Origin of the sequence: Paraburkholderia sp. DHOC27 (assembly GCF_003429005.1) — a bacterium.
Taxonomy (GTDB): Bacteria; Pseudomonadota; Gammaproteobacteria; order Burkholderiales; family Burkholderiaceae; genus Paraburkholderia.
The window spans coordinates 229708-460393 of the sequence record NZ_QVQV01000004.1; the positions used below are offsets into that span (position 1 = coordinate 229708).

Genomic DNA, 230686 nt, shown 5'->3' on the forward strand with positions numbered 1-230686 from the left:
CGCACGAGACTGGGATAGCGCCGATCGAGCGCCTGCACCTTGCCCGACGCTCCCCAGCGCAGATACGCAAGCCGGGCGTTGCCCAGGTACACAAACGCGATCGTCGTGAATTCACGTGCCAGATAAAAGCGCCCGGCCACTTCATGCGCCAGCGCTTCGACCAGCGGCAACTCGTGTTCGCGGGCGAGAGCGATGGCGTTTTCGTACTGACGCATCGCTTCGAATTCCTGGCCGTTGATGCGCGCGATCTCGCCTGCCACGAGCGCACCGCGGCAGGCGAAATTACTCGGGCAATGCTCGGCCCACACGACGAGCTTCGCATGATGTTCAGTCAGCGCCTGCAACACCGCCGGCTGCTGGTCGACCGTGGCATCGTCGTACTGACGGGCGCGGGCCAGTGCGGCGTAGAAGTAGTACTCCGCGTATTCAAAATGGCCCGACGAGGTCCACAACAGCGGTGCTGCCTTCTCGGCTGCGGCGATGGCTTCGGCGATATGTCCCGCCAGATAGCGCCCTTGCAGTTTGCGAATCCAGTACCAGCAGTTGGCAATGGCGAGACAGGGATCGGCTTCGAGATGCTGCTCGAAGCGCGTCTCGTCGAAGGCTTCGTCGTTGAAGGACGCGAATGTTGACGTCAGGCCGCGCAGGGCTCGAATGAGCTGCAACTGCGCGCCGATGATATCGACGATGAGGCCGAATTTCGCGGCCTGCACCACACCGAGGCGTTGCTGCGCGACGCGCTCGACATCGATGAGCGGATCGCCAGCGGCCAGCAGACTCGTCACGAGGCAACAACTACTGAAGCCGGTATAGGTGAGGTCGCCGCTTTCGCTCGCAGCATCGAACGCACGCCGCAGCAGCGGCAAGCCCGTGCGAATGTGCTTGGTCCACGGCACCACGTGATACGCGAAGCACATGTAGACGCGTGGCCGGAAGCGTTCCAGCCGGCGTTCGTCGACCAGCGCGAGACCAAGCTGGCCGAATTGATAGCCGGCTTCGTAATCGCCGAATACCGGACCCGCCACCATGCCGAGATACGTATAGCCAATGGACGACGCGTCGCTGTTGCCGTGTTCGAGGCTCAGGTTCGCCATCCGGCAAAGGATCAGGCAGACGAGGCTTTCGTCGCTGAAAAACGCGGGTGGCAGCACGGCGGTGAGCACGTCCAGCGTCGCCCGCCGGTCGCGGTCCGTGAGCAAGGGCAGATCGAGCAGCGACGCGATCGGTGCGTCGCCGATGCGCGCAAGCAAACGCTCGTACTCGGCACGGGCTGCGTCGCGCGTGGGATGCGGCACCCAGTCGATGCCCACGCCGCGTAGATAGTCGAGGCAGATCTGCACCGCCAGGTCGCTTTGATCCAGGGCGGTGAACAGCGTGACACGCAGCCAGGCAATCGCGGCCCGGTCGGGCAGCGTCCTTGCGCGCTGTGCCAGTCCTTCGAGGCGCGTCTTTGCTGAATCCGTTTTGCCGGTCAAGAACTCGCATTCGGCGAGGCTGCTTTCCAGCGCGAACTTGAGCCCGTAGTGTTCATCCCAGCTTGCGTCGTCGAGCAAGCCGCTGCCAAGCGCGAGATAAGTGGCGGCGGACGCATAGGCCGACGACGCTTTCGCGCGTCGCCCGGCCAGCAGATTCCATTGCGCCACGCGCATCTGCTCGGCCGGGGTGTCGATCAGTTCGACGGCCCGGTTGTACTGATTGACGACCTCGAAGATGTTCTGCTCGATGTCCTCCGCCGCCGCGTTGGTGGTGAACATCCTGCCAATCCGCAGATGCGCGGCGGCCCGCTCGCCTGCTGGAATCAGCGCATACGCGGCTTCCTGCACGCGGTCGTGCAGAAACGCGTAGCCGCGTTCGCGCCGGAACACGAGACCCGCATTCACGGCGTCGGCGAGCGCCGCCGGCATCTGGGCTTCGCTCATGCCGCTGGCGCGCGCCAGCATCGCGGTGCTCGCGCTGTTTCCGAAGCAGGCGAACTGCTTGAGCGCGCTTTGCGTCGCTTCCGGTACGCGTTCGATCTTGCCGACCATCAGATCGACCACGCTGTCCGTAAACTGCGCCTCGCGCAGGGCCGTCATGTTCCATTGCCAGGCACGGCGCGTGGCGTCGAACGTGAGGTGTCCCTGCTCGGCCAGCATCTTTAGAAACTGCACTGTGAAGAACGGGTTGCCGCCCGTCTTCTCGAAGATGAAATGCGCCAGATGCATGACGTTGGCTGGTTCGATACGCAGCGCGCCGCCAACCAGCCGCGCGACTTCGCTGAACTGCAGCGGCCGCAGGACGATTTCGTGGACCGGCACACCCGCCTCGCGAATGGCCACCAGCGCGCGGGTGAGTGGATGCGTCGCGCTAACCTCGTTGTCGCGATACGCGCCCACCACCAGCAAATCAGGCAGCTTCGACGTGGCGAGCAGACTTTGCACGAGATCGAGCGTGCCGCCGTCGAGCCATTGCAGGTCGTCCAGAAACAGCACGAGCGGATGGCCTGCATCCGCGAACGCACCGATGAAGCGGGACAGCACGCCCTGGAAGCGAGCCTGCGCCTCTTGCGCGGGCAGTTCGGGCACCGCCGGTTGCGGTCCAATGATCGCTTCGAGTTGTGGAATCAGCGCCACGACGAGTTGCCCGTTTGCGCCCACGGCTTCAGCGAAGCGCGCCCGCCAATCGGCAATCTGTGCCTCGCCTTGCGCGAGGATGTCCTGCGTCAGGCTCTGAAATGCCTGGCCCAGCGTCGCGTACGGAATGTCGCGCTTGTATTGCTCGAATTTGCCCTCGGCGAAGCGGCCGCCGGTGGCGCGCAATTTCTTGCGCAGCTCGTTGACGAGCGACGACTTGCCAATGCCCGAATAGCCGGAGACCAGCACGAGTTCCGACTTGCCATCGCGCATCACGCGCTCGAATGCGCTATCCAGTTCGACGGTCTCCACTTCGCGGCCATAGAGGCGTTCTGGCACGAGCAGGCGCTCCGGCGTGTCATGCGCGCCAAGCGGAAATGCGTCGATCCGGCCGCTGCGGTCCCATGCCGCGAGACAGCGACGCAGGTCGTCTTCCAGGCCTTGCGCCGTCTGATAGCGATCCTCGGCGGCCTTGGCCAGTAGCCGCATCACGATTGCGCTCACTTGCTGCGGCACGTCGCGGGCGAGTTCGTTCAACGGGATCGGCGTTCTGGCGATATGACAATGCAGCCATTCGAGCGCCGTGTTGGCCCGGTACGGCGAGCGGCCCGTCAATATTTCGTAGAGCGTAATACCTAGCGAATACAGATCGGCGCGTGCGTCGACGGCCCGGTTCATGCGGCCGGTCTGTTCCGGTGCGAGGTAAGCGAGTGCCCCCGCCGTGAAGTCAGGCATCGTACCCATCGACGCTTCAATGGCATTGCAGGAGGCAATGCCGAATCCCGTCAATGCCACGCTGCCGGTTTCCGTATTCACCAGAATATTGGCGGGCCGGATGTCCTTATGGACCAGACCCCTTGCGTGCAGCGCGCCAAGCGCCGCGGCAAGATTCGCGGCAATGAGCAGCACCCGGCCGAGCGGCAGCGTCCCCGCGGGCAGAGCCGCGAGCGACGTGCCACCGGGATCGTCGAGCAGCAGCGCCGTGCTGCCGGCGTGCTCGACGAGCGCGCGCGGCAAGGTGGCGAACTTGCCGTCCAGATGACTGCGCAATTCGTAAGCGTGCTCGAGACGCGCCTGACCATCAGCGGCGGGCTGCGGCGACGGCAGCGTGACGGTCAGCCACGTCCTCGCGTCCTCGCCACGCCGGATGCGCGACAGCAACACCTCGCCGTCGTCACAAAGCGTTTCGAACCTGAAGTCGGATAACTCGATCATGCCGCCCCCGCATGCCAGAGCCGGTTATTCGTTCGCCGTCAGCATGTAACCGGAGTTGCGAACCGTCCTCAGCACGGACCGTTCGAAGCCGGCGTCGATCTTGTGGCGCAGCTTGCTCACATGAACGTCGATCACGTTGGTTTGCGGATCGAAGTGGTAGTCCCAGATATTTTCGAGCAGCATGGTGCGCGTGACCACCTGATCCGCGTGACGCATCAGATACTCGAGCAATTTGAACTCGCGTGGCTTGAGCGCGATGGGCTTGCCCGCACGGGCGACCTTGCGCGACAGCAGGTCGATGGACAGATCGCCCACCTTGAGGACTTTTTCCGCGTAGTTTTCGCGCGCACGGCGCGTGAGCGCGTCGAGCCGCGCCAGTACCTCGCCAAATGCGAACGGCTTGACCACGTAGTCGTCGCCGCCTGCCTTCAGGCCGCGGATGCGCTCGTCGACTTCGTCCAGCGCACTCACGATCAGGATAGGGACACGATTGCCGGTGGCGCGCAACGCCGCGATGATGCCGAGGCCGTCGATGCCGCCTGGCAGCATGCGGTCCATGATGATGGCGTCGTAGGTTTCGCTGGCGCCGAGAAACATGCCGTCACGGCCGTTGTCCGCGGAATCGATGACATGGCCTGCCTCGACAAGCCCCTTCTTCAGAAAGCCGGCAACCTGTTCGTTGTCTTCGACGAGCAAGATTTTCATATCACGCGCGCCTCCTTCGTCGTTCGACACCCTCCCGGGGCAACAACGCCTATGCGGCGAACTCTCGATTCGATTATCCCCGAAATCTGTCAAACCCGATTCAACGGGATTATTAATTTTTTTTAATTTTCCCGCCAAGAGACCGCGTGAAAACGGACCACTGGCGTCGAACCCAACGTGCCGCGAAGGTCCGCAGACCTCTCACGCTGGCGATTAACTAAGGTTAATGATTCCATCATCGTGGGGAAATCGAGCCGCCCATATGATCTCTCCTACCGATCCGCGCGCTGGCGCGAATTCGTAGCGAAGCCAATTCGAAGTCCTGATTAATGTGAGGAATGGCGTTCTGAGAGGGGACACCATTCTGCGCCGAGGGAAGATTCATGACCCAACTCAATCACACTTCAACACCGCCAACGCAATTCGAGGGCTTTAAGGTCTGTATCAACGCGCAGCAGGCGCGGGCCGACATCATTCTGGACCGTCCGCCCTTCAATCTCGTCTCCATCCGGCAGGCCGAGCAATTGCGCACAGTGTTCGAAGCGCTGGACATCGATTCGACGATCCGCGTCATCGTCCTGCGCGCATTGGGTGAACATTTTTCGCGCGGGTGCGAGTTTGAAGGCTCGGGTCATGCAGCTGGAGAGGATCTGGCGTGGCGAACGTGGACGATGGACTTCCCTTCGCGCTGCGGCAAGCCAGTGATTGCGGCCAATCGCGGCTACTGCTTCGGCGCGGGCTTCGAACTCTCGCTCGCATGCGACTTCCGGATTGCCACGGAGACCACGCTTTACGCACTTCCCGCGCAAAGCGTGGGCCTCGGATGCGGGTCAGGCGGCGCAGGCCGCCTGCAACAGATGGTGGGAATCGGCCGCACGCGGGACGTGGTCATGCGTTCGCGCTATATCCGCGGGGCGCAGGCCTACGACTGGGGCGTCGCAACCGACTTCGTCGCCGATGCCGAACTGGAAAATCTCACCGACACGCTGGTCCGCGAGCTGCTGGCGTCTTCGCCGCTCGTGCAACGCGCGGCGAAACGGCTTTTGAATGCGATGGAAAACGCCGCGCTGGCGGCACAGACTGAACTCGAGGGATGAGGCATTGGCGTCGGTGCGTCTCAATCCACGCCCGCCATTGCGAAGCATCGCGCCCAAAACGAAGCGGCCCGCTGCGGCGATGATGCGCCGTAGCGGGCCGTTTCAGCCAGTCAAACACTCGCGCCAGATCAGTGCGAGTTTGCAGCGGCGCTCGCTACTGGATAAGCGGCGAGCGCTTTACTCGCACTGATTAGTGACCAGCATAGATCGAACGTTGGTTCGTCAGCACCGGAATCGCGGCAGCACCCGATTGCGACGAGCCGCTCGCCACACCACCTTCACCGCTCGTTGCGGCATTCTGTGCCGCGACACGTGCTTCGGCGGCCTGGATATCAGCCGGGTACGTCGTGTTGTCGTTGCTCGGGTTGTAGCCGGCCTTTTCGAGTTGCACCAGTTGGGCACGGACTTCAGCGCGCGTCAGGGGCTGGTTCGATTGGGCGAACGAAGCAACCGGAGCGGCGAGAACAACAGCGATAGCAACAGCCTTGATAAGGGATTTCATGATCACTACCTCCAGAGATTGTTTTTCCAGCGCTGCAAACAGGTTTGTGTGCAGCCAGTGATCACAGTGTAGGAGTGCGTAGACCTAGGGTAAATACCTAAGATTCGAAATGACTTTTCCTGATCTGCTTACAATGGGTTCGTCACCGGCGATCGAGTCGGTTGGCTCTGCGCAAGCCGAGTCCACCCATGATCGCTCCGGCAATGCCTGCGATCGCGCCCACCACGCCGCAGATGATGGCCACGTAGTTCGTCCAGCCTGCCTCGGTGGTCCTGGCGTCGGTGGTCGTTGATCTGGTGGCGCTCGCGTCAGCAGGCGGCGCCAACGGCGCCGAAGCAGCGGCCAGCGAAGGCGTGCTCGCGGCGACGCTTGCAGGCGGAGTGGTTGGCGGCAATGGTGTAGCCGAAACGAGTGGAGTCGCCACCGTCGAAACCGCTGCCGAGGAAGGCGGCGCTGCATACAGGTTGGCGGCGAGCGCCATTGAAGCGGCGGGCGTGTCTCGCGCAATATCGCCCGCGCACGAGGGCATGCAATGCGATGCCAGTAGCAGCGACGCAGCGTAGATGAGTGGGAATTTCATGGCGCGTCGTGCGCAATCGCGAGGCACGCGAACGACGACGCGGGAGGAGTTGCAGGCAACGTTAGATTGGCTCGCCATCCGATCGTCCAGTTGAAATTTGATCGGACGATTGTACGGCTGCCCGTTGCGATACGGGATGGTGACCGAGGCTCGCGCCAGACGTGCGGCCTAGGAGGGCGACCTACGCGGGCAACCCACGCACCGGCCGCACAGCCCCCACCGCAATCAATGCCGGTTCGGCCCGCTGAGATCGTAGAAGCGGCGCTGTTGCAGGTCGCCAATCACGCGTTTGCGCAGACGTTCGCGCCGGTAGTGCCCCACCGCAAAGACAGCGGCGATGATCAGAACGGTAAATCCGAATGCCGTGCCCAACACTGTCGCGTCCATTGCGGCCTCACATCAGTAACGCACTATAAAGCTGTACTGGGACAGCAATGGCGCCGTGGCTGGCAGCCATGTTTGGTGCCAGTACCTGGGTTATTACTTGCCGGCCTGGGACGAACCGTTGCTGCCCGAACCGTAGGCGGCGGCCTGCTTGTCAGCCGCAACACGGGCTTCGGCAGCCTGGATGTTTTCCGGGTAATGCATCCAGTCTGACGGGTTGTAGCCGGCCTTCTCGACCTGCACGAGGTCAGCGCGCACCTGTGCGCGGGTCAGCGGTTGTTGGGACGACTGTGCGAACGCGGCCAGCGGCACGGTGATCAGTGCGGCGATGGCAGCAGCTTCAAGCAGCGACTTCATAATGACGGAACTCCGACGGTGGTTTTCTGCGGGGCGGCAAACACGCGGGTTTGCGACCAATGACCGCGATTCTAAGGGTTGACCATACTAGGGTAAATACTTAGTCGGTGAAAACACTGTTTTGAAAACAAGCACAATCGCTATCCTCCTCCGGCGGAGCCCCGCCCCGCCGGGCTGCGCGCGCATACCGCAGCCTCCGACGCAACCCGGACGCTCTCAAAAAGCGGCGCGTTTCTTGCGGATCGAGGGCAACACATGGAGACACGCATGAACCTGATTCTCTGGCGACACGCCGAAGCCGAAGACATCGCGCCCACCGATCTTGCGCGCCAGCTCACCACCCGCGGCCGCAAACAGGCGCAGGGTGTGGCGAAGTGGCTGCGCAGCCGGCTCGATCACGACACGGTGATCCTCGCCAGCCCCGCGGCCCGCACGATCCAGACGGTCGAGAGCCTGACGGACCAATATCGCGTCGTGCGCGAACTTGCGCCGGGCGCGAGCGCCATGGACGTCCTGCGCGCGGCGGGCTGGCCGGAGGGCATCGCCGGCACCGTGTTGATCGTCGGACATCAGCCCACGCTCGGTCACGTGGTGGGGCGACTGCTTGCCAACAGCGATTCGAGCTGGCCGTTGAAAAAAGCGGGCGTCGTGTGGATGGCGAGCCGCAGTCGCGAAGGCGAAGAGCAAGCGGTGTTGCGCGCGGCCATCGGTCCTGATCTGTTGTAAATCGCTCACGCTCGACGATGCCGCTGCGCGGCATGTCGAACGCGCACGCGCATCGTTCAATACGCACGGCGCGTAGCGCATCCCAATCTGGCTCGGGCAGACGGCGCGATTAACTTGCGTTCGCATTGCGCATCGCTTACGGACCGTCATTTAATGGTCATCGCTTTGCCATGCGAGCGTCACCAGGCGTTACTACATTGGCGGAAAAAAAGAACCTTACCTTCTCCGACCAGGAACGCCACGATGCAAGATCTGCCGACGTCCTCCTCACTCCTCGCTACCGGTAACGAGACGCGCCGCCATCTGCCGCGCGCCGCCGAGACCGTCACTGAACAGCACCGTTTGCAAGTGGCCTGGGCGCGCACCGACGAAGAACTGCGCGAAGCGCAACGTCTGCGCTACCGCGTCTTCGCCGATGAAATGGGCGCACGCCTGACGGGCCCGGCGGGCCTGGACGTCGATGCCTTTGATATGTACTGCGATCATTTGCTGGTGCGCGACCTCGATACGCTCAAAGTGGTCGGCACGTATCGCGCACTGCCGCCGCATCAGGCGGCGCGCATCGGCCGTCTTTATGCAGAAAGCGAGTTCGACGTTTCGCGCCTCACGCACCTGCGCGCAAAGATGGTCGAAGTGGGCCGCTCGTGCGTGCATCCAGACTACCGCAGCGGCGCCGTGATCATGTCGCTGTGGGGTGGTCTCGCGTCGTACATGCAACACAACGGCTACGAGACCATGCTCGGCTGCGCGAGCGTGGCGATGGCCGATGGCGGTCACTACGCCGCGAACCTGTACAGCAGCATGCGTGAAAGCGCGATGACGGCGCAGGAATACCGTGCGTTTCCGCATACGCCGCTGCCGGTGGAAGAACTGCAAACCGGTGCAGCCGTCACGCCGCCGCCGCTCATCAAGGGCTATCTGCGGCTTGGCGCGAAAATCTGCGGCGCGCCTGCATGGGATCCTGATTTCAACACGGCGGACTTCTTGACGCTGCTGCGTTTGTCGGAAATCAACGCTCGCTATGCGCGGCACTTTTTGGGTGACGCGTCGCCGGTTTGACACCGGGATGCGGTTTGGCCCGCGGGTCACACCAGAAGCATTTGAGCCACAAAAAAAACAGCCCGGCAGATCGACTCTACCGGGCTGTTTTATTCAAGCGTGGGGTGAGGGTTTTGCGTGCTACACCCGCTTCGATATTTCTTCAGTCGTCCGTATAAACCACCCGATACGGAATGCCGACCTTCTCCCACTCCGCCGCCTCCTGAATCAGGCTGTAATCGGTGAGCGGATTGTTCGCCACCCATTCGTTCGGCAAGCGCACTTCGTAGCCGTTGTTCACGCGCGCGACGAAAATGCCCGGTAGACCGACATCCGCACGGCGCCGGCAGAGCAGCGCGGCGAGCCGCAGACAGAACAGCAGCGGCCACTCCACCTCACGGGTTTGCGACAGCTTGCCGAGTTTGCCCCCGTGACCCAGCACGAGCGCCGCCAGCCGGGCCTGATCGGTGCGCGAGAAACCGGGCATGTCGGCGTTGCTGGCAATGTAGGCCGAATGCTTGTGATACGCGCTGTGCGAGATGGAGAGACCAATTTCATGCAGCGACGCCGCCCAGCTCAGGAACATGCGGTTTTCCGCGCGCCGCTCGGGATCGGCTTCGTCGAACTGGTCGTAGAAGCTGACCGCGAGGTCGCCAATGCGCGCCGCCTGCGCCCGGTCCACGCCATAGCGGCGCATGAAGCCTTCCACCGTGACCGTACGCATGTCCTCGTGCTGCGAGCGCCCCAGCAGGTCGTACAGCACGCCCAGACGCAAGGCGCCGTCCGTGGTGTCGACGTAATCCACGCCGAGTTCGTCGAACACCGCCAGCATGATCGAGAGACCGCCCGCCAGCACCGGAATGCGGTCGGGCTTCAGCGCAATCAGCTTCAAGCGGTTGACGTTCTCCGCCTTGATCAGCGCGCGCTTGAGCCGTTCGAGGCCGCCGCGCGAAATGCCGTGCGTGATGCCCGGATCGTTGAAGCCGTTGGCTTCGACCAGCTCGGCGAGCGCGCGCGCCGTACCCGACGAGCCTATGGCCTGCTCCCAGCCGGTTTGCTTGTACTCGTGAGAAATGATCTGGATTTCGCGTCTCGCCGCCAGTTCAGCCTGACGCATGGTGTATTCGTCGACGTTGCCCGCCGGAAAGAACGCGCGGCTATGGCTCACGCAGCCGATATACAGGCTCTCCATCTTGATCGGCGTGTAATGCGAGCCAATGATGAATTCCGTCGAGCCGCCGCCGATATCCACCACCAGCCGCTTGCCCGGACTCGCGGGCACCGAATGCGCGGCGCCGGCATAAATGAGGCGCGCTTCTTCGCGCCCGGCGATCACTTCAATCGGAAAACCGAGCGCGGCTTGAGCTTCACCAAGAAATTCACCGGCGTTTTTGGCAATCCGCAGCGTATTGGTGGCCACCGCGCGCACGTGGTCCGGATGGAAATCGCGCAGACGTTCGCCGAAGCGCTTGAGCGCGTCCCAGCCGCGCACCTGCGAAGCGTGGTCGAGCATCTTGTCGCTCGACAGTCCGGCGGCGAGCCGCACGGCCTCGCGCAGCGCGTCGACCTGATAGATCTGGGTGCCCGCTTCAGTTTCCTCGACACGCCCCACGATCAGCCGGAAGCTGTTGGAGCCGAGATCGACGGCAGCGATTAGGTGGGGCGTGTTTGACATCGAGTGAGCGGACTCCATCCGTGCGAGCGTGGCCGCGCTGCTGCGGGCCCCGCTGTTTAAAGTCGCCATTTTAAGCGTCCCGGACCTCACGATGTCACCTTTGCGGTATTGACGTTCGTAATGGTCCCACATGCACTGCGTCATTTGTACGACACGGCGGCAATACAGCGTAGAATTTATGACAATTTGAATGTCATACGAACGTAATCATACTGTGAGAATTTCCGAGCGTCTTTCCGCCTCTCTTCCTGACCTTCCCTTCTCACCGCCGATGTCCATCCGCTACCCCCTCCTGAACCGCGAACTGGGCATCCTGGGTTTCAACGAGCGCGTGCTGGCGCAAGCCGCCGACCCCGCCGTGCCCCTGCTCGAACGCCTGCGCTTCATCTGCATCACCAGCAGCAATCTGGACGAATTCTTCGAGGTCCGCATGGCCGGACTTCAGGAGCAGATGCGCGACAACCCCGGCGCGCTCTCGCCCGACGGCATGTCGTTGCAGCATGTGTACGACCTCGTGGTCGAACGCGCGCAAAAGCTCGTGCATCGTCAGTACGCCATGCTGCACGACACGGTGCTGTCCGCGCTGGAACACGAAGGCATCTATTTTCACGGCACCGAAGCGTGGAGCGAAGCGCAGACCGAATGGGCGCGCAATTACTTCTTCGACGAACTGCTGCCGGTGCTCACGCCCATCGGGCTTGATCCGGCGCACCCGTTCCCGCGCGTGCTCAACAAAAGTCTGAACTTTGTCGTCGAACTGGAAGGCAAGGACGCTTTCGGCCGTCAGGCGCTGATGGGCATCGTGCAGGCGCCGCGCGCGCTGCCACGGCTCGTGCGCATGCCGCAGGAACTCTCGGGCTATCCGCACGGTTTCGTGCTGCTCAGCTCGCTGCTGCAGCATTTCGTGGGCGAACTGTTCCCGAGCCTCGTGGTGCGCAGTTGCAACCAGTTCCGCATCACGCGTAACAGCGAACTGTTCGTCGACGAAGACGAAATCACCAATCTGCGTGTCGCGTTGCAGGGCGAACTGCCGGCGCGGCACCTGGGCAACGCGGTGCGCCTGGAAGTCTCCGCGGATACGCCGGCGCATCTGGTGCGGCGTCTGCTCGATGAAAGCAGTCTGTCGGAGAAGGACTGCTACTTCGTCAACGGCCCGGTCAATCTCGTGCGTTTGATGCAATTGCCGGAAATGGTGGATCGGCCCGATCTGAAGTTCGTGCCGCATATTCCGTCCATTCCCGCGCAGATCGCCAACAGCGCGAGCCTGTTCGACGTGATCGACCACGGCGACGTGCTGCTGCATCACCCGTACGAAAGCTTCCAGCCGGTGCTCGAACTGCTGTTGCAGGCGGCCAAGGATCCGAACGTGATGGCCATCAAGCAGACCATCTATCGCACCGGCACCGATTCGCCGCTGATGGACGCGCTGATGCAGGCCGCGCGCAACGGCAAGGAAGTGACGGTGGTGGTGGAACTGCTGGCGCGCTTCGACGAAGAAACCAACATTAACTGGGCCGCGCAACTGGAAGCGGTGGGCGCACACGTCGTGTACGGCGTGGTGGGCCACAAGTGTCACGCGAAGATGATGCTGATCGTGCGGCGCGTGTCGCACAACGGCAAGATGACGCTCAAGCGCTACGCCCACCTCGGCACCGGCAACTATCACCCACGTACGGCGCGTCTGTATACGGACTTTGGCTTGATGACCTCCGACCAGAAAATCTGCGAGGACGTGCATCATGTGTTTCAGCAGCTCACCGGCATTGGCGGTGAGCTGAAGCTGCACGAACTGTGGCAGTCGCCGTTCACGCTGCATCCAAAGCTGGTGGACGCGATCCGCGCCGAAGCGGAACACGCCAAGGCCGGCAAGAAAGCGCGCATCGTGGCGAAGATGAATGCGCTGCTGGAGCCCACGGTGATTGCGGAGCTGTACGAAGCCTCGCAGGCGGGCGTGAAGATCGATCTGATCGTGCGCGGCGTGTGCGCACTGCAACCGGGTGTGCCGGGGCTGTCGGAGAACATCACGGTACGTTCGATCGTCGGGCGCTTTCTCGAGCACCATCGCATCTACTACTTCTACGACGACGGCAAGGAGCAGGTGTATCTGTCGAGCGCCGACTGGATGGACCGCAACTTCTTCCGGCGTGTCGAAGTCGCATTCCCGGTGAATAACCGGCGTCTGAAGCGCAGGGTGATAGCCGAGGGTCTCTCCGCGTTCCTTGGCGACAACACGGCAGCGTGGCTCATGCAAAGCGACGGCCACTATCGGCGCCGCAGGCCTGGCAAGTCCTCGCGCAATGCGCAGATGAGTCTGCTGACGAAGTTCTGTCCTTAACTAATACGCCGCTCGCAAGATGCAAAAAAGCCCGCCGGAATTCTCCTGGCGGGCTTTTTCTTTTGGGTGCCGCGCTTCAGGCGCTCACACCGAAGCCGGCTGGCACCGCGCGCTACGGTACGCGGGAAAGCGCACCGTGAACGTGCTGCCGCGCCCTTCTTCGCTCTTCACATCGAGTTGGGCATCGTGCCGTTGCAGCACGTGCTTGACGATCGCAAGGCCAAGGCCGGTGCCGCCCGTATCGCGTGAACGGCTACGGTCGACGCGGTAGAAACGCTCCGTCAGGCGCGGAATTTCCGCAGCGGGAATGCCGAGGCCGCTGTCCGTCACGGAAAACAGCGCGAGGCCGCCCTTCATGTGCCACGTCACGTGAATCTTGCCGCCGTCCGGTGTATAGCGAATCGCGTTGGTCACGAGATTGCCCAGCGCACTGAGAATTTCGGTTTCGGCGCCCGTGATGGTGAGGTCTTCGTCGGCGTCGAAGCTGATGTGATGGTGATGGCTCGACAGGTTGTCCGCATCGTCACGCAGGTGCCGAAGCACCGCGCGCATGTCGATCATCTGGTCGCTCGGCGGCTTGTTGTTGCCTTCGAGCGTGGCGAGCACCAGCAGGTCGTTCACGATATGCCGCATCCGCGAAGCCTGCTGCTCCATCAGGTCCAGGTAACGCGCGCGCTCGGCTTCGGCAAGCGGCAACTCGCGCATGGTCTCCAGAAAGCCCGACAGTACCGTGAGTGGCGTCTTCAACTCATGCGACACGTTGGCGACGAAGTCACGCCGCATCGCGTCGGTGCGCTCGAGTTCGGTGATGTCCTGCGACAGCACCAGCTTGCGATTCTCGCCGTACGGGAACACCTGCACGGACAGCACGTTCTGGCGCTTCTCGCCCATGCCGCGCATGATCAGCATTTCTTCGTAGTGGTGCGAGTTCAGGTAGCGCACGAAGTCGGGCTGACGCACGAGATGCGTGATGTGCTGGCGCAGATCGCGCTTCGCATCGAGACCGAAGTGCTTCTCGGAGATCGCATTGCACCACTCGATCTGATCGTGATCGTCGAGCATGGCCACGCCGTTCGGCGACGCCTGGATGGCCTGAATAAAGCGGGAATGTTGTTGCTCGACCTGGCGCACCTGGGCGTGCCAGCGCTTGGCGAGCTTATGCAGACGGTAATAGATTTCGCCCCAGATGCCGGGGGCACTAGGAACTTCGCCGTAGACCGGCGCGTCGAGTAGACGCCACAGACGCTGCTTGTGAAACGTACCGAAGATGCTCTGCGCAAGCAGCACGCAGACCGCCACGATCAATGCGGTCTTGACGCTGACGAACACGCCCAGCACCGTGCAAAGAACAGCAAGCAGCACGATCGATACAATGGAACGCGCCCAAATGATGTTCATGTCCTGGCGATCGAAGAGAAAACAATGCGCGGCACATAGGTGCCGCGCGCTTTATCTGGTCGGTCGAATGCTGCGCGACGCGTTCGAGTGCCTTGGCCTCAGGCGCTCTTGGCGAGCCGGTAGCCGCTGCCCCGGACCGTCTCAATCATAGCATCGCACCCTGCCGGCTTGAGGGCCGCACGCAGACGCTTGATATGCACATCCACCGTACGCTCTTCGACGAACACGTGATCGCCCCACACCTGATCGAGCAACTGCGTGCGGCTGTGCACGCGCTCCGGGTGCGTCATGAAGAAGTGCAGCAGACGGAATTCGGTCGGCCCGAGATCGAGCTTGATCTCGCTGCCTTCCGCGTGCGCCGCGACCCGGTGCGTGGCCGGATCGAGCTTCAAGCCGTTGATCGCCACCACGTCTTCGGTCAACTGCGGCGCGCGGCGGCGCAACACCGCCTTGATACGCGCCATCAGTTCCTTCGGCGAAAACGGCTTGGTGACGTAATCGTCCGCGCCGATTTCGAGGCCGAGCACCTTGTCCTGTTCATCGCCACGTGCGGTCAGCATGATGATCGGGATGTGCTTGGTGCGTTCGTTATTGCGCAGATCCCGCGCGAACGCGATACCTGATTTGCCGGGCAGCATCCAGTCGAGCAGGACGAGGTCGGGCAGCACATCGCTGATCAGGTTCTGCGCCTGCTCCGCGTTGTAGGCGCGAATCGGGCAGTGGCCCGCGTGTTGAAGATTGACCGAAATCAGTTCGGAAATGGCGGGCTCATCTTCGATGACGAGAATGCTGCTTGGCATCGGCACCTCTTGACCTTTATTCAGTGGGTTAGCTGAGTGCTTCACGTTCGAGCGCGTCGCGCGACTTGTGTCGCACGTCGGTGCCCTTGACGATGTAGATGATGAATTCAGCAATGTTCTTGGCGTGATCGCCAATCCGCTCGATCGCCTTGGCGATGAACAGGAAATCCAGACCCACCGAGATCGAGCGCGGATCTTCCGTCATGTACGAAATGAGCTTGCGCACGAAGGCGCGGAATTCCTCGTCGATCGCCTTGTCGTCGCGCACGATCTGCGCAGCGGCCACCGTATCGAGACGCGCGAACGCATCCAGCGCGCGGCGCAGGATCGACACCGCCATCTCGCCGGACAGCTTGATCTCGGCAATGTTGATGGTGCGCGAGGCACCGTCTTCCATCAGACGCTTGGTGCGCTTGGCAATCTTCTCGGCTTCGTCGCCGGCGCGCTCGAGATTCGTGATGGTCTTCGAAATCGCGATCAAAAGACGCAGGTCACGCGCGGCCGGCTGACGGCGCGCGATGATGTTGCTGCATTCTTCGTCGATGTCGACTTCCATCTTGTTCAGGCGCTCTTCGGCGGCGATCACCTGTTCGCACATATCCAGGTCGAAATTGTTGAGCGCGTTCATCGCGTTGACGATCTGCGATTCAACGAGGCCGCCCATTTCCAGAACCTTCGAGGAAACGAGATTCAGATCGGCATCGAACTGGCTGGAGAGGTGTTTATCGGACATATCGTGCTCCCTGTCTGGTGCGCGTGGCGGAAGGCGCCGGCTTAGCCGAAGCGGCCGGTGATGTAGTCCTCGGTTTCCTTGCGGACCGGCTTGATGAAGATCTTTTCGGTATCCCCGAATTCGATCAGCTCACCGAGGTACATATAGGCAGTGTAGTCCGAACAACGCGCAGCCTGCTGCATGTTGTGGGTGACGATCACCACGGTGTAATCGCTCTTCAGTTCGGCGATCAGTTCTTCGATACGGCCCGTCGAAATCGGGTCGAGCGCGGAACACGGTTCGTCGAGCAACAGCACTTCCGGACGGATCGCAATGCCGCGCGCAATGCACAGACGCTGCTGTTGACCACCCGAGAGACCGTAGCCGCTCTGCCCCAGCTTGTCCTTCACTTCGTTCCACAGCGCGGCCTTGGTCAGTGCCCATTCCACGCGGTCGTCCATCTCCGAACGCGACAGCGTCTCGAACATCTTCACGCCAAAGGCGATGTTGTCGTAGATCGACATCGGGAACGGCGTCGGCTTCTGGAACACCATGCCGATACGCGCGCGCAGGAGCGAGATATCCATCTTGGAGGTGAGCAGGTTCTCACCGTCCATCATGATCTCGCCTTCCGCGCGCTGCTCCGGATAGAGCGCGTACATCTTGTTGAAGGTGCGCAGCAACGTGGACTTGCCGCAACCCGACGGGCCGATGAACGCGGTCACCTTGCCTTCGGGAATGCGCAGGTTGATGTTCTTCAGCGCGTGGTATTTGCCGTAGAAGAAGTTCAGGTCGTTGACTTCGATCTTCGGCCGCGCTGCTGCCTGTGCATGCTCGCTCTGGGCGGGGTCGAAACCAGCGGGCGCCGTAGGGCGCGCAGTCGGGTTAAGTTGAGTTTCTGCCATGTTCATCGGATTACTCCGCCCTTACTTTTTCGAAAAGATCGCGCGAGCGAGGATGTTCAAACCCAGCACCCCAAGCGTGATCAGGAAGACGCCGGCCCACGCAAGCGATTGCCACTGCGGGAAGGCGCTCATCGCAAACTGGTAGATCGTGACCGGCAGATTCGCCACCGGCTGATTCATGTTCAACGAGAAGAACTGGTTCGACATCGCGGTGAAAAGCAGCGGCGCCGTTTCACCGGCAATCCGCGCGACCGCCAGCAGCACGCCCGTGATGATGCCCGCCACCGACGCCTTCAGCGTGATGGACAGTACCATCTTCCACTTCGGCGTGCCGAGTGCGAAGGCTGCTTCACGCAGTGCGTTCGGCACCAGCTTCAGCATGTTCTCGGTGGTGCGGATCACGATCGGAATCTGCAGCAGGCCGAGCGCGAACACACCGGACCAGCCGCTGAAGTGGCCCATCTTCGCCACCACGAGCGCGTAGACGAACAGGCCCACGACGATGGACGGCGCCGACAGCAGAATGTCGTTGATGAAACGCGTGACGCTCGCGAGCCAACCCTTCTGGCCGTATTCGGCGAGATAGACGCCGGCCAGAATGCCGATCGGCGTGCCAACCAGCGTCGCCAGCGAAATCAGCATCAAGCTGCCGACGATCGCGTTGGCGAGACCACCGCCATCGGTGTTCGGCGGCGGCGTGTTCTGCGTGAAGAGTTCGATCGACAGACCACCGATGCCAAGACGCAAGGTGGTGAATAGAATCCAGACGAGCCAGATGAGACCGAAGGCCATCGCGGCGAGCGCGAGTGCCAGCGCAATCGCGTTGGTCATGCGGCGTCGGCTTTGCAGCCGCTGGCGCATCGCTTCGAGCGCGGCGACGTCGTCAGTACCCGGCATGTTCAAGGTGGACTGGCTCATTTCGCGCCCTCCCCTTTTTCGAGGCGAAGCAGCATGATCTTCGAGATCGCCAGCACGATGAAGGTAATCACAAAGAGGATCAGGCCGAGTTCCATCAGCGCCGAGGTATGCAGGCCCGGATCCGCTTCCGCGAATTCGTTGGCGAGCGCCGACGTGATGCTGTTGCCCGGCGAAAACAGCGAGACATTGCTGAGCAGATTGGTGTTGCCGATCACGAAGGTCACGGCCATCGTCTCGCCGAGCGCGCGTCCGAGACCCAGCATGACGCCGCCGATCACGCCGCTCTTGGTGAACGGCAGCACGACCTTCCACATGACTTCCCACGTGGTGCAGCCAATGCCGTACGCCGATTCCTTCAGCAGCACCGGCGTGACTTCGAACACGTCGCGCATCACCGAAGCGATGTACGGAATGATCATGATGGCGAGGATCACGCCCGCGCACAGAATGCCGATGCCGATGGGCGGCCCCTGAAACAGCGCGCCGACGAAGGGCACGCTGCCGAGCACGGTGCCGAGCGGCTTTTCGAACCAGGTGGCGAAGATCGGTGCGAACACTAGCAAGCCCCACATACCGTAGACGATCGAAGGGATCGCAGCCAGCAGCTCGATCGCGATGCCGAGCGGCCGGCGCAGCCACGCGGGCGCCAGTTCAGTGAGGAACAGCGCGATGCCGAAGCTGACCGGCACCGCAATGATGAGAGCAATGATGGAAGTGGCGACCGTGCCGTAGATCGGCACCAGCGCGCCAAACTGCTTGCTGGGTGGATCCCAGTCGGAAGTCCACAGGAAAGCGAGGCCGAATTGCTTGATCGACGGCATGGAGGCGACGATCAGCGAGACGATGATGCCGCCGAGCAGCAGCAGCGTGACGATCGCGGCGAGACGTGCGAGGCCGCCGAAGATAACGTCGCCGGCGCGGCTGGGCGCTTTTTGCTGCCCAGCACTGGCGGGAGCTCTCGACACGATTGGGATGTCGGACATGGGAACCTGTGTGCCTGTTACCAGAAGCCGCATGACACAACGTCATGCAACCAGTACTACGGCCGCCGCGCCTCACATGAGACGGGGCGGCCTGTTACCAACTACGCGACGCTTACTCGGCAACCGACTTGCCCGATGCGTCCTTGACCTTTTCCTTCCACTGCGACTTGATTTCCGTCACGACCGATTCCGGCAGCGAGATGTAATCGAGGCTGTCAGCGGCCGACGAACCGTTCTTGAACGCCCAGTCGAAGAACTTCAGCGTTTCGGCGCCTTGCGGTGCCTTGTCCTGCGTCGTGTGCAGCAGCACGAACGTTGCGCCGACGATCGGCCATGCGTCCTTGCCCGGCTCGTTCGTCAGGATCTGATAGAACGACTTCGACCAGTCAGCGCCAGCAGCCGCTGCCTTGAACGTTTCCGTCTTCGGCTCGACGATCGTGCCTGCCGAGTTCTTCATGTCGACGAACACCATCTTGTTCTGCTTCGCGTACGCCCATTCCACGTAGCCGATTGCGCCCGGCAGACGTTGCACGAAGGCTGCGACGCCGTCGTTGCCCTTGCCGCCCGTACCCGTCGGCCAGCTAACCGTTGCGCCTTCACCGACCTTCGACTTCCAGTCAGCGTTGACCTTCGACAGGTAGTTCGTCCAGATGAAGCTGGTGCCCGAACCGTCAGCGCGGCGCACCACGGCGATGTCCGTATCCGGCAGCTTTGCCTTCGGGTTCAATGCGGCGATTGCCGGATCGTTCCACTTCTTGATCTTGCCCAGGTAGATGTCGCCGAGCACTTCACCCGACAGCACCAGCGAACCCGGGGTCACGCCCGGCAGGTTCACCACCGGCACCACGCCACCGACAACCGTCGGGAACTGGAACAGGCCGTCTTTGGCCAGCTCGTCGTCCTTCAGCGGCGCGTCCGAACCTGCGAAATCGACCGTCTTGGCGATAATCTGCTTGATACCGCCCGACGAACCGATACCTTGATAGTTCACCTTGCCGCCGCCCGACTTCTGATAGGCGTCTGCCCATTTCGTGTAGATGGGTGCTGCGAAGGTGCTGCCCGCGCCGGTGATATCAGCTGCTTGTGCGGTGAGCGCGAAGAGCGCGCCAGCCAAGCCAGCGAACGCGGTTTGCATCAATTTCATGAGACCTCCAGTGGTGTGAGCGGATTACACGACACCGCGAAGAATAGGGTCTCTTTATGACAGTAACGTGACTAACCGTGAAAATCGCGTGACACTTATATTACTGCGATGAAAGGCGAATTCGCGGCTATTAAAGGAGGGAGACGGTGGGCCTGATGCGGATTGGGAGAAGGTGTGGAAAATCAGGGACGGGAACGTTTGCGCGATCGCTTTAGCGCTGAAATTTGCGCGTTGGAAAGCTGGTTTGGCGGGCCGGTGAATTGACGAAGGACGCGCGCGCTGCGTGGAGTGATGCTACACGCGCGTCGGGTTCGTTGTTTGGGCTGGCTGCTCCTGGCTACGTCTCAGGTGGTCGCCTGTTTGACGACATTCGCGATGGCTTCGGCGTGCCGCACCGCCTCGTCCACGCGCTGCGCTTCGACCATCACGCGCAGCACCGGCTCCGTACCCGAGGCGCGAATCAGCACGCGCCCATGCCCTTCCAGCGCCGTTTCGGCCGCCTTGATGGCACGCTGGATGGCGTCGCTGCCCTTCCAGTCCGCGCCCGGCTGCATGCGCACGTTGATCAGCTTCTGCGGGAACAGCGTGACCCCTTCGAGCAGTTGCGCGAGCGACTTGCCGCCGCGCTTCATGGCCGCCAGTACCAGCAGCGAAGAGACGATGCCGTCACCGGTGGAATGGCGGTCGAGCGACAGAATATGGCCCGAGCCTTCCGCGCCCAGCTGCCAGCCGTGCTCACGGAGTTGCTCGAGCACGTAGCGGTCGCCCACTGCCGCCCGCACGAAATTCACGCCTTCGCGCTGCAGGGCGACTTCGACGGCCATGTTGGTCATCAGGGTGCCCACGGCCCCTTCGACTTTGCCTTCGGTGGCAATGCGGTCCTTGACCAGCACGTAGAGCAGTTCGTCGCCGTTGTAGAGCCGTCCGGATGAATCGACGATCTGCACGCGGTCGGCATCACCATCCAGCGCAATGCCAAGATCCGCGTGATTGGCGCGCACCGCCCGCACCAGCGCGTCCGGCGCCGTCGCGCCCACGCCGTCGTTGATGTTGAAGCCGTTCGGTGCGACGCCGATCGGGATCACGTCCGCACCCAGTTCGTGGAACACGTGCGGCGCGATGTCATACGCGGCACCGTGCGCGCAATCCACCACCAGCTTCATGCCGCGCAGATCGAAGGCCGCCGGGAAGGTGCTCTTGCAGAACTCGATATAACGCCCCGCCGCATCATCCAGCCGACGCGCCTTGCCCAGTTGCTCGGAAGCCGCGCAGTCCAGCGGCAGGTCGAGTTGCTCCTCGATCTTCAGTTCGACTTCATCCGGCAGCTTGTCGCCATACGCCGAGAAGAACTTGATGCCGTTGTCGTAGTACGGGTTGTGCGACGCGCTGATCACGACGCCGGCCGCCAACCGCAGCGCCCGCGTGAGGTACGCGATACCCGGCGTGGGCATCGGACCGGCCAGCATCACATCCACACCCGCCGCGGAAAAGCCGGCTTCGAGCGCGGCTTCGAGCATGTAGCCCGAGACACGCGTGTCCTTGCCGATCAACACCGTGGGACGTTGCCCCGAGTGGGCCCAACGGTCACCGCCAGCCAGCACCTTGCCGGCGGCGTAACCCAGACGCAGGACGAAATCCGGCGTGATCGGCGCATCGCCGACCTTGCCGCGAATACCATCAGTACCAAAAAAGCGACGTGCCATCTTGTAGTTTTCCTCTTCTTTCAGGGGTCAGCGGCGTGCGGCGTCGCGCGTGGCTGCCCAGACTTTCAATGCGTCGACGGTTGGCGCGACGTCATGCACGCGCAAAATCGCCGCTCCCCGCTCGGCGGCCAGCACGGCCGCCGCGACACTGGCTGCCACGCGCTCCGGCGCGGCACGGCCGGTCACCGCGCCCAGCATGGACTTGCGCGACATACCGGCCAGAATGGGAAACGGTCGCCCGGCATGCGGCGCTGTTTCGGCCAGATGAGCCAGCAATGCGTAATTGTGTTCGACCACGGCCTTGCCAAAACCAAAGCCCGGATCGACGCTGATGCGCGCTTTGGCAATGCCGGCTTGCGTCAGGGCCGCTATGCGCTGCGTCAGAAACTCACGCACTTCACTCACCACGTCCTGATACGCCGGCTCGCCAAGCTGCATGGTTTGGGGTTCGCCCAGCATATGCATGACGCACAGGCCACACGCGCTGTCACGCACCGCCTCGATCGCACCAGGCATCCGGAAACCCCAGATATCGTTGATCAGGTCCGCGCCCGCCGCCAGTGCATGACGCATGACCTCGGGCTTGTAGGTGTCAACCGATAGCGGGATTTGCGCGTCGCGCAACTGTTCGACCAGCGGGATCACCCGCTCCAGTTCCTCGTCGAGCGGCACCGGCGGTGCACCGGGCCGCGTGGATTCGCCACCAATGTCGATGATGTCCACACCGTCGAGCATCATGCGTTCCGCCTGGCGCAGTGCGTCGCCGCGCAGGGCGAACTGTCCGCCATCGGAGAAGGAATCCGGCGTGACGTTCAGAATGCCCATGACCAGCGGGCGCTCGAAGGTCAGCGTGAAACGCCCGCATTGCAACGGTTCGGGCTCGAGGGGAAACGGTAAAGCAGTGATCGACACAGAACAGGCATCCAGACGACAGGGTGAAAACGGCAACGAGACTCTTGGCGAATTGGCGTGGATTTCGTTTGCCAACCTGGGTTGGCAAACTCCAGTGAGCCAACCGCGCGAATACAAAACGGGCCGGTGTGAATCACACCGGCCCGCAGTTTGAACGTGGCTTCGATCAGGCCGGCGCGGTCGCGCTGCCCGGCTTCACCTCGGTACCCGTGCTGCCGCCCGACGAAGCGTCGCTGGCCGGCGGCGAGCTCTTCGGTGCGCGCGGCGGACGTCCCGCCATGATGTCGTTGATCTGATCAGCGTCGATCGTTTCCCACTCCATCAGCGCTGCGGTCATGGCTTCGACCTTGTCGCGATTCTCATCCAGCAGACGCTTGGCCAACGTGTACTGCTCGTCCAGCACCCGGCGGATTTCCGCGTCGACCTTCTGCTGCGTCGCTTCCGAAATGGTCCGCGTGAAGCCGCGGCCAAACGGTGTGGCGTCGTTTTCGTCGTCGACGTAGACCATCGGCCCGAGGGCGTCCGTCATGCCGAAGCGTGCAACCATTGCACGTGCGGTCTGGGTGGCCTTGTTGAAGTCGTCCGAAGCACCCGTGCTGATCAGGTTCAGGAACAGCTCTTCCGCCACCCGGCCGCCGAACAGAATGGCCAGACGATCCAGCAAGTAGTCTTTCGAGTACGTTTCGTTGTCGTGCTCCGGCAACTGCCACGTCACACCCAGCGCGCGACCGCGCGGAATGATGGTGACCTTGTGCACCGGATCAGCCTTCGGCAACAGCTTCGCGATCACCGCGTGGCCCGACTCGTGATACGCCGTAGCACGCTTCGATTCTTCGCGGATCACCGCCGACTTGCGCTCCGGACCCATGAAGATCTTGTCCTTCGCGTCTTCGAAATCGATCATCTCGACGATGCGCTTGCCACGACGCGCTGCGAACAACGCCGCTTCGTTCACCAGGTTGGCCAGGTCCGCACCCGAGAAGCCCGGCGTGCCGCGTGCGATAACCGCAGCGTCGACGTCGTTCGAGATCGGCACCTTGCGCAGATGCACCTTCATGATGTGTTCGCGACCGCGGATATCCGGCAGACCCACATAAACCTGACGGTCGAAACGGCCCGGACGCAGCAGCGCCTTGTCCAGCACGTCCGAACGGTTCGTTGCAGCGATCACGATCACACCGGAATTCGCTTCGAAGCCGTCCATTTCTACCAGCATCTGGTTCAGCGTCTGCTCACGTTCGTCGTTGCCGCCGCCCATACCGGCGCCGCGATGGCGACCGACCGCGTCGATTTCGTCGATGAACACGATGCAAGGCGCGTGCTTCTTGGCCTGCTCGAACATGTCGCGCACACGGGCCGCGCCGACACCCACGAACATTTCCACGAAGTCAGAACCCGAAATGCTGAAGAACGGGACTTTTGCTTCGCCGGCGATGGCGCGTGCGAGCAGCGTCTTACCGGTGCCCGGAGGGCCGACCAGCAGCACACCGCGCGGAATTCGCCCGCCCAGCTTCTGGAACTTCTGAGGATCGCGCAGGAAGTCGACCAGCTCGGAGACTTCTTCCTTGGCTTCGTCGCAACCGGCGACGTCCGTGAAATTGATGGCGTTGTTATTCTCGTCGATCAGACGTGCGCGGGATTTACCGAACGAGAACGCCCCGCCTTTCCCGCCTCCCTGCATCTGCCTCATCATGTAGAACCAGAACCCGATGATCAGGATTGTGGGCCCGAGGTAATACAGCGCGGAAACCAGCGCGTTCGGTTCGTCATCGGCCTTGCCGCTCACCTGAACGCCATACTTCATCAGGTCGCCGACCATCCAGATGTCGCCGGGCGACACGATCTGGTATTTCTGGCCGTCTGCTGGAGTGACCGTGAGGTTGCGCCCCTGAACGATAACGTTCTTGACCTTGCCGTTCTTCGCGTCGTCCATGAACTGCGAATACGAAACGCCTTCCTGGACACGGGGCTTATCGAACTGCTTGAACACCGTAAACAGCACCAGTGCGATAACCAGCCACACTGCTGCCTTCGAAAACATATTGTTGTTCAAAGCACCACTCCTTCACTCATAGACGGGCGCCTACATTTGCCTTGCGGCACCACTAAAGCATTCTAATCCAGTCCGCAGACCCCTGCCATAACGAATCGCTACCGCACAAATAGCGTCTGGCGGGCCTCCAGTGCCGCATTTCCGGCCAATCTGGGGGTGCAAATTGGTTATTTGATACCGGCTTGACCGGGCCGTTTAAGATGCTTACCCAAAATAAAAGTTTCGGACGATTTATCCCGTGAGGCTTTCGGCTTGCGGGCTGCCACCGTCTTAAACTGCTGCTTGAACTTTTCTACTATCTGGCTATAACCGCTGCCGTGGAAGCATTTGACTAAAAGGGCTCCATCCGGCTTCAGGTGATTCTGCGAAAACTCCAACGCGAGATCGCATACGTGCTCGATCCGCGCCGCATCGGCCAGTGCCACGCCCGACAGGTTGGGCGCCATATCCGAAATTACAAGATCAACCTGGCGTTCTCCGACGATTTCTTCCAGTTGCCCGAGCACGGTGTCCTCGCGGAAGTCGCCCTGAATGAAGGTCACGTCGGCGATCGGCTCCATTGGCAGCAGGTCGAGCGCGATGATCGTGCCGTCGATGCCGCCTTCGCGCGCCGCGTCACGCTTCGCGCCCTGCGCCAGCTTGTTGCGCGCGTACTGGCTCCAGCTGCCGGGTGCCGAGCCGAGGTCGACGATGACCTGCCCCGGGCGGATCAGCTTGTCCTGCTCGTCGATTTCCTTCAGTTTGTAGGCTGCGCGGGCGCGATAGCCCTCCCGCTGCGCCATTTTCACGTACGGATCGTTGATGTGATCGTGCAGCCACGAGGTGTTGAACTTGTTTTTTGCCATTAAACGTTGAACTCTTGCTGCGTGATGTCATGCTTTTAGCGGATAATACGCGCTTAATTCGCGCGGCTGCCGCTCAATGGTCATCAACTTTGGGCCGACAACCGCGTATCTCTGTAGTTCTGACGCGCCGCCCTGCCCGATTGCCGAAACTCTCGCAACCGCAGGCGTCGCCATTTTAGTCGAGTCTTCCACTTTCCATGCCAGCCCTCAAAGTCTCTTCCGATCAACGCGCCGAACTGCGCTCCCAGGCTCACGCGCTCAAACCGGTCGTGCTCATCGGCGCCGAGGGCCTGACTGACGCCGTGCTGGCCGAAATCAAAGTCCACCTGGGCGCCCACCAGCTGATCAAGATCCGCGTGTTCGGCGACGAACGCGAGGAGCGCCTCGCCATTTACGAGGCCATCTGCGACAAGCTCAATGCCGCGCCCATCCAGCATATCGGCAAACTGCTCGTCATCTGGAAGCCGGAAGCCGCGGCTCAACCGGCAACGCGCGCAAAACGCGGCGCGTTGCCGAGCGCGCGTGAAGCAGCGGAAGAAGCCAAACCGGGCAAGGGCCGCGCGCCGCGCGTGGTGACGGTGATCAAGCCTTCCGAAGTGCCCATGCGCAAGCCGAAGCCCAAAAAAGTCGTCGTGCGCGGTAACGAACGCGTGACGGCGGGCGGCAATATCAAGCGCGCCAAGAAGCGCCAGGCAAGCGCCAAGCGCTCGCATCAATCGGTGAAGTAAGGTTGGGCTGGAACGCGGGCACCTCCGCCCGCGTCAACGTGGAGGCCGCATACAGTGCCCATGCGACCACGCGCAACCATAGACGAGCGCACTCAGCCGCACATGGCGGCTGACTTGAACTAGCCCGTCAGACCGCCCTTGCCCGCTGAAGTCGTGGAGGCGCGCTCTCCCTGCCCCACCACCAGCACGCCGGATTCCGCCGGCAGCTTCCAGACCAGCACAATAGCCAGCAGACTTTCGATCAGATAGAAGAGACTCGACACGCCGTGCAGCACACCAAAGCGTGTTGCATAGGCCGAGTGTCCAACATCGGTGCCGGCCTCGAGCGCGGCCATGCGCAGCGCGTTCATGAAAGGCTGCAGTGCAAAGTAACCCACCAGCACGCACACCAGCATGCCGGCAATCAGCCAGCGCAAGCGGCGATACGCGTCACCGCCGCGCCGGATCAGCACATTGGCAAGCCCAAGCAACAGCACGCCGCAGACAACCCCAAGCACCCCTTCGATGTGAAACAGTTGCGCGGCCACCGCGCCGGCTGCCATGCGATCCAGCGACGTGAAAAGCACCGGCGCAACCGCGTAGCCGATGGTGAGCAAGCTGCCGACCCAGACAACGGTCAGCAGCCGGAACAACCGGTGCGGTACTGCGGACACATGCGCAGGCACACGCGCGGACACAGGATTAGCCACTGGATTCACCACAGAAGCGGGCGCGTCAGACGTAAGTAACGGCGATGATTTCGTACTCGCGCACGCCGCCCGGTGCCTGCACCGACGCCACGTCGCCTTCCGACTTGCCGATCAATGCACGCGCAATCGGCGAGCTGATCGAGATCAGACCGTGGTCGATATCCGCTTCGTCGTCGCCGACGATCTGGTATTTGACCGAAGCGCCCGAATCGAGGTCTTCCAGTTCGACGGTCGCGCCGAACACCACGCGGCCATCTGCCTCGACCGCCGACGGGTCGATGATCTGGGCACCGGCGAGCTTCGACTCGATCTCGGCAATGCGGCCTTCAATAAAGCCCTGCTTCTCTTTTGCAGCGTCGTACTCGGCGTTTTCCGACAGATCGCCCTGGGCACGCGCTTCAGCGATCGAATTGACAACCGCCGGACGTTCAACCGACTTCAGGTGCTGCAGTTCATCGCGCAGCTTCTTCGCGCCACGCGTCGTCAAAGGAATAGTGCTCATAAACAGCTCTAGTGGCAAAAAAACGGCCGTAAAAAAAATCACCGCGGTTAAGTGCATCCCCGCTGGGACCGGAACGTGGCGCAAAGCCCGTGCCGGAACCGTGGGGACGCCGCTTAACCGCGGCACTTACATCTTGGACAGGTATTCGAAGCCTTAGTTTAGGCGAGCGTGGAGTCCTTGTAAATCATAGACTTCCAGATCCTTCAAATAACGCAAGCCTTCAACGGCAGCCCGTGCGCCCGACATCGTGGTGTAGTACGTGACCTTGTTCGCCTGCGCGCTCATGCGAATCGAACGCGAATCGGCAATCGCCGCGCGGGTCTCGTCGACAGTCGTGAAGACCAGCGCAATCTCGCCGTTCTTGATCATGTCGACGATGTGCGGACGACCGTCCTTCACCTTGTTGACCACACGCACCGGCACGCCGGCCGCTTCGATGGCGGCAGCCGTACCCTTAGTTGCGACAATCGGATAACCCAGTTCGTGCAGCATGCGGGCGACTTCGACAGCCTTCGGCTTGTCGGCGTCCATCACTGTGAGCAACACCGTGCCCGACTCCGGCAAACGCGAACCCGCTGCCAGTTGCGACTTGAAGAGCGCTTCGCCGAAAGTCTGGCCCACGCCCATCACCTCACCCGTCGAACGCATCTCAGGTCCGAGCACCGGATCCACAGTGGGGAACTTGACGAACGGGAACACCGCTTCCTTGACGCTGAAGTACGGCGGCACGATTTCCTTCGTGACGCCCTGCTGCGCCAACGTCTGGCCGACCATCGCACGCGCCGCGATCTTCGCGAGCGGCAGACTGGTTGCCTTCGACACATACGGCACCGTCCGCGAAGCACGCGGGTTTACTTCGAGCACGTAGATCACGTCCTCTTTCGAACCGTCGGCGCCATTCGCGTTGCCCGGTACTTGCTGGATCGCGAACTGCACGTTCATCAGGCCGACCACGTTCAGCGCCTTCGCCATCGCGGCGGTCTGACGCTTCAGTTCGGCAATCGTGGCCTGCGACAGCGAGTACGGCGGCAACGAGCAAGCCGAGTCGCCCGAGTGCACGCCGGCCTGTTCGATGTGCTCCATCACGCCGCCAATGAACACCGCTTCGCCATCGGAGATGCAATCCACATCGCATTCGATCGCGTCGTTCAGGAAGCGGTCGAGCAGCACCGGCGAGTCGTTCGACACCTTCACGGCCTCGCGCATGTAGCGTTCGAGATCGCGCGGCTCGTGGACGATTTCCATGGCGCGGCCACCCAGCACGTAAGACGGACGCACCACCAGCGGATAGCCAATTTCATCGGCCAGCTTCAGCGCTTCGTCTTCAGCACGCGCCGTACGATTGGGCGGTTGACGCAGACCGAGGTCCTGCAACAGCTTCTGGAAACGCTCGCGGTCTTCCGCGGCGTCGATCATGTCCGGCGACGTGCCGATGATCGGCACGCCATTCGCTTCGAGATCGAGTGCGAGCTTGAGTGGCGTCTGGCCACCGTACTGCACGATCACGCCAACCGGCTTTTCCTTGTCGACGATCTCCAGCACGTCTTCGAGCGTCAGCGATTCGAAGTACAGACGATCGGACGTGTCGTAGTCGGTCGAAACGGTTTCCGGGTTGCAGTTGACCATGATCGTTTCGTAGCCGTCTTCGCGCATGGCGAGCGCGGCGTGCACGCAGCAGTAGTCGAACTCGATGCCCTGGCCGATCCGGTTCGGGCCGCCGCCCAGCACCATGATCTTCTTGTTGTTCGTCGGGTTCGCTTCGCACTCTTCCTCGTAGGTCGAGTACATGTACGCCGTCTTGGTGGCGAACTCCGCCGCGCACGTGTCCACGCGCTTGTAGACCGGACGCACGTTCAGCTCGATACGACGTGCCCGCACTTCCGCAGGCTTCGCGCCCAGCAGTTTGGCCAAACGGCGATCCGAGAAGCCGCTTTGCTTCAGATACTTCAGTTCTTCCTTCGACAGGCTCGCCAGCGTGCGGGCTTCCAGCGCCTTTTCCTTCAAGACGATCTGTTCGATCTGCGCGAGGAACCACGGGTCGATGGAGGTCTCTTCGAAGATTTCCTGCGGCGTCATGCCAATGCGGAACGCGTCGCCCACGTACCAGATGCGGTCCGGACCGGCTTCGCCGATCTCGCGGATGATCTCGTCGCGGCTGGTGGTCTTTTCGTCCAGACCATCCACGCCCACTTCGAGGCCGCGCAATGCTTTCTGGAACGACTCCTGGAAGGTACGGCCAATGGCCATCACTTCACCAACGGACTTCATCTGCGTGGTCAAACGCGGATCGGCTTCGCGGAATTTCTCGAACGCGAAACGCGGAATCTTGGTGACGACGTAGTCGATGGTCGGTTCGAACGAAGCCGGGGTCTGTCCACCCGTGATTTCGTTCTTGAGTTCATCGAGCGTATAGCCGCAAGCGAGCTTGGCGGCGACCTTGGCGATCGGGAAGCCGGTTGCCTTCGAAGCCAGCGCCGACGAACGCGACACGCGCGGGTTCATTTCAATCACGATCATCCGGCCATCTTTCGGATTGATCGAGAACTGCACGTTCGAGCCGCCCGTGTCCACGCCGATCTCGCGCAGCACTGCGAGCGACGCGTTACGCAGGATCTGATACTCCTTGTCGGTGAGCGTTTGAGCCGGCGCGACGGTGATCGAGTCGCCGGTGTGGATGCCCATCGGATCCAGGTTTTCAATCGAGCACACGATGATGCAGTTGTCCTGCTTGTCGCGGACCACTTCCATCTCGTACTCTTTCCAACCCAGCAGCGATTCTTCGATCAGCAGTTCGCGCGTCGGCGACAGGTCGAGGCCGCGCTTGCAGATCTCTTCGAATTCATCGCGGTTGTACGCAATGCCGCCGCCCGAGCCGCCCAGCGTGAACGACGGACGGATCACCACCGGATAACCGCCGCTGCCGGTTTCCGTTGCGATCTGCGCCTGCACTGCCAGGGCTTCTTCCATGGAATGCGCTGTGCCCGACTTGGCCGAACCGAGACCGATCCTGGTCATCGCGTCCTTGAACTTCTGGCGGTCTTCCGCCTTGTCGATGGCTTCCGGCGATGCACCGATCAACTCGACCTTGTACTTTTCCAGCACGCCGTGCGCGTGCAGATCGAGCGCGCAGTTCAGCGCGGTCTGGCCGCCCATAGTAGGCAGGATCGCGTCCGGGCGCTCCTTGGCGATGATGCGCTCCACCACTTCCCACGTGATCGGCTCGATATAGGTGACGTCGGCCGTGTTCGGGTCGGTCATGATCGTCGCCGGGTTGCTGTTGACGAGAATGACCTTGTAGCCTTCCTCACGCAACGCCTTGCAAGCCTGTGCGCCCGAGTAATCGAATTCGCACGCCTGGCCGATGATGATCGGACCGGCGCCGATGATGAGGATGCTCTTGATGTCTGTCCGCTTCGGCATAACGCTCTCGCTAATGTATTCCTGTGTTCTTTCCGTGACGCGCGTGGTGGCAGCGTGTGGGTCGCATGACTTCTGCGGGTTCGCCGCGCTCGCGCGCTTTGTTCTGTCCGCTGGCGCGGCGCCGGGCTGCCCCGCGCGCGGCGCTTTTCACCTGGTCTTTACGCGACCGCTGCGGCTGCCGTGGTACCGGCCTTTTTCTGATCCATCAACCCGGTGAAGCGGTCGAACAGATACGCAATGTCGTGCGGACCGGGCGATGCTTCCGGGTGACCCTGGAAGCAGAAGGCCGGCTTGTCGGTAAGCGCGAAGCCTTGCAGCGTGCCGTCGAACAACGACACGTGCGTGGCGCGTGCGTTGGCCGGCAAGGTAGCGGCATCCACCGCAAAGCCGTGGTTCTGCGACGTGATGACCACGCGGCCGTCGTCCAGATCCTTCACCGGATGATTCGCGCCGTGGTGACCCGTCTTCATCTTCATGGTCTTCGCACCGACCGCGAGGCCCATGATCTGGTGACCGAGGCAAATGCCGAAGGTGGGAATGCCACGCTCGATCAGCTCTTTGGTGGCCGTGATGGCGTAGTCGCAAGGCTCCGGATCGCCGGGGCCGTTGGAGAGGAACACGCCATCCGGATTGAGCGCGAGCGCGTCAGCGGCGGTAGCCTGCGCGGGCAGCACGGTGACGTGGCAACCGCGCTCGGCCAGCATGCGCAGGATGTTGAACTTGACGCCATAGTCGAACGCGACCACGCGGTACTTCGGCGTGTTCTGCGTGCCGTAGCCCTCGCCCAGACGCCATTCCGTCTGCTTCCATTCGAACGGCTGTTTCGTCGACACGACCTTGGCCAGATCCATCCCGGCCAGCCCTGGAAACGAGCGCGCCAGTTCGATGGCCCTGGCTTCGTCATCCGAGCCTGCCAGGATCGCGCCGTTCTGCGCACCCTTGTCGCGCAGCACGCGCGTGAGCATGCGGGTGTCGAGGCCGGCGATGGCGACCACGCCTTCGTCCTGCAGGTATTGCGTGAGCGTGCGTTCCATGCGGAAATTCGACGCGAGGACCGGCAGGTCGCGAATGATCAGGCCGGCGGCATGGACTTTGGTGGCTTCGACATCTTCGGCATTCACGCCGACGTTGCCGATGTGCGGGTACGTGAGGGTCACGATCTGACGCGCATAGCTCGGGTCAGTCAGGATTTCCTGATAGCCGGTGATTGCGGTGTTGAAAACGACTTCGCCAATCGTATGGCCGGGAGCGCCGATCGAGTAGCCACGAAAGACCGTGCCGTCGGCGAGCGCGAGCAGAGCGGGAGAAAAAGACGGCAACACGGGAGACTCCTTGGGGGAACACCCTGTGCCGACCTGTCTATCCGAGCCGTGCGAGCCGCAGCGAGGCGCATCTGTGGATGCGCGCGCAGGCTCGCTCGCGTGTCACAGCAGACGTCGCAAGGGCGCGATGGATCCATTGTGTGGACTGATCGGCTGGGTGCGGTGCGTCAGCCGCGCGCGGCGGATGAACGGTGAGGGAGAGGTAGGCGCTAGGGTGCGGGTTGATAAGCTCAAACCTTGGAATTATAGCCCGAAACTACCCTTCCCTCCAAATCCGAGATGGCTGCGGGACGGTGGGCAAGGCGCCTTTTAAGCGCCTGGAGGCAGTGTTTGCCTGCGTTTCCGGGCGTTCCGAGTGTTTCGATCAGGCCTGAATCGGGATAGCGAACTCAGGCCCTCCGCACAAGGCGTGAGCGGCTCGACTACGACTGATGCTCGGCCTGCAATTGCCCGGATTTCGCCAACGCCCGCCCCGGCAGTACGTACCAGATGGCGCTCGCTACCTGCAAGGCGACGAGAACGCCCCATGCCGTCAGATGCGCGGCGGCCGGATAGCGGCCCGCGCTCGCCGGCCAGCGCGACAGCACAGCGCCGACGCCAATCTGGAAGCCGAAGATCAGCAAAAAGATGATCAGCGTGAGCGTGGTATTGGCGCGGCCAATCAGGTGCGCCGGGAAATGCCGCGCCATCACCGCATAGCTGAGGATGCCGGTGCCGCCGAAGATGCCGTACGCCGCCCACAGCAGCCCCGCCGGCAGCGGCACGCCCGCCATGATCAGCATCTGGGTGAGCACGAACAACGCCATGCCGACGCCACAGAACGCATACAGGGACACCCCGCGCCGCTCCAGTCCACGCGCCGCCGCGCCGAAACCGACGCAGCCCGCCATCATCGCGAAGCCGAGAATCGAAACCTGCGCGGCCGCCTCACGGGGCGCGAGACCCATGACGTCGCGCATCCACGCCCCAACCCACAAGGACTGCATGGCGTAGAACACACCCTGCGTGACCACGGAAAACGAAGCGATCTTCCAGAACGCAGGGCTTTTAAGGATGTGCCACGTGCCCTTGAACTGCGAAATCAGGCTGGCGTGGCCCCGCTCCTCGCGCGTCTCCGGCGCGCCGAACCACAGGGCCAGCGCGACGAGAATGGTCAGCACGCCAAGGCCGACGCACACGGCGCGCCACCCGGCGAAGGTCAGCACCCACGTCAGCGGCGTGCCCACCATCACGCCGCCCAGACCGCCGACCGCCATCACCAGCCCGTTCATCAGCGGCAGGCGGGCCGCCTCGAAATGCTGGGCCAGCGCCTTGAAGGCCGCGCCCAGGCAGACGGACACGCCGACGCCGATCAGCAGACGCCCGAGCATCATGGTGCCGATACTGTGCGCGGCGCCGAAGACGCCGATGCCCGCCGCCGCGAACAGCAGCGTGCCGGCGGTGACGCGGCGCGAGCCGAAGTGATCGAGCAGCACGCCCGCCGGAATCTGCGCGCCGGCGAAGCCAAGGAAATAGAGACTTGTCAGCAGCCCGAGATCGGCCGCGGACAGGCCCAGGTCATGCGTAATCAGCGGCGCGAAGCCGAGATTGACACCCCGAAATACGTACGAGACGAAGTAGCCGGCGGAGAACAGCAGAAAGACGCGAAGCTGGGTTGACGACATAGGTGAAAAGTTATTCGGTACGTTCGAGGCAGGGCGCCGCCCTAGAAGATAAGCGAATTGGCGCGCGGCCGCTTCGTGCGAGACCCTGAAATGAAAACGCCGTCACCACTGGGTGACGGCGTCGAAAACGAAAAGTGATCGGAGCGCAATTCATGCGCTGCCCCCGCAACGCATGTGGTCACTTCCGTAAGAGCCGCTTTGGTCTATTTACCCTTCTTCGCCTTGGCTGCAGTCTTTGGGCGGCTTGTTGCCGCAGCCTTTGACGACTTGCTGGACGTGTCCGCCGCAGTCGCTTTCGAAGTCTTGCCCTTGCTGGCGCCCGACGCAGAAGAGCTGCCGCTCTTGCCCTTGCCCGCCGAATCCGACACCTTGACGACCTCGGCGTGGCCACGACCCGATTTCTTATCGTAACGCGAATCGCCCTTGGTGTCTGTGACGCGGGTGCCGATGCGCTCGACGCCACCTCCCTGCACGCTGGCAGCGATCCGTTCAGGACCCGGCTCGCTCGGCAACGCCTTGCCCACCGGGACGTGCAGCACGATCACCTGACCCGGTGCGACGCGGTCACGATGCGTGCGGTTCCATGCCTTCAACTGCCCGACCGAGACGCCGTAACGCACCGCCAGCGCGGCCATAGTCTGATTGCGGCGCACGCGGATCAGCATCTTGCGGGTATCGGGGACGTCCGGCTCCATGGCCAGTACCGCGCTCTCCGCGACGTCGGCGCTGATGTCTTCGTCGTCGTTGTCGTCGCTACGCGGCACGACGATCGTCGAACCCGGCTTCAGGCGCATGCCGGCGGGAATCTTGTTGACTTCCATCAGCGTGTCCGGATCGACGCCGATCTTCTGCGCAATCGTGGCTGGTGCCGCGCGCTCGGTGACCGTATACGTGGTCCACGACGACAGATTGCCGGTGTACGCCTTCAGGTTGTGCTCGAAGGCACTGGCGTTATCGAACGGCAGCAGGATCTGCGGCTGCGTTGCGCCCAGAATGACCGGCTTCTTGAACGACGGGTTCAGCGAACGGAATTCGTCCGGTGTCATGTTGGCGAGCCGGGCCGCCACGTCGACGTCCATGTCGTGCGCCGTGGTCACGGTCACGAAATACGGGTGATTCGGAATGGACGGCAGCGTCAGCCCATACGCCTGCGGGTTCATGACGATATTCTTCACCGCCTGCAGCTTCGGCACGTAGTTGCGTGTCTCGTTCGGCATGCGCAGATCTTGATAGTCTGTCGGCAAGCCGGCCGCCTCGTTACGCGCGATCGCGCGCTGCACGTTGCCTTCACCCCAGTTGTAGGCGGCGAGTGCGAGCTGCCAGTCGCCGAACATGTCGTGCAGACGCGATAGGTAGTCGAGCGCGGCACTCGTGGACGCGAGCACGTCACGGCGCTCGTCCTGCCACATGTTCTGCTTGAGGTTGTAGGTACGGCCCGTGTCCGGCACGAACTGCCACATGCCGGCCGCCTTGGCGACGGACAGCGCCTGCGGGTTATAGGCGGATTCGATGAACGGCAGCAGCGCGAGCTCGGTCGGCATATGCCGCTGCTCGAGTTCCTCGACGATGTGATAAAGGTATTTTTGCGACCGCTCGGTCATGCGCTGCACGTAGTCCGGGCGCTGCGCGTACCAGTTCACCTGCATGTCGACGAGGTCGCTTTGCAGGTCAGGCATCTGGAAACCACGACGAATACGGCCCCACAGATCAGGGTCGGGGGTCGTCAACTGATCGACCGAACCTTGATCGACATCGATCGTTTCTTTGGCGGCGGATGTCTTGCGAAGGGCGTCGGCTACGGCTTGCTGGCTGGCAGGATTGGAAGCGGTGGTATTGCTATTCGTCGTTGGTCCCTGGCTCGCGCACGCGGCGAGCATGAGGACCAATAACGCACTAAAGATAAATCTCATGAACGTCTCGGCTTCCAACTGGAATTTGCAGCCGATAGTACGAAAGCCAGACGTTTACGTCAATCGGAAATAGGCTGAAAACCTTGGCAAATCTTGGGGTTGGCAGATTTTTCCGAAAATCAAGGTGAGCTTGCCCCTAACGGAAGCCGGTTAGCGGAAGCGGTTCTTCCACTCCCGCATCAACGTAAAGGCCGCCAGACGATCGGGCACCGTTTCATGTAACTGCTCGGCCAGCGTGCTCTGGACCGCCGGATTGTCGGCGCGCAGAAACGGATTGACGGCGCGTTCGTGCTCGATCGTGGTGGGCAGCGTCGGCACCCCGCGCTCGCGCAGCGCCGTGGCTTTGTCGCGCCACGCCAGCAGTTGCGCGTTGTCCGGCTCGCAGGCAAGCGCGAAGCGGATATTCGACAGCGTGTACTCGTGGGCGCAGTGCACCTGCGTGGCGCCGGGCAACGCCGCCAGCGAATCCAGCGAATCGAGCATCTGGGCCGGCGTGCCTTCGAACAGGCGCCCGCAGCCGCAGGCGAACAGCGTGTCGCCGCAGAACACGTGCGGCGTGCCGGCGGGATCCGCCGCCTGGAAGTAGGCAATGTGGCCGCTGGTGTGGCCGGGCACGTCGAGCACCGTAAATTCCAGCGCGGGCTCCGCAATGCTGACGCGATCGCCGCTGCGCAGCCGGTGCGTGAGATGGGCGATCGACTCGCCGGCAGGGCCGTACACGGGCACCCCCTGGCCATTCAGCAGATCGGCCACTCCGCCGACGTGATCCTGATGATGATGCGTGAGTAAAATAGCGCTCAACCGCCAGCCTCGCTTCGCCAGATAAGCGCGAACCGGAGCGGCCTCACCCGGATCGACCACCACCGCGTGGTGCCCATCCGAAACGAGCCAGATGTAATTGTCTTCAAACGCCGGGGCCGGTACGTACTCGAGCGCATTCATAGGCGACGCAATCTTCAATATGTCTGACCGATCGATTATAGACTGGCCCGCCTGGACCGACTCGCCGCCCGGACGCTACGTCCTCGAATGGGAGCAGGCGCAGCTCGACCGCGTGGTGTCGGACGTGTTCGGCTATCACGCGCTGCAGCTCGGCCTGCCGCAACTCGACGCGCTGCGCGAGAACCGCATGCCGTGCCGCGGGCTCGTGCTCGACGCCGCCAGCGGCGCGAGCGCGCCCTACGAATTCCCGCGCGCCGCGGGTAACGGCCGGGGCGCGGGCAATGTCATCAGCACGCCGGACCGCCATGCGCCGGCGGGCCGTAGCGCCGTGTGGTGCGACCTGCTGGACCTGCCGTTCGAAGCACAAAGTGTCGACCTGATCGTGATGCCGCATACGCTGGAGTTCACCGCCGACCCGCACCGCCTGCTGCGTGAGGCCGAGCGTGTGCTGATGCCCGAAGGCCAGTTGATCATTCTTGGCTTCAATTCGCTGTCGCTGTGGGGCGCGCGGCAATCGGTCGGCAAGGTGACGGGCAAGCCGTTCGTGCCGGCCGCGCACGACCTGATTGCGTTCACCCGTCTCAAGGACTGGATTAAACTGCTCGGCTTCGACCTTGAACGCGGACGCTTCGGCTGCTATCGTCCGCCCCTCGTCAGCGACCAGTGGCTCGCGCGCTATAGCTTCATGGAAGCGGCAGGCGACCGCTGGTGGCCGATCTTCGGCGCCACGTACATGATCAAGGCCATCAAGCGCGTGCCGGGCATGCGTCTGATCGGACCGCTGAAAGTGAAAAAGCCCGTCCTTGCCGCCGGTCTCACCCCCGCCGCCACACCGAACACCCGCAACCAGAGAAAATGACTTCCGAACTCATTGATATTTATACGGACGGCGCCTGCAAGGGCAATCCTGGCCCAGGTGGCTGGGGCGCCCTGCTGCGTTACGGCGCGCAGGAAAAAGAAATGTTCGGCGGCGAAGCGAACACCACCAACAACCGTATGGAACTGATGGCGGTGATCGCCGCGCTCGAAGCCTTGAAGCGACCCTGCAAGGCCGTCGTGCATACCGACTCGCAATACGTCCAGAAAGGCATCAGCGAGTGGATTCACGGCTGGAAGAAAAAGAACTGGATGACGGCGGCCAGGACGCCCGTCAAGAACGCGGACCTCTGGAAGCGGCTCGATGCAGCCGTCCAGCAGCACGAGATCGAGTGGCGCTGGGTGAAGGGTCACGCGGGGCATCCGGAGAATGAGCGGGCCGATGCGCTCGCCAATCGCGGCGTCGCGACGCTCGCGGAAATCTGACGCGCGGCTGTGCCTTTAGTCTTTGCGACTAGCCTGTGCCATCAGCTACCCTGTGCCGTTACGCCGTGCCAATGATTTGAGCCCTTGCGTACACCACGTTTTTTTCGAAGCCAATTTTTAGAGCGGGCTAAACCGACATGCGTCAACTCATCCTCGATACTGAAACCACCGGCCTGAACGCACGCACCGGCGACCGCATTATCGAAATCGGCTGCGTCGAGCTGGTGAACCGCCGGCTCACGGGCAACAACCTGCACTTCTATATCAACCCCGAACGCGACAGCGATCCGGGCGCATTGGCCGTCCACGGCCTGACCACCGAGTTCCTGAGCGACAAGCCCAAGTTCGCGGAGATCGCCGCCGAGCTGCAGGACTTCGTGCAAGGCGCGGATCTGATCATCCACAACGCGCCGTTCGACATCGGCTTTCTCGATGCCGAGTTCGCGCTGCTGGGCCTGCCGCTTTTCAGCACGCAATGCGGCGAAGTGATCGACACGCTGGTGCGCGCAAAGGCCATGTTCCCGGGCAAGCGTAACTCGCTCGATGCACTGTGCGACCGCTTTGGTATCAGCAACGCGCACCGTACCCTGCACGGCGCACTGCTCGACTCGGAACTGCTCGCCGAGGTTTACCTCGCGATGACGCGTGGTCAGGAAAGCCTCGTCATCGACATGCTCGGCGAAACGTCGTCGGGCGGCACGGAGCGTGCCCCGCGCGTGGCTTTGAGTTCACTCGAACTGCCGGTGATCGTTGCGAGCGAGGAAGAAATCGCGGCGCATCTTGCCGTGCTCGATGGTCTCGACAAGGCCGTCAAGGGGACGAGCGTGTGGCGTCTGCAACCCGTCGCGACCGCAGATGAGCAAACTGCTTAAAAAACTCTTTACGAACCAAAAAAGCTCTGACATAATGCACAGCTCTTCGGGTGGTTAGCTCAGCGGTAGAGCACTGCCTTCACACGGCAGGGGTCACAGGTTCAATCCCTGTACCACCCACCAGATTCGCGTGACCCGCAAGACGAAAGGCCCTCAGACAACAGTCGAGGGCCTTTTTGTTTGGGCCTCTGTCTTGCCTCTTCTCCTCGCCTGTTTCGTTCGCTTGCATCGTCTGCCCATCTCGTCTTCCGTGTTGCGTTTCTGCTCGTTTGTGCACGTCAGCTTCTAGCCCACTGCGCTTTGCCAGGTCAATCATTCTCGCCATTCGCCGCTCGGCTTAGCTCAGACAAAACCCATCTCTGATCCGCTTCTACGAGCCACGTCATGCAATCGCATCGGCGCGCTGCTCGCAGCTGATGACGCAAACCCGCCAGACATGACGCGCGTCTGTATCGAGTGCTCAGGTGTGCTAGAGTGATTCGGCTCGCAACGAGCGGCGCCACATCTGGCGAATCGCGCAAGCAAACCCGAACACTCATCCCCTTGGTGCCAGTCAGCGGCTTGGTCGCGGAGTCGGCAGATGAACCCATCATCCTGGCATACCGGCAATGGAGAATCCCGCTCCGAGGTGCTATGGGAAGACAGTGAGCGCGTGGTATCCCGGCGCTGGCGCAAGGCCAGTGATGGACATCGGCTCACCGTCCTCGAAGTGGTCCCGGTCGCGGAGCACGCATCGCTCGCCACGCTCAACCGTCTCACCCACGAATACGAACTGAAGGACGCACTCAGCGAATCCTGGTCGGCACAGCCATTTGAACTCGTCCGCGAGCGCGGCGGCTTCATGCTCGTGCTGAACGATCCCGGCGGCGAGCCGCTCGACTGGCTGATCGGCCAGACCCTGCCCATCGACACCTTCATCCGCGTGGCCGCCGCCATCGCGTCCGCGCTGGCGCATCTGCACGAGTGCGGCCTGATTCATAAGGACATCAAACCGACCCACATACTGGTGGATTGCGAAAGGCCCCAGGCGTGGCTCAGCGGGTTCGGCATTACTTCGCGGCGCGCCCGTGAGCAGCAATCGCCCGAACCGCCCGAGTCGATCGCAGGAACGTTGGCCTACATGGCGCCCGAGCAGACCGGCCGCATGAACCGGTCAATTGATTCCCGCAGCGATCTCTATTCGCTGGGCGTCACGCTGTATCAACTGCTCACGGGTCATCTGCCCTTTTCCGCTGCGGATCCGATGGAGTGGGTGCATTGCCATATCGCCAGAATGCCGGTGCCGCCACACCAGATCTCCGGGCATGTGCCGCCGTCCGTCTCCGCGATCGTGATGAAGCTACTGGCCAAGACGGCAGAGGACAGATATCAGACGGCGCTCGGCGTCGAAAGCGATCTACGCCGTTGTCTGACGGAGTGGGAAACCCGGCGGCGTTTCAAAGACTTTCTGCTGGGCGAAGCCGATACGCCGGACCGCTTGCTGATACCGGAAAAGCTCTACGGCCGGACCGCCGAGACCGCGACCCTGCTCGCCTCGTTCAACCGCGTGATCACGAACGGTACGCCTGAACTGGTACTGGTGTCCGGTTATTCGGGGGTAGGCAAATCGTCCGTGGTGAGCGAGTTGCACAAGGCGCTGGTGCCACTCAACGGTTTGTTCGCCTCGGGCAAATTCGATCAGTACAAGCGCGACATTCCTTACACGACGCTCGCGCAGGCATTGCAAAGCCTCGTGCATCCGCTGCTCAGCAAGAGTGAAGACGAATTCAGTGATTGGCGCGCGGCCATCCAGGAAGCGGTCGGCCCCAATGCGCGGCTCATTTTCGATCTGGTGCCGGAGTTGAAGCTGATTCTCGGCGAGCAGCCGCCGGTTCCTGTGCTTCCCGCGCAAGATGCACAGCGTCGCTTTCAACGGGTGTTCCGTCGCTTCATCGGCGTGTTCGCGCGGCCCGAGCATCCCCTCGCCCTGTTCCTCGACGACCTTCAATGGCTCGACGCGGCCACGCTCGATCTGCTCGAAAATCTTCTGACGCAGCCGGACCTCCGACACCTGTTGCTGATCGGCGCCTACCGTAACAACGAGGTGGACGCCGCTCACCCGCTCATGCGCAAGCTCGACGCAATCCGCGAGGCCGGCGCGCAAGTGCAGGAAATCGTGCTGGGGCCGCTGTCGCGCCAAGACCTCGAACAACTGACCGGCGACGCCCTTCGCTGCGAACCCGAGCGAGCGGCATCGCTCGCACAACTGTTGCACGAGAAGACCGAAGGCAACCCATTCTTCGTGATCCAGTTCCTGTCTTCGCTTGCGGACGAGGCGCTGGTCGACTTCGATCATCGCAAGGCACGCTGGACGTGGGACCTCAAGCGCATCCACGCGAAAGGCTACACGGACAACGTCGTGGATCTGATGGTGGCCAAGCTGAGCCGTTTGCCAGCAGAGACTCAGGCTGTGCTTCAGCAGCTGGCATGTCTTGGCAGCAGCGCCAGCGTTGCTGTGCTTGCTCTCGTGTGTCAACTGACCGAGGACCACACTCACGCGCATCTTCGTGAAGCGGTGCGCTCGGGGCTCGTGCTGCAGTCCGACAGCGCCTATCGGTTCCTGCACGATCGCGTGCAGGAAGGCGCGTATTCGTTTATCCCGGCGGCCTTGCGAGCGGCGACGCATCTGCGGATCGGCAGGTTGCTCGCAGCGCATACACCGGCGGCGAGCGTGGAAGAAGCGATCTTCGAGATCGTGAGCCAGCTCAATCGCGGCGCCGCGCTCGTCACGTCCAATGAAGAGCGTGAACGGATTGCGGCACTCAACCTGATTGCGGGCCAGCGCGCCCAACATTCCACCGCGTACGACGCGGCGCTCACTTATCTGAGTGCCGGCCGCGCCATCCTGCCGGAGGATTGCTGGCAACGCTGCAGCGCGTTGACCTTCGCGCTCGAACTGCACCGCGCCGAATGCGAGTTTCTGACGGGCGCGTTGGCGCAAGCCGAGGAGAGGCTGTCGATCCTCTCGACACACGCGAGACGGCTGGTCGATTTGGCCGCGGTCGCACAGTTGCGCGAAGAGCTGTACACGACGCTCGGCCGCAGCGACCGCGCCATCGAAGTCTGCCTCGACTATCTACAGCGTGTGGGTGTGCACTGGTCGGCCAACCCCACGACCGAGGAAGTCAACCAGGAATACGCGCAGCTCTGGCAACAACTTTCGCACCGCGCGATCCAGGACCTCATCGACCTGCCGCTGATGACCGACCCCGAGTGGCGTGCAACGATGGACGTCCTCACCGCGGTCGTCTCTCCCGCCCTGTTCACCAACGCCAATCTGCTGTGCCTCGTGGTCTGCCGGATGGCCAATCTCAGTCTGCAATACGGCAACTGCGACGGCTCGTGTTTTGCCTACGCGTGGCTCGGGATGATTCTGGGCGCGTACTTTCGCGATTATCAGAACGCCTTTCGCTTCGGCAAACTCGGACTCGACCTGGTGGAACAACGCGGACTGCGGCGCTTCGAGGCGCGCGTCTATCTGATCTTCGGACACCGCGTCTTGCCGTGGACGCAGCCCATTCACACGGGACGCCCCCTGGTGCTGCGCGCCTTCGCGGCCGCCAATCAGTTAGGCGATCTGACTTTTGCCGCCTACAGCCGCGATAACCTGATCACCAACCTGCTCGCAAGCGGCGAACCGCTTGCCGACGTGCAGCGTGAAGCCGAAGCCGGTCTGGAGTTCGCCCGCCAGGCGCATTTTGGGCTCGTCACTGATCGCCTGACATCGCAGATCAGGCTCATCAAAACCCTGCGCGGGCTCACCCCTGATTTCGCCTCGTTCAACGACGCCGAATTCGACGAAGCACGTTTCGAGCGCCATCTGCAAAGCGAGCCGCAACTGGCAATGGCGAGCTGCTGGTACTGGATCCGCAAGCTGCAGGCGCGCTTTCTCGCCGGGGACCCGGCGTGCGCGATTGCAGCCGCCGCCTGCGCCGAGCGTTTGCTGTGGACCGCGCCTTCGTTCTTCGAAATGGCCGAATACCATTTCTACGCCGCATTGGCACACGCCGCGATGTACGACGCCGCATCGCCCGAAGCGCGTGGCCGGCATCTCGACGCGCTGGTGGTACATCATCTGCAACTGCGCGAATGGGCCGACGCGTGTCCGGAAAACTTCGCCAATCGGGCGACGCTGGTAGAAGGCGAAATGGCGCGCGTGGAAGGCCGCCAGTTCGATGCGATGCAACGCTATGAACAGGCCATTTGCTCGGCGCGCGCCAATGGCTTCGTCCACAACGAAGCGCTCGCCAACGAAGTCGCCGCGCGCTTTTACGCGGCGCATGGGCTGGAGAAGATTGCCCGCAACTATCTGCAGGACGCACATCACGGTTACCTGCGCTGGGGCGCCGACGCCAAGGCGAGGCAACTCGAGCAGACGTTTCCGCGCCTCAAGGACGAGTTGCGCGTCTCGGCACCTACAGTCACGATCGGTTCGTCGGTAGAGAACCTCGAACTGGCAACCTTGATCAAGGTCTCGCAAGCCGTGTCGAGCGAAATCGTGCTCGACAATCTGCTCGATGCGCTCATGCGCACCGCCGTCGAGCAGGCGGGCGCCGAGCGCGGGGTGCTGATCGTACCCGGCGACGGCGAATTGCTGCTCGCCGCGCAAGCCACCGTCAGCGGCGCGGCGGTCCACGTGCAGGTGTGCGAGCGGCCGCTGATCAGCGACCGCTTGCCCGAATCGGTGCTGCACTACGTGATGCGTACTCACGAGAGCGTCATGCTGGACGACGCCGCGCAATCGTCCTTCGCCGCTGATCCGTATATCCAGCAGCACCAGTCGCGCTCGCTGCTCCTTCTCCCGCTGCTTGCGCAGGCCAAGCTGATCGGCGCGCTGTACCTCGAAAACAGTCTGGCAACTGGCGTGTTCGGGCCGGCGCGCGTCGCCGTGCTGAAGCTGCTTGCCTCACAGGCCGCGATCGCGCTGGAAAACGCGCGCCTCTATCGCGACCTGGCCGAACGCGAGGCCAAGATCCGGCGCCTCGTGGATGCGAACATCGTCGGCATTTGCATCTACGATCTCGAAGGCCGGATTCTTGAAGCCAATGACGCGTTTCTACAGATCGTGCGCTACGACCGCGACGATCTTGCCGCGGGCCGTATCCACTGGACCCATCTCACGCCGGGTGAGAGAACGGAGCATGACCGGCACCAATGGCTGCCGGAACTGCTCGCGATGGGTACCTTGCAGCCTTTCGAGAAAGAATGCATGCGCAAGGATGGCAGCCGCGTGCCGGTTTTGATCGGGGCGGCCAGCTTCGAAGAAAAGACGCATCAGGGCGTCGCGTTCCTGTTCGATCTGAGCGACCACAAGCATGCCGAAGCGGCGGCGCGCGAGAGCGAGCAGCGGTATCGCGAAGTGAAGATGGAACTCGCGCATGCGAACCGGGCGTCGACGATGGGACAACTGGCGGCCTCGATTGCACATGAAGTCAAGCAGCCCATCACGGCAGTGGCGTGGAATGCTTCGGGCGCGTTGCGCTGGCTCGGTGCACAGCGGCCTAATGTGCCGGAGGCGCTGCAGGCACTCGAGCGCATCCGCAGCGACGCGAAGCGCGCCAGCGAGATCGTCGACCGGATCCGCGACTTCATCAAAAAAGCGCCGCCGCACAACGACAGCGTCGACATCGCGCAGGCGGTGGGTGAAGTCATCGAACTCACGCGCGGCGAGGCCGTCAAGCACGGCATCAGCGTGCAGGCGATCTTCGCGAAGGATCTGCCGCTGATTCGCGGCGATCGCGTACAGCTACAGCAGGTGGTGCTCAACCTGATCATGAACGCGATCGAAGCAATGAGCACGACGAGTGAAGGGCCACGCGAACTGCGCATCGAGACCGGTGCGGACCCGTTGCAGGGCATCGTGATCGCGGTCGCGGATTCGGGTCCCGGTTTGCCCGCGGACGGCACTGATCGCCTCTTCGATCCGTTCTATTCGACTAAAGCCAGCGGTCTGGGCATGGGGCTGTCGATATGCCGATCTATCGTCGAGGCACACGGAGGCATTTTGTCTGCCAAAGCCAACGCACCTCGCGGCGCTGTTTTCTATTTCAACGTGGCAGATCGCGCAGGGGCCGCGACGTGAATCTTGCCGTGTTGTCATGAAAATGCCGCATGCATTTGTGTCGCGCATCGTTCGATGCCAAAACGCCAAACCTCGTATCAGATCAACCACATGCATGCATCGGGTACTTGCGTGCGACCGTTTGCCGCTATATATTTGAGGCTCGGGCATCAGTCCCGTTAAGTAGTTCTCCACTCTTCACTTCACTCGACACTTTAGGGAGGCATCACATGCGGTACATGCACATTGCCACTCTAAACGTGGCCGCGCGACCTTAACGGGTTGCTTCAACAGGTCTGCCAATCCGGCAAGCCTGTGCAATTCCCAGACGCTGTATAGCTTGTTATCCAGTTCATTCTGGCTTGCTTCGGCTGTCTATTCCTCTTGCTCCTGACTGGAATCCCGGGGTCTTTGCGCCCCAGGGCCGTGACCAATGACTACAAGAAAACTCGACTTTCGCGGACAAGCCTTCAAGGACGTCCTAAGCTTCACCGTTCGCCACTGGCGCGAACAACCCTGGCGCATCTTCGCCGTGACCAGCCTTGTGCTGCTGTCCGCGTTGGCGGATGTGCTTACACCGATGTTCGCGGGACATCTCGTCGACGCCATCGCGTCGGGTTCGGCCGGCAACCCGGCCGCCTGGCACGCAGCCATGACGGCGTTCGGCACGCTCGCCGGCCTCGGTCTCGGGGCCACGCTGCTGCGGCAAGGCGTGTTCATGAACATCATCGCGCTCACGCTGCGCATGATGAGCCAGATCGCCGCGAACGCGTTTCATCGTGTGCAGCGTTTCTCGACGGACTGGCATGCAAATAACTTTGCCGGCTCGACCGTGCGCAAGATCACGCGCGGCATGTGGGCGCTCGACATCCTCAACGACACGCTGTTGATCGCGCTGTTTCCGTCGCTGGTGATGCTGGTCGGTTCCACCGTGCTGCTCGGCGCGCGCTGGCCGTTGATGGGTCTCGTGGTAGGGCTCGGCTCGGTGCTGTATATCGCGGTGACAGCAATGCTGTCGCTTGGCTTCGTCGCGCCTGCCGCGCGTCTCGCCAATGCGTGGGACACGCGCATGGGCGGCGCGCTGGCCGACGCGGTGAGCTGCAATGCGGTCGTCAAGGCATTCGGCGCCGAGTTGCGTGAAGAAGCCCTGCTCGCGCGCATCATCGGCAAGTGGCGGCATCGCACTCGCCGCACATGGGTGCGCGGTACGCTCAATGGCGGTGTGCAGGGCGGCATGCTGGTGTTGATCCAGGCGTCGATTCTCGGCGCGGCGTTGTTGATGTGGGCACGCGGCCGGGCGAGCGTAGGCGACATCACCTTCGCCCTGACGATGTTCTTCATGTTGCAGGGCTATCTGCGCGAAGTGGGCATGCATATCCGCAACCTGCAACGCTCGGTCAACGACATGGAAGAACTGGTGTCGCTCGAGAAGCAGCCGCTTGGTATCGACGATGCACCGGGCGCCCGGCCAATCACGATCGGTAAGGGCGAGATCCGCTTCGAGCACGTCACGTTTCACTACGGCGCGCTCGCGACGGCGCTTTACGACGACTTTTCGGTGCGCATTGCGCCGGGTGAGCGGGTCGGTCTGGTGGGGCACTCGGGTTCGGGCAAGACGACCTTCATCAAGCTGATCCAGCGGCTCTATGACGTAACGGGTGGCCGCATCACGATTGATGGGCAGGACATCGCGCATGTCACGCAGGCGTCGTTGCGCAGTCAGATCGCGATCGTTCAGCAGGAGCCCGTGCTGTTCCACCGCTCACTCGCGGAGAACATCGCCTACGCGCGTCCCGGTGCGAGCCGCGCGGAAATCGAGCGGGCCGCAAAGCTCGCCAGCGCGCACGACTTCATCGTGACGCTGCCGAACGGCTACGACACGCTGGTGGGCGAGCGCGGTGTGAAGCTGTCGGGTGGCGAGCGGCAGCGCGTGGCCATTGCGCGGGCATTTCTTGCGGACGCGCCGGTGCTGATTCTGGACGAGGCCACGTCGAGCCTCGACAGCGAAAGCGAAGTGCTGATCCAGCAAGCGATGGAGCGGTTGATGGTCGGACGCACGACGCTCGTCGTCGCGCACCGGCTCTCGACGGTGCGTGCGCTGGACAGGCTGCTGGTGCTCGACAAGGGCAGGATCGTCGAGGAAGGCAGTCACGACGCGCTGATCCAGCTCGACAACGGTTTGTACCGGCGGCTGTTCGAACGCCAGGCGCTGGAGTTGATCAAGGGGCTGGGCGAGCAGGACATGGCGCGCCCGGCGTCGCCGGTGAAAGCCGGGCGAACCGATAACGAGGAAATGCTGATCGACGAGTAATCGTCTGGCTGCGGTGGATCGCATCGAGCGTTTGATTCGGTGCGATCCGTGCGGTGCTGTACTTTTTGAGCCAGCGTATCTTCACCGATACGCTGGCTTTTTTCTTGTGCAGTCTAAGTGCTCGCAAAAAAGTCTCGATACATCGCTTGACAATCTACCTACTAGTAGATAAAGTTCGACTCATGGACACGACATCAACAGTCAGGGAACAGATCCTCGACCACGCCATCACGCTCATCATGCTGCGCGGTTACAACGGTTTTAGTTACCGTGATCTGTCCAATTTGGTTGGTGTCAAAACCTCGAGCATCCACTACTACTTTCCGTCGAAAGACGATCTGGTACTGGAGGCGGTCAACGCTTACAGCAGTGAAGTATTCAGCGCCCTTCAGGGTGTCGACGCTTCGCTGCCGGCGGACGCCAAGCTCAGCAAGTATGCAAAGCTGTTTGGCAGAACCCTCGGTGACGGCAATCAGATCTGCCTGTGTGGCATGCTCGCTGCTGATATCGAATCGCTGCCCGAGAACATCCGGCAAGCCGTGCAGGCGTTTTTCAAGGGCAACGAGAGTTGGCTCGCCAAAGTCCTGGCGCAAGGCGCGCAAGAACACACGCTGGCCGTGAACGGCAAACCGGAAAACGCGGCGCGCGCTTTATTCGCGGCGTTTCAGGGTAGCGTGCTGGCAAGCCGCCTGTTTCATACCAAGGCGCGGCTGGAAGATGTCGAAGCGACGGTGCGGATTGCGCGGTAAGTTCAGCGTTGCAGCGCTCAGGTATGAGGCGGCGTGTAGTCTCATTCATGACCTGGAGTTGGCGTATATAGGTCTGGGTAGTTGGCACAACTCACCCGGCCTGTTTTTTGGCCCGTTTATCTACCGTTGAGTAGATAGATAAACGGGAGATGCGAAGTAGGCAGAAAAGGCATGGATTGTTGGCTTTGATTTACCGGCAAATCCACCTATTAGTTATAGACAGCACGAAAGTACGACCCTCACTCATCTGAAAAGGAGCTTCATCATGTCAGTCGAAAAAGTTCTGTACCGCGCTCAAGCTCAAGCCACCGGTGGCCGCGACGGCCGCGCCGTAGTGCCCGCCAGCCACCTCGATTTCAAGCTGACCACGCCGAAGGAACTGGGCGGCGGCGGCGGCGAAGGTGCCAACCCGGAGCAACTGTTCGCGGCAGGCTATAGCGCCTGTTTCATCGGCGCGATGAAGTTCGTCGGTGCGCGTGACAAGATTGCCGTCCCGGCAGACGTTTCGGTTGAAGGCAATGTCGGCATCGGCCCGATTCCCAACGGCTTCGGCATCGAAGTGGAATTGAAGATCTCGCTGCCCGGCATGGCACGCGAAGAAGCGCAAGCGCTGGTCGAGAAAGCTCACGTGGTGTGCCCGTACTCGAACGCAACGCGCGGCAACATCGACGTCACGCTGACGATCGTTTAAGCCGCAGGCACTACGGGCGCTGCGAACGTCGAAGGCAATGAAGGCGCTGACGGACAGGCCGTAGGATCAGGCCTGCCGCAGCGACGAATCGAGCGCTTTCGCGGCGACCCGGTCACCTTCGGTGGCAAGGGCCGCGCGAAATACAGTCTGGTGATTGTGGCCAGCGGCGGCCGGCGAGTCCCACAGCAATTCGACCTTCGGCCGCCGGTGCAGCAGGCCGACACGGTCGATGGTCGCCGGACCCGAAGAAGCGCTCATCGCTGAACCGGAGAGCGCCTGCATATCGCCCGCTACCGCGGGCGTTGGCGTTGGCACACGCGGCACCGCCGAAGCGCCCGCCTCGCCGTCCGGCCAGCGCACCGACAGTTCGCGCGCATCGTACTGCCCGACCTTGCGGCTTTCCACCCAGACGATAGCCGTACGCGTCACGCTATCGAGCGAAATCGCGTAGCGGCCAATCGCAAAGCGCCGCGCCGCGATATTCGTGCGCCACAACGCGCGCGGCCGGCAGATCCACAGCACGGCTGCGTACAAAGCGGGGGCGGCGACCAGCCAGCCGTTGGTTTCAGCAACCGTGTGAACCGCGCGGCGCAGGCCGGCAGTCCAGACAAACGCGCCTACCGACCAGACCGCAAACAGGAACCCCAGGAACGCGAACAGGCGCAGCGCCTGCCGCAGCCATTGCGGCAGCGGGTGAAACGGACGCTCGGCCTGTGCACGCGCGCCCGGCAGAAAGATCAGCAGGAACAGAAAGACCAGATTGATGCAGGCCCACGGTGACGAGGCCATTGCCGTCAGCGTGTCGAGCCCGATCGAGGTCATCGAAAAGATCCACCGCGCCAGGATCACGAGACCGATGGCGCGCAACGCGAAGATCATTCCGGCGCCGGGCGCCGCGTTCGCACGCGTCTCTTTGGTTCTCGCCAAGGCATCCTCCTGTCAGCGACGGCGCCGCCAAATTCGCGGCACGGCCATTATAGGGATATTGCCGTGACGACTCACGGCTGCCGCCCGGAAATGGTCTGTTTCACCCCATTCAAACCACGAATGCGCGGCGCGCATACAACAACGCCCCGCATGCTCGACACATGCGGGGCGTTGCAGAGATGGGTTGACTGCTTTTTCAGCAATCTGCCGGACGGCACGCAGAGGTAACGCAGGCGTCACACCGGGATGCCCCTGCGCGCGCCCTGGCTGCTCCTGGCCTTTAGCTCGCGTTGACTTCGCGCAGCACCGTGCGATGCTTCTGACGCAGCAGTTCTTCGTAGACGGTGACGTAGTTACGCGCCATCACCTTCGACGAGAAGCGGTCTTCGAACGCCTTGCGCACACCGGCGCGCGACAGCGACGACAGACGCTTGAGCGCCGCGACGGCGCTGATTTCGTCTTCGACGACGAAACCCGACACGCCGTTTTCGATGACTTCCGGCACCGAGCCGCGCTTGAACGCGATTACCGGCGTGCCGCAGGCCATTGCTTCGATCATCACCAGACCGAAGGGCTCCGGCCAGTCGATCGGGAACACCAGCGCGTGCGCGTTACCGAGGAACTCGCGCTTTTCGGCTTCGCCGATTTCGCCGATGTATTCGACGTGCGGGAGCGCCATCAACGGCTTGATGACTTCTTCGTAGTAGGCGCGGTCGGCCTTGTCGATCTTGGCGGCAACCTTGAGCTTCATGCCTGCCTGGCCGGCGATCCGGATTGCGCGGTCAAGACCCTTCTCCGGCGAGACACGGCCGAGGAATGCGAGGTAGCCCGGTTCGACGTTCGGGATCGGCGTGAGCACGTCTTCCGGCAGACCGTGATAAACGGTGGACAGCCAGTTGGCCTGTTGCAGCGGCACGCGCTGGTTGTCCGAAATGGACACCACGGGCACGTCGCTAAACGTATTGAAGATGGGTTGCAGTTCGGGCAGATCCAGACGACCGTGCATGGTGGTCAGGAACGGCACCGGCTGACGCGCGAACAGCGAGAACGGGTAGTAGTCGATGTGGAAATGCAGCACATCGAACTCGTCCGCACGGCGGCGCACTTCTTCCAGCAGCAGCATGTGCGGGGCCATCACGTCGCGAATGGTCGGGTCGAGGCGCAGCGCCTGCGGCCAGAAAGCTTCGAGTTTCGCCGAGGTCTGCGAATCGCCGCTCGCGAAGAGCGTCACATCGTGTCCCTGTTCGACCAGTGCTTCGGTCAGGTAGGACACTACCCGTTCCGTTCCGCCGTACAGCTTGGGAGGAACCGCCTCGTGCAACGGAGCGATTTGAGCGATTCGCATAGAAAGAACTCCTCGTAAAAAATCAGGCAAAAGTACAGCAGTTGTGAAAAGCGACTTCGCTTCGCTCGCCTGGCCAGCCGGGCCGGACTAGTCTGGCTCGAGCCTGTTTCGTTCGAGAAATCCTGCGATGGATCGCTTGGTAAGGATGCCCAGACTGATCATCGTCACCAGGCTGTTCATGTGCCATAAAACGCACATGCGTCAGACTCGTTGACAAACTGTCAGATAATTTCGCGGCACTTCCGAGCAAGCATTATGAGTGCCCGCAGCGCGCATGTAGGCGAACATTTCAAAGACTTTACGTTGTTACAAAGCGGAAACACTTTGCAAACCCTTGTTTTATAAGACAGTTCTACAGTAGGAACTGGCCCGGGCGCAGGCCTTGCGACCGCTTGTCTGCAAAATTTTCGCTCGTGCTTCAAACGCGCTGTCCAGCACTTCGCCGCACGTAGAAGTACCCCTCGGCGGCGCTGAATGGCTTTTGTAATTATATCTCGAAATATGCCGCAATCTGCATGGCGCGCTGACTCATGGCGAGCGCGAGCGTAGCGACATTGCGCATACTCATCACGAAATCAGTCGGGTCCTGATGCTCCCGGAGGCGGGCGGAATGGCTTTTGCGTGTTTACAATGCGAACATGCGCCTTTTTGCGACGATGCTCCCCGTGGCCCATGCCGTTGCATGACATAACCTGAACCACACCGACCACACGATCAATTGGAACATCTCACCATCGCTCAGCGTAATGCCCACAACGCACGGCTTTCGAGCTATGCGCACCGGCCGCTTGCGTTCCTGTTTCGCTTTATCCGCCGCCACCCGTTCGCGCATGCGATCGTCCTGTGCAGCGTGTTTGCGGCCGTCGGCTGTGCGCTCGCTTCTCAATATGCGATCAAGCATCTGATCGACGTGCTGGGTGAAGGGCGTCACCATCCGGGCCCGCTGTGGGGCGCGTTCGCCATCCTCGTTGGCTTGATCGCCGCAGATAACCTGCTGTGGCGGGTTGGCGGCTGGGTGGCCGCGCACACCTTCGTCGCCGTCACGGGCGACCTGCGCCGCGATCTCTTTCAATATTTGAGCGGCCACTCCCCCACTTACTACGCCGAGAAGCAGCCTGGCATGCTGGCGAGCCGCATCACCGCGACCTCGAACGCCGTCTACACCGCCGAGAACACGACCGCGTGGAACGTGCTGCCGCCATGTATCGCCGTGCTTGGCGCCATCATCATGATCATCGCCGTCAATCCGTTGATGGCGGCCGGCCTGATGCTCTGCTCGGCGATTCTTTCCGTGGTGCTGTACAAGCTGGCTGGGCGCGGTTCGGCGCGCCACCACCACTTCGCCACCAAGGCCGCGTCCGTGGACGGCGAGCTGGTGGACGTGATCAGCAACATGGGACTCGTGCGCGCCTTTGGCATGACCTTCCGCGAGCAGGCGCGCTTTGGCGCCACCGTCAAAGCGGAGATGGACGCGCGCCAGCAAAGCCTGCTCTACCTCGAGAAGCTGCGCCTGCTGCACGCGGTCATCACCGCCATGTTGTCTGCCGGGTTGCTCGGCTGGGCACTGTGGCTGTGGAATAACGGCCGCGCCACCTCGGGCGACATCGTGCTGGTGAGCTCGCTCGGCTTCACCATTCTGCACGGCACGCGCGACCTCGCCGTCGCCCTCGTCGACGTCACCCAGCATATTGCACGGCTCGCCGAGGCGGTGCGCACCCTGCTCGAACCGCATGGCATGCCCGATCGCTCGGACGCTGTCGAACTGGTGCCGCAGGGCGGCCGTATCGACTTCGAAGGCGTCACCTTCGCCTATCCGCGCCGCCGTCCGATCCTCGATCACTTCGATCTGCACATCCAGCCGGGTCAACGGGTGGGGCTGATCGGCAAGTCGGGCGCCGGCAAGTCCACCGTGCTCGCGCTGCTGCAACGGTTCTACGAGACTCAGGGCGGTCAGATCAAGATCGACGGTCAGGACATTGCGACCATCACGCAAGACAGCCTGCGGCACGCCATTGCGGTTGTCCCGCAGGACATCGCCCTGTTCCACCGCACCGTCTACGAGAACATCGCCTACGGCCGGCCCGAGGCGAGCCGCGAGGAAGTGCTGGCGGCGGCGCGGGAAGCGCGCTGTACGGACTTCATCGAAGCCATGCCGGAAGGTTACGACACCATTGTGGGCGACCGCGGCGTCAAGCTCTCGGGCGGTCAGCGGCAGCGTATCGCCATTGCACGCGCCATCCTGAAGAACGCGCCCATTCTGCTGCTCGACGAGGCCACCTCGGCGCTGGATAGCGCCTCCGAGGAAGCCATCCAGAAGGCACTGGACCGTCTGATGGTGGGCCGTACCGTGGTGGCGATCGCGCACCGGCTGTCCACGCTGAACAGCTTTGACCGCATCATCGTGATGAGCGCCGGCAAAGTGGTGGACGACGGCAGCCCGGAAGTGCTGCGCGACCGTCCGGGCCTGTATCGCGATCTGCTGTCCAAGCAGTACGGCAAGGCCACCACCCTGCATGCGGGCGGCAAGAAAGTGGACGAGCAGCACGTGGTTTGATGAGCGAGCAAGGTTGCGTCTGACGAGCAACCGTGCAAATCATGCCGCTGGATTGTAAAAAAGCCGCTTCGGTTTATGCCGAAGCGGCTTTTTCATGTGCTGGGTTTTGACCACGGCCGGGTGTTGAGTTGCTCAGGCGGGCAGCCATTCTCGGCAATTCGATTCAATGGCCAGTACGGACGCGCTGCGAATATTCCGCCAGTGCGCAAGTTCCTCCGCCGCGCGGCCCTTCAACCCGCCAGTCCCTCGCCCGCGGCGACGGCTGCGTCCTCGCCCCCCGTCTCCCCGCTGGTGGTCTGCAAATCGCGCATGAAGTTGTCCCGCCACACCGAGACATTGTTCTCGCGCAACTGCACCATCATGTCGCGATAGCGCGCCTGACGCTCGGCGAGCGGCATGGAGAGCGCCGTGGCAAGCGCCTCGGCCATGCCGTCGATATCCACCGGATTCACGATCAGCGCCCCGTCCAGTTCCTGGGCGGCGCCCGCGAAGCGCGACAACACCAGCACGCCGGGATTCTCCGGATCCTGCGCCGACACATATTCCTTGGCGACGAGGTTCATGCCGTCGCGCAGCGGCGTCACGTATCCCACATGCGCCGTGCGGAACAGGGCGGCCAGCACCGGCCGCTCGTACTGCCGGTGAATGTAGAGGATCGGCGCCCAGTCGAGTTCGGCAAAACGGCCGTTGATGCGGCCGGACTCGCCCTCCAGTTGCAGGCGGATATCCTGGTAGGCGTTCAGATCGGCGCGAGTGGGCGGCGCGATCTGCAAAAACGACACCTTGTTCCGCTGCGACGGCGTATGTTCGAGCAGCCGTTCGAACGCACGGAAGCGCTCCACCAGCCCTTTCGAATAATCCAGCCGGTCGACGCTCATGATCAGCTTGCGTGCATGCAGCGTGGCCTTCATGGTCCGCACCGGCTTGCCGCGCTCGCCGGACTTGGCCAGTTCGGCAATCTCATCCGGGTAGACGCCGATCGGATACGCCGCCGCACGCAACGTCCGGCCAAAGGCCTTGATCGTGCTCGGCGCGGGCCGAGTTCCCGCAGTCAACGCCTGCGGTGACGCTTCCACTGTGCCGTTGGCCTCGTTGACGATGTAGTCGCAAAACGCGCGCAGATCGGGCGCGGTCTGGAAACCGAGCAAATCGAACGAACAGAGTGCCTCGACCAGTTCGCGATGCGGCGGCACCGCCAGCAGCACCTGCGAGGCGGGAAACGGGATGTGCAGGAAAAAGCCGATGCGGTTTTTCACGCCCGCCGCGCGCAGCGCCTGGGCGAACGGAATCAGATGATAGTCGTGCACCCAGATCACGTCGTCGGCACGCAGCAGCGGCACGAGTTGCTGCGCAAGCCACGCATTCACGCGACAGTAGCCTTCGAAATCGTGCCGGTCGTACTGCAGCAGATCCGCCCGGTAGTGGAAGGCCGGCCACAGCGTGGCGTTCGAAAAGCCGCGGTAGTACTGGTCGTAGTCGCGCCGCATCAGGCCGATGGTGGCGAAGGTCACGGGCCCCCGCTCTTCCACGCTGATCTGCGGCGGTCCGGAAGTGAGCACTTCGCCGCTCCAGCCGAACCACATGCCGCCGGTTTCCTTCAGCGCATCGTAGACACCCACCGCGAGGCCACCGGCCGCCGGGCCGCCTTCCGAGATCGGTGCGACCCGGTTCGATACGATAATCAGTCGGCTCATGAAGCGCGCTTTCCGTGCAGTTGGAACGTCGACAACAGGCGTAACGCAAGCATCGTCATGTTCCGCGCGCCGCCTTGACGATGGTATCGAGCCATTCGAGCAACGCGCTGACGGACTCGAGCCGCGTACGCGCAATCGTGTCACCCGGGCCCACCTTGATCGAGATACCGCCGCGCTCGTTGGCGACCACGAAGCCTTTCTCGTCGGTCAGATCGTCGCCCGCGAACACGGGCGTGCGGCCCGTGAACGGCGGCTCGTCCAGGAACGCGCGCACCGCGCGGCCCTTGTCGACGTCTTTCGGCTTGATCTCGTAGACCATCTTGCCCGGCTGCAGCACGTACGCGCCGGGATAGTCGGCCACCAGCCGCTCGGTGGCCGCGCGCGCCGCCGGCTCGCGATCCGGCGCGTTGCGGTAGTGCAGTGCGAGCGCCGCGCCCTTGATTTCGAGCAGCATCCCCGGATTGTTGTTGACGACTTCCGCCAGCACCTGCTCCATGCGCAGCAGCCGGTCGTCGTTGAAGCCGATGCGCTGGGTGTCGCCATTGGCGTCGCGCCGCTCCGCGCCGTGCAGACCGGCAATCGGCAGATCGGGCATGCCGAGGTAACCATCAATGCTTTCAATGCCACGCCCGGAGACGACCGCTACCGCGCCATTGGTCAGGCGGCGCAGTTCGGTCAGCAGGCCGATCACCTCGGGCTGCACCCGCACGCCATCGGGCGTTGACGCCAGTTCGACGAGGGTGCCATCGAAATCGAAAAAGAATGCCGTCTCGCTAAGAGACAGAACAGCCGGAAGTGCTTGCATGGGTTTATCTTGCCTTTCAGCCGCTCTAAGCTGCAAAAGTGTGCGCATCTTACCGCGCGTACCGCTATTTTTCGGGAAAGTCAGGCCGAGCGCAACGCCGGTCGGGCTTGCGGCCCCGTGAGTTCATGGTTTAAGCGCGGCGAGCAGGGGTGAGCGGTGGTTACTGCCGGCTTGTCGCGAGATTCGGACGCGGTTTACTTTCGAAGCCGGCCCGCGCCGCACCTCGCCGCACCTCCGCCGCCCCCGCGCTACAGACAGCTTTCAGGCCCCTGCGTCACATTGACTCGCCATATCTGCCGTACGGGGTTGCGTATGACGTCATTCAATAAATTGCGATACAGTCCCAGCCACGCGTGAGTCGCACGGACGCCATACAGCACATACAGCACGCCGACGTTGCATTTGCCCCGTCATAGATCGAGTACCCGATGCCTGCTTTGTTCCCCAGAATGTCAGATCGAGATGCGAAACGCGCCGCCCTGCCCGCGTGGCTTGCGCGGATTCCGCTGCTTGCGCTGATCCCGCTGCTCGTGGCACTCACGGGGTGCAGCCACAAGGAAGAGCCCTGGCGTCTGACCAATGTCACGGGCCACCTGCCCGATCTCGACTTTTCACTGACCGCGGATAACGGCAAACAGGTCACCGGCGAGAATTTCAAGGGCGACGCGGCGCTCGTTTATTTTGGTTACACGCACTGCCCGGACGTTTGTCCCGAGACGATGGCGCGCCTGATGCAGGTGATGAGCAAGCTGGGACCCGACGCGCAGAAGGTGCGTATCCTGTTCATTACGGTGGATCCGGCGCGCGATACACCGCAGTCATTGCATGATTACGTCGACGCATTCGACGCCCAGCACACCGTTGGCCTGACCGGCAGCGACGCCCAGATCGAGACGCTGGCGCGTCACTACCGTGTGGCGTATCAAATGGAAAAGCGCGACCCGCATGGCGAGTATGAAGTCACGCACAGCTCCGCCGTGTACGTGTTCGATGCAGAGGGTCACGCGCGCCTGCTTGCCACCAGCAACGATTCGCCCGACGTGATCGCCGCCGATCTGCGTCGTATCATTGACGCCCCTGTTTAACGACTTGTATGAGCCGTCCCGGCGACGCGCAGCACCTGCATGTGATGTCGTCTTTCCTGTACTTCCGAGTTTGCTTATGACTATCAAGATCAAAACATCGTTGGCACTGAGTCTCGCCGCTGTGCTCTCCCTGAGTTTGGCCGTCGGTGCACACGCGGCAGGCACGCAAGCCATCAGCGCGCAAAACGCGTGGGTGCGCTGGCTGCCGAACAATCTGCCGGCCGCCGGCTACGTGACGCTCGTCAACGCCAGCGACAAACCCATCGACCTCACCGACATTTCCAGCGACGACTACGAAGGCGCGATGCTGCATCAGACGGTGTCGAACGGCTCGACCCAGCAGATGGTGATGGTCGACAAGCTGACGGTGCCCGCACACGGCCAGGTCGCGATTGCGCCGGGCGGCTATCACGTGATGCTGGAACACGCGCAGCATAAGGTTGCGCCCGGCGACACGGTGCACCTGAAGCTGCAGTTCTCCGACGGCGAAACGCTGAACACGCCGTTCGTGGTCAAGTCGCCGGCCCAGGCGAACTAACCACTCGTGCAAACCAACACCGCCCGATGAACCTGCTCTACTGGCTCGAACCGTGGGAGCCGTCGCCGACCGTCGTGATCGCGATAGGCGTGGCGGCCATCCTGTTCCTGCGTGGCGCGCGAAAGGCGAAGGTGTCGATGCCGCGGCGCGTGTCGTTCTGGTTCGGACTCGTGGCGCTGTATATCGCGCTTCACACGCGGCTCGATTATTTCTTCGAGCACGAGTTCTTTATGCATCGCGCGCAGCATCTGGTGCTGCATCACCTCGGGCCGTTCTTCATTGCGTTGTCGTATCCGGGCGCTGCGCTGCGTGCGGGCATTCCGTTCAGCTGGCGGCAACGCTTCGTCAGGCCCGCATTGCAGAGCGCGCCGGTTCGCCGCGTGCTCGACTTCGTGATGCATCCGGTCGTGGCATGTGGCCTGTTTGTCGGCCTGATCTATTTCTGGCTGCTCTCGCCCATTCATTTCGTGGCGATGCTCGACTGGCGGCTGTATCGGGTGATGAACTGGAGCATGGTGATCGACGGTCTGATGTTCTGGTGGCTGGTGCTCGATCCACGCCCGGCGCCGCCTGCGCGACTCGCGCCAGGCCGCCGCATTCTGGTGGTGATCGCCGCCATTCCGCCGCAGATTCTACTCGGCGCATTCATCTTCTTCACACCTAACGAGCTGTACCCGATCTATTCGATCTGCGGGCGCGCGTTCACGTGGTTGAGCCCAATGCGCGATCAGCAAATCGGCGGGCTGCTGTTGTGGATTCCAGGCTCGATGATGAGCGTGATCGGCGCGCTGATCGCGATGCGTCACTGGATGCGGCTATCGGCCCGCGGCCGGCTGCGTGACAAACGCCCTCAGGCGCGGGGCCGCACACCCGCGCCCACTGCCTCGATCACGAAGCCGCACGCGCGCACGGACTGAACTCAGGCGGCACGCATCCAGACGTGCGGAATGCCGTCTTCTTCGTGAACGTCGGAGATCGGTGCAAAACCGAAGGCGCCGTAAAACCCTTGCAGATGGGCCTGCGCATGCAGACGTATCGGCGTGTCCGGCCACTGCCTCGCAATATGTTCGAGCGCGCGTTCGAGCATCTTGTTGCCGAGACCCATGCCGCGAAAATCCGCCGTGGTCAGCACGCGGCCGATGCGGATGTCGGTGTCGCCCTCATCCGGCAGCAATACCCGCAGATACCCCGCCAGTTTTGCTTTTCCCGCCGCGCTGCCGAAGGCGAACAGATGCCAGGCGTCGGTGTCGAGTCCGTCGATATCGCCGTACACGCAATTCTGCTCGACCACGAACACTTCGCTGCGCGCGGCCAGCATGGCGTAGACCTCGGCGGACGTGAGGTCGTCGAAGGCCTTCCAGCGCCATTCAAAGGTCGTAGACGAAGTGGTGTCGGATTGCAGCGGCTTGTTCATGGCGAGGCACATCAGATGAGATTCGCCCAGGCGGGCGGCGTTGGCAGAATTATGCCGCGAATGCCGCGTGAGGATGCTGTCGAACCTGCCCGCGTCTGCTTACGCCCGCTAATCGTAACCAATGGCCACGAATGAGCCAACTGCGCGAGCCTACTTCTTCGACGCGCGCTTGTTGACGTACATGGCGGCATCCGCCTCCGCCAGCAGATCCGCAATCGACGTATGGCGCGTCGCGTCGTACTCGATCTCGCCCACGCTATAGCGAATCTGATAGCCGAGGTGAGCCTGCTCGTTGCGTAAAGCGAGACTCTGCTGCAAACGACGCGTGACGGTTTGCGTCTCGGCGCGATTGGTGTTGGTCAGCAAGGCGACGAATTCATCGCCGCCCAGCCGCGCGATCACATCGCTCTCCCGCAGCGCTTCGCGCAGCACCTCGGCAAAGGTCACGAGCGCACGGTCGCCTTCCGCGTGACCATACGTATCGTTGATCGCCTTGAACTCGTTGAGATCGAAAAACAACAGCGACGCCGGTCGGCCGAGGCGCTTGCAGACATTGAGCGCGTGCTGCGAGAGCGCCTCGAAGCCACGACGGTTGGAGAGTTGTGTCAGTGGGTCGAGCGTCGCGAGTTGTGCCGCAGCCAGCTCCTCGCCCGCCATCCGGCTGAGATCATGCAGCAGCGCACGGTCTTCGTCGTCGAGCGCGCGAGGCCTCACGTCGATCAGACACAGCGTGCCCAGTTTGCTGCCGTTGGGCACCGTCAACGGACAGCCGGCGTAGAACCGGATGCCCGGCGCGCCAGTGACCAGCGGGTTATCGTGAAACCGCACGTCCATCAAGGTGTCGGGCACCATGAGAATGCCGTCATCGAGGATGGCATGCGCGCAGAACGAGACGTCGCGGGGCGTCTCGCTCACCGGCAATCCCACGCACGATTTGAACCACTGACGGTTCTCGTCAACCAGGCTCACCAGCGCAATGGGCACCCCGAAGATCCGCTTCGCGAGCCGGGTGAGCCGGTCGAAACGCTCTTCAGGCGGCGTATCGAGAATACTCAACGCACGCAACGTATCGAGACGGGCGCTTTCATTCGCGGGAACGGTTGGGGCCAGCATGTCGATTTCCGTTAAGGGTAGTCCGTGCAGAAGATCACATAGTGTATAGCGGCTAAATTCGAATCACGCTTTAGGGTCCGCGCCCTGCGGGTTCACCCCAACCCACCGCATTGACTCCGCCGGCATTGCGGGCGGAGCGAATGCATTTGCGCTCAGAAAGTAATCGCTGCCTTGATGGAACTGACCGCTGTCGAGTTCAGCAAGACTTTGAAATTCACCGGCGTCGAACTGCCCGACGAGAAATATTGCTGCGTGGTCCCGTCTTTCAGAAGCGCGCCTTCATAAATGCCACCGCTGCCCTGATAGAACACGGCGTAGGCGGTCGTCGCCGCTGACGCTACCGGCGTGTTGGCCACCCATGCCCTCACTCCGGCGACCGTGCTGATCTGGCCGTCGGCAAGCGTGTATGTTTTGCCATCCACGGGACTGACGGCGGGGAAAAAGTTTTCCAGCGTCGTGATGCTGCTCGAACACGGCGTCAGAATCGCACCGGTCGTCGCTGGTGCCGCGCAGTCGTCGACCAGCAGCGTATCGCCGACAACCTGACGAACCACCTTGATATACGCCGAGCCCGCCTGCCACGTTGCGGCCGGGTTATACAGCGTGAGTCCGTTGACGCTCTGCGTCAGGGTTGCGAGGTCGCTGGTCGTAAGAAGCTCTTCAGGCGAGTTCGAGATCAGGCCGCTCAGCAGCGTGACCGTATAGCTGGTTTGCAGCGTCGTGAATACCGGCTGGATGCTGCCCGAGGCGAAGTAAGTGGTCTGGACAGCGTTGCTGCCGACGGGATACGTCACCTGTCCCGTGGCGGGCGACGCCATCGCGAATACGCTGCCCGCGACCATGTAGCGCGTGCCGGGCAAGTCGGTCGGTGCGGTCAGCGTCGAGGCCACGCTGGCGATCGTATCCGTCAGCGGTTGTGCGCCCGTGCTCGGACTCTTCGGAATGCTTATCTGTTCGGTATAGAAGCTACTCGCTGGACTCAACGCCGAGGTTCCCGAAGGCGTCGTATAGATATCGAGGCCGCCTTCGAGATCGAACAGCCCACCGTTCGATGCCAGCGCGAAGCTTTCATAAGTGAGTTGCGTCTCGCTCAAGGCGGGCGCCGCCGGCGCACTGGGTGAGCCGCCCGAGCCGCCCCCGCAGGCGGACAACAGGAGCGTGCCGAGCAGCACCGCGGCCAACGCCGGCTTCACTGAGTATTTCTCTTGCTGTTTCATTTTTATGGTCGGTCTCACGGCGTTCGCTTTTGATGCAGCCGGGTCGTTGGAGCGCAATGACGCGTGAATCGACGCGTCTGTGCAGGGCGAATCTGGGACGAATCTCAAATATGGGACGCGCCATCTTAATATGACGTACCGGGCGTCACGACACAATCGTCGCAATCCCGGCTAGAAAACAACAGCGGTCACAGACGGGCCGTGTTTAGCCGTTTAGCGGGATCGGCTCGACCGCGTGCCCCACGGCTTCGATCAGACTGCCCGGCCCCGCCAGATGAAGCGCGCCGACCACCACCAAGGTACGCTGCGGACTATCGAGCAAGCCACGGACATGCGACGCCCACGCCCGATTGCGCGACTCGAGGAGCGCGCTGCGCACGCCTGGGAGGCGGAACATCGGTGATTCGGTAGCAATTGAGTAGAGCGCTTCGGCGTCGCCTTGTAGCCATGCGTCCTGCATGCGCTCCAACGTGCGCTGAGGTTCGGTGAGATCAGCCAGTAGCAATTCGAGCCCGGTGCAGACCGTTTGCAAAGGAATCGTTTCGAGGGATGCGGCGATTTCGGCAGCCGTCTCCAGATAGCGATGCGGCTTCGCCTGCGCTGCCGCCACGCGAAGCATGCGCGGTTCGACGCCCTCCACCACCCGTTGACAGAGCGTCGGCGCCACGACAAGCGCGGCCCACGCGTGCAATTCGCTGAGCGGCGCCAACGGCCCCGCGGTGGGCCAGGAAGGGTCGAGGCGGCGCCAGACATCGGCAGGCAGCTCATGTTCGAGCGAAGTGCCCGCGTCTCGTTTCAGGTAAGGCAGGATAGCCAGCGCGTCTGATTCGAAGACCAGCGTTTCGGCCCACTCGAAGGCGTTCGGCACCCAGGCAGGCAAGCGTGGATTGCTGGCCGGGAACAGATGCATCGAGCCGAGCAATCGGACGTGGGTTCCGGTGAGCTGAAAGTACATGGCGAGGATTAGCTGTCGGATGAAGTTGCACGAATGTGCCGACAGTATTTCATATGCAACGTCACATGCGCCGCGATGAATGCCGCTTGCTCGCCCGGTACGTTCGATGTCGTTGCAGCTTGGCAGCCTGATGCGCCACGCGACGCAGAAAAAAGAAAAGCCCCGACGTGTCGGGGCTTTTCTTTGACTGCTGGAGGCGCGAGCCGGAGTCGAACCGGCCTAAACGGCTTTGCAGGCCGCTGCATAACCGCTTTGCTATCGCGCCGTAAGCGGACTGCTTAGCCGTCGTATCTCTGTTGCATGCTGCAAGTACAGCAACTTGACGGGTTCACAGATTGTTCGATGGCCGGTTGGTCCACCAAACAAAAAGGGAAGCGTTGCTTCCCCGAATGTCTGGAGCGGGAGACGAGTCTCGAACTCGCGACCTCAACCTTGGCAAGGTTGCGCTCTACCAACTGAGCTACTCCCGCATGGTGCTGCATTGTCCTGCATCACAACGTTTTGCTACGCGCTGCTTCTTACGCTGCTCATTACTTCGCCACGCAACGACAGGGCACGAAACGCTGCTTTAAATCTGGAGCGGGAGACGAGTCTCGAACTCGCGACCTCAACCTTGGCAAGGTTGCGCTCTACCAACTGAGCTACTCCCGCGTTTTGCTGCATTTTGTTGCAGATACTGCCTGATTACTGCTGTATTACGCTCCGTTGCGAGAACTACGTGCACCGGAGAAACGAGATTATGTAGAAACCGCCGAAACGTGTCAACCCCTTTCATGCACGTCTTGATGGGGACAACGTGCGCTCACACGATCCCGCCCCGCTCACGAATCTGCGGCCATGCGAGCTTCATGTAATAGAGCATCGACCAGATGGTCAGGAAGGCTGCCAGCAGGATGAGCCAGAGGCCCCAGACACGCGTGTCGATGGTGAAGCCAGGCGCGAGCGGCACCGGACCGTACAGCAGCAACATCGGAATCGCGACCATCTGGCACACGGTTTTGAATTTACCGAGCGAATTCACCGCGACGCTCTTCGATGCGCCAATCTGCGCCATCCACTCACGCAGCGCGGAAATCGCAATCTCACGACCGACAATGACGAGCGCGATCGCCGAATCGAGTCGCGCCAGTTGCACGAGGACGAGCAGCGCGGCCGTCACCATCAGCTTGTCCGCGACCGGGTCGAGAAACGCGCCGAACGCGGAGGTCTGATTCCATTTACGGGCCAAAAAGCCGTCGAACCAGTCCGTCAACGCAGCAAGGATGAACACCGTCGCGGCCGCCAGATTGCGGTGCATGGGGCTCATCATCATGTCGGGCAAGTAGAACACGCCGACCACGAGCGGAATCAGGACGATCCGCAGCCACGTCAGGAAAATCGGGAAATTAAACGGCATGGGCAGGCGCAGCGTCTGACAAGGGAGATGCAATTGTGCCGTGACATAAGGCCTGCCACAAGCAAACGGGCGGCGAACCGGCGCCAAACCGGCCGTGGGCGGGCCGCAAGGCAGGCGGGGCGGCGGCTGCCCGCCCTCTGCGGACCACGGTCACGGCACGGGGCAATAACGAGACGCGAGCCTCACGCGTCGTGCGAATGCTCTCGTTCATCCAGACGCGATCTGACGCGATCAATGTAGTTGCCGGTAGATCTGTTCGGCCAGCGCACGCGAAATGCCTTCGACGCTCGCCAGATCGTCGATGCTCGCCGCTACCACGCCGCGCAGTCCGCCGAAGCGCGCCAGCAGTCGTTGACGGCGCTTCGCGCCCACGCCCTCGAGTTCTTCCAGGCGCGAGGTCTGACGGGTCTTGCCGCGTTTTGCACGCATGCCGGTGATGGCAAAGCGGTGGGCTTCGTCGCGGATCTGCGCGACCAGCATCAGCGCAGCGCTTTCCTTGCCGAGCTCGAGCGGCGGCCGGCCGTCCGCGAAGATCAGCGTTTCGAGCCCGACCTTGCGCCCCTCGCCTTTTGCGACCCCGACCAGCATGCCGACATCGAGACCCACTTCGGTGAAGACCTGGCGCGCAATCTCCACCTGCCCCTTGCCGCCGTCGATCAATACGATGTTCGGCAATATGCTGCCGGCACCGGCTGGTGGCGCTTCCGCTGCGTCGGCCGGTGCGTCCGCCGGTGCGTCGGCCTGTACGTCGGCCTGTGGATCGGCCAGCTCGGGATCCGCGGGCTGTTCGGTGGCTGACTCCGCGACCCGCTCAGCCGCTTCGTCAACCGCATTCGCCGCCGCCTGCGCGACCATCTTTTCGTAGCGGCGCGTGAGCACCTGGCGCATGGCGGCGTAGTCGTCCCCCGGCGTAATACCGGTGATGTTGTAGCGCCGGTACTCGGAGGACTGCATCTTGTGATGATGATAGACCACGCACGATGCCTGGGTCGCCTCGCCCATCGTATGGCTGATGTCGAAGCATTCGATGCGCAGATGCGCGAGGTCATCGCATTCGAGTCCCAGTGTGTCCGCGAGGACACGCGTGCGCGACTGCTGCGAGCCCTGCTCGGACAGCAGCCGTGCCAGCGCGAGCCGCGCATTCTGCTCGGCCATGGCGAGCCACGCGCGTTTCTGTCCTTGCGGCTGACGCAGCACACTGACCTTGTGGCCGGCCTGTTCGATCAGCAGATCCACCAGTTCGCGATTCGCCGGCGCATGGCTCACGACCAGTACCGGCGGGACGCGATTGCCGAGATAGTGCTGCGCGATGAAGGCTTCGAGCACTTCGGATTCGATGCCGTTCGCGCGCCGGCGTGACGGTTTGCCCGTGCCTGTCGCGTTTACGCTCGCGGTGGAGGGTTCGTCTGCCGAGGCGTCGACATCGGCGGCGCCTGCGGTGACATCACGCGCGTCATCGTCTTCGCTAGCGTCATCCTGATCGTCGCCGCCGTCATCGAAATCTTCGGCTGTCTCGACGATCTCATCGGCTTCGTCATCCACCTCATCATGCACCTCAGACAGCAGCGCCTCTGCGATGACCAACGCATCCAGCCCGGCGTCATCCGCGCTCGCATCCGCAGCCGGCATCACCGACGCTTCGTCACGCGACGCACGCAAGCTCTGCTCGACCGCGGCGTTCAGCGCACCGGCCGCGTCCGCTTCGTCGTCATCGAGGCCGCCCTCCTCGATCGTCAACGCGCTCTCGACATGCGCCGGGAAATACGCCTTGTCGCCCAGGTGGCGTCCACCGCGCACCATCGCCAGATTCACACACACGCGTCCGCCCAGCGCGACCACGGCGAGAATATCCACATCGCTGTCGCTGCCCACTTCGATGGCCTGCTGATGCAACACCGTCGACAGCGAGCTCATCTGGTTGCGCACCGCCGCGGCCTGCTCGAACTTCAGCTCCGACGCGAACGCATGCATCTTCTCTTCGAGTTCCTTCATCACCTCGCTTTGCCGGCCGAGCAGGAAGCGTGAAGCGTTCGCGACATCGCGCGCGTAATCTTCCTCGCTGATCGCGCCGACACAAGGCGCCGTGCAACGTCCGATCTGATGTAGCAGACACGGCCGCGTGCGGTTGTTGAACACGGAATCCTCGCAGGTCCGCAGCTGGAACACGCGTTGCAGGATCTGGATGCTTTCGCGCACGGCCCAGGCACTCGGGAACGGACCGAAGTACTGATTCTTGCGGTCCACCGAGCCGCGGTAATACGCCATGCGCGGAAACGCGTGCCCCGTGAGCTTGAGATACGGGTACGACTTGTCATCGCGAAACAGGATGTTGTAACGCGGCGCGAGCGCCTTGATCAGGTTGTTTTCGAGCAGCAGCGCTTCGGCTTCGGAACGCGTGACGGTTGTCTCGATGCGTGCGATGCGTGTCACCATCATCGCGATGCGCGGCGACAGCAGCGTCTTCGTGAAGTAGCTGGACACGCGTTTCTTCAGATCGCGCGCCTTGCCCACGTACAGCACGGCGCCATGCGCGTCGTAATACCGGTAGACGCCCGGCAGATGCGGCAACTGGGCGAGCACTTTTTTGGGCTCGAACGTATCGGGAGCGTCGGAATCGGTCATGCAGGATCGGGCTGAACACCGCGGCGGGATTCACGCGGAGAGTCGTGTGAGTGCTTTAGAATCGCCAGTTTAGAACATTCCGCACGCGTCCGAGGCCCGGGCGCCGTTCAACATGCGATCCGTGCGTCCTGCTTCTGCCTCTGCTTCTGCCTCTGTGTCTCCGGCTTCTGTGTCTCCGGCTTCTGTGTCTCCGGCTTCTGTGTCTCCGGCTTCTGTGTCTCCGGCTTCTGTGTCTCCGGCTTCTGTGTCTGCGGCCTTCGCGGCGTCCTCCGCTTCCGCGTCGCCCGCCGCAACCGCCGCGGCTGCGCCACCCGCCTCTGCCGAGGCCGCGGACGCTAACGCGCCGGCACCCTCGGGCACCAGCCATGCGGCCATCGCCGCCGACCTGTTCTGCGCGGTGATCGACAACTACGGCGATATCGGCGTGTGCTGGCGACTCGCGCGGCAACTGGCGAGCGAACACGGCTGGCAGGTGCGCATTTTCGTCGACGATCTGCACGCCTTCCAGAAGCTCTGTCCAAGCCTCGCCCTCGATCGCAGCCGCCAGGCGGTCAGCGGCATCATCATCGAACACTGGCGCGAGCCGTCGCGCGCCGGCGCCACGCTGGAGGTGGCCGACGTCGTCATCGAAGCGTTCGGCTGTGAGGTGCCGCATGTCTATGTCGCGGCGATGGCGCGCCGCGAACGCGAGCCCGTCTGGCTGAACCTGGAATATCTGAGCGCGGAAGACTGGGTCGCGGATTTTCATCTGCGCCGCTCGCCGCATCCGCGTTACGCACTGACCAAGACCTTCTTTTTTCCGGGTCTCGGTCCTGGCACCGGCGGAGTGATCAAGGAACGCCATCTGGACGCCGCTCGCGCGGCCTTCGAAACGTCCTCGCCTACGCGGGACGCGTGGTGGCAGAAGACGGTCGGCACGCCCGCGCCCCACGCCGACGCGACCGTGGTGTCGCTGTTCGCCTATGAGAACCCCGCCGTCGACAGCCTGCTCGTGCAATGGCGTGACGCGCCGACTCCGGTGGTGCTGCTGGTCCCAGAAGGCCGCATCTCCGGCGCGCTCGCGCGATTTTTCGGTTTGTCCGCGTTCGAGGCCGGAAGACACGCGGAGCGCGGCAACCTGCGCGCCCACGCCCTGGCGTTCACGGATCAGCCCGGCTACGACGCCTTGCTGTGGGCGAGCGACATCAATTTCGTGCGCGGCGAGGATTCCTTCGTGCGCGCACAATGGGCCGCGCGACCGTTCGTGTGGCACATCTACCCGCAAGCCGACGACGCTCACCTGCCGAAACTCGACGCCGCGCTCGAGCACTATGGCCGCGGCCTGGCCGCCGCGGCGCGCGCGGCGCTGGGGCGCTTCTGGCATGCCTGGAACGGCGTGGGCCCGCCGGACTGGGCGGATTTCCAGCGTCATCGCGAAGTTTTCCAGCAGCGCGCGGTGGATTGGACGCGGGAACTGGCGACGCTCGGTGACCTCGCCGGAAATCTGGCCGATTTCGCAAAAAGTCAGTTAAAATAAGCGGTTATCCAACGGCCGACGACGCAAGCGCGGCACGATGGCGGCGACCGGTCCCGCAAGACACGTGACAACAAACGCAGCAGCAAGCGTGGCAACAAACGTAGCAACAACGCGGGAACAAATCCGGCAGCCGGTCTCTCGTGAAAGCGGCACATGCGGTTGCAAAATCAGGTTGCGGCCACCATGCCACCACGTGGCAGCGCTCAAAAACCGGGTGAGTCACACGCATTGGGTGCCCCCGTGGGTACGCCCGAGCAAGGGCCGAACAAGGGCTTGAGCCGGGCATAGGCCAGGGCGCAAGCCTGGGTAAAAAGCGGTAAAACGCAGTGACCGGAAGGTAAATGGGCCGCGAGACATGAAAGGCCGCGGGCAACCGCACGCTTGCGCCGTATGCCGTTGAGCACAGTTAAAGCTATTTATTTCGTACAGGACAGTTTTATGAAGACCGCACAGGAACTCCGCACCGGCAACGTCGTGATGATCGGCGCAGACGCAATGGTCGTGCAAAAGGCCGAATACAACAAATCGGGCCGTAACTCCGCCGTCGTCAAGATGAAGTTCAAGAACCTGCTGACCGGCGCAGGCATGGAAACGGTGTACAAGGCCGACGACAAGTTCGACGTCGTTCTGCTCGACCGCAAGGAAGTCACGTACTCGTACTTCGCTGACCCGATGTACGTGTTCATGGACGCCGACTACAACCAGTTCGAAGTCGAAGCCGAAATGATGGGCGACGCGCTGAACTACCTCGAAGACGGCATGGCTTGCGAAGTCGTGTTCTACAACGAGAAGGCCATCTCGGTGGAACTGCCCACCACGCTGGTGCGCGAGATCATCTACACGGAACCGGCTGTGAAGGGCGATACGTCGTCGGGCAAGGTGCTGAAGAACGCCAAGCTGAACACGGGCTTCGAACTGCAGGTGCCGCTCTTCTGCAACATCGGCGACAAGATCGAAATCGACACCCGCACGCACGAGTACCGCAGCCGCGCCTAAGCGTCGCTTGGCGCTGTTTGTCGCCGTTTGGCGCCGTTTGGCGCTGGGTTATCGGCACCGGCCCTGGGTCGGTTTCTGGGTCGACCTCTGGTCGATTCTGCGCCCGTAGTCAGCCAACACCGGCAAGCTTTCCTGCTTCGCCTGCCCTGCATTCTGCCCCCGTGCGGAGTGCGGCGGCCACATCAAAAAGCGCCCACTTTTGGGCGCTTTTTCTTTTTTTCGCGACCGTGTATGGTTGAGGCAATCTTTACCGGCAGCGTTCTCAATTTTGCCTGCCGGCGCCAGCAATCTCCTCTCACCACAGCCTCCAAACCCTTGATAAATTTAAGTAATCGCTGATGGCACAGTCTCTGCTTGAGTCAGGAACAAACCGAACAGGTTTTGCTTCTTTTCATCCTTGGGAGATGCGCCATGAATAACGATATCGCAGAAGGCAAATGGAAGCAGATGGTTGGCCGGGCCAAGACGGCTTGGGGAGAGTTGACCGACGACGAATTGACCAAAGCGGAAGGCCGGGTCGACAAACTCGCAGGTCTGATTCAGGAGCGTTACGGCAAGACTCGTGAAGAAGCCGAGCGCGAAGTCCGCCAGTTTTTCGACCGGTACTAATGAATCCGACTGTCGCGTCCCTCGCGGCTACAGCCTCCTTGTGCCTGCGCGCCACCGCTGATGCGGAACCGGCAGCAGCACTGGCAAGGCGCGGTGCGATTTTCTCCCGGTGGTTCGCTAGCCGGAACGTCGCCGCCAGGCACGTTGCCGCGTGGAACGAGTCTGTAACGACGCCGCCCAGGACGCCAGTCAATCGTCGCACCCTCGCTAGCGCGCCCGAGTACCGGCGCGCGGCGTGGGGCCCGTCCACTCAATAACCTGCGCCCTTCACTATGCCACACGCCCTGATTGTCGAAGATGATCCTAATAGCCTGTCCGGACTATCCGCGATCCTCGCCGCTGACGGATTCTCCGTCGACACCGCGACAACCCTCGCCGAAGCGCGGGCTGCGCTCACGCGCTTCATCCCGGACGTCGTGCTGGTCGACCTGAACCTGCCCGATGGCAGCGGTCTCGACCTGCTCCAGCATTTGCCCACGCAGCCGCCCGGCGGCGCATTGCCTGTCATCGTGATGACCGGTAATGCCACCGTCGAAAGCGCCATCGAAGGCTTGCGACACGGAATTTGGGATTATCTGTTGAAGCCCGTCAACATTCCGCGTTTGCGCAGCCTGCTGGCGCGCATTCCGCGTCCGTACGAGTTGACCGAGGAAGTGCAGACCTTGCGTGCCACGTTGCGCCAACTTGGCCGTTTTGGGCCGATGCTTGGCCGCAGCGGCGCGATCCAGCACCTGTACGACATGATCGAGCACACCGCCCCGACCGAAGCCGCGGTTTTGATTTCCGGCGAAGCGGGAACCGGCAAGGAAGTCACCGCGCGCACGATTCACGAGATGAGCCGTCGTCGCAAGGGACCGTTCGTCACGTTCGATTGCCGCACGGCGGCGACGCTCGCCGCGAACGGCACGCTTGACAGCGTGCTGTTCGGACACGAGCGCGCTGCGTTCAATGGGTCCGATCAGCGCGAGCACGGGCTGTTCGAGCAGGCCAGCGGCGGCACGCTGTTTATCGACGAGATCGCCGAATTGCCGCGTCCCCAGCAGGAAGCACTGTTGCGCGCGCTCGATACGCAGACCTTCATGCGGGTGGGCGGCACGCATCCGGTCGTGACGGATTTCCGTCTGATCGCCTCGACGCGCAAGGCGCCGCGCGCCGCGGTGGCCGATGGCAGCCTGCACGCGGATCTCGCCTTGCGCCTCGAAGCAGCCGCGATTGCGCTACCGCCGCTGCGCGAACGCGGCGAGGATGCCGCGCTGTTTGCGCAAGCCCTGATCGACGAGCTCAATCGTGAAGCCAGCGCCATCGGCGGCGCCGATGCCACCAAGCAGATCGGCCCGAACTTCCTGCGCGAGTGTCTCGCCTATGAATGGCCCGGCAACGTGCGTGAATTGCAGGAGCGTGTAAAGCGTGCGTACCAGGCGTCGGGTGACGTGATCGAATCGCTGCGCGCCGACGAGCATGGTTCGGCCGGCGGCCGCGATCTGAACGGCAGCCGTGTGCAGGTCACGGTTGGCACCCCGCTCGCAGACGTCGAAGAAATGCTGATCCGCGCTACGCTCGATGCAGTGGGCGGTACGCGGCATCGGGCAGCGTCGTTGCTGGGGATCAGTCCGAAGACGCTGTATAACAAGCTGCAGCGCATGCGTTTGAATTAAGGCGCGCGGCGTAGTCCGATGCACGACTAAAGGTCGTAGGAGCAGGTCGTAAAAAAACGGCGGTGTTAGAAAACACCGCCGTTTTTACATTCAAGCTGCCATCGCGCTCAAGCCACTGCGCTTCGCAACAGAGACTGCGCCTGCAGATATTCCGGCTCGGCGATCAGCTTGCTCCACTTCAGCGCCTTGCCGCGCGGACGCATCCGTTCGATGCGCTGGCGCGATTCCTTCGATGGCGTGAAGCGCAACGCATCCAGCACCTTTTCCGCTTCCGCCGGCTGATTGCAGATCAGCACCATGTCGCAGCCCGCCTGCAGCGCGGCCGTCGCGGCCTCGGTCAAGGTGCCGCCTTGACGCGCGGCTTCCATCGACAGGTCGTCGCTGAAAATCGCGCCCGTGAAACGCAGCTTGCCGCGCAACACGTCTTGCAGCCAGATACGCGAGAAGCCCGCCGGTTTGCTGTCCACTTTCGGATAGATCACGTGGGCCGGAATCACCGACGCCAGCGACAGACCGAGCCAGTCGTACGGCGCGACGTCGTCACGCAGGATTTCGTCGAGCGGCCGTTCGTCCACCGGCATGGCCACGTGCGAGTCGGCAGCAGCAAAGCCGTGCCCCGGAAAATGCTTGCCGCAGTTCGCCATGCCCGCCAGCGCGAGGCCATGAGCGAGGCTCTTCGCGAGCATCGTCACGACGCGCGGATCGCGATGAAACGCGCGGTCGCCAATCACCTGCGATTGTCCGTAGTTCAGATCGAGCACCGGCGTAAAGCTCATGTCGACCCCGCACGCGCGCAGTTCAGCGGCAAGGATGTAGCCGACCGCCGTGGTGACCTTGGTCGCATGCAGGACATCCGCGTCCCACAGCGTGCCGAGCTTGCCCATTGCGGGCAGGGTCGTGAAGCCATCAGTGCGGAAACGTTGCACGCGGCCGCCCTCATGATCCACTGCGATCAGCAGCTCGGGGCGCACCTCGCGTATTGCGTCGGTCAGCGCAACCAGTTGTGCGCGGTTCTCGTAGTGGCGCGCGAACAGGATCACGCCGCCAGTCATGGGATGTTCGAGACGGCGAATGTCGTCGGCGGTCAGGGTTTTGCCGACCACGTCGAGCATCACCGGTCCGGGATTGATTTTCATTGAATGTCGCAAGGAGAAAAGGATGCGGCGCAGACGCGCCACATCGGGGAAAGTCAGGGGCTGAGGGGATCGGCAGGCTCGGCGGGTGAATCGACGGCAACGCTGTTGCTCACGTCCGCCACTTCCGCGATCACGAAGGACACGGCGTAGTCGTGCTCGTCGCTGATGGTCACGCGTGCCGTAATGCCACGGGCGTCGAGCCATTCAGCCAGTTCGCCGGAGGCGACCACGATCGGCTTGCCGCTCGGCTCATTGAGCGTCTGCAAGGCTCGCCAGGTCATCGGCCAGCGCATGCCGAGGCCGATTGCCTTGGAGAACGCCTCTTTGGCCGAAAAGCGCGTGGCCAGAAACGCGAGGCCGCGCACCGCAGAGCGTGCATGCCGCGCGTGATAAATGCGCAGTTCGTCCGCGCCGAGCACTTTCTCGGCAAAGCGGCCGTTGGTGCGCGTCATCACTGCCGCGACGCGACTGACCTGAACGATGTCCGTGCCAATGCCGTAGATTGCCATGCGTGTGCCGTGTCCTCTTGCAGTCGTTGCGCTTGTGCGGGGAACCGGGAAACCGTAGGACGGCACCCGGTGGCGAGCGTGACGTCAGGCGCGCGCGGCGAGGCGTGCGGCGACCATGATCGCTTTCATCTCGCGCACCGCGTTGTCCCAGCCGGCGAAGATCGCATGCGCGACGATCGCATGACCGATGTTCAGTTCAACGATGCCATCAATCGCCGCGATCTGTTGCACATTGGTGTAATGCAGACCGTGGCCCGCATTGACCTTGATGCCGAGCGACACGCCGAGTTCCACGCCGCGCACCACGCGTTCGTATTCGCGCTGCTGTTCAGCGGGATCATGCGCTTCGGCATAGCGTCCCGTGTGCAACTCGATGACCGGCGCGCCTGCGTCATGCGCCGCGCGAATCTGCGTCTCGTCGGGGTCGATGAAAAGCGACACGCGAGAACCCGCGTCCGCCAGTTGCCTGCAGGCAGCGCGCACGGCTTCGAACTGGCCGGCCACATCCAGACCGCCTTCCGTCGTCAATTCCGCGCGCTTTTCCGGCACGAGACAAACGTCGTGCGGCTGCACCTCGCAGGCAATATCGAGCATCTCCTGCGTCACCGCGCATTCGAGATTCATGCGCGTTTTCAGGAGCGGCCGAAGTTTGCGCACGTCTGCGTCGACGATATGCCGACGGTCTTCGCGCAGATGCAACGTGATCGCGTCCGCGCCGGCTTCTTCGGCGTCGAGTGCCGCGCGGATCGGATCAGGGTACGAGGTGCCGCGCGCATTGCGCAGCGTGGCGACGTGATCGATGTTCACGCCCAGGTCGATAACGGTCGGCGAGGTAAGAAAGAAGCTCATAGGTTCTGCAGGTCGATCAGGATCTGGCGCGTCGCGAGCGGCGTGCCGCCAAGGTAAGTGTTGAGCAGAAAGCGCATCAGCGTCTTGCTCTGCGCCACGGTCTGGGGACGCTGATAATCGTCCGCCTCCATGTCGAGCAAAGTTTGCCCCGCGATCACGGGCCATTGCGCGGGGAGATCGTCGGATGCTTCGCGCACGCCGCGCTCCGGGTCGAACACATAACGGCCGTCCGGCTGCACGGTTTTACGCGTGACCGTCCGGCTCAACGCCATTGCGTAACCGGTCTCACGCAGCAGGACGCGTTCGAACGAGCGCAACACCTGCACCGCCGGCTCGTCATGCGCGAGACGTGCAAGTGTGACCACGTAGTGCTGGAACAGTTGCGGATGTGGATCTTCGCGCCCGCAGAATTTGACCAGCAGTTCGTTGACGTAGAAGCCGCACAGCAGCGCGTCGCCCGCGAGCGGCAGCATGCCGCCCACCCATTCGGCGCCAGTCAGCGTACGGACTTCCGACTTGCCGGACCACGACAGCGCGAGCGGCTGGAACGTCTGCAACACACCGCGCAGCGCGGAATGCGGGCGCTTGGCGCCCTTCGCGACCAGCGCGAGACGGCCATGATCGCGCGTCAGCACGTCGATGATCAGACTGGTCTCGCGATGCGGATAGCTATGCAGCACGAAGGCCGGCTGCTCGGTGATCTTGTATTCGGAAGTGGAGCTACGCGGCGCACGGCGAGGCGGTGGCTTGCGGCCCTCGCCCGCTTTGCCCGCATCGCCCCCAGCGCTAGCCGAAGACGCAGCGGAAGATTTTCTCGACGCACGCCCCCTGGCAGGCTCGCGAGCAGGCGCGGCCGGCTCCGGGTTGTCCGGGTCCGCGTCAGAATGCAGCGTCATCCACGCGTCATTCGTACCCATAGGCGCGGAGTCCGGCTTCATTGTCGGCCCAGCCACTCTTCACCTTGATGAAGGTTTCCAGATACACGGGACCGTCGAACAGCTTTTCCATGTCGAGGCGCGCTTCGGTGCTGATCTGCTTCAGCTTGGCGCCCTTCTGGCCAATGATCATGGCCTTGTGCATGTCGCGATCCACCATGATGGTCGCGAAGATACGCCGCAACCGGCCTTCCGTCTCGAACTTGTCGATCAGCACGGTGCTGGTGTACGGCAGTTCGTCGCCGGTCCAGCGGAACACCTTCTCGCGCAGGATTTCAGCGGCGAGAAAGCGCTCGCTGCGGTCGGTCAAATCGTCCTCACCGTAGATCGGCGCGCCTTCCGGCAGGAACGGCTTGATCGTCGCCATCAACCGCTTGATGTCATCGGGGTTCTTGGCGGACAGCGGCACGATCTCGTTGAACTGACGCAGCGCACTTACCTGCTGCATGAACGGGAACAGCGAGTCCTTATCCGACACGCGGTCGAGTTTGTTCGCGATCAGCAGCGTGGGCACCGAAGGCGGAATCAGGTCCAGCACCTTCTGATCGTCCGGGCCGAAGCGACCGGCTTCGATCACGAACAGGATCGCGTCGACCGAGGTCAGCGTCGAAGTGACCGCGCGATTGAGCGAGCGGTTCAGCGCGCCGCTGTGCTTGGTCTGAAAACCGGGAGTATCCACGAAAATGTATTGCGCGTCTTCCAGCGTGTGGATGCCAGTGATGCGATGGCGCGTGGTCTGCGCCTTGCGCGACGTGATGCTGACTTTCTGGCCGACCAGCGCGTTCATCAGCGTGGATTTGCCGACATTTGGGCGGCCGACGATCGCGACCATGCCGCAGCGGAAACCAGTGGGGGTGGAAGCGTTCATATTCAGGCTACGGCAGGTTCAAATGGACGCGCCGCGAATCGCGCGCGCCCATAAATGGCATCAATGGCCGGCATCGGCGACGCGCGTTTGCACCGCGTCGGCAACACCGGGTTCGAGTTCGGCGGGCGCCGGCGTATCGGGCGCGAGTTCCCTGGTACGGGATGCAGCGGGCTTGTCCACGCTGCGGGCGGCGGCATCGGGCTTGTCGGCCGATTTGTCCGCGGCTTTGTCCACGGTCTTTTCCGCGGTCTTATCGAGGCTGCGAGGCAGCAGTTCGCTCTTTTCCCCAGCACGCTCCGGGCGCTCGTTCTTTTCCAGCCTGTCCAGCTTGTCCGATCTGTCGGCACGCTCGGGTCGGTCCGCTTTTTCTGCTTTGTCTTTTTCCGCGACCGCCACGTTGCTGTACTCGACATGCGCGGCGCGAATCACCGCGAGCGGCGCGGCAGGCACTGCGAACGACGCCGGGCGCTCGGCGAGTGCCTCGGTAACGGTGGCCTTTTCGCCGCGTGCGTACCGTTCGGTCTTTCGATCCGGCGCGCGCAGATCAAGCGCAGCCTGCACGCCGGTCACGCCGGGAACGATCTCCGGATCGGGTTTGGCCGCGCGAGCGCCTTTCGAACGCTTCGGCTTGGCGACCACGGCAGGGGCCGCGGCCATTACCTCGTCGAGCGCCTTTTTGGCGGCGGCCTGTTCAGCCGCACGCCGGCTTGCTCCCGAGCCCGATACTTTCACGTCGAGCTTGGGCACCGTGCATTCGACTTCGAACTGCTGATTGTGCGCCGCACCATGCGTGGCAACCACGGTGTAGGTGGGCAACGCGATCTTGTGACCTTGCAGATACTCCTGCAGCAGCGTCTTCGAATCCTTGCCGAGCGTACGGGGGTCGATATGGTCGAGAATCGGCACGTACAGGCGCTTGATGACCGTCTGGGCGGCGTCGAAGCCACCGTCGAGGAAGATCGCGCCAAGGATGGCTTCGAGCGTGTCAGCAAGGATGGACGGCCGCCGGAAGCCGCCGCTGCGCAGTTCGCCTTCGCCTAGCCGCAAGCCTTCTGAAATATTCAGGGCCTGAGCGATTTCATAAAGGGACTGCTGCTTGACCAGATTGGCACGAACGCGCGACAGGTCGCCTTCGTCCAGTTTCCCAAAACGTTGGAACAATAGCGCGGCCACCGCGCAGTTCAGAACGGAATCGCCGAGAAACTCGAGCCGTTCATTATGCGTGGCGCTGTGACTGCGGTGAGTTAAAGCCTGACGCAACAATTCCGCATTGCGAAATTCGTAGCGCAAACGGCTTTCCAACGGAGATAGGGGCATGTGCAGAGTATAACGCGGGCGCCTGCCCCAGCGAAAACACGGGGCAGCCGACGAAAAAGCGTAGTGAAGCGGGCTTACCGCACGTTCTTAAAGTAGCGTGATAACACGTCGCGCCCGTTGCGAACTCGCGGGGCGACGTGTTGTGCGGTCTGTGATGCGCGCTAGTGCGATCGCGATCAGTGGAATGATCCGATGCGCTTCAGATTGCTGAAGTTCATCCAGATGAAGAACGCGCGGCCAACGATATTCTGGTCCGGTGCAAAACCCCAGTAACGGCTGTCTGCACTGTTGTCGCGGTTGTCGCCCATCATGAAATAGTTGCCGGGCGGCACCTTGCAGATCACACCGCGTGCGTCATACGTGCAGTTGTCGCGATACGGATAATCTTCCGCACCGACGATGAACGGCGGCACTGCCGGATTGTTCAGGATCGCGTTCTTGCGGCCATCCAGATCTTCTTCGAACTGCTTCGCGTAACCAATGCGCTCTTCGTCGAAGTAATCGGGCAGCGGCGTCTCCGGCACCGGCTTGCCGTTGATGGTGAGTTGCTTGTCCTGATACGCCACGACGTCACCGGGCAGACCGATCACGCGCTTGATGTAGTCGACCGACTCGTCTTTCGGATAGCGGAACACCACCACGTCACCACGCTGCAGCGGACGGCCCGCAGTGATCTTGGTGTTGGTGATAGGCAGGCGAATGCCGTAGTCGTACTTGTTGACGAGGATGAAGTCGCCCACCAGCAGCGTCGGCACCATCGAACCCGAGGGGATCTTGAACGGCTCGACCACGAACGAACGCACCACGAACACCACCAGAATGACCGGGAAGAAGCTCGCCGAATACTCGAGCCACCAGGGTTGACGCAGGTTCTCCTCACGCAGGCGTGCCCGCGTTTGCGGCGCGTTTTCGTCAGCGAAACGCTCGCCGACGCGCGCCTGCTGGCGGTCGAATTCGGCGACCGCGGCATCTGCCGCGCGGCGCCGTTGCGGCAGGAACACCAGCTTGTCTGCTACCCACGCGAGGCCCGTAATGATGACGAGCACAAAAAGAATCAGCGCAAAATTCATAGAGTTCCGTTCTTCGTCTTATTTATCTTCGACACGCAGAATGGCGAGGAAAGCCTCTTGCGGAATCTCAACGGACCCGACCTGCTTCATTCGCTTCTTGCCTGCCTTTTGCTTTTCCAGCAGCTTCTTCTTACGGCTAATGTCGCCGCCGTAGCATTTTGCCAGCACATTCTTACGCAAAGCCTTGATGTTCTCGCGGGCAATAATGTTCGCGCCGATCGTGGCCTGAATGGCCACGTCGTACATCTGACGCGGAATCAGTTCGCGCATCTTCGAAGCCACTTCGCGACCGCGGAACTGGCTCTGCGAACGGTGCACGATGACCGACAACGCATCCACCTTGTCGCCGTTGATCAGCATGTCGACCTTCACGACATCCGCCGCACGGTATTCCTTGAACTCGTAGTCCATTGACGCATAGCCACGCGAGATGGACTTCAGGCGATCAAAGAAATCGAGCACCACTTCGCCCATCGGAATTTCGTACGTGAGCTGAACCTGACGACCGTGGTACTGCATGTTGATCTGGTTGCCACGCTTTTGCGTACACAGCGTGATCACCGAGCCCACATAGTCTTGCGGCATGTACAGGTTGACGGTGACGATCGGCTCGCGCACTTCTTCGATCTTCGACGGCTCCGGCATCTTGGCCGGATTCTCGACCATCACGGTCGTGCCGTCGCGCTGCAGGACTTCGTACACCACGGTCGGCGCCGTGGTGATCAGGTCCATGTCGAACTCGCGCTCGAGACGTTCCTGCACGATCTCCATGTGCAACAGGCCGAGGAAGCCGCAACGGAAACCAAAGCCGAGCGCCTGCGACACTTCCGGTTCGTACTGCAACGAAGCGTCGTTCAGCTTGAGCTTTTCCAGCGAGTCACGCAGCGCGTCGTACTGGTTCGCTTCCACCGGGTAGAGACCCGCGAACACCTGCGGCTTCACTTCCTTGAAGCCCGGCAGTGGCTCGGCGGCCGGCCGGTTCACCAAGGTCACCGTATCGCCCACTTTCGCGGCGGCCAGTTCCTTGATGCCGGCGATGATGAAGCCCACCTGCCCGGCGGACAACGATTCGAGATTCTTCGATTTCGGCGTGAACACGCCCACGTGCTCGACCGGATACTGCGCTTCGGTCGCCATCATGCGGATTTTGTCTTTCGGACGCAGCGTGCCGTTGACGATACGCACGAGCATCACGACGCCCACGTAGTTGTCGAACCACGAGTCGATGATCAGCGCCTGCAGCGGCGCGTCCGGGTCGCCCTTGGGCGGCGGCACCTTGGCGATCAGCGCTTCGAGCACGTCTTCGACGCCGAGGCCGGTCTTGGCGCTGCAATGCGTGGCGTCGGTTGCGTCGATGCCGATCACGTCCTCGATTTCGGCAATGGCGTTCTCGGGATTCGCGGCCGGCAGGTCGATCTTGTTGAGCACCGGAATGACGTCCACACCGAGTTCGATGGCCGTGTAGCAGTTCGCCACGGTCTGCGCCTCGACGCCCTGGCTCGCGTCCACGACGAGCAGCGCGCCTTCACACGCGGACAGCGAACGGCTGACCTCGTACGAAAAGTCGACGTGGCCCGGCGTGTCGATCATGTTGAGGTTGTAGATGCGCCCATCGCGTGCGCGATAGGTCAATGCAGCGGTCTGTGCCTTGATGGTGATGCCGCGCTCGCGCTCGAGATCCATCGAGTCGAGCACCTGGGCTTCCATTTCGCGGTCGGACAGTCCGCCGCAAATCTGGATGATGCGATCGGCGAGCGTCGACTTGCCATGGTCGATGTGCGCAATGATCGAGAAATTACGAATATGATCCATTCAGTACCGATCAAGCGAAAAAGGCGCGCTCGGACGATTGCGGAGCACGCCTTGTAAGTAGGTGAAAAACCTGTCTATTTTAGCCGATATTGGCTCTCGCCCGGCATATCTTGCAGGAGGGGATGGAAAGGCGGCTCACCAGAGCGCCTCGCCAGAGGGTATTCCGCACGCATGCGTCGCTCGTTCGGCAACGCTTCGGCATTAATTCGGCATTGATTCGGCGCGAGCCGATCTGCTGCTAGCCCTGCCGGACTGCGCGCGCACTGAGCGCGGCACGGACCCGCGCTTCGTCCAGATGATAGTGGCACAACTCGACACCATCGCAGACCAGCACAGGCACGAGTTCGTTATAACGCGCTTCCAGTAGCGGGTCCGCGTCGATATCCACCACGTTTAGTTGCGTGTCGAACTCGGCCAGCAACGGCTCGAGCGCGACGCGCATGTCGTCGCACAGATGGCACCACGCGCGCCCATACAGCGTGAGCGGTGCCGCCGGCGTCATTTCTGCGAGGAGTTGCTGCCACGCGGACGCAGCGGGACGAACTGCGTGTTGTCGCCACGGCGCACGAGCAGCGCCACCATCTTCTGCGAGTCGAGATGGGCAGTCACTTCGTCGAACTGCTTCGCGCTCGAGATGTCCGTGTCGCCCACACGCAGAATCAGATCGCCCTTCGCGAGGCCCGCACGCGCTGCGGGACCATCCACCTGATCGACCTGCACGCCACCATGCACCTTCAGCGTCTTTTGCTGATCGCTTGGGATGTCGCTAACGGCAATACCGAGCGAATTGGTGGCGCGCTGCTTCGGCGGCGGAGTTTGCTTCTCGTCGGCCTTCGCGGTCTTGTCCGGCTGCATTTCCGTGATCGTGATCGGCAGATCGCGCGTCTGGCCTTTACGCCACACGGTAATGGTGGCCTTCGTGCCCGGCTTCGTATCGCCGACCATACGCGGCAAGTCCGTCGCGGTATCGACCGAATGGCCGTTGAACTTCAGGATGATGTCGCCCGCCTGCACGCCCGCCTTGTCCGCCGGACCACCCGGCTCGACGCTGCTCACGAGCGCACCCTCGGCCGTTGGCAGGCCGAGCGATTCGGCGACATCCTTGGTCACTTCGCCGATAGCCACGGCGATGCGGCCACGCGTGACCTTGCCGGTGCTCTTCAACTGATCGGCCACGCGCATCGCTTCGTCGATCGGAATGGCGAACGAAATGCCCATGAAGCCGCCCGTGCGGCTATAGATCTGCGAGTTGATGCCGATCACCTCGCCCTGCATGTTGATGAGCGGGCCACCTGAGTTGCCGGGGTTCACCGGCACATCGGTCTGGATGAACGGCAGATAATCGCCCGTATCACGGCCCTTCGCGCTGACGATACCCGCGGTCACCGTGTTCTCCAGCCCGAACGGCGAGCCGATCGCCACCACCCACTCGCCCACGCGCACTTTGGTCGAATCGCCGATCGTCACCGCCGGCAGATTGGCCGCATTGATCTTGACGACCGCGACGTCCGTGCGGTCATCGACACCGATCAGCTTCGCCTTGAATTCGCGCTTGTCCGTTAGCGTGACGTAAATATTGTCAGCGTCGTCCACCACGTGCGCATTGGTCATCACGTAGCCATCCTGGGACAGGATGAAGCCCGACCCTACGCCACTGCTCTGCTCGGAGTCCGAGTTATCGGGCGTGTCCTGACTGCTGCTGCCGCCGCTGCCACTGCCGCCGCTGCCCCCATTGTCACTGCCGCCATTGCCGTTGTTGTCGCTGGGAGGCGTGCCAGGCTGCTGCGGCATGGGAATGCCGAAGAAGCGGCGAAAGAACTCCGACATGTCGCCGTCATCCATGCCCGGCGGCATTCCGTGGCTGCTACTGCCTGACACACGGGTGGTAGTGCGAATGTTGACGACTGCTGGGCCGACCTTGTCGACGAGATCCGTGAAATCGGGAAGATTGGCTGCGGGAACCGCCGACGCCGTATGCGGTACCAGTGGCAGACAAACTGCCACCACCGCGGCCGCGAGGAATTTGCGCACCGTGAAAGTCGTCATATCGTAGCGAGCCAAGGGATTCGAAGGATGACAGGGACTACTTGGGAGCCTTATATTCTATGGCAGACGCAAATTGCTGCAATGTGGCCTGGGGCACTTCTCCAAGTAGGGTAATCCAGAAATCACCTTGACGCTTAACGAGCACGTGCGTCGCCCCATTGCTACCCGCGCCTTCTTTGCGCGTATTGTTTTCGACCGGCTCGACAAAAATGGAAATCGCGGCCAGCCCGTCGGAGAACACCGCTTGATCGACCGGGATGGGCGGCGCGCTCGCATCCTGCGCTGCCATAGGCCGGCGCAGCTCACGAATCTCGTGGAAGCCGGGCACGTTGGGCGTGATCTGCCAGCCCTGCGCTTCCATGTCCACCGGTTCGACCGGCGGATGCACGACAGTCCAGCCGCTGATGTTGTGAATGCCGTTGACGATTGCGGTCTTGTCGACCGGTACGCCAATACTGATTTGCGAAAACGATAACTGCTCCAGCACCTGGCCGCTCGGGTCCAGCGTCTGTGCGCGCAGCAGAAGGCCCGTTTTCTTGTCCGCCCACAGTTTGTAAGCGAAACGGAACGCGTCTTTCGGGTCGAGTTCGACCACGTCGCTGTCGATTCCCGCTACCCGGTCGGTGCCGAGCAGCTTCGGTTCGTACACCGTCAGCACCTGGTCGCCGCTCGCCGATAGCAGCGCCGGAAACGAATCCTTGTTCTGACGTTTTTCGACGACGCACAAATGCCGTTCGGGGATGAACGTGTACATGTCGTCGTTATGACGCAACATCTTGCGCGGCTTGCCATCCAGACTTTCGAGCTGCTCGAACTCGCCGTCGTTGCGGGTGGCGTAATGGACAATGCGCGAGGTCTGCACGAAGTTGCCGCGCTGATAGACGAACGCGCCTTCGTAGTTCTGTTGCTGCGCGGCCTGGTGGATCCGGTTGAGCAAATCCGCCGCGGTGCGGCGGGCGACGAGCGGGTCGTCAGATTGCGCAAAGACACGCGGTGCGGTGGACAACAATACGGCTGCACAGAAAAGAAATGCCGGCAGCCGCCCCCATATAGTCGTTTTATTCAACCGCAGTGTCTGCATCAGACTATTGGCCTTGCGTGGTCATGGCGGTAGTGCGAAGCAGCGGCATGGAACCCGGCATGACCGGCTGTTGCGCGAACTGCTGATGAGCTTCCAGATATTGGTCGAGGCTGGCGTCACGGATGATATTGCCGTCCTGCACAGGCTGGGCCGCCACGGTGGCCACCGGCGCCATTGCAACGCGCTGCACCGCATCCCCATGCGACTGCACCGACGCCACCTGGCTGATGCCCGGCGTGCCCGACACGCCTTGCAGCTGCGGCACGACGATCCACGTGAGGGTGGCAGCCGCCGCAGCCACGGCAAACGCCGGCACGACGCGGCGACGCAGCGCCAGCAGACGTTTTGCAACCGGCATGGCGGCAGGCGCCAGCACGTGCGGCTCCTGCTCGAAACGCGCGGCGAAGCCGGCGAGGAACGCATTGCTGGCCGCAGGGCTTACCGCCAGATCGTCGGAACGCAGCGCGTCGCCGATCAGGTGGTACTGCGACCAGGAGGCGCGATCCTCGTGATCCAGCCCGGAAATAAACTTGTTCAGATGCTCTTCGCCGAACAACTCACCGTCGACAAAAGCGGACAGACGCTCGCCGCGCGAGCTTGCTTGCGATTGCATCGAGACCGACCCCATGATGCTCCCCATCTAACACACACCCCTAGTGACACCACCTAACCTGGATATTGCCCCATTGCCCCGCCCGGCCAGCCGGTAATTACCAGCGTTTGCCTTCGGGTGTGTCAAGCAATGGTCGCAATTTTGCCGCAATGGCTTCGCGAGCGCGAAAAATTCGTGATCTGACCGTGCCGATCGGGCACCCCATCATCTCAGCGATTTCCTCGTAGCTCAAACCTTCAATTTCACGAAGAGTAATGGCGGTGCGCAACTCTTCCGGTAAAACCGCCATCGCAGCATTGACCGTCTCAGCGATCTGCTTGCTCATCAACATCGACTCAGGCGTGTTGATATCCCTTAGTTGGTCGGCGTCCGAGAAAGTTTCAGCTTCTTCAGCATCTGCTTCGGTCGAGGTAGGTGCACGCCGCCCCTGGGTCGCAAGGTAGTTCTTTGCCGTGTTGACCGCAATCCGGTACAACCACGTATAAAACGCCGACTCACCGCGGAATTGCGGCAGCGCGCGGTACGCCTTGATAAAGGCGTCCTGCGCCACGTCCTCCACCTCAGCGGGGTCGCGCACGAGCCGCGAAATCAACCGGAGGATCTTTCGGTGGTATTTGGAGACCAGAAGCTCGAACGCCGCCTTGTCGCCATTCTGGACGCGTTCAACCAGCAACTGATCAATTTCTTTTTCGCTCACCTGATGAATCCGTTAACTATTGGGTGCATGGCGGGGCACCATTGTAGCGTCCCCATCAAAGCGTCACGTTACCAAGGTAACAGCGGTTACAGTCGTTACAGTCACACGCGGCTGGCGTGTCGCCCGAGCACCGCCAGTTCGCGGAATGCGCCGGCGCCGAGTGCGTCAGCGGCGATCAGTAGATGGCGGGAGCGACCAGACCCGTCCGCGAGCACCAGGATGAGCAGCCGGCCGCTCCACTGCGAAAAGCCGGCAATGCGGCCCTGCGCGATGACACGGCCTGCGCGGGTCCAGAGTGTGAGGCCATCGGGCCCGATTTTGAGGGAAGCCGGTTCGGCACGCCAATGACGGCGTGCCGCCAGCATCAGCAAGGCAAACGTCGCGAGTGCCGCCGGCGTTGCCTGCCACATGCCGAGCCGGGCGCCGAGCGTCGTTTGAACTGCCGCGACTGCGATCAGTATGCACGCCACGGCGACACCGCGCAGCCACACGGACGGCCGCAGGGCGATCAGCGGCGCGCCGGTGGATGATGCCGGCCCGCACTGGGGTGCGGCGCCGGCCTGCAACGGTTGTGACGTCAAATGGTGAGGCCCGGACTCAGGCGCGCTTGAAGACGAGCGTGCCGTTCGTGCCGCCGAACCCGAACGAGTTCTTCAGCGCGACGTCGATCTTCATCTCCCGTGCCGTGTTGGCACAGTAGTCCAGGTCGCACTCGGGATCCTGATTGAAGATGTTGATGGTCGGCGGGGACACCTGATGATGCACGGCGAGCACCGTGAACACGGACTCGAGCCCGCCCGCGCCGCCCAACAGGTGGCCGGTCATTGACTTGGTGGAGTTCACCACCATGCTCTTCGCGTGGTCACCGAAGGCGCGTTTGATCCCGGTGGTTTCCGCGAGGTCCCCGAGCGGCGTCGACGTGCCGTGCGCGTTCAGGTAGTTCACTTCTTCCAGGTTCACGCGTGCGTTCTTGAGCGCCGCCAGCATGCAGCGGCGCGCGCCGTCGCCATCTTCGACCGGAGCGGTCATGTGATAGGCGTCGCCGCTCATCCCATAGCCGCTGACTTCGGCGTAAATTTTCGCGCCGCGAGCCTTGGCGTGTTCGTACTCTTCGAGCACCATGACGCCCGCGCCCTCGCCCAGCACGAAACCGTCGCGGTCTTTATCCCACGGACGGCTTGCCGTTGCCGGGTCGTCGTTGCGCTGCGACAGCGCACGGGCGGCGGCAAAACCACCAATGCCCAGCGGCGACACGGTGGATTCAGCCCCGCCCGCGATCATCACGTCCGCGTCGCCGTATTCGATCAGGCGCGAGGCCTCACCGATGCAATGCAAGCCGGTGGTACACGCGGTGACGATGGCGAGGTTCGGACCTTTAATGCCGAACTTGATGGAGAGATGCCCGGAGATCATGTTGATGATCGAGGCCGGCACGAAGAACGGCGAAATACGGCGCGGGCCGCGATTGAGCAGTTCCGTCTGGGTGACTTCGATCATCGGCAAACCGCCGATGCCCGAACCGACCACCACGCCAACGCGCTCCGCGTTTTCCTCGGTGATCTCCAGACCGCTGTCCTGCATCGCCTGGATGCCGGCAGCCACGCCATAGTGGATGAACGTGTCCATGTGGCGCGCCTCTTTACCGGGGATGTAGTCCTCGATATTGAAGCCCTTCACCTCGCCGGCAAAACGGGTCGTGAAATTCGACGCATCGAACTTCGTGATATTGGCAATGCCCGACTTGCCGGCGACCAGATTGGCCCAGCCGTCGGCAACATTATTGCCAACAGGCGAAATCAGCCCCAGGCCTGTAACAACAACACGACGACGGCTCACGGTAACCTCTTCTTCATAGGTGACAAAAGCAAAAGCCACAGTGATCACAGGAATCGGACCTGTGAGCCCTGTGGCTGTTAACCTGACAAATGCGCTGACAAACGCGCTGACGAACGCGCGGAAACTTGCGCGGGCCGCAGCACGGTGTGCTTAGGCATGGTTTGCTGCGCGAGCAAACGCGCGGTCAGATGCGCCGCTGACCCCGGCTGCGGCATCATCGACAACGCAACCGGCGACACTAACGCCAGTTCCATTGGCAATAACGCCAGCCCCGCAGGTGCCGGAGGCCGGCGCGACAGGGCGTCACACGCAGCCAGCCCAGCGATGCGGGCGCGAATAGCCTTACGCCTTGACGTTGGCGCGGGCGTAGTCGATCGCTTGCTGAACGGTCGTGATCTTCTCAGCTTCTTCATCCGGAATTTCCATGCCGAATTCGTCTTCGAGGGCCATCACGAGTTCGACGGTGTCAAGCGAGTCTGCGCCGAGGTCGTTCACGAACGAAGCTTCGTTCTTGATCTCCGCTTCTGCAACGCCCAGTTGTTCTGCGACGATCTTCTTAACGCGCTGTTCGATATTGTCCATTAACCCCTCCAAGGGAAAAGAAGTTCAAAAATACAGGTGCGCGCATTTTATCAGGTTTGCCCCTGCAAAAAAGCGGCGCGCACGGTTCCAGTCAAGGCATCCCCGCACCCATCTCAATTAACGAGTCGCGGCGCGGATGATAACCGAATGCCGTTACGACATGTACATGCCGCCGTTGACGTGCAGCGTCGTGCCGGTGATATATCCCGCTTGCGGCGAGGCGAGAAACGTGACGGCATGCGCGATGTCTTCCGGATTGCCCAAACGGCCGAGCGGAATCTGAGCCTTGAGCGCAGTTTGCTGTTCCTCGGGCAAGGTTTTGGTCATGTCGGTGTCGATAAAGCCAGGGGCGACGCAATTCACGGTGATATTGCGGCTGCCGATCTCTCGCGCCAGCGCACGCGTCATGCCCGCCACGCCAGCCTTGGCGGCTGCGTAGTTGGCTTGCCCGGGATTGCCAGCCGAGCCCACCACCGAAGTGATATTGATGATGCGGCCGCCACGCGCCTTCATCATCGGGCGCAGCACTGCGCGCGACAAACGGAACACGGACTTGAGATTGGTGTCGATCACCGCGTCCCAGTCGTCGTCCTTCATGCGCATTGCTAACTGATCCTGGGTGATGCCCGCGTTGTTCACCAGCACATGCAGCGCACCGAATTCCTTCACCGTGCCGTCAATCAATGCTTCTGCGGCAGCCGCATCGTTCACGTTCAGCACGGCACCGCGGCCATTCACGCCTTCGGCCTTGAATGCTTCCGTGATCGCATTGGCGCCGCTTTCGCTCGTCGCCGTACCGATTACCGTCGCGCCCTGACGCGCCAGTTCCAGCGCAATGGCGCGCCCGATGCCACGCGACGCGCCGGTCACGATTGCAATCTGCTTCTCGAGAGTCTTTTCCATCTGTCAGTCCGCATTGCCCCGAAGGGCTGAATATTCTTTTGGTTTGTCAGTTTGTCTCGCCGCTCGTCTACGCGCATTCAAGCAGCGTAGGACCGATGCTCAAGCGGCATTCAAGCCGTCACGAGCTTGAGCGTCTCTTCGAGCGAAGCAGGATCGAACACGGAAGCGCCGACCAGATTGCCGTCAATGCGCTTGGTCAGTCCTGCCAGCACCTTGCCCGGGCCGCATTCGATCACATGCGAAACGCCCTGTTGAGCCATCGCCTGCACGCACTCGACCCAACGCACCGGGCCCGCTGCCTGACGCACCAAGGCATCCTTGATGGCGGCCGGTTCGTTCACCACGGCGACATCCACGTTGTTGATGACCGGGATCTGCGGCACCTGCAATTCGACGCTGGCGAGATACTCGCGCAACTGGTCGGATGCGGGCTTGAGAAGCGAGGAATGGAAAGGCGCCGACACCGGCAACGGCAACGCACGCTTGGCACCCTTGGCCTTGGCAATTTCGCACGCCTTTTCAACGGCGGCCTTGTGACCGGCGATGACGACCTGTGCAGGTGCGTTGAAATTCACCGCTTCCACCGTGCCCGCCGAGGCTGCTTCCGCGCACACCGCGCGCACCGTATCGTCATCGAGGCCGAGAATGGCGGCCATGCCGCCGACACCGACCGGCACCGCCGATTGCATGGCCTGAGCCCGAAAACGCACGAGCGGCACCGCGTCGCGAAAGCGCAGCGCACCAGCGGCGACCAGCGCCGTGTATTCGCCGAGGCTGTGTCCAGCAACGATGGCCGGCGCCGGACCACCCGCCGCCTGCCATGCGCGATAGACCGCGTAAGCGGCCGTCAGCATGACGGGTTGGGTGTTGGTGGTCAGATTCAGATCTTCTGCCGGACCTTCGGCGATCAGCTTGCCGAGATCCTGGCCCAGCGCGTCGGAGGCTTCCTGAAGCGTTTCGCGCACGACTGCGTGGTCGGCAAACGCGTTGAGCATGCCGACCGACTGCGAACCCTGCCCAGGAAAAACGAACGCAAATTTCATATCAACCTCAAATTCGATAATTCAGATGCCGACGCTGAACGGCCCGTGCGAAAGCCGATCTCCGTCACCTCACCGCGGACAGCGCACACGCGCCATCACACACAGCGGGTCAATAACGGATGACCGACGCGCCCCACGTGAAGCCGCCGCCCACACCTTCGATCAGCACGTTCTGGCCGCGCTGGATGCGGCCGTCGCGCACAGCGACGTCAAACGCAAGGGGAATGGACGCCGCCGACGTATTGCCGTGCTCGCCCACCGTCACGACCATGCGTTCCTGCGGCAGACCCAGCTTGCGGCACGTGCTCTGCATGATACGGATATTGGCCTGATGCGGAATCAGCCAATCGACCTGTTCCGGAGCGAGTCCGGCTTTGTTAAGCGCCTCGACCGCCACCTTCTCCAGCACGTTGACGGCGAGCTTGAAGACCGCCTGGCCGTCCATATGCAGGAACGCGCTGCCGGCAATCACACCGCCGTTGACGTTGCCCGGGGTACAGAGAATGTTCGAGTGGCTGCCGTCCGCGTGCAGCGCGTTGGCGAGCACACCCGGCTGATCGGACGCACCGAGGATGACCGCGCCGGCGCCGTCGCCAAACAGCACGCAGGTCGTGCGATCGTTGAAATCGAGCAGACGCGAAAACGTCTCGGCGCCAATCACGAGAGCGGTGCGATGCTGACCGCTGCGGATGAAGCTGTCAGCAGTAGCGACGGCATAGGCAAAGCCCGAACACACAGCCTGCACGTCGAAAGCCGCGCCGTTGTTCTTGATGCCGAGTTTGTTCTGGAGCAGACACGCCGTGCTTGGGAACACGAAGTCAGGCGTGGAAGTGGCAACAATGATCAGATCGATCGTTTGCGGATCGACGTCCGCGGCTTCGATGGCGCGACGGGCGGCAATCAGCGCGAGGTCGCTGGTGGCGACGTCAGGTTCCGCAAAGTGGCGGGCGTGGATGCCGGTGCGGGCCACGATCCACTCGTCACTCGTCTCGACACCCTGCTTCGCGAGACGGTCAGCCAGTTCCTGATTGGTGATGCGGCCAGGCGGCAGATAACTGCCGGTACCCAGCACGCGGGAATAAATTGTGGATTCAGCCATTATGCCTTCGAGGAGTGCGCAGCGTAGGGCTCGGCTGGCTGGCCGGCAATCGGGCTTGCGTAGCCCGCGCCGCTTGACTCGCGCGACGCCTGTTCCAGAGAACCTGCATTCTCTTCCATTGCCCGCGCAAGGCGTTCCAGCACGCCGTTTTTGACGGCATCATACCCGCGTTTGATCGCCCACTCAAACGCGTAGGCGTCCGCCGAGCCGTGGCTCTTGATGACGAGGCTGCGCAAGCCCAGCAGCGCCGCGCCATTGTATTGCCGGTGATCGACACGCTTTTTGAAACGCAGCAACACGGGCAACGCCAAAACCGCCATCACCTTGGTCAGCCACGAACGGCCGAATTCTTCCTTGATGATGTTGTTGAGCATCTGCGCGAGACCTTCCGAGGTCTTCAGCGCAACGTTGCCTACGAAACCGTCGCACACGATGACGTCGGTCGTGCCCTTATAGATGTCATCGCCTTCCACGTTGCCGCGAAAGTTCAGTGTACTCGCCCGTAGGAGTTCACCGGCGCGCTTGATGGTCTCGTTGCCCTTGATGACCTCTTCGCCGATGTTGAGCAAGCCGATCGTGGGGCGCTCCTTGCCTTCCAGCGCCGCGACGAGCGCGTGGCCCATCTCCGCGAACTGCAGCAGATGCGACGGCTCGCAGTCGACGTTGGCGCCGAGATCGAGCATCATCGTATAACCGGTGGGATTGGGGAGCGCGAACGCGATCGCCGGGCGTTCGATGCCCGGGAGCGTTTTCAGAACATAACGGGACACTGCCATCAGCGCGCCGGTGTTGCCGGCGGAGATGCAGGCCTGCGCCTCACCTTCCTTGACACGATTGAGCGCTACGCGCATCGAGGAATCTTTCTTCTTGCGCAGCGCGACTTCAACCGGATCGTCCATTGCGACGATCTCGGAAGCAGGCATGACGACCAGTGCGGCCTCGTTCTCTGCCTTTAACTTCTTCAGTTGGGCGCGGATGGCACTTTCGATGCCGACGAGCATCAACTGCGCATCGGGATGCGAACGAACGAAGCTGACCGCCGCGGGAACGGTCACGGACGGGCCGTGGTCGCCTCCCATGCAATCTATCGTGAGCTTTACTGTCATGGAATGCGACGAGTGTCAGGAGCTCTGCATGGGATCGCAGCAAGCGCAAAAACGCTGACTGCGATCGACACAAAAAAGCGGCAGTAAAATGCCGCCTTTCTGTTGAGCCAGGAAAATGTCAAGCGAGCCGATCGCCACGCGAAACGCCGAAGGGCGCAACGCAATGAAACGATTAGTCGTTCTTCGTCTTGACGACTTTCTTGCCGCGATAGTAGCCGTTCGGGCTAACGTGGTGACGCAGATGCACTTCACCCGTGCTCGGCTCAACAGCCAGCGGCGCTGCGTTGAGGAAATCGTGCGAGCGGTGCATGCCGCGCTTCGACGGCGACTTCTTGTTTTGTTGGACTGCCATGATAACTCCTAAAAATTTTCCGAATTCTAACACAGCCCGATACTGCAATCGCCACTGGCCGGATGGCCAACGCGCCGCATCGTGCTCCTATGCAACTGTCTAGTGCTTCTTGCCGCCAGCATCACCCTTTTTGAGCGATTCGAGCGCCGCAAACGGATTGGGCCGTTCAGGCTCGCCGCCTTCTTCAGCTTCATCCGAGCCGGCTTCGTCGCCCTCGCCCTCATCACCCGCCACACCCGACACGAGAGACTCGTGCACGGCAGGGCAAACTTCGTGTTTGGGCACCAACGGCAAACTCAGCAGCAACTCTTCTTCGATCAAGTCGATAAGATCGAAATGGCCTGAACCCACGATCACATCGACTTCATCCTCGTCGAGCGGAAACTCTTCGGCTTCCGCCTCGGTGTTGACGATCCGGTAAGTCGCATCGACGTTGAACGCCTGCAAATACGGCGTAAGACACCGCTGGCATTCGAGCCACGCCGACCCGTGAATCGCCAGCCTCAAATAAGGCTGTGGACCCTCGGTGCCGTCGTCCTGCAACTCCGGTTGCGTTGCCCCTTCGGCCTGCCAGGTGAACGCGGTATCGCGATCTGGCGCTTCCGCCGGGACTTCGTTTAACATGCGCGGCAGTTGCGAGACGCGCACGACACCTGCCGCCTGGCGCCCACTACGCGCGAATTCGAAGAGATCGAGATCATGCGGGTTGGCGAGACCTGCAGGTTTGCCAGGATGTTGAGTCATGTGCGCTCCTGCGTCGGCATGGATTTAGCCGGAGTATATCGGCATGCGGACCGCTTTCGTATGCTTCGTGCGCGCCTGGTAACCGCGGCAACCTTGGTAACCGTACCCAGCAGCAGCATGTAGCAACCGCACATACCGATGAAAAGCCCAAAACTATATCCGTTTTGTCTTTTCGAGTCAAACACTTAAGCCCACATTCGCGAAGCACCGTGCGGCTTGCCTTCTTTCGCTTTTTATTCAGCCTGAATTCACTATGCCGGATACCCCTTCCCGCCCGCCGCGCCTCATTCTGGCGTCCAGTTCGCGCTACCGCCGCGAACTGCTCGAGCGCCTGCGCGTGCCTTTCGAGGTCGCCGTTCCCGCGCTCGATGAAACGCCCCACGCCGGCGAAACGCCCGAAGCCACCGCGCTGCGGCTCGCCGAAGCCAAGGCGCGAACCGTGGCCGCGGGGCTCCCGCCGGGCGAAGTGGCGCTGGTAATCGGCTCCGACCAGGTCGCCACGTACGATGGCCTGCAGATCGGCAAACCCGGCTCGCACGAGAAAGCGCTCGCGCAACTGCAGGCCATGCGAGGCCGCGAGGTGCTGTTTCACAGTGCGCTGTGCCTGTTCGACAGCCGCAACGGCCTGGCGCAAACCCTGGACGTGGTCACGACAGTGCGCTTTCGCAGCCTGTCCGACGCCGAACTGGACGCCTATCTGCGTGCGGAAACCCCGTACGATGTGGCGGGCAGCGCCAAAGCCGAAGGGCTTGGCATCGCGCTGCTGGACGCGATCGAATCCGACGATCCCACCGCGCTGATCGGCCTGCCGCTGATCGCGCTCACACGCATGCTGCTGGCAGCCGGTTTTCCACTTCTGGGGGCGCAATGAGCGGCACTCTGTATCTGATCCCGAACACGCTTGGGGAAGGCGACGCGGAAGCGCTCGATCTGGTGCTGCCAGCGCCGGTGCGGGCCCGCGCCGCCACGCTGCAGTACTACATTGGCGAAAACGCGAAAACCACGCGCGCCTTTCTGAAAAAGGTCGGTACGGAGCGGCCCATCCAGGAAATCGAGATTCGCGAACTCAACGTCAACACGCCGGCCGGCGAGATCGACCAGTTGCTCGCGCCGCTGCTGGCGGGTACAGACGCTGGACTGGTCTCGGAGGCGGGATGTCCGGCCGTCGCCGACCCGGGCGCGCTCCTCGTGCGACGGGCGCACGCGCGTGGCGTCAAGGTCGTGCCGCTGGTGGGGCCCAGTTCGATTCTGCTGGCACTAATGGCGTCTGGCCTGAACGGCCAGAGCTTTGCGTTTCACGGTTATTTGCCGGTGGACGCCGCCGAGCGGGCCAAGCGTCTGCGCGATCTGGAACAGCAATCGCGCAAGGCGAAGCAAACCCAGATCTTTATCGAGACGCCGTATCGCAACAAGGCGTTGCTCGACACGCTGCTCACGACCTGCGCGCCTTCGACGCTTGTCTGTGTTGCGGTGGATTTGACACTGGAAAGCGAGACCATCGCGAGCCGGTCGGTGGCGGACTGGAAAAAGGCGCCCGCCGTGGATCTGCACAAACGTCCGGCGATTTTTCTGCTGCTGGCAGTTTGATGAGTCACGCGCGGCCGCTCGCCGTTTGCAGGGCCGCGCGAAGGACCCCATCAAGGGTCACCCAAAATACCGCGTAAAAGGCCGCGCGCCAGTGCCCCAAAGCACCAGCCCGCGGCCCTGCGCTCAACTCACCGCAAACTCATCTTCCCGCCCAGCAGCATGGCGTGCATTGCCGCGCCACCCACCGCCGCGCCGAACTTGCGGGCCACGCGGTCCGTGATGCTTTCCTTCACCGTGTAGTCCACGATATCCGGAGCCTTGATGATTTCACGCGCCACGTAGTCGGCGTCGCCGAAGCCATCTGCAAGACCCAGGTCGACGCTTTGCTGACCGGTCCAGAAGAGCCCCGAGAAAATGTCCGGCGTTTCGTGCAGGCGCTTGCCGCGGCCTTCACGCACGGCGTCGATGAACTGCTGGTGGATCTGATCCAGCATTTCCTGCGCATGCTGATCCATCTTCGGCGTTTCCGGCGAGAACGGATCGAAAAAGCCCTTGTTCTCACCGGAAGTATGCAGACGCCGCTCCACCCCGAGTTTGTCCATCAAGCCGGTAAAGCCGAAGCCGTCCATCAGCACGCCGATCGAGCCGACGATGCTGGCCTTGTCCACATAGATCTTGTCCGCGGCAGCGGCCGCGTAGTAACCGCCGGACGCGCACATGTCGCCCACCACCACGTACAGCGGGATGGACGGGTACTTGGTGCGCAGACGGCGGATATCCCGGTTGATGATGCCCGCCTGCACCGGACTGCCGCCCGGACTATTGCAGCTCAGGATTACGCCCGCGGTACCCGCGTCGTCAAAGGCGCTTTCCAGCGCGGAGTCGACATCGTCGGCGTTCGCGTTGGTATCTGCGGCGATTTCACCGTCAAGCGTGATCAACGCGGTGTGGCGCCCCGTGGTGGCGACTTTTTCGCCGGAAAAATCGAACACGCCCCACACTACCAGCAACACCAGAATGACAAAGACGAAGCGGAAGAAAATCTTCCAGCGGCGCGCGGCGCGCTGCTCGTTGATCGCCGCGAGCGCGATCCGTTCGAGCGCGGCGCGTTCCCAGCCCGGCTCATTGGAGGGGTTGGGCGTACGCGGTTGATGCGGATCAGGAGTGAGATTGTCGGACATGCGTCGCAGATCAAAGTGTCAGGGAGTGACCGGACGCAGGTCGTCGTCCGGCAGCCAGAATACCGCGCGGCCATCCGGTGTATCCCGTTCGTCGACCTGAACGGGACGCAGCCTGCCGCCACGGCACGGACCGCCGACACACTTACCGGTGTCCGGCGCGTAAATTGCGCCGTGCGTGGCGCACATCAAGTATAAACCCGATGATTCGAAGAACTGACCCTCAGCCCAGTCGAGCTCCATCGGCACGTGCGCGCAGCGGTTCAGGTAGCCATACGCCGCGCCGTCGTAGCGGATGAAGAACACCACGGCGTCACCGCCGGCGTGCTTTGCCGCGACCCGCACGCCGGCGCCGCCGTCGACGAGTTCATTCGAGGCGCAGACCCGTACCGGCTCCATGACGGTGTCGCTCATGCGTTTTCACGCAGCCAGGCGGACAGCGCGCTCACGCTCGACGCCACGAACTTCGGCTCGAGCGCCGTCAGCGATGCGGCCGGATGCGCCCCATACGTGACGCCAATGCCCGCCGCACCAGCGTTGATCGCCATCTGCAGATCGTGCGTGGTATCCCCCACCATCACCGTACGCGCGAGGTCTTGTCCCAGTTCACGGGTCAATTCATGCAGCATGGCCGGGTGGGGCTTGGAAAAGGTTTCGTCGGCGCAGCGCGTGCCGTCGAAAAGGCTCGTGAGACGCGCCTGATCGAGCGCGCGGTTCAGGCCCACGCGGCTTTTGCCGGTCGCGACGCCCAGCAGATAGCCCTGCTCGCGCAGTTCCTGCAGCATTTCGCGGACGCCCGCGAACAGCTCGGTGGTCTGATCCTTCACCAGGTAATGGAAGCGATAACGCTCCGCGAGACGCGGATAGTCGGACGGATCGAGCGTGGGCGCCGCGATTTGCAACGCGTCGCGCAAACCAAGGCCGATCACGAAGCTGGCCGCCTCGTCCGCCGGCACCGGCAATCCCAGGTCGCGGCAGGCCGACTGGATACTGCGCGTGATGTGCGCGGTGGAATCCATCAAGGTGCCGTCCCAATCGAAGACGATCAGATCAAATTGCTCTCTAGCCATGCGTGTCCGTCTCCGGGGTTTCCCCTTGATTCAAATCATTTAATTGATCGATAAAGCGCCGGCATTCGGCTGGCAACGGCGCTTCGAACTGCAGCACTGCGCCGGTCGCAGGATGCGCGAGCTTGAGCCGATAAGCGTGCAAAAACATGCGTTTCAGGCCCGGGCGTGCATTCGTGCGGGCCAGATCCTTGTTCAGCGCGAAGTCGCCGTATTTGGCGTCCCCCACGATGGGCAGGTTCAGATGCGCAAGGTGAACCCGGATCTGATGTGTGCGCCCGGTCTTCAGTTCCGCTTCGAGCAGCGCATAGTCCGGCCAGCGTTTGACCAGATTGAAGACTGTATGCGAGGCCAAACCGTCTGCCTGGACGCGCACGCGGCGCTCGCCGTCCGCCGTCAAATATTTGTGCAGCGGTTCCTTGACGGCCCGGCGGCGCCCCCAGTCGCTCGCCCACTCACCGTGGACGCCCGCATAGTACCGTTTGTCCATGCGGTTCTCGCGAATCTGCTCGTGCAGATTGACGAGCGCCGCGCGCTTTTTGGCCAGCATCAGTACGCCCGAGGTTTCGCGGTCGAGCCGGTGCACCAGTTCCAGAAACTTCGCTTGCGGCCGCGCTTCCCGCAACTGCTCGATCACGCCGAACGCCACCCCGCTGCCACCGTGGACCGCGACGCCCGCCGGCTTGTCGATGACCAGCATGTGATCATCTTCAAAAAGAATATCGAAATGGGCGGCGGGTACGGGCGCCGCCTGCGCGGCCTCGCTGGCCTGGGCGATGCGAATGGGCGGCACGCGCACCAGATCGCCGTGTTCGAGACGGTATTGCGCGTCGACCCTGCCCTTATTTACCCGCACTTCCCCGCTACGCAGGATGCGGTAGATATGGCTTTTCGGCACGCCCTTACAGACGCGCAACAGGAAGTTGTCGATGCGCTGTCCGGCCGCACCGTCGTCGATCTCGATCATCGAGACCTGGTCACTTGCGACCGATTTCTGGGATATTTTGCCTAACTCTTTCATTCTGAATATAATTTGCCCAGCAGTCTGCGGCGGCCGGCGCAGTGTCCGGAATTCCGGCGGATTGCGCAGGTGCAAGCGATAAACAGTTATTTTACTTGCGCCCGGGTCTGGTTGCTCACCCGCATAACGAGATGCAACACGTCGTACGCACGGAGTCAGTACCCGGCAGGGACGGCGCCCACAGGCGCGTTCGGTCAAGGTCAGCTCCGACGGTAACGGAATTTTGGTAAAAAAGAATCTAACTGCGAGCCTCGGTATCGGGCGGTTTGACGCCCGGCAGGACGAGGCTTCCGGTTGCGAAAATACGGCGTGCGCCCAAGGCGTCTTGTAGAAAGTACAAGACATGGCGACGTCAAAATGAGGCGAGACACCCCCGGCGAGAAAAGACGCGCCCTCTGCGCGAACTTCCCGCTGCGGCTTGACCGCAACCTTCGACCCTCCGGTCACGCGCCCAGTTGGCGCACCGGCGCGAGTGGACGAAGGCGCATTCAGGTCAGCCGGCAAACACCCGCGGCGTGTCTGGCCGTTATTTGAAGCCGTGTTCGCATGTGCCCTGCGGCACCGTGTCCAGCTTTGATGGACCGGGCCCTCTCAGGCAATTCTCCCCGCCATTTTTCCCGCTCCAGCGTGCTTGTGAAAACACAATAAGGCGCGGCATGCCGCTGCCCTAAGCGTCTTTTGCGTCCAACAAACGCAAAGACGTGGGCAGGCCAGGCCGCTCTGGAGCCGTTCAATGAAACGCATGTTGTTCAATGCGACGCAGCAGGAAGAACTGCGCGTTGCCATCGTCGATGGGCAAAAACTCATCGATATCGACATCGAAACTGCCGGGCGCGAACAGCGCAAAGGCAATATTTACAAGGGCATCATCACCCGCATCGAGCCGTCGCTCGAAGCCTGCTTCGTCAACTACGGCGAAGACCGCCACGGCTTCTTGCCGTTCAAGGAAGTCGCCCGTCAGTATTTCCGTGACGGCGTCGACATGCGCTCCGCGCGTATCCAGGACGCCCTGAAAGAAGGTCAGGAACTGATCGTTCAGGTCGAAAAGGAAGAACGCGGCAACAAGGGCGCGGCGCTCACCACCTTCATCTCGCTCGCCGGCCGGTATCTCGTTCTGATGCCGAACAACCCGCGCGGCGGTGGCGTTTCGCGCCGGATCGAAGGCGACGACCGCCAGGAACTGCGCGAAACCATGGCGCAACTGCAATTGCCGGAAGGCATGAGCATCATCGCGCGCACGGCCGGCATCGGCCGCTCCGCCGAAGAGCTGCAGTGGGACCTGAACTACCTGATGCAACTGTGGCGCGCCATCGAAGCCGCGTCGCAAAGCGGCTCGGCCGGCCAGCCGATGCTGATTTATCTCGAATCGAGCCTGGTGATCCGCGCGATTCGCGACTATTTCCAGCCGGATATTGGCGAAATCCTCATCGACACCACCGAAATCCATGATCAGGCCCGCGCCTTCATGGATATCGTGATGCCGGATAATGTCAGCAAGGTGAAGCGGTATCACGACGATGTGCCGCTGTTCTCGCGCTTCCAGATCGAACATCAGATCGAAACCGCGTACTCGCGCACCGTGCCGCTGCCCTCGGGCGGCGCCATCGTGATCGACCACACGGAAGCGCTGGTCGCGATCGACGTGAACTCGGCGCGCGCCACCAAGGGCGCCGACATCGAGGAAACCGCCGCGCGCACCAACCTCGAAGCCGCCGACGAAGTAGCCCGCCAGTTGCGCCTGCGCGACCTGGGCGGCCTGATCGTGATCGACTTCATCGACATGGAATCGGCCAAGAGCCAACGTGAAGTCGAGCAACGTCTGAAAGACGCGCTCAAGCACGACCGTGCCCGCGTCCAGATGGGCAAGATCTCGCGCTTCGGCCTGATGGAACTGTCGCGTCAGCGTCTGCGTCCGGCCCTGTCGGAAGGCAGCCACGTGACCTGCCCGCGCTGTAACGGCACGGGCCACATCCGCGATACCGAATCGTCCGCACTGCAAGTGCTGCGGATCATTCAGGAAGAAGCGATGAAGGAAAACACCGCGGCGATCCATTGCCAGGTGCCGGTCGAAGTGACCGCCTTCCTGCTGAACGAGAAGCGTGCAGAAATCAACAAGATCGAGTCACGTTTCAAGGTCAATGTCGTCCTGATCCCGAACAAGCACCTCGACACGCCGCACTACAAGCTCGAGCGTCTGCGTCACGACGATGCGCGTCTCGACGATCCACGCGCTTCGTGGAAGATGGCCGAAGAAGCGGCCCGCGAGCTGGAATCGGAAACCGGTTACAGCAAGCGCACCGAGGAAGTGAAGCCGAAGCAGGAAGCCGCCGTGAAGGGCATCACGCCCGAGAAGCCGGCGCCGAGCGCGCCGGTTCGTCCGGCTGCCCCGGCTACGCCTGCGCCTGTCGCAGTCACGCCGGCTGGCGGTGGCTTCATTGGCTGGCTGAAGAACCTGTTTGGCATGGCGCCGGCTGCTCCGGCACCGGCGGCCCCGGCTGTCGTCGAAAAGCCGGCGCGTCCGGCTCGCGGCGATCGTCCGGAGCGCGGTGAGCGCACCGGCGAGCGTGGTGGCGACCGCAACCGCAACCGTCGTGGCGGCGCAAGCGGGCGCGATGGCGCACCGCGTGGCGAAGGCGCAGCGGTGGGCGGCCGTCAGGGTCAGCCGTCGCAGCGTCGCGAGGAACGCGAAGGGCGGGATAACCGCGAGCCGCGTGAAGGCCGCGAACCGCGCGAGGCCCGTGAGCCGCGTGAAGCACGCGAGAACCGCGAAGCGCGTGAACCGCGTGGCGGCCGTGAGGCGCGTGAGGGTCGCGAGCCGCGCGAAGGGCGTGAAGGCCGTGGTGAACGTGGCCAAGAGCGCGCTGAACGCGTCGATGCACTGGAAAGCGCGCCGCGTGGCGAGCGTCAGGAACGCGGCGAGCGCCGTGAACGTGGCGACCGCAGCGAGCGTGGTGAACCGCGTCGCAAGCAGCAACCGGAAAACGCCGAAGCGCTGGGCCTGGACGAAAACCAGACCGAGCTGCTGAATCAGGCGCAAGGTCAACCGGGCGTCGAAGGTGGCGCACCGGGCGATCAGGAAGCCGTGGCACGTGAGGGCGAAGAGCGTCGTCGTCGCCGTCGCGGTCGTCGTGGTGGCCGTCGTGAGCGTGAAGAAGAAGGCGTGACGGGCGCTGGCGGTGCAGAAAACGCCGGTGGGGAAAGTGCGAGCGTCGAAAACGAAACGGTCGGTGTGGTATCCGAGGCTCCGGCACAACAGCCGCGCCCTGCGGCACCGGTTGAAGTCGTCGTCGCAGCCGTTGCTACGGAAACCGCCGTCGTGACCGAACTGCATGCTGCAACCGAAACGCCGGTTCTGGCTGCGGAGAAGGCTGCGACCACGGAAACGCTGGTGCCGGTCGAAACGGCGCCGGTGGCTGAAGCACCAACTGAAGCACGGACTGAAGCACCGACCGAAGCACCGGCGTTCGCACAAGCTGAGCCGACGTTTGCTCCGGCTGAGCCTTTCGCACCCGCTCATCAGCCAGTAGCCCCGGCGGAACCTGCTATCAGCGAAGCTGCTGCGGCACCGGTTGCACCTGCCTTTGCCACGCCTGCGGTCGAAGCACCGGTTCATGCGCCGGCAGCGGTAGAACCGGCAGTCGCTGCGCCCGTCGTCGCCGAACGGGCGGCAGCCGAGCACGCCGCGGCTCACGCGCCTGTCAGCGAAGTCGCACCGGCAGTACAGGTTGCCGCGCCGGTCGAGACAGCGCCTGTTGTCGAACCCGTCGCTGCGCCAGCGGCCCCGCAAGCCGAAGCGCCGGCAGCGCAACCGGCCGTGACGCCGGCGCCGGTTGAAACCGCTCCGGCTCCGGTCCGCCCGGCCGCCGGCAGCGGTCTGTCGGCGGAAGCTCTCAAGCCGGTGCTGGAAAGCGCCGGCCTGATCTGGGTGAACACCGATGCCGACAAGCTGCGCGCCGCGCAGGAAGCCGCTGGACAGGCCGTCAAACCGGCCCGCGTGCCGCGCGAGCGTAAGGCGCTCCCGCCCACGGACACCGCCCCGATGCAACAGGTCGAGACGGCGAAGCACCAGCAGTAAGCCACACGCCGGCCGCGTCTAGCGGCCCGGTCGTACGAAAAGCCCGCCGTCAGGTCACTGAAGGCGGGCTTTTTGTTATACCCGTGAGGGTATTCGCCCCACTACGAGGCTCGGGGCGTTCCGTTAGAATGAATGTCTGAGCCCTCAAGAAGCAATCCATGTCCCGACGCGTCATTCCTGTTGCCGATGTCAGCGCCGTGCCGGTTTTCTCCGGCCCGTTGCAGACGCCAAGTGGCGTGCTGAGCGACGCGTTTGCGCGTCCGCTGCGCGACTTGCGCATCTCGGTGACGGATCGCTGCAATTTCCGCTGCGTGTACTGCATGCCGCGCGCGGTATTCGATAAGGATTACGCGTTCCTGCCGCACAGCGCGCTGCTGAGCTTCGAGGAAATCACCCGGCTCGCGAGCCTGTTCGTGGCGCACGGCGTCGAGAAAATCCGTCTGACCGGCGGCGAGCCGCTGCTGCGCAAAAACATCGAATTCCTGATCGATCACCTCGCGCGCCTCAAAACGCCCGAAGGTCGCCCGCTCGATCTGACGCTCACCACTAACGGCTCGCTGCTCGCCCGCAAGGCGCGCAGTTTGAAGGACGCTGGTTTGACGCGCGTCACCGTGAGCCTCGACGCGCTCGACGACACGCTGTTCCGCCGCATGAACGACGCCGATTTCGCGGTCGATGACGTCCTCGAAGGCATCGCCGCCGCCCACGCGGTCGGCCTCGCGCCGGTGAAGGTCAACATGGTGGTCAAGCGCGGCACCAACGACATGGAAATCGTGCCGATGGCGCGCCACTTCAAAGGCACCGGCACGGTGTTGCGCTTCATCGAATACATGGACGTGGGCACCTCGAACGGCTGGAACATGGCCGAAGTCCTGCCGTCCGCAGAAGTGATTGCACGCATCGACGAGCACTTTCCGCTCGTGCCGCTCGAAGCCCATAGCGCGTCGGAAACGGCGCAACGTTGGGGCTACGCGGACGGCAGCGGCGAGATCGGCGTGATTTCCAGCGTCACGCGCGCGTTCTGCACAAGCTGCACACGCGCCCGGCTTTCCACGGAAGGCAAGCTGTACCTGTGCCTGTTCGCTTCCGCCGGGCACGATCTGCGTACGCTGCTGCGCAACGGTGCGGACGACGCGGCGATTGCCTCCGCGCTCGCCCACATCTGGCAGGCCCGCACCGACCGCTACTCGCAGCTGCGCGGTAGCGGCGCTGACGCGTCACAGGCAGCGCATGAACCGCGCGTCGAGATGTCGTACATCGGCGGTTGATGCCGTCTCTCCATCCCCGGCTACCTTGCCCATGAGCCCGACGCCTGCGCAGATCACCGGCCTCGTCCTCGCCGGCGGGCGCGGCACCCGCATGGGCGGAGTCGACAAGGGTCTGCAACGGCTGCATGGCGAGCCACTCGCCGCCCACGTGATAAAACGGCTCGCCCCGCAAACCGGCGCGCTCCTCATCAGCGCCAATCGCAACACCGCGGCGTACGCCGAGTTGGCCGCACCCTATGGCGCGAGGGTCGTGGCCGACACGCTGCCGGGATTCCCCGGACCCCTCGCCGGCCTGCTGGCCGGCTTGCGCGCCGCCGGCACCGAGTTCGTGCTGAGCGCACCATGCGACTCGCCGGGTCTGCCGGACGATCTCGCCGCCCGTCTCTCAGAGGCATTGGCCACGCATGGCGCCGACATCGCGACCGTCACCACTCGCGACAGCCACGGCACGCCCTCGATTCACCCCGTTTTCGCCCTGCTGCGCACCTCTCTCGCGGACGACCTCGCGGCCTTTCTGGACGCGGGCGAACGCAAGGTGCGCGCGTGGTACGCACGCCACAAGACGGTGGAAGTCGCCTTTCCGGACGAGCGCACGTTTTACAATATCAATTCTTTGCAAGAACTTGCCGGGCTAGAGCGACCGTAAATAGAATGATCGGCGCCCCGGCCCTGGCCGAAGTCCTGCTCCCGTCGCACAGCGGCAACCGCGTCCTCATGCGACCGCCGTCTGCGGCCCACCGGATCAGGCCGACCGCCTCGACCGACGCATCCTGTCGCGACGCTCCTCCATTCATGACCACGCTCAACGAATTCTCCAGCTGCGTCACCCAATACGATCCACAGGCGCTGCCGGTCACGGCGGCTCAGGCTATCGTGCGCGAGTGGGCCACGCCCGTCACGGCCATTGAACACGTGCCGCTGCACGAGGCACTGGATCGGGTGCTGGCGCAAGACATCGTCTCGCCGTGTAACGTGCCCGCGCACGACAACTCCGCCATGGACGGCTACGCGTTTCAAGGCGCGGCGCTCGGAGCACAGGGCGGCACGGTCGAACTCAGCGTGGCGGGCAAGGCACTGGCGGGCCATCCGTTCAACGGTCCGGTAGGCCTATCGGCCTGCGTGCGGGTCATGACCGGTGCGAGCCTGCCGCAGGGTTGCGATACAGTGGTGCCGCAGGAACTCGTCACACGCGTCGGCGAAACCATTCGCTTCGGCACAAACGAGGTCCGCGCCGGCGCCAACCGCCGCCTTGCCGGTGAGGATCTCGCCCGTGGCAGCGCGGCGTTGCGCGCCGGGCGTATTTTGCGCCCCTCGGACCTCGGGCTGATCGCGTCGCTCGGCATCGCCGAAGTGCCGGTACGGCGCCGTCTGCGCGTCGCATTCTTCTCGACCGGCGACGAATTGCGCTCGCTCGGCGAATCGCTGGATCCCGGCTGCGTCTATGACAGCAACCGCCACACGCTGTTTGCGATGCTGCGCCGTCTGAATATCGACCCGCTCGATCTGGGCGTGGTGCGCGACCATCCCGAAGCGCTCGAAAAAGCCCTGCGCAATGCGGCCGCGAGTGCCGACGTGGTGCTGACCTCGGGCGGCGTTTCGGTCGGTGAAGCCGATCTGACCAAGCAGCTTCTGCAAACCTTCGGCGATGTCGCGTTCTGGAGCCTCGCCATGCGCCCTGGCCGTCCGCTCGCGTTTGGACGGGTGTGGTCGGGCGAGCGACCGGGCGTCGGCTTGCCCGCGCTGTTTTTTGGTCTGCCGGGCAACCCGGTTGCGGTGATGGTGACCTTCTATCAGATCGTGCGCGAAGCGCTGCTGGTCATGTCCGGCGCAACCGCGCAGCCGGTGCCGCTGATACAGGCAACGAGCAGCGAGCCAATTCGCAAACGCGCGGGGCGCACCGAATATCAGCGCGGCGTTGCCCGCCGCAACGCACGCGGCCAATGGCAGGTCACGCCAACCGGCTCGCAAAGTTCCGGTGTGCTAAGTTCCATGAGCGAAGCCAATTGCTTTATCGTGCTGGCGCATGAACGCTCCGACGTGAGCGTCGGCGAAAGCGTGGACATCATGCTGTTCGACGGCCTGATCTGATCGCAGCGGCTAAAATAAGCCGGCTTGAACGAGCCGGCCGCCGCTCTCTTTCCGACTCTCTATCAACATTACGACCAACGGTTTGCACTACATGAAAAAACAGATCTCGTTCATTGCACCCGGACAGACTGCCAAGGCGCTCATTCTCGTGTACCTGACCTTCAGCGTGCCTATCGTGCTGCTCGGCGTGCTGGTGGCGTTTATCCGCTACGGGTCGGTTGAGTTGACCACGGTGTTCAGCGCGCTGCTGCTGAATGCCATTCTCGGCTTCATCCTGCTGTGGATCGCCTGCCACGCCTACAACTGGGTGGCTTCGCGTTTCGGCGGCATCGAGATCCAGTTGACCGACGCGCCCGAGGAAGCCTGATGGCCGCTACCATTCGCAGCGCCACGCCGGCCGATGTCGGTGCCATCTTTTCGTTGATGCTCGAACTGGCCGAGTTCGAGAAGCTCACGCACCTGTTCGTTGCGACGCACGAAGGTGTGCACGACGCGCTGTTTGGCGCGCGGCCCTCGTCGGAAGCAATGGTGGCAGAAGGAGAAGATGGGCGCATCGTCGCCTATGCCCTCTTCTTCCATAATTTCTCCACCTTCCTTGGCCGGCGCGGGTTGTACCTCGAAGATCTGTATGTGCAGCCGTCGCAACGCGGCAGCGGCCTCGGCACCCGCATGTTGCGGCAACTGGCCGCGTTGGCCGTGGAGCGGCAATGCGGGCGCTTCGAGTGGACCGTGCTGGACTGGAATCAGCCCGCTATCGACTTCTACGAAAAGATGGGTGCCACCGTGTTGCCGGACTGGCGGGTGGTGCGCATGACCGGTGACGCGCTGGATGCATTGGCTGCGAGTGGTTCGGTCCAGGGCGGCTGACGCTCAGCCAGCCGCGTTCTCATTCATCTGCATCCGAGCCCAGCAGCGCGTCTCCGAGAAGGCCACTCGCCTCGTCACCGGGCAACGCTTCCACGTCGCGCAGTTTGCGATTCATCATCCGGGTGCGCGTTTCTGCGGCTTCGATGGAACGCGTGACCGTCTCCAGCTGCGTTTTGGTTCTCGCCAGCACGTCGCCGAATTTGCCGAACTCGGTCTTCACCGCACCCAACACCTGCCATACCTCGCTCGAGCGCTTTTCGATGGCAAGGGTGCGGAATCCCATCTGCAAACTGTTGAGCAGCGCGGTCAGCGTGGTCGGGCCGGCAATCGTCACGCGGTAGTCGCGTTGCAGCAGATCGGTGAGTCCCGGACGACGCAAGATCTCGGCGTAAAGTCCTTCGGTGGGCAGGAACAGCAAGGCGAAGTCCGTCGTGTGGGGCGGCGAAACGTATTTCTGCGAGATGGTGCGCGCTTCAGCGCGAATGCGCGCTTCGAGCGCCCGCGACGCCTCTTCCACCGCAGCCGGATCAGCCCGCTCCTGCGCCTCGATCAGGCGTTCGTAGTCTTCGCGCGGGAACTTGGCGTCGATCGGCAACCAGACCGGAACCGCCGTGCCGTCCTGTTCCCGGCGCCCCGGCAGCTTGATCGCGAATTCCACCCGCTCATTGCTTTGCGGCACCGTCGCGATGTTCTTCGCGTACTGATCCGCCGTGAGCAGTTGCTCCAGCAGCGCTTCGAGCTGCACTTCGCCCCACGTGCCGCGTGTCTTGACGTTGGTTAGCACCTTCTTCAGATCACCGACGCCGGCAGCCAGGCTCTGCATCTCACCCAGGCCGCGATGCACCTGCTCCAGTCGCTCGGAGACCTGCTTGAACGATTCACCCAGGCGCTGCTCCAGGGTGGCGTGCAGTTTCTCGTCCACGGTGCGGCGCATTTCTTCGAGCTTGACCGAATTGTTCGCCTCGATGTCCTTCAGACGCTGCTCGATCGTGGCCCGTACCTCGGCGAAGCGCCGGTCGTTTGCTTCGGTGAGCTGCCCTAACTGGGTGGTGAGCGTTTCGCCGAAACGCGTGAGCGCCGCCGCCTGTTCTTCGCGCGCCTGCTGAGCCTGTTGTTGCACGCTGTGCCGCACGGCCTCGAGCTGCTGCGCGTTCGTGTCCGTGAGCTTGACGAGTTGTTGCGCGAACCCGTCTATCTTGCCGCCCTGCAGCGTCGCCATGCTGGTGAACTGCGTCGTGAGCGTTTGCTGGAAGGTCGACAGCCCACCGTTCAACTCAGCGCGCGAGACACGCGCGGTTTCCGTGATCTCACTGCGCAGTTCGCGTTCCAGGCGCTCAAACGCGCGGGTTTGTACCGCGCCCGTGGCGCCGATGTGATCGCCCAGTTCGTCGAGCCGCGTATCGAGATCGCCCTGCTGGTTGTCGCGTCGCAACGCCCACACCAACGCCAGCAACGCGATCAGCAGTGCAATGGCCAGCCCCGCGACCGCCGCGGGCAACATCATCGTCATACGCGCGCCTTGCCCAGCACTTCCGGGTTGATCGGGTTAGCGGGACGGCCCGCATTGGGCCCTTCGCCGAGCGCGGCGATCAGGTTGTCGGCGGCGAGATTGGCCATCGCGCGACGCGTGGCCTCCGTGGCGCTGGCAATGTGCGGTGCCAGCACGACATTCGGCACCGTCAGCAGCGCCGGGTTCAGATTCGGCTCACCCTCGTACACATCGAGACCGGCCGCTGCAATGCGCTTCGCGCGCAATGCTTCAGCCAGCGCCGCGTCGTCGACAATGCCGCCGCGGGCAATGTTGGTGAGCGTGGCGGTCGGTTTCATCAAGGCCAGTTCGGCCGCGCCGATCGTGTGATGATTTTCCTTCGTATAGGGCAGCACGAGCACGACGTGATCGGCACGCCGCAGCAGTTCCTCTTTCGACACGTACTGCGCGTTCAACTCGGCCTCGATCTGCGGCGCCACCTGTGAACGGTTGTGATAAAGCACCTGCATGTTGAAACCACGCGCGCGGCGCGCGAGCGCCTGGCCGATGCGGCCCATGCCGATCACACCCAACGTGGAACCGTGAATATCCGAGCCGAGAAAACCGTCATACGCCCACTTCTGCCAGTGCCCCGCGCGCAGCCAGTGCTCCGATTCGGCAATGCGGCGCGCCGCTGCCATCATCAGTGCCCAGCCAAAGTCGGCGGTGGATTCGTTCAGCACATCCGGCGTATTGGTGCCGAGCACGTTCGACGCGTTGAAGGCGGCCATGTCGAAGTTGTTGTAGCCCACCGCCATGTTTGCCACGACGCGCAGACGCGGCGCCGCGGACAACACAGCCGGGCCGACCGGGTCGCCGGCGGTCAGCGCGCCGTCCTTGTCGGCGAGGCGGCGCGCGAATTCGTCGGCGGACAGTACGTCACCGTTGTTCCAGTCGACCTCGAAATACTGTTCGAGACGTTCGATCACGTCCGGAAAGATGGGACGTGCGACGAGGATCTTCTGCATTGCAATTCTCCGAAAAGCGCACTGGGATAGCCGATCCGCCAGTGCCATCAAACGCTAAAAGAACAGCCAGCCCGTCACGAAAAACAACGGTATGAGGACGACCGCCGACCACCCGAGATAACCGAAAAAACTGGGCATGCGAATGCCGCGCGACTCGGCAATCGCCTTCACCATGAAGTTGGGGGCGTTGCCGATATAGCTGTTTGCGCCCATGAACACCGCGCCCGCCGAGATCGCGGCCAGCGTCGTGGCGCCCGTGGTCATCAAGGTCTGCGCGTCGCCCCCCGCCAGGTTGAAGAACACCAGATAGGTTGGCGCATTGTCGAGAAACGAGGACAGCAGCCCGGTGGCCCAGAAAAACATGGCGTCGTGCGGCTCACCGGATGGATGGTGAACCACATGAAGCAGCCCGGCAAACGCGCCGGCTTCACCCGCCCGCAAGATGGTGATGACCGGCGCGATGGTCACGAAGATGCCGGCGAACAGCTTGGCGACTTCTTCGATGGGCGCCCAGTTGAAGTCATTGCCCTCGCGTGCCGTGCGCGGCGTCACGGCTAGCGACAGCAGCGTCACCGCGATCAGCGCCACGTCGCGCACCAGGTTTTGCAGCGCGACCGACGTGCCGAACACGTCGAACTCGACACCGGGTTTCCATAAGCCGCTCATCAGCACGAGGACGATGATCGCTGCCAGCAGCCAGAAATTGATCTTGCCGTCGACACTCAGCGCGAGCGAACCCGGCGTGACTTCAGACGAGGCTGGACGCGTGTCCTCGCGCCGATGATAGAAGTACGAGTCCAGCACGTAGAACGTCAGCAGCAACACGACGCAGACAAACAGCATGGGCAAAGCCAGGTGCGTGGTGGTCCAGAAAAAACTGACGCCATTCAGAAAGCCGAGAAACAGCGGCGGGTCGCCCAGCGGCGACAGCGAACCACCAGCATTGGCGACCAGGAAGATGAAGAACACCACGATATGCACGACATGCTGACGGCTTTGATTGGCGCGCAGCAAAGGACGGATCAGCAGCATCGCCGCGCCGGTCGTGCCCATGATGCTGGCGAACAGCGTGCCCAGCGCGAGAATGATCGTATTCAGCCGCGGCGAACCGCGCAGGTCGCCGCGTAGACAAATGCCCCCGGCAACGGTGTAGAGCGCGGTGAGCAGCACGATGAACGGCACGTACTCCTCGAGCATGGCATGGACGAACGTGCCGAACGCGAGGCCTACGCCGAACGAGATGGCGAACGGCACGAGAAACACGACGGCCCACGCCGCTGCGATCTTGCCGAAATGGTGGTGCCAGAAAGCCGGCGCGATGAGGGGAAACAGTGCGATGGACAGCAGCACGCCGGCGAACGGCACACCCCACCACGCGGATAGCGTGGCGCCGTCGAGCGTGGCGGCCGCAGCGACGCGTGGCAGGAACGCAAACAAGGTGGCGATCAGCAGGATCATCGCACCGGCGTGCCGCTTCGCGAAGCCGTGCTCAGGCTGCCTCGCTCGCGCGCAAGCCTGCGCGCAGACACGCTCGGGTGAGGTGCTCTGCGTCGAGCCACTGCAAATATGCGGCGATATGAAGCTCACGCGCCGCGCACCACGATGACGTGAACGCGATATGGGCCATGCGCGCCGAGCACAATGGTCTGCTCGATATCGCCGGTGCGCGACGGACCCGAGATGAAGTTGACCGCGCGCGGCGGTTCGCCCCGTTCGGCGCGGATCAGACTGAACGCGTCTTCATGACCGGCGACGATGCGCGACGCCGGCACGATCGCGATATGCGTTTCCGGCAACAACCCGGCCGACGCATAAGTCTCAGGCCCGGACAACAGGACGAGCGAGCCGGTCTCAGCCGTCGCGCAAAAACAGCCGGTGATACCGACCCGATCGCTATCTTCAGGCTTGCGAAATTCCACCGTGAGGCCTGCGGCGGACCAGTCGAGATCCTGCAGTGTTTGCCATGCGATTGCCTGCAACGGCAAGCCACACTCGGTCAGATAACGGTGCGCCGCAGCGGGTGCGTCGTGCAGCGCGTCGACGCTCTCTACCGTGGTCGACATCCTTAGCGCCTGCTCGATGAAGTGCGTGACGAGGTCGTCCGGCAAGGGCGGACGCGGACCTTGGGGATGACGCGCGAGATAGTCCGCGGCGGCTTCGCGCTCGGAAGCGGACGGCTCGTCTTCGCGTCCCTGCGCGGCGCGGATGCGCGCCAGAATCTGGCGGCGAGCGATCGATGTATCCATGACGTAGGTCCTTGCGAAGTGGCCGGCCTGGTAGCCGTACCGTACCGCGAGGATTATACCGGCGGCCCCGCGCGCAAACAGTCGGCCAGATGGCCAGGCCAAGGGTCCGGACAAGCGTGCGTGGAGCACGCCGCCGAACACATGCCAAGTACCACTCGCCAGCGTTACGGCGTGGTTTCCTCGTCCGGCTGCTTGATGCCGAACACCTGGCGCAGATACGCCAGATAGGCCTTGTCGTCGCACATGTTCTTGCCCGGCGAGTCGGACAGTTTGGCCACCGGCTGACCATTGCAGCGAACCATCTTGATGACGATCTGCAGCGGGTTGTAGCCGAGGTCGTTGGTCAGATTGGTGCCGACCCCGAAGGCAAGCTTGCAGCGGCCCCGGAAGCGTTCGTACAGTTGCAGGACCTTGGGAATGTCGAGCGCGTCGGAGAACACCAGGATCTTCGTGCGCGGATCGCAGCGGTTCGCTTCGTAGTGCTTCAGCAGGCGCTCGCCCCATTCGAACGGGTCGCCGGAGTCATGCCGCGCGCCGTCAAACAGCTTGCAGAAGTACATGTCGAAATCGCGCAGGAACGCTTCCATGCCGTACACGTCAGAAAGCGCGATGCCCAGATCGCCGCGATATTCCTTCGCCCACATCTCGAAGCCGAAGATCTGCGAATCGCGCAGCCGCGGACCCAGCGCCTGGCAGGCCTGCAGGTATTCATGCGCCATCGTGCCGAGTGGCGTGAGGCCATGCTTCATCGCGTAGAAGACGTTGCTCGTGCCGGTGAACTGTTCGCCGAGGTCGTCTTTCAGCGTGAGGATCACTTCCTCGTGCCAGCGCTTCGAAAAACGACGCCGCGTGCCGTAGTCGGCAATCTTGCAGTCCGCGAATTCGGGCCGTGCACCCAGCAGCTTGATCTTCTCGCCAAGGCGCTCGCGGCCCTCGCCATAGGCCGGCTGTTGCTGCGTGTTGCGGAAATAGACTTCGTTGACGATCGCGAGCACCGGAATCTCGAACAGGATCGTATGCAGCCACGGACCCTTGATCTCGATGTCGATTTCGCCGTTGCCCTTGGGCGAAGGCGTGATCGAAATGTACTTTTCGCTCAGATGGAAGAGCGCCAGGAACTCGATGAAGTCGCCCTTGATGAAGCGCATGCGGCGCAGGTAATCCAGCTCGCTGTCGGTGAAGCGCAGGTCGCAGAGCTTGCGCACTTCATCGCGAATCTCGTCCACGTAGGGCACGAGATCGACGCCAGGGGTCCGGCAACGAAAGCGGTATTCGACGCTCGCGGCAGGGAAATGATGCAGAACCACCTGCATCATCGTGAACTTGTACAGATCAGTGTCGAGCAGCGAAGTAATAATCATGATGGTGCGAACCGGGACTGCGGGAAACGGAGGACCGGACATGGCTCACGCGCGGCCAGTGCCTGGTCCTTGTGAGACCAGGCGGGGCACCATGTGGGTCCATGCGCCTGTGGCACGCCCCTGCGCGCCAGCTTGACGCATGTTACCCGAATGCGCCGCGGGATATGACTGAAGGGTCATCCGGGCGCGCCATAAACTAATCACGAAATCGTATAAACCGGCTGAAGCGTCAGTACATACGCCTCTTGACGTTACGTTACAATAGCGCTTTTGGCGTTTCGCCTCCCCCGATACCGCATGCAGGAGCTGCCTGAATGACTCACGTTGTGACCGAAAGCTGCATCAAGTGCCGCTATACCGACTGCGTCGATGTGTGCCCGGTGGACTGCTTTCGCGAAGGTCCCAACTTCCTCGCGATCGATCCCGATGAGTGCATCGACTGTGCCGTGTGCGTCGCCGAATGTCCGGTGAACGCCATCTACGCCGAGGAAGACGTACCGGGCGACCAGCAGAACTTCATTGCGCTGAACGCCGACCTCGCGAAGAACTGGCCCAGCATCACGAAGACCAAGGCTCCGTTGCCCGAAGCGGACGAGTTCAAGGACGTGAAGGAAAAGCTGGACCTGCTGGCTCGCTAATCGAGCGTGGATGAGCGTGGACGGTGCCTCGTGCGGTCATGCCAGGCGGTTGCACTTCTCTCGTTTCATTGAAATAGAGATGCGGCCGGGGTATTGACAGCCCTTGTAGTACCTCCTACAATTTCGCTTCTCTGCTGTTGTTGTTCCCCGATAGCTCAGTCGGTAGAGCGCCGGACTGTTAATCCGTAGGTCCCTGGTTCGAGCCCAGGTCGGGGAGCCAAGAATTGCAAAGGCCCGTTAACCATGACGGGCTTTTTTATGTAAAGGTTGTATTGCTGTTCCCCGATAGCTCAGTCGGTAGAGCGCCGGACTGTTAATCCGTAGGTCCCTGGTTCGAGCCCAGGTCGGGGAGCCAAAAAATTTCGAAGGCCCGCATTCGTGCGGGCCTTTTTGTTTTGGGCGATTGATCCAAGGTGGTCAATGCCGTGATCTTTGGCAAGCCACGCGTCCCGTCTCCTCATACGCCAATGCGCCACGCGTCCCACCTCATCTCACAGTACGACTAATCCGACGGCTTTAGGAATTCTCTGATCGCACGGGTGCGCTCAGGCCTCGACAATCTCAATATCGAAATAGCAGTGATCGCGCAGCGTTGCATCAGCGCGCGAGAACGCCGAATTGTGAGGTTCGAAAAATGTCCCGTGCGCTGTCCCGCTTGCTTAAGGCAACCTTGCTCATTGCGGCAGCGTGCGTTTCGACCCATGCGCTCTCTGCTCCCTATAGTGACTGCAGCGCTGCGTTGCCCTTGTCGGTCAATCTCCCGTCTGTCAGCGTGCCGGCCAACCTCGCCGTCGGGCAAACCATTCCTGGCGCCACGGCCTCTTTCGCCATTCCGGTGAACTGCACGGTCAATCCGGGTGCCGACTGGTACATGACCACATCGCCGACCGCCGCCATCACTCTGGTTGCTGGCTTTTCGGACGTCTACACCACCAGCGGCATGGGCGCTGGGGTGGGTTTCAGAATGCGTAATGCCGCCGGCGTAGTCATGGCACCCATAAGCTACGCCGGCGCCACGGGCACATACGACATGGGCGCCTCGAAGCTCGGTGCGAACGTAATCCAGGGCACCTTCGAACTCGTCAAGACCGGCACCGTGGCCACAGGCTCGTTCGGATTTTCGGACTACGCGCACGTCCCCAGCAAGGAGTACGCGAACGGTGGTGCGGCATCAAAGAGCATGCTCAGTTTCAACTACACGGTACTGAACAATTCGGTCGCCAGTTGTTCGGTCACCACCACGAATGTCGCCGTCTCCATGCCGTACACGAACACTTCCGCATTCAAGGGCATCGGCACGACCGCCAGCGCCACGCATTTCGATCTCGGCCTCCAATGCGACCCAAATGCGAAGCCGGCGGTCAGCTTCACGGATTCAGCCTCGATATCCAATCAGACGAACACGCTCACGCTGGCGCCCGGCTCGACTGCGGCGGGTGTCGGTGTGCAGCTCCTCTATCAAAACGTCCCGGTGACGTTCGGCTCGGCCAGCTATTCCTATACGACCAGCAGTACACCCACGACGACTGGCGTCGCGCTTGGGACCCTGTCCGGTGTCCAGAACATCCCCTTCCAGGCGCGCTACATCCAGACCGCTGCCTCCGTCACCCCCGGTCTGGTCAAGGCCATCGCTACCTTCACGATGAACTACAACTGACCCTGCGCGACACCACGAGGACCGCAGCCAGGACGTGGCGGTTTCGATGCCGCTCACGCGGAACAGCGTCCCGAAGCCAAAATCAGTCGTGATCCACGCTACGACGCAAAACTAATCGGTTTGCGCGTTGGATCAATCCGGAAACAGGACGTCGGCCGTTATACGATGGCACTTCCCCGCAATCATTCCGGCATCCCGATGAAAACCCTCCTGTCGAATCTCGCGCTCGCTGCTGCCTCTACCCTGCTGCTCGCTTCGCTCGCTCACGCCGAAGAAGTCGCGAGCGTCAACACCAACTTCCGCGTGACCGGTTCCGACCGCGTCGTGGTCGAAGCCTACGACGATCCGCTGGTACAAGGCGTCACGTGCTACGTGTCGCGTGCTCGCACCGGCGGTATCAAGGGCACGCTGGGGATCGCGGAAGATCCCACCGAGGCGTCGATTGCCTGCCGGCAGGTTGGCGAGATCAAATTCACAGGCCCGCTCAAGCAGCAATCCGATGTGTTCTCGGTGAGCATGTCGCTGATCTTCAAGACGCTGCACGTGGTACGGGTGGTCGATCCGAAGCGCAACACACTGGTCTACCTGACCTACAGCGACCGCGTCGCAAGCGGCAGCGCGAAAAACAGCGTGACCGCCGTGGCCATGCCGGCGGGCACGACGATTCCGCTGAAGTAACGGGCTCGCGGAAGGTATCCCGGCGCTGGGCTGCGCGCGCTAAACTGGCAGACCAAGCCGGAGTATCACCATGTCTGACACGCGTTTCCGCGATTCCGCCCGCTACTGGCGCACGCCGCTGCTGCCCGGCGCGGACCTGCTCACCGCCGAATATCACGATCACGAATTCACGCCGCATTGGCACGACGCCTACACGATCCCCGTGATCGAGGCCGGCGCCGAAGGTTATCGCTATCTGGGCAGCGACTACGTGGCCGAAGCGGGCAGCGTGCCCATCATCAATCCGGGTGAATTGCATACGGGCGCCAAGGCCATCGAGGCCGGCTGGCGCTATCGGGTGCTGTATGCGCCGGTGGATTTCCTGCACGCGCTGGCGGGCGACGTGGCCGGCGGCTCGCAGCCGTTACCGTGGTTCGAACCGGGTGTGATCCGCGATCCGGATCTGGCCCGGCGTCTGGCCCACGCGCACCGTCTGCTGGAGGCCGACACCGATCCGCTCGCCGCCGAAACCGCGATGCTCGACGCGCTCTCCACGCTGCTGGTCCGCTACTCTCGCAGTCAGTCGAAACCGTGGCAAGCCAGCGCTGACGACGCGCGCGTCACCATCATGAAGGAGCGTTTGCTGGGCGATCTGACCGAGCCCCTGCCGCTCGCCGAACTGGCGCACACGGTCGGACTGTCGCCGTTTCACACCGCACGGCTATTCACGCAGACAACGGGCCTCGCGCCCCACGCCTGGCGCAATCAGGTGCGTTTGCAGCGGGCGCTGGCGCCATTGCGCGCCGGCGTGTCCGTGACTGAAGTCGCGGCCGCCAGCGGCTTCACCGATCAAAGCCATTTCACGCGCCACTTCCGCCGCATGTTCGGCGTGCCGCCGGGGCGCTGGCAGTCAGCGTAAGCCGCCACCGGCCCCGCTCACCGCAGCGACGCTCGATCCAGGGTCTCGCCATCTACAGGCATCTACAGGCATCTACAGGCGCCGACCGCAGTCAACAGCCGCCCACCGCAAGAACGTACAAGCCCCGCCTCCCTGAACCGCCTATGCTCGGCGGACCAAGGAGGCAAGCTTGACCCAACCCATCCAACCAGACCAATCCACCCGCTGGACTGAAGTCACCGCCGGTGCGCGCGACATCATCCCGATGATGGTCGGCGCTGCGCCGTTCGGCGTGATCTTCGGCACCCTGGTCACGTCCGGCCCGCTGCACGCATGGCACGGACAGTTGATGTCGCTCGTGGTGTTCGCCGGCTCGGCGCAGTTCATCGCGCTCGGGCTGATTGCCGGGCACGCGAGTTTTGCGGTCATCTGGGCCACCACGCTGGTCGTGAATGTCCGGCACGTGCTGTACAGCGCGACCCTTGCCCCCTACGTCTCGCATCTGCCGCTGCGCTGGCGCCTCGCACTCGGCGGCGTGCTCACGGACGAGGTGTTCGCGGTCGCGTGGTCGCACTACCGGCATCACCCACCCGGCTCAGTGAGTCCGTACTACTTCCTCGGCGCCGGGCTCGCCATGTACATCAACTGGCAGATCTGGACGCTCGCCGGCCTGCTGTTCGGCGCGGCCTTTCCGGGCCTGCAGTCGCTCGGACTGGACTTCGCGATGGTCGCCACCTTCATCGCGATCGTCGTGCCGCAACTGGTCGCCCTGCGCTATCTGGCGGCGGCCGTCACCGCCGGCGCGCTGGCGTTTTTCTGGCAAGCGTGGCCGTACAAGCTGGGGCTGCTTGGCGCAGTGCTGGCGGGCGTCATAGTGGGCGTACTCCTGTCGCACCCAGGACTGCGTTCGCGCAGCACCGAGGCAGCGCAATGAACTACGCCCTGCTGATTCTTGGGATGGCGCTGATCACGTGGTTGATCCGCGCCGCCGTGTTCGTGATCGGCGAGCGGCTGGTCTTCCCGCCGCTCGTGCGTACCGCGCTGGGGTTCGTGCCTGTCACCGTGCTGACGGCGATCATCGTGCCGATGGCCGTCTCTCCGCACGGCGGCGACGCCGAACTCACCTGGCGCAATCCGCAACTGGTGGGCGCGCTGGCCGCCGTCGTCGTCAGCGCTTTGACCCGGCGGCCGCTTTTGACCATTGCCGTTGGGCTCGCCGTGTTTTTCATCTGGCAAGGCGTCGTGCTAAGGTAGCGCGCCTTCGCGGCTAGCCGGTGTTACGCGGCGCATTCAGCCCACGCGACCCGTGCAGCCCACTAGAGCGCCGCACCTGGACGGCGCCGCCCGCCGCGCCGCACGGCCCTCTGCCGCCGCGCGGCCCATGCTTCCGTCCCCTCAAGTTTTGCCCCATCAGGCCGTTAAGCAGTCGAGGTCCGCTCGTCGGGAGATAACCCGGCTGATTACGCGGCAACAAGCAGGATCAACCGCGTCGCGCATCGACGTCGCTCTCCTACGAGGGCCATCTGCAGACAGCGACATGTTTGCGATGCAACGCGGGAGGGCCAAACGGGATAAGACATGGGTCAGATCACCCTTTCACTGAAAGACGAAACCGTCGTCACGCTGCGCAAGGATTTCGATGCGTTCCTGCGGGTTTCGCTGAAGCTCGACCCGCAATTCGCGACGCCGTCGTTCGAGGACTTTCTGCGCGCCAAGTTGCTCGACAACATGCTGCCGCTCACCGAGCATGCCGTGAAGCGGATGCTGCAGGGCGGCCAGTACGCATGGGCCAAGCGTACGCTGGACAAGGAATTCCCGGACGTCGTGGCGATCCTGATGCAGCAGGCCACCGAATTCGGCTTCGGCTTTGCGGCGCGCTCGGAATGGACCCCGGAGGAGCTCGCCAAGCAGTGCCGCGACTGGGCGGCGGCGATCGTGAAGGAATCGGAGGGTGATGCGTCGCTGGTGGATCCGCTCGCCGCGCAGATCAAGGGCGCGGCACGCGACATTCAGGCGCTGGAAGAAGAGATGCAGACGCCCGCATGGCGACTCGTGGAATCGCTGCGTCAACGGGTGTACGAAGCGAAGGTGGCCTGCGAAACCAGCGTGGGCAGCACCGCGCGTGAGAAGCTCGGCGAACTGCGCGGCCTGCTGCGCCTGGGGATTTCGCACGGCTCGTTCCAGAAGCAGGAAGCGCAGCAGATCATGGAGTATCTGCGTCTGCTGAAGCCCGAGATTTTTGTCGAAGAGCCTTACGACGTCTTCACGCGCCTCGCCACCTGGCTGCGCAACTTCTTTACGCCCCCGCCGCGTCAACAGACGCCGCAAACCCGGCAGACGCGCTAGGCCGCCGCCGCGGGTCGATCATTTAGTCCAGCGGTCACTCCGTGGGTCAGTCCCACATCTTCCGCAGTTTCGCGGCAATCTCGATCTTCGCCTGAGCGGCCGCGGCCAGTCCCGCGGCGCTCGGCGCAACCGGCGCCGGGATGCGCGGCCACGCGTAGGCGTCGAACAGCGGCAGCAGGTGCGCCGGAATGAAGCGGCTACGCGACGCCCAGACATGACGGTCACCCAACTGGGTCTGGTTGTGCACGTAGAAGCGCTGCGGCACGACGATATGCAGGTCCTCTTTCGCGCGCGTCATCGCCACATAAAGCAGGCGCCGCTCTTCCTCGATCTCCTCTTCGCTGCCCGTGCCCATATCGGACGGTATGCAGCCATCGACGCCATTCAGTACGAATACGTTGCGCCACTCCTGTCCCTTCGCCGAGTGAATCGTGGACAGGATCAGGTAGTCCTCGTCAAGCAGCGGCACGCCGGATTCGTCGCTGGTGGCGTCAGGCGGATCGAGCGTGAGTTCGGTCAGGAAGCGCTCGCGCGACGCGTATGTGCCCGCGATGCTCTCCATCTGCAGCAAATCGGCATGACGGATGGCAGCATCCTCGTGATTGCGCTCGAGATGCGGTTCATACCATCGGCGGATCAGTTCGAACTCGGCTGGCCACGCTGACCCAGGCGCGCTGACGCTCGCCATCAACGCGGCAAACGCCTGCCAGTCTTCGAGCGCGCGCAGCGGCGGCACGAAGGCGGCCAAGGCTGCGGACAATGCACTGGTTGACACAGCGGCCGTGGCGAGGCCCGGAGCGTCAGCGGCGCCGGTCGCATCCGGTTGCGCGACGCTGTCCAGTACCCGTGCGGCCGTGGCCGGTCCGACGCCAGGCAAAAGCTGCGTGACGCGAAAACCCGCCACGCGATCGCGCGGATTTTCCGCCCAGCGCAGCACGGCGAGCACGTCTTTCACGTGCACCGAATCCAGAAACTTCAGACCGCCGAACTTCACAAACGGAATATTGCGCCGGGTCAATTCGATTTCGAGCGCGGCGCTATGGTGGGCGGCGCGAAACAGTACTGCCTGCGCTTTCAGCTTCATGCCCGCCTCGCGCGCTTCCAGCACCTGCTCGACGACATAGCGCGCCTGATCGGCCTCGTCCGCGACCGTGACGAGGCGTGGCCGCTGCGCGCCAGCCTGATCGGTCCAGAGGTTCTTGGTGAAGCGCTCGGCGGCGAGTTCGATCACCGCGTTCGACGCCGCCAAAATGGGCTGCGTGGACCGGTAGTTGCGCTCGAGGGTCACCTGCTTTGCGGGCGGATTGAAGTGCTGCGGAAAATCGAGGATGTTGCGCACCGTCGCGCCGCGAAACGAATAGATAGACTGCGCGTCGTCACCGACCACGGTCAGCCCGCGCCCGTCCGGTTTCAGCGCGAGCAGGATCGCCGCCTGCAGGCGGTTGGTGTCCTGATACTCGTCCACCAGCACATGGTCGAAGCGGCCCGACAGATCAGCGGCAATCGCGGGCTCCGCGGCCATCATGGACCAGTAGAGCAGCAAGTCGTCATAGTCCAGCACGCTTTGCTTCTGTTTCGCCTCCACGTATTGCGCGAACAGCACGCGCAGATCCGCCTCCCATTCGCGGCACCACGGGAATGCTGCGTTCAGCACGTCAGCGAGCGAAGCGCCCGTATTGACGACGCGCGAATAGATGGCGAAGCAGGTGCCTTTGGACGGGAAGCGCCGCTCCTTGGCGGAGAATCCCAACTCGTGCCGCACGAGATTCATCAGATCCGCGGAGTCCTCGCGGTCGTTGATGGTGAAGGTAGGCGCGAGGCCGATCAGATCCGCGTATTCGCGCAGCAGCCGCGCGCCGACGCCGTGGAACGTGCCCGACCACGTCAGGCCCTGCGCGAGCGCGGCCCGCGTGCCGAGCGCGTGGGTGGCGATGCGCGTCACCCGGCGCGTCATTTCAAGCGCGGCGCGGCGCGAAAACGTGAGCAGCAGAATGCGGCGCGGATCGGCGCCCTTGACCACCAGGTTTGCTACCCGATGCGCCAGCGTGTTGGTCTTGCCCGAACCCGCCCCGGCAATGACCAGCAGGGCTCCGGCGGGCTGCCCCTTGAGATCGGCGCCATATTCGACGGCTTCGCGCTGCGCGTCGTTGAGTTTGGCGAGCCAGGCGGCGTCTTCCGATGGGTTGGCCGGCGTATACGGCGAGGAAGGCACTGAAGGCGCGGAGTCGGCAACAGGGAGCACGGGCGGTCGGGGTCGGTTATTCAAGCCTGCGGCAAAGGGAGATCAGCGCCGCATACTGTATATCCATACAATCCCAGACGACAAGCGCCCTTTTTTTGCCGGGCGCGCAGCGGTCCTTTTTGGCCCTCTTCTTCAGTCCGGCTCGTTATTCCTTCTTGGCGTCTTTTTCTTTCGCATCGGCGGCCGCCTTATCGGCGTCGGCCTGGGCGTCCGTCTTCGACTTATTGGCCTTGGCCTGCGCGACATCCGCCTTCTTGTCGGCCTTGGATTGTTCCTTGGCCGCCTTCTTGTCGGCGTGGGTCGGCGTCGCCGACGAGTCGTCAGCTTGCGCGACAGACACCATCGACAGCGACAGACAGCCGGCAATCAGCGCCACATAGATTTGCTTGTTCATGCGAGCCTCCTTTGATGGACATACAGTGAGCCGTGTCAGGCATTCAGCGGGCGGCATCAGGCCGGTCGCAAGGTGGCGTGTGATAGACGGCGTACGGCCTAGTGCGCCCACCGAACCCGCCACGCCACCTTGAACCGGCCTGGGTGCCCGCTCAGCCCGCTTAGTGCTTCACGTCCGACGGATCATCCTGCGCGGCCGCCGGCTGGCCCTGCATGTTCATCTTCATTTCGTTGTTGGCCGCCTGCTTGTCGGCCTTCTTGTTGATCTTGGCGTCGCGCACCTGCTGCTTGTACTGAGCCTTCGCAGCTTGCTGCTGCTCCTTCAACTGTTCCTTGGACGCCTTCTTCGAAGCGCTGTACTCTGCATTAGCCTTCGCGTTCGCGTCACGCTTCTGCACCAGCGGATCGGTCGAGCCCGAGGCGGTCAGACGCTGCTCGGGCGGCGTGACCGGCTGCATGCCTTGTGCGGCCGGCGCTGCGACGTCTGCACCGGGCGTGCCTCCGTTATCCGGCTGCGCGCTGGTCTGCGCGAAAGCGCCAGTGGCGGCGAAAGCAGTCAGGGCGGTACCGATCAGGAGCGAACGAATCTGGGTCATAGCTATCCTCTCTAGGTTGTTGTCAGGACATGGGTAGGGGCATAGAAAACGCCGGCCACCCGGTCTGTCATTGCACTGCAAAAACGCAGCAGGCTTTTCTACAGACCCGTCCTTTCCGAGTGAGGTTCGCGAGAAACGCCTTCTGTTACGCAACGTTTCATTTTCTGACAATCGCATAACATCCACTTGCAATTGCTCAAACAGCCAAGCCGAAAACGCGGATGAACCCGTGGAAACAATCCGACCGCGCGTCCCGCACGTCTTCTGGCTATGATGCGAACCCCGTTACCCTGGCTGCAATCGTCATGCCCAATCTGGACTTCACCCTGACCGGCGACTACGTCGAACTGCACAATCTCCTGAAGATTACGGGCCTCGCCGACAGCGGCGGCTCCGCAAAAATGATGGTCGCCGACGGCGCCGTGACGGTGGATGGCCGCGTCGAACTGCGTAAAACCTGCAAAATCCGCGCGGGTCAGGTGGTGCTGCTAGGCAATACGCGCATTGCCGTCCACGAGGCGTAACGCAGCCATTCAATTCGCCCACCGGTGCGACGGGGCCGCGCCCGCGGCTGCGTCATTCGCCGCGCGCGAAAAAAGCGCACCAAAATCGTGCTTTCAGATCGACAACACGTCGCCCGCCCCCTAAGCTTTCCGTTTTGACAGAAGACAGCGCGGCGCTGGCCGCGCTGTCCCCTCTATGACGCAATCTGGCTTTTCCCGCGTGACCATCCGGCCGCCCACGCTGTCCGGTCACGCCGCCGACACCGCCCGCCTCGCCGCCCCGCTCGCCATCGCCCAACTGTCGCAGATGGCGATGGGCGTGACCGACACCATCCTGCTCGGCTCCCTCGGCCCGGACGCGCTGGCTGCCGGTGGCCTCGGCGCGAACCTGTTTTTCGTGGTCGTCACGCTCTTGCAGGGTGTGCTGACCTCGGTCAGCGTCAGCGTCTCGCATGCGCGAGGCGCCCAGGCCGAGGACCGTGTGCCGCCCATCTACTGGACCGGCCTCGTGATGTCCGTGTTGCTGGTGCTGCCGGCCTTCGTGCTGCTGTCGCTCGCTACGCCAGTCTTGCTGGCGTTCGGCGAACCGGCGCTGCTCGCGCACAACGTCGGCGAGTACACGGCCATCCTGCGCTGGGGCGCGCTCGGCAGCCTGATCGGTATTGGCCTGATGCGCTCGTTTCTGCCGGCTATCGGCGCCGCCAAACGGCTGCTGTGGGTGTCGGTGATCGGCGTGTTCGTCAACGGCTTTCTGAACTACGGCCTGATCCACGGGGCCTATGGGTTGCCACGTCTCGGCTTTCTCGGCTCGGCGGTCGCGACGACCTTCACGGTGTGGATGACCGCGCTGGTGTTGATGGGCTGGCTGCATCTGCGGCCGCGCTTTCGTCACTTCGTCGTGGCCACCCGGCCCAAATGGCCCTTGATGGGCGAACTCTTCGGCATTGGCTGGCCGGTGGCGATCACCTATGGAGTCGAATCGACGCTCTTCCTCGCGACCGGCCTGATGGTCGGCCTGCTCGGCGAAGCACAACTGGCGGCGCACCAGATCGCGCTCAACGTCGCCTCGGTCGCCTTCATGGTGCCGCTCGCCATCGGCCAGGCGGCCAATGTGCGGGTCGGCTTCTGGTCCGGCGCCGGACATCCGCTCGCCGCGCGCCATGCCGGCTTCGTCGCGCTTGCGCTCGGCGTCGGCTTCATGTCAATGTCGGGGCTCGTGTTGATTCTTGCGCCGCACTGGATCGTCGGGCTATACCTGCATCTCGACGATCCCGCCAATGCCGCGACCGTCGCCCTCGCCAGTTCGCTGCTCGGCGTCGCGGCCATCTTCCAGATCGTCGACGGTATGCAGACGGTCGCCTCCGGCTGCCTGCGCGGTCTGAAGGACACGCGGGTGCCGATGCTGGCCGCCGCCTTCGGTTATTGGGCCATTGGTTTTCCGACCGGCTATACGCTGGCGTTCCATTTCGGGCTCGGGGCGCGGGGGCTGTGGTGGGGACTGGCAGCGGGCCTCGCGAGCGTCGCCATGCTGATGACGTTACGCTTCCATCGTCTGAGTCTGCGGCGCACGCAGCCGCAGCCGGCGTCGCGCTGATGCACGCGGCTGCCTGCGCGCTGATGGCCTCGCTTTTTGCCCGGCTGATCGAAAGGCACATCCAGCCACACTGATCAAACCGTCACTATCAAACTAGAACCAAGGACCTTTTGCCATGCTTGCCCGGGTTACCCGTCTCTTTCCGCTGTGGGCCGTGCTGGTTTCGCTCGCCGCCTATTTCTCGCCCGCTTCGGTTAGCCCGATCGCACCGCACGTCACCACCCTGCTCACCATCATCATGCTGGCAATGGGCGTGACGCTTTCGCTAGCCGACTTCAGGCGTGTCTTTACGCGCCCGGCGCCGGTGATTGCCGGCATCGTGCTGCACTACCTGGTGATGCCGCTTGCTGCCTGGGCCATCGCCAAGGCGCTGCGCATGCCGCCGGATCTGACCGCGGGCATGGTGCTGGTGGGCAGCGTCGCGAGCGGCACCGCATCGAACGTGATGATCTATCTGGCGCGCGGTGACGTGGCGCTCTCGGTGACGATCAGCGCGCTGTCGACGCTGGTGGGTGTGTTCGCCACGCCGCTGCTCACGCGCCTTTATGTGGACGCGTCGATCGTGGTCGACGTGCACGGCATGTTGATGAGCATTCTGCAGATCGTCGCGCTGCCCATCGTCGTGGGTCTCGTGATCAACCATCTGTTCGGCAAACTGGTGCGCAAAATCGAGCCGATCTTGCCGCTGGTCTCGATGGTCGCCATTTTGCTGATCATCGCCGCCGTGGTGGGTGGGACGCAAAAGAGCATCGCGTCCGTGGGGCTCGTCGTGATGCTGGGTGTGGTGCTGCATAACGGCATCGGCCTGCTCGGCGGCTATTGGGGTGGCCGACTGCTCGGTTTCGACGAAGCGGTCTGCCGCACGCTCGCCATTGAAGTGGGCATGCAGAACTCCGGTCTCGCGGCTACTCTCGGCAAGCTGTACTTCTCGCCGCTGGCTGCGCTGCCGGGCGCGTTGTTTTCGGTGTGGCACAACCTCTCGGGTTCGCTGCTCGCCGGCTACTGGGCGGGGCGACCCGCGAAAGGCTCGACCCACAGTCAGGCAACGCCGGTTCTGGATGCCGAGCGTAACTAGCGGGACGATTGTTCGTGGGTGCGCTCGCCCATGAGCACGGCCTGGGCGGCAGGTTGACTAGACGGCGAGGCGCGCGGGCCAACCATGCGCGCCGCGCGTTTCCCTGTGCTTCACGGCGCCGTGCCATTCGTTCTTTTGTCCGCCGTGAATGCCAAGCTTCATAAGACAGCAATCTTCGTGGACACAGCACGCCGCGAAATGATTCGGACTACGCAGGTTTCATTACAGGGTGCATTGGCTTTTACATAATCGTGCCTCACACACCGCGCTCCCTTCGTCCGCAAACGCACCTCACCCATCCCAGGCAAACCGCTCGTTGCCCGCATCCCCCACCCACTCGCGCGATTCCCCTTAGAATGCTTTCCTCAACAGAATCACAAACGCGTCGACCGCGCGGCGGCAGGGGCATTCCGTAGCGCGTCGAATCAAGCGGAGGACAACGCGTGCGGGCGTCTCACAGCAATTACAACATCACGTCGCAGCTTCGGGGATCCGGATTCACTGACCGGATCGAATCCTTCATCACCGGCATCGGCAAGTACTGCTTGCTGTTCGGTCTTTCGACGGCACTTTTGACCGGCTGCGCCACGCGCCCACCGGCTACTGCTTTCGACCGGCCCATCACGCACGCCATTACGCCATCGACGGAAACCGCGCTCGGCGCTGCGCTTGCGCCACTCGAAGTGGCGCATCCGGATCAATCGGGCTTTCGCATTCTGTCGAGCGGGACCGAGGCGCTGCAAATGCGCATCGCACTCGCGCGCGCCGCGACGAAGACGCTCGACATGCAGTACTACATCGCCACCGAGGACACCACCGGCAAACTGCTGCTCGGCGCCGCGCTGTATGCCGCCGATCACGGCGTGCGCGTGCGCATGCTGGTCGACGACCTGAACTTCAAGGACATCGACGATGTGATGGCCGGCCTGAACTCGCATCCGAACATCGAAATCCGCGTGTTCAATCCGTATGGCAGCACGCATCGCAGCGTATTCGAACGCACCACCGACCTGTTCACGAAGATCGATCAATACACTCGCCGCATGCACAACAAGGCGATGATCGCGGACAACCAGCTGGCGATCGTCGGCGGCCGCAACGTGGGCGATGAGTATTTCAGCGCGAGTCCAACGCTGCAGTTCCGCGATCTCGATGTGCTGGCCGCCGGTCCGATCACGGCCGATGTCTCGGCAAGTTTCGACGAGTACTGGAACAGCAGTGGCGCGTATCCGCTGCGTGCGCTGAATCACCAGCGCTTCTCGCAACAGGAACTGGACACCACCCGCGACGCGCTGCGCGCGCACTGGCGCAGCGACGCCGAGCCGTACAACGCCAAGCCGATCAACGCGACGCCGCTCGCCACGCAAATCAGCAAAGAAGAACTGAATCTCACCTGGGCACCCGCCGAATTCAAGGCGGATTCCCCCGGCAAGATCGATCAGCCCTCGCCTGATTACGTGAGCCCGCCGCTGCAACGGCTGATCGAACTGACACACGCTGCACAGCGGGAATTCCTCGTCGTCTCACCGTATTTCGTGCCTCACGATGCCGGCGTGAAGGCATTGGCCGAGCTGACGCATCGCGGCGTCCGCGTGGCGGTGCTCACCAACTCGCTCGCCGCCACGGATGCAGTCGCCGTGCAGGCCGGCTACGGCCCGTACCGCGTGCCGCTGCTGCAAAACGGCGTGGAGCTGTACGAATTCAAACCGGACCAGCGCACGCCGCCCACCGTGGCGGGTTCACGTTCCCGCGCGAGCCTGCACGCCAAAACTTACGTAATCGACCGGCAAATCCTCGTGGTGGGCTCGATGAATCTCGATCCCCGTTCGGCGAATCTGAACACGGAGCTGGCGCTAATCATCCACAGCCCGGTGCTTGCCGGTCAGGTGGCCGGCCTGATCGACCGGGCGATCTCGCCGCAGGTGAGCTACCGCGTCACGCTCGCCACGCCTGCGCAACTGGCGCAACTCGGATATGTCGGCGCGCCGCCGTCGAAGCTCGTCTGGACCGACGAAGAAAACGGCGCGCCGCGCACCTACAACTTCGATCCACAGGCGGGTTTGTACCGGAATTTCCTGACAGGGATATTCTTGCTATTGCCCGTCCAGGGAGAACTTTGATGTGCGGCGCTGCCGTCATGCCGAGACACGCCGCACAAGCTGTCCGACCCATGCCCTTTTTCAGCCATAGCGGAGTGGAACCATGACCGAAGACGTACGAATGGAGCGCGACACGTTCGGCGAGATTGCCGTGCCGAACGCCCGTCTCTGGGGCGCGCAAACCCAGCGCTCACTGCAGAACTTCCGTATTTCCACGGAAAAGCAGTCGCCTGAACTGATCACCGCGCTCGCCGTGATCAAGCGCGCGGCCGCCGAAGTCAATCAGGGCCTTGGCGTGCTCGACGAGAGCAAGGCGAAGGCCATCATGCAGGCGGCGGACGAGATCATCGAAGGCAAGCATGCCGGCGAGTTTCCGCTGGCGGTCTGGCAGACCGGCTCCGGTACGCAGACCAACATGAACCTCAACGAGGTGATCGCGAACCGTGCGAGCGAATTGCTCGGCGGCGAACGCGGCGAGGCGCGCAAGATTCACCCCAATGACGACGTGAACCGCGGGCAGTCGTCCAACGACGTGTTTCCGACGGCCATGCACGTGGCCGTGGCGGTGGGCATCGTCAAGCACCTGCTGCCGGCCCTGAAGACCCTGCGCGACACGCTCGACGGCAAGGCCAAGGCATTCGCCGGCATCGTCAAGATTGGCCGCACCCACTTGCAGGATGCGACGCCGCTCACGCTCGGCCAGGAGTTTTCTGGCTACGTGGCGCAGCTCGATCACGGCATTCGTCACGTGGAATCGAGCCTGCCGCATCTGTACGAACTGGCGCAGGGCGGCACAGCGGTCGGCACCGGGCTGAACGCGCATCCGCAGTTCGCCGGCAAGGTTGCGGCGGCGATCGCCAAACTGACCGGCGTGCCCTTCGTTACGGCGCCCAACAAGTTCGAGGTGATGGCAGCGGCCGACGCGCTGGTGTTCGCGCATGGCGCACTCAAGACGGTGGCGGCGAGCCTGATGAAGATTGCCAACGACGTGCGCTGGCTGGCAAGCGGCCCGCGCTGCGGCCTCGGTGAACTGTCCATTCCGGAGAACGAGCCGGGCAGTTCGATCATGCCGGGTAAGGTCAATCCGACGCAGTCCGAAGCGATGACCATGCTGTGCTGTCAGGTGTTCGGCAATGACGTCGCGGTGAACATGGGCGGCGCGAGCGGCAACTTCGAACTGAACGTGTTCCGCCCGATGATCGCGCACAACGTTCTGCAATCCATACGTCTGATCGCGGACGGCGCGCACAGCTTCAACGACAACTGCGCGGTGGGCATCGAGCCGAATCGTGCGCGCATCGACACGCTGCTCAATGAGTCGCTGATGCTGGTGACGGCGCTCAATCCGCACATTGGCTACGACAAGGCCGCCAAGATCGCGAAGCAGGCGCACAAGGAAGGCACCACGCTGAAGGCTGCGGCGCTCGCACTCGGCTTCGTCACCGAACAGCAGTTCGACGAATGGGTCAAGCCGCACGACATGGTGGGCAATACGGAGAAGTGAATAAGGCCTGGAGACATGCCGTTAAGACAGGCCGTTGAGTCAAGCCGCGTTCCCGCAAGGGGCGCGGCTTGCTGCTTTACATGAGCGCGCCGGACGTGCGCCTTGGGGCAGGAGGCAACGGCGAGCGCCGGGATCAGACCTTCCCTTGCGCGACCTCTTCCGGCTTGAGTTCGACGATCGCGTCGAGCGCTTCCTTGACGTCCAGCGCGTACTTGGCGAGGCGGCTCTGCTCTTCGGTCTGCGGCACGAACGACGGCACCGGCACCGGATGGCCGTTCTCGTTGACCGCCACCATCACTACCAGACAATCGGTGGTCTGCAGCAGCTCGCCGCCCTTCGGATCGCCCGCCTGCACCGACACGTGGATATGCATGCTGGTGCGTCCCGTATGGACCACGCGTGCGCGCAGTTCCACGAGGTTGCCTACCAGGATGGGCCGGCGAAAACGGATGTTGCCCACACTGACCGTCACGCAGTAGCGCCCTGACCAGACTGCGGCGCAGGCGTACGCGGTTTCGTCGATCCACTTCATCAGCGCGCCCCCATGCACCTTGCCGCCAAAATTGACCGAGGTCGGCTCGGCAAGAAAGCGGAAGGTGGTTTCCGAACGGTCCAGCGGCGCTGCGGTGGGGGTGCTCATCTTGACTCCAGTCAAACAATGTGTCGAAAGCTGGCGATTATACGAGCCCAAATTTGACTACGGTGCGCGGGGCGGCGAGTTAGCGTTGCCTCTTGGCCCTCAGGTCCGCGCATGCGTTGCGCGCGTCGGCACCCGTTACTTGTGATACGAGATGCCCTCGTCGATCGTGCCGTACATGGTGATGCCGCTCTGACCGGCGCTCGGTGGGGCCGAGCCGCCTTGAGCACAGGCGCTGCAAATCAGCAGCGCAGCAATGGCGAACAGGAGTTTCATGACCGCGTGTTCCTCTTGGACAGGCTTTGATTCTAGCCTGGCGGGTCGGCTCTCGCAGAACGCCTACGGCCTTGCCGCGCGACATGCGCGCCGCGCCACGCTCTCCGTCGCATTCGACGCTTCACACGAGGCTGAAGCATCGAATGCGTGCGACCGATACACTGAAGTGACTGCCCGGGTTCCGCAAAATCCGTCTTCGAATCGCTGCAAAGGTGCAAAGGAGTCTCTCATGTCGGTCTCTGGATTCGCCGCCCACCCCACTTCTGTCTTTGCACCGCTCGCCGACGAGCAGCATCACTTTCCCGGCTTGAGCCGGATTGGCGCGCTGCTCGCCGACCCCGGTCGTGCCGCTATGCTGTGGGCGCTAATGGACGGCAGCGCGCGGCCGGCCGGTGAGCTGACGCTCATCGCCGGGCTCTCGCCCTCGGCGGCCAGCGCGCACCTCGCCCGGCTGACGGACGGCGGTCTGCTCGCGCTGGAAGTGCGCGGACGGCATCGCTATTTCCGGATCGCCTCGCCGGATATCGCGGCATCCATCGAAGCGCTCGCCAACGTCGCGCAGGCGAGCATGCCGGCTCGACCGACGCCGCGTGCCGCGCGCACGGTGCCGGTGGACATGCGTTACGCGCGCACCTGCTACGACCACATGGCGGGCGAACTCTCGGTGCAACTCTTCGAACGGATGTTGAGCCATGCGCTGCTGACCGAACAAGGCGACACACTCGTGGCGACACCGGCGGGCGCGGCGCAATTCGCGCGCTGGGACATCGACGTCCATGGCCAGCAAACGCGGCGACGCCGCTTTGCCTGCACCTGTCCAGACTGGAGTGTGCGCCGGCCGCATCTGGGCGGCGCGCTCGGCGCTGCCCTGCTCGACTCATGGACGAAGCACGGCTGGGTGGAGCACACCGGACGTCCGCGCATCCTGCGTGTGACGCCGGCGGGGCATCGTCAGTTCGACGCCTTCCTCGCCAGCTGATGGACCATTGGGCAGCAGGATCGGAAAATAACGGCAAATAACGGCAAAACAAGGACAGTCCGCCCTTCATCCGCATTACGAATCGGTCACAACTGACTTTTTGTTACACGGTAGGGCCAAGGCCTTACAAATCCCGACGCCTTGAAACATGCCACACCGGTAGAGTCCTTTCACGGATGCACACCCCGTGTCCGTGAGAGAGACAACATGAAAACGACCACCACACAAAATCACGCACTGCGCCGCGCTACCGGTTTGACTCTGATCGCCGCGGCTGCCCTCACGCTCGCTGCCCAATCCGCCTTTGCCCAGGAAGCGCCGCCCGATGCCGCGCCGGCCACGGCTGCCGCACCGCAAGGCACCCCCAATGATCCGCCGGGCCGCGTGGCCCGTCTCGACTACACGGCAGGCGCGGTGACCACTGAACCCGCCGGCGCCAATGACTGGGCGTATGCGCAGATCAACCGCCCGCTCACCACAGGCGACCAGTTGTGGAACGATCAGAACGCGCGCTCGGAGCTGCACATCGGTTCGACGGCGGTGCGCCTGAGTGCCTCCACGAGTCTCGACATTCTCAATCTCGACGACACCAGCGCCCAATTGAAGGTCGCGCAAGGAACGCTCTCGACGCGGGTACGTGAACTCGCGCAGGGCTCGTCGTATGAGATCGACACGCCCAATCTCGCGCTCGGCATCAATGGCCCGGGCGACTACCGCGTCGACGTTGCGCCCGACGGCAGCAGCACCACGGTCACGGTGCGCAGCGGCAGCGTCACCGTATATGGCGACAACGGCCAGGTGCCGGTTGCCGCCGGCCAGCAGATGCGCTTCGCCGGCACGGCCTTGCAGCAGGTCGCCAACAACGGCGCGCCGGGACTCGACGCGTTCGATCAATGGGCCGCCGCGCGCGACGCCGCCGAAGACCGTTCGGTCTCGGCGCGCTACGTGTCGCGTGAGGTGCCGGGGTACGAAGACCTCGACGCCAACGGTCGCTGGCGCAGCAGCCCGCAATACGGCGAGGTATGGGTGCCGAACGCCGTGCCAACCGGCTGGGCGCCGTATCACGACGGTCACTGGGTATGGCAGGCGCCGTGGGGCTGGACGTGGGTCGACGACGCGCCGTGGGGCTTCGCGCCGTATCACTACGGACGCTGGGCGTATGTCGACGATTCATGGGCGTGGGTGCCGGGCCCGGTGGTGGTCAGTCAGCCGCCGGTGTATGCACCGGCGCTGGTCGCGTTCGTTGGGAACGGCGGGGGCGGCGGCGGTGGGCTCGACTGGGGCGTGAGCCTGGCAATCGGCGGCGCGGCGGCAGCGGGCATCGCGTGGTTCCCGCTGGGTCCCGGCGAGGCATGGCATCCGCAAGGCGGCGGCTGGAGCCCGCGCTACTACAACCGCGTCAACGATACGGTGGTCGTCAACAACTACAACCGTCAGGTGAACGTGACGAACATCAACGTTCACAACACGTACATCAACTACCGCGCGCCGGGTGCCGTCACGGCGGTGGCGGCAACCGCGTTCGTGCATGGCCAGCCGGTTGGCCGCTTTGCACAGAAGGTGGATCCGCAGCAATGGCGCAACCCGCAGTTCAATCCGGGGGCACCGCGTATCGCGCCGGTCAGCCAGAGCTTTGCCTCGGGGATGCGTAACGCCAACTACCGGCCGCCGGCCGCCGTGATGTCGCGCTCCGTCGTTGCGACCCGCACGCCGGCCGTGCCGCCCGCGTATCACGACACGCTCGCCCAACACTATGCACAAGGTGGCGCACGGGTGCCGGGCGCCGGTGAACCCGTGATCCGCACTTCCGTACCCGCCCATTTCGTCGGCACGCAGACGCATGGCGCACCGGGTGCAGGCATAGCCAATGTGCGGGTCGTACAGTCGCATGCGCCGGGGATGATGCCGGGTGAGCAACGCGTTGCTCAGGGCGCGCCGGGAGCACCTGGAGCGCAGCACATTCCTGCTGGCGCGCCGGGTGCACCGGGTGCCCCCGGTCAGCGGCCGGGTGAAGTCGCGCCCAACGGCGCACAGGCGGCGCGTGGCATGCCGGAGATGGGCCGTCCGGGTGCGCCAGGCGCGCCGGGCCAGGCCGCGCAGATGGCCAACCAGCGGCCCGAGCCCAACAACGGCGTACCGCGTCCGCCGCAGGCAGGTGGGGTCGCTCCGAACGCCGTCGCCGCGCAGCGTGGCGCGCCCGCTCCCGCAGGTCAGCAAGCGGCTGAAGCGCGTCACGAACCCGCTGCCAACGTGCCGCACCCGCCCATGACGCAAGAAGCGGCACAGCATGCACCGCAAGGCGCTCAGCAAGGCATGCCGCAGACCGAAGCGCGCGGTGGCGAACCGATGCGTCCGCAGCCCGGTGCGATGGCCCAGCGGGCCCCGGAGCCGGCACAGCAGCCGCGGGAAGAAAACCGCCCGCAGCAGATGAGCCATCAGCCGGAACCGGCACCGCGCTCACCTGAACCGCAGCAGACCGCACGCGCGCCGGAACATCAGCCGCAAGCGCAGGCGCAGCCGCGTCAGGAGTTCCATCCGCAGCAGGCCCAGCAACCGCGTCAGGAGCCACGTCCAGAACCGCGTCCCCAGCAGGCTCAACAGCCGCGCCAGGAGCCGCGCCCGCAGGAACCGCGTCCGCAGCAGGCGCATGAGCAGCCGCATCCGGAACAGCATCAGCCGCAACAGGCGCAGCATCAGCAGCCGCATCAGGATCAGCATTCGAACAACGGCCACGACGAGCATCATCGAGGCTGAGTGTCTTGCTCCCGGGCGCGCCTGCAATGTCAGTCGCGCCTTGATAAAACAAAACCCCACGCTTTAAAGAGCGTGGGGTTTTGTTTTATCGGCGACGGCATTTAAAGCCTGCGGCGCGGATTATTGCTTTTCACCAAAACAAACCGCTGCACATTCACGTCATTAGCGGCAATGGCTCAAACTGCCATTGGCGCCGTCAACGGCTCGTGATGGCGATAGCCGACCAGCGAGAAATCCGCGGGCTCGATTTTTTCTAGCCACTCGGGCTCATACACGCCGGTTTGCGCGTATTCCGGCACGCGCGCGGCAATCTCCAGACGCGGGCTCTCGTACGGCGTGCGCGTGAGTTGCGTTTGCAGCATCTCGAGCTGGTTTTCGTAGATGTGCGCGTCGCCGATAAAGTATGTGAACCAGCGCGGCGTATAACCCGTCAGGCGTCCAACCAGGTGCAGCAGCGCCGCGCCTTCGGTCAGATTGAACGGCGTGCCGAGACCGACATCGTTACTGCGGATATACAGGCACAGCGAGATCTCTTTGCGCGTCGCATTCGGCAGAAACTGATACAGCAGATGGCAAGCCGGCAGCGCGATTTCTTCCAGCACCGCTGGATTCCACGCGTGAAACAGAATGCGCCGGTCAGCGGGGTTCTGCATGATCGTGTCGAGGCATTGACGCAACTGGTCGATCGCCTTGTACAGCAGCACCCTGGATGTGCCGTTTTCGTCGAATGAAGTGATCAGTTGATAGCCGCGGCCCGTCGCATCCTCGATCTGGGCGCTCGCCGAAGCGTCCAGCACCTTGTAGGCGGGCCACTGGCGCCACTGCACGCCGTACACGCCGCCAAGGTCATCCGGACCTTCACGGTACGGATTGGCGAGCCACTGCGGGTTCTGGTTGGCGTTGGCGTCCCACACCTTGCAGCCGAGGTCACGAAAATCCGCCGCGCTGCGCGAGGCGCGCAAAAAGCCGATCAGCTCGCCGATTGCCGATTTGAACGCCAGCTTCTTGGTGGTGACAGCGGGGAAACCCTGCTGCAGATCGAAACGGAGCATCGCGCCCGGCATGCTGATGGTGCGGATGCCTGTGCGGTTCTCCTGCCACGTGCCGGTGTCGAGAATCAAGCGGACGAGGTCGAGGTATTGGTTCATTCGGGTTCCTTCGGCGCGGGGTCAGATGAGTAGCTGACCTGCGGGTGTTTTCGCGGAAAAACCCGATTTTAGCAAGTGCGGCCGGACCGCGCCGGACCGCCATTTTTCTGCGTTGTTTTCAGCGTTAATCGTTGCGCTGACGTCGCGCTGAAAATGCGCTGACGGTTACGTTAAGGCTTGCGTTAAGAATTGCTGTTTTGTTGCATATTAGGCTTTAAAGCGGCTTTAAAAGGTGTCTCAGATATGAGGCACTGAAGCCGGCTCGCCATGCGGCACGATATGCTCGCCTTCCATGTGACGCATGCCATGCGAACACAACAGGCGGTATAACGTGACACGCGAAATACCGAGTTCCTGCGCAGCGTCGCCAAGCCGTCCGCGATGACGCAGCAGCGCCAGTTCGATGGCCTGACGCTCCGCAGCTTCGCGCGCCTGCGCGAGCGACACCGGCACGATCTCGACGTACTCCGCCAGTTCCAGATCGCGTGCGGTAATGGCGCGGCCTTCCGACATCACGATGGCGCGCCGCACACGATTGATCAGTTCGCGCACGTTGCCAGGCCAGCTGTAATTGTGCAGTGCCGCGATTGCATCCGGCGCGAAACCTCGCAGACGGCGGCTCGCATCTTTCCTGAAACGCTCCAGCATGTGGCGCGCCAATAGTTCGATATCCTTACCACGCGCACGCAACGGCGGCTCGTCGATCTGCAACACGCACAGACGGTGATACAGGTCCGAACGGAAGCGCCCTTCGATCATCGCGGCGTTCATGTCCACGTGGGTAGCCGAGATGATGCGCACGTCCACGTCCACCGCGCCATGGCCGCCGAGGCGCTCGACCTTGCGCTCCTGCAGAAAGCGCAGCAGGCTCGCCTGGCTTTCGAGCGGCAGATCGCCGATTTCGTCGAGGAACAGCGTGCCGCCGTTGGCCGCTTCGACGCGGCCGATCTTGCGCTGATTGGCGCCGGTGAACGCGCCGCGCTCATAGCCAAACAATTCCGATTGCAGGAGATGCGGAGGAATCGCACCGCAGTTGATCGGCACGAATGGTGCGTTGCGGCGTGACGAGCGTTCGTGAATGGCGACGGCGGTGAGTTCCTTGCCGGTGCCGGATTCGCCGGAGATGAACACCGGCGCGTCGGTCATGGCAACCTTGCGGATGGAGCGGAACAGCGCCAGCATGGCGTCGCACGAACCGACCATTTCGCCTTCGGTGCCGCCGGGGCTGCCGTCGTTCGACGCGGGTTCACCCAGAGAAATCATGCCGTAGGCGTGGCCCACCGAATCCACGATGCGGTCGCCCGAATAAGGCACGGTCACGTAATCGAAACAGTAGTCGCGCACGAGGCGGCGCAATGCGGCGTCCTGCAACTGACCCGGCATGGTCGCGGCGACCCAGCCGACGTTCGGCATCGTCAGGCACGATTCGAACGCAGCAATTTCATGAGGCTGGAAGTGGCTCGACAGATCGAGCAAGCCGCCCGCTGCCATTCCGGCGCGAACGGCGCGGCGTACATCACGCGCTGATCCCACGACTTCGACATGCCAGCCGCGCTGGTGGAACCGGGTGTTCAGTTCCACACTAGGGTCACGCGAAACATAAATCAGTTGCCGCGTTGCGGATTCCATTATTCAGATCCTCTCGTCAACGAACGTTAAGGATGACGGCACGCACCTGAACACGTTTCAGACACGCTGACTCAGCCCGGTTTTCACTTTGGTGAAAAACCGAACGGCCATTCCATTCCGTGCGGACAGCTGATCCCCGAAAAGCGGCGTGTGTGATTCAGACGGCCCAGCGTCGGGCTTTTTTAAATGTGACTCTGTTTTCGAGAGCTTACTATACGCGCGTCGCTTCGAAAACAAATATGCAAATTTAAATCCGTCCCTTCACCGCTGAATAAGGCCAGACGGGCGATCGACATGTCTACGCATTCTGAATAAAACGTATTCGGGCATGTTTGCCAGGGACCAACCCTTAGCTTTCATGTACCGGCGCTAATTACCGATTTCCGGTATTTCCTGCCGCCCGTTTCAGGGCTGAAACGTTTTTGCCTGCTTTTCAGTAAAAACCATCTTACTCCTACTATCTGCTCCAGTCGCATCAACGGATTGAGCCGGATGGCACACGTTTCGCTAAATGCTGTGCACCAAGGAGACACACCATGCGACTCGCTTTCCGCACCAACCTGCACCAACTGCCGCTGTGCGCCGCGCTGTGTGCCATTGCCGGTTTGTTGAGCGTCCCGCAGGTCGCCGCTGCGCAAGATTCTGTCCCCGTAACACCCGCTGCAAACGCAGCGTTTGTCACCGTAACAGACACGTCGTCCGCAGTGAATGTGCCCGCTCCAGCGAGTGCCGACACGACGACTCAGGCAACCGCTTCCGGGGACCCCGCAAAAGCCAACCTGACGCCCGATGCCTCGTCGTTCAGCGATGTCTCGCTCGACGACCAGGTGCTGTCGCGTCAACGCGGTGGCTTCAGCGGCATGTTGATGGTCGCGGCGACCCCGCAACTGATGCGCGGCGCGAACAGCGGCGGCAATGGCGTGACGTTGTGGGACGAGATCGCCCCGCCCTCGCCGATGCCGATTCCGCTCGATGCCGCGGCCAACGCGCAGGGCAACGTTGCAGCTTATCAGCGCAAGTGACCGCCCATCCACAGATCACTGCTCGCTCACATGCTTACTAAAACAGGCGCTCGCCAGCAAGGACATGAAATGAACACCTCAACCCGGATGCCGCGTCCCCGCCTCCGCCTCGCTCCTTCGGTGCGTGTGCTGCTCGGCGTGTTGGTCAGCGTGGTGGCGGCCGGCATTGCAGTGAGCGCCTTCGCCCAGCAGTCGATCAACCCCGGCGACATCATCGTCGAACGTCAGGTCACGCCGCGTGATGCCTTCGACGCCGTGCCGAAGAGCCAGGACCCGGTGGCCGTGCGGGCCACGACCTTCCCGGCCAACTCGTTCGATCCGGCCATGGCCGCGCTCGTGAGCGACACCGATCTGGTCAACGCACACGGATCGAGCGGCGTCGGCGGCGACGCCGCATTGAGCGGCACGGGCCTGCAAGCCGTCACGCAGATTCTGAGCGGCAAGGCGACCGGCAACAACGTCGCGCTGAACGCCGGCAGCATCGGTCAACCGGCAGCAGGTGTGGGCGGCACGATCACCTCGTCGGTGGTGGGCGCGCTGGCGCCGCTGTCCTCGGCTCTGGGCGGCGCACTCGGAGGCATGAAATGAGCACCGTCCGTCATCTGCGCAAGGCCTGCCTCGGCGTGGGCGTGAGCGCGAGCCTCGTAGCAGGCAGCGCGTATGCGCAGGCGCTGCCGGGCGTCGGCGCCACGGCGACGATCGCCACGGGCGCCGCAGCCGGCTCGACCGGTGCGATCACGGTGAACGAAACGGCCGGGCTGAACAACGCCCAGGCCAATCAGGTGACGATTACCACAGCAGGCGCGATCGGCAACGACAACGCCAGCCTGCAAAGCGCGACTGGCGCGGCGCGCGTGACCAACGCCCGCGCGTCGATACAGGGCAGTGCATTTTCCAATACGTCCGGAGCGGTGCTGGTGAATCAGTCTGCGGGCGCAGGGAATCTTCAACGCAACAGTACGCAGATCGGTACTGCGGCGGTTGGAGTCGAGACCGTCTCGGATGGGGAGCTATCCGCGACGGCCGCGAAAAACGGCGGTCTGGGTCAATCGATCGGGGTTAATAGCGTACGCGAGGCCAACATATCAAACGAAGCCTTCAAGAACGTCAGCGGGATCGTTCAGATCAACCAGGCAGCTGGTGCCGGTAACGCCACGGCAAACAGTTTTGTGCTCCGTCCCCCGGCGGGCACTTCTTTTAACTGACAACACAAGTATCGGAGCGAAAAATCATGAAGCGCACTCTCATTGCAGCAGCCGTTCTCATCACCGCTACGGGCAGCGCATTCGCTGGGCCGAAAGACCCGTACATCTTCAACGCCACGCTGGTCGGCGAAGAAGTGGGCATCGAAGGATGGGTTGGCCTGTACGGCTGCGTCCACGTGTCCAGCAGCGCTGGCGCGGTGATCAACAACAACCAGAGCGTCAACGTTCACGCCTCGCTGGATCCGCAAGCGCAAAGCTTCACGGTGGGCCGGGTCACGACGTCGTACGACAACAGCATGCACAGCGTGTCGGGCACCGGTGCCAACAGCACGTATAACTACAGCGGCTTCAGCACCGCGCAGCAAGGCATGTCGACCCACACGTCGAGCAACACGGATGTCGCCGGTTCGACCACGACGCGCAGCTCGTCGAGCGCCTATGCATACGGCAACCAGGCTTCGGTCGGCGAAAGCAGCGCCTACCATGCCACGAGCGACAACGGCAGCGCCCACGACAGCACCATCGCCGCCGGCCTGACCACGACGGACAACAGCGCCTACAGCAACACCAACAACCGTGGCCGCTCGACCACCGTGTCCGGTTCGCAGGCCGCAGCAGGCACGGTCACGCTGTCGGGCAGCGTCAAGTCGAAGGGCAACCTCGCCAACGGCTCCGCCAGCGTCACGCTGTCGGGCTCGGAAGGCACGGCTGCTACGGCGACCCGCTCGGGCGAAACCAGCACGGCTTCGAACGGCACACATTCGTACGGTTCGGTCAGCACGCTGAACGGCTCGCTCGCAACGACCAACGCCAACGCTTCGTACGCTGACGGCACGCAAAGCTTCGGTGCTTCGGCACAAGACAGCGGCTCGGGCTCGAAGGCACGTACTTCGACCGACACGTATGCCCACAACTCGTCGTCGACCCGCACGAACACCGAATCGGGTTCGTCGTCCTACGCAACCGCAACGGGTTCGACGCATGCCTGGGGCTACAGCGTGAACGATTCGCTGAACACCACCAACGAAATGGTGACGGGCAGCGTGACGCAGGTCTACAACACGCAAGTGGCCGGCACGCTGAACGCCACCACCGGCACGGGTGCAGCGTCGGGCGTCTCGGGCAACCTGGGTATCAACATCGGCGAAGGTATCGACAACGCCCAGAGCAACGATACGTCGCTCGCTTCGGTGGATGTCGGCAACGTGTTCGGCAATGCGCAGGTGTTCAGCACGCAGTCGTCGGCAGGCAACGCGAAGATCAACAACTTCAACCTGAATGCGTCGATCGGCGACAGCTCGCTGCAAAACGTGTCGGGCAACGTTGGTGTGAACGTGGCCTCGGGTATCGGCAACGTGCAGAACAACAGCCTTGCTGGTGCAGTGACGACGACCAATGCAGGTCAGGCACTGACCACGGCAATGGTTGCCACGGATGACAACTCGCAAGCGGCTTCGATGCAGGTGAGCGGGCAATTCCAGGGCACCGCGATGCTGGGCGCCAATGCACTGTCGGGTTCGCAAGGCAACATCGGCGTGAACATCGCCGGCGGCGCAGGCAACCTGCAGCACAACGGCCTCGCCATCGCAGCACTGAACAGCGGCAAGTAAAACAAACGTTGGGGGACGCGCCGGCGGGCGGTATCGCCGGCGCGCATAAAAGCAGGAGACCAGCATGACCGGGTTCGTACGTGTCCCGGCGCTACGGCTAGCCGTTGCGCTGGCGTGTGGTTCTGTGTGGGGCGTCTCGCACGCACAGTCGACCATCGATACCAACACCTTCGTGGGCGTGCCGTTAGTCAAGACGGTCCGCTCCATGAAAGATATCCGCTACAGCCACATCGTCAGCCAGCAATACGACTATAGCTGCGGTGCGGCCGCCCTCGCGACGCTACTCAAATTCGGCTACGGAATAGATATTCCGGAGACCGAACTGATTCGCCGGATGATGGTGTTCTCGACGCCGCAAGTGGTCGTCAAGAACGGCTTTTCGATGCTCGACATGAAGAAGTTCGTCGAAACCATCGGACTGCGCGGGCGCGGTTTTCGGGTCAATACGGACGCGCTGTATCACCTGCAGATCCCCGTGATGGTCCTGATGAACATCAATGGCTACGAACACTTCGTGATCGTCAAGCACGCCGCCGACGGCCGCATTTTCATTGCGGACCCGGCTCTCGGCAACCGCATCGTGCGCGAAGACGATTTCACGAAGAGCTGGAACGGCCTGGTGTTCGCGGTGCTTGGCAAACCCTTCAGGGAGGATTCCCCGCTGTTGCAGGACAACGAGTCGCTGGCCCTCAAGCTGCGCGCGAATGCGCTGGCAACCGGGACGGCGGCGACACCTTTTGTGGAGTACGGCTTGATCAAGGCAGAACTGTTCTGACGCAACCATGAAACGCCACCTCTCACAATTGGGCCTCGCGTTATGCACCACGATGTGCGGCCTGAATCACGGCGCTTTTGCCGCCGACATCGCCGGCTTGCCACCGGTGCCCGAATTTCTTTCGTCCCATGAAGCCGCGCCGCAAACGCTAAAAGTCGTGGCCGTGGACGACGACGTACTCGAACAACAGACCGGCAAATCCGCCGGCGGCGGCACGATGATTTCCGGGTTCGTTCTGAACCTGCTGTCTCAATGGAATTTGCCGAACGGCGTGAGTGCCCTTGCGCAAGGCACGCTCACCGCGACGCAGACCGCGGCCGGCCAGATCGCCACCACGGTGAGCACGCTCGCTCAGGTCACCAGTAACGCGCTGGGCAATAACGGCAGCACGGGTGCGGGGAACACCGGTGCGAATGCGAATGCCAGCGTGAGCGGTGGACAGAACGTCTCCGTGAACGGTGTCTCGCAGGTCACCCAGGTGGCAGGCAACAACAACCTGGGCACCAACGCAGCGCAGATCGACTTCACCAATACGCCTGTCACGCCGGCAAGCGGTAACGGTGCGCTCTCCGCAGCAGCCTCCAATTCGACCGGCACCGTCAAGGCCGGCATTGCGTTTGGCAGCAACGGTGTAACGGTGGCCCTGCAAACACCAGCGGGACTGGCCAGACAAACCATCGCGCCGAGTAATGCGCAGATCGCGCAGTTGCTGCAGATAGCCGGCAGCAACCAGCAGGTCGCCAATCAGTTGCAGCTCAGCTTGCAGACGACGCAGATGTCCGCCGCGATGGTTCGTCAGCTTGGCGTTCTGCAAGCCTTGCAAAACAGCGCCAGCTCGAGGAGATAACCCAGGGGAGAAAAAAAGTGGGCCGCCACCCGCGAAAAAACAAGAAGCAACAACTACGCACGCAGTACAGATAGCACGGCGCGCAGCCTGGAGAACCGGGCAGCGTGCCGTCAGAAATACCGGGGGAATAAAAATGAATAACGCACCAGGAACCGGAGTGCCCCGCACGGCACTGGCGGCGATTCCAATCGCCGTCATGCTGTTCGCACTCTCTCAGACAGCGGGCGCGCAGGCGCTCGCCAATCAATCCGTCGACGATCGGCTCAATATGCTGATGCGTGTGGTCGACGAGCAGCAGAAGCAGATCAATTCGCTGGAACAGCAGGTCGTCAATCTGGAGATGTCACAACGCGGCCGCGGCCTGTCCGGGCCCGCTACGGGTCCCGACGGCACGACGGTGGCCGAGCAGCCGGGCGCCGATGGCCTGCCCGTGCCGCTGCCGCCGCTTGCCCAGGTCAGTCCTGGCGCGCCTGCGCCCGGCAGCGCAACCGGCACGGCGACGGGCGTCCCCGTCACGCCGCCCACGCCGGACGAAAGCAGTAACAGCTCGGGCGCGACCGCAGGCGGTCTACCCGCTGCTTCCGATGGCTCCGGTGCGGGCGCCGTGGGGCAAACCCAGAAAGCCGCGCAGCCGGTGCGCACGCAATCCGAAGAAGCCGTCGCGCAGCAACAGAACGCGGCCCTCTTCGCGCACAGCCTGACGTTCGACTGGGGCATCAGCGACACCTACTACGATCGCCGCCAGCTCCAGCTCTCCGGCTTCCTCGCGCTCGATGCGATTTTCCTCGGCAACATCAATCTGGGCGAGACCAAGTCGCACCAGGTGATGGCCGATCTGGACACCCGCTACGGGCTCACCGACCGCATCAGCGTCGACGTGGACGTGCCGTACATCTACCGGCACAGCAACTTCATCGTCGGCGGCGCCGGCGGTGCGGCCAACACGCTCTCGGATGCGTCGGCCAATTCGAGCGATATCGGCGACGTCAACTTCGGGATCTACTACCAGTTCCTGAAAGAGACCAACAATCTGCCCGACCTCGTGGGCAGTCTGCGCATCAAGGCGCCGACTGGCTCCTCACCCTTCGGCATCAAGCTGCAACAGGTCGATGCCGACAACACCAACCTCGTCGCCCCGAGCAAGCTGCCCACCGGCACCGGCTTCTGGAACATCACGGCGGGTATGTCGGTGTTGAAGACCTACGACCCGGTCGTGCTGTTCGGCAGCCTCTCCTACACCTACAACGTGGCCCGCTCGTTCGCGGACATCTCGTCGGTGGAAGGCCAGACCGAACCGGCCACGGTCAAGCTCGGCGACATCGTGCAGTTCGGCGGCGGCGTTGCCCTGGCGTTCTCGGACAAGGATTCGGCAAGCATCTCGTACACGATGGCGCTCGAACCGGAGTCCGAAACCAAAGCGCCGGGCAGCAGCTATTCGAAGGTGCCCGGCAGCGAAACCGCTGCTGCCGCGCTCAACTTCGGGCTGAACCACGTGGTGAACAAGCACTTGACGATCAACGGCTCGGTGTCCGTCGGCCTCACGCCCGACGCACCGAACTTCGTGGTCGGCGTGCGGTTCCCCTACACATTTTGATGTGCCAACAAGACGAGGTTGATCGTGCGCGAATCATCCCATTTGACTAGTGTTCCGCCGCCCTCCGGTACGCATCTTTCGCTCGCCAGACCGCTGGACGTCAGCCTGATGCGTCCACAGGAAAGCGCGCTGCCCGCCGAGCGGCGCGAACCGCCTGCGACCGAAGAGAAAAACGTCGCGGCGCCCCCGCTCGCGCATACCGAACGCATCGTGATGTACGTCTCGCGCAGCGTCGATGAGGCGCTCGTCGCGCATCTGAAAAGCCGCGACTGGACGGTGGTGGTGGCGCGCTCGGCGCACGAGGTGTTGCGTCTGCTCAAGCCCGATACGGTGTGCGCCGGGATCGTGGATCTGGCCAGTTTTCCGCCGCGCGACATTGGCGGCCTCGAAGCGAGCCTGCGCCAGCAGCAGGTGGGCTGGATCGCGCTCGCGACGCCGCAACGGCTGGCCGACCCAGACGCACGCCGCCTGATCCGCCACTACTGCTTCGACTACATCAAGACGCCGGTCGCGCACGCGACGATCGACTATCTGGTCAGCCACGCATTCGGCATGGTGACGCTGTGCGATCCGGAAGAGACGCCGCCGGTCTCGACGGGCGGCGACGACGAGATGGTCGGCACCTGCGAGGCGATGCAGCAGCTCTTTCGCACTATCCGCAAGGTCGCCAATACGGATGCCAGTGTGTTCATCTCCGGCGAATCGGGTACCGGCAAGGAACTCACCGCGCTCGCAATCCACGAGCGTTCGCCGCGCCGCAAGGCGCCGTTCGTCGCCATCAACTGCGGGGCAATTCCGCATCATCTGTTGCAGTCCGAATTATTCGGCTACGAACGGGGCGCGTTCACCGGCGCGAACCAGCGCAAGATTGGCCGGGTGGAAGCGGCAGACGGCGGCACGCTGCTGCTGGATGAAATCGGCGACTTGCCGCTGGAAAGCCAGGCAAGCCTGCTGCGTTTTTTACAGGAAGGCAAGATCGAACGGCTGGGCGGGCGCGAGTCCATTCCGGTGGATGTGCGGATCATTTCGGCCACCCACGTGGACCTCGAAAGCGCCATGCGCGACGGACATTTTCGCGCGGACCTGTTTCACCGCCTGTGCGTGCTGCGCGTCGACGAGCCGCCGCTGCGCGCCCGTGGCAAGGACATCGAAATTCTTGCCCATCACATCCTGCACAAGTTCAAGACCGACAGCACGCGCAAGATTCGTGGCTTCATGCCGTCGGCGATCGAGGCCATGCATAACTACAACTGGCCCGGCAACGTGCGCGAGATGATCAACCGCGTGCGCCGCGCCATCGTCATGGCGGAAAACAAGCTGATTTCCGCCGACGATCTCGATCTTGCGCACTTCACCGCTCAGCAAAGCGTGAGCCTCTCGCAAGCCCGCGAAGCCGCCGAGAAGCGTGCCATCGAAGCAGCCTTGCTGCGTCATCGGCATCGTCTGACCGAGGCGGCGGCGGATCTCGGCATATCGCGCGTCACGCTGCACCGGTTGATGGGTGTGCATGACCTGCGCGAGATGACCGAGGTGGACGAAAAGTCGCTGTTCGGTGACGGCGCAGCGGCGCGCGAATGAAGCAAAGTGGCGGGTAACGGGGGCTCGCCGGGCCTCAGGTAGAATCGTAACGATTCCGTTACCCTGTTCACTCCATGACGACGCTCACCCTGATCGTCGCTCGCGCCCGCAATGGCGTGATCGGCCGCGACAACCAGCTTCCCTGGCGTTTGCCGGAAGATCTGGCCTTCTTCAAGCGCACGACGATGGGCGCACCCATCATCATGGGCCGCAAGACCCATGAGTCGATTGGCCGGCCATTGCCGGGGCGCCGCAATATCGTGGTGACGCGCAACGCGCAGCGCCGCTTCACAGGCTGTGATACCGCCACCAATCTCGACGAGGCGCTCAGCCTCGCGGGTCAGGACCAGGCGCCGGAGGCCTTTTTGATTGGCGGTGCGGAACTGTATGGCGAGGGGCTGGCGCACGCCGACAAGCTGATCATCACCGAGATTTCGGTTGATTTCGACGGTGACGCCCATTTCGCGGCGCTCGATCCGCAGGAATGGGAAGAAGTGGCACATGAGACGCATCGCGCCCATGCGCCAAACGAATTCGATTACGCGTTCGTCACGTATCGGCGCAAAGGCGCGGTCGCCGAGGCGCGGCAGGCGTCGGCGGCCTGAGGTGGCGTAGCGCTGCAGGTAAGCGCTGGTGTTCGAAAGACATGAAACAGAAAGGCCACGGAAACATCGTTTCCGTGGCCTTTCTGTTTGTTTGTGGCTCGGGCAAAGCCGGTTTGAAACCTGGGCTTCGCGCCGCGCGATCAGCGGCCACGATGCCCCGGCTTTTTCCGGACGTTACTGGCCAGCAATCGTCATGCGTTCGATCAGCACCGAGCCGGTCTGCTTGGTACCGCGCACGATGGTATCCGCGCCGACCGCGACGATATGGCGGAACATCTCCTGCAGCGTGCTCGCCACCGTGATTTCTTCCACCGGATACTGGATCTTGCCGTTCTCCACCCAGAAACCCGACGCGCCGCGCGAATAGTCGCCCGTCACGTAGTTGACGCCCTGCCCCATCAGTTCGGTCAGCAGCAAACCGGTGCCGAGCTTTTTCAGCATGGCTTCGAAATCGTCCTCGGGACGCGTGTTCGAGCTGAGCAGCGACAGGTTATGCGAGCCGCCGGCGTTACCCGTGGTTTGCATGCCGAGCTTGCGTGCCGAATAGGTGGACAGGAAATAGCCTTCCACGACGCCGTCTTTCACCACCGAACGCTGTTTGGTACGCACGCCTTCTTCGTCGAAAGGAGCGCTGCCCATCGCACGCGCCACGTGCGGATCTTCGACCACCTGGATGTGCGGCGCGAACACCGGCTTGCCCAGGCTGTCGACCAGGAACGAGGTCTTGCGATACAGCGCGCCGCCGCTCACCGCCTGCACGAACGCGCCGAGGATGCCCGCTGCAAGCGGCGCCTCGAACAGCACCGGCACCTTGCGCGTATCGAGGCCGCGTGCGCCGATCCGGGCCAGCGCCCGCTCCGCCGCATAGCGTCCGATGGCTTCCGGCTCGGCCAGTTCGCCGGCGCTGCGCTTCGAGGTGTACCAGTCGTCGCGCTGCATGTTGCGCCCGCTGCCGGCGATCGGCGCGCATGCCACGTAATGACGCGAATACGGATAGCCCGCGAGGAAACCGCGCGAGGTGGCCAACACAAACTGCGAATGCTGTGCCGACACGCTCGCACCTTCCGAATTGCGAATCTGCGGACTAGTGGCGAACGCAGCGTCTTCGGCGCGGCGGGCAATCTCGACCGCTTCATCCGCGCTCAGATTCCACGGGTGATACAGGTCGAGGTCGCGCGGCGACGTTTCGAGCAACTCCGCCTCGGCGAGGCCCGCGCAGTCGTCTTCCGCCGTGAAGCGCGCAATGTTGTAGGCGGCCGCGACCGTGTCCTTCAAGGCCTGCGACGAGAAGTCCGAAGTGCTCGCGTTGCCGCGCTTGTTGCCGATGAACACCGTCACGCCGACCATCTTGTCGCGATTGTGTTCGATCGTCTCGACCTCGCCACGCCGCACGGAGACGGACAGGCCGTCGCCTTCGGAGATTTCGGTCGCCGCGTCGGTGCCGCCGAGCGACTTCGCGTGACGCAGGATGTCCGAGGCGATTTCCTTCAGCTCATCCTGGGTATGCGGGAAAAAACGCTGTCTGACGTCCATGTCTGCTGCCATATTCGTTGCCGTCCTGTTCGGGGCCGAAGCGGCCCGCGGGTATGTTCTCAAGTACGTCGCTACGTATCCCGCGATCATAGCAAGGTCCGCGCTGGCGTACCTGGCATTCGCCTGCAGCCATTGTGGTCGCTCATGCGTCGACGGTCTGCCGTCACGCCACGGCCGCCATACGCTGCTCGGCCTCACGCGCCGCAAGCCCTGCGCGCCGCTCCGCTACAATATCGGTATGACACGCAAAACCCGCATTCAACCGATGGAAGCCGCCGCCGAGAACGTCGTCGACGAGAACGGCTACGACCGTCCCAGCAAGTCCCAGCTCAAGCGCGAAATGCACGCGCTGCAGGAACTGGGCGAGGCGCTGATCGCCCTGCCCAAAGACGCGCTCAAGCGCATGCCGATGCCCGAAAAGCTCGACGACGCAGTTCGCGAAGCACGCCGCATCACCGATCACGAAGGCAAACGCCGTCAGGTGCAGTACGTGGGGCGCGTGATGCGCTCGCTGCACGACGACGAAACCGCCGCGCTGCGCACCGCGCTGGATTCATACAACGGCATCAACAAGGCCGAGACGGCACGGCTGCACTGGATCGAGCGCACCCGCGAGAAACTGCTCGCCGACGACGCCGCGCTCACCGAATTCATTCGCCAGCACCCCGCCGCCGACCCGCAGGAAGGCCGCACGCTGATCCGCAACGCCCGCAAGGAGGCGCAGCAGAGCAAGCCGCCGCGCTATTTCCGCGAGCTGTTCCAGTGGATCAAGAACGCCGATGGTCCCGAGGCGTCGGATGACGCCGATGAATCCGACGCGCCGGAAGACGACCATGACGAAGATCGCGCGTAATCATCCGGATGAACTCGTGATCGGCCTCGTGTCGATCAGCGACCGGGCCAGCACGGGTGTCTACGAGGACAAAGGCATTCCATCTTTGCAGGAATGGCTGGGCACGGCGTTGAGTTCGCCCTGGCAGGTTGTCACGCGGCTGATTCAGGACGACGCGCCGACCATCTCGGCGACGCTCGTTGAACTGGTGGACACGCTAGGGTGCGATCTGGTGCTGACCACGGGCGGCACCGGGCCTTCCCGGCGCGATGTGACGCCGGAAGCGACGCTTGCGGTGGGAACGAAAGAAATGCCCGGTTTCGGCGAGCAGATGCGGCAGATCAGCCTGAATTTCGTGCCGACCGCCATTCTGTCGCGCCAGGTGGCGGTGATCCGCGAAACTGCCGACCATGCGGCGCTGATCGTCAATCTGCCGGGGCAGCCGAAGTCGATTCGGGAAACGCTGGAAGGCCTGCGCGATGACGCAGGCGTGGCAAAGGTGCCGGGGATTTTCGCCGCCGTGCCGTACTGTATCGACCTGATCGGCGGTCCGTATGTGGAAACCAGTCCGGCGGTCGTGAAGGCGTTCCGGCCGAAGAACGCGGTGCGGGCGCCGCGTCAGGGGTGAAGCTGGGCGCGAGAAGCGCTGCGTGGCACGGCGAGGCACACGGTCCTCGCCTGCCAGCAACAGCCACCCAGGCTTCTTATACCTACGCTCAAGCTTCCGCTACCGGCGCACTGGCTGCCGGAATCAGGAAGTGCTCGCGGTAGTACTTGAGTTCGTCGATCGACTCATGGATATCGGCCAGCGCGGTATGCATGGCGCGCTTCTGGAAACCCTTATAGATGGCGGGCTGCCAGCGGCGGCACAATTCCTTGAGCGTGCTCACGTCGAGATTGCGGTAATGGAAGAAGCGCTCCAGATCCGGCATCCAGCGCGCCATGAAGCGGCGGTCCTGGCAGATGGAATTACCGCACATGGGCGACTTGCCCGGCGGCACGAACTGGCCGAGGAACGTGCGAATCTGCTCGGTGGCTTGCGCTTCGTCAATGGTCGATGCGCGCACCCGGTCGATCAGCCCCGAACGGCCATGGGTGTTCTGATTCCACTCGTCCATCTTGTTGAGCGTTTCATCGCTCTGATGAATGGCCAGCACCGGACCTTCGACAAGCCGGTCGAGCGTGGAATTGGTCACCACCACGGCGATCTCGATGATGCGGTCGGTGTCCGGTTCGAGCCCGGTCATTTCCATGTCCAGCCAGATCAGATTCATGTCGCTGCGGACGAGCGCGGGCGACTCAGCGGATTCGAGGATGTCAGTCATGAAGGCAACCTTAATGAACGGCACCGCGCGCCTTCGCAAGACGCGCCCGTGCACCGTTTGCAAGTTCGTTTGAGCGAGCCCCGCCAGCCGGCGGGAACAAACATATAATTGTCGCATAGATACCACGGATTTCCCGGATGCCTACTTTGTACTTCACCGTTCTGTTTGCGATCGCCGTGGTGGCGATGGTCGGCACCAAGCTCTGGCTCGCGTCGCGGCAAATCCGCTTCGTGGCGGCGCACCGCGAACAGGTGCCCGGCCAGTTCGCCGGCACGATTGCATTGACCGCGCACCAGCGCGCCGCCGACTACACCGTCGAACGCACCCGTCTCACCATGATCGAGATCGTCGTAAGCGCGGCTGTGCTGATCGGCTTGACGTTGCTGGGCGGCGTACAGGCGCTCGATCTCGCCATTTCGGACTGGCTCGGCCGCGGCTACCTCGGCCAGATCGGGCTGATCGCCGCCGTGATCGTCGTTACCAGCGTGATCGACCTGCCGTTCGATTACTACCGCCAGTTCGTGATCGAGCAACGCTTCGGCTTCAACCGCATGAGCAAGGGCATTTTCTTCGCCGACCGCATCAAGGGCGCGCTGATCGGCGCCGCGTTTGGCCTGCCGCTGCTGTTCGTGGTGCTGTGGCTGATGAATCAGGCCGGCAGCCTCTGGTGGCTGTGGGCGTGGGTGGTCTGGGTGGTGTTCCAGATGCTCGTGCTGGTGCTGTATCCGTCGTTCATCGCACCGCTTTTCAACAAGTTCGAGCCGCTCAAGGACGAGGCGCTGGTGAACCGCATCGAAGCGCTGATGAAGCGCTGCGGCTTCGCGGCGAAGGGCCTCTTCGTGATGGACGGCAGCCGCCGCTCCGCGCACGGCAACGCGTATTTCACGGGCTTCGGCGCGGCCAAGCGCATCGTGTTCTTCGACACCCTGCTCTCGCGCCTGTCGGGCAACGAGATCGAAGCGGTGCTCGCGCACGAGCTGGGTCACTTCAAACGTCGCCATGTCATCAAGCGAATGATCGTGATTTTTGCCGTCAGCCTCGTGATGCTCGCGCTGCTGGGCTGGCTGATGCAGTGCGTGTGGTTCTACGAAGGGCTCGGTGTGCGGCCGTCGCTGATGGGCGGCAACAGCGGGCTTGCGCTCGTGCTGTTCTTCCTCGCGCTGCCGGTGTTCCTGTTCTTCGTGACGCCGCTCGGCAGTCTCAGCTCGCGCAAGCACGAGTTCGAAGCGGACGCGTTCGCTGCCACCCAGACCGATGCGCAGGACCTCGTCAACGCGCTGGTCAAGCTGTACGAGGACAACGCGTCCACGCTCACGCCCGATCCGCTCTACACCGCGTTCTACTATTCGCATCCGCCGGCCTCACAGCGGATCGACCGTCTGCTGCGCCACGCATGAGCGGCCGTTCGCCGAAGGCGGCACGCGCGGTGTCCAGCACCCGCGTGCACGGCCTCGTGATCGCGGCGCATGGCCGCCACTACCTCGTGGCGCCGGAAGACGGCAGCGCGCCGTTACAGTGTTTCCCGCGCGGCAAGCGCAGCGAAGTCGCGGTGGGCGACAAGGTGATCTACGAGCCCACTTCCGCCGATCAGGGCGTGATCGTTGAAATCGGCGAGCGGCGCAATCTGCTCTACCGCTCGGATCAGTACAAATCCAAGCTATTTGCGGCGAACCTCGATCAGTTGCTGATCGTGCTCGCCACTGAGCCGCATTTCAGCGAAGACCTGCTCGGCCGCGCGCTGGTCGCGGCTGAAGCCAATGAACTCAAGCCGCTGATCGTGTTGAACAAGACCGACGTGGTGGCCGCCTTGCCCGGCGCGCGCGAGCGTCTGGCACGCTACACGGCGCTGGGTTATACGGTCGTCGAACTGTCGATCAAGACCCAGCCGGAGGCGGCGCGCGCCGCACTGGACGACCATCTGCGCGGACATTCGACGTTGCTGCTCGGCCAGTCGGGCATGGGCAAATCGACGCTGGTCAACCTGGTGGTGCCGAACGCCGAGGTGGCAACGCGCGAAATCTCGACTGCGCTCAATAGCGGCCGGCATACGACGACGTTCACCCGGCTTTATCCGTTGCCGGATGGTGGATCGCTGATCGACTCACCTGGCTTCCAGGAATTCGGGCTGCACCATCTCACCGAAGGACGGCTCGAACGGGCGTTCCCTGAGTTCAGACCGTTGCTGCCGAATTGCCGCTTCTATAACTGCCATCACCTGCAGGAACCGGGTTGTGCGATTCTCGAGGCCGTCGCGGACGGCCGCATCGCGCCGGCGCGGCACGCGCTCTACGCACAGCTGGTGCACGAAGCGAGTCAGATCGTCCGTTAATGCGGCGCGCTGCGTTGAGCCGTGCCTCGCGTGATCTGCTCGTGTCTTGCGGAATGGTGCTGCTGGGCCAGCTGTCGCGTCTGTCCCGTCTGTTTTTTCCCGTCCTCTTTATGTGCAACCGGCTTCCCTCATGATGAAACTGATGCGCGCACCGAATCTGCTGATCGGACAGCATTGGGTCAATGTGCTGGCGACGGCCGGCATTGCCTGCGAGTTGCACAACCGCTATCTGAACGGCGCGCTTGGCGAGATTCCGGCGGATCAATGCGCGCCGGAGCTTTGGCTCGTGGATGAGCGCGATGAGGTGATCGCACGCAGACTCATCAACGCGGCGGCGCATGGCCCGGCGGCAGGCACGCCGTCATGGCGCTGTGGTCAATGCGGTGAGACGCTCGAAGCGCAGTTCACCGTGTGCTGGCAATGCGGGACGGCGCGGAATCCGCTGGATGGGTGAGCATGGATGCGGCGCGTTTGGCGATTTCCGATCCGGGCTCAAAAAGAGTAAGGCCGGGATGACCCGGCCTTACTTAGGCAACCTGCTCGACAAGATAGCGTCTAGACGCGCTTCGTGCGCTTTACGCCAGCCACACCGCGATGGTCAGCATCAGCAGCAGGATCATCCACAGGATCACCGCGCGCCACACCAACCCCACCGCTGATTGCAGCGTGCGCGGCGTGCAATCGTCGCCCACCTGCATCGGACCGCCGTCGCCGGTCGCCAATGCATCGAGGCTGGAGGGCTCGGCGAGCGGTCCGCTCAGACGTGCACCCAAGGCGCCGCTGCCCGCCGCGAGCAGCACGCCGTCATTCGTATCGGGCCATTGCCGGGCGTGATTGCGCCACGCGTAGATGGCGTCCTCGAAGTTGCCGACAATCGCAAAACCCAGCGACGTCAACCGCGCCGGCACCCAGTCGATCACGAAGAACGCCCGTTGCGCAAAGCTCGAGAACGCCGGCGTGCGTTCGTCCGTGGGACGCGACCATGCACGCGCCAGATATTCCGCGATGCGGTACAGCACGGCGCCAGCGGGACCGATCGGCACGAGGAACCAGAAGAACACGCCGAACACATGGCGATGCGACGCCACGACCGCGTGGATCAAGGTGTGCCGTACGATTTCGCTGACAGGCATGTCGACCGTATCCAGCCCGGTCCATTCATTGAGGATTTCCCGCGCGCGTGGCACGTCGTCGCTGTTGAGCGCGAGATGGATGTCGGTGAAATAGTGGCTGAACTGGCGAAAACCGAGCGTGAAATAGACCACCACTACGTTCCACAGGAACGCCAGCACGAAGTTGATGTGATAGAGGACGTAGTAGACGAGCGCGACGACGAGGGTCCACGGCAGCACGACCACCAGCCACGCGAGCACGCCGTGCTTGGGCTTGCCGGCGTCGAATCCCAGTGCCGCCGACTCCGCGTGATATTGAAGCAACGCGGACACCGGATTGTTCGGCGATAGTGCGCGCACCTGTTCAATGATCAGAGCCAGCAATACGGAGAAAAAAGTCATGCGATGCGCCGTGCCATTCGAGTTTTACGATTGTTCTATAACGATATCACAGGGTCGGATGCCCGAAGCCTCGCGATGGTTGCAAAGCCGCGACAGCCAATGCCAATGCACGGCGTCTTGACCCTGCGCAGTACATAAGCGGCGGTCGATCCGGCACGCACTCATGCTGCAAGGAAACGATAGAAGTTGCGCAGCATCCCAGCCGTCGCGCCCCAGATGAAGTAATCGCCCTCCTCCGCATCACCGCGTGGGTACGGCATGGCGAAAAAGCGCCGCTCGCCGCCCTCCCAACGGAACACGCGTATCTGATGATGCGCGGGGTCCATCAGAAAGCTCAGGGGCACTTCAAAGATTTCGGCCACCTCGAACGAGTCGGCCTTCACGGTAAAGGGCGGATGCACCAGCGCCACTACCGGCGTCACGCGAAAGCCAGTACCCGTGAGGTAGTCAGGCAACGCGCCGAGCACCTCGACGCGCGCCGGATCGAGGCCCACCTCTTCCTGTGCTTCGCGCAGGGCCGTGGCAGTAGCGTTGGCATCGAAAGGTTCGTGGCGTCCGCCGGGAAAGCTGACCTGGCCGGCGTGATCGTTGAGATGGTCGGCCCGCTGGGTCAACAGGACCGTGATGCCGTCTTCACGCACCGCGAGCGGCACCAGCACGGCGGCCACGCGTGGGTCGGAAAATTCTTTCCAGCGCGGATCTTCGGCTTCCGTCGTCCAGGACAGACGCTGCTCGAAGCGTGCCCGCAAGCCATCTGGCGTCAGACGTGCCGGGGCAACCAATGGCAAATCATCACCCGTCGATTCGACAGGCAGGGTTTCGGGCTGGAAGACGGGTCGGGTCAACGGGACTCTCGTAATTCTCGGAACGAGCTTGCGTGGGACATGTTGCTATTCTGACCCAACAAACAAAAAAGCACCCACAGGGGGTGCTTTTTCTTACAGCTTTTACGCTTGGGAAGCGCGGTCTTTCGAGACCAGCTTTTCCTTGATCCGGGCCGACTTGCCCGAACGGTCGCGCAGGTAGTACAGTTTCGCACGACGCACATCACCGCGACGCTTCACGACGATGCTTGCCAGCAGCGGCGAGTACGTCTGGAACGTACGCTCGACGCCTTCGCCCGACGAAATCTTGCGGACGATGAACGACGAATTCAGACCACGGTTACGCTTGGCGATCACGACGCCTTCGTAAGCCTGAACACGCTTACGCGTACCTTCAACCACGTTCACGCTGACGATCACCGTATCGCCGGGGGCGAATTCGGGGATGGTCTTCTCGCCGAGGGCGCGCGCGATTTCTTCCTGCTCGAGTTTTGCAATCAGATTCATCACTGACTCCTAAGTCCATCATGTCGGCGTTCGTACCTGCCTTGCGCGGCTTTAGTCTGCGCTTCGGCTACGGCCCCGATAGAGGATGGGTTCACATCAGGCACCGTACACGCATGTGCGGCGCCGCCTATTCGCTAGTAACACCGGGGCTTTACGCCTTCGATGCTTCCTTCGCGAGACTTGCAAGCCATGCCTCGTCGGCACGGCTCAACATCTTGTTCTTTCGGGCCTTTTCGATCAGATCGGGCCGCTTGTTCAACGTGTTGCGCAACGCTTCGCGCCGGCGCCACGCCTCGATTTCCGCATGATGGCCACCGAGCAGCACATCGGGCACCCGCACGCCTTCGTATTCTTCCGGGCGGGTGTAATGCGGACAATCCAGCAGCACGTCGACAAAACTGTCCTGCACCGCCGACTGCGAGTCGTTCAGCACGCCAGGCAACTGTCGCACCACGGCGTCCATCAGGGCCATAGCCGGCAATTCACCACCGGACAGCACGAAGTCGCCGAGGCTCACTTCTTCATCCACACAGCGCTCGATGAGACGCTGGTCGATCGCTTCATAGCGGCCGCACAACAAGATCAGGCCGGGCTGCGCGGCGTACTGCATGACCCGTTCGTGATTGAGCGTCGCGCCTTGCGGGGACATCATCACGACACGAGAAGCGGTAATGCCCTGCTGCGCCTGCGCTTCTTTCGCAGCACCGATCGCATCTTCTAGAGGCTTGCCCAGCATGACCATGCCTGGACCGCCGCCATACGGGCGATCGTCGATGGTGCGGTAGTTGTCGGTCGTGAAATCACGCGGATTCCACGTGCGCAAACCGTACCGCGCCTGCTTCGCCGCGCGGCTGGTAATGCCCCAGTCGGTCAGCGCACGAAACATGTCAGGAAAGAGCGTGACGATATCGAACTGCATCGCTCTCTCCCGTTATCGAGCTTGCTTAATAGTCGGCTTCCCAGTCGACGACGATCTGCTTCGCCGCCTGATCTACCGTTTTGACATAGACACCGACGAACGGGATCAAGCGCTCGCCCGTGACCGGCTTACCGTCTTTGCCGGTAGCCGGGTATTCGATGCGCAACACCGAGTGCGCACCGTTGTCGATCATGTCAGCGACCTTGCCGAGTGCGACCCCGGCAACGTTCACGACATCCAGGCCGAGCAAATCGACCCAGTAGAATTCGTCAGCTTCAAGTGCCGGAAAATCACTGCGGCAGATGAACACCCGCGTACCACGCAGCGCGAGCGCCGCGTCGCGGTCAGCCGTGCCGCCCAGATGGGCGACGATGCTGTCGCTGTGTATTTTTGCCTGCAACGCCGGCGCCGAACTACGCTCGTGGCCTTTCATGAGCCACCAGCGCTTCGCGCTCAGCAAGGCGTCGCCACCTCGCCCGGCGTCCGCATGTGCGGCTACCTTGACCCAGCCTTTGAGGCCGTAAGCGTCGACGACTGCGCCCACTTCAACCGCGTCGTCCGGCCAGCTTTCGACCGTTTCGACACGCATTGCGGCGTCACTGGCAGCGGCCTCCAGAGCGTGGCCCGTTGTTTTGGCACGCTCGACCGGCTTGCGGACGAATGCACCAAACGCTGCCTGACTGCGGGGAGCTGCCTTAGCACGCCCTGAACCGCCAGAATCGCGTTCAGACATGAGAAAACCTCAAGGCGAGCTTCGCTGCCAACTTGAACTGATTACTACCGTGCACCGCGCCACTCGAATCCTGCGCAATGCCGCGCCAAACCTGCGCACCAGCTCGGACATGTTGCCCACGCAAAGCGCGCAAGCCGCCCGGGATGCACATGTTCGCGACCATTAAGCGGCCGGTTGCGCCTTTTGCGCTTCCTTCACGAGACGCTCGACCGTCGGCGACAGTTGCGCGCCAACGCCTTGCCAGTACGTCAGGCGGTCTTGAGCGATACGCAGTGCTTCACCCTTCGTTGCTACCGGGTTGTAGAAGCCAACGCGTTCGATGAAGCGGCCGTCACGACGGTTACGCGAATCGGTTGCGACGATGTTGTAGAACGGGCGCTTCTTGGAGCCGCCACGAGCCAAGCGGATGATGACCATTACTAGAATCCTTGAAAACCGGGGTTCGGAACGACTGAAACACGCGATTATAGCGGGAAACTGAAGCCATAACAAACACTTACGGGGATAAACTGACAGCTACGGTTGTGCCGGCCATACAGGCTGGGCGGCCGGGGCCCGTCAAATCGCAGGAATAACCCGATAAAACGCCCATGAAATCTGCCCTGATCGCGTTGTTTCTGCGCTCGCTTAACAGCCTGCCGCGACGCCTGCACCGTGGGTTGCATGACGAGCCATCCCACAAGCGCGACCCTCTCGAACGCCGGCGCAGCGGCCTCGGCGGGTTCCGCCCCCCTATTCTGGCCGTGCTCATGCTGGCGATTGCCCTCCCCGCGTCAGCCGCCCTGCCTGTTGAACGAATCAGGTTACCGCCCGGTTTCCACATCGAGGTGCTCTCGGACGAGGTACCCAGCGTCCGTGAAATGGCGCTCTCCCCCAATGGCATTTTGTACGCAGGCAGCCTCGACGGCCACGTTTACGCGCTGGAGCTGCGCGACGGACGGGTCACGGCGCGCCACGTGATCGCCTCGGGTCTCGACGATCCAGCGGGGGTGGCGTGGCACGACGGCGCGCTCTACGTCTCCGCTGTGTCGCGGATTCTGCGTTACGACGCGATCGACTCGCATCTGAACGACCCGCCCAAGCCCGTCATCATCAACGACAAACTGCCACCAGAACATCACCACGGCTGGAAGTTCATCGCCTTTGGACCGGACGGCAAGCTCTATGTGCCGCAAGGGGCGCCCTGCAACATCTGCAAGCCGGACCCGGACCGCTACGCCATGCTGGGCCGGATGGATCCGGACGGCAGCCATTACGAGACCATCGAGCGCGGCATCCGCAACACGGTGGGCTTTGCCTGGCAGCCGGGCAACCATGAACTCTGGTTCACGGACAATGGCCGCGACCTGCTCGGCGACGACGTCCCGGACGACAAGCTGAACCATGCGCCGCGGGCCGGCATGAATTTCGGCTACCCGTATTGCCACGGCGGCGACACGTCCGATCCTGAGTTCGGCAAGGAACATCCCTGCAGCGACTTCACGCCGCCGGCGGTCAAACTGGGCGCCCACGTCGCTTCGCTCGGCATGCGCTTCTACACGGGTTCCATGTTTCCGTCAGACTACCGCGACAACATTTTCATTGCGGAGCACGGCTCCTGGAACCGCAGTAAAAAGTCCGGCTACCGTGTGGTGCGCATCATCACTAACCCGGACGGCAGCAGCGCGCATCAGGAGGTCTTCGCTCAAGGCTGGTTGATGCCTGACGAAAGCACCTGGGGTCGCCCCGACGACGTGCTGCCTCTGTCAGACGGCTCGCTGCTGATCAGCGACGACTATGCGGGCGCGATTTACCGGGTGACGTACGCGGCGCCTTAATTAGAATCCGGTTCGAGCCTCGCGGAGGAGTTCGGCGAGTGGACGTCTAGGCATCCACGCCGCTTCCGTCATCCAGACCAAATGCCGCCAATCAGCATGCGACGTGGCCGCGCGCCTGCACGCGGCGTAGAATGCGCGTCGTTCCGTGCACACCATGCGCGCCGCTACTTTCGACTGCCTGTCAATCCACTCACGCCCACATGTCCAGCCGCGTTTCGTCGTCCCCACGCTTCAGGTCCAAGACACTCACCGCCGCGCTGGCGTTCTTTTTCGGCAGTCTCGGCGCGCACCGCTTCTATCTGTATGGCCCGCGCGACATCTACGGCTGGGCGCACGTATTTTTCACGCTGCTCGGCATCCCCGGCGTTCTGCTGCTGGTTGCAAGCGAACGCGCGTCGACGCTCGGCTGGGCGTTGGCCGTGCCCGGCGCCATTTCGCTCTTCGCGGCCTTTCTCGCCGCCATCGTCTACGGCCTGCGCCCCGACGAGAAGTGGGACGCGCAATTCAACGCACAAAGCGGGAAGCGCAGCCAGTCGGGCTGGGCGGTCATCTTCGTGGTGATCTTCTCGCTGTTCATTGGCGCGATGCTGCTGATGACCGGCCTCGCCTTGTCGTTCCAGACTTACTTCGAATCACAGGTCGAGGCGGCAAAGGCTCTGTCTCAGTAACAGGCACCCGGCAACGCAAAGACAACGCAGCGACAGCACAGCCACAACCGCGGCCAAAACTAGAACAGATCCAGTTGTGGATTGTCGCGCTCGGCCCGCTTCGGCTCGACGTGCTTAAAGTGCGACATGTCCAGAATGCCGCGGTTACGCTCGTTCAGACCGAGACGCCGCGCTGCCTTATGGAAGCGCTGTTTGAGCAGATCGGCCCACGCGCCTTCGCCCTTCATCCGGGTCGCAAAATTGGCGTCGTAATCCTTGCCGCCGCGCATGTCCCGCACCCTGCTCATCACGCGCTCAGCGCGATCCGGAAAATGGGCTGCCAGCCAGCCTTTGAATAGCGGCGCCACCTCCCACGGCAAACGCAGCACGATATAGCTCGCGCTCTTCGCACCTGCCTCGGCACACGCCTCCAATACCCGTTCCATATCCGGCTCGGTCACGAAGGGAATCACCGGCGCAATGCTCACCCCAACCGGAATGCCTGCTTCGGCGAGCGTGCGGATCGTACGCAGCCGGCGCGTCGGCGTCGCGGCACGCGGCTCGAGCGTGCGTGCAATCTCGGTGTCGAGCGTGGTAATGGTGATCGCCGCCATGAACTGGCCGCGCGCCGCCATCGGCGCGAGGAGATCGAGATCACGTTCGATCAGCGACGATTTGGTAATGGCCGCAAACGGATGATTGCGTTCGCTCAACACCTCGATGACCCGCCGCGTCAGTCGCAAGTCGCGCTCGGCCGGCTGCCACGCGTCCGTATTGACGCCCAGTGCGATGGGCTCAGGCACGTAGGATCGCTTCGATAACTCCTGCGCGAGCAACTCAGGCGCGTTGACCTTGGCGTAAATGCGGCTCTCGAAATCAAGCCCCGGGGACAGGCCCAGATAGCTATGCGTCGGACGCGCAAAACAGTAGATACAGCCGTGCTCGCAACCCCGATAAGGGTTGAGCGACACATTGAATGGAATGTCCGGCGAAGCGTTGCGATTCAGGATGCTTTTGGCCCGCTCTTCAAACACCTGGGTGCGCAGCGCGGGCGGCCCGCCCTCTTCCTCTTCGTGGAGCATCCAGCCGTCGTCGACCACTTCGCGTTGATCGACTTCATAGCGGCCCTGCAGGTTCGTCACCGCGCCGCGCCCTTTGCGGGGCGCGGGCGGGGCGATCGGATATTCGGCGTCGGGATCCATCACGGGAGAAAGGCAAAAGCCACGAGAGACAAGCTCAAACTGAATACTGTATAAATATACAGTATTCGAGCCGTTTGTCGAGACCCGCTTTCAACGCATGACGCAGCGCCTATTCGCCCACGGCGATGGTCAAGGTCTCCTTGATTTCTTCCATCACCACATAACTCTTCGACTGCACCGCGCCCGGCAACTGCAAGAGAATGTCGCCCAGCAGTTTGCGGTAGTCGGCCATCTCACCAATGCGTGCCTTGATCAGGTAGTCGAAATCGCCCGAGACCAGATGGCACTCCAGCACCTCGGGAATCTTCTGCACCTCGCGGCGGAACTGGTCGAACATGTTGCCGCTCTTGTGATCGAGCGTGATCTCGACGAACACCAGCAGCGCCGCACCCAGTTCCGCCGGGTTGACCCGCGCGTGGTAGCCAGTAATGACGCCATCGCGCTCCATGCGCTTCACCCGTTCGATGCAAGGCGTGACCGAGAGCCCCACACGCTCCGCGACGTCTTTCATCGCCATGCGGCCGTCGTCCTGCAACAGCTTGAGAATCTTGTGATCGAGCTTGTCGAGCGCGCGCACCGGTTGACGTTGAGTTCGCATCGTGTTTTTACTGAAAACCTGAGAAATACAATAACAAAACCTACCTGACACTTAATAGTATAGCGGTTAACACTGGGCCAGCCACGCATCGCCTCGTGAATCGAACAAATTCAAATGACGAATTCGATCACGTGAGAAAAGATCCCATGCGCCGCGCCCAAAACCCTTCTGGAGCAGCTATGCGAGTCGTCATTTTGGGCAGTGGTGTCGTCGGGGTGACGAGCGCCTGGTATCTTGCGCGTGCGGGTCACGACGTGACCGTCATTGATCGCGAGCCCGGCCCGGCGCTCGAAACCAGCTTTGCCAACGCCGGCCAGATTTCGCCCGGCTACGCGTCGCCCTGGGCCGCGCCGGGTGTGCCGCTGAAGGCTGTCAAATGGATGTTTCAGAAGCACGCGCCGCTGGCTATCCGGCTAGACGGGACGCAATTCCAGTTGCAGTGGATGTGGCAAATGCTGCAGAACTGCACCTCCGCGCGCTATGCCGTCAACAAAGGCCGCATGGTGCGTCTGGCCGAATACAGCCGTGACTGCATGCAGGCGCTGCGCGCCGACACCGGTATCCAGTACGAGGGCCGTACGGGCGGCACGTTGCAGGTATTCCGTACGCAGCAGCAGTTCGACGGTGCTGCGAAAGACATCGCCGTGCTGAAGGAAGCCAACGTTCCGTTCGAGCTGCTCTCCGCCAGCGAACTGGCGCGTGCCGAGCCGGCGCTCGCTGCTACGTCGCACAAGCTGACGGGCGGTTTGCGCCTGCCGGGCGATGAAACCGGCGACTGCCAGATCTTCACTACCCGTCTTGCGGCAATGGCCGAAGAAATCGGTGTGAAATTCCGCTATAACACGCCCATCGATTCGCTCCAGATGGCGGGCGGCCGGATCGCCGGCGTGCAGTGCGGCAACGAGACGGTGCGCGCGGACGCATTCGTCGTGGCACTGGGCTCGTATTCGACGAAGTTCCTCGATGGAATCGTCAAGATTCCGGTCTATCCGTTGAAGGGCTATTCGATTACCGCGCCGATCGTCAATGCAGCCGCCGCGCCGGTGTCGACGGTGCTCGACGAAACGTACAAGATCGCGATCACGCGCTTCGACGATCGCATCCGTGTGGGCGGCATGGCCGAGATCGTGGGCTTCGACAAGTCGCTGCGTCAGGCGCGTCGCGAAACGCTCGAAATGTGCGTGAACGATCTGTTCCCCGGTGGCGGCGACACCTCGAAGGCTAGCTTCTGGACCGGTCTGCGGCCCATGACGCCGGACGGCACGCCCATCGTTGGTCGCACGCCTGTGTCGAATCTGTTCCTGAACACGGGGCACGGCACGCTTGGCTGGACCATGTCGTGCGGCTCGGGGCAACTGCTCGCGGATCTGATCTCGGGCAAGCAAACCGCGATTCGCTCGGACGATCTGTCGGTGCATCGTTATCTCGGCGACGCGCAAGGCTCGGGGCGTCCGGCCTACGCTTAAGAGAGCGCCTGAGGTGATCTAGCGAGGCGGCCTTTCGTTAGTGCTTTAGACAAGCAGCCACGTAAAACAAAAAGGGCACTGGATCCACGATCCAGTGCCCTTTTCCTTTACCGCATGGCGCCGTTCTACAGCGCCAGCCAGATCAACCCAGTTCGCCCACCAGTTCTGGCACGACCGTAAACAGATCGCCCACCAGACCGTAATCGGCCACGCTGAAAATCGGCGCTTCCGGATCCTTGTTGATGGCCACGATCACCTTCGAATCCTTCATGCCGGCCAGATGCTGGATCGCGCCCGAGATGCCTACAGCAACGTACAGTTGCGGCGCGACGATCTTGCCCGTCTGCCCCACCTGATAGTCGTTCGGCACGAAACCGGCGTCCACTGCGGCGCGCGACGCGCCGAGTGCTGCGTTCAGCTTGTCGGCGAGCGGCTCGAGCACCTTCGTGTAGTTCTCGCCGCTGCCCAGACCACGACCGCCCGAGACGATGATCGACGCCGAGGTCAGTTCCGGACGGTCCAGCTTCGTCACTTCACGGCTGACGAACTGCGACAGACCGCTGTCCGCCGCTGCTGCGATCTTTTCGACCGCCGCGCTGCCGCCTTCTGCTGCAACCGGATCGAAGCCCGTCGAACGCACCGTGATGACCTTGATCGGATCAGCCGATTGCACGGTCGCGATGGCGTTGCCCGCGTAGATGGGACGCTCGAACGTATCCGCCGAATCCACTGCCGTAATGTCGCTGATCTGCGCGACGTCGAGCTTCGCGGCAATACGCGGCGCGATGTTCTTGCCGTAGGCCGTTGCCGGCGCGAGGATGTGCGAATAGTCCTTCGCCATGTTCAGCACGGTGGCTTCGACGTTTTCCGCGAGGCCCGCTTCGAGTTGCGGCGCATCGGCCAGCAGCACCTTCGTCACGCCTGCAATCTTCGCCGCTGCATCCGCTGCGGCCTGGGCGTTGTGACCGGCCACCAGCACGTGGATATCACCGCCAATCTTCTGCGCCGCTGCAACCGTGTTCAGCGTGGCTGCCTTGATCGACGCGTTGTCGTGTTCTGCAATTACCAGATTCGTCATTTGCTCTGTCTCCCTCTCACAGCACCTTGGCTTCGGTCTTCAGCTTCTCGACCAGCGTCTTCACGTCCGGCACCTTCACACCGGCGGAGCGCTTGGGCGGCTCGACGACCTTGAGCGTCTTCAGGCGCGGCGTGACATCCACGCCGAGGTCTGCCGGCTTGATCGTTTCCAGCGGCTTCTTTTTCGCCTTCATGATGTTCGGCAGCGTCACATAACGCGGCTCGTTCAGGCGCAGGTCGGTGGTGACCACGGCCGGAAGGGTCAGCGAGAGCGTTTCCGCGCCACCGTCCACTTCGCGGGACACGGTTGCCTTGCCGTCAGCCACGACGACCTTAGATGCAAACGTGGCTTGCGGCAGATTCGCCAGCGCAGCCAGCATCTGACCGGTCTGGTTCGAATCGTCGTCAATGGCCTGCTTGCCGAGGATGACCAGCGACGGCTGTTCCTTGTCCACCAGCGCCTTCAGCAGCTTGGCGACGGCCAGCGGCTGCAGGTCTTCCGAGGATTCGATGAGGATGGCGCGGTCCGCGCCGATGGCCAGCGCCGTGCGCAGCGTTTCCTGCGACTGCGTGACACCCGCCGACACGGCGATCACTTCGGTCGCTACGCCCGCTTCCTTCAGACGCACCGCTTCTTCCACGGCGATTTCGTCGAACGGGTTCATCGACATCTTGACGTTGGCAATGTCGACACCCGTGTTGTCCGATTTCACACGGACCTTGACGTTGTAATCGACCACTCTCTTGACTGGCACCAGGATTTTCATGCACACGCTCCAAAGTTACGAATACGTCAACCCAACGGACATTATAACGACAGCCTCTCCGTGGTCGGCCCGTGGGTTGGATGACTGCGAGGATAGCGCTCCTCAGCGGCGTGACAGCAATTACGAACGGTCGTTCTATTTTAATCCCGAAAAAACTTCGGCGGCAAGCCTGATGGCTGACCGGCAACTCTAATTCTTGCTGCACGTCCCACGCGCACGGGCTACCCGCACCATAACGGGCATCCCGGCGCGTTCCAACCTGCCGTGGTGAGCGCCTTGTGGGCGCCCCGCCTACTTATGGCTCAAGCGTCGCACAAGCCAGTCGCCAAATGACTGCACGAGTTGGACAAAGACGATCAGGATCAACACCACGGTCCACATGACGGTGGGCTCGTAACGCTGATAGCCATAGCGAATGCCCAGATCACCGAGGCCGCCGCCGCCAATCGCACCCGCCATCGCCGAGTAGCCCACCAGCGAGACGAAGGTGATCGTCAGACCGGCCACGACACCCGGCCACGATTCAGGCAGCAACACCTTGAAGACGATCTGGCTGGTCGTGGCGCCCATTGCCTGAGCCGCTTCGATCAGCCCGCGATCCACCTCGCGTAGCGCCGTCTCGACGAGCCGCGCAATGAACGGCGCGGCGGAAATGGTCAGCGGCACGACTGCGGCTGCCGTACCAATGGACGAACCCACTACCAGCCGCGTAAAGGGAATGACCGCGACCAGCAGGATGATGAACGGCGTCGAACGGACCGCGTTGATCACGACGCCCATCGTACGATTGAAGCCGACGTTCTGCAGCACGCCCTGACGGTCCGTCAGATACAGCAGCACCCCGAGCGGCAGACCCACCAGCGCGCCAACCACACCGGAGATGCCCACCATGACGAGGGTCTCCCAGAACGACTGCACGAACATATCGAGCATGTCACTCAACATAAGCCATCTCCTCCACCACCACACCCTGTTCGCGCAGGAACGCCAGCGCGTTTGCCACATTTGCAGGTTCGCCGGCCGCCAGCACCGCGAGCGAGCCGAACGCCTGCCCCTGAATCTCGTCGATCTGGCCGTGCAGGATGTTGAAGTCCAGTTCGTAGCGGCGAATTGTCTCCGAGAGGATCGGTTGATCGACGCCCGAGCCCGTAAAGGCAAGACGCAGCAGATGTCCGCTGCCCGTCTTCAGCCGCTCGGCGACGCGCGCTTTCATGGCGGGCGGCAGTTCCTGCGCGATCACGTCGCCAATCAACGCACGTGTGACTTCGTGATGCGGTTGCAGGAACACGTCGATGACCTTGCCGTGTTCGACGACACGGCCCGCATCCAGAACCGCAACGCGATCGCAGACCTGCTTGATCACATCCATCTGGTGCGTGATCAGGACGATGGTGAGACCGAGTTCGCGATTGATGCGCTTGAGCAGATCGAGAATGGCGCGGGTGGTTTCGGGATCGAGCGCGGAGGTGGCCTCGTCGGAGAGCAGCACCTTGGGTTTGCTGGCGAGCGCGCGGGCAATCCCGACGCGCTGCTTCTGACCACCGCTGATCTGCGCTGGATAGCGGTCTTTCTGCGCGGACAGGCCGACCAGATCGAGCAGCGGCAGCACATTGGCCTCGATCTCATCGCGCTTCATGCCGGCCAGTTCGAGCGGCAGCGCAACGTTCTCATACACCGTGCGCGACGACAGCAGATTGAAGTGCTGAAAGATCATGCCGATCTCGCGCCGTGCTTCGCGCAGTTGCGCGGCAGAGAGCGTGGTCAGATCGCGCCCGTTCACGACGATGTTGCCTTCCGTGGGACGCGTGAGCAGGTTGATGGTGCGCACCAGCGTGCTTTTGCCCGCGCCGCTGCGTCCGATGATGCCGAACACTTCGCCGGCGGGAATCGACAGGTTGACGTTGTGCAACGCCTCGACCCAGCCTCGTGGCCCGGCAAAGCGCTGGGAGATGTTACGAATTTCGATCATGGAAAAGCGAAACGGCGGGGCTGCCAATGAGCGCCATGCGCTCCGGACCAGCGGCCGCCGCAATTTTGAAATGGGATTTGAGCCGCGATTCTACCGCAGCGTTATCATTCTCTTTAATAATCAATTCCGATTTTTTCATAACCACAGGGAATTAGAGGACCGCTCGCATGAGCGTCGCTCGCGTCTTCAATGTCAGCGCGACTATGATCGGGCGGACACAACTACGACAATGGTGCGATGGAGACAACGGACCACAACAACCTGCGTTCGGCGGCTGCCGCAAGCGCCCGCGGCAGCGCGCCGAACTATGACGTAACAAGTGCGTCGCCCGCGTCGCGGCTCGATCCGCAACCTGCGACGATGACGAGTACCCGCACGCGCGATGGCCTCGAATTACCGCTGTATCGCTGGCCAGCTTCGGGCACGTTGCGGGCACGCGTTGCACTGTTACACGGCCTCGCGGAGCACGCCGGCCGCTACTCAGCCCTCGCGCAGCGCTTGAACGCAGTGGGTATCGAATTGCTCGCCATTGATCTGCGCGGTCACGGGCGCGCACCCGGCAAACGCGTGTGGATCGATCGATTCGACGACCATCTGCTCGATGCAGAGGCCCTGCTCGGCGCCACCATCCACGGTAACGCCGACGAAGCTGCGCGCAAGGTGCCGTTGTTCCTGATGGGCCACAGCATGGGTGGGGCGATTGCCGCGCTGTTCGCGGTCGAACGGCTCGCCAGCAGCGACCATGCACTCGCGGGGCTGATCCTGTCGAGTCCAGCGCTCGCACCCGGTCGTGACGTGCCGCGCTGGATGCTGACCATGAGTCAGGTCATCAGCCGCGTGTGGCCCGGCTTTCCCGCCATGAAAATCGACGCGGCGCTGCTCTCGCGCGATCCCGCCATCGTCGAAGCGAATCGCAACGATCCGCTGGTGCATCACGGCGCGATTCCGGCGCGTACCGGCGCGGAAATCCTGCTGGCCATGACGCGCATCGAACGCGGGCGGACCGCGTTGCGCGTGCCCCTGCTGGTGTATCACGGCACCGCGGACAAACTCACGGAACCCGAGGGTAGCCGCGAGTTCGGCGCGCACGCCGGTTCACCCGACAAGACGCTCACCCTGCACGACGGGAGTTATCACGAGACGATGAACGACCTCGAACGCGAGCAGGTTATTGGAGAGTTGATTGCGTGGATTCAGGCGCGGAGTGGGTAAGCGCGTGCGCCCTGTTCACTCACGCCAGTCCGGCGGCCGCTTGTCGATGAACGCCTGCACGCCTTCGAGCGCCGTTGCGTCCATCATGTTGCAGGCCATCGTCTGTCCGGCCAGTTGGTACGCCGCTTCGACGCCCATCTCCAGTTGCCGGTAGAACAGCCCCTTGCCGGCACGCACCGCTTCGACCGGCTTCGCGCAGATGCTCGCCGCCAGCGAAGCCACCGCGGCGTCGAGTTCTTCAGGCGGCGCCACGCGGTTGATGAGCCCCTGCTGTCGCGCCTCGTGCGCGTCGATGAACTCGCCCGTCAACAGCATCTCCATCGCCGCCTTACGCGACAGATTGCGCGACAGCGGCACGGCCGGCGTCGCGCAAAACAATCCCAGGTTGATGCCGGATACCGCGAAGCGTGCCGAATCAGCGGCCACAGCCAGATCGCACATGGCGACGAGCTGGCAACCCGCGGCGGCGGCGACACCGTGCACGCGCGCGATCACCGGCTGGGGCAGGCGCTGGATCGTCATCATCAGCTTCGAGCAGCGTGCGAACAGCGCGCGGTAATACTCGAGCGAGGGTGACGCGCGCATTTCCTTCAGGTCGTGACCGGCGCAAAAGGCACGCCCCGCTCCAGCAATCACCACGACCCTGGCATCCGTGTCAGCCAGCGCGGCCAGCTGCGTCTGCAAGGCGTCGAGCAATGCTTCGGACAACGCGTTAAACGCCTCCGGCCGGTTCATGGTCAGACACCCGACGCCGCGCACGCCATACGCATCATGCGTGAGCTCGATCAAGGGAACGTTGCTTGGCGCATTCGCTGAAGCAGGAGCTGGCTGGTTCGCGTTCATTAAACTCACCTGACGTCAAATCCCGGCTAGCGCCCGCACATGCGCAACTGCGCTACGACCGAGCGCCGAGAGGTTATAACCGCCTTCCAGGCAACTGACGATGCGTCCTTGCGCGTAGCGATCGGCGATCTCGCGAATCTGTCCGGTCAGCCACGTGTAATCGTCTTCGACCAGACCCATGTTGCCGAGATCGTCCTCACGATGCGCATCGAAACCCGCCGAGACGAAGATCATCTCCGGCTTGAACGCGTGCAGGCGTGGCAGCCAGATCATGTCGACGGCCTCGCGCACTTCCATGCCTTTCGTGCGCGCCGGCATCGGCAAGTTGACCATGTTCGCAGCCTGATGCTCCGCGCCGCTAAACGGATAAAACGGATGCTGGAAGAAGCTGCACATCAGCACACGCGAATCGCCGGAAAAGGCGGCCTCGGTGCCGTTGCCATGATGGACATCGAAGTCGACGATCGCGACCCGTTGCAGACCATGCGCCTCGAGCGCGTGACGCGCGGCGATGGCGACGTTGTTGAAGAAACAGAAGCCCATCGCCCGCGCCGGTTCGGCATGGTGGCCGGGTGGGCGCACGCTGCAGAAGGCATTGTCGTAACGCCCCTCGATCACCGCGTCCGTTGCGGCCACGGCCGCACCTACGGCGCGCAGCGCGGCCTGCCAGGTGTGCGGGTTCATCGACGTGTCGGGGTCGATCTCCGCGTAGCCCTCCTCGGGCGAACGGCTGCGGATATAGTCGACGTGCGCCTGGGTATGCACGCGCAGCAGCGCGCTTTCGTCGGCAAGCGGCGGCGATTCGCGTTCGATCAGCGCGTCGATGCGGCTGGCAATCAGTTGATCTTCGATGGCCTGCAGGCGCGCCGGGCATTCGGGATGCCACTGCCCCATCTCGTGAAGCAGACAATCTGCGTGGGAATAAAAAGCCGTTGCCATGATTCTCTTCTGCGGCACACCGTGCGAGCAGCGCGCGGCGTGTCTGAGTCTCCGTCCAAAGGGCACGCCCATGCGGCGCACCCAACACCATCAAGTTACCACACGATGCGCCCGTGACGCGCTGCGTGCAAGGTTCTGCACCGTTTGCGCAGATAGGCTCGGGTATACTGCCCCGTAACTTTTCTCCCCCTGCACTCTTTGCACTGCGCTCCCAGCACTATGACCGTCAAGCTTGCTCTGCCCGCACGAACCCGGCTCCGCACCCAGACCGTAGCGGGCGTTCTGTCCGTTGCGTGGTGCGTGTTTGCGGCGGCCACGCCGGCCGAGGCACAAACCGGCGCGCCCAAGGCCCCGCTGCTGCTGGCACAGGCTCAGCCGCAACAACCGGTTCCTGCGGGACAGACGTTCGAAGAAGAGATCATTCCGCAGCGCTACGCGAACAATCCGGACGTGGACGGGTTCATCAACGACATGGTCGCGCGCTACGATTTCGATCCCGCTGCGCTGCATGCGCTGTTCGCACGGGTGAGCTATTCGCAGACCGCCGTGAAGCTCGTCACGCCGTCGCCCACGCCGTCCATCAAGAACTGGCGCGTGTATCAGGCGCGCTTCCTCGACCCGGTGCGCATCAATGCGGGCGTGCGCTTCTGGCGTAACAACGCGGCGACGCTGCAGCGTGCGTACGAGCAGTTCGGTGTGCCGCCGGAAGTGGTAGTAGGCATCATCGGCGTGGAGACCATCTATGGCCGGTTCATGGGTAATTTCCGTGTGCTCGATGCGCTCACCACGCTCGCCTTCGATTACCCGAACACGCCTAACCGGGCCGAGCGCGAGCAGACCTTCCGCAAGAATCTCGAAGACTATCTGGTGTGGACGCGCGACTCGCAGATCGACCCGTCAACGGTGCTCGGTTCGTACACGGGCGCCATTGGCATTCCGCAGTTTTTGCCCAGCAGCATCGTGCAATACGCGATCTCTTACGATGGCAACAAGCAGATCGATCTGCGCACCAACCAGGCCGATGCCATTGGCAGCGTGGCCAATTATCTGAAGCAGAACGGTTGGGAAAATGGCCGGCCGGTGGTGTGGAATATCGGTTCGGACGCGGGCAGCATCGGCATTGCCCAGGCTGCTGCAGATGGCCAACCCGAGCCGCATTGGGCGCTCGAACAACTGTTGCGCGCCGGCATGCTGCTGAACGCACCGGGCGTGGATACGACGGCGGAAGCGGGGACACCCGTGACGATCGTCGATTTGCCCTCGCCCGGACTGCCCACCGAATACAAGCTGGGTTTGAAGAACTTCTATGTGCTGACGCGCTATAACCGCAGCTTCTTCTATGCGCTCGCGGTGTATCAACTCGGTCAGCAGGTGAAGGCGCAGATGATCGCGCAAGGCAATCTGGACAGCAACGGTGTGCCGCTCGGCGTCCAGACTGATTCGGCGCCGGCGCTCATGCCGACGCCGCCGCAGATGGGTGCGCCGGGATCAGCGCAGATGCAGGCGCCAGCGGCCGCGCCTGCTCAAGCACCGATGCGCATGCAAGCGCCCGCTCAAACTCAACCGCCTATGCAGATGCAAGCACCTGCGCCTATGCAGGCGCCAGCAGCACCGGACGACTCGCAGTAAGCGTCTTGCACACCTGGCGGCGCCGGCTCTAGCGGGCTGCCAGGTTCATCACTGGCTCACCGCCGTCTCTCCGCCGTTTCTACTCTGTCGTTACGCTGGAAACACGCCCGTAGACAGATAGCGGTCACCGCGATCACAGACCACGAACACGATGGTCGCATTCTCCACCTGACGCGCAATCCGCAGCGCCACTTCGCATGCGCCCGCAGCGGAGATACCGCAGAAAATCCCTTCGACTGCGGCCATGCGGCGCGCCATTGCTTCCGACGCCGCCTGGCTCACGCTTTCCACGCGATCGACACGGCTGCGATCGAAAATCTTCGGCAGATAAGCTTCGGGCCACTTACGGATGCCCGGAATGCGCGAGCCCTCTTCAGGCTGCGCACCGATGATTTCGATGGCCTGGTTCTGTTCCTTCAGATACTGCGAAACCCCCATGATAGTGCCGGTAGTGCCCATTGCCGAGACGAAGTGCGTGATGCGCCCTTCCGTGTCGCGCCAGATCTCCGGGCCAGTGGTTTCGTAGTGCGCGAGCGGATTGTCAGGATTGGCGAACTGATCGAGGATGATGCCCTTGCCTTCGCGCTGCATCTGCTCGGCAAGATCGCGCGCGTATTCCATGCCGCCCGTCAGCGGTGTGAGCACGATTTGCGCGCCATACGCGGCCATGCTCTGACGGCGCTCGACAGACAGATCCTCAGGCATCAGCAGCACCATCTTGTAGCCACGCACGGCCGCTGCCATAGCCAGCGCAATGCCCGTGTTGCCGCTGGTCGCTTCGATGAGCGTGTCGCCCGGCTTGATGCGGCCACGCGCTTCGGCTTTTGCGATCATCGACAGTGCCGGCCGATCCTTCACCGAGCCCGCCGGATTGTTGCCCTCGAGCTTGCCAAGAATCACGTTGTTGCGGCTGCGGATCTCGTCATCAGGCAAGCGGACGAGTTGAACGAGCGGCGTATTGCCGATCGTGTCTTCAATAGTTTTGTAAGCCATAGGGTGTGCGGTACTGTCGATGTGCAGAGACTGCAATCCAACGATTCTAAACCACCGTGCCTAAGCGTGCCCAACGGTGGCCATAGCGCGGTAGGCAAGTGCTCATGGGAATGCATCGCCCAACACAAAAAGCCCGCGGCTGAGTACCGCGGGAGCCAGTCATCTGCATGACGGCTGAAGGAGCGTTGGGTGCCGACTCCAACCTGAAGGGTGTTCGGGTTGCGGCGGTTCGGCCGGGACGCGCGCGTATCAGATAGACACGCTGCTGGCGCCCGAACGCGCACCGCCGCCGTATGCTATTTCTTCACCACCACCGTGGCATTGCCTTTCTGCGCATTGGCCGCCGCGGTCGTAGTGGGCGTGGCTTTGGTCTGCGCAGAAGCCGCAGCCTGCGCCCCAGCAGCAGAGCCAGCCGGACCGACAGCAAGACCTTCCGCCTGCAGCCGCTCGACCGTATGGCCGCCCATGCCCTTGACGCGTTTGCTGAGGTCGGTGGTGTCCTTGAACGGTCCGTGCGCGTCGCGCTCGTCCAGAATCGCTTTGGCTTTGGCCGGACCAATGCCTTTGATGCCGCGCAGCGCTGCTTCATTCGCCGTGTTGACGTCGACAGCCGCGTAGGCGTGACCGAACGCGGCGAGCATTGCCGCGGTAACCATGATTTTTCGCAACATGATGGAATCTCCCTCTTACTACCTGCCGGTGACGACCACCGGCCAGGAGATGCCAGTTTAGAGAGGTCTGCGAATGATTTATAGCTGGCCGAATAGCCAACGTACGTAGCGATCGACGCCTTCCTGCACACTCAAAAACGGCGCGTCGTAGCCGGCCGATCGCAGTTTGGTGAGATCCGCCTGCGTGAAGCACTGATACTTGCCGCGCAACGGATCGGGAAACGGGATGTACTCGATCAGCCCGCGCTGCACCTGCTCGGCGAGCGACAGCGGCGCCTCATTGTTCAAGGCACGCAGCGTGTTGACCACCGTGGTGGCGATGTCGTTGAACGGCTGCGCACGACCGCTGCCCAGATTGAAAATGCCCGAGCGTTCCGGGTGATCGAAGAAATGCAGGTTCACCTTCACCACGTCTTCAACGGAAACAAAGTCGCGCGTCTGCTCACCCGCCGCGTAGCCGTTGTACTCGCCGAACAGCTTGACCTTGCCCTCGGCGCGGAACTGGTTGAAGTTGTGGAACGCCACGGACGCCATGCGCGCCTTGTGCGTCTCGCGCGGACCGTACACGTTGAAATAGCGGAAGCCGGCAATCTGGCTCTTCGCGTCCGGCAACACGCGGCGAATCACCTGGTCGAACAGGAACTTCGAATAGCCGTAGACGTTCAGCGGCTGTTCCACTTCGCGCTCTTCGACGAAGCGGCTCGAACCGCCATACGTGGCCGCTGACGACGCATACAGAAACTGCGCACCCTGCGCGAGACATGCGTCGAGCACGGCGCGGCTGTAGCGGAAGTTGTTGTCCATCATGTAGCGGCCGTCGGTTTCCATCGTGTCCGAACAGGCGCCTTCGTGGAACACTGCGCGCACCTTGCCGAAATCGCCACGCGCGAAACGCTCGACGAATTCGGTCTTGTCGAGATAGTCGTCGATCTCGCAATCCACCAGATTTTTAAACTTGTCGGCGCGCGTGAGGTTGTCGACAGCGATGATGCGTTGCTCACCACGCTCGTTGAGCGCCTTCACGAGATTGCTGCCGATAAAGCCGGCCGCGCCGGTGACGATGAGAGTCATGGTCGTCCTGCGGAAATGAGGTTCACGGGGGCGTGCCGCGCGCGCTGAAAGAAGCACGCGACGGGGCATGCCGCGTTAGAGAAAGAGTTCGTCGTAATCGACGGTGGCCGTGCCGAGCTTGCCGACCACGATGCCCGCGGCGCGATTGGCCAGTGCAACGGCGTCGACGAGCGACAGACCCGCGCCGAGCATCACGGCGAGCGTGGCGATGACGGTGTCGCCCGCACCCGAGACATCATACACTTCGCGCGCCACGGCCGAAGCGTGCAGGATGCCGTCGTCCGAGAAGAGCGTCATGCCCTCTTCGGAGCGCGTCAGCAAGAGCGCCTTGAATTCGAGTTCGGCGCGCAGTTTGGCCACGCGCGCTTTCAGATCGTCTTCCGACTTCCACTGCCCCACCACCTCGCGCAACTCGGCGCGGTTCGGTGTGATGAGCGTGGCGCCACGATAGCGTTCCCAGTCGTCGCCCTTCGGGTCGACCAGCACGGGCTTGCCTGCCGCGTGAGCCTTGGCGATCATCTTCGTGACGTGCGTCAGGCCGCCTTTGGCGTAGTCCGACATCAGGATCACGTCGTGCGCCGGCAACAGTTCATCGAAGCGCGCAAGACCGGCGAGCAGCACTTCGTGCGTAGGCGTGTTTTCGAAATCGACGCGCAGCAACTGCTGCTGACGCGACAGCACGCGCAGCTTGATGGTAGTCAGCAGCGAAGGATCGCGTTCGAGATGCGGTGCCACGTTGCTTTCGCCGAGCAACTGCACGATGCGCTCGCCCGGCTCGTCCTTGCCGACCACACACAACAGTCCCGCCTGCGCACCCAGGGCCACGGCGTTGCGTGCGACGTTGGCGGCGCCGCCCAGACGGTCTTCCTGTTTCTGCACGTGCACGACGGGCACCGGTGCTTCGGGCGAGATACGGTTGACGTCACCGAACCAGTAGCGATCGAGCATCACATCGCCGACCACCAGCACGCGTGAGCCCGCGAGCCGCTCGCGCGGAACCGTACCCACTTCGGGTACGGAGACGGTTTCGGTCAAGGAATCAGACATCGGCTGGGAATTCGGAAGGTTGGGCATAGGGACGTCCAATCGAGTGGTAATCAATGCCCAGTTCGGACATCGTTTCCGGCTCGTACAGATTGCGGCCATCAAAGATCAGCGGCGACTTCAACACGGATTTGAGGTGCTCGAAATCCGGGCTCTTGAATTCCTTCCACTCAGTGACGACCACCAGCGCATCGGCCCCCGTGAGCGTCTCGTCCTGGGTGCCGGTGAAATGCAGGCGTGCCAGCCGCTCTGGCGTGTCGTGCAGGTCGAGTGCGAATACACGGCGCGCCTCGGTGATCGCGACCGGATCGTAAGCCTGCACTTGAGCGCCGCGCGCCAGCAACTCGGCAATGATGCGGCGGCTCGGCGCTTCGCGCATGTCGTCGGTATTCGGCTTGAAAGCGAGGCCCCACACAGCGAATGTGCGGCCGCTCAGATCGTCGCCGAGCGCGCTCGTGATCTTGCCGACCAGCACTTCTTTCTGCTCGTTGTTCACCGCTTCCACAGCTTCGAGAATGCGCAGATTGTGGCCGCTCTCGCTGGCCGTGCGCACCAGCGCCTGCACGTCCTTCGGGAAGCACGAGCCGCCATAGCCGCAACCCGCGTACAAAAAGTGATAGCCGATGCGCGGGTCCGAACCAATGCCGCGGCGCACCGCTTCGATGTCCGCGCCGACGCGGTCTGCCAGATTCGCCATTTCGTTCATGAAGGAAATGCGCGTGGCCAGCATGGCGTTCGCCGCGTACTTGGTGAACTCCGCCGAGCGCACGTCCATGTAAAGCGTGCGCTCGTGATTGCGGTTGAACGGCGCATACAGACGCTTCATCAGTTCGCGTGCGCGCAGACCCGCTTCGTCTTCGTCGCTGCCGAGCACGATGCGATCCGGGCGCATGAAATCGTCGACTGCCGCCCCTTCCTTGAGGAATTCTGGATTCGATACTACCGAGAAGCCGTGCTGGTCACTGTTGGCGAGACCGCGTTTGCCGAGCTCTTCCTCGATCACCGCGCGCACACGCTGCGCCGTGCCAACCGGGACCGTCGACTTGTCGACGATCACCTTGAAGCTGTTCATGGTGCGGCCAATGTTGCGCGCCGCTTCCAGCACGTATTGCAGGTCCGCCGAACCGTCTTCATCGGGCGGCGTGCCGACCGCGATGAACTGCACTTCGCCGTGCGCGACGCTCGCCTCGACATCCGTCGAAAACGTAATGCGGCGTGCATGACGGGTACGCGCGATGATCTCCTGGAGGCCCGGCTCGTGAATCGGCACGCCGCCGTTGTTCAGGATTTCGATCTTGCGCGGATCAACGTCCAGACAGAAGACGTCATGACCGATTTCTGCGAGACACGCGCCAGTGACGAGGCCGACATAGCCCGTGCCGATAATGGTGATTTTCATACGCGTTCCGGTTATGGGTTCCGGTGAGAGTTTCCGGTGATGTATCCAGCGCTGACTGCCGGCCCGACTCGCGCTTTCCTGTGCACTGACAGGCTGGCGTCTCGCCAGATGGGCCGCGTGGCTTGCGCTGCGCGCTCAGCTCGACGCCGTGATGGGCTCGACCCGGCGCGGCGCATAGGTTTCCCAACCACTGCAACCCGGACACTGCCAGTAGAAAAGACGTGCCCGGAAACCACAATTCTGGCACGTATATCGTGGCAAATTTTTGGTGCGTTGGCGGATCAGCGTACGCATCAATTCCAGTTCACTGCGCCGTGGTTCCTCGGCAGTGGCCTGCTGTGCCTCCAGTAACCGTGTCATGCCCGCCAGATTGGGCGACTTCTGCATCTGCGAGCGCGCCAGGCTGTGCGCAGCCTCCAGCCCACGCAATGCGGCGACGTGCTGATAGGCCACGTCCAGCAGATCATTAGAAGGATAGCTGTCAACCCAGCCGGTGAGCAAATCTGCCCCCTCCTGCGGACGGCCAAGCTTCTCGTAGGCTTTGATCAGCTTCTCGGCGACCAGCGGCAGATACGCGGGGTTCTGCTCTTCCACCTCGCGCCAATGGGCGATGGCGGCCTCTTCGGCGCCACCCGCTGCGTCGACATCACCAAACAGGATGGTGGCGCGCACGTTATGGGGATTCGCCTTGAGCGCCAGATTCAACTGACGGCGTGCCTCATCCGGCTTCTTTTGCTGAAGCGCTTCCTGCGCAAGTTCACAGTGGAACTGGGCGATTTCCTTGTCGAGCGATCCTGCGCCCATCGTTTCGAGATGGCGCGCGATGTCGATCGACTTGTTCCAGTCTTTCTCGATTTCGTAAATAGTTAGCAGCGCACGCTGCGCGCCCAGCGCATAGTCACCGCTTTGCAGCGAGCGGAAGGTCTCTTCGGCGCGATCCAGCAGGCCCGCCTTCAGGAAATCCTGGCCCAGTTCGAACAACGCGTGATCACGCTCGTTCACCGGCAGATCGGCACGGCTCAGCAGATTCTGATGGACGCGAATCGCACGGTCAGTCTCGCCACGGCGCCGGAACAGATTGCCGAGCGCGAAGTGCAATTCGATGGTTTCGGGGTCGAGCTTGACGACTTCGATGAAGGCGTCGATGGCCTGATCCGGTTGCTCGTTGAGCAGGAAGTTCAGGCCACGAAAATACGAGCGCGGCAGGTTGGCGCTTTCAGACAGCAGTGTCTTGAGGTCGTAACGTGCGGCCATCCAGCCGAACGCGAAAGCGACGGGTACGACAAGCAGCCACCAGAAGTCTAGATCCATGCGATTGATTGGGAGTGCAAAAACGTGAGCCGGTTGCCACAGGCGCGCGGCATGGAAAACCTTAGATCAACGGCGGCAGCGGCGGTTGCTCAACCACGACCGGTGCTTCGCGCGCCACCCGCAACTCGCGCTTCAGACGGCCGTTCTCGAGCCGCAACCGGAACACTGCCGGCACCGCCGACACCAGACCGGCAAGCAAGCCGACCACGAAGAACGCCAGCCCGATCAGGATGAGCGGCGCGGACCATGTATAGCCGGCCAGGAAATTCAGCGTAGCAGTTTGCGTGTTGGACAGTGCGAGCACGAGCAGCAGCACGAACACCAGGACGCGGATCAGCCAGACAATAAATTTCATGTGCGAGTCTCTTCACGGCAGTTGCGGGGTGACGCCGGCTTGATGACGCGCATCGCGCCATGCTGTCGCCCGCGCCGAAGTGACCCGTATTGTAAAGGAAGCCCCCGCGGCTGGGCAGCAACTAGCCGATTGGCTGAGTCGATGTGTGCGTAGGCGGTTTGTCCTGGCTCTAAAGTAGGGTGAAAAATGAGGGCGAAAAAAAAGCGCCCGGAGGCGCTTTTCTTTGGTCATTGCCGTCTGGCTTTGGCCGCCGACGTTATGTATGCCGCACTGATTGCCGCGCGGCATGGTTTTACAGATCGTCGTCCGGACCTTCGTCTTTCAACGGTTCGCCCGCGCGGCGGTCAACCCGCTCACGTAACTCCTTGCCGGGCTTGAAGTGCGGTACGTACTTCTCAGGTACCAGCACCTTCTCACCCGATTTCGGATTGCGGCCGACACGGGATGGACGACGGTTCAGGCCGAAGCTGCCGAAGCCACGAATTTCGATGCGATGACCGTTGGCAAGCGCCTCCGACATCGCATCCAGCATCGTCTTCACTGCGAAATCCGCATCTTTAAGAACAAGTTGCGGAAATCGCAAAGCCAGCTGGGCGACCAATTCCGATTTGGTCATAACTGCAGCAGACCCTGAGGCTTACTGGTTCTGGCCGTCGAGCTTGGCCTTCAACAGCGCGCCGAGGTTCGTCGTGCCGGTCGCTGCCGCGCTCGAATCCGACGAAGCCAGGCCGCGGATCGCTTCCTGTTGCTCAGCCGAGTCCTTCGCCTTGATCGACAGGTTGATGCCACGCGACTTGCGGTCGATGTTGATGATCATCGCATTGACCTTGTCGCCTTCCTTCAGCACGTTGCGAGCGTCTTCCACGCGGTCTTGAGCGATTTCCGAAGCACGCAGGTAGCCTTCGACTTCCGCCGACAGCTGAACCACTGCACCCTTCGCGTCTACCGTCTTGACCACGCCGTCGACGATCGAACCCTTGTCGTTCATGGCAACGAAGTTGCTGAACGGGTCGCCTTCGAGCTGCTTGATACCCAGCGAAATGCGTTCCTTCTCGACGTCGATGCCGAGAACGATGGCTTCCACTTCGTCGCCCTTCTTGTACTTGCGAACGGCTTCTTCGCCCGTTTCCGACCACGACAGGTCCGACAGGTGAACCAGACCGTCGATGCCGCCCGGCAGACCGATGAAGACGCCGAAGTCGGTGATCGACTTGATTGCGCCTTGCAGCTTGTCGCCCTTCTTGAAGTTGCGGCTGAAGTCATCCCACGGGTTCGGCTTGCACTGCTTCATGCCGAGGCTGATACGGCGGCGGTCTTCGTCGATTTCGAGAACCATGACTTCGACTTCGTCGCCCAGCTGCACGACCTTCGACGGTGCAACGTTCTTGTTCGTCCAGTCCATTTCCGACACGTGAACGAGGCCTTCGATGCCCGATTCCACTTCGACGAATGCGCCGTAGTCGGTGATGTTGGTGACCTTACCGAACAGGCGCGTGCCCGACGGGTAACGGCGGGAAATGCCTTCCCACGGATCGTCGCCCAGTTGCTTGATGCCGAGCGAAACGCGGTTCTTCTCTTGATCGAACTTGAGGATCTTCGCGGTGACTTCCTGGCCAACCGACAGCACTTCGCTCGGGTGACGCACACGACGCCATGCGATGTCGGTGATGTGCAGCAGGCCGTCGATACCGCCGAGGTCCACGAACGCGCCGTAGTCGGTGATGTTCTTCACCACGCCTTCCACGATCGCGCCTTCCTTCAGCGTTTCGAGCAGCTTTGCGCGCTCTTCGCCTTGCGTGGCTTCGATCACGGCACGGCGCGACAGCACGACGTTGTTACGCTTGCGGTCGAGCTTGATGACGCGGAATTCCAGCGTCTTGCCTTCGTACGGCGTCGTGTCCTTGACCGGACGCGTGTCAACCAGCGAACCCGGCAGGAACGCGCGGATGCCGTTGACCATAACCGTCATGCCGCCCTTGACCTTGCCCGTGATCGTGCCGGTCACGAGTTCGTTGTTGTCGAGAGCCTTTTCCAGCGACAGCCACGAAGCCAGACGCTTCGCCTTGTCGCGCGACAGGATGGTGTCGCCATAGCCGTTTTCCAGCGCGTCGATCGCGACGGAAACGAAGTCGCCCGCCTGCACTTCTACCTCGCCCGCGTCGTTCAGGAACTCTTCGAGCGGGATGTAGGCTTCGGACTTGAGACCAGCGTTGACGACCACGAAGTTGTGGTCAACACGCACGACTTCGGCGGAGATCACTTCGCCGGCGCGCATGTCTTGCTTGGTCAGCGACTCTTCGAACAGAGCCGCAAAAGATTCGGTATTCGGGGTAGAGGTTTGCAGGTCGGACATAAAAATCGAAATTTGCATGGTTTCGCGGTGCCCGGCTGGCCGGATGGTCAGCAATGACGGCTAGAGTGCGAATGCCACGCGGGGTTAAGGGGTTAACACACGCTCCACGACGATCGCGGAGCACCTACACAACAACATACTGCTGTTTTACAGATCTTTTACTGGTACTTACCCGCGCGCATGGAGTTGTTACGCTCATGCGGTGGGCTGAAGCGCCCGGTACCACTGCACCACCTGATCGACCGCCTGGTCGACTGACAATGCCGAGGTGTCCAGCAGCTTCGCATCCGCTGCAGGCTTGAGTGGCGCGGCTGTGCGCTGACTATCGCGCTCGTCGCGTTCACGCAAATCCCGAAGCAAGTCATCCATATTAGCAGAAAATCCTTTTTGGATCAATTGCTTATACCGCCGCGCGGCGCGCGCCTCCGCGCTGGCGGTCAGGAACACCTTGAGCGCGGCGTCCTGGAAGATCACCGTGCCCATATCGCGGCCGTCCGCGACGAGGCCAGGCTCCTTGCGAAAAGCCCGCTGACGGGCCACCAGCGCGGCTCGCACGGGAGCATGCACGGCGATCGCCGAGGCCCGCTTGCCGATCGCTTCGGCGCGAATCTCACTCGACACGTCGACGCCGTCGAGCTGGGCCAGGCCCTCGCGGAACGTGATATGCAGATCGTCGATCAGCTTGGCAAGACCCTCGGCATCGTCCGGGGCAATGTCGTACCGATGGCTGGCAAGCGCGGCGAGCCGGTACAGCGCACCGCTGTCGAGCAGGTGAAAGCCGAGGCTGGCGGCGACCAGCGCGGCCACGGTGCCTTTGCCGGAGGCCGTCGGGCCGTCGATCGTGATGACGGGCGTCTGGTGAAAGGGACGGGTCGGTTTCATCTAAAAAGTCGCACGTCGGGTCGGTTCAATGGGGTCAAGGTCGGGCCAGCGCGGTGAAGCGCTCGAAATAGTCGGGAAAGGTCTTGCCAACGCACTTTGGATCGTTGATCCGAACCGGTACGCCGCCAAGACTCACGAGGGAGAAGCACATCGCCATGCGGTGATCGTCGTAGGTGTCGATGGCGGCGTTGGGGATCAAGGCTTCCGGCGGCGTCACGGCCAGGTAGTCTTCACCCTCGTCCACCGTCGCGCCAACCTTGCGCAGTTCCGTGGCCATCGCCGCCAGCCGGTCGGTCTCCTTGACGCGCCAGCTCGCGATGTTGCGCAGCGTGGTCGTGCCGTCGGCGAACAGCGCGGCGACCGCGATCGTCATGGCTGCGTCCGGGATCAGGTTGCAATCCATGTCGATGGGTTCGAGCTTGCCGTGGTCGTGCCCCACCCCGCGCACCTCGATCCAGTCGTCGCCCATGCTGACGTTGGCGCCCATGCGGATCAGCGCGTCGGCGAAGCCCACGTCGCCCTGAATGCTCGCGCGTCCTACCCCTTCCACGCGCAGCGGGCCGCCGCCGAGCGCACCGGCCGCGAGGAAATACGAGGCCGAGGACGCGTCGCCTTCCACCATGATCCGCCCGGGCGACTGATACCGTTGCCCCGCCGGCACCGTGAACTGATGCCAGCCATGACGCTCGACCTTGATGCCAAAGCGCTCCATCAATTTGATGGTGATCTCGATGTACGGCTTCGAAATCAGTTCACCGTCGACCTGTACGATGGTCGAGCCGGTTTCGGTGCGCAGCAGCGGCAGCGTCATCAGCAGCGCGGTCAGAAACTGGCTGGAGACGTCGCCGCGCACGCGGATCGGCGCTTCTACCGCAATCTGGCCGGCGCGGATCCGCAGCGGCGGAAAACCTTCGTTCGCCTCGTAGTCGATGCGCGCGCCGATCTGCCGCAAGCCATCCACGAGGTCACCAATGGGCCGTTCGTGCATACGCGGCACACCGTGCACGCGGTAATCGCCGCCATTCACGGCCAGCGCCGCGGTCAGCGGCCGCACCGCCGTGCCCGCGTTGCCCAGAAACAGGTCCGCCGTCTTGGCCGTGAACGCGCCACGCGTGCCCGTCACGACGCATTCATCGCCTTCGCGCTTGAGCTTCACGCCGAGCTTTTCGAGCGCTTCCAGCATGACGCGCGTGTCGTCGGAATCGAGCAGATTGGTGATGGTGGTTTCGCCTTCAGCCAGCGCCGCCAGCAACAGCACGCGGTTCGAAATGCTCTTCGAGCCAGGCAGGCGAACCGTGCCGGAAGCTCGGGAAAACGGTCCGAGATCGAGGTATTCCATGATTGAGTCCAGTTTCCGGTTATTTCGCGGGGCCGACGCTGTCGTCCGGCGCGGCGCGTTGCTCCTGCCACTCGGTACGCGCCATGCGCGAGCGCGCAAACACCGCTTCCAGCGCTGCACCGTCGCCGTTTTCGATTGCCGTACGCAGACCGGCTAACACCGCGGTGTACGCGTCCAGTTCTTCCAGCAGCGCGTCGCGGTTGGCCACGCAGATGTCCCGCCACATTTCCGGGCTCGACGCGGCGATCCGCGTGAAATCGCGGAAGCCGCCCGCAGCGAACGAGAACTTCAACGCAGCGTCCGGCGAATTGAGAATCTGCTCGACCAGCGCGAACGAAAGCACGTGCGGCAAATGGCTAACCGAGGCGAGCACCCGGTCGTGCTGCGCCGCCGTCATATCACGCACCAGCGCGCCCGTCGCACGCCACATGGCCGCGACCCGCTCCACCGCCTCAGGCGGATTTTCCGGCAGCGGACACAGCACGACGTTGCGACCCACGTACAGATCAGGCAGTGCGGCATCCACGCCACTCGACTCACGCCCGGCGATGGGATGCGCCGGCACGAACTGTCCGATGCGCCCGCCGAGCGCAGCGCGCGCTGAAGCGACCACGTCGGATTTCGTGCTGCCGGCATCGGTCACGATGGTGGCAGGGTCGAGGAACGGCACGATGCGCTCGAGCAGCGGTTGCGTCTGCGCCACCGGCGCCGCCAGCAACACCATGTCGGCGCCCGCCAGCGCGGCGCGCAATTCCGCGTCGTCGCCGAGCGCGGCCGTGGCGTCGATCACACCGAGTTCCAGCGCGCGCGCCGTCGACGCCGGATTGCGCCCAACGCCCACCACCATGCGCGCGCCATGAGCTTCGCCACGCTCGCGCAGCGCGCGGGCGAGCGATCCGCCAATCAGGCCGACGCCAAAAATCACCAGCTTGTTAAAAGAGAACGCGGCCACGTCGGTCATAGAGAAGAGTGCGCCAAGTTTGCTGATCTGAAACAGTCACAGGCGCACGGGTCAAAGTCGATGCTCGTTGCAGTTGCTCGATGCCGCCGCTCAGGCGGGTGCGAGCGCCTTTTCGAGCGCGGTAAGGAAGGCTTCGTTTTCTTCCGGCAAACCAATCGTGATACGCAACCACTGCGGCAAGCCGTAGTTGCCGACCGGACGCACGATCACCCCTTGCTTCAGCAATGCGAGATTCACGCGGTTGCCCGCTTCGTTGTCGTTGCCGACCCGGACCAGCACGAAGTTGCCGTGCGACGGCACGTATTCGAGGCCCAGTTTGTCGAACGCTTCCGTCAGACGGCGATAACCTTGCGCGTTGAGCGTCGCACTTTTTTGCAGGAAAACCGTGTCGTTCAACGCGGCAACCGCCGCGGCCTGCGCCAGCGTATTGACGTTGAACGGTTGCCGCAGACGATTGAGCAGGTCAGTGAGTTCCGGCTGCGCGATCGCAAACCCTACACGCAGACCCGCCAGCCCGAAGGCTTTCGAGAAGGTGCGCGAAACCAGCAGATTGGGATAACGGCGCACCCACGCAATCGAGTCGTAGCGCTGTTCAGGCGCGAGGTATTCCGTGTAGGCCTCGTCGAGCACCACCGCCACATGGCGCGGCACCTTGTCGAGAAACGCTTCGAGCGCCGGACCGTCGATGAAGGTGCCGGTAGGATTATTCGGATTGGCGACGAACACGAGGCGCGTGTCGTCGGTGATCGCGGCCAGCATCGCCTCGAGATCGTGACCATACTTGTGCGCCGGCACCACGATTGCACGGGCACCCAGACCTTGCGCTGCGAGGGCGTAGACCGCGAACGAGTATTGCGCATAGACGATGGACTGCCCCTTCTCGACAAACGCGTGCGCTGCCATTTCGAGAATGTCGTTGCTGCCATTACCCAGCGTGATCCAGTCAGCCGGCACGTCGTATTTGGCGCTCAGCGCCGCCTTCAGTTCGAACGCGTTCGCATCCGGATAACGGCCCAGTTCGCTAGCGGCCTGCGCCATGGCGCGCTGCGCCGATTTCGGCATGCCCAGCGGATTTTCGTTGGACGCCAGCTTGACGATGGTCGCCTCGTCGAGACCGAACTCGCGCGCCACTTCGGAAATGGGTTTGCCGGCGACGTAAGGCGCGATGGCGCGCACGTAAGAAGGACCGAACGACGTTGTCATGTGTATCTCCGGTACAGCTATCTAATGAATGAGTGAACCCGTCAACGGGATTCCAGGGCGGCGCGAACGCAACCGCCTGTATCAGCGCGCGCGCCGATACGAGCCGAGAATCTTCAGGAACTCGGCCTTCTCGCCGAGTTCGGCGAGCGCCGCCGCGACTGGCGGATCGTCGCGATGCCCTTCGAGGTCAATGTAGAAGTAGTATTCCCAGGTGCCGACGCGCGCCGGACGCGACTCGAAGCGCGTCATCGAAACGCCGTGTTGCGCGAGTGGTTCCAGCAGCTTGAACATGGCGCCAGGCTGATTGGCAACTGAAACGATCAGCGAGGTCTGGTCACTCCCGCTCGGGCCGGTCGGCTCCTTGCCAATCATCACGAAGCGTGTGCGGTTGTGCGGGTCGTCCTGAATCAGCGCGTTCGCGACCAGCAGACCGTAGTGGGTTGCCGCGCGGTCACCCGCGATGGCCGCCACGGTGGGATCGCTTGCGGCAAGCCGCGCGCCCTCGGCGTTGCTCGACACGGCCTGCCGCTCGAGGTGCGGCGCGTTCGACGCCAGCCACCCCTGACACTGCGCGAGCGCCTGCGGGTGCGCGCAAACGCGCGTGACGCCGCTCAGATCGCCGTTGAGCGTGAGCAGATTGTGATGAATCGGCAACGCGAGTTCGCCGCCGATCAGCAGTTGCGTCTGCAACAACAGATCGAGCGTGCGCGACACCGCGCCTTCGGTGGAATTCTCAACCGGCACCACACCGAATTCGGCGGCGCCCGCTTCGACCGAGCGGAACACTTCGTCAATGGACGGACACGGCAAGCCTTCGATCGACTGACCGAAGTACTCGTGCATGGCCTGTTCACTATACGTGCCCACTGGCCCGAGATAGGCCGCCTTGACGGTCTTCTCCAGCGCACGGCTCGCTGCCATGATCTCGCGCCAGATGGCGCTGATGTGGTCGTCGGCGAGCGGCCCGGCACTCATGTCCTGCAAGCGGGCAATCACCTGCTGCTCGCGTTCGGGGCGGAACACCGGCGCGTTGAAATGCTTCTTGACCTCGCCCACTTCCAGCGCAACCGCGGCGCGCTGATTCAGCAGCGCGATGAGTTGGGCGTCGATCGCGTCGATGCGATCGCGCAGTGGTTTGAGTCGGGTATTGAGTTCGTCGTCCATGCGTAAAAACAGCCCTGCCGGGAAACTTCGAAAGGATGCGCGCGCGTGGAAACCCCGCGGGGTTCAGGCGCCGCGCTGTTCAAATTCCTTCATGTACTCGACTAGCGCTTTAACGCCTTCGAGCGGCACCGCGTTGTAGATCGACGCCCGCATGCCGCCGACGGACTTGTGGCCCTTCAGCTGCACCAGCCCGCGCGCTTTCGCGCCGGCCAGAAAATCTTCATTGCGCGACTCGTCCGCGAGGAAAAACGGTACGTTCATCCGCGAGCGCGACGCGTGTTCAACCTTGTTCAGATAGAAGCTGCTGGCATCAATGGTGTCGTACAGCAGCTTCGACTTTTCGATGTTGCGTGCTTCGATGGCCGTCAAGCCACCCTGCTTCTTCAACCACTTGAACACCAGCCCGGCGACGTAGATCGCATAGGTGGGCGGCGTGTTGTACATGGAGTTGTTGGCGGCGACTGTCTTCCATTCGAACGCCGACGGACAAATGGTCATGGCGCGATCCAGCATATCCTCGCGCACGACGACCACCGTAACACCGGCCATGCCGATGTTCTTCTGCGCGCCGCCGAACAGCACGCCGTATTTGGCGATGTCCATAGGACGCGACAGGATGTGCGACGACGCGTCAGCGACCAGCGGAATGTCGCCCAGGTCGGGAATTTCGAAGGTCTCGACGCCGTGGATGGTCTCGTTGGTGCACAGATGCACGTAGGCCGGGTCATCCGACAATTGCCATTCGGCGCGCACGGGTGCACGGGTAAAGCCCTCAGCGGTTTCGCCGCTGGCGGCCAGATGCACCGTACCGTACTTTTGCGCTTCCTTGAATGACTTCTGCGACCACGAACCGGTGACGACGAAATCGGCGCGCGGCTTCGAACCGAACAGGTTCATCGGCACGATGGCGTTTTCACCCAGACCGCCACCTTGCAGGAACAGGATGCGATGGCTTGCCGGCACTTCAAGCAGCTCCCGCAGATCGACCAGCGCTTCCTCGTGGATGGACATGAACTCCTTGCCGCGATGGCTCATTTCCATCACGCTCATGCCGCTGCCATGCCAGTCCAACATCTCGTCCGCCGCTTGCCGCAGCACTTCTTCGGGCATGGCCGCCGGTCCGGCCGAGAAATTAAAGACGCGCATGTGAGATCCCTGAAGCAGACGCCGCGAACAAAACTGGCAAGTTCGCGCCCGAAAAGAAAATGGCTGTTTGCGCGTGTGCGCAAACAGCCATTATCGCATTGACGCTGCCAGGCCGCCAAACCCGGCGCCGCGAGGCGCCTTGCATGAGCGGCAGAGCTGCGTTAGCTCATCAGCGTCGTGACCTTCTTAACGATCACTTGGCCCGTCAATTACTTGACTGCCGGCGGCTTGACCGAAGCGACTTCCTGGTCAGCTTGCGCGCGGGTTGCCTTGATCGATTGCGGCATGTACTTCTGCATCAGACCGTTCACGACGTCGCGACCCACCTGGTCTTGAACCTGGATGAACTTGCGGCCCGTCGGGCTCTTGTAGAACGCCGTCAGATCCTTGATTTCCGACGTCGTGTAGTACTTCGCGTACGCGTCGTATTGAGCTTGCATGGCGTCCTGACGGAAGCCGTCCGTTGCGAAGACCTGGCCAGCCTGATCAACCAGCTTCGGCACAGCGTTCTTCTGCAGCGTAGGGACGGAAGCCTGCTTCTGCTTGTCCGTCATCGTCTTGTTTTCGCTCAGGGCGTCCGACAGGATGGCCGGAACCAGCTGCTTGGCCTGCATTTGCGCGCTGTTACCAATTGCGCCGACGAGCTTTTGCGCGTCGATCGCGTCCAGCAGATCCTTGATTGCAGCCTGCTTGGCCGGATCAACCGGGGCCGGAGCGGCCGCCGAGTTATCCGCCGGAGCCGGCGCTTGATTCTGAAGTGCTTGCGCCATCGCGAAGGTCGGTACGAAAGCAGCCAGCAACATCAACTGTTTGAATCGTTTTTGCATCATTACTCCCTAAGAGAAATTAGTCGAACTGCATGCTGCGTGGACCGCGCATCGTCGAGATGCGCCTGTCTATGTCCCCGCAGCGTTCACCCGATATGTGAGACTTGCCGGTGCGAATCAGGCCTGGCCGCCTTCTTCACCGCCTTCGTCACCGTCAGCGGAACCTTCGGCGTCACCGTCCACATCAGCTTCAGCCTCAGCAACCTGCTGCAGACCGGAAAGCTTCGTCCCTTCATCAAGACTGATGAGTGTAACACCTTGGGTTGCGCGGCCCATTTCCCGAATTTCCGACACGCGCGTGCGGATCAGCACGCCCGTATTGGTAATCAGCATGATCTGGGCTTCCGGATCAACCAGCGTCGCGGCGACCACCTTGCCGTTGCGCTCCGATGTCTGGATCGCGATCATTCCCTTCGTACCGCGCCCGTGGCGCGTGTACTCGGTGATCGGCGTGCGCTTGCCGAAGCCGTTCTCCGTTGCGGTGAGCACGGACTGCTGCTCGTCACCCGCCACCAGCAACGCGATGACCTGCTGGCCGTCGTCGAGCTGCATGCCTCGCACGCCCCGTGCCTCACGGCCCATTGGACGGACGTCGTTTTCGTCGAAGCGCACGGCCTTGCCTGAATCCGAGAACAGCATCACGTCGTGTTGACCGTCGGTGATGGCGGCGCCGATCAGGTAATCACCGTCATCCAGGCCGACCGCAATAATACCCTTGCGCAGCGGCCGACTAAAGGCTTCTAGCGGCGTCTTTTTTACCGTTCCTAACGCGGTGGCCATGAACACATATTTGTCGGCCGAGAATTCCTTGACCGGCAGCACCACCGTGATCTTTTCGCCGTCGAGCAGCGGGAACATATTGACGATCGGACGGCCGCGCGAGTTGCGCGAACCTTGCGGCACCTCGTAGACCTTGACCCAGTACACGCGGCCGCGGTTCGAGAAGCACAGGATGTGATCGTGCGTATTGGCAATGAAGAGCGTGTCGATCCAGTCGTCTTCCTTCATGGAAGTCGCCTGTTTGCCGCGACCTCCGCGCTTCTGGGCGCGATATTCCGACAACGGCTGCGATTTCACGTAACCCGCGTGCGACATGGTCACCACCATGTCTTGCGGTGTGATCAGGTCTTCGGTGTTCAGCTCGGTTGCGTTCAGCTCGATCTTCGAGCGGCGGCTGTCGCCAAATTCGGCCTTGATCGAGGTGAGTTCGTCGACGATGATCGCAGTAATGCGTTCCGGGCGTGCCAGGATGTCCAGCAGGTCAGCGATCTGCGCCATGACTTCGCGGTACTCGCCGATGATCTTGTCCTGCTCGAGACCGGTCAGGCGTTGCAGACGCATCTGCAGGATTTCTTGAGCCTGCGTGTCCGACAGACGGTAAAGGCCATCTGTCTGCATACCGAACGCCGGGTTCAAGCCTTCAGGACGGTACGCCTCACGGCCACCGGCTGACGCATTTTCGGTCTCGGCGCGCGAAAGCATTTCGCGCACGAGCGACGAATCCCACGGACGCGCCATCAATTCCTGCTTCGCGATAGGCGGCGTGGGCGCGGCCTTGATGATCGCGATGAACTCGTCGATGTTGGCCAGCGCGACAGCCAGGCCTTCCAGCACGTGACCGCGCTCACGCGCTTTGCGCAGTTCGTATACAGTGCGCCGCGTCAGCACTTCCCGCCGGTGCGACAGGAAGCAGCTCAACATTTCCTTCAGGTTCAGCAGCTTCGGCTGGCCGTCGACCAGCGCGACCATGTTCATGCCGAACGTGTCCTGAAGCTGGGTCGCCTTATACAGATTGTTGAGGATGACCTCAGGCACTTCGCCACGCTTCAGCTCGATCACCACCCGCATGCCGCTTTTGTCGGACTCGTCGCGGATGTCGGAAATGCCTTCGAGCTTCTTTTCGTTGACCAGCTCGGCGATGCGCTCGAGAAGTGAGCGCTTGTTCACCTGATACGGCAGCTCGTCGACGATGATCGCCATCCGCTGACCGCGGTCGATTTCCTCGAAGTGCGTGAGCGCGCGCATCACCACGCGGCCACGGCCGGTGCGGTAGCCATCGCGCACGCCGGCCACGCCGTAGATGATGCCGGCGGTCGGGAAGTCAGGCGCAGGGATGATTTCAATCAGCTCGTCGATCGTCGAGTCCGGATTCTTCAGCAGATGCTGACAGGCGTCGACGACTTCGTTCAGATTGTGCGGCGGGATGTTGGTGGCCATCCCCACTGCGATGCCGGACGAGCCGTTGATCAGCAGATTGGGAATGCGCGCCGGGAGAATGGCCGGTTCGTTTTCGCTGCCGTCGTAGTTCGGCGTGAAATCGACGGTTTCCTTGTCGATGTCGGCAAGCAGCTCATGGCCGATCTTGGCCATGCGGATTTCGGTGTAACGCATCGCCGCGGCGTTGTCGCCGTCGACCGAACCGAAGTTGCCCTGACCGTCCACCAGCATGTAGCGCAACGAGAAGTTCTGCGCCATCCGGACGATCGTGTCGTATACAGCCGTGTCACCGTGTGGGTGATATTTACCGATCACGTCGCCGACGATACGCGCCGACTTCTTGTAAGCTCGATTCCAGTCGTTGTTGAGTTCGTGCATCGCGTACAGCACACGCCGGTGCACCGGCTTCAGGCCATCGCGAACATCGGGAAGCGCACGCCCTACGATCACGCTCATCGCGTAGTCGAGATACGAACGGCGCATTTCCTCCTCTAGGGAGATTGGCAGAGTCTCTTTGGCGAATTGATCCATTATCCGTATCGTTTACGTGCGAAGACGGTGGTGGGACACCGCCTTTCGCGTAAGCACTGCAGGCGCAGCACATCACGCGATTCTAACACGCGAGGCATCCGCTCCCGGGACGGGTGCGTATACCTATTAGAGGGATGCGCAGGAACGGCGCCTGGACGCCCCAATCCCGGGCGCGACCGGGCCCGATTTATGCTGGCCCTTTTTCGGCCCTCAGCCATGCCTGGCGGGGCGCGCCGCCCGAATCCCGCTTCTGTTGCGCATGCACCACAATTGGATAGGGGTATGGAAGGGGGCGGATTTTTTTTATCGTGGGAAGGGAACGATATGGCAAAATGCCAACGCACAAAGAGTTAGACACTGCTCGAAGTCTACACAGCGCGTCTTTTGTTCCGCACCAATGTTATACTTCGAGCAATGTATGACTTGTCATCGTCAACAAGCTCGCAGTAAACCTGCGGTAATCTCAATTTCGAGAGGAGAAATATGAATAAACTTTCAAAGCTCGCGTTCATTGCAGCTACCGCAGTTATGGCTGCATCCGCGATGGCACAGTCGGTGCCGGCGTCGCGACAAGCTACGAACGACAACTGGGTAAACGGTACGGGCGAGTACGTGTGGATGAACGGCACGAACGAACTCTGCTGGCGCGATGCGTTCTGGACGCCGGCAACCGCTAACGCAAAGTGCGATGGCGCTCTCGTTGCTCAGGCTCCGACCCCGCCGGCACCTGCTCCGGCACCTGCTCCGGTTATCCAGAGCCAAAAGATTACGTATCAAGCTGATGCTCTGTTCGACTTCGACAAGGCAATCCTGAAGCCGGCTGGTAAGGAAAAGCTGGACGATCTGGCATCGAAGATCGGCGCGCTGAACCTGGAAGTCGTGGTCGCAACGGGTTACACGGACCGTATCGGTTCGGACAAGTACAACGACCGTCTGTCGCTGCGTCGTGCACAAGCTGTCAAGGCATACCTGGTCAGCAAGGGCATCGAAGCCAACCGTATCTACACGGAAGGCAAGGGCAAGCGTGACCCGGTCACGACGGGTTGCAACCAGAAGAACCGTAAGGCACTCATCGCCTGCCTCGCACCGGATCGTCGCGTGGAAGTCGAAGTTGTCGGTACTTCGAAGCAGTAAGCTACAAATTACCGCAGTATCAAAGCCCCGCTTCGGCGGGGCTTTTTTTATGTCCGACGATTAAACGTTGCAACACGGCAGTTCAACGACGCCCTTGGCTGCGCCAGACATGCCGTGCCGGACGCTGTGCGGCACACCGCGGTACCGCGTTTTTGCCGCTCCGTGCCTCGGCCTATATACTCGGGTCTTATCGAAGACATCGCTTTCCTCAACAACCGCATCCGCCATGACCAACGCCGATCCCCACGAACTACAAAAATTCAGCGACCTCGCGCATCGCTGGTGGGACCCCAACGCCGAGTTCAAACCGCTGCACGAACTGAATCCGGTCCGGCTCAACTGGATCGACACGCATGCGCATCTCGCAGGCAAGCGCGTGCTGGATATCGGCTGCGGCGGCGGCATTCTGTCGGAATCGATGGCTGGTCTGGGCGCACACGTGAAAGGCATCGATCTGTCGAGTCAGGCCTTGGGCGTCGCCGATCTTCACAGCCTTGAAAGTGGTGTAACGGTAGATTACGAAGAGATCGCCGCAGAGGCGTTGGCGGCGCGCGAACCCGGCACATTCGATGTGGTCACGTGCATGGAAATGCTGGAGCACGTCCCGGAGCCTGCGGCGGTGGTGGCGGCTTGCAAGACGCTAGTCAAGCCGGGCGGCTGGGTGTTCTTCTCCACGCTGAACCGCAACGTCAAGTCGTATCTCTTCGCTGTGATCGGCGCCGAATATATTGCGCGGATGCTGCCCAAGGGCACCCACGACTACGCGCGTTTCATCCGCCCGTCCGAGCTGGCGGCTTACGTGCGCGCTGCCGGTCTGCATACCGCAGACATCAAGGGCATCGTGTATCACCCGCTCAGTAAGCACTTCGCGTTATCGAACGACACGAGCATCAACTACATGTTCGCCTGCCGACGCGACGCCTGACGCGCACCGACCCGAACCCATACATGAGCGATCCTACCCCTCTGCCCCAACGCGAAGACGACGACGCCTCGCTGAGCCTCTGCCAGGCGGTCCTGTTCGACCTTGACGGCACGCTGGCCGACACCGCGCCGGATCTGGCGGCCGCCGTCAACAAGATGCGCCACGAGCGCGGCCTCGAAATGGTGCCGCTCGACGATCTGCGCCCGCTCGCGTCGGCCGGCGCGCGCGGCCTGATTGGCGGCGCCTTCGGTATTGGCCCGGAACACCATGACTACGCGTCGATGCGCGAGGAATTCCTCGCCAACTACGAAGCCGACCTGTGTATCGAAACCACGCTGTTCCCCGGCATCGACGAGGTGCTGGACGAGCTGGACGCCCGCGGCGTGCGCTGGGGCATCGTGACGAACAAGGTGGCGCGCCTGACCGAGCCTTTGGTGGCACAACTCGGGCTCGACACGCGCGCCGGCTGCGTGGTGAGCGGAGACACCACGCCCCATTCCAAGCCGCATCCGGCGCCGCTCCTGCACGCCGCCCGCGAGCTGGATCTGCCGCCAGAAAGGATTGTCTACGTGGGCGACGATCTGCGTGACGTCCAGGCGGGATTCGCCGCAGGTATGGTGACGGTCGCCGCAGCCTACGGTTATTGCGGTAACGACATCCCGCCCGAGCGCTGGCATGCACAGCATGTGGTTGATTCAACGGCTGAGTTGCTGCGACTGTTGCGCGAGATCAGCTAAACGGCAGCCGCAAAAGAGGCAACGGCGAAAACTCAAAACGCGCTCGCCATCGACGCCCGGCGACCGTATCAAAGCCACCTTCACCGGCATCCCTCCAGAGACAGCCGGGACAGGGACCCCGATCTATTGTAAAATCTGCGCTGGTCCTGACATTGAGGGACAACGAACCGCGGGGGCGACCTGGTTTCGACAGGGGTTGCAAAGCGGCTAGGGCATACCGAGGACCCGTCACCTCGTTAATCAATGGGAAAAACGTAACTGCAAACGACGATACGTTCGCACTGGCAGCCTAAGGGCCGCCGTCCTCTGCCTAGTTCACTGACGGGCTAGTGTCGCAAGACCGGTAGCAATACCGACAGAGGTCATATACGTCAGTTAAGCCTTGGCGGCGTCACGACGTCCGGGTCGAAAATCTAGTGAATCGCCTTAGTGCAGCGTGTTCGTCCGCGTCACTGGGGTTAAATCAAATGACAGAACTAAGTATGTAGAACTGGTCGTAGAGTGCTTCTGGACGCGGGTTCGATTCCCGCCGCCTCCACCAATTGCTTGAAAAAAATCCTGTAGGGTCAACGCCTTACGGGATTTTTGTTTTTTCAGCCCATCAATTAGCCCATCAATAGGTGCGGCCCAGGGGCGTTTTTCACGTGTACTTGCTTCCTCAAATCCGTGGCGTGTTTGCGACGGTCGGCCAGAATCCGCGAGGTGGTTGAGGCCGTAACACTCCGTTGTTTGTGTCGGCATGGAGGGCGAAATGGACGAGTTCGACCTGTGCAGGATTTCCGACAACTTCACTTTGTCGACTGCTGCTGCGCTGATTTGCAACATTGAGCCCAGCCGGGTTCAGCCTAAAGATCAGTCCGGAAACGAAGGTTACTGCGTCTGGTATCGCAGTGAAGTTGATCCGAAGGTAGCCGGCAATGACACCGATCCGAATCTATTCCGTACGGCCCTGGATTCTCTCTTACGCGCCGTGCAGGCAGGGACGCTCGCGGCAAGCGTTGTGTATCGGGGCAAACTACGTTTGATCCAGTATGACGACGGCGGTGAGGACGAACGGTGGATTCCCGTTGGACCATTCGACCCTGGCGAGACAACTGTGAGCCTCGACGACTTGCGAGCATGGCTGGCATTGCGTGGTGTTAGAACAGGATTCTTTTTTCCTGAGGCGAGCGATGCGCCGGACTATCTAAACCCTAAACATCCCCGCTACGCGCCCAGGCTCGCTGCCGCGGTCAGTGCGTGGCTGGCTGTTGCCCAAGGCAGCGGTAAAAGCGTGAAGGATGCAATCAGGAAGTGGCTGCGCGAGCATGCGGCCGAGTTCGGTTTGACACACGACGATGGCAGCCCGAACGAATCCGGTATAGAAGAGGTGGCGAAGGTCGCGAACTGGCATCCGAAAGGCGGCGCGCCGAAGACCCCGGGCCAATAACTTACCTACCTCCCGAACCCTTGTCCGCATTGGGTTTGTGCGGTTTTGACTCCAGTACCCACCTACCCTTTCCGCGCAAACCTACCCACCCATTCGACCTTTAGCAAGGGTGGGTTTTCTGCACCCACCCAGCTATTCACGGCCTTACTTCTCCAACGTAATACCGCCATGCCGCGTCATTCCGGCGCGCACTTTACTTTCAGAGGTGAGACATGGCCGACCAAACATTCCACATCCTGATTCCGCGCTGGCGCGTCTCCGAGATAACGGGCCTTCAACGTAGCGCGCTGTACGAGCGCATCGCGCGTGGCGAATTTCCGGCGCCCGTTACCATCGGCAGCGCTGCCGTGCGCTGGATCGAAGCCGAGGTCGTGGCGTGGGTTCAGCAGCAGATCGACACAAGTCGCGCGCAGCCAGCGGCGACGGGTGGCCGCCGTGCTCGGGCCTGAACCGGTCAGCGTCGCGGCGCCTGACGATGCCGAAGCGCTCGACGCCGCGCGTGCCGAATTTTGGATGCGCTGGCGCGGGGAGCTTCCTTCGTATGCAGAAGCGCGCCGCGTGTCAGCCAAAGCCACACAGGCTGATATTCGTCCGGTCGGGCAGCCGCCGCGCACCGATCTCTTCTCCTCTCTGAATGGCCCTCGTCGTCAGCGGGCCGAATCGTTACGTGTGTGGTTCGAGCGGCGCATCACGAAAGAGTTGGACCGCTCCGAGCGCCGCATGACGCGCGATGAATGGCGCGCGCATCGCGAATGGATTGAGGAGCATGCACGAAGTTGTCTGTGGGAAGCGCTTGAGCGTCACGCGGCGAAGGGGAAACTATGAGCAGCGAACGCGATGTTGAAGCCGAGCTGGCACGCGCCGCTGAATTGATCGAGACAAGCGAAGGCCGTCGCGAACAGATCGAGCGCGGCCGCCAACGTGCCGTCCGCGGTGCCCAGATGGCGGCGGCGCATACCCAACAGAAGAAGGTCGGTTGCCACGCAACGCGCAACGACGAACACGCCGGGCAGTCAGCGGTCCTGCTGCAATGTGCGGCGGACGTAAAACCGCAGCCGGTCTTGTGGTTATGGCCGGACTGGTTGCCGGTGGGCAAGCTGACGGTCCTGGCCGGATCGGCTGGCACGGGCAAAACGACTCTTGCGCTAGCGCTGGCCGCTGTCGTCACGCACGGCGGACAGTGGCCGGACGTAACCGGGTGCGGCTGCTGCGGCCAGGTGCTGATGTGGAGCAGTGAGGACGATCCCGCCGATACGCTGGTGCCGCGTCTGATGGCGGCCGGCGCGGACCTGTCGAAGGTGCATTTCGTCGGTAGCGTGGCGAAGGCGGACGGCGAATTGGCGCCGTTCGATCCAGCCCGTGACTTGCCGCTGCTAAGCGAGCGCATCGCCCGCATGGACGGCGCGCGCCTGCTGATCGTTGATCCTGTTCTCAGTGCGATTGGTGGCGACGCGCATCGCGCCAATGACGTGCGCCGCGATCTGCAACCGCTAGTTGACCTGGCCGCGCGTCATGGCTGCGCGGTAATCGGCATCTCGCATTTTTCGAAGGGCTCGAAAGGCAACGCGCCGGTTGAACGCGTGATTGGCTCACAAGCGTTCGGCGCACTGGCGCGCATGGTGCTGGTCACGGCGAAGGAGGAAGGCACTGAGCGCCGGATTCTGGCCCGCGCAAAGTCCAATATCGCGCCCGACGATGGCGGGTTCGCCTATGCGCTGGAACGCGTCGAGGTACAAGCGGGTATCCGTGCGAACGTCGTTATCTGGGGTGAACGCATCGAGGGAAGCGCACGCGACATTCTGGGGGACGTCGAGCAGGACGCCGGCCAGGACAGTGAGCGTTCCGAGCGTGACGAGGCAAAGGATTTTCTGCGTTCCCTGCTGGCGGATGGCCCGGTGCCGGTAAAGATGATTCAGGCTGATGCGCGTGGAGCGGGTCTCGCGTGGCGCACTATCGAGCGTGCGAAACGCGAGTTGGGGGCCGACGCCCGCAAGCCGAGCGGGTCCAGCGGCTGGTGGTGGGCGCTGTCGGAGCAAGACCGCCAAGGCCGCCACCAAGAGGAGCAAGACCGCCAGACAGATTCCGGTGGCGGTCTTGGTGGGGCGTGGCGGTCTTCAGCACCGGCAATGGTTTACGATCCGCCCCTTTCATCCGATTTTGACCAAGATCGCCAAGACCGCCACGTCAACGGGAGTGGCGGTCTTCGTCCACAAGATGACGATGAGGTCGAGGATTCAGTATGAGTGCCACCGAAATCATCAAGCGCGCCGCTTCATTGTGTGTGCGGCTGTGGATCGACGGCGAGCGGATCAACATGGCGGGTTCGCCGCACAGCGTCGCGGAACTGAAGCCCGAGCTTGCCGCACACAAGTCCAGAATTATGGCGCACCTACGCGCCACCACGAACGACGTCACTGATTGCGTCGGGGCGCTGATCGACGCGGATGGCGGTAAGTATCTTCCGTGGGGGCCGTACCTGTCTCCCGCCGAAGTTCAGCGCATGAGGGGTGAACTGTTCGACAAGATCGACGAGCTTTGCCGCTGTGAATGCTGGTCGGTGGAACGGCGGTGCGATACGACGACGCGCATCATGCGAGGGCCGCTCGCGGACCTGTTACCCAAAATTTCGCACTTCAGTGAACGGTTAGCGACACTGCGCGCAGAAACGGCGGTACGGGCAGCAAAGCAGGCGCGGACGTGGAGCATGGACGGCTTTGACGATCGAAGGAACAAATAAAGGTTTGTGAACTTCGCATCTCGAAATTGATAGCAAATGATAGCGGAGCACAACACCTGGGCAGCGGGTGGCGGTCGCCGTAGAAGTTTGCTCACTGATTCTTTATCAAAGAATCAAAGGACCAGCAACGCACGTCTGCCCCTACCTTGTAGCGCGTGGGTAGCAAGCGGTTAGCTACCGTGCGTTATACTTTTGCTGCTGCGGAAACAACGCGGCCTTGGATTGGCGTCCATGAACAGATACAGGCGGGCAACCGCCGACCGGCGGTTTTTTTACGCCCGCATCAAGCACCGCAATGGTCGGGTCTTGGTGAGGGAGCGCTTGCGCTCGCCGGTTTCCTGTATCGCCGGTACGCCAACCTTGCCATGTGCCCGGCCACCCCGATTGGCGTCGGAGGACGGGTTTGTCCACTGATACAGGAGGCTTCCCTCGTGCGCCATGCCACCGCTCACTCCGAGCAAACCCACCATCCCGTTTCACTCCAGACCGTCGACACCGCTGTTATCCGCGTCGACCAACTGCAAGCGTTGTCGGGATTGCTAAGTATCGAAGAAGTGGCGGAGCAATTCGCCGGTCTCTCAATGGTCGCTCAAGCTTCAATCTTCGGACTGTTCGAGGATGGGCTGGCGGACATTCGTGAGGTGCTGGCGCGCGCCAGTGGACACTCCAAAAGTTGACTTACGCGACCTACATCATTGAACGCGTTTTACGTCGCTCGCCGCTGATCTTCTCGCCCGCTTTGAGCGGGCGTTTTGCTGCGGCTCACAACACCTGGTCGGTGAGAATGTGGCGCGCCCATGCCTCCATCATTGTGCGGCGTTGTTCCAACAGATCGGTTCGGTGATAGGCCGCTTCCACCTTGTTCGCAACCGTGTGCGCCAGCGCCCGCTCGGCAAGATCGCGGGCGTATCCCTGTTCGCTGGCCCAATCGCGAAAGCTTGAGCGAAACCCGTGCGCCGTCGCTACGCGTCCCGGCGTGTCGCTTTTCGCTTCCACGCGGCGTAGGAACGAAGTCAGCACCATGTCACTCAACACCTTTCCGCGTGGCGACGGGAACACAAGCGTCTCATGCAGCTTTTGCTCTTTCAGGCTTTTGACGAGTGCGAGCGCCGGTTTTGACAGCGCAACACGATGCGCCTCGTTCGCCTTCATCCGCTCGCCCGGAATAGCCCATACACCGGTCTCAAGATCGAATTCATCCCATACCGCGCCGCGCACTTCACCGCTGCGCGCCGCCGTCAATATCAGGAACAGCAACGCGGCGCGCGTAGCTTCGCCCTGTTTGAATTCCGCGACATGCGCTTTCACAAATGCGGGTACGTCACGCCAAGGCATGGCCGGCTGGTGTTCCTTCTTCGCGTTCTGTTTCGGCAAGATGTGATCGACAACGTTGACCGGGTTCGCCGCGATATGCCCGTGTGCCCACGCCCACTGCATCACTGCGTGCATGCGCTGGCGGACACGGCTGGCGGTTTCCGCCTTCTCTAGCCAGATGGGCCGCAACACGTCGGCGCAGTTGGCTGGTGCGATCGCATCGAGCTTCTTTTCCCCGAGCAGCGGAAACACGTAGGCCTCAAGCGACCTTATCCAATCGTCCGCGTGCTTTGCGTTTCGCCAGCTTGGCTTGAGTTCCTCGTGGACCTTGCGCGCCGCCTTTTCAAACGTGAAGGCCGAGGCAGCGAGCGCCGCCGCCCGCTGTTCACTATTGCGCCGCTCGATCGGATCGGCGCCAGCATCGAGAACCTTGCGCATCGCCAGCGCTTTCTCGCGGGCTTCTGCTATCGGCGTTTCCGGGTACGTGCCCAGGCCCGCATCGCGCCGCTTGCCCGAAACTGGCGAGGTAAAGCGCAGCGACCACTTCGCACCGCCCTTCGTGGGCGTCAGCATGAGGCCCGTTACCTTTCCATCGAAAACCGGCTTATCGCCGAGCCGCAGTGCTTTTGCCTGTTTGTCTGTGAGTGCCATTTCCAGTCCATCATTCAGCCCATCACGAAACGCCGGATTGGGTCGGAATATTGTAGACTTCTACGGCCAGCAATCACACGCAGGTCATTGATATTAAATGGATATTGCGGAAACGCGCGGAGTGTGCCGGATTGAATTCCGGCGGACGCCGCCTCCACCAGAACACGTTTCAAGATTCGAGCCGCACAACAACGAACCCGCGAGTAGCCAAGGCTGTCGCGGGTTTTTTGTTGCTAAGCCGGTATCAGAGTACCGGCGTCAAAGCTGAGTTATTGATCTTCCGGGCACTGCAGATTGCAGCCGTTCGGGTCGCCCAGATCGCCCTTCTTGCGCATGGCCGACTTCTTGTCGGATTGATATTTGTTCGACGGCGCCGAGGCAGCAAACGGCAATTGCGGATGCTCTTGCAGATGGAATCCATCGCTGAGGATACCGTCCGGCACGCCCGGGGAATTTTGCGCGAAGGCAACTGAGACTGTGGCGAAAACCGCGCCGGCCGTCGCAGCGACGGCACATGCTTTGAGGAAAACGTTCATGGCGATCCAGCGCGGTGGGCCGCGCAGTTGAGGCTAAGCTGAAGAGCAGAGAGTATCGCATACGGACCTCCAGCGCAGCGGGTCGGCGCCGCAACGTTGTTACAGCCGCTTACCCCGCTCACACCTGCATCGGCCCCAGCCCCTCATCCACCTCGACCAGCTCGCCGCAGTCACGCGGGTCGTAACCATCCAGATGTGCCACGCTGCTCCTGAACGGACGGCCACGCAACATGCCGATGACCGTCGCCAACGGTTGCCGCTCGAGGCGAGCCCGGTCACAGGCGAAGTAATAGTCCTCATCGACGATGGGCACGAACTCGAGCCCAAAATGATGCGCCGCCGGCTCGACGCCGAAGCCGACATCGGCCATGCCACTCGCTACGAATGCGGCGATCGCCGAGTGCGTCAACTCCGTCGATGCATACCCGTTCACCCGGTCCGGGTCGACGCCTACCTGACGCAACGCGAGATCGAGCAGCATGCGCGTGCCCGAACCCGGCTGCCGGTTGACGAAACGGATATCGCCGCGCGCCAGATCGCTTAAGCCATTGATCCGCTTCGGATTGCCCTTCAGCAGAAACAGACCTTGCTTGCGCCGCGTCAGATGGACCAGCACATGCTGTTGCGGATCGAGCCAGCGCCGATACGTGTTTGCACAGGCTGCGCGGAATTCGCCGCGCGGCAGGTGGAACCCCGCCAGATCGCACTCGCCGCGCGCCAGCGCCGTCACCGCATCCACGCCGTCGCGGTATTTGATCTCCACCGCAACCTCGTCGCCTACCAGCGCAGTCACCAGCGCCGCCACCGCGTAGCCGTGTGACGCGTGAATCCGCACATCGTGCGTGGGCGGCACCAGCCAATGGTTCAGGTCGCTCGCCACTTCGCTTGCGAGCGCGCGCATATTCGCGTCCAGCCGCTCGCCGCACAGGCGCTGCGCTCGCAGCACCGCCTGCCCCAGTTCCGACAACACGGAGCCGCGTCCGCGCTCCTTGGCAATTAGCGGGCCGCCGAGCCGTGCCTCGATGCCGCGCAGCAAACCCCATGTGTGCCGGTAGGACAAACCCTTACGCGTTGCCGCCTGCGCGATGCTGCCGGTTTCGTCGACGGCCGCCAATAACGACACGACGTCCGTCAGGCTTGACTCGTGGCCATCGGCATCGCGAATCACAAGCTGTGCGTGACATTCGATCCGGATCATATATGTACCGCCGTCTCCTATTGCGAAAGGGGGGCCTCCCGCCTATCTTTCGTTGTATATACCAAATCAGTGAAGCATATGTGCACGACGTATGAAGTACAAGTGCATATTAGACTTCGGAGGAGCCCCACTTTGGACCAGTCTAACGCGCTCGCGCCTGACGACCTGGTGCAGCGCCACGCGCACCCAGGCCGGTCATTGCTGACCGTGCTGCACGCCATTCAGGATGAACTCGGCTACGTGCCGTCTGCGGCCGTCGCGCCGCTCGCACGGGCGATGAACCTGTCGCGCGCGGAAGTCCACGGCGTGATCACGTATTACCACCACTTCCGCACTCACCCGGCCGCGCCGGTCACAGTACAACTGTGCCGTGCCGAGGCGTGCCGCAGCATGGGCACGGAAGCGCTCGTGCAGCACATCGAAGCGCACACGGGTTGCGGGTTCGACGCCGGACATGCGCACGAAAGCGACGCCACGGTGGGACTCGAATCGGTCTACTGTCTCGGTCAATGCGCGCTCTCGCCGGCCATGATGATCAACGGGACGCTGCACGCGAAAGTCACGCCGCAGAAATTCGATGCCCTGCTCGCCGCCGCGACGCAACGTTTGGGGGAAACGGCATGACGCGCATCTATGTTCCCCGCGACTCGTCCGCCCTCGCGCTCGGGGCCGACGCCCTTGCCGAACAGATTCTTCTCGAAGCCGAACGCCGCGGCCTTGCCATCGAGCTGGTTCGCAACGGCTCGCGTGGTTTGCTGTGGCTCGAACCGCTCGTGGAAGTGGCCACACCAGCGGGCCGCGTCGGTTATGCAAACGTCGACGTGTCCGATGTCGCAGCCCTCTTCGATGCAGGCATGGTAGAAGGGGGCGCGCATCCGCTGCACGTCGGGATCGTCGACCAGATTCCGTATCTGCAGAAACAGCAGCGTTTGACATTCGCGCGCATCGGCCTGACCGATCCGCTCTCCATTGACGACTACGTGGCACACGGTGGCCTCGAAGGCCTCAAGCAGGCGCTCGCCACCGATGGCGACGCCGCCTGCGAAGCCCTCATCGAATCCGGCCTGCGTGGCCGAGGCGGCGCGGCGTTTCCGGCGGGCATCAAGTGGCGCACCGTGCGCGGCGCGAAGGCACCGCAGAAGTACATTGTCTGCAATGCAGACGAAGGCGACTCCGGCACGTTTTCCGATCGTCTGATCATGGAGAGCGACCCGTATGTGCTGATCGAAGGCATGGTCATCGCGGGTATCGTGACCGGTGCGACTGTGGGCTATGTGTATGTGCGCAGCGAGTATCCACATGCCATCGCCACGCTCGAGGCTGCCATTGTGCGAGCGCGTGCAGCAGGCTGGCTCGGCGACCAGGTGCTCGGCTCCGCACATCGCTTCGAACTGCAGGTCGCCAAAGGTGCAGGCGCGTATGTCTGCGGCGAAGAAACCGCGTTGCTCGAATCGCTGGAAGGCAAGCGCGGCATCGTGCGCGCCAAACCGCCGGTGCCGGCGCTCGTCGGCCTCTTCGGGCAGCCCACCGTGATCAACAACGTCATCACGCTCGCTACCGTGCCGATCATCTTCGCGCGCGGCGCGGCCTTCTACAAAAACTTCGGCATGGGCCGGTCACGCGGCACCCTGCCGTTCCAGATCGCCGGCAACGTCAAGCGCGGCGGTCTCGTCGAACTGGCATTTGGCGTGACCTTGCGTGAGCTGATTAACGATTACGGCGGTGGCACGGCGAGCGGCAAGCCCGCTCGCGCCGCTCAGGTAGGCGGCCCGCTTGGCACCTATCTGCCGGAAAGCCAATGGGATATTCCGTTGGACTACGAAGCATATGCGGCGGTGGGTGCCGTGGTGGGTCACGGTGGCATCGTCGTTCACGACGACACCTCCAATCTCGCCGAACTCGCGCAGTACGCCATGCATTTCTGCGCGCTCGAATCGTGCGGCAAATGCACACCGTGCAGAATCGGTTCGACGCGCGGCGTGGAAGTGATCCAACGAATCCGCAACGGCGATACCTCGACGCGCCAGGTGCAACTGCTGCGCGATCTGTGCGACACGATGGTGTCCGGATCGCTCTGCGCAATGGGCGGCATGACGCCGTTCCCGGTGCTGTCCGCACTCGACCATTTCCCCGAAGACTTCGGCCTCGACGCCGCCCACCCCAAAGCCGCGGCCTGACGAAGGAGCCCACTATGTCCGATGCCCTCAACTCCCCTGCCGGCGGCTGCGGCTCCGGCAATTGTGCGTGCAAGTCGCAGGCGCAGCAGCGCGCCGCCCGTTCGCCGTTCGACGACACCGACTACGGCACGCCACTGCGTCACGCGGATGTCGACGTGACGCTGGAGATCGACGGTCAGGCGGTCACGGTGCCGGCCGGCACGTCGGTGATGCGCGCGGCGATCGAAGCTGGCGTGAACGTACCGAAGCTATGCGCCACCGATTCGCTCGAACCGTTCGGCTCGTGCCGGCTTTGTCTGGTCGAGATCGAAGGCAAGCGCGGTTATCCGGCCTCGTGCACGACACCAGTCGAAGCCGGCATGAAGGTACGCACGCAGACCGACCGTCTGCAGTCGCTGCGCCGTAACGTGATGGAGCTGTACATCTCCGATCACCCGCTCGATTGCCTCACCTGCCCTGCGAACGGCGACTGCGAACTGCAGGACATGGCCGGCGTCACGGGCTTGCGCGAAGTGCGATATGGCTACGAAGGCGCGAATCATCTGAAGGACAAGAAGGACGAGTCCAATCCCTACTTCACCTACGACCCTTCCAAGTGCATTGTCTGCAATCGCTGCGTGCGCGCCTGCGAGGAAACGCAAGGCACCTTCGCGCTGACCATCGCGGCACGCGGCTTCGAATCGCGCGTCGCGGCAAGCGAAAATCAGCCCTTCATGGATTCGGAATGCGTCTCGTGCGGTGCGTGTGTCGCCGCATGCCCCACGGCCACGCTGCAGGAAAAAAGCGTCGTGATGCTGGGTCAGGCTGAACATTCGGTCATCACCACCTGTGCGTACTGCGGCGTGGGCTGTTCGTTCAAAGCCGAAATGAAGGGTAGCCAGGTCGTGCGCATGGTGCCCAACAAGAACGGCCAGGCCAACGAAGGTCACGCCTGCGTGAAGGGTCGCTTCGCGTGGGGCTACGCGACGCACAAGGACCGCATCACCAAGCCGATGATCCGCGAAAAGATCACGGATGCGTGGCGTGAAGTCAGTTGGGAAGAAGCGCTGAATTACGCGGCATCGGAATTTCGCCGCATTCAGGCCAAGCATGGTCGCGATTCGATTGGGGGCATCACGTCGTCGCGCTGTACGAACGAAGAGACCTACCTCGTGCAGAAGCTCGTGCGCGCGGCGTTCGGCAACAACAACGTCGACACCTGCGCGCGCGTGTGCCACTCGCCAACGGGTTATGGTCTGAAGACGACGCTCGGCGAATCGGCAGGCACGCAGACGTTCGCTTCGGTCGACAAGGCCGACGTCATCATGGTGATCGGCGCTAATCCGACCGACGGCCATCCGGTGTTCGGCTCGCGCCTGAAGCGCCGTGTGCGTGAAGGGGCAAAGCTGATCGTGGTCGATCCGCGTCGCATCGACATTGTCGACACACCGCACGTGAAAGCATCGCACCACCTGCAATTGCTGCCGGGCACGAATGTCGCCATCGTCAATGCGCTGGCTCACGTCATCGTCACTGAAGGTCTGCTGAAGGAAGCGTTCATCGCCGAACGCTGCGACATGCACGCGTTCGAGCAGTGGCGCGCATTCGTGGCGTTGCCGGAAAACGCACCGGAAGCAACCGCGTCCGTCACCGGCGTGCCGGCCGAACAGGTGCGCGAAGCGGCCCGCATCTACGCCAACGGTGGTAACGCCGCGATTTACTATGGCCTCGGCGTGACGGAACACGCGCAAGGCTCGACCATGGTGATGGGCATCGCCAATCTGGCGATGGCAACGGGCAACATTGGCCGGGAAGGCGTGGGCGTCAATCCGCTGCGCGGCCAGAACAACGTGCAGGGTTCGTGCGACATGGGCTCGTTCCCGCATGAGCTGCCGGGATACCGTCACATCAGCGATTCGATTACGCGGGCTTTGTTCGAGGACGCCTGGAATGTCACGCTGCAACCGGAACCTGGCCTGCGCATTCCCAACATGTTCGAGGCCGCGCTCGACGGCAGTTTCAAGGGGCTCTACTGCCAGGGCGAAGATATCGTGCAGTCCGATCCGAACACGCATCACGTGTCGGCGGCGTTGTCGTCAATGGAATGCATCGTCGTGCAGGACATTTTCCTCAACGAGACGGCCAAATACGCGCACGTCCTGCTGCCGGGTTCGTCGTTCCTCGAAAAGGACGGCACCTTCACCAACGCCGAGCGCCGTATTTCACGTGTGCGCAAGGTGATGCCGCCCATTCCTGGCTACGCGGACTGGGAAGTCACGGTCATGCTGGCGCGTGCGCTGGGCTACGAAATGGACTACGCGCACCCGTCCGAGATCATGGATGAAATCGCGCGTCTCACGCCGACCTTCCACGGCGTCTCGTACGCGAAGCTCGATCAACTGGGCAGCATCCAGTGGCCGTGCAACGAGAACGCGCCAGATGGCACGCCCACCATGCACATCGATACCTTCGTGCGCGGCAAGGGCAAGTTCGTGATTACGAAGTTCATCGCCTCGCCGGAAAAGGTCACCCGCAAATTCCCGCTGATTCTCACGACCGGGCGCATCCTCTCGCAATACAACGTCGGCGCGCAGACGCGCCGTACCGAGAACTCGCGCTGGCACGACGAAGATAGCCTGGAGATCCATCCCCATGACGCGGAAGAGCGCGGCATCAAGATGGATGACTGGGTGGGCATCGAATCGCGCGCGGGACAAACAGTGCTGCGCGCCAAGGTGACCGAGCGCATGCAACCGGGCGTCGTCTATACGACATTCCACTTCCCCGAGTCAGGCGCCAACGTGATCACCACCGACAGTTCCGACTGGGCCACCAATTGCCCGGAATACAAGGTGACCGCGGTACAGGTGATGCCGGTGGAACAGCCGTCGCAATGGCAGCAGGACTATTCGCGTTTCAACACGGAGCAACTCGACTTGCTGCGTCAGCGCGAACTCGCCAACGCCACGTCGGGTAAATAAGGAAAAACAATGGATGAACAGAACCTGATCGACATGGCGAACCGCATCGGTGAGTTTTTCGATTCGATGCCCGATCGCGACGAAGCGCTCGACGGCGTCGCCGATCATATTCGCCGCTTCTGGGAGCCGCGCATGCGGCGCCGGCTGCTGGAGTCGCTCGATCAACCAAATGCAGGCGGTCTCGCCATGAGCGCCATCGTCAAGGAAGCGTTGCACAAGCATCGCGCGAAACTAACGCCTGCGCCTGCGGCCGTTGCATAACGCCGCGCCTCAACTCGCCGCCTGCTGCTGCGTCACACCTTTCGTGAACCACGCTTCACAGTGACGCAACAACCCATTCAGATCGGAAGTAGGCCGGCCACGCGCGCAGATATACCCGTCTGGACGAATCAGATAGAACGATGGACGGGTGCGTCCATATGATTCGGATAACGAAGGAGCGCCCTCGCCCTCCAGGTCACTGACACGCCAGATACGCACCGCTCCCGGCAGCAGTCGCTCGATCGCCGTACTGAGCCGGTCGAGATCGGTTTGGTGGTCCGTTGGGCGATCGGCCTGGCGATCCGCGGCAGGATCGAGCGGCGCCTCGTTGGGACGTGGTTCGATCAGCAGGAACAACGAGAAGAACGCGGGGTCATGCAGATCGAAAATGCAGCCGATGCCCGGCGCTCGTCCCAAGGGTCCATCCACCACGTGCACGAGCGCATCGGGCGCGCGTTCACCGGCACGCGGGCCGCCGTCGAGCACCCGCTCGAGCGTGAGCGGACTGCGCCGGTACTGGATGGCGAGTTCACTCACCGTGAGGCGTGCAGCATCGCGCAGCGGGCCGAGCGCGGCCAGCGCCGGCATGACACGCTCGCGCAGCAGCTTGAGCGGACCATGATCAGCCTCCGCCATATGCGTGGCGAAGCTCGTCTGTCGCAACACGTCGCGCTCGATCGGATGCCGCTCCAGGTGATACGAGTCGAGCAGACGGTCGGGCGCTTCACCCTTGATCACGCGGGCAAGTTTCCAGCCCAGATTGAAGGCTTCCTGAATGCCCGTGTTCATCCCTTGGGCACCAGCGGGACTGTGCACGTGCCCGGCGTCTCCGGCCAGAAAAACCCGTTGCACACGCAACTGCTCGACCATGCGGCTGCTCACGTGAAAATGCGCTGACCACGTGAGATCGGAAAATTTCACAGGGTGATGGATACGCCGCGCGGCCAGCGCCCGGCATTCTTCCAGCGTCGGAAGCGGCGCGGGTTCGCTCGTGGAAGCCGCAGCGGAAACGGCAGGCGCTGCCCCGGTGGCCGCAGTGGGTGCCGGGGGCGCCGCGGATGCCGGAATAGCAACCGGCCGTACCGAATGATCGGCGATGAGCCGGTAGCGCTGCTCGCCCAGCGGAAACAGGGCAGCCAGGCCTTCGCCCGAGGCGAAAATGTGGAATTCGTCGTTGGACCACGGCGTTTCCGCCTGCAGATCGGCCAGCAGGAAAACCTGCTCGAAGGATTTGCCGGCGAAGCTCATGCCCAACTGATGACGGACCGTGCTGTGTGCGCCATCAGCGCCAATCATGTACGCCGGGCGAATTTCTTCGACCCGGCCGTCTGCGTGCCGCAGGATCGCATTGAGACCCGCGGCGTCCTGCGCAAAAGCGCTGAGTTCGACGCCACGTTCGAGCGTCACGCCAAACGTGGCCAGATGCTCCGTCAAGAGCCGCTCGGTGATGCTCTGGTCAAGAAACAGCACATACGGGTAGCGCGTTTGCAGCGGATCGAAATCGAGCCGGGCGAGGCGCTGCCCGTTGGAATAGAGGTTCGCGGTGTGGGCGCGATGTCCCAGTTCGAGAAACGGCTCGATCAGACGATGCTGTTCGAACAGTTCGAGTGTGCGCGCCTGGATGCCGATAGCGCGCGAGTGCGGCGCCGGCTGCAACGTCTTGTCGATGAGACGCACGGGTATATGCGCACGCGCCAGACTCATGGCGGCGGCGAGCCCGGTTGGACCCGCCCCGACGATCAGCACCGGCGACGCAGCGGATGATGCGGCGGCCATGCAGCACTCCGGAGACCAACATGACGTCTAGTGTACGCCGCTGCCCCGATGACCGGCGGTGCAGCGCGTCAAAAGCCGGTTCAATGCGTGCCCGGCTGATCGAGCGAGCAACAATGGTCCGTAGTGCCGAGATCGACCTGCAAGGTAGCGTGCTGCATGGAGAAAGTCTCACGCAAGGTGAACACGATTGCGTCGACGGCTTCGTCGCCGGGATGACCGGCCGGCATCACGAGATGCGCGCTCAGTGCGTTGCCGGTGGTGGAAAGCGCCCACACGTGCAGATCGTGCACGTCGGTCACGCCTGGTTGCGCCGCCAGATAATCGCGGATGCGCTGCATGTCCACACCTGGCGGCACCGCGTTGAGCGCGAGGCACACGGAGTCGCGCAGCAGACCCCACGTCCCGTAGACGATTACCGCGACCACCACGAGACTCATCAACGGGTCGAGCCAGGTCCAGTTCGTCCCGAGGATGACGAGACCGCTAATGGCGACGGCGGCGGAGATCAGCGCGTCGCCGGCCATATGCAGAAAGGCACCGCGAATATTGAGGTCCTCTTTCTGACCACGCATGAAGAGCCATGCGGAAAAGCCGTTGACGAGCATGCCAATGGTCGCGACGACGAACACCACGAGGCCCTGCACCGGCGCTGGGTTCATCAGCCGGCCAATGGCCTCCGCAACGATCACGCCGCACGCGAACAGCAGCAGGCCCGCGTTGACGAGCGACGCGAGAATGGACGTGCTGCCGAAGCCGAAGGTATAGCGTCCCGAAGGCCGGCGCGTGGTGAGCCAGGCGGCGCCCCAGGCGAGCAGCAGACCGAGCACGTCGGACAGATTGTGGCCCGCATCGGCAAGCAGCGCGGTGGAATGCGCGATCACCCCGTAGATGCCCTGCACGACCACGATGGCGATGTTCAGCGCGACGGCAATCGCAAACGCGCGCCCATGACCGGCAACGGGCGCGTGGTGGTGATGGTGGCCGCCGTGGCCGTGGCTATGACCGTGACCTTGTGCGGCGCTGCCGTGGTCGTGGCCCGAGTGATCATGACCCGCGTGGTCGTGGTCATCGTGGTCATCGTGACCATGAGCATGGCCCGCGTGATCGTTTGCGGCTGTTTGAGTCGGATCGGTTGCTGAGTGGTTATGCACGGCTTGATACGTTTGATGATCGTGATTGTGAAATGGGCGTGGCTGGTCCGCTGCTTGACGCGCGGCATGGTGGTTTTCGTGGTCGTGGCCGGCGCGGTCCCCGGCAGAACTATTCGAGGGCTGACCAGCGCCAGACGCGTCACTCCCCGCCTCGCTCACTGCATACCCACGCCCGCGCGTCGCACGCGCAGCGTCCGCGTCAACGGCAAGGCCTTGTACATCGTCGGGGTCCTGACCTTCGAGCCATACCGGCGCGTGATCGTCTTCGCGCTCTTCCGCTGAGCCGTTGGTGCCTGATAGGGGTTTCATCACGCGTCCGGGGAAAATTCGTTGGCGGGCTCGGCCACATGTTCGAGCATCTCGGCCAGCATGCCGCTGATGTGGCGGTCTGCCGCCACATAGAACACCTGCTTGCCCTGGCGTTCCGCGCGCAGAATGCGGGCCGCGCGCAATAGCCGCAGATGGTGGCTCACCAGCGACGGCGACAGCCCGAGCGCCTCCGCCATCGCGCCCACCGCGCGCCGCTCGTCGACACATGTCAACACGATGCGCAGGCGCGTAGGGTCGCCGAGCAGGCGGAACAGATCGGCGAGCGGCACGACGCCGTCGTCATTGGACATCACTTGCATGACACGCGCCTACCTCGAACATATGAACACATATTCATATGTTATAGATCAGACTCCGGTCCGTCAATCTGGGGCATGCCCTGGCGAGTGTGGGAAAATGCATGGCTTGTCTTGCCGAATCACCGCGATTTATTGCGAATCACCCGCGAATTACCGCCCCCCGTCATGGAACCAGTTTTTGAAAGCGCCTACGCGGCGCATCGTGACGGCCGCCTCGACGATGCCGAGCGCGGCTATCGCGCCACGCTCGATATCGATCCCGCGCACGTCGACGCCCTGCATCTGCTGGGGGTGTTGCGCCATCAACTCGGCGCGCACGCTGAAGCAGCCGACCTGGTTGGCCGCGCGGCGCGGCTGCGTCCGCAGGACGCCGCGCTGCAACTCAACCTCGGCAACGCGCTGAAGGCAATGGGGCAACTCGACGGCGCCATCGAGCGGTTTCGCAATGCGCTCACGCTTGCACCCAGTTTCCCGCTGGCACATTACAACCTCGGGAATGCCTACGCGGCGGCGGGTCGTCACGAAGACGCGGCGGACGCGTTCCAGAAGTCCTTGCGGCTGCAACCGGGCAACGCGTCCTCGCACAACAATCTGGGCAATGCCTTGCATGCGCTCGGCCGGCATCAAGAAGCCATCGTATCGTTCGAACGCGCGCTCGAATTGCAGCCGGGTCATGCCGGGGCGCACAACAATCTGGGCATGGCGCTCAATGCGCTCGAACGCGCCGAAGCGGCGCTCACGCAGTTCCGTGCCGCGATCGCCGCGCAGCCGCGTTTCGTGGCCGCTCATTTCAATCTTGCCAATACGCTGGATGCGATCGGCCAGCACGCCGAAGCGGCCGCGGCCTTCCGGGTCGTGCTGTCGTTACAGCCGCATCTCGCGCCGGCCCTGTTCGGACTGGGCAACGCGCTATCCGCGATGGGCCGTCACAAGGAAGCACTGCCGCATTTCGAGCGCGTGGTGGGGCTCGATCCGAAATTCGCCCTGGCCTGGCTGAGTCTGGGTACCGCGCATCACGCGCTCGGCGCCCCCGCTGCTGCGGTACGCGCCTTCGATCAGGCGCTGCGCCTGCGGCCCGAGCTGGCGTCCGCGCATATGAACCGCGCTCTCTCGTGGCTGACGCTCGGCGATTTTGCGCGTGGTCTACCCGAGTACGAATGGCGCCTCAAGACAATGGCGCAGCGCGTCCCGCAGACGCTGCCGCGCTGGCACGGCGAGCCCATCGAAAAGCGCACGCTGCTCGTGCATGCGGAACAGGGCTTCGGCGATACGCTGCAATTCGTGCGTTTCGTGCCGCTCGTCGCACAGCCTGGCGCGCGCGTCGTGTTGGAAGTGCAGCCGCAACTGGTGCCGCTGCTTGCGCCTGCCGCGCTCGAATGGCGCGTCACGCTCATCGCGCAGGGTAAGCCGCGTCCGCCGGTCGACCTGCAGTGTCCGCTTCTGAGCCTGCCGCTCGCGCTCGGCATCAACAGGGAGACGATTCCCGCGCGCACGCCTTATCTGAGCGTGCCGCCCGCTTATCGTCGCAAGTGGCGTGGGTCGATTGGCGGTCATGCGCGGCGCAAGATCGGGCTCGCGTGGTCGGGACGTGTGCAGCAGCAGGAAAATCGCAGCATGCCGCTCGCCGAACTCGAACCGCTGTTCGCGCTCGATGGCATCGACTGGATTATTTTGCAGCCCGACCTCAGCGCGGCTGAGCGCGCCACGCTCGACGCCCATCCGCGCGCCGGCACGATCCACCGCTTCGATACCCGGCTGGGCGATTTCGCGGATACGGCGGCGATCATCGAGCGGCTCGACGCCGTCGTGTCGATCGACACCTCGATTGCGCATCTGACCGGCGCGCTGCGCAAGCCGCTCTGGCTGATGCTGCCGTTTGCCGCCGACTGGCGCTGGTTCATCGACGAGCCGCGCAGCCCGTGGTATCCGGGGGCGCGGCTCGTGCGTCAACCGGAACCCGGCGCGTGGGCGCCGGTGGTCGAACAGATTGCTCACGCGCTACGTGAGGATGCTTGAGCCCTCGTAAGGCGTAGCGCGTGCTTCGTGCTTCGTGCTTCGTGCTTCGTGTTTCGTGTTTCGTGCTTCGTCAGACCGTGCGGTACTGATTGCGCGATTCGGGCGTGCGATACAGCACCAGCGTCGCGATCAAACCGCAGATGCCCGCGATTCCCAGCCACAGTCCCGGCGCGGCCTTGTTGCCGGTCACGTGAATCAGCAGCGTCGAGATGGCCGGCGTGAAACCACCGATCGTCGTGGCAAGGCTATACGCGAGCGAGAAGCCCGCGGTGCGCACTTCAACCGGCATCACTTCGGTCAACGCCACGACCATTGCGCCGTTGTAGCAGGCGTACAGGAACGACAGCCACAACTCCACCATCAAGAGACGCGCGAACGACGGCTCGGCCACCAGCCATTGCACGGCCGGATACGCGGTGAGAATGGTCAGGACGGTGAAGATCAGCAGCACGGGCCGGCGTCCGATCCGATCCGACAGCGCGCCCGACAGCGGCAGCCACACCAGATTCGACAAGCCGATACAGACGGTGACGACGAGCGCGTCGATCGCCGAGAGTTTCAGCACTTCCTTGCCGAAGGTGGGCGTGTATGCCGTGATCATGTAGAACGACACCGTGGTCATGATCACCATGCCCATGCCGCCGAGGACGACGCCCCAGTTTTCCATCATCGACTTCATGATCTCGCCCATGCTCGGGCGATGCTTGCGCGCGGCGAACTCTTCCGTTTCCTGCAGCGAGCGCCGGATCAGGAACAGGAATGGCACGATCAGGCAGCCGATCAGGAACGGCACGCGCCAGCCCCACGCGGTCATCTGCTCGACGGGCAGGACCTGGTGCAGCACCACGCCGATCAGCGCGGCAAACACCACGGCAACCTGCTGGCTGCCCGACTGCCACGAGCAATAAAAGCCCTTGTTGCCCCTGGTCGCGATCTCGGAGAGGTAGACCGACACGCCGCCCAGTTCCACACCAGCCGAGAAGCCCTGCAGCAGGCGGCCAAACAGGACCAGCACCGGCGCGAGCACACCAATCGTGGCGTAACCCGGAATGGCGGCGACTGTCAGCGTGCCGACCGCCATCAGGCCGAGCGTCAGCATCAGGCCCTTGCGGCGGCCATGATGGTCGATATAGGCGCCGAGGATGATGGCGCCCAGCGGCCGCATCAGGAAGCCCGCGCCGAACACGGACAACGCCAGCATCAATGAAGCAAAGTCATTGCCGCTCGGGAAATAGGTCTTGGCAATTGCCGAGGCGTAATAGCCGTAGACCATGAAGTCGTACATTTCCAGAAAGTTGCCGCTGACAACGCGGAAAACCGTCCGGAAGCGGGATTCGTTGGAAGATCCGTGTGACGCAATAGACATGACACTCTCGAATGGGCCCTTCGCCAGACTTCGCGGGCGAAACGGGCGGTTGACAACATTCACCGCATCTTCGAACAGATGCCGCCGGCTCCACGGAAGGCCCGCGCCGGGCTCGCAAGCGTGCCGGGGCGCTGAATTCTGCTGCGCTACCGATAGCCCGGATATCAGGGTAAACCTTGGGTCAGTTGCTCATCGGGGCGCCTGGATGACCATTTGACGGGGTTTTCAGCCATCGCCAGTGCGAATGTTACCGTCGTGGCCAGCGGCTTGCATTCGAGGCGGGCATGGATGCCTTACAGATGGGTCGGTCGCAGTACACTTTGCAACTGCCCTTCAGGAACACTATGCCGCTGATGCCCACTGCCCGCGCCCTTTCCTTGCGCACCGCGACGCCCGCCGATGCAGCGCTGATCGCCTGCATCCATTCCGCCAGCTGGCAGGCCACTTACCGTGGGCTGCTGCCTGACGCGTTCCTCGACAACGAAGTGACGCTCGAACGCGCGGCTTACTGGCAGGCGCGGCTCAATGCACCCGGCGGCGAGCGGCGCATGGTGGTCATCGCCGAGCACGCCGGTGAGCCGATTGGATTTGCCTGCGTCGAACGTCAGCCGGAGTCGTCGTGGGGCGTGTTGCTCGATAACCTGCACGCGTTGCCGGGTCACCAGGGCATTGGCGTGGGCAAACTGCTGATGCGCGCGGCTGTCGACTGGGCGCGCATGCAGGGTGAGACGCAGTTGTATCTGTACGTGCTCGACGGCAACACCCCGGCGATTGGCTTTTATGAGCGGCTGGGGTGGCGGTTCGCTGGGGCGGAACCCGATCGTATGGGCGGCGTGGATATCACCGCGCTGCGTTACGTGTATCGGCTCGAGGGTCCGCACGCGGTGTAGGCCGGTTTTCGGACGCGTCCGATCGTTTACATAAATCGTTTTTGCGATCATCGACCGCACCTCGGCGGTTTCGTGGCGACGCGCCTTATGCCGGGCGCCAGCGCAAAATCTCGGCCGCCCCCATCGTCATCATCCCTCCGAGGCCAGTTTTCAAAACGACCCCGCCGCGAGAGAGCGATGACGACATCTATGCCCCTTACCCTGATCGAAGGCGCTATGGCCATACCCAGGCTGCGGCCCCTCGATCGTCTGCCCGCCCCCTTTGGCCGCGATTGGGCGCTCTCGCCACCTCATCTGAGCCTGCGTGCCGAACTCAAGGCGCTATATGCGGCGGTCCTGCGCACCTTTTGCGTCAACACCGCGGCGTTTCGCGCGTTGTGCCGTTGGGAATCGCGGCGCGCGTCGGCGCCGGACGATACAGCACAAGTGGACGCGAGCTCGCGTGAGGATGTTGCTGCGGATATCCCGCCGTCGGCGCCGGATTTCAGCGCTGCCTCGGCGACCGCGCCGAGCTACGGTGCTTCGACACGTTGGACCGCGTTAGCGGGTGGTGTATGCGCCGTTGGCGGTGCAGCCCTTCTTGCCTGGCTCGCAATCGACCATTACGCGTTGCATCGGCAGTCGGCTCAGGCGGCGCACGAAGGGCGTACCGCGAATCGTTCGGGGTTGACGGGACAGGCCAGGCTTCGGGCGCTGCCACTAGCCGGATCGAAGCCAGACGACGCGAGGACTGTCACACGTTCACGTGCGGTGCCGCCGGTTGCTGTGGATATGCCTGTTGCGCCTGTTGCGCCCGTGCCGCGCGAGGCTGAAGGGACGTCTGCCGAGACGCTGACGCGTGCCGTCATCGCACCCGCATCCGCGCCCGTCACGGCGGGGACGAGTTTAACCACCCAGCCGGAACCCGTATCCAGCGCGCCCAACACTCGCGCTGCCGACGCCGACGCGGCGCCAGGCACAACGGACGAACCACACGCGCTTCGTGCCTCGCCACCGGCTTCGTCCAGCACACGCAACCACCCGGACGTCAGCATTGGGCATTCGCAGCCGCGTAAATCGAGTCGCGCACCAGGTGCATCGCACCTTGCCGCGAGGAATGCGGCGATCGACGCACCACGCTCATCTCACTCGGTCTCGTCGCGCGCGTCGACCGCGAACGAGGATGCGGCGTTCAAGCCCCGGTCACTGGCCAGGCCGTCTGCCGCAGGTGACTTCTCGCCATTTGCGCCCTCAGCGCTCGGTGTCGATGAATACGCATCGGTCACGATGTCCGCGAACACGCATCTGCGCGATATCCCACCGGCGCGAGCGCTCTCTCATGTGGTCAACACCGAGAGCACCGACTGGGCGAATCGCGTTTCGCAACGCCGTATCACCGACGTCCCCGAGCAGTTCTCCAAATAACGTCGCGCAAAAAAACAGCCCGGTAAATACCGGGCTGTTTTTTGTCCTCCGCTACCAGAGCCGCGCGCTCGCCTATCTCGATCCAGGCAAACCGGATTCGGTCTGCCGCTGCAATTGCTGCACTTCGTTTTGCACCTGGCGCAATTGCGCCTGCGCCTGCTCTTTTTCCGCGCGCAAGGCAACCGCCTCGCTTTGGGTTTGACGCTGGTAGTCGTTGACCTTGGCTTGCTGCGTACGCGCCACGTCGAGGTCGGCCTGCAAGCGTCGCGCGCGATCTTCCGAGACCGCAATCACGTTCTCGATAAAAGCCTTTTGCGCCTGCAACTGCGCGCGGCGAATTTCCACCTCGGCCAATTGCCCCGTTTGCTGCACGAAGTCGGTGTAAATGGCTTCCGCGCGGGTGTCGTCCTGAGATTTGATCACGCGCCAGAAGTGCTTGTCCTGAAACAACGCTACGTAGTACGTCATTTCTTGCGGATAGAAAAACAGACTCGCGCCATAGCTGCCGTTATACGTGGTGCGTAGCTCCGTGAGTTGCTTGTCGTGGATCATCTGCATCAGTTCGGCGACGGTACCTTGCGCATCGCCGCCATCTGCTACACCTGGCGCCGACGCCGCGCCACCTGAGGCCGCCCGCAACGCTGCGACGACCGGCTGGGGCGTCAACGCGCTCATGGCCGGACGCGTGCCGACGACGGGCACTGAATCCGTTGAACCGGCGCTCTCTCCTGCCAGCACGAGACCACCATGCTGCAGCAGCGCACCCGTGGTCGCGAGCAGCAATGCGCGCCGTACAGTTAAGAGAGACTTCATACGTGCATGCTCCATGCGAATTTCAAACAGCCTTGAATTATCGCGCGGATTGCTTGTTAAGCGAAGGGTTAGTGTGACGCGCCACAACACTTTAAATCGAGATAGATAGCATTCTTAAATTTAGGTCAAGCCAGCAGGCAAATCGCGAAAAAAAGCGCCGAACGAAGTGTAAAAAAAGCAAAGATGATCCGCTTGCCAAAGCGGCGAAAAACGCCTCACAATTGTTTGATAAGCCGTCGTTCCAGGCGATGAAAATATCGCGCTCATTGGTGCACAATTTTAAGATCACACTCGAGGTCCATTCATTTACATGGCAGGACTTACTATCTAAGAAATCAATCGCGCTTTCGAGTTACGCGGGACTCAGCGTTCCGTCGAAGATGCGTCAAACAAAATCAGACGCATAAAAAAAACGGCTTCGAATGGAAACGAAGCCGTTTTTTGATTGCTGCGCGCAGAACGCGCTGTGTCGAACTAGACGCTAGAAGCGGGTTTCGCGTGCCACTCTCAGGAAGGTATCGAGTAGCGGCGTGCAGTCGAGCAGTTCAGGCCCACCCGCGCGGTGAAACTCCGGGTGCCATTGCACGCCCATCACGAACGGGGCGCGCCGGTAGCGCACCGCTTCGATGATGCCGTCCGCCGCCGAGACCGCCTCGATATTCAGGTCACGGCCAAGCGTTTTGACCGCCTGGTGGTGAATCGAATTGACGATCGCATCACGCCGCCCCGGGAACATGTTGGCGAGCGTCGAGCCATCCGGGAAATGAATCCCGTGACGGTGCTGATCGTAGTTTTCGTTGACGTGGGCACCGGCCGTCGGCACGTCCGTGGCGATGTCCTGATAGAGCGTGCCGCCAAACGCCACGTTGATCAGTTGGCAGCCACGGCACACGCCTAGCACCGGTTTGCCCGATTCGATGAACTCGTGCAGCAGTTCCAGTTCGTACATATCGCGTACGCGGTCGCCGGGCCATTCGGGGCTCGTGGCCTGCTCGGCGTACGACTGCGGCGAGACGTCGGCACCGCCCTGCAACAACAGTCCATCGAGATGCTTGGCGTAATCGCGCAGACGGATGTTGCTCGGGTGCAGCATGCCTTGATGGCCGACGGTCGGAATCATGAACACCAGCACATCGCGCGACATCACCCAATGCGCGATGGACTCCTCCAGATATTGCAGCGTCTTGCCACGCAGTCCCTTGGCACCCGGTTCAGGATGGAAGATGCGCGCCGACACGCCAATGCGCAACGTACGCTGCGTGATGCGTTGACCGGCACGATCGAAGATTTGCCGGGCGCGCGCCGCGATGATGCGGCCGAATACCGACCACGCCGAGTCCGTCTGCTTCAGATAGCGTGGCGGCGCAGGCGGAAGCGCATTGGGCGGCGGTGGATTCGAAGCGGTGAAGTCAGGCGCTGCGCCAAATCCAGGCGGCGGTGAACCCGCCGGGCGATTCGCCGCGCCACGCGCCGCAGCGGACGGATCCTCCGCGTCGCTCGCCGCAGTCGCGCCGGCAGCAGGGTTCGGCTGCGTGGCGGGTTGGGAACCAGGCGATGAGACGGATGCTGAAGCAGCAGGCGCACCGGGTCGAGCCGCCGGTTGCGCCGGAGGCTTCGTCGAAGAAGCCGGCGCACCGCGTCTCGCATCGCGCTGATGGACCGCGGCTTCCTGCTTCGCCGTCGACGCCGCTGCGGACGCACGTGCCTCGGCCGCATCGCGCTGCTGCGCCTTCGCGGGATCTTCAGGCGTGACGGCAGACGCACTGGCCGGGTCGTCCGTCGACGAGCGCTGCGCTGCTTCCTCGGCGGCGGCCGTGACGTCCGGCGTCTGAGCCGGCAGATTCGTGAGCGGAGGTGACTGGAGCGTTTCCCTCTGGGCGGTCGGCAACGCAATATCCGGGGACGCCGCGGGCGTCTCGGGAGTCAATCCATTGGACTTCGACGCATCGGGATTTGCACCCTCTGCTGGCTGCCCCGACGGGGATGGAGTGCCGGGCGTGCCGGCATTTTCTGGTTTGTTTTCGCTCATGACTGTCGGACGGGCGCCTTCCACGCGAACGAATGGACATGGATTGATTATCCGCCACCGCGCCATATGCAGCAAACGTGCACACAATTGGTCACATTGTTACGCGCTCGCCCCGGCACATGGAGCGAACCTTGCGCGACCTTATGGATCGGGCTGCTCGTTGAAGGTTTCGCGCAGTGCGATCTGCAGCGATGCATGGATCTTGACGCACCAGCGCCACAACAGCGCAACGAGGATCGCTGCGCACACGAGTACCGCCGACAGCAATCCGGTAGGCGGCAGAATCCCGCCGGACAGCGCCGCCACCAGCAGAAAAACGCCCACCATCGAGACGACTGGCACGAGATCCGCGATCGCATAACGGATCGCCCGCGTGAAGCGGCTCGCGTTCACCGGCTGCACGCTGACTTCGGCGAGCAGCAGAGCGAGCGATTTTGTCTTGCGGTAGACCGCCACGAGAAACGGCATGGACACCAGCAGCGCCCCACCCCACAACAGGACCCGCTGCATGGCTTCGTCGGGTAGCCAGCGGTCGAGCCACGCATTCGCGTACGCGGCGCCGTAGCTCGTCGCGAGGAAAATTGCCACGACCAGCGCGAGGTTGACCGCAATCTGCAGCACGATGCGCCGCGTGATGCTAAAGAGCGTGGGCTCGCCACTCGCCGGCCGCAGACTCGCCAGCCACTGCGCGTACATGCCAAACACGCTCGCGACCTGCCGTGGCATGGCCCTCCCGAGACGCTGCGTCAGCGGATCGGCCGCGCGGATCAGATACGGCGTGAACAGCGTGGTCAACGCGGAGACCGCCACCGCAATCGGATAGAGGAACGCGCTCGTCACCTTCAGGGTCAGCCCAAGCGAGGCGATGATGAACGAGAACTCGCCGATCTGCGATACGGTCATGCCGACACGCATCGCGGTGCGCCCGTCCTTGCCCGAGAGGAACGTGCCGAGGCCGCACGAAACGATCTTGCCAACGATCACCGCCACCGTGATGACCGCGATCGGCCACGCGTAATCGACCAGCACGTGCGGATTGAGCATCAAGCCGATCGTCACGAAGAAGATCGCGGAGAACGCATCACGCAACGGCGCAATCAGATGCTCGATGCGATGCAGATGGCGCGACTCGGCCATGATGGCGCCGATCAGGAACGCGCCCAGGGCAATGCTGTAGTCGAGCTTCACCACCAGCAAACAGAAGCCAAAACAGAAACCCAGCACCGCCACCAGCAGCATCTCGTCGCTGTTCGAACGTGCCACGTAATTGAGCGCACGCGGCACGACGAGAATGCCGACCACCAGCGACACGGTCATGAAAAGCAGCAGCTTGCCAAGCGTGATCAAAGCGATGCCCGCACTCAACTGACCGGTCTGCGCAATACTGGATAACAACACCAGCATCGCGATGGCGAGAATGTCCTCGACGATCAGTATCCCGAACACGAGTTGGGCAAAGCGCTCGCGCTTGAGGCCGAGTTCAGAGAGCGCCTTCACGATGATGGTGGTCGATGAGATGGCGAGAATGGCGCCGAGGAACAGCGAATCCATCGAACTCCAGCCGAACGCACGGCCAATCTCGAAGCCGAGCCACAGCATCAGCACGATCTCGGAAAGCGCCGCGACGATGGCCGTCGCCCCGACCTGAAACAGCTTGCGCAGACTGAATTCGAGCCCAAGCGAAAACATCAGGAAGACCACGCCGAGTTCGCCCAGCGTCTGGATGGTCTGTTCGTCGTGAATCAACTGGAACGGCGGCGTGTACGGCCCGATGATCACGCCCGCTGCGATATAGCCCAGCACGACCGGCTGTTTCAGGCGATGGAACAGCACGGTAACGACGCCGGCCAGCGCCATCACCACCGCCAAATCCTGAATAAAGCCGATGCCGTGGTGCATGGGACACGCTTCCTTACAAAAAGTAATGTAAGAAGCATATTAACGCACGCGCGCATTTGTCCGACGCGCCGGCTCTATTTTTCCTTATGACGCGGCGTGTCACCGACCCACGCCGGATGCCGAACGCGAGGCGAGCCCTCGTCGTAAAACCTTGTTCTACAATTCCCGCGGGACACTGCGTTGCAGTCGCGAATAACAGCGGCGCCAGCTCTGCCGCGGCTGTTGCAGTTGTTGCGATGCTGCGCGCCATTCGCACCGGCGGCGTGAATAAAGCGCGGGCCAAGCCGGCGCGACAACGCCGCGAAGCCGCCAGCCATTAACTTTCCGACTCTACTGTTCGAGCGGGTCTAACCGGATGTGAACGATCATGGCCACTGAGTTCAAGCCCTTCCCGCCGCTCGCCCAACTCGCGGCCGATCTGGCCGCCGGTCGCACCACGAGCCGCGCGCTCGTCGAAGCCGCGCTGGAACGCATCGCCGATCCCGCCGGCCAGGGCTCGACGGTCTTCATGCACGTCGACGCCGAGAACGCCCGCGCCGCTGCGGACGGCCACGACCGCCTGCGCGCGGCCGGCACCGTGCTGTCGCCGCTCGCGGGCATTCCCGTGTCGGTGAAAGACCTGTTCGACATAGAAGGCCAGGTGACGCGCGCCGGTTCGCGCGCTCTCGCCGACGCGCCGCCCGCCACCGCCGACGCGGTCACCGTAGCCCGCCTGAAGCGGGCCGGCGCGGTCATCGTCGGGCGCACCAACATGAGCGAGTTCGCGTTTTCCGGGCTCGGTCTGAATCCGCACTATGGCCATCCACTGTCGCCATACCGGCGCGGCGTGCGCGGCGACGAGCGGATTTCGGGCGGCTCGTCGTCAGGGGCAGCGGCTTCCGTCGCCGACGGCATGGCCGCGATTGCACTCGGCACGGATACGGGCGGTTCGATCCGGATTCCGGCGGCGCTGTGCGGCCTGACGGGCTTCAAACCGACCGCCGAGCGCATTCCCAAACAGGGCGCCGTACCACTCTCGCAGACGCTCGATTCGTTTGGTCCGATTGGCGTGTCGGTGGCCTGCTGTGCACTGTTCGACCGCATGCTGGCCGGACTCGAGCCGCGTCTGCCGGCGCTGCGGCCGCTCGAAGGCGTGCGCCTCGGCGTCCTGACGCACTACGTCACGGACGACGTCGAGCCTGCGGTGGCCAACGCCATCGACGCCGCGCTCAAGCATCTGGAGGCGGCTGGCGCGATTGTCAGCGAGGTGCGCTTCGCGCCGCTCGACCGTTTGCCGGCCATCAATCGCTTCGGCTTCTCGCCGATCGAGGCGTACGCCTGGCATCGCACGCTGCTGGAGAAGCATCGCGACGCGTACGATCCGCGCGTGCTGGTGCGTATCCTGAAGGGTCAGCCGGCGAGCGGCGCGGACTATCTGGATCTGGTGGCCGAGCGCACGGCAATGCTGGAAGCCGCGCGCACGCTCTGGCAGCGCTTCGACGCAATCGTCGCGCCGACCGTGCCCGTCGTGCCGCCCCGGCTCGCGGACCTCGAACACGACGACGATGCCTTTGGCCGCACCAACGCGTTGATCCTGCGCAATCCGAGCGCCTTTAATTTCCTCGACGCCTGCGCCCTGTCGCTGCCTTGCCATGTGCGCGGCGACGCACCCGTGGGCCTGATGCTGGCGGGCGCACCCCACGGCGACGAGGCGCTGCTCGGCGTCGGCCGCGCGGTCGAGGCCGTACTCAACACGATCCGTTGAGCGCGCCACCCTGAGGCACGGTCAGGCAGCGTTCGCGCTAGAATCGCGGGCACCTGCCCCCTTTTTGGATGTTCGACAGTTCAACGATCCATGAATAACGACAATGCCATGCTGCGCCGCGAGCGCTCCCTGCTGGTCCTGCTAGCTCTCGTCTGCGTTGCGCTGGTCGGCGGCGCGCTCTACATGCAGTACGGCCTGCACGAAGACCCCTGCCCGCTGTGCATTCTGCAGCGCTACTTCTTTCTGTTGATTGCGATTTTCGCCTTTCTCGGCGCGCGCCTCGGCAGTTGGCGCGGCGTTCGCCTGCTGGAGACGCTGGCGGCGCTCTCGGCGCTGGCCGGCATCGTCACCGCCGCGCGGCACGTCTATGTGCAGGCCAATCCGGGCTTTAGCTGCGGGTTCGACGCGCTGCAACCGGTGGTGGACAGCCTGCCGCCGGCGCACTGGCTGCCGGGCGTGTTCAAGGTTGCCGGACTGTGTGAAACGGCGTATCCGCCTATTCTCGGGCTCTCCTTGCCGATGTGGTCGCTCGTTGCGTTTGTCGTGATGTTCGTGCCGCTCGCGCTGAGTCTCGTCAAGAATCGCCGCCGGATTGCCTGAAGACTGCGCGGTTTGGGTCTTGTCGCAGTATCCGAACCGCCTTTTACCAACTTCGAAGTCACGCTCGAAACGCCGTCCAAACCGGCTTCGAGAGCTTCATCGCAAGGCTTAAAGGCCACCTCAACCGTCCGCCGCGCCCCAGCCGGCGTGGCTTTGCGCGCGTCTGACCGCCCCACACCGCCTATCCCGCATGCGTTTCACATGACCTGCCGCTGATAACCCCCATCAGCACAGGGAAATCTTTTCGAGACGCGAGAGTGCTATCTTCAAATATGGATGGCGATCTACGTGCGCGAGGCCGGCTATGGTGCGACCCCCTGCGTAACGCGCGCCCGGTCCGCAATGTCTTCTGGATTCGCCATGACAACGCAAACCATCCGTTTTTATCACCGTGGCGCCGTCCGGGAAGTCCGGGGCGTACCGGTTACGCGCACCGTGCTGCAGCACCTGCGCGAGGATCTGCATTGCACCGGCACCAAGGAAGGTTGCGCCGAAGGTGATTGCGGCGCCTGCACGGTGGTGCTCGGCGACCTCGACGGGCATGGCGGTCTGCAACTCAAGGCGGTCAACGCCTGCATCCAGTTTCTTCCTACCCTCGACGGGCGCGCGCTTTTCACCGTCGAAGACCTGCGCGCCGCCGACAGCACGCTGCATCCTGTCCAGCAGGCGATGGTCGACTGTCATGGATCCCAGTGCGGCTTCTGCACGCCGGGTTTCGTGATGTCGATGTGGGCGCTCTACGAGAACCAGCCCGCCGCGGCCGGCCTGCCCACTCGCGACGAAATCAATGCCGCCCTGTCCGGCAATCTGTGCCGCTGCACGGGCTACCGGCCCATCGTCGAGGCGGCGCAAAAGATGTTCGACTACGCGCAATACGAACGCGTGCCGTTCGATCGGGCCGCCATCGCCGAAGCTTTGCAGGCGCTGCGCCGCCGCGAGACGTTCGAATACACCGCGCCCGATGTACGTGGCGAGGCCTTCGGCACCCACACTTTCTACGCCCCTGCCACGCTCGACGCCTTTGCGGCGCTGCGCGCCAGCCATCCCGACGCCCGCGTGCTGGCCGGCAGCACGGATGTCGGCCTGTGGGTGACCAAGCAGTTCCGCGATCTGGGCGACGTTCTGTACATCGGCAACGTGAGCGAGCTGAAACAGATCGAACGCGATGCCCAGACGCTGACCATCGGCGCGGCCGTCTCGCTCGAAAGCGCCTACGCGGCCCTCGCCGCGGATTATCCCGAACTGGCCGAACTCTGGACCCGCTTCGCCTCGCTGCCTATCCGTAATGCCGGCACGCTGGGCGGCAATGTCGCGAACGGTTCGCCCATCGGCGATTCGATGCCCGCGCTGCTCGCGCTGGGTGCGGAAGTCGTACTACGGCACGGCGGCAAAAGCCGCACGCTGCCGCTCGACGCGTTCTACCTTGGCTATCAAAAGACGGCACTCGCCGCCGGTGAATTCGTCGCGGCCGTGCGGATTCCGCGTCCCGCACCCGATCTGCGCTTTCGCACCTACAAGGTGGCGAAGCGCTACGACCAGGACATCTCAGCGGTATGTGCCGCGTTCGCATTGCGCATCACGGATGGCGTGATCGCGGGAGCGCGCATCGCGTTCGGTGGCATGGCTGCCACGCCCAAACGCGCCACTCACGCGGAAGTGGCACTGACCGGCGCCGCCTGGGACGACGCCGCCATGCAGCGCGCCGCGGAGGCGCTCGGCGCCGACTACCAGCCGCTCACGGACATGCGTGCGACAGGCGCCTACCGCATGAAGGTGGCCCGCAATCTGCTGCAACGCTTCCATCTGGAAACGCGGGACACAGCGCCGCTCTCCCACTTCGACGTCAACGCCTTCGCCTTCGAAACGGGCGTGGCAGGCGGCGAAGCTGGCGCTGATACGGTCGCCGAGGAGCCGTCGCCATGAACAAGCAAACCGATGCCTTCATCGTCCACGCCGCCGGGCGTGCCGAGGCCGAGACAGCCGCCATCGGCGTTTCGCTGCCGCACGAATCCGCGGCGCTGCACGTGAGCGGCGAGGCCACGTACACGGACGATCTGCCGGAATTGCAGGGCACCTTGCACGCCGCACTCGGACTTTCGCGGCATGCGCATGCGCGGATCGTTTCGCTGGACCTGAGCGCGGTGCGCAACGCACCCGGCGTGGTCGCTGTGCTGTGCGCCGACGATATCCCCGGTGAAAACAACTGCGGCCCCGTACTGCACGACGACCCGATTTTCGCCGACGGCGAGGTGCTCTACCTCGGCCAGCCGGTGTTCGCGGTCATCGCCGAAAGCCATGAACTGGCGCGCCGCGCCGCCGCGCTCGCCAAAAGCGACGACGTGGTGCGCTACGAACCGCTCGACGTCGTGTTGACACCCACGGAAGCGAAAGCGAGAAAGCAGTTCGTGCTGCCGCCGCTGCATCTGACGCGCGGCGATCCGGCGGGAAAGATCGCCGCCGCGCCGCATCGCATCCAGGGCACCTTCGAAGTGGGCGGTCAGGAACAGTTCTATCTCGAAGGACAGATCGCCTACGCGCTGCCCAAAGAAATGAATGGCATGCTGGTCTACAGTTCGACACAGCATCCGAGCGAAATGCAGCAGGTGGTCGCGCATATGCTCGATTGGCCCGCGCATAGTGTGGTGTGTGAATGCCGGCGCATGGGAGGCGGCTTCGGCGGCAAGGAATCGCAGTCGGCACTGTTCGCCTGCGTCGCGGCGCTCGCCGCGCAGGTGCTGCAGCGTCCCGTCAAAGTGCGCGCCGACCGCGACGACGATTTCATGATCACCGGCAAGCGTCACGATGCCGTGTATGAATACGAGGCAGGCTTCGACGACGCCGGCCGCATCCTCGGCGCGCGCGTGGAAATTGCGCTGCGCGCCGGCTACTCCGCGGACCTGTCCGGCGCGGTGGCCACGCGCGCTGTCTGCCATTTCGACAACGCGTATTACCTGTCGGACGTCGATATCGTCGCGCTGTGCTGCAAGACCAACACGCAGTCGAACACCGCGTTTCGCGGCTTCGGCGGACCGCAGGGCGCGCTGGTGATGGAAGTCATGCTCGACAGCATCGCCCGCCAACTCGGCTGCGATCCGCTCGACGTGCGACTCGCCAACTACTACGGCATCGGCGAACGCGATGTCACGCCCTACGGTCAGCGCGTGGAAGACAACGTGATCGCGCCGCTCACCGACGAACTGCTGACGAGCAGCGCCTACCGCACCCGCCGCGCGGAGCTGGCGGCCTTCAATGCGACGAGCCCCGTGCTCAAGCGCGGTCTCGCCTTCTCCCCGGTGAAGTTCGGTATTTCGTTCAACGTACCGTTCCTCAATCAGGCTGGCGCCCTCGTGCACGTGTACAAGGACGGCTCGGTGCTCGTCAACCATGGCGGCACTGAGATGGGCCAGGGGCTCAACACCAAGGTGGCTCAGGTGGTGGCGAACGAACTCGGCATCCCGCTCGCGCGGGTCCGGGCAACCGCCACGGATACGTCGAAAATCGCCAATACGTCCGCTACCGCCGCGTCCACCGGCAGCGATCTGAACGGCAAGGCGGCCGAAGCCGCAGCGCGCACCATCCGCGAACGGCTGGCCACGCTGGCCGCGAAGGAACTGGGCGGCGCGCCCGAGGCCGTGCAGTTCAAGGACAGCATGGTGCTCGCCAACGGTGCCGCGATGCCGTTCGCGCAACTCGTGGCCGCTGCGTATCTGGCCCGCATCCAGTTGTGGTCCGATGGCTTCTACACGACGCCGAAAGTGCATTGGGACGCGAAATCGCTCACCGGTCATCCGTTCTACTACTTCGCGTACGGTGCGGCAGTGTCGGAAGTGATCGTCGATAGGCTCACGGGCGAATGGAAACTGGTGCGTGCGGACGTGCTGCACGATGCGGGACAGTCGATCAACCCGGCCATCGACATCGGCCAGGTGGAAGGCGGCTTCATTCAGGGGATGGGCTGGCTCACCACCGAGGAACTCTGGTGGAATCGCGACGGTCGACTCATGACACACGCGCCATCCACGTACAAGATTCCGGCCGTGAGCGATACGCCGGCGGCGCTTCATGTCAGGCTGTATCGCAACGACAACGCCGAGCCCACGGTTTTCCGCTCAAAGGCGGTGGGCGAGCCGCCGCTGTTGCTGCCTTTTTCGGTGTTTCTGGCGATCCGCGATGCGATTGCTGCCGCTGTGCCCGAGGCAGAACACGCGCCGCCGTTGCGCGCGCCGGCTACGCCCGAGGCGATCCTCGATGCGCTCGACGCGTTGCGGCCCGCCGGAGCAGGTCCGGCGCAATCCTGGGCAGCGTCCACGGCAACGCAAGCGCAGACACCGCAACCGGAGCAAGTACCGGCTAACGTCATCACCAGTCATTGATTTTCACGCGCGGCGCGACACGAACGCCCTGCGCCGCGCTTAACCGGCCACATGGACACCCCGTGCGGCCCCCTTGGGAGAACGCCGGATGCACGCCTGGCTGACCGATCTGCAACACCTGCTCGCGCACGGCGATGCCGTGATCCTCGTGACGGTTGCGCGCGTCGAAGGTTCGGCGCCGCGCGAAGCCGGCACGAAGATGATCGTCACGCGCGATTCCGCGAAGCACACCATTGGCGGCGGCCACCTGGAGTGGAAAGCCATTGAGAGCGCACGCCGGGTTCTGCGTGACGGTATGCGCACGCCGCACACGCGCCGGCTCGAACGCTTCGCGCTGGGCCCGAGTCTCGGCCAGTGTTGCGGCGGCGCGGTGGTGCTCGCATTTGAGCGTCTTGATGTTGGCGATCTGGGCTGGGTGACGTCGCTCGCCAAGCGCGTGGCGGCCGGTGCATCGACCGTGCGTAGCGTATCATTCGGGCCCGCACCGGATGCCGTGATGCTGTCCGACCCGGAACCCGGCGTCGAAACCGCTGATTGTCTGTTGTGGGACGGCGCCGGTTTCGACGAAAGCAGTTCGCTGCTGACCGAGACCATCGCACCGCGCGATTTCGCCGTCGTCCTGTTTGGCGCGGGTCACGTGGGCGCCGCGCTCGTGCGCGTGCTGGCCACCTTGCCGTGTCACGTGCGCTGGGTCGACGAACGCGATGCGCAGTTTCCGCCGCTGGAGTCGCTACAGGCGCCCAATGTCACCATCGATCCGGACGACGCACCCGACGCGGCAATCGACGAAGCTGCGCCGCACACGTATTTCATCGTGATGACGCACAACCACGCGCTCGATCTCGAGCTTGCCGAGCGCATCTTGCGGCGCGGCGATTTCGCGTTTTTCGGCATGATCGGCTCGTTGAGCAAGCGCAAACAGTTCGAGCATCGGCTGGCGGCGCGCGGCATCGACCCCTCGCAGATCGCGCGGATGAAATGTCCGCTCGGCGTGGACGGCATTGTCGACAAGTCACCGGAGATCATTGCGATTTCCGCAGCCGCACAGGTATTGCAGGCGGTTGAAGCGAACGCCCACGCAACCCAGATGGCATGACGCGTGTGCATCCGGCAGAACGGACTCCTGACGAATCACCTCATTGAAAAATCAGCATGAATACGACGACCGCACTTTCTCTCACCGACAAGGTCGCAGCCGCGCCGAAGGCCGAACTGCACATCCATATCGAAGGCTCGCTCGAACCCGAGCTGATCTTCAAGCTCGCCGAACGCAACGGCGTGAAGCTCGCCTACGACTCCATCGAGGCACTGCGCGCCGCGTATGCCTTCACCGACCTGCAATCGTTCCTCGACATCTATTACGCCGGCGCAAGCGTACTGCTCACCGAGCAGGATTTCTACGACATGACGATGGCGTACGTGGAACGCTCGCTCGCGGACAACGTCGTGCATACCGAGATCTTTTTCGACCCCCAGACGCATACGGAACGTGGCGTGTCGATCGCGACGGTAGTGGCCGGCATCGAGCGTGCGCTGGCTGACGCGGAAGCGCGCGGCCTTACCAGCAAACTGATTCTGTGCTTCCTGCGCCATCTATCAGAAGAGGACGCGCTCGCCACTTTCGACGAAGCGCTGCCCTTGTTCGATCAATACCGGCACAGGCTGATCGGCGTGGGACTCGATTCGTCGGAGCGCGGCCATCCGCCTTCGAAATTCGAGCGCGTGTTTGCGAAGGCTCGTGCCAAAGGTCTGAAACTGGTCGCGCACGCGGGCGAAGAAGGGCCGCCGTCGTATATCTACGAGGCGCTCGATCTGCTGAAAGTGGATCGCGTCGATCACGGCGTGCGCAGCATCGAAGACCCGGCGCTCGTCACGCGCCTCGCCGACACGCGCGTTGCATTGACGGTATGCCCGCTGTCGAACCTGAAGCTGTGCGTGTTCGACGACCTGACCAAGCACACGTTGAAGGCGCTGCTCGACAAGGGCGTCGCGGTGACGGTGAATTCCGATGACCCCGCTTACTTCGGCGGCTACGTCAACGCGAACTATCTCGCCACCATCGAAGCACTCAAGCTCAACGACGGCGAGGTCTACACCATCATCCGCAACAGTTTCGAAGCAGCGTTCGTGACGCCGGCGGAACGCGATGCGTTGATCGCGAAGCTCGACACGTACTGGCAAGCCGCAGGTGATCGCTGACTTGGCAAGCGCGAGACGAACGCGAGATAAACAGCAACACAGGGCTTTAAGCGGCGCACGGCGCGCCGCCGCCAGGCCTGCTTCATCCCCCTATCGGAGACAGTTTTTCCCATGACTCAATCGGCACAATCAGCTTACCGCGCACAACTGCTGACCTTTACGGGTGACCCTGCGCAATCGTCCAACGCGGCCGTCTTCCACGAAGACGGCCTGTTGATCGTCGCGAATGGCCACGTCGTGGCAAGCGGCGCCTATGCGACGCTCGCGCCGCAGCTCGCCCCCGGCACCCCGGTGCAGGACCTGCGCGACAAACTGATCGTGCCGGGCTTCATCGACACGCACATCCACTATCCGCAGACCGACATGATCGCCTCGCCGGCACCGGGTCTGCTGCCGTGGCTCGACACCTACACGTTCCCCACCGAGCGCCGCTTTACCGACGCCGCCTATGCGCAGGACACGGCGCGCTTCTTCGTCGAGGAACTGCTGTCCTGCGGCACGACGACGGCGCTCGTGTATTGCACGGTCCACAAGGAATCCGCCGACGCGCTCTTCACCGAGAGCGAAGCGCGCAACCTGCGGATGGTGGCGGGCAAGGTGCTGATGGATCGCAACTGCCCCGAGTTCCTGCGCGACACCGCGCAGTCGGGCTACGACGACAGTGCCGAGCTGATTGGCCGCTGGCATAGCCGTGGCCGCCAGATGTATGCGTTGACGCCGCGTTTTGCGCCCACCTCGACGGCCGCGCAACTCGAAGCCTGTGGCGTGCTGGCGCGCGAGAATCCGGATGTGTTCATCCAGAGCCATGTGGCCGAAAACACCGACGAAGTGAAATGGGTCGCCGACCTGTTCCCCGGCCATCGCAGCTATCTGGACATCTACGATCACTACGGTCTGCTGCGGCGTCGCGCGGTGTACGGCCATTGCATCTATCTCGACGAGGAAGACCGCAAGCGCATGGCGCAGACCGGCGCGGTGGCGTCGCACTGCCCGACCTCGAACCTGTTCCTCGGCAGCGGCCTGTTCGACTTCGACAAGGCCGACGAGGCTGGCATGCCGATCGCGCTTGCTACGGACGTAGGCGGCGGCACGTCGTTTTCGATGCTGCAAACAATGAACGAAGCGCACAAGGTGGCGCGCCTCACCGGCCATCATCTGACCGCCACGCGCATGTTCTGGCTGGCGACGGCGGGCGCCGCCGAGGCGCTCGATCTGGCGGATAAGGTCGGCACGCTGAAGCCGGGCTCGGAAGCGGACTTCGTGGTGCTCGACCCGCAGGCCACGCCGCTGTTGGCACGCCGCACGAACCGCACGGAATCGCTCGAAGAGCTGCTGTTCGCCTTTGCGCTGCTCGGCGACGACCGCGCCATCTTCGAAACGTATGCGGCGGGCAAGCGGGTTCATCAGCGCGGCGAAGCGCGTCAGCACTCGACGTATCACGCGAAAATCGCCGCATAGCGCGATTCGGGCGAACTTTCGCCGCGCGACAGCATGACCGCAAGGCTGCACCCCAGCAAAACGGCCCGGCAGGAATGACCTGACCGGGCCGTTTTTATCTGGTGCATCAACGTGGCATTTGCACGCGTCACGCCACGCCACACGCAGCGCGACTGACGACGCGTTATTGCACCACGCTCGGCGTCGAGGCCGGTGCAGCCGGCGCGGCCGATCCCGCCGCCTGGTTCGACATACCCGCGTTCTTGACCACTGGCATCTTGATCGTGCGCACCGCGCCGTTGCCCAGCGGGAAGTCGGCCAGCGCACTGCTCACGAGGTACGGCATGGCCCGCACCAGCGACGGCTCTTCGCCCGCGTTACGTGCCATCACGTTGTAGACCTCCTTGCCGGTCGCACGGTCGGTGATACGGATGCCCAGCGAATGGGTGAACACCGGATACGACTGATTCACGTACGCGGGCGGGAATGGCCCATACGCGCCCCACGGATCGTACGGGCGTCCCCAGAACGGACCCGGCCACGGGCTGCTGTAAAACACCGGCTCGGCGACATTCACGGTCTCGGCGTGCGTTCCATACGAAAGGCCGACGAGGTAATGCGCCTGCTGCTCGTCCACTTGCCTGAAGCTTTGCACGGCCAGCTGGTTCGCCACCAGCAGTTCGTAAGTGGACTGTTCAATGCTGTTTTGCTGCGCAGGACTGCGCGTGAACGCGTAAGTGCGGCTGGCGTCGTTGCCGCGCCAGTCCGAAAACGCCGTGACCTGGGTTGTCACGTAGCTGGTACAACCGGACAGCAATGCCGTCAGCGCCGCCAGCATCAGGACGGCGCGCTGCGTCCAACGGTCTGATTTCATGGTCTTCTTTATCCTTACGTAGAGTCGCGGCAGGTTCGTGCAGCGGCCCGATCATACGCTGACCTGGCCCTTAGACAAAAAGTTCGACCCGCAGACCACTATTGGCTTTGTACAATGGCCTCACATACCGGCGTGCCGTGAATGCGCCGCCGGCTCGATACCCCATTCTTACGAAACGTCATGGCAGATACCGCTACGCCCCCCGTCATCCGTCGCGCCGATTACGCCCCGCCGGCTTTCCTGATCGACACGGTCGCACTGGAATTCGATCTGGTGCCCGAGCGCACGGTCGTCAAAAGTACGATGCAGGTGCGCCGCAACCCGGACGCCGCACGTGCCGCCCATCTGGAACTGGTGGGCGAGCAGCTCGAATTCGTCAGCGCGGCGATTGACGGCAAGCCCTACGGCGCCGTGCGCACGAACGAACACGGCCTGACCGTCGACAACGTGCCGGACAGCTTCGAGCTCACGCTCACCAGCATCTGCAATCCTGCTGAAAACACTACGCTTTCGGGTCTGTACGTGTCCAGCGGCAACTTCTTCACCCAGTGCGAGGCCGAAGGGTTCCGCCGCATCACCTACTTCCTCGACCGCCCGGACGTGATGGCCACGTACACCGTGACGCTGCGCGCCGACAAGGCGGCCTATCCGGTGCTGCTGTCGAACGGCAACCTGCTGGAAGAAGGCGACCTGCCCGACGGCCGCCACTTTGCGCGCTGGGAAGACCCGTTCAGGAAGCCGTGCTACCTGTTCGCGCTGGTCGCTGGCAAGCTGGTGTGCATCGAGGAACGTGTGACGGACGGCTCCGGCAAGGAAAAGCTGTTGCAGGTGTGGGTCGAACCGCACGATCTCCACAAGACGCGCCATGCGATGGATTCGCTGATCAACTCGATCCGCTGGGACGAGCAGCGTTTCGGTCTGGGGCTCGATCTGGACCGCTTCATGATCGTCGCCGTCAGCGACTTCAACATGGGCGCGATGGAAAACAAGGGGCTCAACATCTTCAACACGAAGTACGTGCTGGCCAACCCCGAAACTGCTACCGACACCGACTTCGGCAACATCGAGGCCGTGGTGGGCCACGAGTACTTCCATAACTGGACCGGCAACCGCGTCACCTGCCGCGACTGGTTCCAGTTGAGCCTGAAGGAAGGCCTGACGGTGTTCCGTGACCAGGAGTTCTCGGCCGACATGGCCGGTGGCGCAACCGACGAAGCGGCACGCGCCGCCAAGCGCATCGAGGACGTGCGCGTGCTGCGGCAGATGCAGTTCGCCGAAGACGCCGGTCCGATGGCTCACCCTGTGCGTCCGGAAAGCTACGTCGAGATCAACAATTTCTACACGATGACCGTGTACGAAAAGGGCTCGGAAGTCGTGCGGATG

The 230686-nt window shown here is 62.8% G+C and carries 202 protein-coding genes, 6 tRNA genes and 1 other RNA gene (2 of these 209 running past the window's edge); 89 read left to right on the forward strand and 120 right to left on the reverse strand.

Annotated features, from left to right (window positions below; all coding sequences use genetic code 11):
* Nucleotides 1–3827 carry the 5' portion of an AAA family ATPase gene (locus tag D0B32_RS16555; protein WP_117335070.1) on the reverse strand. It extends 1180 nt beyond the left edge of the window, so the window shows 3827 of its 5007 coding nt (coding positions 1–3827); it begins with the start codon at nt 3825–3827; its stop codon lies off the left edge, out of view.
* Between the two features lie 24 nt (nt 3828–3851).
* Entirely contained in the window at nt 3852–4532 is a 681-nt protein-coding gene (locus D0B32_RS16560; RefSeq protein WP_117335071.1) for a response regulator transcription factor, read from the reverse strand.
* Nucleotides 4533–4915: 383 nt separating this feature from the next.
* Between D0B32_RS16560 and D0B32_RS16565 the strand changes: the two genes are divergently transcribed.
* Nucleotides 4916–5629 (forward strand): enoyl-CoA hydratase/isomerase family protein, encoded by a 714-nt coding sequence (locus D0B32_RS16565; protein ID WP_117335072.1) that lies wholly within the window; start codon nt 4916–4918, stop codon nt 5627–5629.
* Between the two features lie 190 nt (nt 5630–5819).
* Here D0B32_RS16565 and D0B32_RS16570 read toward each other — a convergent pair whose 3' ends face one another.
* The 4 genes from D0B32_RS16570 to D0B32_RS16580 form a co-directional block, all read right to left on the reverse strand.
* Nucleotides 5820–6131 (reverse strand): DUF4148 domain-containing protein, encoded by a 312-nt coding sequence (locus D0B32_RS16570; protein ID WP_117335073.1) that lies wholly within the window; start codon nt 6129–6131, stop codon nt 5820–5822.
* Nucleotides 6132–6273: 142 nt separating this feature from the next.
* Nucleotides 6274–6711 (reverse strand): hypothetical protein, encoded by a 438-nt coding sequence (locus D0B32_RS32310; RefSeq protein ID WP_147329538.1) that lies wholly within the window; start codon nt 6709–6711, stop codon nt 6274–6276.
* Nucleotides 6712–6936: 225 nt separating this feature from the next.
* Complete coding sequence (locus D0B32_RS32580) at nt 6937–7098, reverse strand: hypothetical protein (protein ID WP_181969830.1); 162 nt, start codon at nt 7096–7098, stop codon at nt 6937–6939.
* A 93-nt stretch (nt 7099–7191) separates the two neighbouring features.
* Nucleotides 7192–7452, reverse strand: a complete 261-nt coding sequence (locus D0B32_RS16580; protein WP_117335075.1) for a DUF4148 domain-containing protein — start codon at nt 7450–7452, stop codon at nt 7192–7194.
* A 267-nt stretch (nt 7453–7719) separates the two neighbouring features.
* On the opposite strand from D0B32_RS16580, the gene D0B32_RS16585 reads away from it, so the two are divergent.
* Together D0B32_RS16585 and D0B32_RS16590 are read left to right on the forward strand one after the other, a co-directional pair.
* Nucleotides 7720–8178: a histidine phosphatase family protein gene (locus tag D0B32_RS16585; RefSeq protein ID WP_117335076.1), complete on the forward strand. Its 459-nt coding sequence runs from the start codon at nt 7720–7722 to the stop codon at nt 8176–8178.
* A 243-nt stretch (nt 8179–8421) separates the two neighbouring features.
* Complete coding sequence (locus tag D0B32_RS16590) at nt 8422–9237, forward strand: GNAT family N-acetyltransferase (protein WP_117335077.1); 816 nt, start codon at nt 8422–8424, stop codon at nt 9235–9237.
* 142 nt (nt 9238–9379) lie between these two features.
* Here the strand turns inward: D0B32_RS16590 and ppx are convergent, their stop codons facing one another.
* Nucleotides 9380–10960, reverse strand: coding sequence for an exopolyphosphatase (gene ppx / locus D0B32_RS16595; RefSeq protein ID WP_259295031.1), 1581 nt, complete (start codon nt 10958–10960; stop codon nt 9380–9382).
* 202 nt (nt 10961–11162) lie between these two features.
* Between ppx and ppk1 the strand changes: the two genes are divergently transcribed.
* Nucleotides 11163–13226: a polyphosphate kinase 1 gene (ppk1, locus tag D0B32_RS16600; protein WP_117335078.1), complete on the forward strand. Its 2064-nt coding sequence runs from the start codon at nt 11163–11165 to the stop codon at nt 13224–13226.
* A gap of 84 nt (nt 13227–13310) precedes the next feature.
* Here ppk1 and phoR read toward each other — a convergent pair whose 3' ends face one another.
* The 11 genes from phoR to D0B32_RS16660 form a co-directional block, all read right to left on the reverse strand.
* Nucleotides 13311–14624, reverse strand: coding sequence for a phosphate regulon sensor histidine kinase PhoR (gene phoR, locus D0B32_RS16605; RefSeq protein WP_117335079.1), 1314 nt, complete (start codon nt 14622–14624; stop codon nt 13311–13313).
* A gap of 98 nt (nt 14625–14722) precedes the next feature.
* Nucleotides 14723–15424, reverse strand: coding sequence for a phosphate regulon transcriptional regulator PhoB (gene phoB / locus D0B32_RS16610; RefSeq protein ID WP_006051991.1), 702 nt, complete (start codon nt 15422–15424; stop codon nt 14723–14725).
* A 28-nt stretch (nt 15425–15452) separates the two neighbouring features.
* Nucleotides 15453–16157 (reverse strand): phosphate signaling complex protein PhoU, encoded by a 705-nt coding sequence (phoU, locus tag D0B32_RS16615; protein ID WP_117335080.1) that lies wholly within the window; start codon nt 16155–16157, stop codon nt 15453–15455.
* 41 nt (nt 16158–16198) lie between these two features.
* Nucleotides 16199–17047, reverse strand: coding sequence for a phosphate ABC transporter ATP-binding protein PstB (gene pstB, locus D0B32_RS16620; RefSeq protein WP_117335081.1), 849 nt, complete (start codon nt 17045–17047; stop codon nt 16199–16201).
* A 15-nt stretch (nt 17048–17062) separates the two neighbouring features.
* Nucleotides 17063–17959: a phosphate ABC transporter permease PstA gene (pstA, locus tag D0B32_RS16625; RefSeq protein ID WP_117335082.1), complete on the reverse strand. Its 897-nt coding sequence runs from the start codon at nt 17957–17959 to the stop codon at nt 17063–17065.
* Nucleotides 17956–18942, reverse strand: coding sequence for a phosphate ABC transporter permease PstC (gene pstC / locus D0B32_RS16630; RefSeq protein ID WP_117335083.1), 987 nt, complete (start codon nt 18940–18942; stop codon nt 17956–17958). The genes pstA and pstC overlap by 4 nt, the downstream gene beginning before the upstream one ends.
* A 112-nt stretch (nt 18943–19054) precedes the next feature.
* The gene (gene pstS / locus D0B32_RS16635; RefSeq protein ID WP_117335084.1) at nt 19055–20086 is read right to left on the reverse strand and encodes a phosphate ABC transporter substrate-binding protein PstS; all 1032 of its coding nucleotides are present in this window, start codon (nt 20084–20086) and stop codon (nt 19055–19057) included.
* A gap of 344 nt (nt 20087–20430) precedes the next feature.
* Entirely contained in the window at nt 20431–21789 is a 1359-nt protein-coding gene (gene glmM / locus D0B32_RS16645) for a phosphoglucosamine mutase (RefSeq protein WP_117335085.1), read from the reverse strand.
* A gap of 27 nt (nt 21790–21816) precedes the next feature.
* The gene (gene folP, locus D0B32_RS16650) at nt 21817–22614 is read right to left on the reverse strand and encodes a dihydropteroate synthase (protein ID WP_259295040.1); all 798 of its coding nucleotides are present in this window, start codon (nt 22612–22614) and stop codon (nt 21817–21819) included.
* 253 nt (nt 22615–22867) lie between these two features.
* A complete protein-coding gene (gene ftsH / locus D0B32_RS16655; RefSeq protein WP_117335087.1) occupies nt 22868–24754 on the reverse strand; it encodes an ATP-dependent zinc metalloprotease FtsH in 1887 nt (628 codons plus the stop codon).
* Between the two features lie 167 nt (nt 24755–24921).
* Nucleotides 24922–25599 (reverse strand): RlmE family RNA methyltransferase, encoded by a 678-nt coding sequence (locus D0B32_RS16660; RefSeq protein WP_117335088.1) that lies wholly within the window; start codon nt 25597–25599, stop codon nt 24922–24924.
* A gap of 197 nt (nt 25600–25796) precedes the next feature.
* On the opposite strand from D0B32_RS16660, the gene D0B32_RS16665 reads away from it, so the two are divergent.
* Entirely contained in the window at nt 25797–26327 is a 531-nt protein-coding gene (locus tag D0B32_RS16665) for a YhbY family RNA-binding protein (RefSeq protein WP_117335089.1), read from the forward strand.
* Nucleotides 26328–26446: 119 nt separating this feature from the next.
* Here D0B32_RS16665 and D0B32_RS16670 read toward each other — a convergent pair whose 3' ends face one another.
* The 7 genes from D0B32_RS16670 to gloB form a co-directional block, all read right to left on the reverse strand.
* The gene (locus D0B32_RS16670) at nt 26447–26980 is read right to left on the reverse strand and encodes a DUF4149 domain-containing protein (protein ID WP_117335381.1); all 534 of its coding nucleotides are present in this window, start codon (nt 26978–26980) and stop codon (nt 26447–26449) included.
* 61 nt (nt 26981–27041) lie between these two features.
* Entirely contained in the window at nt 27042–27518 is a 477-nt protein-coding gene (gene greA, locus D0B32_RS16675; protein WP_117335090.1) for a transcription elongation factor GreA, read from the reverse strand.
* Nucleotides 27519–27671: 153 nt separating this feature from the next.
* Complete coding sequence (carB, locus tag D0B32_RS16680) at nt 27672–30938, reverse strand: carbamoyl-phosphate synthase large subunit (protein WP_117335091.1); 3267 nt, start codon at nt 30936–30938, stop codon at nt 27672–27674.
* A gap of 158 nt (nt 30939–31096) precedes the next feature.
* Nucleotides 31097–32260 carry a glutamine-hydrolyzing carbamoyl-phosphate synthase small subunit gene (gene carA, locus D0B32_RS16685; protein WP_117335092.1) on the reverse strand — a complete coding sequence of 388 codons (1164 nt, stop codon included), beginning with the start codon at nt 32258–32260 and terminating at the stop codon, nt 31097–31099.
* 422 nt (nt 32261–32682) lie between these two features.
* Nucleotides 32683–33924, reverse strand: coding sequence for a nitrate/nitrite transporter (locus D0B32_RS16690; protein WP_117335093.1), 1242 nt, complete (start codon nt 33922–33924; stop codon nt 32683–32685).
* Nucleotides 33925–34127: 203 nt separating this feature from the next.
* Nucleotides 34128–35834: a transglycosylase SLT domain-containing protein gene (locus tag D0B32_RS16695; RefSeq protein ID WP_117335094.1), complete on the reverse strand. Its 1707-nt coding sequence runs from the start codon at nt 35832–35834 to the stop codon at nt 34128–34130.
* 150 nt (nt 35835–35984) lie between these two features.
* Complete coding sequence (gene gloB, locus D0B32_RS16700; RefSeq protein WP_117335383.1) at nt 35985–36776, reverse strand: hydroxyacylglutathione hydrolase; 792 nt, start codon at nt 36774–36776, stop codon at nt 35985–35987.
* Between the two features lie 19 nt (nt 36777–36795).
* Here gloB and D0B32_RS16705 point away from each other — a divergent pair, with 19 nt between their 5' ends.
* The 8 genes from D0B32_RS16705 to D0B32_RS16740 all read left to right on the forward strand — a co-directional run bounded on the left by D0B32_RS16705 (nt 36796) and on the right by D0B32_RS16740 (nt 48801).
* Nucleotides 36796–37635 (forward strand): class I SAM-dependent methyltransferase, encoded by an 840-nt coding sequence (locus tag D0B32_RS16705; RefSeq protein WP_117335095.1) that lies wholly within the window; start codon nt 36796–36798, stop codon nt 37633–37635.
* A complete protein-coding gene (rnhA, locus tag D0B32_RS16710; RefSeq protein ID WP_117335096.1) occupies nt 37632–38078 on the forward strand; it encodes a ribonuclease HI in 447 nt (148 codons plus the stop codon). The genes D0B32_RS16705 and rnhA overlap by 4 nt, the downstream gene beginning before the upstream one ends.
* A 137-nt stretch (nt 38079–38215) precedes the next feature.
* Nucleotides 38216–38950: a DNA polymerase III subunit epsilon gene (gene dnaQ, locus D0B32_RS16715; protein ID WP_117335097.1), complete on the forward strand. Its 735-nt coding sequence runs from the start codon at nt 38216–38218 to the stop codon at nt 38948–38950.
* 48 nt (nt 38951–38998) lie between these two features.
* Nucleotides 38999–39073: transfer RNA gene (locus tag D0B32_RS16720), tRNA-Val, on the forward strand.
* Nucleotides 39074–39530: 457 nt separating this feature from the next.
* Nucleotides 39531–45071, forward strand: a complete 5541-nt coding sequence (locus tag D0B32_RS16725; protein ID WP_117335098.1) for an AAA family ATPase — start codon at nt 39531–39533, stop codon at nt 45069–45071.
* 412 nt (nt 45072–45483) lie between these two features.
* Nucleotides 45484–47361 carry an ABC transporter ATP-binding protein gene (locus D0B32_RS16730; protein WP_117335099.1) on the forward strand — a complete coding sequence of 626 codons (1878 nt, stop codon included), beginning with the start codon at nt 45484–45486 and terminating at the stop codon, nt 47359–47361.
* A gap of 182 nt (nt 47362–47543) precedes the next feature.
* Nucleotides 47544–48110, forward strand: a complete 567-nt coding sequence (locus D0B32_RS16735) for a TetR/AcrR family transcriptional regulator (RefSeq protein WP_117335100.1) — start codon at nt 47544–47546, stop codon at nt 48108–48110.
* 265 nt (nt 48111–48375) lie between these two features.
* Complete coding sequence (locus D0B32_RS16740; protein ID WP_117335101.1) at nt 48376–48801, forward strand: organic hydroperoxide resistance protein; 426 nt, start codon at nt 48376–48378, stop codon at nt 48799–48801.
* Nucleotides 48802–48867: 66 nt separating this feature from the next.
* Here the strand turns inward: D0B32_RS16740 and D0B32_RS16745 are convergent, their stop codons facing one another.
* The gene (locus tag D0B32_RS16745) at nt 48868–49728 is read right to left on the reverse strand and encodes a hypothetical protein (protein ID WP_117335102.1); all 861 of its coding nucleotides are present in this window, start codon (nt 49726–49728) and stop codon (nt 48868–48870) included.
* Between the two features lie 280 nt (nt 49729–50008).
* Nucleotides 50009–51073: a glycosyltransferase family 4 protein gene (locus D0B32_RS16750; RefSeq protein ID WP_117335103.1), complete on the reverse strand. Its 1065-nt coding sequence runs from the start codon at nt 51071–51073 to the stop codon at nt 50009–50011.
* A gap of 718 nt (nt 51074–51791) precedes the next feature.
* Between D0B32_RS16750 and D0B32_RS16755 the strand changes: the two genes are divergently transcribed.
* Nucleotides 51792–53627 carry an ABC transporter ATP-binding protein gene (locus tag D0B32_RS16755; protein ID WP_117335104.1) on the forward strand — a complete coding sequence of 612 codons (1836 nt, stop codon included), beginning with the start codon at nt 51792–51794 and terminating at the stop codon, nt 53625–53627.
* Between the two features lie 230 nt (nt 53628–53857).
* Here D0B32_RS16755 and otsA read toward each other — a convergent pair whose 3' ends face one another.
* Nucleotides 53858–55321, reverse strand: coding sequence for an alpha,alpha-trehalose-phosphate synthase (UDP-forming) (gene otsA / locus D0B32_RS16760; RefSeq protein WP_117335105.1), 1464 nt, complete (start codon nt 55319–55321; stop codon nt 53858–53860).
* 55 nt (nt 55322–55376) lie between these two features.
* On the reverse strand, nt 55377–56126 hold the full coding sequence (gene otsB / locus D0B32_RS16765) for a trehalose-phosphatase (protein ID WP_117335106.1): 750 nt from the start codon (nt 56124–56126) through the stop codon (nt 55377–55379).
* Between the two features lie 428 nt (nt 56127–56554).
* On the opposite strand from otsB, the gene D0B32_RS16770 reads away from it, so the two are divergent.
* From D0B32_RS16770 to D0B32_RS16780, 3 genes are all read left to right on the forward strand, one after another.
* Nucleotides 56555–57211: an SCO family protein gene (locus D0B32_RS16770; RefSeq protein ID WP_404935559.1), complete on the forward strand. Its 657-nt coding sequence runs from the start codon at nt 56555–56557 to the stop codon at nt 57209–57211.
* A gap of 76 nt (nt 57212–57287) precedes the next feature.
* Complete coding sequence (locus D0B32_RS16775; protein WP_117335108.1) at nt 57288–57749, forward strand: copper chaperone PCu(A)C; 462 nt, start codon at nt 57288–57290, stop codon at nt 57747–57749.
* A gap of 26 nt (nt 57750–57775) precedes the next feature.
* Nucleotides 57776–58666 carry a cytochrome c oxidase assembly protein gene (locus D0B32_RS16780; RefSeq protein ID WP_117335109.1) on the forward strand — a complete coding sequence of 297 codons (891 nt, stop codon included), beginning with the start codon at nt 57776–57778 and terminating at the stop codon, nt 58664–58666.
* A gap of 2 nt (nt 58667–58668) precedes the next feature.
* Here the strand turns inward: D0B32_RS16780 and D0B32_RS16785 are convergent, their stop codons facing one another.
* The 9 genes from D0B32_RS16785 to uvrC form a co-directional block, all read right to left on the reverse strand.
* The gene (locus D0B32_RS16785; RefSeq protein WP_117335386.1) at nt 58669–59163 is read right to left on the reverse strand and encodes a GNAT family N-acetyltransferase; all 495 of its coding nucleotides are present in this window, start codon (nt 59161–59163) and stop codon (nt 58669–58671) included.
* A gap of 150 nt (nt 59164–59313) precedes the next feature.
* A complete protein-coding gene (locus D0B32_RS16790) occupies nt 59314–60276 on the reverse strand; it encodes a diguanylate cyclase (RefSeq protein WP_117335110.1) in 963 nt (320 codons plus the stop codon).
* Between the two features lie 152 nt (nt 60277–60428).
* On the reverse strand, nt 60429–61493 hold the full coding sequence (locus D0B32_RS16795) for a hypothetical protein (protein ID WP_117335111.1): 1065 nt from the start codon (nt 61491–61493) through the stop codon (nt 60429–60431).
* 205 nt (nt 61494–61698) lie between these two features.
* Nucleotides 61699–62448, reverse strand: a complete 750-nt coding sequence (locus D0B32_RS16800) for a TraB/GumN family protein (protein WP_117335112.1) — start codon at nt 62446–62448, stop codon at nt 61699–61701.
* Nucleotides 62449–62639: 191 nt separating this feature from the next.
* Nucleotides 62640–62713, reverse strand: a tRNA-Cys gene (locus tag D0B32_RS16805).
* Nucleotides 62714–62842: 129 nt separating this feature from the next.
* Nucleotides 62843–62918 (reverse strand) — tRNA-Gly (locus D0B32_RS16810).
* A 105-nt stretch (nt 62919–63023) separates the two neighbouring features.
* A tRNA-Gly gene (locus D0B32_RS16815) sits at nt 63024–63099 on the reverse strand.
* Nucleotides 63100–63250: 151 nt separating this feature from the next.
* On the reverse strand, nt 63251–63844 hold the full coding sequence (pgsA, locus tag D0B32_RS16820) for a CDP-diacylglycerol--glycerol-3-phosphate 3-phosphatidyltransferase (protein WP_117335113.1): 594 nt from the start codon (nt 63842–63844) through the stop codon (nt 63251–63253).
* Between the two features lie 231 nt (nt 63845–64075).
* Nucleotides 64076–66466 (reverse strand): excinuclease ABC subunit UvrC, encoded by a 2391-nt coding sequence (gene uvrC, locus D0B32_RS16825; RefSeq protein ID WP_117335114.1) that lies wholly within the window; start codon nt 66464–66466, stop codon nt 64076–64078.
* A 244-nt stretch (nt 66467–66710) separates the two neighbouring features.
* Between uvrC and earP the strand changes: the two genes are divergently transcribed.
* The 4 genes from earP to D0B32_RS16845 all read left to right on the forward strand — a co-directional run bounded on the left by earP (nt 66711) and on the right by D0B32_RS16845 (nt 71242).
* Nucleotides 66711–67982: an elongation factor P maturation arginine rhamnosyltransferase EarP gene (earP, locus tag D0B32_RS16830; RefSeq protein WP_181969831.1), complete on the forward strand. Its 1272-nt coding sequence runs from the start codon at nt 66711–66713 to the stop codon at nt 67980–67982.
* 438 nt (nt 67983–68420) lie between these two features.
* A complete protein-coding gene (efp, locus tag D0B32_RS16835) occupies nt 68421–68978 on the forward strand; it encodes an elongation factor P (protein WP_117335116.1) in 558 nt (185 codons plus the stop codon).
* 411 nt (nt 68979–69389) lie between these two features.
* Nucleotides 69390–69587, forward strand: coding sequence for a CsbD family protein (locus D0B32_RS16840; RefSeq protein ID WP_117335117.1), 198 nt, complete (start codon nt 69390–69392; stop codon nt 69585–69587).
* A gap of 272 nt (nt 69588–69859) precedes the next feature.
* The gene (locus D0B32_RS16845; protein WP_117335118.1) at nt 69860–71242 is read left to right on the forward strand and encodes a sigma-54 dependent transcriptional regulator; all 1383 of its coding nucleotides are present in this window, start codon (nt 69860–69862) and stop codon (nt 71240–71242) included.
* A gap of 107 nt (nt 71243–71349) precedes the next feature.
* Here D0B32_RS16845 and nagZ read toward each other — a convergent pair whose 3' ends face one another.
* The 22 genes from nagZ to D0B32_RS16955 all read right to left on the reverse strand — a co-directional run bounded on the left by nagZ (nt 71350) and on the right by D0B32_RS16955 (nt 91840).
* Nucleotides 71350–72378 carry a beta-N-acetylhexosaminidase gene (gene nagZ, locus D0B32_RS16850; RefSeq protein WP_117335119.1) on the reverse strand — a complete coding sequence of 343 codons (1029 nt, stop codon included), beginning with the start codon at nt 72376–72378 and terminating at the stop codon, nt 71350–71352.
* A gap of 53 nt (nt 72379–72431) precedes the next feature.
* Nucleotides 72432–72887, reverse strand: a complete 456-nt coding sequence (acpS, locus tag D0B32_RS16855; RefSeq protein WP_117335120.1) for a holo-ACP synthase — start codon at nt 72885–72887, stop codon at nt 72432–72434.
* An 84-nt stretch (nt 72888–72971) separates the two neighbouring features.
* Entirely contained in the window at nt 72972–73736 is a 765-nt protein-coding gene (gene pdxJ, locus D0B32_RS16860; RefSeq protein WP_117335121.1) for a pyridoxine 5'-phosphate synthase, read from the reverse strand.
* On the reverse strand, nt 73733–74437 hold the full coding sequence (gene recO / locus D0B32_RS16865; RefSeq protein ID WP_404935562.1) for a DNA repair protein RecO: 705 nt from the start codon (nt 74435–74437) through the stop codon (nt 73733–73735). Before recO ends, pdxJ begins: the two co-directional genes overlap by 4 nt.
* A gap of 202 nt (nt 74438–74639) precedes the next feature.
* On the reverse strand, nt 74640–75539 hold the full coding sequence (gene era, locus D0B32_RS16870) for a GTPase Era (protein ID WP_117335123.1): 900 nt from the start codon (nt 75537–75539) through the stop codon (nt 74640–74642).
* 60 nt (nt 75540–75599) lie between these two features.
* Nucleotides 75600–76856 carry a ribonuclease III gene (gene rnc / locus D0B32_RS16875; RefSeq protein ID WP_117335124.1) on the reverse strand — a complete coding sequence of 419 codons (1257 nt, stop codon included), beginning with the start codon at nt 76854–76856 and terminating at the stop codon, nt 75600–75602.
* 176 nt (nt 76857–77032) lie between these two features.
* Nucleotides 77033–77926, reverse strand: coding sequence for a signal peptidase I (gene lepB / locus D0B32_RS16880; RefSeq protein ID WP_117335125.1), 894 nt, complete (start codon nt 77924–77926; stop codon nt 77033–77035).
* Nucleotides 77927–77944: 18 nt separating this feature from the next.
* Nucleotides 77945–79738 (reverse strand): translation elongation factor 4, encoded by a 1794-nt coding sequence (gene lepA, locus D0B32_RS16885; RefSeq protein ID WP_117335126.1) that lies wholly within the window; start codon nt 79736–79738, stop codon nt 77945–77947.
* Nucleotides 79739–79976: 238 nt separating this feature from the next.
* On the reverse strand, nt 79977–80240 hold the full coding sequence (locus tag D0B32_RS16890) for a glutaredoxin family protein (protein ID WP_117335127.1): 264 nt from the start codon (nt 80238–80240) through the stop codon (nt 79977–79979).
* Nucleotides 80237–81784, reverse strand: coding sequence for a DegQ family serine endoprotease (locus tag D0B32_RS16895; RefSeq protein ID WP_117335128.1), 1548 nt, complete (start codon nt 81782–81784; stop codon nt 80237–80239). The genes D0B32_RS16890 and D0B32_RS16895 overlap by 4 nt, the downstream gene beginning before the upstream one ends.
* 37 nt (nt 81785–81821) lie before the next feature.
* Nucleotides 81822–82865, reverse strand: a complete 1044-nt coding sequence (locus tag D0B32_RS16900) for a MucB/RseB C-terminal domain-containing protein (protein ID WP_117335129.1) — start codon at nt 82863–82865, stop codon at nt 81822–81824.
* Nucleotides 82866–82869: 4 nt separating this feature from the next.
* Nucleotides 82870–83493, reverse strand: a complete 624-nt coding sequence (locus tag D0B32_RS16905) for a sigma-E factor negative regulatory protein (RefSeq protein WP_117335130.1) — start codon at nt 83491–83493, stop codon at nt 82870–82872.
* Nucleotides 83494–83575: 82 nt separating this feature from the next.
* On the reverse strand, nt 83576–84175 hold the full coding sequence (rpoE, locus tag D0B32_RS16910; protein WP_117335131.1) for an RNA polymerase sigma factor RpoE: 600 nt from the start codon (nt 84173–84175) through the stop codon (nt 83576–83578).
* A gap of 101 nt (nt 84176–84276) precedes the next feature.
* Nucleotides 84277–84756, reverse strand: coding sequence for a protein YgfX (locus D0B32_RS33110; RefSeq protein WP_310591200.1), 480 nt, complete (start codon nt 84754–84756; stop codon nt 84277–84279).
* 16 nt (nt 84757–84772) lie between these two features.
* Nucleotides 84773–86011, reverse strand: a complete 1239-nt coding sequence (gene fabF, locus D0B32_RS16920) for a beta-ketoacyl-ACP synthase II (protein ID WP_117335390.1) — start codon at nt 86009–86011, stop codon at nt 84773–84775.
* Between the two features lie 342 nt (nt 86012–86353).
* Complete coding sequence (acpP, locus tag D0B32_RS16925; protein WP_004197638.1) at nt 86354–86593, reverse strand: acyl carrier protein; 240 nt, start codon at nt 86591–86593, stop codon at nt 86354–86356.
* Nucleotides 86594–86746: 153 nt separating this feature from the next.
* A complete protein-coding gene (gene fabG / locus D0B32_RS16930; RefSeq protein WP_117335132.1) occupies nt 86747–87496 on the reverse strand; it encodes a 3-oxoacyl-ACP reductase FabG in 750 nt (249 codons plus the stop codon).
* A 110-nt stretch (nt 87497–87606) separates the two neighbouring features.
* Nucleotides 87607–88539 carry an ACP S-malonyltransferase gene (gene fabD, locus D0B32_RS16935; RefSeq protein ID WP_117335133.1) on the reverse strand — a complete coding sequence of 311 codons (933 nt, stop codon included), beginning with the start codon at nt 88537–88539 and terminating at the stop codon, nt 87607–87609.
* Nucleotides 88540–88648: 109 nt separating this feature from the next.
* Complete coding sequence (locus D0B32_RS16940; RefSeq protein ID WP_117335134.1) at nt 88649–89638, reverse strand: beta-ketoacyl-ACP synthase III; 990 nt, start codon at nt 89636–89638, stop codon at nt 88649–88651.
* Nucleotides 89638–90744 (reverse strand): phosphate acyltransferase PlsX, encoded by a 1107-nt coding sequence (plsX, locus tag D0B32_RS16945; protein WP_117335135.1) that lies wholly within the window; start codon nt 90742–90744, stop codon nt 89638–89640. Before plsX ends, D0B32_RS16940 begins: the two co-directional genes overlap by 1 nt.
* Before the next feature lie 172 nt (nt 90745–90916).
* The gene (rpmF, locus tag D0B32_RS16950; protein WP_007741736.1) at nt 90917–91096 is read right to left on the reverse strand and encodes a 50S ribosomal protein L32; all 180 of its coding nucleotides are present in this window, start codon (nt 91094–91096) and stop codon (nt 90917–90919) included.
* 99 nt (nt 91097–91195) lie between these two features.
* Nucleotides 91196–91840, reverse strand: a complete 645-nt coding sequence (locus tag D0B32_RS16955) for a DUF177 domain-containing protein (RefSeq protein WP_117335136.1) — start codon at nt 91838–91840, stop codon at nt 91196–91198.
* A gap of 253 nt (nt 91841–92093) precedes the next feature.
* On the opposite strand from D0B32_RS16955, the gene D0B32_RS16960 reads away from it, so the two are divergent.
* Nucleotides 92094–92711: a Maf-like protein gene (locus D0B32_RS16960; protein ID WP_117335137.1), complete on the forward strand. Its 618-nt coding sequence runs from the start codon at nt 92094–92096 to the stop codon at nt 92709–92711.
* On the forward strand, nt 92708–93427 hold the full coding sequence (locus D0B32_RS16965; protein ID WP_117335138.1) for an SAM-dependent methyltransferase: 720 nt from the start codon (nt 92708–92710) through the stop codon (nt 93425–93427). The genes D0B32_RS16960 and D0B32_RS16965 overlap by 4 nt, the downstream gene beginning before the upstream one ends.
* Nucleotides 93428–93555: 128 nt before the next feature.
* Here the strand turns inward: D0B32_RS16965 and D0B32_RS16970 are convergent, their stop codons facing one another.
* The 4 genes from D0B32_RS16970 to D0B32_RS16985 are packed head-to-tail and all read right to left on the reverse strand — an operon-like array spanning nt 93556 to nt 96633.
* On the reverse strand, nt 93556–94548 hold the full coding sequence (locus D0B32_RS16970) for a S49 family peptidase (RefSeq protein WP_117335139.1): 993 nt from the start codon (nt 94546–94548) through the stop codon (nt 93556–93558).
* 18 nt (nt 94549–94566) lie between these two features.
* Nucleotides 94567–94959, reverse strand: a complete 393-nt coding sequence (locus tag D0B32_RS16975; RefSeq protein WP_117335140.1) for a Rieske 2Fe-2S domain-containing protein — start codon at nt 94957–94959, stop codon at nt 94567–94569.
* Nucleotides 94956–95615: an HAD-IIIA family hydrolase gene (locus D0B32_RS16980; protein WP_117335141.1), complete on the reverse strand. Its 660-nt coding sequence runs from the start codon at nt 95613–95615 to the stop codon at nt 94956–94958. The genes D0B32_RS16975 and D0B32_RS16980 overlap by 4 nt, the downstream gene beginning before the upstream one ends.
* Nucleotides 95608–96633 (reverse strand): RluA family pseudouridine synthase, encoded by a 1026-nt coding sequence (locus tag D0B32_RS16985; RefSeq protein ID WP_117335142.1) that lies wholly within the window; start codon nt 96631–96633, stop codon nt 95608–95610. Before D0B32_RS16985 ends, D0B32_RS16980 begins: the two co-directional genes overlap by 8 nt.
* 733 nt (nt 96634–97366) lie before the next feature.
* On the opposite strand from D0B32_RS16985, the gene D0B32_RS16990 reads away from it, so the two are divergent.
* From D0B32_RS16990 to D0B32_RS17015, 6 genes are all read left to right on the forward strand, one after another.
* Nucleotides 97367–100708 carry an Rne/Rng family ribonuclease gene (locus D0B32_RS16990; protein WP_117335143.1) on the forward strand — a complete coding sequence of 1114 codons (3342 nt, stop codon included), beginning with the start codon at nt 97367–97369 and terminating at the stop codon, nt 100706–100708.
* A 158-nt stretch (nt 100709–100866) separates the two neighbouring features.
* On the forward strand, nt 100867–101976 hold the full coding sequence (gene moaA, locus D0B32_RS16995) for a GTP 3',8-cyclase MoaA (RefSeq protein ID WP_117335144.1): 1110 nt from the start codon (nt 100867–100869) through the stop codon (nt 101974–101976).
* 31 nt (nt 101977–102007) lie between these two features.
* On the forward strand, nt 102008–102622 hold the full coding sequence (gene mobA / locus D0B32_RS17000) for a molybdenum cofactor guanylyltransferase MobA (protein WP_117335145.1): 615 nt from the start codon (nt 102008–102010) through the stop codon (nt 102620–102622).
* A gap of 146 nt (nt 102623–102768) precedes the next feature.
* A complete protein-coding gene (gene glp / locus D0B32_RS17005; RefSeq protein ID WP_117335146.1) occupies nt 102769–104064 on the forward strand; it encodes a gephyrin-like molybdotransferase Glp in 1296 nt (431 codons plus the stop codon).
* Nucleotides 104065–104155: 91 nt separating this feature from the next.
* Nucleotides 104156–104431: a hypothetical protein gene (locus D0B32_RS17010; RefSeq protein WP_117335147.1), complete on the forward strand. Its 276-nt coding sequence runs from the start codon at nt 104156–104158 to the stop codon at nt 104429–104431.
* Nucleotides 104431–104931, forward strand: a complete 501-nt coding sequence (locus tag D0B32_RS17015; protein ID WP_117335148.1) for a GNAT family N-acetyltransferase — start codon at nt 104431–104433, stop codon at nt 104929–104931. Before D0B32_RS17010 ends, D0B32_RS17015 begins: the two co-directional genes overlap by 1 nt.
* 19 nt (nt 104932–104950) lie before the next feature.
* Here the strand turns inward: D0B32_RS17015 and D0B32_RS17020 are convergent, their stop codons facing one another.
* The 5 genes from D0B32_RS17020 to pncB form a co-directional block, all read right to left on the reverse strand.
* Nucleotides 104951–106441: a DNA recombination protein RmuC gene (locus D0B32_RS17020; protein ID WP_117335149.1), complete on the reverse strand. Its 1491-nt coding sequence runs from the start codon at nt 106439–106441 to the stop codon at nt 104951–104953.
* Nucleotides 106438–107427: a D-glycerate dehydrogenase gene (locus tag D0B32_RS17025; protein ID WP_117335150.1), complete on the reverse strand. Its 990-nt coding sequence runs from the start codon at nt 107425–107427 to the stop codon at nt 106438–106440. Before D0B32_RS17025 ends, D0B32_RS17020 begins: the two co-directional genes overlap by 4 nt.
* Nucleotides 107428–107481: 54 nt before the next feature.
* Nucleotides 107482–108885 (reverse strand): sodium:proton antiporter, encoded by a 1404-nt coding sequence (locus D0B32_RS17030; protein ID WP_117335151.1) that lies wholly within the window; start codon nt 108883–108885, stop codon nt 107482–107484.
* A 125-nt stretch (nt 108886–109010) separates the two neighbouring features.
* Nucleotides 109011–109673, reverse strand: coding sequence for a lactate utilization protein C (locus D0B32_RS17035; protein ID WP_117335152.1), 663 nt, complete (start codon nt 109671–109673; stop codon nt 109011–109013).
* A gap of 164 nt (nt 109674–109837) precedes the next feature.
* Nucleotides 109838–111034 (reverse strand): nicotinate phosphoribosyltransferase, encoded by a 1197-nt coding sequence (gene pncB / locus D0B32_RS17040; RefSeq protein WP_117335153.1) that lies wholly within the window; start codon nt 111032–111034, stop codon nt 109838–109840.
* Between the two features lie 314 nt (nt 111035–111348).
* Between pncB and fdxA the strand changes: the two genes are divergently transcribed.
* The 9 genes from fdxA to D0B32_RS17085 all read left to right on the forward strand — a co-directional run bounded on the left by fdxA (nt 111349) and on the right by D0B32_RS17085 (nt 117230).
* Nucleotides 111349–111672 carry a ferredoxin FdxA gene (gene fdxA, locus D0B32_RS17045; protein WP_117335154.1) on the forward strand — a complete coding sequence of 108 codons (324 nt, stop codon included), beginning with the start codon at nt 111349–111351 and terminating at the stop codon, nt 111670–111672.
* Between the two features lie 144 nt (nt 111673–111816).
* A tRNA-Asn gene (locus tag D0B32_RS17050) sits at nt 111817–111892 on the forward strand.
* 59 nt (nt 111893–111951) lie between these two features.
* Nucleotides 111952–112027 (forward strand) — tRNA-Asn (locus D0B32_RS17055).
* A gap of 390 nt (nt 112028–112417) precedes the next feature.
* The gene (locus D0B32_RS17060) at nt 112418–113329 is read left to right on the forward strand and encodes a fimbrial protein (protein ID WP_181969832.1); all 912 of its coding nucleotides are present in this window, start codon (nt 112418–112420) and stop codon (nt 113327–113329) included.
* A gap of 198 nt (nt 113330–113527) precedes the next feature.
* Nucleotides 113528–114007, forward strand: coding sequence for a CreA family protein (locus tag D0B32_RS17065; protein WP_117335392.1), 480 nt, complete (start codon nt 113528–113530; stop codon nt 114005–114007).
* Between the two features lie 70 nt (nt 114008–114077).
* Nucleotides 114078–114905: an AraC family transcriptional regulator gene (locus tag D0B32_RS17070; RefSeq protein ID WP_117335156.1), complete on the forward strand. Its 828-nt coding sequence runs from the start codon at nt 114078–114080 to the stop codon at nt 114903–114905.
* Between the two features lie 244 nt (nt 114906–115149).
* The gene (locus D0B32_RS17075; RefSeq protein ID WP_117335394.1) at nt 115150–115818 is read left to right on the forward strand and encodes an AzlC family ABC transporter permease; all 669 of its coding nucleotides are present in this window, start codon (nt 115150–115152) and stop codon (nt 115816–115818) included.
* The gene (locus D0B32_RS17080; RefSeq protein ID WP_117335157.1) at nt 115815–116138 is read left to right on the forward strand and encodes an AzlD domain-containing protein; all 324 of its coding nucleotides are present in this window, start codon (nt 115815–115817) and stop codon (nt 116136–116138) included. Before D0B32_RS17075 ends, D0B32_RS17080 begins: the two co-directional genes overlap by 4 nt.
* A gap of 324 nt (nt 116139–116462) precedes the next feature.
* Nucleotides 116463–117230: a DUF4088 family protein gene (locus D0B32_RS17085; protein WP_117335158.1), complete on the forward strand. Its 768-nt coding sequence runs from the start codon at nt 116463–116465 to the stop codon at nt 117228–117230.
* A 46-nt stretch (nt 117231–117276) separates the two neighbouring features.
* Here D0B32_RS17085 and D0B32_RS17090 read toward each other — a convergent pair whose 3' ends face one another.
* From D0B32_RS17090 to D0B32_RS17100, 3 genes are all read right to left on the reverse strand, one after another.
* Nucleotides 117277–119442 carry an ATP-dependent helicase gene (locus D0B32_RS17090; protein ID WP_259295032.1) on the reverse strand — a complete coding sequence of 722 codons (2166 nt, stop codon included), beginning with the start codon at nt 119440–119442 and terminating at the stop codon, nt 117277–117279.
* A gap of 175 nt (nt 119443–119617) precedes the next feature.
* Nucleotides 119618–119866 carry a hypothetical protein gene (locus D0B32_RS17095; RefSeq protein ID WP_117335160.1) on the reverse strand — a complete coding sequence of 83 codons (249 nt, stop codon included), beginning with the start codon at nt 119864–119866 and terminating at the stop codon, nt 119618–119620.
* Nucleotides 119867–120026: 160 nt separating this feature from the next.
* On the reverse strand, nt 120027–120461 hold the full coding sequence (locus D0B32_RS17100) for a hypothetical protein (protein WP_117335161.1): 435 nt from the start codon (nt 120459–120461) through the stop codon (nt 120027–120029).
* 305 nt (nt 120462–120766) lie between these two features.
* On the opposite strand from D0B32_RS17100, the gene D0B32_RS17105 reads away from it, so the two are divergent.
* From D0B32_RS17105 to fumC, 5 genes are all read left to right on the forward strand, one after another.
* Nucleotides 120767–120985: an RNA-binding S4 domain-containing protein gene (locus D0B32_RS17105; protein WP_117335162.1), complete on the forward strand. Its 219-nt coding sequence runs from the start codon at nt 120767–120769 to the stop codon at nt 120983–120985.
* A 175-nt stretch (nt 120986–121160) separates the two neighbouring features.
* Nucleotides 121161–122558, forward strand: a complete 1398-nt coding sequence (locus D0B32_RS17110) for an MATE family efflux transporter (protein ID WP_117335163.1) — start codon at nt 121161–121163, stop codon at nt 122556–122558.
* A 115-nt stretch (nt 122559–122673) separates the two neighbouring features.
* The gene (locus tag D0B32_RS17115; protein WP_117335164.1) at nt 122674–123633 is read left to right on the forward strand and encodes a bile acid:sodium symporter family protein; all 960 of its coding nucleotides are present in this window, start codon (nt 122674–122676) and stop codon (nt 123631–123633) included.
* 521 nt (nt 123634–124154) lie between these two features.
* Nucleotides 124155–125753 (forward strand): phospholipase D family protein, encoded by a 1599-nt coding sequence (locus D0B32_RS17120; RefSeq protein ID WP_404935563.1) that lies wholly within the window; start codon nt 124155–124157, stop codon nt 125751–125753.
* 82 nt (nt 125754–125835) lie between these two features.
* Nucleotides 125836–127236 (forward strand): class II fumarate hydratase, encoded by a 1401-nt coding sequence (gene fumC, locus D0B32_RS17125; RefSeq protein ID WP_117335165.1) that lies wholly within the window; start codon nt 125836–125838, stop codon nt 127234–127236.
* Nucleotides 127237–127369: 133 nt separating this feature from the next.
* Here the strand turns inward: fumC and D0B32_RS17130 are convergent, their stop codons facing one another.
* Entirely contained in the window at nt 127370–127876 is a 507-nt protein-coding gene (locus D0B32_RS17130) for an acyl-CoA thioesterase (protein ID WP_117335166.1), read from the reverse strand.
* Nucleotides 127877–128011: 135 nt separating this feature from the next.
* Nucleotides 128012–128149, reverse strand: a complete 138-nt coding sequence (locus tag D0B32_RS32585) for a hypothetical protein (RefSeq protein WP_181969833.1) — start codon at nt 128147–128149, stop codon at nt 128012–128014.
* A gap of 229 nt (nt 128150–128378) precedes the next feature.
* Between D0B32_RS32585 and D0B32_RS17135 the strand changes: the two genes are divergently transcribed.
* Nucleotides 128379–129128 (forward strand): helix-turn-helix transcriptional regulator, encoded by a 750-nt coding sequence (locus D0B32_RS17135; protein ID WP_117335167.1) that lies wholly within the window; start codon nt 128379–128381, stop codon nt 129126–129128.
* Between the two features lie 207 nt (nt 129129–129335).
* Nucleotides 129336–131882, forward strand: coding sequence for a DUF6600 domain-containing protein (locus tag D0B32_RS17140; protein ID WP_117335168.1), 2547 nt, complete (start codon nt 129336–129338; stop codon nt 131880–131882).
* Nucleotides 131883–132058: 176 nt separating this feature from the next.
* On the opposite strand, the gene D0B32_RS17145 is transcribed toward D0B32_RS17140, so the two are convergent.
* Together D0B32_RS17145 and D0B32_RS17150 are read right to left on the reverse strand one after the other, a co-directional pair.
* Nucleotides 132059–133030 (reverse strand): thymidylate synthase, encoded by a 972-nt coding sequence (locus D0B32_RS17145; RefSeq protein ID WP_117335169.1) that lies wholly within the window; start codon nt 133028–133030, stop codon nt 132059–132061.
* A 237-nt stretch (nt 133031–133267) separates the two neighbouring features.
* Nucleotides 133268–134659 carry a sigma-54 dependent transcriptional regulator gene (locus D0B32_RS17150; RefSeq protein WP_117335170.1) on the reverse strand — a complete coding sequence of 464 codons (1392 nt, stop codon included), beginning with the start codon at nt 134657–134659 and terminating at the stop codon, nt 133268–133270.
* A gap of 536 nt (nt 134660–135195) precedes the next feature.
* On the opposite strand from D0B32_RS17150, the gene D0B32_RS17155 reads away from it, so the two are divergent.
* The 9 genes from D0B32_RS17155 to D0B32_RS17195 all read left to right on the forward strand — a co-directional run bounded on the left by D0B32_RS17155 (nt 135196) and on the right by D0B32_RS17195 (nt 143895).
* Nucleotides 135196–135681, forward strand: a complete 486-nt coding sequence (locus D0B32_RS17155) for a hypothetical protein (protein WP_117335171.1) — start codon at nt 135196–135198, stop codon at nt 135679–135681.
* Nucleotides 135682–135750: 69 nt separating this feature from the next.
* Entirely contained in the window at nt 135751–136269 is a 519-nt protein-coding gene (locus D0B32_RS17160) for a hypothetical protein (protein WP_117335172.1), read from the forward strand.
* Nucleotides 136266–136886: a hypothetical protein gene (locus D0B32_RS17165; protein WP_117335173.1), complete on the forward strand. Its 621-nt coding sequence runs from the start codon at nt 136266–136268 to the stop codon at nt 136884–136886. Before D0B32_RS17160 ends, D0B32_RS17165 begins: the two co-directional genes overlap by 4 nt.
* Nucleotides 136887–136912: 26 nt before the next feature.
* Nucleotides 136913–138496 (forward strand): hypothetical protein, encoded by a 1584-nt coding sequence (locus D0B32_RS17170; protein ID WP_117335174.1) that lies wholly within the window; start codon nt 136913–136915, stop codon nt 138494–138496.
* A 64-nt stretch (nt 138497–138560) separates the two neighbouring features.
* Complete coding sequence (locus D0B32_RS17175; RefSeq protein ID WP_117335175.1) at nt 138561–139271, forward strand: C39 family peptidase; 711 nt, start codon at nt 138561–138563, stop codon at nt 139269–139271.
* A 7-nt stretch (nt 139272–139278) separates the two neighbouring features.
* The gene (locus D0B32_RS17180; RefSeq protein WP_117335176.1) at nt 139279–140118 is read left to right on the forward strand and encodes a peptidase C39; all 840 of its coding nucleotides are present in this window, start codon (nt 139279–139281) and stop codon (nt 140116–140118) included.
* Between the two features lie 133 nt (nt 140119–140251).
* A complete protein-coding gene (locus D0B32_RS17185) occupies nt 140252–141712 on the forward strand; it encodes a hypothetical protein (RefSeq protein WP_117335177.1) in 1461 nt (486 codons plus the stop codon).
* Between the two features lie 108 nt (nt 141713–141820).
* Complete coding sequence (locus D0B32_RS17190) at nt 141821–143290, forward strand: sigma-54 dependent transcriptional regulator (RefSeq protein ID WP_220444941.1); 1470 nt, start codon at nt 141821–141823, stop codon at nt 143288–143290.
* A 74-nt stretch (nt 143291–143364) separates the two neighbouring features.
* On the forward strand, nt 143365–143895 hold the full coding sequence (locus D0B32_RS17195; RefSeq protein WP_117335178.1) for a dihydrofolate reductase: 531 nt from the start codon (nt 143365–143367) through the stop codon (nt 143893–143895).
* Between the two features lie 174 nt (nt 143896–144069).
* Here the strand turns inward: D0B32_RS17195 and pmbA are convergent, their stop codons facing one another.
* Nucleotides 144070–145440, reverse strand: coding sequence for a metalloprotease PmbA (gene pmbA, locus D0B32_RS17200; RefSeq protein ID WP_117335179.1), 1371 nt, complete (start codon nt 145438–145440; stop codon nt 144070–144072).
* Nucleotides 145441–145666: 226 nt separating this feature from the next.
* Between pmbA and yjgA the strand changes: the two genes are divergently transcribed.
* Nucleotides 145667–146281: a ribosome biogenesis factor YjgA gene (yjgA, locus tag D0B32_RS17205; protein ID WP_117335400.1), complete on the forward strand. Its 615-nt coding sequence runs from the start codon at nt 145667–145669 to the stop codon at nt 146279–146281.
* The gene (mog, locus tag D0B32_RS17210; protein ID WP_117335180.1) at nt 146262–146888 is read left to right on the forward strand and encodes a molybdopterin adenylyltransferase; all 627 of its coding nucleotides are present in this window, start codon (nt 146262–146264) and stop codon (nt 146886–146888) included. The genes yjgA and mog overlap by 20 nt, the downstream gene beginning before the upstream one ends.
* Before the next feature lie 88 nt (nt 146889–146976).
* On the opposite strand, the gene orn is transcribed toward mog, so the two are convergent.
* Nucleotides 146977–147585 (reverse strand): oligoribonuclease, encoded by a 609-nt coding sequence (orn, locus tag D0B32_RS17215; protein WP_117335181.1) that lies wholly within the window; start codon nt 147583–147585, stop codon nt 146977–146979.
* Between the two features lie 137 nt (nt 147586–147722).
* Here orn and D0B32_RS17220 point away from each other — a divergent pair, with 137 nt between their 5' ends.
* The 3 genes from D0B32_RS17220 to D0B32_RS17230 all read left to right on the forward strand — a co-directional run bounded on the left by D0B32_RS17220 (nt 147723) and on the right by D0B32_RS17230 (nt 150368).
* On the forward strand, nt 147723–148982 hold the full coding sequence (locus D0B32_RS17220; protein WP_117335182.1) for a M48 family metallopeptidase: 1260 nt from the start codon (nt 147723–147725) through the stop codon (nt 148980–148982).
* Nucleotides 148979–149914 carry a ribosome small subunit-dependent GTPase A gene (rsgA, locus tag D0B32_RS17225; protein ID WP_117335183.1) on the forward strand — a complete coding sequence of 312 codons (936 nt, stop codon included), beginning with the start codon at nt 148979–148981 and terminating at the stop codon, nt 149912–149914. The genes D0B32_RS17220 and rsgA overlap by 4 nt, the downstream gene beginning before the upstream one ends.
* Nucleotides 149915–150047: 133 nt before the next feature.
* Nucleotides 150048–150368 carry a putative signal transducing protein gene (locus tag D0B32_RS17230; RefSeq protein WP_117335402.1) on the forward strand — a complete coding sequence of 107 codons (321 nt, stop codon included), beginning with the start codon at nt 150048–150050 and terminating at the stop codon, nt 150366–150368.
* 121 nt (nt 150369–150489) lie between these two features.
* Here the strand turns inward: D0B32_RS17230 and D0B32_RS17235 are convergent, their stop codons facing one another.
* From D0B32_RS17235 to rpsP, 6 genes are all read right to left on the reverse strand, one after another.
* Complete coding sequence (locus D0B32_RS17235) at nt 150490–151428, reverse strand: CobD/CbiB family protein (RefSeq protein ID WP_117335184.1); 939 nt, start codon at nt 151426–151428, stop codon at nt 150490–150492.
* Nucleotides 151429–151589: 161 nt separating this feature from the next.
* Entirely contained in the window at nt 151590–152273 is a 684-nt protein-coding gene (locus D0B32_RS17240; protein WP_117335185.1) for a CoA pyrophosphatase, read from the reverse strand.
* 102 nt (nt 152274–152375) lie between these two features.
* On the reverse strand, nt 152376–152759 hold the full coding sequence (gene rplS / locus D0B32_RS17245; protein ID WP_117335186.1) for a 50S ribosomal protein L19: 384 nt from the start codon (nt 152757–152759) through the stop codon (nt 152376–152378).
* A 151-nt stretch (nt 152760–152910) separates the two neighbouring features.
* Nucleotides 152911–153678 (reverse strand): tRNA (guanosine(37)-N1)-methyltransferase TrmD, encoded by a 768-nt coding sequence (gene trmD / locus D0B32_RS17250; protein ID WP_117335187.1) that lies wholly within the window; start codon nt 153676–153678, stop codon nt 152911–152913.
* Between the two features lie 25 nt (nt 153679–153703).
* Nucleotides 153704–154411 carry a ribosome maturation factor RimM gene (gene rimM, locus D0B32_RS17255; RefSeq protein WP_117335188.1) on the reverse strand — a complete coding sequence of 236 codons (708 nt, stop codon included), beginning with the start codon at nt 154409–154411 and terminating at the stop codon, nt 153704–153706.
* A gap of 162 nt (nt 154412–154573) precedes the next feature.
* A complete protein-coding gene (gene rpsP / locus D0B32_RS17260) occupies nt 154574–154828 on the reverse strand; it encodes a 30S ribosomal protein S16 (protein WP_025600315.1) in 255 nt (84 codons plus the stop codon).
* Between the two features lie 332 nt (nt 154829–155160).
* Between rpsP and D0B32_RS17265 the strand changes: the two genes are divergently transcribed.
* Complete coding sequence (locus tag D0B32_RS17265) at nt 155161–156228, forward strand: sorbosone dehydrogenase family protein (RefSeq protein WP_181969842.1); 1068 nt, start codon at nt 155161–155163, stop codon at nt 156226–156228.
* 200 nt (nt 156229–156428) lie between these two features.
* Nucleotides 156429–156896 carry an NINE protein gene (locus tag D0B32_RS17270; RefSeq protein WP_117335190.1) on the forward strand — a complete coding sequence of 156 codons (468 nt, stop codon included), beginning with the start codon at nt 156429–156431 and terminating at the stop codon, nt 156894–156896.
* A 59-nt stretch (nt 156897–156955) separates the two neighbouring features.
* Here the strand turns inward: D0B32_RS17270 and D0B32_RS17275 are convergent, their stop codons facing one another.
* Both D0B32_RS17275 and D0B32_RS17280 read right to left on the reverse strand, forming a co-directional pair.
* Nucleotides 156956–158077, reverse strand: coding sequence for a PA0069 family radical SAM protein (locus D0B32_RS17275; protein WP_117335191.1), 1122 nt, complete (start codon nt 158075–158077; stop codon nt 156956–156958).
* Between the two features lie 109 nt (nt 158078–158186).
* Nucleotides 158187–158675: an Lrp/AsnC ligand binding domain-containing protein gene (locus D0B32_RS17280; RefSeq protein WP_117335192.1), complete on the reverse strand. Its 489-nt coding sequence runs from the start codon at nt 158673–158675 to the stop codon at nt 158187–158189.
* A gap of 131 nt (nt 158676–158806) precedes the next feature.
* On the opposite strand from D0B32_RS17280, the gene D0B32_RS17285 reads away from it, so the two are divergent.
* Nucleotides 158807–160141, forward strand: a complete 1335-nt coding sequence (locus tag D0B32_RS17285) for a D-amino acid dehydrogenase (protein WP_404935560.1) — start codon at nt 158807–158809, stop codon at nt 160139–160141.
* A gap of 142 nt (nt 160142–160283) precedes the next feature.
* Here D0B32_RS17285 and D0B32_RS17290 read toward each other — a convergent pair whose 3' ends face one another.
* From D0B32_RS17290 to D0B32_RS17305, 4 genes are all read right to left on the reverse strand, one after another.
* Entirely contained in the window at nt 160284–161219 is a 936-nt protein-coding gene (locus D0B32_RS17290) for an electron transfer flavoprotein subunit alpha/FixB family protein (RefSeq protein WP_117335194.1), read from the reverse strand.
* Nucleotides 161220–161235: 16 nt separating this feature from the next.
* The gene (locus tag D0B32_RS17295) at nt 161236–161985 is read right to left on the reverse strand and encodes an electron transfer flavoprotein subunit beta/FixA family protein (protein WP_117335195.1); all 750 of its coding nucleotides are present in this window, start codon (nt 161983–161985) and stop codon (nt 161236–161238) included.
* A 291-nt stretch (nt 161986–162276) separates the two neighbouring features.
* The gene (locus tag D0B32_RS17300; protein ID WP_117335196.1) at nt 162277–162930 is read right to left on the reverse strand and encodes a methionine ABC transporter permease; all 654 of its coding nucleotides are present in this window, start codon (nt 162928–162930) and stop codon (nt 162277–162279) included.
* Nucleotides 162920–163954: a methionine ABC transporter ATP-binding protein gene (locus D0B32_RS17305; protein WP_117335197.1), complete on the reverse strand. Its 1035-nt coding sequence runs from the start codon at nt 163952–163954 to the stop codon at nt 162920–162922. Before D0B32_RS17305 ends, D0B32_RS17300 begins: the two co-directional genes overlap by 11 nt.
* Before the next feature lie 360 nt (nt 163955–164314).
* Between D0B32_RS17305 and D0B32_RS17310 the strand changes: the two genes are divergently transcribed.
* Nucleotides 164315–165166, forward strand: a complete 852-nt coding sequence (locus D0B32_RS17310) for an alpha/beta hydrolase (protein ID WP_117335404.1) — start codon at nt 164315–164317, stop codon at nt 165164–165166.
* 15 nt (nt 165167–165181) lie between these two features.
* On the opposite strand, the gene D0B32_RS17315 is transcribed toward D0B32_RS17310, so the two are convergent.
* A complete protein-coding gene (locus tag D0B32_RS17315) occupies nt 165182–166009 on the reverse strand; it encodes an enoyl-CoA hydratase (protein ID WP_117335198.1) in 828 nt (275 codons plus the stop codon).
* A 15-nt stretch (nt 166010–166024) separates the two neighbouring features.
* The gene (locus tag D0B32_RS17320; RefSeq protein WP_117335406.1) at nt 166025–166948 is read right to left on the reverse strand and encodes a histone deacetylase family protein; all 924 of its coding nucleotides are present in this window, start codon (nt 166946–166948) and stop codon (nt 166025–166027) included.
* Between the two features lie 219 nt (nt 166949–167167).
* Between D0B32_RS17320 and mltB the strand changes: the two genes are divergently transcribed.
* Complete coding sequence (gene mltB, locus D0B32_RS17325; protein WP_259295034.1) at nt 167168–168577, forward strand: lytic murein transglycosylase B; 1410 nt, start codon at nt 167168–167170, stop codon at nt 168575–168577.
* 90 nt (nt 168578–168667) lie between these two features.
* Here the strand turns inward: mltB and cysM are convergent, their stop codons facing one another.
* From cysM to gyrA, 17 genes are all read right to left on the reverse strand, one after another.
* Nucleotides 168668–169570 carry a cysteine synthase CysM gene (gene cysM, locus D0B32_RS17330; RefSeq protein ID WP_117335199.1) on the reverse strand — a complete coding sequence of 301 codons (903 nt, stop codon included), beginning with the start codon at nt 169568–169570 and terminating at the stop codon, nt 168668–168670.
* A 296-nt stretch (nt 169571–169866) separates the two neighbouring features.
* A complete protein-coding gene (locus D0B32_RS17335; RefSeq protein WP_117335200.1) occupies nt 169867–170241 on the reverse strand; it encodes a helix-hairpin-helix domain-containing protein in 375 nt (124 codons plus the stop codon).
* Between the two features lie 78 nt (nt 170242–170319).
* A complete protein-coding gene (gene rfaD, locus D0B32_RS17340) occupies nt 170320–171312 on the reverse strand; it encodes an ADP-glyceromanno-heptose 6-epimerase (RefSeq protein ID WP_117335201.1) in 993 nt (330 codons plus the stop codon).
* A 75-nt stretch (nt 171313–171387) separates the two neighbouring features.
* Complete coding sequence (rfaE1, locus tag D0B32_RS17345; RefSeq protein WP_117335202.1) at nt 171388–172386, reverse strand: D-glycero-beta-D-manno-heptose-7-phosphate kinase; 999 nt, start codon at nt 172384–172386, stop codon at nt 171388–171390.
* Nucleotides 172352–173755, reverse strand: a complete 1404-nt coding sequence (locus tag D0B32_RS17350; protein ID WP_117335203.1) for a UDP-glucose/GDP-mannose dehydrogenase family protein — start codon at nt 173753–173755, stop codon at nt 172352–172354. The genes rfaE1 and D0B32_RS17350 overlap by 35 nt, the downstream gene beginning before the upstream one ends.
* Before the next feature lie 135 nt (nt 173756–173890).
* Nucleotides 173891–175066: a lipopolysaccharide assembly protein LapB gene (gene lapB / locus D0B32_RS17355; RefSeq protein WP_117335204.1), complete on the reverse strand. Its 1176-nt coding sequence runs from the start codon at nt 175064–175066 to the stop codon at nt 173891–173893.
* Between the two features lie 61 nt (nt 175067–175127).
* Nucleotides 175128–175421 (reverse strand): lipopolysaccharide assembly LapA domain-containing protein, encoded by a 294-nt coding sequence (locus tag D0B32_RS17360; RefSeq protein WP_117335205.1) that lies wholly within the window; start codon nt 175419–175421, stop codon nt 175128–175130.
* Between the two features lie 292 nt (nt 175422–175713).
* Nucleotides 175714–176037 carry an integration host factor subunit beta gene (locus tag D0B32_RS17365; RefSeq protein WP_117335206.1) on the reverse strand — a complete coding sequence of 108 codons (324 nt, stop codon included), beginning with the start codon at nt 176035–176037 and terminating at the stop codon, nt 175714–175716.
* Nucleotides 176038–176058: 21 nt separating this feature from the next.
* Nucleotides 176059–177792 (reverse strand): 30S ribosomal protein S1, encoded by a 1734-nt coding sequence (gene rpsA, locus D0B32_RS17370; protein ID WP_020068971.1) that lies wholly within the window; start codon nt 177790–177792, stop codon nt 176059–176061.
* A 177-nt stretch (nt 177793–177969) separates the two neighbouring features.
* Entirely contained in the window at nt 177970–178656 is a 687-nt protein-coding gene (gene cmk, locus D0B32_RS17375; RefSeq protein ID WP_117335207.1) for a (d)CMP kinase, read from the reverse strand.
* A 34-nt stretch (nt 178657–178690) separates the two neighbouring features.
* Nucleotides 178691–179995 (reverse strand): 3-phosphoshikimate 1-carboxyvinyltransferase, encoded by a 1305-nt coding sequence (aroA, locus tag D0B32_RS17380; RefSeq protein WP_117335208.1) that lies wholly within the window; start codon nt 179993–179995, stop codon nt 178691–178693.
* A gap of 19 nt (nt 179996–180014) precedes the next feature.
* A complete protein-coding gene (locus tag D0B32_RS17385) occupies nt 180015–180956 on the reverse strand; it encodes a prephenate dehydrogenase/arogenate dehydrogenase family protein (RefSeq protein WP_117335209.1) in 942 nt (313 codons plus the stop codon).
* A 90-nt stretch (nt 180957–181046) separates the two neighbouring features.
* Entirely contained in the window at nt 181047–182159 is a 1113-nt protein-coding gene (gene hisC, locus D0B32_RS17390) for a histidinol-phosphate transaminase (RefSeq protein ID WP_117335210.1), read from the reverse strand.
* An 81-nt stretch (nt 182160–182240) separates the two neighbouring features.
* A complete protein-coding gene (pheA, locus tag D0B32_RS17395; protein ID WP_117335211.1) occupies nt 182241–183323 on the reverse strand; it encodes a prephenate dehydratase in 1083 nt (360 codons plus the stop codon).
* A 63-nt stretch (nt 183324–183386) separates the two neighbouring features.
* Nucleotides 183387–184469 (reverse strand): 3-phosphoserine/phosphohydroxythreonine transaminase, encoded by a 1083-nt coding sequence (gene serC / locus D0B32_RS17400; RefSeq protein ID WP_117335212.1) that lies wholly within the window; start codon nt 184467–184469, stop codon nt 183387–183389.
* A gap of 209 nt (nt 184470–184678) precedes the next feature.
* Nucleotides 184679–185296 carry a DUF2059 domain-containing protein gene (locus D0B32_RS17405; RefSeq protein ID WP_117335214.1) on the reverse strand — a complete coding sequence of 206 codons (618 nt, stop codon included), beginning with the start codon at nt 185294–185296 and terminating at the stop codon, nt 184679–184681.
* Nucleotides 185297–185413: 117 nt separating this feature from the next.
* Entirely contained in the window at nt 185414–188044 is a 2631-nt protein-coding gene (gyrA, locus tag D0B32_RS17410; protein ID WP_117335216.1) for a DNA gyrase subunit A, read from the reverse strand.
* Between the two features lie 483 nt (nt 188045–188527).
* Between gyrA and ompA the strand changes: the two genes are divergently transcribed.
* The 10 genes from ompA (at nt 188528) to D0B32_RS32950 (ending at nt 195683) form a co-directional block, all read left to right on the forward strand.
* Entirely contained in the window at nt 188528–189178 is a 651-nt protein-coding gene (gene ompA, locus D0B32_RS17415) for an outer membrane protein OmpA (RefSeq protein ID WP_117335218.1), read from the forward strand.
* Nucleotides 189179–189404: 226 nt separating this feature from the next.
* Entirely contained in the window at nt 189405–190103 is a 699-nt protein-coding gene (gene ubiG, locus D0B32_RS17420) for a bifunctional 2-polyprenyl-6-hydroxyphenol methylase/3-demethylubiquinol 3-O-methyltransferase UbiG (RefSeq protein WP_117335220.1), read from the forward strand.
* 23 nt (nt 190104–190126) lie between these two features.
* Nucleotides 190127–190840, forward strand: coding sequence for an HAD family hydrolase (locus D0B32_RS17425; protein ID WP_117335222.1), 714 nt, complete (start codon nt 190127–190129; stop codon nt 190838–190840).
* A gap of 171 nt (nt 190841–191011) precedes the next feature.
* Nucleotides 191012–191381: a transfer-messenger RNA gene (gene ssrA, locus D0B32_RS17430) on the forward strand.
* Between the two features lie 210 nt (nt 191382–191591).
* Nucleotides 191592–192269 (forward strand): hypothetical protein, encoded by a 678-nt coding sequence (locus D0B32_RS17435; protein ID WP_117335224.1) that lies wholly within the window; start codon nt 191592–191594, stop codon nt 192267–192269.
* Between the two features lie 212 nt (nt 192270–192481).
* Nucleotides 192482–192718: an AlpA family transcriptional regulator gene (locus D0B32_RS17440; protein ID WP_117335226.1), complete on the forward strand. Its 237-nt coding sequence runs from the start codon at nt 192482–192484 to the stop codon at nt 192716–192718.
* On the forward strand, nt 192705–193094 hold the full coding sequence (locus D0B32_RS17445) for a hypothetical protein (protein ID WP_147329539.1): 390 nt from the start codon (nt 192705–192707) through the stop codon (nt 193092–193094). The genes D0B32_RS17440 and D0B32_RS17445 overlap by 14 nt, the downstream gene beginning before the upstream one ends.
* A complete protein-coding gene (locus D0B32_RS17450) occupies nt 193091–194512 on the forward strand; it encodes an AAA family ATPase (RefSeq protein WP_117335230.1) in 1422 nt (473 codons plus the stop codon). The genes D0B32_RS17445 and D0B32_RS17450 overlap by 4 nt, the downstream gene beginning before the upstream one ends.
* Nucleotides 194509–195006, forward strand: coding sequence for a hypothetical protein (locus D0B32_RS17455; RefSeq protein WP_117335232.1), 498 nt, complete (start codon nt 194509–194511; stop codon nt 195004–195006). Before D0B32_RS17450 ends, D0B32_RS17455 begins: the two co-directional genes overlap by 4 nt.
* Before the next feature lie 179 nt (nt 195007–195185).
* Entirely contained in the window at nt 195186–195683 is a 498-nt protein-coding gene (locus tag D0B32_RS32950; RefSeq protein ID WP_259295035.1) for a hypothetical protein, read from the forward strand.
* An 85-nt stretch (nt 195684–195768) separates the two neighbouring features.
* On the opposite strand, the gene D0B32_RS17470 is transcribed toward D0B32_RS32950, so the two are convergent.
* The 3 genes from D0B32_RS17470 to D0B32_RS17480 all read right to left on the reverse strand — a co-directional run bounded on the left by D0B32_RS17470 (nt 195769) and on the right by D0B32_RS17480 (nt 198705).
* Nucleotides 195769–196971 (reverse strand): phage integrase central domain-containing protein, encoded by a 1203-nt coding sequence (locus D0B32_RS17470; protein WP_117335234.1) that lies wholly within the window; start codon nt 196969–196971, stop codon nt 195769–195771.
* Nucleotides 196972–197240: 269 nt separating this feature from the next.
* Nucleotides 197241–197507 (reverse strand): hypothetical protein, encoded by a 267-nt coding sequence (locus D0B32_RS17475; RefSeq protein ID WP_117335236.1) that lies wholly within the window; start codon nt 197505–197507, stop codon nt 197241–197243.
* 118 nt (nt 197508–197625) lie between these two features.
* Nucleotides 197626–198705: a substrate-binding domain-containing protein gene (locus D0B32_RS17480; protein WP_117335238.1), complete on the reverse strand. Its 1080-nt coding sequence runs from the start codon at nt 198703–198705 to the stop codon at nt 197626–197628.
* A 132-nt stretch (nt 198706–198837) separates the two neighbouring features.
* Between D0B32_RS17480 and D0B32_RS17485 the strand changes: the two genes are divergently transcribed.
* Genes D0B32_RS17485 through D0B32_RS17500 form a run of 4 tightly spaced genes read left to right on the forward strand, consistent with a single transcriptional unit; the run spans nt 198838 to nt 204103 of the window.
* Nucleotides 198838–199329 (forward strand): NAD(P)H-dependent oxidoreductase subunit E, encoded by a 492-nt coding sequence (locus tag D0B32_RS17485; RefSeq protein ID WP_117335240.1) that lies wholly within the window; start codon nt 198838–198840, stop codon nt 199327–199329.
* Nucleotides 199326–200882 (forward strand): NADH-quinone oxidoreductase subunit NuoF, encoded by a 1557-nt coding sequence (locus tag D0B32_RS17490; protein WP_117335242.1) that lies wholly within the window; start codon nt 199326–199328, stop codon nt 200880–200882. Before D0B32_RS17485 ends, D0B32_RS17490 begins: the two co-directional genes overlap by 4 nt.
* Nucleotides 200883–200896: 14 nt before the next feature.
* A complete protein-coding gene (gene fdhF, locus D0B32_RS17495) occupies nt 200897–203842 on the forward strand; it encodes a formate dehydrogenase subunit alpha (protein WP_117335244.1) in 2946 nt (981 codons plus the stop codon).
* A gap of 9 nt (nt 203843–203851) precedes the next feature.
* Complete coding sequence (locus D0B32_RS17500) at nt 203852–204103, forward strand: formate dehydrogenase subunit delta (protein WP_117335246.1); 252 nt, start codon at nt 203852–203854, stop codon at nt 204101–204103.
* A gap of 9 nt (nt 204104–204112) precedes the next feature.
* Here the strand turns inward: D0B32_RS17500 and D0B32_RS17505 are convergent, their stop codons facing one another.
* The 3 genes from D0B32_RS17505 to D0B32_RS17515 all read right to left on the reverse strand — a co-directional run bounded on the left by D0B32_RS17505 (nt 204113) and on the right by D0B32_RS17515 (nt 207659).
* Nucleotides 204113–205879 carry an FAD-dependent monooxygenase gene (locus tag D0B32_RS17505; RefSeq protein WP_117335248.1) on the reverse strand — a complete coding sequence of 589 codons (1767 nt, stop codon included), beginning with the start codon at nt 205877–205879 and terminating at the stop codon, nt 204113–204115.
* A gap of 80 nt (nt 205880–205959) precedes the next feature.
* On the reverse strand, nt 205960–207030 hold the full coding sequence (locus D0B32_RS17510) for a cation diffusion facilitator family transporter (RefSeq protein WP_117335410.1): 1071 nt from the start codon (nt 207028–207030) through the stop codon (nt 205960–205962).
* A gap of 308 nt (nt 207031–207338) precedes the next feature.
* Nucleotides 207339–207659, reverse strand: coding sequence for a helix-turn-helix transcriptional regulator (locus D0B32_RS17515; RefSeq protein WP_117335250.1), 321 nt, complete (start codon nt 207657–207659; stop codon nt 207339–207341).
* Between the two features lie 165 nt (nt 207660–207824).
* On the opposite strand from D0B32_RS17515, the gene D0B32_RS17520 reads away from it, so the two are divergent.
* Complete coding sequence (locus D0B32_RS17520) at nt 207825–209675, forward strand: tetratricopeptide repeat protein (RefSeq protein WP_117335252.1); 1851 nt, start codon at nt 207825–207827, stop codon at nt 209673–209675.
* A 70-nt stretch (nt 209676–209745) separates the two neighbouring features.
* Here the strand turns inward: D0B32_RS17520 and D0B32_RS17525 are convergent, their stop codons facing one another.
* Complete coding sequence (locus D0B32_RS17525) at nt 209746–211041, reverse strand: MFS transporter (protein WP_117335253.1); 1296 nt, start codon at nt 211039–211041, stop codon at nt 209746–209748.
* A 353-nt stretch (nt 211042–211394) separates the two neighbouring features.
* On the opposite strand from D0B32_RS17525, the gene D0B32_RS17530 reads away from it, so the two are divergent.
* Nucleotides 211395–211931, forward strand: coding sequence for a GNAT family N-acetyltransferase (locus D0B32_RS17530; protein WP_117335412.1), 537 nt, complete (start codon nt 211395–211397; stop codon nt 211929–211931).
* A 177-nt stretch (nt 211932–212108) separates the two neighbouring features.
* Nucleotides 212109–213335: a hypothetical protein gene (locus D0B32_RS17535; RefSeq protein WP_147329540.1), complete on the forward strand. Its 1227-nt coding sequence runs from the start codon at nt 212109–212111 to the stop codon at nt 213333–213335.
* A 72-nt stretch (nt 213336–213407) separates the two neighbouring features.
* Here D0B32_RS17535 and D0B32_RS17540 read toward each other — a convergent pair whose 3' ends face one another.
* The 3 genes from D0B32_RS17540 to D0B32_RS17550 form a co-directional block, all read right to left on the reverse strand.
* Entirely contained in the window at nt 213408–214148 is a 741-nt protein-coding gene (locus tag D0B32_RS17540; RefSeq protein WP_117335257.1) for a DUF2968 domain-containing protein, read from the reverse strand.
* Nucleotides 214149–214629: 481 nt separating this feature from the next.
* Complete coding sequence (locus D0B32_RS17545) at nt 214630–216177, reverse strand: gamma-glutamyl-gamma-aminobutyrate hydrolase family protein (protein ID WP_117335259.1); 1548 nt, start codon at nt 216175–216177, stop codon at nt 214630–214632.
* 141 nt (nt 216178–216318) lie between these two features.
* The gene (locus D0B32_RS17550) at nt 216319–218076 is read right to left on the reverse strand and encodes a cation:proton antiporter (RefSeq protein ID WP_117335261.1); all 1758 of its coding nucleotides are present in this window, start codon (nt 218074–218076) and stop codon (nt 216319–216321) included.
* A gap of 367 nt (nt 218077–218443) precedes the next feature.
* Here D0B32_RS17550 and D0B32_RS17555 point away from each other — a divergent pair, with 367 nt between their 5' ends.
* The 7 genes from D0B32_RS17555 to guaD all read left to right on the forward strand — a co-directional run bounded on the left by D0B32_RS17555 (nt 218444) and on the right by guaD (nt 228450).
* Nucleotides 218444–219820: an amidase gene (locus tag D0B32_RS17555; protein WP_117335263.1), complete on the forward strand. Its 1377-nt coding sequence runs from the start codon at nt 218444–218446 to the stop codon at nt 219818–219820.
* 90 nt (nt 219821–219910) lie between these two features.
* Nucleotides 219911–220420, forward strand: a complete 510-nt coding sequence (locus D0B32_RS17560) for a disulfide bond formation protein B (RefSeq protein ID WP_117335265.1) — start codon at nt 219911–219913, stop codon at nt 220418–220420.
* A 360-nt stretch (nt 220421–220780) separates the two neighbouring features.
* Entirely contained in the window at nt 220781–222343 is a 1563-nt protein-coding gene (gene xdhA / locus D0B32_RS17565) for a xanthine dehydrogenase small subunit (RefSeq protein WP_220444942.1), read from the forward strand.
* Nucleotides 222340–224793, forward strand: coding sequence for a xanthine dehydrogenase molybdopterin binding subunit (gene xdhB, locus D0B32_RS17570; RefSeq protein ID WP_117335269.1), 2454 nt, complete (start codon nt 222340–222342; stop codon nt 224791–224793). The genes xdhA and xdhB overlap by 4 nt, the downstream gene beginning before the upstream one ends.
* An 88-nt stretch (nt 224794–224881) precedes the next feature.
* A complete protein-coding gene (xdhC, locus tag D0B32_RS17575) occupies nt 224882–225889 on the forward strand; it encodes a xanthine dehydrogenase accessory protein XdhC (RefSeq protein ID WP_117335271.1) in 1008 nt (335 codons plus the stop codon).
* Nucleotides 225890–225945: 56 nt separating this feature from the next.
* Nucleotides 225946–226992: an adenosine deaminase gene (locus tag D0B32_RS17580; protein WP_117335273.1), complete on the forward strand. Its 1047-nt coding sequence runs from the start codon at nt 225946–225948 to the stop codon at nt 226990–226992.
* A 111-nt stretch (nt 226993–227103) separates the two neighbouring features.
* On the forward strand, nt 227104–228450 hold the full coding sequence (gene guaD / locus D0B32_RS17585; RefSeq protein WP_117335275.1) for a guanine deaminase: 1347 nt from the start codon (nt 227104–227106) through the stop codon (nt 228448–228450).
* Nucleotides 228451–228613: 163 nt separating this feature from the next.
* Here the strand turns inward: guaD and D0B32_RS17590 are convergent, their stop codons facing one another.
* Entirely contained in the window at nt 228614–229303 is a 690-nt protein-coding gene (locus D0B32_RS17590) for a DUF4136 domain-containing protein (RefSeq protein WP_117335277.1), read from the reverse strand.
* 180 nt (nt 229304–229483) lie between these two features.
* Here D0B32_RS17590 and pepN point away from each other — a divergent pair, with 180 nt between their 5' ends.
* Nucleotides 229484–230686, forward strand: partial view of an aminopeptidase N gene (pepN, locus tag D0B32_RS17595; RefSeq protein WP_117335279.1) — the 5' portion only. 1491 nt of this gene lie beyond the right edge of the window; the window shows 1203 of its 2694 coding nt (coding positions 1–1203); the start codon lies at nt 229484–229486; its stop codon lies off the right edge, out of view.

Bases quoted from the DNA above. Each gene is read 5' to 3' on its own strand.
- D0B32_RS16560 (WP_117335071.1), bottom strand. From the start codon at position 4,532: ATGAAAATCTTGCTCGTCGAAGACAACGAACAGGTTGCCGGCTTTCTG.
- D0B32_RS16565 (WP_117335072.1), top strand. From the start codon at position 4,916: ATGACCCAACTCAATCACACTTCAACACCGCCAACGCAATTCGAGGGC.
- D0B32_RS16570 (WP_117335073.1), bottom strand. From the start codon at position 6,131: ATGAAATCCCTTATCAAGGCTGTTGCTATCGCTGTTGTTCTCGCCGCT.
- D0B32_RS32310 (WP_147329538.1), bottom strand. From the start codon at position 6,711: ATGAAATTCCCACTCATCTACGCTGCGTCGCTGCTACTGGCATCGCAT.
- D0B32_RS32580 (WP_181969830.1), bottom strand. From the start codon at position 7,098: ATGGACGCGACAGTGTTGGGCACGGCATTCGGATTTACCGTTCTGATC.
- D0B32_RS16580 (WP_117335075.1), bottom strand. From the start codon at position 7,452: ATGAAGTCGCTGCTTGAAGCTGCTGCCATCGCCGCACTGATCACCGTG.
- D0B32_RS16585 (WP_117335076.1), top strand. From the start codon at position 7,720: ATGAACCTGATTCTCTGGCGACACGCCGAAGCCGAAGACATCGCGCCC.
- D0B32_RS16590 (WP_117335077.1), top strand. From the start codon at position 8,422: ATGCAAGATCTGCCGACGTCCTCCTCACTCCTCGCTACCGGTAACGAG.
- ppx (WP_259295031.1), bottom strand. From the start codon at position 10,960: ATGGCGACTTTAAACAGCGGGGCCCGCAGCAGCGCGGCCACGCTCGCA.
- ppk1 (WP_117335078.1), top strand. From the start codon at position 11,163: ATGTCCATCCGCTACCCCCTCCTGAACCGCGAACTGGGCATCCTGGGT.
- phoR (WP_117335079.1), bottom strand. From the start codon at position 14,624: ATGAACATCATTTGGGCGCGTTCCATTGTATCGATCGTGCTGCTTGCT.
- phoB (WP_006051991.1), bottom strand. From the start codon at position 15,424: ATGCCAAGCAGCATTCTCGTCATCGAAGATGAGCCCGCCATTTCCGAA.
- phoU (WP_117335080.1), bottom strand. From the start codon at position 16,157: ATGTCCGATAAACACCTCTCCAGCCAGTTCGATGCCGATCTGAATCTC.
- pstB (WP_117335081.1), bottom strand. From the start codon at position 17,047: ATGAACATGGCAGAAACTCAACTTAACCCGACTGCGCGCCCTACGGCG.
- pstA (WP_117335082.1), bottom strand. From the start codon at position 17,959: ATGAGCCAGTCCACCTTGAACATGCCGGGTACTGACGACGTCGCCGCG.
- pstC (WP_117335083.1), bottom strand. From the start codon at position 18,942: ATGTCCGACATCCCAATCGTGTCGAGAGCTCCCGCCAGTGCTGGGCAG.
- pstS (WP_117335084.1), bottom strand. From the start codon at position 20,086: ATGAAATTGATGCAAACCGCGTTCGCTGGCTTGGCTGGCGCGCTCTTC.
- glmM (WP_117335085.1), bottom strand. From the start codon at position 21,789: ATGGCACGTCGCTTTTTTGGTACTGATGGTATTCGCGGCAAGGTCGGC.
- folP (WP_259295040.1), bottom strand. From the start codon at position 22,614: ATGGGCATTCTGAACGTCACGCCGGATTCCTTCTCCGATGGCGGACAG.
- D0B32_RS16660 (WP_117335088.1), bottom strand. From the start codon at position 25,599: ATGGCAAAAAACAAGTTCAACACCTCGTGGCTGCACGATCACATCAAC.
- D0B32_RS16665 (WP_117335089.1), top strand. From the start codon at position 25,797: ATGCCAGCCCTCAAAGTCTCTTCCGATCAACGCGCCGAACTGCGCTCC.
- greA (WP_117335090.1), bottom strand. From the start codon at position 27,518: ATGAGCACTATTCCTTTGACGACGCGTGGCGCGAAGAAGCTGCGCGAT.
- carB (WP_117335091.1), bottom strand. From the start codon at position 30,938: ATGCCGAAGCGGACAGACATCAAGAGCATCCTCATCATCGGCGCCGGT.
- D0B32_RS16690 (WP_117335093.1), bottom strand. From the start codon at position 33,924: ATGTCGTCAACCCAGCTTCGCGTCTTTCTGCTGTTCTCCGCCGGCTAC.
- D0B32_RS16695 (WP_117335094.1), bottom strand. From the start codon at position 35,834: ATGAGATTTATCTTTAGTGCGTTATTGGTCCTCATGCTCGCCGCGTGC.
- gloB (WP_117335383.1), bottom strand. From the start codon at position 36,776: ATGAATGCGCTCGAGTACGTACCGGCCCCGGCGTTTGAAGACAATTAC.
- D0B32_RS16705 (WP_117335095.1), top strand. From the start codon at position 36,796: ATGTCTGACCGATCGATTATAGACTGGCCCGCCTGGACCGACTCGCCG.
- rnhA (WP_117335096.1), top strand. From the start codon at position 37,632: ATGACTTCCGAACTCATTGATATTTATACGGACGGCGCCTGCAAGGGC.
- dnaQ (WP_117335097.1), top strand. From the start codon at position 38,216: ATGCGTCAACTCATCCTCGATACTGAAACCACCGGCCTGAACGCACGC.
- D0B32_RS16725 (WP_117335098.1), top strand. From the start codon at position 39,531: ATGAACCCATCATCCTGGCATACCGGCAATGGAGAATCCCGCTCCGAG.
- D0B32_RS16730 (WP_117335099.1), top strand. From the start codon at position 45,484: ATGACTACAAGAAAACTCGACTTTCGCGGACAAGCCTTCAAGGACGTC.
- D0B32_RS16735 (WP_117335100.1), top strand. From the start codon at position 47,544: ATGGACACGACATCAACAGTCAGGGAACAGATCCTCGACCACGCCATC.
- D0B32_RS16740 (WP_117335101.1), top strand. From the start codon at position 48,376: ATGTCAGTCGAAAAAGTTCTGTACCGCGCTCAAGCTCAAGCCACCGGT.
- D0B32_RS16750 (WP_117335103.1), bottom strand. From the start codon at position 51,073: ATGCGAATCGCTCAAATCGCTCCGTTGCACGAGGCGGTTCCTCCCAAG.
- otsA (WP_117335105.1), bottom strand. From the start codon at position 55,321: ATGAGCCGACTGATTATCGTATCGAACCGGGTCGCACCGATCTCGGAA.
- otsB (WP_117335106.1), bottom strand. From the start codon at position 56,126: ATGCAAGCACTTCCGGCTGTTCTGTCTCTTAGCGAGACGGCATTCTTT.
- D0B32_RS16770 (WP_404935559.1), top strand. From the start codon at position 56,555: ATGCCTGCTTTGTTCCCCAGAATGTCAGATCGAGATGCGAAACGCGCC.
- D0B32_RS16775 (WP_117335108.1), top strand. From the start codon at position 57,288: ATGACTATCAAGATCAAAACATCGTTGGCACTGAGTCTCGCCGCTGTG.
- D0B32_RS16780 (WP_117335109.1), top strand. From the start codon at position 57,776: ATGAACCTGCTCTACTGGCTCGAACCGTGGGAGCCGTCGCCGACCGTC.
- D0B32_RS16785 (WP_117335386.1), bottom strand. From the start codon at position 59,163: ATGAACAAGCCGCTGCAATCCGACACCACTTCGTCTACGACCTTTGAA.
- D0B32_RS16790 (WP_117335110.1), bottom strand. From the start codon at position 60,276: ATGCTGGCCCCAACCGTTCCCGCGAATGAAAGCGCCCGTCTCGATACG.
- D0B32_RS16795 (WP_117335111.1), bottom strand. From the start codon at position 61,493: ATGAAACAGCAAGAGAAATACTCAGTGAAGCCGGCGTTGGCCGCGGTG.
- D0B32_RS16800 (WP_117335112.1), bottom strand. From the start codon at position 62,448: ATGTACTTTCAGCTCACCGGAACCCACGTCCGATTGCTCGGCTCGATG.
- pgsA (WP_117335113.1), bottom strand. From the start codon at position 63,844: ATGCCGTTTAATTTCCCGATTTTCCTGACGTGGCTGCGGATCGTCCTG.
- uvrC (WP_117335114.1), bottom strand. From the start codon at position 66,466: ATGACCGATTCCGACGCTCCCGATACGTTCGAGCCCAAAAAAGTGCTC.
- efp (WP_117335116.1), top strand. From the start codon at position 68,421: ATGAAGACCGCACAGGAACTCCGCACCGGCAACGTCGTGATGATCGGC.
- D0B32_RS16840 (WP_117335117.1), top strand. From the start codon at position 69,390: ATGAATAACGATATCGCAGAAGGCAAATGGAAGCAGATGGTTGGCCGG.
- D0B32_RS16845 (WP_117335118.1), top strand. From the start codon at position 69,860: ATGCCACACGCCCTGATTGTCGAAGATGATCCTAATAGCCTGTCCGGA.
- nagZ (WP_117335119.1), bottom strand. From the start codon at position 72,378: ATGAAAATCAATCCCGGACCGGTGATGCTCGACGTGGTCGGCAAAACC.
- acpS (WP_117335120.1), bottom strand. From the start codon at position 72,887: ATGGCAATCTACGGCATTGGCACGGACATCGTTCAGGTCAGTCGCGTC.
- pdxJ (WP_117335121.1), bottom strand. From the start codon at position 73,736: ATGAGCTTCTTTCTTACCTCGCCGACCGTTATCGACCTGGGCGTGAAC.
- era (WP_117335123.1), bottom strand. From the start codon at position 75,539: ATGAACGCTTCCACCCCCACTGGTTTCCGCTGCGGCATGGTCGCGATC.
- rnc (WP_117335124.1), bottom strand. From the start codon at position 76,856: ATGCCCCTATCTCCGTTGGAAAGCCGTTTGCGCTACGAATTTCGCAAT.
- lepB (WP_117335125.1), bottom strand. From the start codon at position 77,926: ATGAATTTTGCGCTGATTCTTTTTGTGCTCGTCATCATTACGGGCCTC.
- lepA (WP_117335126.1), bottom strand. From the start codon at position 79,738: ATGGATCATATTCGTAATTTCTCGATCATTGCGCACATCGACCATGGC.
- D0B32_RS16890 (WP_117335127.1), bottom strand. From the start codon at position 80,240: ATGACGCCGGCGGCACCGCTCACGCTGTATGGGCGCGCGTGGTGCCAT.
- D0B32_RS16895 (WP_117335128.1), bottom strand. From the start codon at position 81,784: ATGACGACTTTCACGGTGCGCAAATTCCTCGCGGCCGCGGTGGTGGCA.
- D0B32_RS16900 (WP_117335129.1), bottom strand. From the start codon at position 82,865: ATGCAGACACTGCGGTTGAATAAAACGACTATATGGGGGCGGCTGCCG.
- D0B32_RS16905 (WP_117335130.1), bottom strand. From the start codon at position 83,493: ATGGGGTCGGTCTCGATGCAATCGCAAGCAAGCTCGCGCGGCGAGCGT.
- acpP (WP_004197638.1), bottom strand. From the start codon at position 86,593: ATGGACAATATCGAACAGCGCGTTAAGAAGATCGTCGCAGAACAACTG.
- fabG (WP_117335132.1), bottom strand. From the start codon at position 87,496: ATGGAAAAGACTCTCGAGAAGCAGATTGCAATCGTGACCGGCGCGTCG.
- fabD (WP_117335133.1), bottom strand. From the start codon at position 88,539: ATGAAATTTGCGTTCGTTTTTCCTGGGCAGGGTTCGCAGTCGGTCGGC.
- D0B32_RS16940 (WP_117335134.1), bottom strand. From the start codon at position 89,638: ATGGCTGAATCCACAATTTATTCCCGCGTGCTGGGTACCGGCAGTTAT.
- plsX (WP_117335135.1), bottom strand. From the start codon at position 90,744: ATGACAGTAAAGCTCACGATAGATTGCATGGGAGGCGACCACGGCCCG.
- rpmF (WP_007741736.1), bottom strand. From the start codon at position 91,096: ATGGCAGTCCAACAAAACAAGAAGTCGCCGTCGAAGCGCGGCATGCAC.
- D0B32_RS16955 (WP_117335136.1), bottom strand. From the start codon at position 91,840: ATGACTCAACATCCTGGCAAACCTGCAGGTCTCGCCAACCCGCATGAT.
- D0B32_RS16960 (WP_117335137.1), top strand. From the start codon at position 92,094: ATGCCGGATACCCCTTCCCGCCCGCCGCGCCTCATTCTGGCGTCCAGT.
- D0B32_RS16965 (WP_117335138.1), top strand. From the start codon at position 92,708: ATGAGCGGCACTCTGTATCTGATCCCGAACACGCTTGGGGAAGGCGAC.
- D0B32_RS16970 (WP_117335139.1), bottom strand. From the start codon at position 94,548: ATGTCCGACAATCTCACTCCTGATCCGCATCAACCGCGTACGCCCAAC.
- D0B32_RS16975 (WP_117335140.1), bottom strand. From the start codon at position 94,959: ATGAGCGACACCGTCATGGAGCCGGTACGGGTCTGCGCCTCGAATGAA.
- D0B32_RS16980 (WP_117335141.1), bottom strand. From the start codon at position 95,615: ATGGCTAGAGAGCAATTTGATCTGATCGTCTTCGATTGGGACGGCACC.
- D0B32_RS16985 (WP_117335142.1), bottom strand. From the start codon at position 96,633: ATGAAAGAGTTAGGCAAAATATCCCAGAAATCGGTCGCAAGTGACCAG.
- D0B32_RS16990 (WP_117335143.1), top strand. From the start codon at position 97,367: ATGAAACGCATGTTGTTCAATGCGACGCAGCAGGAAGAACTGCGCGTT.
- moaA (WP_117335144.1), top strand. From the start codon at position 100,867: ATGTCCCGACGCGTCATTCCTGTTGCCGATGTCAGCGCCGTGCCGGTT.
- mobA (WP_117335145.1), top strand. From the start codon at position 102,008: ATGAGCCCGACGCCTGCGCAGATCACCGGCCTCGTCCTCGCCGGCGGG.
- glp (WP_117335146.1), top strand. From the start codon at position 102,769: ATGACCACGCTCAACGAATTCTCCAGCTGCGTCACCCAATACGATCCA.
- D0B32_RS17010 (WP_117335147.1), top strand. From the start codon at position 104,156: ATGAAAAAACAGATCTCGTTCATTGCACCCGGACAGACTGCCAAGGCG.
- D0B32_RS17015 (WP_117335148.1), top strand. From the start codon at position 104,431: ATGGCCGCTACCATTCGCAGCGCCACGCCGGCCGATGTCGGTGCCATC.
- D0B32_RS17020 (WP_117335149.1), bottom strand. From the start codon at position 106,441: ATGACGATGATGTTGCCCGCGGCGGTCGCGGGGCTGGCCATTGCACTG.
- D0B32_RS17025 (WP_117335150.1), bottom strand. From the start codon at position 107,427: ATGCAGAAGATCCTCGTCGCACGTCCCATCTTTCCGGACGTGATCGAA.
- D0B32_RS17030 (WP_117335151.1), bottom strand. From the start codon at position 108,885: ATGATCCTGCTGATCGCCACCTTGTTTGCGTTCCTGCCACGCGTCGCT.
- D0B32_RS17035 (WP_117335152.1), bottom strand. From the start codon at position 109,673: ATGGATACATCGATCGCTCGCCGCCAGATTCTGGCGCGCATCCGCGCC.
- pncB (WP_117335153.1), bottom strand. From the start codon at position 111,034: ATGATTATTACTTCGCTGCTCGACACTGATCTGTACAAGTTCACGATG.
- fdxA (WP_117335154.1), top strand. From the start codon at position 111,349: ATGACTCACGTTGTGACCGAAAGCTGCATCAAGTGCCGCTATACCGAC.
- D0B32_RS17065 (WP_117335392.1), top strand. From the start codon at position 113,528: ATGAAAACCCTCCTGTCGAATCTCGCGCTCGCTGCTGCCTCTACCCTG.
- D0B32_RS17070 (WP_117335156.1), top strand. From the start codon at position 114,078: ATGTCTGACACGCGTTTCCGCGATTCCGCCCGCTACTGGCGCACGCCG.
- D0B32_RS17075 (WP_117335394.1), top strand. From the start codon at position 115,150: ATGATGGTCGGCGCTGCGCCGTTCGGCGTGATCTTCGGCACCCTGGTC.
- D0B32_RS17080 (WP_117335157.1), top strand. From the start codon at position 115,815: ATGAACTACGCCCTGCTGATTCTTGGGATGGCGCTGATCACGTGGTTG.
- D0B32_RS17085 (WP_117335158.1), top strand. From the start codon at position 116,463: ATGGGTCAGATCACCCTTTCACTGAAAGACGAAACCGTCGTCACGCTG.
- D0B32_RS17095 (WP_117335160.1), bottom strand. From the start codon at position 119,866: ATGAACAAGCAAATCTATGTGGCGCTGATTGCCGGCTGTCTGTCGCTG.
- D0B32_RS17100 (WP_117335161.1), bottom strand. From the start codon at position 120,461: ATGACCCAGATTCGTTCGCTCCTGATCGGTACCGCCCTGACTGCTTTC.
- D0B32_RS17105 (WP_117335162.1), top strand. From the start codon at position 120,767: ATGCCCAATCTGGACTTCACCCTGACCGGCGACTACGTCGAACTGCAC.
- D0B32_RS17110 (WP_117335163.1), top strand. From the start codon at position 121,161: ATGACGCAATCTGGCTTTTCCCGCGTGACCATCCGGCCGCCCACGCTG.
- D0B32_RS17115 (WP_117335164.1), top strand. From the start codon at position 122,674: ATGCTTGCCCGGGTTACCCGTCTCTTTCCGCTGTGGGCCGTGCTGGTT.
- fumC (WP_117335165.1), top strand. From the start codon at position 125,836: ATGACCGAAGACGTACGAATGGAGCGCGACACGTTCGGCGAGATTGCC.
- D0B32_RS17130 (WP_117335166.1), bottom strand. From the start codon at position 127,876: ATGAGCACCCCCACCGCAGCGCCGCTGGACCGTTCGGAAACCACCTTC.
- D0B32_RS32585 (WP_181969833.1), bottom strand. From the start codon at position 128,149: ATGAAACTCCTGTTCGCCATTGCTGCGCTGCTGATTTGCAGCGCCTGT.
- D0B32_RS17135 (WP_117335167.1), top strand. From the start codon at position 128,379: ATGTCGGTCTCTGGATTCGCCGCCCACCCCACTTCTGTCTTTGCACCG.
- D0B32_RS17140 (WP_117335168.1), top strand. From the start codon at position 129,336: ATGAAAACGACCACCACACAAAATCACGCACTGCGCCGCGCTACCGGT.
- D0B32_RS17145 (WP_117335169.1), bottom strand. From the start codon at position 133,030: ATGAACCAATACCTCGACCTCGTCCGCTTGATTCTCGACACCGGCACG.
- D0B32_RS17150 (WP_117335170.1), bottom strand. From the start codon at position 134,659: ATGGAATCCGCAACGCGGCAACTGATTTATGTTTCGCGTGACCCTAGT.
- D0B32_RS17155 (WP_117335171.1), top strand. From the start codon at position 135,196: ATGCGACTCGCTTTCCGCACCAACCTGCACCAACTGCCGCTGTGCGCC.
- D0B32_RS17160 (WP_117335172.1), top strand. From the start codon at position 135,751: ATGAACACCTCAACCCGGATGCCGCGTCCCCGCCTCCGCCTCGCTCCT.
- D0B32_RS17165 (WP_117335173.1), top strand. From the start codon at position 136,266: ATGAGCACCGTCCGTCATCTGCGCAAGGCCTGCCTCGGCGTGGGCGTG.
- D0B32_RS17170 (WP_117335174.1), top strand. From the start codon at position 136,913: ATGAAGCGCACTCTCATTGCAGCAGCCGTTCTCATCACCGCTACGGGC.
- D0B32_RS17175 (WP_117335175.1), top strand. From the start codon at position 138,561: ATGACCGGGTTCGTACGTGTCCCGGCGCTACGGCTAGCCGTTGCGCTG.
- D0B32_RS17180 (WP_117335176.1), top strand. From the start codon at position 139,279: ATGAAACGCCACCTCTCACAATTGGGCCTCGCGTTATGCACCACGATG.
- D0B32_RS17185 (WP_117335177.1), top strand. From the start codon at position 140,252: ATGAATAACGCACCAGGAACCGGAGTGCCCCGCACGGCACTGGCGGCG.
- D0B32_RS17190 (WP_220444941.1), top strand. From the start codon at position 141,821: ATGCGTCCACAGGAAAGCGCGCTGCCCGCCGAGCGGCGCGAACCGCCT.
- D0B32_RS17195 (WP_117335178.1), top strand. From the start codon at position 143,365: ATGACGACGCTCACCCTGATCGTCGCTCGCGCCCGCAATGGCGTGATC.
- pmbA (WP_117335179.1), bottom strand. From the start codon at position 145,440: ATGGCAGCAGACATGGACGTCAGACAGCGTTTTTTCCCGCATACCCAG.
- yjgA (WP_117335400.1), top strand. From the start codon at position 145,667: ATGACACGCAAAACCCGCATTCAACCGATGGAAGCCGCCGCCGAGAAC.
- mog (WP_117335180.1), top strand. From the start codon at position 146,262: ATGACGAAGATCGCGCGTAATCATCCGGATGAACTCGTGATCGGCCTC.
- orn (WP_117335181.1), bottom strand. From the start codon at position 147,585: ATGACTGACATCCTCGAATCCGCTGAGTCGCCCGCGCTCGTCCGCAGC.
- D0B32_RS17220 (WP_117335182.1), top strand. From the start codon at position 147,723: ATGCCTACTTTGTACTTCACCGTTCTGTTTGCGATCGCCGTGGTGGCG.
- rsgA (WP_117335183.1), top strand. From the start codon at position 148,979: ATGAGCGGCCGTTCGCCGAAGGCGGCACGCGCGGTGTCCAGCACCCGC.
- D0B32_RS17230 (WP_117335402.1), top strand. From the start codon at position 150,048: ATGAAACTGATGCGCGCACCGAATCTGCTGATCGGACAGCATTGGGTC.
- D0B32_RS17235 (WP_117335184.1), bottom strand. From the start codon at position 151,428: ATGACTTTTTTCTCCGTATTGCTGGCTCTGATCATTGAACAGGTGCGC.
- rplS (WP_117335186.1), bottom strand. From the start codon at position 152,759: ATGAATCTGATTGCAAAACTCGAGCAGGAAGAAATCGCGCGCGCCCTC.
- trmD (WP_117335187.1), bottom strand. From the start codon at position 153,678: ATGCAGTTCGATATCGTCACGCTCTTTCCTGACATGTTTCGTGCGCTG.
- rimM (WP_117335188.1), bottom strand. From the start codon at position 154,411: ATGTCTGAACGCGATTCTGGCGGTTCAGGGCGTGCTAAGGCAGCTCCC.
- rpsP (WP_025600315.1), bottom strand. From the start codon at position 154,828: ATGGTCATCATCCGCTTGGCTCGTGGCGGCTCCAAGAAGCGCCCGTTC.
- D0B32_RS17265 (WP_181969842.1), top strand. From the start codon at position 155,161: ATGCTGGCGATTGCCCTCCCCGCGTCAGCCGCCCTGCCTGTTGAACGA.
- D0B32_RS17270 (WP_117335190.1), top strand. From the start codon at position 156,429: ATGTCCAGCCGCGTTTCGTCGTCCCCACGCTTCAGGTCCAAGACACTC.
- D0B32_RS17275 (WP_117335191.1), bottom strand. From the start codon at position 158,077: ATGGATCCCGACGCCGAATATCCGATCGCCCCGCCCGCGCCCCGCAAA.
- D0B32_RS17280 (WP_117335192.1), bottom strand. From the start codon at position 158,675: ATGCGAACTCAACGTCAACCGGTGCGCGCGCTCGACAAGCTCGATCAC.
- D0B32_RS17290 (WP_117335194.1), bottom strand. From the start codon at position 161,219: ATGACGAATCTGGTAATTGCAGAACACGACAACGCGTCGATCAAGGCA.
- D0B32_RS17295 (WP_117335195.1), bottom strand. From the start codon at position 161,985: ATGAAAATCCTGGTGCCAGTCAAGAGAGTGGTCGATTACAACGTCAAG.
- D0B32_RS17300 (WP_117335196.1), bottom strand. From the start codon at position 162,930: ATGTTGAGTGACATGCTCGATATGTTCGTGCAGTCGTTCTGGGAGACC.
- D0B32_RS17305 (WP_117335197.1), bottom strand. From the start codon at position 163,954: ATGATCGAAATTCGTAACATCTCCCAGCGCTTTGCCGGGCCACGAGGC.
- D0B32_RS17310 (WP_117335404.1), top strand. From the start codon at position 164,315: ATGACGAGTACCCGCACGCGCGATGGCCTCGAATTACCGCTGTATCGC.
- D0B32_RS17315 (WP_117335198.1), bottom strand. From the start codon at position 166,009: ATGAACGCGAACCAGCCAGCTCCTGCTTCAGCGAATGCGCCAAGCAAC.
- D0B32_RS17320 (WP_117335406.1), bottom strand. From the start codon at position 166,948: ATGGCAACGGCTTTTTATTCCCACGCAGATTGTCTGCTTCACGAGATG.
- mltB (WP_259295034.1), top strand. From the start codon at position 167,168: ATGACCGTCAAGCTTGCTCTGCCCGCACGAACCCGGCTCCGCACCCAG.
- cysM (WP_117335199.1), bottom strand. From the start codon at position 169,570: ATGGCTTACAAAACTATTGAAGACACGATCGGCAATACGCCGCTCGTT.
- D0B32_RS17335 (WP_117335200.1), bottom strand. From the start codon at position 170,241: ATGTTGCGAAAAATCATGGTTACCGCGGCAATGCTCGCCGCGTTCGGT.
- rfaD (WP_117335201.1), bottom strand. From the start codon at position 171,312: ATGACTCTCATCGTCACCGGCGCGGCCGGCTTTATCGGCAGCAATCTC.
- rfaE1 (WP_117335202.1), bottom strand. From the start codon at position 172,386: ATGCCCAACCTTCCGAATTCCCAGCCGATGTCTGATTCCTTGACCGAA.
- D0B32_RS17350 (WP_117335203.1), bottom strand. From the start codon at position 173,755: ATGAAAATCACCATTATCGGCACGGGCTATGTCGGCCTCGTCACTGGC.
- lapB (WP_117335204.1), bottom strand. From the start codon at position 175,066: ATGGATCTAGACTTCTGGTGGCTGCTTGTCGTACCCGTCGCTTTCGCG.
- D0B32_RS17360 (WP_117335205.1), bottom strand. From the start codon at position 175,421: ATGAAATTTATTGTCTGGCTGATCCGCGTCCTGGTGTTCGTGCTGCTG.
- D0B32_RS17365 (WP_117335206.1), bottom strand. From the start codon at position 176,037: ATGACCAAATCGGAATTGGTCGCCCAGCTGGCTTTGCGATTTCCGCAA.
- rpsA (WP_020068971.1), bottom strand. From the start codon at position 177,792: ATGCAAATTTCGATTTTTATGTCCGACCTGCAAACCTCTACCCCGAAT.
- cmk (WP_117335207.1), bottom strand. From the start codon at position 178,656: ATGAAACCGACCCGTCCCTTTCACCAGACGCCCGTCATCACGATCGAC.
- aroA (WP_117335208.1), bottom strand. From the start codon at position 179,995: ATGGAATACCTCGATCTCGGACCGTTTTCCCGAGCTTCCGGCACGGTT.
- D0B32_RS17385 (WP_117335209.1), bottom strand. From the start codon at position 180,956: ATGACCGACGTGGCCGCGTTCTCTTTTAACAAGCTGGTGATTTTTGGC.
- hisC (WP_117335210.1), bottom strand. From the start codon at position 182,159: ATGACAACGTCGTTCGGTCCTTCTTACGTGCGCGCCATCGCGCCTTAC.
- pheA (WP_117335211.1), bottom strand. From the start codon at position 183,323: ATGGACGACGAACTCAATACCCGACTCAAACCACTGCGCGATCGCATC.
- serC (WP_117335212.1), bottom strand. From the start codon at position 184,469: ATGCGCGTCTTTAATTTCTCGGCCGGACCGGCGGCCATGCCCGAAGAA.
- D0B32_RS17405 (WP_117335214.1), bottom strand. From the start codon at position 185,296: ATGCAAAAACGATTCAAACAGTTGATGTTGCTGGCTGCTTTCGTACCG.
- gyrA (WP_117335216.1), bottom strand. From the start codon at position 188,044: ATGGATCAATTCGCCAAAGAGACTCTGCCAATCTCCCTAGAGGAGGAA.
- ompA (WP_117335218.1), top strand. From the start codon at position 188,528: ATGAATAAACTTTCAAAGCTCGCGTTCATTGCAGCTACCGCAGTTATG.
- ubiG (WP_117335220.1), top strand. From the start codon at position 189,405: ATGACCAACGCCGATCCCCACGAACTACAAAAATTCAGCGACCTCGCG.
- D0B32_RS17425 (WP_117335222.1), top strand. From the start codon at position 190,127: ATGAGCGATCCTACCCCTCTGCCCCAACGCGAAGACGACGACGCCTCG.
- D0B32_RS17435 (WP_117335224.1), top strand. From the start codon at position 191,592: ATGGACGAGTTCGACCTGTGCAGGATTTCCGACAACTTCACTTTGTCG.
- D0B32_RS17440 (WP_117335226.1), top strand. From the start codon at position 192,482: ATGGCCGACCAAACATTCCACATCCTGATTCCGCGCTGGCGCGTCTCC.
- D0B32_RS17450 (WP_117335230.1), top strand. From the start codon at position 193,091: ATGAGCAGCGAACGCGATGTTGAAGCCGAGCTGGCACGCGCCGCTGAA.
- D0B32_RS17455 (WP_117335232.1), top strand. From the start codon at position 194,509: ATGAGTGCCACCGAAATCATCAAGCGCGCCGCTTCATTGTGTGTGCGG.
- D0B32_RS17470 (WP_117335234.1), bottom strand. From the start codon at position 196,971: ATGGCACTCACAGACAAACAGGCAAAAGCACTGCGGCTCGGCGATAAG.
- D0B32_RS17475 (WP_117335236.1), bottom strand. From the start codon at position 197,507: ATGAACGTTTTCCTCAAAGCATGTGCCGTCGCTGCGACGGCCGGCGCG.
- D0B32_RS17480 (WP_117335238.1), bottom strand. From the start codon at position 198,705: ATGATCCGGATCGAATGTCACGCACAGCTTGTGATTCGCGATGCCGAT.
- D0B32_RS17490 (WP_117335242.1), top strand. From the start codon at position 199,326: ATGACGCGCATCTATGTTCCCCGCGACTCGTCCGCCCTCGCGCTCGGG.
- fdhF (WP_117335244.1), top strand. From the start codon at position 200,897: ATGTCCGATGCCCTCAACTCCCCTGCCGGCGGCTGCGGCTCCGGCAAT.
- D0B32_RS17500 (WP_117335246.1), top strand. From the start codon at position 203,852: ATGGATGAACAGAACCTGATCGACATGGCGAACCGCATCGGTGAGTTT.
- D0B32_RS17505 (WP_117335248.1), bottom strand. From the start codon at position 205,879: ATGGCCGCCGCATCATCCGCTGCGTCGCCGGTGCTGATCGTCGGGGCG.
- D0B32_RS17515 (WP_117335250.1), bottom strand. From the start codon at position 207,659: ATGCAAGTGATGTCCAATGACGACGGCGTCGTGCCGCTCGCCGATCTG.
- D0B32_RS17520 (WP_117335252.1), top strand. From the start codon at position 207,825: ATGGAACCAGTTTTTGAAAGCGCCTACGCGGCGCATCGTGACGGCCGC.
- D0B32_RS17525 (WP_117335253.1), bottom strand. From the start codon at position 211,041: ATGTCTATTGCGTCACACGGATCTTCCAACGAATCCCGCTTCCGGACG.
- D0B32_RS17530 (WP_117335412.1), top strand. From the start codon at position 211,395: ATGCCCACTGCCCGCGCCCTTTCCTTGCGCACCGCGACGCCCGCCGAT.
- D0B32_RS17535 (WP_147329540.1), top strand. From the start codon at position 212,109: ATGACGACATCTATGCCCCTTACCCTGATCGAAGGCGCTATGGCCATA.
- D0B32_RS17540 (WP_117335257.1), bottom strand. From the start codon at position 214,148: ATGAAGTCTCTCTTAACTGTACGGCGCGCATTGCTGCTCGCGACCACG.
- D0B32_RS17545 (WP_117335259.1), bottom strand. From the start codon at position 216,177: ATGAGCGAAAACAAACCAGAAAATGCCGGCACGCCCGGCACTCCATCC.
- D0B32_RS17550 (WP_117335261.1), bottom strand. From the start codon at position 218,076: ATGCACCACGGCATCGGCTTTATTCAGGATTTGGCGGTGGTGATGGCG.
- D0B32_RS17555 (WP_117335263.1), top strand. From the start codon at position 218,444: ATGGCCACTGAGTTCAAGCCCTTCCCGCCGCTCGCCCAACTCGCGGCC.
- D0B32_RS17560 (WP_117335265.1), top strand. From the start codon at position 219,911: ATGAATAACGACAATGCCATGCTGCGCCGCGAGCGCTCCCTGCTGGTC.
- xdhA (WP_220444942.1), top strand. From the start codon at position 220,781: ATGACAACGCAAACCATCCGTTTTTATCACCGTGGCGCCGTCCGGGAA.
- xdhB (WP_117335269.1), top strand. From the start codon at position 222,340: ATGAACAAGCAAACCGATGCCTTCATCGTCCACGCCGCCGGGCGTGCC.
- xdhC (WP_117335271.1), top strand. From the start codon at position 224,882: ATGCACGCCTGGCTGACCGATCTGCAACACCTGCTCGCGCACGGCGAT.
- D0B32_RS17580 (WP_117335273.1), top strand. From the start codon at position 225,946: ATGAATACGACGACCGCACTTTCTCTCACCGACAAGGTCGCAGCCGCG.
- guaD (WP_117335275.1), top strand. From the start codon at position 227,104: ATGACTCAATCGGCACAATCAGCTTACCGCGCACAACTGCTGACCTTT.
- D0B32_RS17590 (WP_117335277.1), bottom strand. From the start codon at position 229,303: ATGAAATCAGACCGTTGGACGCAGCGCGCCGTCCTGATGCTGGCGGCG.